Genomic DNA, 190,373 nt, shown 5'->3' with positions numbered 1-190,373 from the left:
GATGGTAGTGTGGGGTTTCCCCATGTGAGAGTAGGTCATCGTCAAGATTAAATTCCGAAACCCCTATCTGCGTATGCAGGTAGGGGTTTTGTTTTGTCTGCGAAAAGTACTCGCCCTTAACGCACAAATTGGCGCAGTTATTTTTGACTCATGCCTCTAGAATAGGGCCAATATTTTCGGAACAGATCCTTTATGTCAGATCCGGTTGACGCCGCAAGGCTGTCAGAATTACCGCTGGACGATTTGGTTGCGTGCCATGAGTGCGACTTGCTGATGCGCAAACCCGAACTCGCCCATGGAGAGAAAGCGCTGTGTCCTCGCTGCGGCTATGAGCTCTACGCCCATCGGCACAATGTCGTACAGCGCAGTCTCGCTCTGGTTATCGCCGCTTTATTGTTATACGTGCCGGCGAACTTTTTACCCATCATGGAACTCAATCTACTCGGGCAATCGTCGAAGGACACTGTCTGGAGCGGCGTTGTAGCCTTGTTCGACACCGGCATGCAAAGCGTCTCGGTGATTGTGTTCCTGTGCAGCATGGGAATCCCGCTGCTCAAGCTGCTCTGCCAATTGGCCGTCTTGTTGAGCATTCGCTTTGATATCGGACGCAGCTACGGCCTGTTGCTCTATCGCATTTATCACCATCTACGGGATTGGGGAATGCTCGAGGTTTACCTCATGGGCGTGCTGGTCGCGTTCGTAAAACTGGCAGATATGGCAGCTATTAGTGTGGGGCTTGGTCTGGTGTGCTTTATCAGTTTGCTGTTGGTTCAGGTCGGGTTGGAGGTTGTGATGTCGCCTCATCAGATCTGGCAGGCTTTATCAGGAGAGGATGCCCATGCGGGCGATTGATGCAGGCATTCTGATTTGTGCGGAATGCCATGAGTTGAACAAGCAGGACGCTGACACCGACGAGCAAGTCTGCACCCGTTGTGGTGCGCTGGTTCATGCCCGTCGCCCAAACAGCCTGGTGCGTACCTGGGCGCTGCTGGTAACGGCGGCGATTCTCTACATTCCGGCTAACGTGCTGCCGATCATGACCATCAACTCACTCGGCAAGGGCGCCCCCAGCACCATCATGTCCGGTGTGATTGACCTGGTTCATTACGGCATGTTTCCCATCGCGGCAGTTGTGTTCATTGCCAGCATTCTGGTGCCGACGTTCAAACTGGTGGGCATCGGGTTACTGTTGTTTTCCATACAGCGCCGCCAGCCACTCTCGGCTCGCCAACGAATCTGGATGTACCGCTTTATCGAGTTCATCGGCCGCTGGTCGATGCTGGATATCTTTGTGATCGCCATCCTGGTGGCGGTCGTTAATTTCGGACGGCTTGCCAGCATCGAAGCCAATCTTGGTGCTATCGCCTTCGCCAGTGTGGTGATTTTGACGATGCTTGCTGCAGTTTCTTTCGATCCCCGACTGATTTGGGATAACACGGAGTCGGACGACGACCATGACTGATTTGCCTACAGCGAAAACCCGACCGGCCTCGAACTGGTCAGCCATCTGGATTCTGCCCCTGATCGCTTTGATCATCGGCGGCTGGCTCGGCTGGCGTGCCTATAACGAGACCGGCATCGAGGTTCAGGTGCGCTTCGAAAGCGGCGAGGGCATCCAGGCCAACAAGACGGAAGTCGTCTACAAAGGTATGTCCGTCGGTAAGGTGAAAGTTCTGAAGCTCGATGACGAAGGCGCTTCCAAAGGCGTGATCGCGACCATCGAGATGAACAAGGATGTCGAGCAATACCTCAGGACCAGCACTCGCTTCTGGCTGGTTAAACCGAGCGTGACGCTGGCCGGTATCACCGGTCTGGAAACCTTGGTGTCGGGCAATTACGTGGCGATCAGTCCCGGTGAAGGCGAGCCCACTCGCAAATTCAAGGCGCTGGCAGAAGAGCCGCCCTTGTCCGACGCCAAACCGGGATTGCACCTGACCATCAAGGCTGATCGCCTCGGCTCGCTGAACCGTGGCAGCCCTGTGTTCTACAAGCAGATCAAAGTCGGCCAGATCAAAAGCTATGTGCTCTCGGAAGACCAGAGTACGGTCGAGCTCAAAGTGTTCATCGAGCCCACCTACGCCAATCTGGTGCGCAAACACACGCGTTTCTGGAACGCCAGCGGCATCAGCATCGACGCCAACCTCTCCGGTGTGAAAATTCGCAGTGAGTCGCTTGCCAGCATCGTCGCCGGGGGGATCGCGTTCGCCACTCCGGAGAACCGCAAGGACAGTCCGCCCACCGACCCGAGCCTGCCGTTCCGTCTCTACGAAGACTTCGACGCCGCTGCCGCCGGTATCCGGGTCAAGGTCAAACTCACCGATTTCGAAGGCTTGCAGGCTGGCCGCACACCGGTCATGTACAAAGGCATCCAGGTCGGCAATCTGAAAGCGCTGAAGATCGATCCGGACCTGTCTGGCGCCACCGCTGAATTGACCCTCGATCCATTGGCCGAAGATTACCTGGTTACCGGTACCCAATTCTGGGTGGTCAAACCGTCGATTTCCCTCGCGGGGATCACGGGTCTGGAAGCGTTGGTCAAAGGTAACTACATCGCCGTGCGCCCTGGCGATAAAGGCTCCGCGCCACAGCGCGAATTCGTCGCGCGGCCCAAGGCGCCACCGCTGGACCTGCGTTCACCGGGCTTGCACCTGGTGTTGTTCACCGAGAACCTCGGTTCGCTGGAAGTCGGCAGCCCGATTCTCTACAAACAGGTCAAAGTCGGTTCGGTGCAGAGCTATCAATTCTCCAAGAAAAAGAAACAACTGGTGATTGGCGTTCACATCGAGAAGGAATACGAAGGCTTGGTCAACGCCTCTACCCGATTCTGGAATGCCAGCGGCATCACGCTCACGGGCGGACTGACGGGCGGGATACAAGTCAAAAGTGAATCGCTGCAAAGCCTGATGGCCGGTGGCATCGCCTTTGAGACACCGGAAGCCAAAGCCCCGCTGCAAAAGAAGATCCCGCGTTTCCGTCTGTTCGCCAACCATGACGAAGCCAATCAGAAAGGCACTGTGGTCACTATCAAGGTCGAACGCGCCGATGGCCTGCGTAACGGCACACCGGTGAGATTCAAAGGGCTGGACGTCGGCAAGATCGAAGACGTTGACCTTACCGATGACCTGCAATCGGTGATGCTCACCGCACGCATCACCGAAGTGCCGGAGCGCATTGCCCGGGTGGGCACTCAGTTCTGGGTGGTCAAACCTGAATTGGGTTTGATCAAGACCCGCAATCTGGAAACGCTGGTGACGGGTCAATACATCGAAGTACAACCTGCCCCGAAGAACCTCGGCCCGCAGAAGAACTTTGTAGCGTTGGCCAACCCGCCCGAGACGGCCAGGCAGGAAGCCGGTCTGAGTCTGGTCCTGAGCGCCGCGCGCCGTGGTTCGCTGAAAACCGGTGTGCCGGTGACGTATCGCGAAATCACTGTCGGCAAGGTCACTGGCTACGAGCTTGGGCAGACGGCAGATCGTGTGCTGGTGCACATTCTGATCGAACCGAAATACGCGCCGCTGGTGCGCAGCGGTACACGTTTCTGGAACACCAGCGGTTTTGGTTTTGACTACGGCTTGTTCAAGGGCGCAACCGTACGCACTGAATCGCTGGAGACGCTGATTCAGGGCGGCATTGCCTTCGCCACGCCGGACGGCGATCGCATGGGCAGCCCGGCGCGAGCTGAACAGACCTTCCCGCTGTTCGACAAGTTTGAAGATGAATGGCTGACCTGGGCGCCGAAGATCTCAATCGGCAAGTAGTCTAACGCCCATAAAAAAGGCCGCGATCCATTGGATCGCGGCCTTTTTCGTATCTAGCGGTTTAACTCAAACCGCATCCAGCTCCGGTTCATCCGCCTGCGCAACAACGTTTGCCTTCACCTCGTCATGACGGCGAATGTACTTCCAGTCGGCCTCATCGATGTAGATCCCGTTCGGCCCGCTGCCACCTTCCAGGTCAATCGCGACACTGGCGCAAACCTGCGGCTTCACACTCGCCAGGATCGGCACGAAGCCCAGTTGCAGGCTGGTTTCCAGCAGCGCTGCCTGGTTCTTCTCATCGATGTCCGCCGCCTCGTCGAGGTAGTACGGCAGGCGCACGCGACCGGCCTGGTCGCGGTCCATCAAATGCAGCAACAGGTACATGTTGGTCAGCGCCTTGATGGTCATCGTGGTGCCGTTGGATGCGGCGCCGTCGATGTCGGTATGGATGACCGGCTGACCATTCACCTTGGTGATCTCGAAGGCCAGTTCGAACAAGTCCTTGAGGCCCAGCTGGTTGTGGTTGGCCGCTACCAGCCGCGCCAGGTATTCCTTGGCTTCTTCGTTCTTGTTGTCCTGATCGGCACTTTGGCTCAGGTCGAACACGGAGAGGGTTTCGCCTTCTTCGTATTGGCCGGCGCTGTGGATGATTTGGTCGATGTGCTTGAGCGCTTCCTTGTTCGGCGCGAGCACGATGCGGAAGCTTTGCAGGTTGGACACCTGACGCTTGTTGATCTCGCGGTTGAACAACGCCAATTGATGCTCGAGGCTGTCGTAGTCGCTACGAATGTTGCGCAGGGTCCGGGCGATGTCCGTGACCGCCGCCCGGCGTGCCTTGCCCAGCGTCAGGGCTTCGTCGGTGCGGTGCGCGTACGCGTTAATCAGCAGCTGCAGGCGACGCTCCATATCGTCTTCGCTGTCGAACTTGGCCACACCCTTGAGGCGGACCTGCGCGTACAGCGCCTCGATTTGACCGTCGCTGCGCAGCAAACCCTGCCAGCTGTCCTGGTAGTCGTTGAGCAGCGGCAGCAGGTTGTCCATGGAATCGTCGATCGGGTCCATGAACGGTGTGCCGAACGGCAGGTCAGCCGGCAACAGCTGACGGCGGCGCAGGGCGTCGTCTAGGGTGCGTTGCTTGGCTTCCATGTCTCCGATCTGACGGCCGACCAGTTGCAGCTTGGCCGACAGTTGCTGGACGCGTTCGGTGAAGGCGTCGCTGGAACGCTTCAATTCGTCCTGCGCTGCTTCCATCTGTGCCAGTTGCTCAAGCTTGTCGCCTTCCTCGGCACTCAGGGTTTGCGCACGACGGAAATCTTCCAGGGCTTTCTGCGCGTCCAGCACTTGCTGGTACAGCGCTTCGGTCTGGGTCTTGCTCGCGGCGCGGTCGGCGGCCACGGCTTGTTGGGTCTTGAGTTGCTTGAGTTCTTTGTCCAGACGCTCTTTCTGATCACGCAACGCGGCGCGGTCAGCCAAGGCTTGTAGCGCGGGCGGCTCGATGTGCGAGATGTCGATGGACAGGCCGGGCACTTCGAAGCGCTCGCCTTTGAAGCCGTCGAGGATCAATTCCATGGATTTGACCCACTGACCGTCCTCGTCCAGCGTGATGCCGTGTTCGCCCAGCGGCAGGCTGAACAGCGCGCTGTTGAACAGACGCATCAGGCGCTCGACGTCCTGCTGCGAGAATTCTTCGCGCAGACGGGCGTAGCTGTTGTTGTCGGCGTGATCGAGTTGTTGCTTGACCGACTTCAGACGTTTTTCCAGATCGCGCAGACGCTCTTCGAGGTCTTCGGCAGAGAACTGCCGCGACTGTGCCAGTGCACCGGCCAGTTCGTCGTGCGCGTCCTTGGCCGCCAGCAGTTGCTGCTCCAGCACTTTGACGTCATCGACCAACGCGAAGCGATGTTTGAGCACCGACAGTTCGCCGAGCCAGCGCTGGATGCCGGTGATTTCCCGCTCCAGGCGCATCAGCTCTTGTGTGCCGCCACGCTGATCGTTTTGCAGCGCGTCCTGCTCGTTGCGGTAATGCTCGGCCTGAATCGTCAGTTCTTCCTTGCGCGCACTGGCGTAGTCCGACCAGGTGCCAAGCAGGGAATCGAGCAGCGGCGAGATGCGGTGCAATTTGCCGCGCAGGATATTGCGCTGGGCCACGCCGGCGGCCAGTGCTTCAACCAGCGGGCCAGCAGTGACCAGCGAGTTGTAATCCTGCTCCATGCGCCGTACATCGCGGAACGCTTCTTCGCACGCGGCGATGTAGTCGACGCTGCCGGAACGCAGGCTGTGCTCAAACGCATCGAGGAACAGTTGCTTGAGCTTGGCCGCGGTGATTTCGCGCATGTGCAGCAGGTTGATGAACAGTGCGCGGAAGGTCTTCAGGCTCTGCTCGCTGGTGGATCGCAGCGGGATCAGCGTCAGGTCCAGCGGGATCGAGGTGTGACCGCCGACCAGCAAACGACGCAGCTCATCAGGCTTCAACTCGTAGGCTTTGAGGCCTTCGCGTTCAAGGTTGGTGAACAGTTCTTTCTGGCGCAGGCAGGTGTCGTTCTTCTGGTAATGCGCCAGATCCAGTTTGCCGGCATAGGCAAAGAACTGGTGACCGAAACCACCGCCCGGGCCGCGACCGACTACGCCGATCACGTGCGGGCCGTGGGGCAGCGATACTTCAACCAGGATGTAACTGGTGTCCGAGGCGAAGTAGAAACGTCGGGATTGTTCCAGGCTGTACTTGCCGAAACTCATGTCCGACATGCGCGCCAGAATCGGGAACTGCAAGGCGTTGATCGAGGCGGATTTGCCGAGGTTGTTCGCACCGTAGACCGACAGCGGCTCTTCCAGCGGAAACAGGCCGAGGCTGTAACCGGCGGTGTTCAAAAGGGCAAAACGGCGAATGCCGTAGCGTTCCTTGCTCATGCGTCGGTCTCCTGTTCTTCGGCGATGGCGCGGGCCATGGCGTCTTCTTCGCTTTCTTCTTCGAAGTCACTGAGGTCTAGCGGATCATCGGTTTGCAGCAGTTTTTCGTCGCTGTCGTCGTCGATCAGAACCGGCACCGGCAATGGCAGAACGCTGTGCAGGCTGGCGGCCAAGTCACGGTCTTGCTGGACCGACAGGCAGACATCGAGGAAGCGGTGCATCGGCGGCAGGAAACGGTAGATGCCGTTTTCTTCGCCGGCGAATCCAAGCTGGGTCATGCGGCGCATGATTTTTTCTTCGAGCTCTTCGACCGTCTGCACTTCGGCCTGGATGAACAGGTCGCGGTACTTTTCCAGCAAGGAAGGCAATTCATCGCGGCCGAGGCTGCCACCGTCGAGCACGGCCACCGGGTCACGGCCCTGATCCGCCAGATGCTCGACGAGGATAAAGGTGAACAGCGCCAGGCGTTGCGCGGTTTTATTCACCGCTGCGGCGGCGAGGTCAGGCACGAAGTAGTAGAAACCACGGGTGTCGCACACCAGCTCAAACCCAAGCGCCTTGAACAGCGTGCGGTACTGGTCCTGGAAGTTTGACAGTTGCGCGTACAACTCCGGGTCGCGGCGGCTGACGTGGTAGCCCTTGAACAGCTCGCGAAAGATCGGCGCCAGCTGGGACAGTTCGTTTAGATCAAGATGCATGTGGGATGCTCGCAGAATCCTCGGCGGCGGCGCCGGCCGAGAGCAGGGCGAAGGAGCGCAGGCTGACCTGATGCTCATGAGTGTGGTATTCGCGGCGCTCCAGGCGCTCGCGCTTGAAGCGTTTCTCCCGCGACAGGCGCGAGAACCAGTACAGCAACTCGTCGGTCGCGCCGTCCGGCTCTTGCTCCAGCAGCCAGGTCATCAGGTCCGGCATCGGCAGGGCGTCTTCGCAGCGTTCGAGCATTTCGCGAACGGTACGAGGCGCGCGAGGGGCTTCGCCTTTCTGGGTCTTGTGGGCCTTGGGGAAACGCGCCGGTTTCGGTTCGAATCGGGCAAGTGCATACACGTAGGCTTCGACCTGACTCGCACTGCCGAGGAACGTGCTGTGCGGGCGGGTGAACATCGGCATCGCGGCTTGCGGGACGGCATCGATGCCTTTGCGACGAATGGCCGACAGGGCCAGCGCCGCGCCACGGGTCACGGCATTGTGGCGACGGGCTTCTTCACGCAGCGGCAGCAACAGTTCGCGGGCATGACGCAGGGTCAATTGGGCGCTGGTCTGCATTTCGAGGATACGGGCGTGGGTACGCAGCAGCATGTCGTCATCGACCAGATGGCCAAGGCGCTGCTGCTCGCTGAGCATCTTCAGCAGCACGGTTTCGACCTTGCGTACGCCTTGTTCGAAGGCGCCGTCGGCGTTTACCAGTTCGATCATCGGTTCGACGTATTCGTCCCAGGTCGCCAGCACTTCAGCGTAACGCTGACGCAACGGAATCTGCCGATCGCTGGTTTTCGCCCGTTCGGCGACGGCCACCAATGCTTGTTCATCGTTATCGAGTTTTTTCAGTACGTCGCGTACGCGCATATCGAGCAAGCGTAATTGGCGCGCCAGATCATGGCCATCGCGAATGTCGAAGGCATCCTGAATGTAACCGGCCAGGCGCTCGAGGTGACGCAGGTAGGCTTCGATTTCCAGGCACAGACCCAGACGGTGCTCACGACGCAGGTAGGCGAGGAAGTCGTGAATCTGCGCATTGAGCTCGAACCGGTTCGGGCTTTTCGCCACGGGAACCAGAATGTCGAGGCGGATCCACACGTCCAGCAGGCTGGTGATGTCCTGCGGCGTACTGTCGAGTTGCTGGACGGCCAACTGTGAACGCAATTCGTTGAGGCTCAGAGTGCCTTGGTCGAAGTGCTCGCACAGTGGCTCCAGAAGTGCCCAGTGTTCAGCGAGGGCGCGCAAGACGCGCTTGGGTTCGATCATCGGAATGGCCGGCTGGTTGACGATTAAAAGCCGCGATTGTACTGCATCGCAGGCGTGTCGATTCACTCTCGGGACAGACAGTAGTTTTTCTATCGATCGAGGGCGGGCGATCTTGAGCGAAGGGCGGTAGAATCACCGCACTATTAGTTATCCACAAGTGGCCGACCTTTGCTTATCGAGTCCCGTCGCCGCGCTTACTTGACCGCCATGCAGGTGGTCAACTGGCTGCCGCGCACCGAATTGCCCTTTGCCGCGCCCTCGCGCCCCGAGCTGCTGGAGATGCCTGAGCCGTTGGTCGTCGCGTCGATGGCTCCGGTTGCGCCTGCGCCTGTGGCTGATGTGCCCGTGGAACCGCTGGTCAAACCGGCCGAACGGGTGAAGATCGAGGTGCCGCGTCCTTCATTGGCCAGTACGCGCACCAACGCCAAGGTCGAAGAAGAGGCTGCACCGGTCGTCGCCAAGGTTGTGCAGGTGCCGCCACCGCGCTTCGCCCTGCAATTGTTGCGCGCCGGTCGTTGCCTGCTGCTGGTGGAGTTACCCACAGGCGAAACGTTCCAGACTCGCGATCCCGCCTATTTATTGCTCAAGGACATGCTGCGCGCTGCCGGTCTGCCGGACAGCCCGCAGATCGTCGGCGAACCGGTGCGCTGGCCGCTGCTGGCTCGCGGCACCATGGATCAAGGCCCGGAAGCGGCGCGCGACTTCGTGCAAGGCTTTCTCTCGGCGCGTATCGAAGACGCGCCATGCGTGTGCGTGTGGCTGATCGGCCTGCCTGCGGTGCGATTTGCCGGTGAGGCCAACGCCGAATCGTTCAACCGCGAACTCCAGGTCGAAGGCCTGGGCTCGGTCTGGGCCCTGCCGGGTCTGGAATTATTAATGGAAGAGCCACAGCGTAAGGCTGATGTCTGGCAAGCCATGCGTCGGCTGATGGCGCGCTGGAAAGAATCAAATGAGTGACGCTGTATCGTTCCGCCCGATGACCGAGGCGGACCTGGACGCTGTACTGAAAATCGAATACGCGGCATACAGCCATCCCTGGACCCGCGGGATTTTTCTCGACGGGCTGGGCAAGTACCAGATCTGGCTGATGTTCGAAGGGCAGCAGCAGGTCGGCCACGGCGTGGTGCAAATCATTCTGGATGAGGCGCATCTGCTCAATATCACCGTCAAGCCGGAAAATCAGGGCCGTGGCCTGGGTTTGACGTTGCTGGAGCATTTGATGTCGATTGCCTACAAGGCTGAGGCGCGGGAGTGCTTTCTGGAAGTTCGCGACAGTAATCGCTCGGCGTTTCGCTTGTATGAGCGGTATGGGTTTAACGAGATTGGCCGGCGTCGGGATTATTATCCGGCGGTGGGTGGCCGGGAAGATGCCGTGGTCATGGCCTGCACCCTGGTCGACTGACCCCTTTAAAAAGCTTCGCGAGCAGGCTCGCTTCCACAGGTTTTATGTACGACAAAAATCCACTGTGGGAGCGAGCCTGCTCGCGATGGCGGCTTAACAGGCAATAGAAATCACCGATCCTTATCCATCGGATCCCGCCGCGCCATCTCCGCCTCATCCAGGCCATTTCCCCCGCCAATGTCATCTTCATCGACAATGCTCAAATCCCAATCCGCCTGATCACCGTCACCCGCTTCATGGGCATCCCGCGCGCCATCTTCATGGATCAACGTTTCCGGGCTCATGTCATCATCGGTAGACTCGTGATCATCGGTCGAAGCCCCCGTCATACCGGCTTCACGCACGCGCTCGCGAGGCATCAGCCGTTCGCGTTCGGTTTCGGGCAACTCGTCACCGATTTTGGCGCTGGGTTCTTCCTCATCGAAATCCAGCTCTTGCATCGAGCCCATGCGGTCTTCGTTGTCGTCGATCGGCTCAGGTTGCACCGCATCGTACGGACGTCGTGATTCAGTCATGGCAATTCCTCATACTGTGGGCCTTACTAGGGTTGACCCACTGGGCTCCTGAGAATTCCACCGGTCATACTTGCATCAAGCGCGTGACCTCGACGGGCGGTTGTTTGTCAAACCTGCGCATCATTCTTGAGGCTTTACAGCATGAACGAATTACAAGATCTGATTGATAACAACGAACGCTGGGCTGAAGCGATCAAACAGGAAGATCCGGACTTCTTCTCCAAGCTGGCCCGCCAACAGACGCCGGAATACTTGTGGATTGGTTGTTCCGACGCCCGCGTGCCGGCCAACGAGATCGTCGGCATGCTGCCGGGCGACCTGTTCGTACACCGTAATGTGGCCAACGTGGTGCTGCACACCGACCTTAACTGCCTGTCGGTGATTCAGTACGCGGTGGACGTGCTCAAGGTCAAACACATCCTGGTCACCGGCCACTATGGCTGTGGTGGCGTGCGCGCCTCGATGCAGGATCGTCAGCTGGGCCTGATTGACGGCTGGCTGCGCTCGATCCGTGACCTTTATTACGAAAAGCGCGAAGAGCTGGCCGAGCTGGCGACCGAAGAAGAACAGGTCGATCGTCTCTGCGAGCTCAATGTGATCCAGCAAGTGGCGAACGTCGGCCACACCAGCATCGTGCAAAACGCCTGGCACCGTGGGCAACCGCTGTCGATCCATGGCTGCATTTACGGGATCAAGGACGGTCGCTGGAAAAGCCTGAACACAACCATCAGCGGATTTGAGCAACTGCCGCCGCAATACCGTCTGCGCCCGGTCGAGAAGCTTTAAGCCGGTCGGGAAGTGCGCGTCAGCCTTTGCTGACGCGCAAGGTGATTACAGCGCCGGTGCCGGAATCGCTGTTGCGGGCGCCGGAGCTTGCAGCTGTTGCAGCTGGGCCTTGATTGGCGTTGTCGCGCACTTGGCCTCGGCTTGTTCCGGGGTCAGGTTGCGGATCGAGGTGTAGAACAACTCGCAGGTTTTTTCTTTCTGGGTCACTTGCCAGGTTTGTGTGCAGCTTTTCAGCTGGGCAGCAGGGTCGCTGCCCGGTGTGCTGCCCATGCCGGCTTGCCAGCACGCGGCGCTCAAATCCTGGCCCATGACGGCCAAGCCCGCAGCATCGGCTTTCGCCTGAGCATCGTCGCCGGTATAGCTGTCCGGGTTGGCGGCGTACCAGATGTAACTCGGATGGTTCGAGCCCAATACCGGCACGTTCAGGCCTTTCTTCGGGCTGATCATCGCCAGCCCCAGCACGTCGACGGTCACACCATATTGCTGCTTGATCCAGTTACGCACTGGCGCGCCAAAGGCGACCATCGGCAGCGCCGCACCTTTGGCGTTCTGGCTGACGTCCTTGACCATGGTGGTCTGGTAATCCGTGAAGTAGCCGTAGACACCCTCCAGGTCCTTGCCAGCGCTGGCCGGCGCGGCAATGGGCGCGATGTCGATGATGGTCTGATAGCCCGGCGTCTGGTCGGCGGGGATGCCGTTATCCGTCAGCAACGTGGACCAGCGATCCGTGGTCGCGGAGCGCAGGTAATCCTGAGCCTGGGTCAGGGAGTAATCCGGCGGGAAGTGCAGCAATTCGACACTCTTACGGTTTTCCAGGGCCATGCCCAACGGCAGGAACAAGTACCAGTTGTAGGCCCATTTGCTGTCGGTGTTGAGTTTTTTGGCGCCGCTGTAGGCCAGATCGCCGGCATCGAGCAACGCGGCCAGCGGTTTTTCGTAACCCTTTGGTACACCGCTGATGTCGGCGTAGAGCTGATGGTTATCCGTTTTGACGCGCACTTTTGCAGTGCTGTAGCCATCGCGCTGCACGCTTTGAGTCAGGTAGTGCTCGACGGTCTGTTCAAGCGTCCAATGGCGAAAGCAGATCACATTGCAGTTGTTGGGGTAGGCGAAGAGCCGGGTGACGCGTTCGGTGCTGCCCAGTTTCAGATCGACATCGGCGTGGGCGGTAGCGCTCAGGGCGAGGGCGGCAAAGGTAAGTCCTGTGAGTTTCAGCATGCTCAGATCCTTTTCAGCGTGGGCCCGCGTGGATCGCAGGCCACCGTACTAAAGCAGATCGGCCGATAATTGCTCAGCTGAACCTGAGCGCATGGGTCAAGTCGCCCATGGGTTTCTGGCCCCGAGCAATCATCGCCTCATCCCGCTGCTTGAGCCCGTCGAGCTTCTCCAGCCCGAACACCCGAGTGATCAAACGCAGAATCGACGCTGTGTCATAGACCGTATGGTCCACCGTGCCTTTGCGCGCGAAGGGCGACACCACCAGCGCCGGCACCCGCGATCCCGGCCCCCAGCGATCGCCTTTGGGCGGTGCAACGTGATCCCACCAACCCCCGTTTTCATCGACCGTGACCACGACCACCATGTTTTTCCATTGTGGGCTTTCGCGCAGCACTTTCAGGGCGCGCACGATGTGCCGATCACCGGACGCCACATCGGCGTAACCGGCGTGCATGTTCAGGTTGCCCTGGGGTTTGTAGAAGCTCACCGCAGGCAGTTTGCCAGCCTCGGCATCGGCGAAGAACTTGTTGGTGCTCGATTCATCGCCCAGGCCGGCGTCGCGCAGACGTTTGCTGCGTTCGGCCGGGTTCTCCGGGCCCAGCTGTTTGAAGTAGTTGAACGGCTGGTGGTGGTACTGGAAGTTGGGGATCTTCGGGATGCCACCGGAGTCCTTGAACTGATCCAGCGTCGCCTGCCAGGCGCCGGCGTACCAGGCCCAGTCGACATTTTTCTTTGAGAGCTTGTCGCCGATGTGCTCGTGGGTTTGCGGGACCAGCACGTTCGGCAAGTCTGGTTTGGCGTAGGCCGGGCGGTCAGGGTCGCGAATCCATGTCGGCCAGTACGGCGGCGCGAGCGTGTTGACGCCGTAGCCATCCGGGGTCAAGGCGCTGGGACCGAACTGCGGTGGGCCGGTCATGGCGCTGGCCGGGGATTTATCCAAAGGCTTGAGCCGTGGGTCCGCCGGATCGTCGCTTTGCAGCACCGCGATTTGCGCCTTGGCCACCGAATTGGCCGCATCGGGATAAAACGGCGCGGTGGCGCTGATCAGGTATTGGTGGTTGAGAAACGAACCGCCGAAAGCACCCTGGAAAAAGTTATCGCAGAGCACAAACTCCTGGGCAACGTCCCACAAGCGCAGGGAGTAACGACTCTGCGCGTAATGGCCCATGGTCAGGCCACCGGAGTCGGCCCACGCGACAAAACCATCATTCTTGCCACCGTTGATCTGCATCTGGTTTTGATAAAACACGTGCCACAAATCACGGGTCACCAGGCCAAACGGCAGGTCTTCAGCGTTCGGGCCTTTGAGGGCAAACGGCGCGTTGGGCAGTTGCTCCTGAAACTGGGTTTCACTGGGGTAGGTCACGCCATCCAGGGTTTGCGGGCCGATCTGCAAAACGCCGCCCCACACCGGTGGCAGCGTCTGCAACAAACTGCCATCGCGATCACGCTGTTGATACTCGCCAGGCTGAAGGGACGACAGCGGTTTTTCGACGCCGGGGAAATCGCCGAACAGATTGTTGAAACTGCGGTTTTCGGCATAGATCACCACCACGGTTTTCACCTGGTCGTGCAGGGCTTTGTCGATTTCCGCCGGGGACAACAGATGTTCAACCGGTTTGCCCGGCTCATCCCCCGGATTACCGCAAGCACTCAACGTTGCGCCGACACCCAGCACCGCAACGCCACCGAGAAAACGGCGGCGGCTGGTGTCGGTGGGTGCGCCTGAGTCGGGAGAAGGAGCGTCAATGCCATCTTTATCGTCAGTCATGCCGAATCCCGTTTAGCTAAGTTGTTGCAATATGTTTCGGCGGACGCTAGCAGCGGGATGTGACAGAAGGGTTACTGGCTAAGGCATCACCGGCGCCGTATACGTCAGCGTCGTCCCCAGCGCCCACAGCAGAAACAGCACCAACGGCGTGTGCACCAGCAATTGCACGAACGAAAACCCGATCAAGTCCCGCGCCTTCAGCCCCAGCACCCCCAGCAGCGGCAGCATGTAGAACGGGTTGATCAGGTTCGGCAGCGCTTCGGCTGCGTTGTAGATCTGTACGGCCCAGCCCAGGTGGTAGTTCAGGTCCGTGGCGACTTGCATGACGTACGGCGCTTCGATGATCCACTTGCCGCCGCCGGACGGGATGAAGAAACCGAGAATCGCCGAATACACGCCCATTAGCAGCGCATAGGTATCGTGGGTGGCGATGCTGACGAAGAAGGTCGAGATGTGGTGCGCCAGGGTCTGGGCGTCAGTGCCTTTGACCGTGGTCATCAACGCGGCGATCGAGCCATATAGCGGGAACTGGATCAGCACGCCGGTGGTGGTCGGGACTGCGCGGGCCACGGCATCGAGGAAACTGCGCGGGCGCCAGTGCAGCAGTGCGCCGAGCATCAGGAACAGGAAGTTGTAGGTGTTCAGTCCAGAGATGGCAGTGAGCGCCGGTTTGGTCGAAAACTCGTGGAACAGCCAGCCAGCCGCGAGTGCCACCAGCAAAAGGGTCAGCAGCGGGCTGTACTCCAGCCATTCGCCGGGGCGAGTGCGTGGTTGCAGTGGCGGCAAATTGAAACTCGGGTCGACGCCGCAGGCCTTGGCATCACGGGCGGTGTTAGGACCTGGTGCGGTGGCGTAGGCGATGATCAACGAGACCACGATCAGCGTCAGCAGCATCACGCCGGACTGCCACAGAAAGATCGTTTGGGTGAAGGGAATAACCCCGGTGATCGCCAGGATCGACGGCGGCAGACTGGCCGGGTTGGCCTGTAGTTGTGCAGCGGACGACGACAGGCCCAGGGCCCACACAGCGCCAAGGCCCAGATAAACGGCTGCACCGGCGGCACGGTAGTCCATTTTCAAATCGACACGGCGGGCGAGGGCGCGCACCAGCAAACCGCCGAACACCAGCGACAGGCCCCAGTTCAGCAGCGAGGCCGTCATGGAAATCAAGGCGACCCACGCCACGGCCGAGCGACCGTTTTTCGGGATACGTGCCAGGCGGTCGATGAGTTTCACGGCGGGTGGCGAGGCGGCGACGACGTAGCCACCGATGACCACGAACGCCATCTGCATGGTGAAGGGGATCAGGCTCCAGAATCCGTCACCGAACGCCATGGCGGCGTCAGTCGGTTTGGCGCCCATGAACAGGGTGGCGACGGCGACGATGATCACCGCCAGCGCGGCAAATACCCAGGAGTCGGGGAACCAGCGTTCGGCAAAACTTGAGCAGCGCAGGGCAAAGCGGGCGGAGCGGGTATCTTCGATATCAGCGGCCACGGGGGTACCTCGAATTTTTATGTTTATTGTGGTCTTTCAGGCTGCAAAGGCCCGTCTGGACAGACGCCAACAGTAAATCAACCGCTCTTGTTTTGTGACGAAACTTTACCAAAACAGGACTATGGTCTAACGGCTTGTCCATGGGCGCGTTTGCGTAGACCATGGGCGCCTTGATTTTTTACCGGCTGCAGAGTTCTTTTTCATGACTGCCAACACCCCTTCGCGCCCGACGCCTTTTACCCGCTCGGATTACAAGACACTCGGTCTTGCGGCCCTTGGCGGCGCGCTGGAAATCTACGATTTCATCATTTTCGTGTTCTTCGCCCTGACCCTCAGCCAACTGTTCTTCCCCCCGGAAATGCCCGAATGGCTGCGCCTGCTGCAAAGCTTCGGGATCTTCGTCACCGGTTATCTGGCGCGCCCATTGGGCGGGATTCTGATGGCGCATTTCGCCGACCGGCTGGGGCGCAAGAAAGTCTTCAGCCTGAGCATCCTGATGATGGCGCTGCCGTGCCTGCTGATCGGGATCATGCCGACCTACGCGCAGATCGGTTACTGGGCGCCGCTGCTGCTGTTGGTGTTACGCGTGCTGCAAGGCGCGGCGGTGGGCGGTGAAGTGCCGAGCGCCTGGGTGTTCGTTGCCGAACACGCGCCGGCCGGGCATCGCGGTTATGCCCTCGGATTCCTGCAAGCCGGGCTGACCTTTGGCTACCTGATTGGCGCGCTGACGGCGACGTTCCTCGCACAGGCGTTCACCCCGGTGGAAATTCTCGATTTCGCCTGGCGCTACCCGTTCCTCCTGGGCGGTGTGTTCGGGGTGATCGGTGTCTGGTTGCGCCGCTGGCTCAGTGAAACCCCGGTGTTCATGGCGATGCAGGCCCAGCGTGATGCCGCCGTCGAACTGCCGCTGCGCACGGTCTTGCGTGAACATCGCTTGGCGATGTTGCCGGCAATGATCCTCACCTGCGTACTGACCTCGGCGGTGGTGGTGTTTGTCGTTATCACCCCGACCATGATGCAGAAAACTTTTGGCATGACCGCCAGCCATACCTTCGCCCTGAGTGCGCTGGGCATCGTGTTCCTGAACATCGGCTGCATACTCGCCGGGTTGCTGGTCGACCGCATCGGCGGCTGGCGCACGGTCATGCTTTATAGCCTGCTGCTGCCGCTGGGTATCGGTGTGCTCTATACCTGCCTGATTACCGGCGGCCACTGGATCGGTCTGGCCTATGCGATTGCCGGTCTGAGTTGCGGCGTGGTCGGCGCGGTGCCGTCAGTGATGGTGAGCCTGTTCCCGGCGCGGGTTCGCGTTTCGGGCATTTCCTTCACTTACAACATTGCCTACGCCGCGTGGGCAAGCATCACACCGCTGTTGTTGATTGGTCTGATGCCATGGAGTCCGTGGGTCTGCGTGATCTTCTGCGCGGTCATGGGCGCGGTAGGTGTGGGCAGCGCGGCGTATTTTGGCGCACGCCTGCCCAGAGCCGGCCGTTGCGCGGCCGCTGGCGCGATGTAATCGCAGCGTGTGACCGTAACTATTTTTGTAGGACAAACCCGAAACACACTTCAGAAACCCCCCGTACCGCCGATGGCTTGGCTGCATACCGCTTTCTCTCCCAGTCCATCGGTGCTTCCCCATGTTCAACAAACGCTTGAAGCAGGAGCTGTCGGCTCTTCGCGAAGAACTCTCCAGCCTTCAGCAAGTGAAGGACAGTCTGGAAAGCGAGATGCTGGTCCTGACCCTTAATCCCGATGGCCGGATTCAATCGGCCAACCAGAACTTCCTCGGCGAAATGTTCTACAAGAGCGGCGACCTGACCGGCCGGAACATCGACGAGATTGTCCCGGTTCATGTCAAATCCGATGAATTCCACCGCCGCTTCCAGAACGCGCTGACCCGTGGCGAGCATTTCGCCGGGGCCGTGCGTTTGCTCCGTGGCAATGGTAAGGAAGCGTGGTTGCGTTCGATTGTGCAGCCGGTGCGCTCTGCGGACGGCCGAATCAAACATTTCTCGATTTACTCCAGCGACTTGACCCGCACCATCGAAGCATCCCGCGAACACGAGAACCTGATCAGTGCGCTGGTGCGTTCGACGGCAGTGATCGAGTTCGACCTCGATGGCAACGTGCAGACGGCCAACGACCGCTTCCTCAGCGGCATGGGTTACAGCCTCGCGCAGATCAAGGGCAAACATCACCGTACGTTCTGTGAACCGCAGGAGGCCAGCAGCGCCGAGTACCAGAACTTCTGGCGACGCCTGAACGCCGGGGAGTTTGTCGCCGGCCGTTTCAAACGCATCGACAGCCATGGCCGTCTGGTCTGGCTGGAAGCGTCCTACAACCCGGTGGTTGACGCTAACAACACGCTCTACAAAGTGGTGAAGTTCGCCACCGTGATCACCGATCAGGTCAATCAGGAAAACGCCGTGGCCGAAGCGGCCAACATTGCCTACAGCACCTCTCAGCAAACCGACCAGAGTGCCCAGCGCGGTACGGCCGTGGTGACTCAAGCGGTCGACGTGATGCGCGACCTGGCCAAACATATGCAGACCGCTGGCGATGGCATCGAAGCCTTGAACGAGCAATCGCTGGTGATTGGCACCATCGTCAAAACCATCAGCGGCATCGCTGAGCAGACCAACCTGCTGGCGCTCAACGCGGCCATCGAAGCGGCTCGAGCGGGCGAACAGGGCAGGGGCTTTGCCGTGGTCGCGGACGAGGTTCGGCAGTTGGCGTCTCGCACCAGCCAGGCCACCGAGGAAATAGTCGGCGTTGTGCGTCAGAACCAGGAAATGGCGCGCAACGCCGTGGCCCTGATGGCCGACGGCAAACTCCAGGCCGAACAAGGCCTGGCGCTGGCGGCGGAGGCCGGTACGGTGATCGTCGAGATTCAGGACGGTGCGCAGAAAGTGGTGAACGCGGTCGGACAGTTTGCCAATCAACTGGCGACTTGATACCTGCCATCGCGGTGGAAATCGCTACAATCGGCTCTTTTTCCAGGAGCAGACAGTATGAGCGTTTCCCACCGCCGCCCGGTTCCTTTGTCCAAGGCGTATCGTCTGCTCAATCATGGGCCGACCGTCCTGGTGAGCGCCGCCCATGATGGCCAGCGCAATATCATGGCCGCTGCCTGGGCCATGCCGCTGGATTTCGAACCGCCGAAAATTGCCGTGGTGCTGGACAAGTCCACCTGGACCCGGCAACTACTGGAAGCCTCGGGAACGTTCGTGCTCAACGTACCTTGCGCGGCGCAGGCCGATATCACCCAGACCGTTGGCTCGACGTCAGGCCTGGAGTTGACCCAGGGCCAAGGTCAGGACAAGTTCCAGGCCTACGGTTTGCAAACGTTCAGCGGTGAGCTGATCGACGCTCCATTGCTCGAGGGCTGCGTGGCGTGGCTGGAGTGTCGATTGCTGCCAGAGCCTTCCAATCATCAGCAATACGATCTGTTCCTGGCCGAGGTGATTGCCGCTCAGGCAGATGAGCGGGTCTTCAGCGACGGTCGTTGGCACTTCGAAGGGCATGACGCCTTGCGCACCTTGCACCATGTGGCGGGCGGGCATTTCCTGATGATTGGCGACCCGGTGGACGGCAAGACATTGGGGTAACGCCTCACACCCATATGTCATTGACCGCCGTTCGCTCACCGCCTTCGCTGCCGGTGTTCAGTACGCCTTTGGGTTCGATCAACAGCAGCTTCACTTCCTGCGCGGCGGACGGTTTGTGCTCGACCCCTTTGGGCACCACGTACATTTCGCCGGCGTTGACCAACACGAAACCGTCACGAAACTCGAGGCGTAACTGGCCTTCGAGCACGATGAAGGTTTCGTCGGTTTCCAGATGGTCATGCCAGATGAAATCCCCCAATAGTTTCACCACTTTGAACTGGTAGTCGTTCATTTCGGCGATGACCCGGGGCGCCCAGTGCGCATCGATCCGGGCGATTTTTTCAGCGAAGTTCAGGCTTTTGTAAGCGGACATGAAGTGTCTCCCGTAGTTGATCGTGAACCTACGATAACCAGCGCTCAGGTCTGCTTCTTGTACGATTGTGCGTGGCTCAGCGACGGTGCATTTTCATCCAGCGGGCCGGCGACAGACCGTAGGTTTTGCTGAATTGCCGGGTCATGTGGCTCTGATCGGTGAAGCCGGCAATCAACGCGGCGCTGACCAGCGACTGGCCCTGGAGCAGTAGAGAACGCACCAGGTCCAGGCGCCGCATGGTCAAGTATCGGTAAGGACTGGTGCCGAACAACAGGCGAAAGTCCCGTGACAGGCTCCAGCGATCACGACCGCTATGGTGCGCCAGCTCCTCCAGCGTCACGGTGCGATCCAGTGCGCTGTGAATGAACTCCCGCGCACGCTCCGCAGCCACGTAGTCGAAGCTCTGGTGGCGGGCGGAAGTTGTTCCCGAAACGCTGCTCAGAGCCTGCGCCAGATCGTACAGCGCGTCCTGCTCCTCCAAAGGGTCGAGGGGGCAATCCAGGCTGCGCAATAGCGCGTCGGTGGCGGCGAACAGGCGAGGGTCGGTCGACAATCCGGTCTTGATGAACGGCAGCGGTTGCCCGCCGAGCATCTGCTGAATCAGGGCCGGTTCGATGTACATCATGCGGTATTTGAAACCGGCTTCGGTGCCGGCCTCGCCATCGTGGGCTTCGTCCGGATGCAGCACCAGGGTCCCACCCGGCAGGCTGTGGCGCCATCCGCCGCGGTACTGAAAACTCTGCACACCGGCCAGGGTTCGGCCGATGGCGTAGGTGTCGTGGCGATGAAGGTCGTAGCCGTGCCCTGCAAAAAACGCTTCGAAACGTTGCAGGCCGCCCACGTCGGGCGCGCGGTGGAACCAGTCGATGGGAGGCGTTTGCTTGGCCATGGCGGGGGTGTCTCGAACGCGGTGAAGAACACGTTACCCCAGTGATCGACTGGCTGTCTGCTCTGCGATTAAACCCTCTGGACGGGTGGAAAACCGTGGGCGAATGTTGCAAGGTTCTCTCTGCTGTTTGGCGGGTGGCCAATCGTTGAGGGGGGTTGAATGAGCAAATTGCGGGTAGGGATTATTTTTGGTGGTCGTTCGGCGGAGCATGAAGTGTCGCTGCAATCGGCAAAGAACATTGTCGATGCACTGGACCGCTCGCGCTTCGAGCCGGTGTTGATCGGCATCGACAAACAAGGCCACTGGCACCTCAACGACCCTTCGAACTTCCTGCTCAATCAGGAAAATCCGGCCCTGATCGCGCTCAACCAGTCCAACCGTGAACTGGCGGTGGTGCCGGGCAAAGTCAGTCAGCAATTGGTGGAAACCTCCGGTCAGGAACTCCTCGGGCACGTCGATGTGATCTTCCCGATTGTCCACGGCACCCTGGGCGAAGACGGTTGCCTGCAAGGCCTGTTGCGCATGGCTGACTTGCCCTTTGTTGGCTCCGACGTGCTCGGCTCGGCGGTGTGCATGGACAAGGACATCAGCAAACGCCTGCTACGCGACGCCGGGTTGGCGGTGACGCCGTTCGTGACCCTGAACCGCGCCACGGCAGCGCGTACCGGGTTCGCTGAGGTGCAGGGCAAACTCGGACTGCCGCTGTTCGTCAAACCGGCGAACCAGGGCTCGTCCGTGGGCGTGAGCAAGGTCAGTGACGAAGCCGAATATAAGGCGGCCGTGGAACTGGCCTTGGGGTTCGACGAAAAAGTGTTGATCGAATCCGCCGTCAATGGCCGTGAGATCGAATGCGCCGTGCTCGGCAACGAAGACGCGATCGCCAGCGGTTGTGGCGAAATTGTGGTGAGTAGCGGTTTCTATTCCTACGACAGCAAATACATCGACGCCCAGGCGGCGCAGGTCGTGGTCCCGGCTAACATTAGTGTCGAGTCCAGCGAGCGTATTCGGGCATTGGCCGTCGAGGCATTCCAGGTGCTGGGCTGCTCCGGGCTGGCGCGGGTCGATGTGTTTCTCACCGACAGTGGCGAAGTGCTGATCAATGAGATCAACTCGCTGCCCGGTTTCACCCGAATCAGCATGTACCCCAAGCTCTGGCAGGCCAGCGGCATGACCTACAGCGATCTGGTCAGCCGCTTGATCGATCTCGCCCTGGACAAGCACAAGGCGCGACAGGCGTTGAAGATCTCGCGCTAGGCTGAATGTTTGCGAGGGGTGACGTCCGGGATTGAAAAGGGCCTACCTCCCGGTAAGCCCTTTTTCATTCCCGCGTAGGAATCAATCCCCCAGCGCTTGTCCTTCACGTCGAGGGTCGGCCCCTCCAGCCAATGACGCATTCCCTTGCGCATCCTTCACCCGAACAATCGCCTGGGTGCCGCTGGTCATGTCAATCTCGCTGATGCTGTGCCCCTTGTCCTTCAACGCCTGGATCAGCTCCGCGCTGAATTGCCCTTGTTCCAGCTCTGTCGGGCCGTTACGGCTACCAAAGTTGGGCAGGTTGATGGCGGCTTGCGGGTCGAGGTTCCAGTCGAGCAGGCCGATGGTGGATTTGGCCACGTATTCGATGATTTGCGAGCCGCCAGGGGAACCGATGGTGGCGAGGAATTCACCGCTTTGGCGGTCGAAGATCAGGGTCGGCGCCATGGAGGAGCGTGGGCGTTTGCCGGGCTCAACGCGGTTGGCGACTTTTTGTCCGTTTTCTTCGGGGATGAACGAGAAGTCAGTCATCTCGTTATTGAGCAGGAAGCCCTGGACCATCACGTGCGAGCCGAAGGCGGACTCGATGGTGGTGGTCATGGACACGGCGCCGCCCTGATCATCGACCGCCACCACTTGTGAGGTGGAGATGCGCAGCGGCGAACGGTCCGGCGCGTAGGCAACCTTGATGCCTGGGGGGGTACCGGGTTTGGCCACACCCATGCTGCGATCACCGATCAAAGCAGCGCGGCTGGCCAGATAGGCCGGGTCAACCAGCCCTTTGACCGGCACGGGCACGAAGTCAGCATCGGCCACGTATTGCGCGCGATCGGCGTAGGCCAGGCGCTCGGCTTCGGCGATCAGGTGCACGGCTTGCGGGGCGGGCTCGGTGCCGGCGGGTTTTTCGGTCTTGAGCGGTTTCAGCGGCGCGAGGGCGAAACGCGGGTCGCGGGTTTCCAGGGCCTGCAAGGTGCCGAGGATCTGCGCCACGGCGATCCCGCCCGATGATGGCGGCGGCATGCCGCACACCTGCCACCGTTTGTAGTCAGTGCACAGCGGCGCGCGCTCCTTGGCTTGATAGCCTTGCAGATCGTTTAGCGACAAGCTGCCGGGGTTGGTATGGCCCTGAACCTTGGTGACGATCTCTTGCGCGATGGCGCCTTTGTACAGCGCGTCAGGCCCTTCATTGGCGATGCGTTTCAGCACAGCGGCCAATGCCGGATTCTTCAACAACGTACCGGCGGCTTTCGGGCTGCCGTCCGCATTCAGAAAGTAGGCCACCATGTCCGGTGAGCTGCGCATGGATGAATCCGAGGCGATCAACAAATGAAGGCGCGGCGAAATGGCGAAGCCTTGCTCCGCGAGTTTGATGGCCGGTTCGAACAACTTCGCCCACGGCAGGCGACCGTGTTTGCGGTGCGCCAACTCAAGCGCTCGCAACACGCCCGGCGTACCCACCGAGCGCCCGCCAATCTGTGCCGGGGTGAACGCCATCGGTGTGCCGTCGGGCTTCAGGAAAAGCTTCTCGGTGGCGCCGGCCGGTGCGGTTTCGCGACCGTCGAAGGTGCGCACCGCCTTGCCATCCCAGAGCACGATCAACGCACCACCACCAATGCCGGAGGATTGCGGCTCGACCAGCGTCAGCACCGCTTGCATCGCAATCGCGGCATCAATCGCCGAGCCGCCCTGACGCAGCATCTCCCGGCCGGCTTCGGCCGCCAGCGGGTTGGCCGCTGCCGCCATGTGTCTGGAGGCGTGCCGGGTTTGCAGGTCGGTGCGATAGCCCGAGGCGCTTTCGGGCGCCACAGGCAACGTCGAGGTGGGTGGCGCGTTGCAGGCGGTGAGGGTCAGCGTCGCAACGATCAGCGACAGGGCCGAGCGGCGATAGCGGCTCAAATGGAAAGCTGAGAACACGTTGGGGCACTCCGTCCGTGGGGAAAGTTACCGGGACTTTATCGGCCGACTCGGCATGGCGCAAACCAGGGCCTACAGTAAAGCTGCTTTTGTCCTTCAGGAGTCGACGGATTTTCTGTAGGGTCGAGAGCAATAGACGGGCCAGAAGATCAACAAGAGGCAGACATGCAGATCGAGTTTCCCACCCAGCCAAGTTACCGCAATCAGCGAGAGCTGTTCCTCGCGGCAGCCACCGAGGCCGGTGCGACATTGACCGAATACCCGCATCCGCTCAAAGGGCCTTTCGGCGAGCCCTTGAGTACCGACGTGGCGGTGCTGGGCGATCCCGGCGCCAAGCGATTGCTGATTGCGCTGAGCGGCACCCATGGCGTCGAAGGCTTCTACGGGTCGAGTTGCCAGATCAAATGGATGCAGGACTTGGGCAAGCGCTCACTGCCGACGGATGTGGCCGTGGTGTTCATTCACCTGATCAATCCCTGGGGCACCGCCTGGCTGCGGCGGGTTAACGAAGACAACATCGACCTGAACCGCAATCACCTGAATTTCGAACGGCCATTGCCGGACAATCAGGCTTACGCGACGCTGCATGACATCTACGCGTGCACCGAGCTGCAAGGTCCTGGGCGTGAGCGCGCCGATGCCTTGCTCGACGCGCAAATCCGCCAACATGGCTGGCCGGCGGTGATGTCGATTGTCGAGGGCGGCCAGCACAGTCATCCCGACGGTCTGTTTTTCGGTGGGCTGGCGCCAAGTTGGTCGAACCGCACACTGCACGCCATCCTGCAAAATCATATTGCCCATGCCGACGTGGCCATGTGTTTCGACTTGCACACAGGGGCCGGCGAGTACGGTCATCCGATGCTTTTGACCATCACCGAAGCGGCGTATCCGGCCCTGCCCGATGCGCAGGCCATTTACGGGCCATGGCTGTACACGCTGCTGACCGGGGCCGACACCTTGAGTGAAACCGGTGTGGCGGCAACGGCGACTGGCTACACCTCGCAGGCGTTGATCGACGCATTGCCGCAGGTTCGGTTGATGCCGTTTGTGATTGAGTGCGGGACGTATCCGGGGGCGGACGTGCATCGTCATTTGCGCGATGACCACTGGCTGCATCTGCATGGCGATCCGACGGGGGTGCTGGCGCGCGGGATCAAGCTCAATCTGCTGGAGCAATTCTATCCGGCCGACAGCGACTGGCAGGCGATGGTGTGGTTGAGGACGTGGCAGATTTGGGAGCGGGCGCTGTCGGCATTGCCGACGATTCGTACCTGACGCGGATCACCCTGGACCCATGGGGTTCAGGGTACTTTTCTCGAGGCATAAAAAAACGGCCTACCTTTCGGTAAGCCGTTTTTAGTACTTGGTGGCTACACAGGGACTTGAACCCCGGACCCCAGCATTATGAATGCTATGCTCTAACCAACTGAGCTATGTAGCCAAGTGGCGCGCATTATTGGCTTGGAACGATGATGTGTCAAGCGTAAATCTAAAATATTTCTCTACGCTTTCAACTGCTTATCCTCCTGACCCGAAAAATCGGGCCGGAGGAGGGCGTCAACTGAGCTGAAATCTCCCGGTATTCGCGCTCAGGGCCTTGCTGCCCTGGCTCAAGGTGTCGGCCGCCAGGTTCACCGCCCGTGCGCCTTCCAGCAACCTGACCGCCGCCTGATCGACTTGCTGAATGTTGCCGCTGACTTCATCGGCGGTGCTGGCCTGTTCTTCCACGGCGGTCGCGATATGCGCCAGGGTGTCGGTCACGCCTTGCACCGCGAGGGCAATTTCCCCCAGGCGTTCGCCCAGGCCGGTGACCGATTGCGCGTCACTTTGCGCCTGGCTACAGGCCGCTTCCATCAGGCTGACCGCTTCGTTCACGGTGTTGCGCAGGCTGTCGACCGTGCCGGCAATTTGCGCGGTGGAGGACTGGGTGCGTTGCGACAGGCTGCGGACTTCATCGGCCACCACGGCAAAACCGCGACCTTGTTCACCCGCTCGAGCCGCTTCGATAGCCGCGTTGAGCGCCAACAGGTTGGTTTGCTCAGCGACCCCGCGAATAGTGTCGACCACCAGCTGAATCTGTTGCCCTTGCTCACTGACCCGACCCAGCGCCGCGGCAGTGTCGTTCAAGCGCTGATTGAGCTGCTGAATGCTCGCTGTGGTGCGCTGACTGTCTCGGCTGCTGTCGGCGGCAATGCGCTGGGTGTGCTGAGCGCTGCCTGAGGCCTGTTCGCAACTCTGGGCGACCCCTTGAGAGGTCGCCGCCAGTTGCGTGGCCGCCGCGGCGATCTGGCTGATTTGCAATTGTTGCGCTTCGACTTCGCCGAGGGCGCCGCTGGAGTGATGGTTGAGCGTGCGCACCGCGTTGCTCACTTGCAAGGTTTCGTGATCGACGCCCTGCAAGCTGTTGCGCAATTGCACCACGGCGACATTCAGGGCGGTGCTGATAGCCGCCAGTTCGTCGCGGCCCTGCACCGGGGCTTGCAAGCTCAGATTGCCGTCACGCAACGCTTCGGCCAGCAGGGTGATGCCGCTGGCGCTGCGCCGGATCGAGGCTTGCAGACAGATGAACAGGTACAGCGCGGCCAGCAACAGGCAGCCAAAGATTGTCGCTACCAAAATGAACTGGCGAATCGCCGAGTCGTGGTAGTAATTCAGGCGCTGATCCAGCGACATCAACGATTGCTGGCGCAGGGCGGCAAGGTCGGTGAGCAGGGCGTCGAGGTTGCGTTCGAATTCTTCCGGCTTGAGGCTGATGCTGCCGCCGAACACGCCGTCATCCAGCACCTTCAGACTCGCGTCGAGGTGTTTCAGGTTGTCATGGTATTGCCCGGCCCAACTCTGCAACGCACTGGGCAGGCGCGCTTCCAGGAGCGTGGCGGTTTTTACCAGTTGCTCCCGGGCATCGCCGATACGGCTGCGCAAGTCACGCAATTGCAGGCGGCTTTGCAGGGTGAACTGGCCCGACACCACAGACGCTTGGCCGACAGCGGCGAGCCGACCGACCCGTTCAATCAGGTCGGGCGCGTGCTGGGTGGAAATCTGCGTCAGCAAATAAGTTTCCAGCCACGGTGCGAGCGTCAGACGATTGTCCATGGCGATCTGTTCGCGCAGGGCTTGCAGGGCGCTCAAGGCATTGGTGAAGCGATCGTAACCGTCCGGCCACCAGCCGACGCCGCTCAGGCTTTTTGAATCGAGGCCGTTGAGGGCTGTTTGCAGGGCTTGAAAGCGGGTCAGCGTTTCGCCCTCTGCGCCTTCGACTTTCAGCGCGTTGCCGAGGTCTGAGGTGGCTTGAGCGACGGCAGGCTGCACCGCATCAAACGCTCCCATGGCGGCGAGGGTGGCTGGCGTGGGTTGGCGATTGGTTTCCGTGGCGCGCCAGCGAGCCGCGCGATCACGCTGGGCGGCGAGCAGATTATCCAGAGCATCCAGAGCAAGCAGTTGCCTGACCCCGGCACGTTCGCCGGAGATGAGGCTGAGTTTGGCCCGATAATCCTGACCGATCATCAACAGGCTGCCGGCCAGCGGCAGGATAAACAGCAGGAACAACAGCTGAAATTTGCGTGCGAAGCCAAAACGCCCCAGCAAGCCGATCCCCGGTGATAAAAACGACATGCCCCATGACTCCCCTGGACACCACGCACCATCGGCGTGCGTCGAGGCCATTGCGACCGCGACTCGTGCCCTTTTAAAAGGCCTCGAAAGTTCACCCTCGCCAGCTCTGTAGGCCGACTCTGTAGCGAAACTTCCCATTCTCGGTCCCCTTTGTAAGAGGCCCGCGTTGAAGGTGTTAAACAAGGCAAGATTCAGACCATGGCGTTGCGCTATCACCTCTCGGGCGATGAAAAATTAGTTCGTTAGCTGGCTAAGGGGATGGCGCTCTTGCACCGAAAAATGGCACATTGATGCACCTGCCTGCGTGCACCCATCCGCTGTACGGAAATTCTCATGGCTATCAGCAACGCTCAGACCGGCGCGACGTCGGCACCCGCGACTTCACAAAGCAGTCCGTTGGTCATGCGCATCATCGGCGCGGTGGCGCTGGCGCACCTGATCAACGACCTGATCCAATCGGTGCTGCCGTCGATTTATCCGATGCTCAAGGCCAACTATGGCCTGAGCTTTACCCAGGTCGGCCTAATCACGCTGACCTTTCAACTGACCGCTTCGCTGTTGCAGCCGTGGGTCGGTTACTACACTGACAGACACCCAAAACCCTGGCTGCTTCCCGCCGGGACAGTGTGCACGCTGATCGGCATTGTGATGATGTCGATGGTTGGCACCTTTGCGTTGATTCTGTTGGCGGCGGGGCTGATCGGCATCGGTTCGTCGACCTTTCACCCGGAGGCCTCTCGTGTGGCGCGACTGGCCTCGGGCGGGCGATTTGGACTGGCGCAATCGACCTTTCAGGTCGGCGGCAATGCCGGTTCGGCGTTCGGTCCGCTGCTCGCGGCGGCAATCATCATCCCGTACGGTCAGGGCAATGTGGCCTGGTTCGGGCTCTTCGCTGTGTTCGCGCTGTTCGTGCTCTACCGGATCAGCCGCTGGTACGCCAATCACTTGAACCTGTTCAAGCTCAAGCAAGGCCAGGCGGCGACTCACGGTTTGTCGAAGGGCAGGGTGATCAGTGCGCTGGTGGTGCTCGGGATGCTGGTGTTCTCCAAGTACTTCTACATGTCCAGCCTCACCAGTTATTTCACGTTCTACCTGATCGAGAAGTTCGACCTGTCGGTGGCCAGTTCGCAGCTGCACCTGTTCCTGTTTCTGGGGGCTGTCGCGGCGGGGACGTTTTTCGGTGGGCCGATCGGCGACAAGATCGGGCGTAAGGCGGTGATCTGGTTCTCGATTCTCGGCGTGGCTCCGTTCACGTTGCTGCTGCCTCATGTTGACCTGTTCTGGACCAGCGTCCTGAGCGTGATTATCGGCTTCATCCTGGCTTCGGCGTTTTCCGCGATTGTGGTGTACGCGCAGGAATTAGTGCCGGGCAATGTCGGAATGATTGCCGGGGTGTTCTTCGGCTTGATGTTTGGTTTCGGCGGGATTGGTGCGGCGTTGCTGGGGCATCTGGCGGATGTGCACGGCATTGAATACGTGTACTTCCTGTGCTCGTTCCTGCCGTTGTTGGGTGTGTTGGCGATCTTCCTGCCAAGAACCAAAAAGGCCTGATCCCACACACTCCTGCACTGGATTGTTGGTGTGGCGAGGGATTTATTTCAGGTACAAAAAAGCCGCGTATCAAACGCGGCTTTTTCTTGGGCGGTGTCTCGTCAAATAACTTAGACGTTGAAGCGGAAGTGCATTACGTCGCCGTCTTTAACGATGTAATCCTTGCCCTCCAGACGCCATTTGCCGGCTTCTTTGGTGCCGGCTTCGCCCTTGTACTGGATGAAGTCGTCGTACGCGATCACTTCGGCACGGATGAAGCCTTTTTCGAAGTCGGTGTGGATCACGCCAGCGGCTTGTGGTGCGGTGGCACCGACGCGGACGGTCCAGGCGCGGACTTCTTCGACACCGGCGGTGAAGTAGGTCTGCAGGTGCAGCATCTCGTAGCCTGCGCGGATCACGCGGTTCAGGCCCGGCTCTTCGAGGCCCAGGGCTTCGAGGAACATGTCTTTCTCTTCGCCGTCTTCCAGCTCGGCGATTTCGGCTTCGATCTTGTTGCAGACCGGAACCACCATGGCGCCTTCTTCGTCGGCGATGGCCTTGACGATGTCCAGCAGCGGGTTGTTCTCGAAACCGTCTTCAGCGACGTTGGCGATGTACATGACCGGCTTGGTGGTCAGCAGGTGGAAGCCACGAATCACTGCCTTGTCATCGGCGCCCATGTTCTTCATCAGCGTGCGCGCAGGCTTGCCGAGGGTGAAGTGAGCGATCAGTTGCTCCAGCAGGCCTTTCTGGACCACGGCGTCCTTGTCGCCACCCTTGGCGTTACGGGCAACTTTCTGCAGTTGCTTTTCGCAGCTGTCGAGGTCGGCAAAAATCAGTTCCAGGTCGATGATCTCGATGTCGCGTTTCGGGTCGACGCTGTTGGAGACGTGAATCACGTTCTCGTCTTCGAAGCAGCGGACCACGTGGGCGATGGCATCGGTTTCACGGATGTTGGCGAGGAACTTGTTGCCCAGGCCTTCACCTTTCGACGCGCCGGCAACGAGGCCTGCGATGTCGACGAATTCCATGGTGGTCGGCAGGATGCGCTTTGGATTGACGATGGCCGCCAGGGCTTCCAGACGTGGATCCGGCATCGGCACGATACCGGTGTTCGGCTCGATGGTGCAGAAGGGGAAGTTCTCGGCCGCGATCCCGGATTTGGTCAGGGCGTTGAATAGGGTGGACTTACCGACGTTAGGCAGGCCGACGATGCCGCAATTGAATCCCATGGTGTTTTCCCCGAGGAGTGAGTCAGGCCTTCTGGCTGTGCAGGTTTTTCATCGCGCGGTTCCATTCACCGGCGAGGATATCCGGCAGCACGCCGAGGGCAAAGTCGATGCTGGCATCGAGTTTTTCCTGTTCGGCGCGTGGCGCACGACCCAGGACGAAATTTGAAACCATACTGGCAACGCCCGGGTGGCCAATGCCAAGCCGCAAGCGGTGAAAGGTATTCTGGTTGCCCAGTTGCGCAATGATGTCGCGCAACCCGTTGTGACCGCCATGGCCGCCGCCCTGCTTGAGCTTGGCAACGCCCGGAGGCAGATCGAGTTCGTCGTGCGCCACGAGGATTTCTTCAGGCTTGATGCGGAAGAAGCCCGCCAGAGCTGCTACGGCCTGGCCGCTACGGTTCATGTACGTGGTGGGAATCAGCAGACGAACATCCTGACCCTGATGCGAAAAGCGCCCGGTCAGGCCAAAATATTTGCGATCGGCGACAAGGTTGACCCCTTGTGCATTCGCGATGCGCTCAACAAAAAGGGCCCCTGCGTTATGCCGGGTCTGTTCGTATTCAGCGCCTGGATTTCCCAGGCCAACGATCAGTTTAATGGCAGTCACGATAGGGGCCCTTCCTTGGAGTGGTGGATAACATCGCCGCAATCAGTGTGTGTGGCGAAAGTGGACGAAAATTGCTCATTTACCATTCAGTAAACTTCGCGTTCTCGCCCGCTCTCTCGCTACGTTCCAGTCCGCGATGTTACTAGATCACTCCGGCTTCACAGAGTGAATTACTCTGCAGCGCCTTCTTCAGTAGCTTCTGGAGCAACACGTGGAGCGTGAACGTTGGCAACAGCCAGGTCGTTACCGTGAGCCAGAGCAACAAATTCAACGCCTTTAGGGGCGGTGATGTCGGACAGGTGAATGATCGAGCCGACTTCGGCGTTAGCCAGGTCAACTTCGATGAATTCAGGCAGGTCTTTTGGCAGGCAGGACACTTCGATTTCAGCAACAACGTGCGAAATCTCGCCGCCTTTCTTCACTGGAGCAGCTTCGTTGACGAAGTGCACAGGAACGATAGCGGTCAGCTTTTGGCCGGCAACTACGCGCACGAAGTCAGCGTGCAGCACGTGGCCTTTGGCCGGGTGGCGCTGCAGAGCCTTGATGATTACGTTTTGCTTGGTGCCGCCAACGTTCAGCTCGATGATGTGGCTGTAAGCCGCTTCGTTTTCGAGCAGTTTGGCAACTTCTTTAGCCAGCATGCTGATGGATTCAGGGGCTTTTTCGCCACCGTAAACTACAGCTGGTACCAGGCTTGCGAGACGACGCAGGCGGCGGCTCGCACCTTTCCCCAGGTCGGAACGCACTTCAGCATTCAGAGTAAAATCGTTCATGTTGTATCTCCAAAATAACCACATTCGCCCCAGCGTTTGCGACCAGCGCTAAAGGCGATATGGGCAAAAAAGCCCCGCCCCGACAGGAATGCCGGGGCGGGGCGCTTTTCGTCAACGAGACATTCGAGAAGGGCAGGGCCCTTAGCGGAACATCGCGCTGATCGATTCTTCATTGCTGATGCGGCGGACCGCCTCGGCAACTACCGGCGCGATATCCAGTTGACGGATACGCGAGCAGGCTTGTGCAGCTGCGGACAACGGGATGGTGTTAGTCACCACCAGTTCATCCAGCATGGAATTTTCGATGTTTTCGATCGCCCGACCGGACAGCACAGGGTGTGTGCAGTAGGCGAAAACCTTGGCAGCGCCATGCTCTTTCAAAGCCTTTGCCGCGTGGCACAGAGTGCCGGCGGTATCGACCATGTCATCGACCAGAATACAGGTACGCCCTTCGACATCACCGATGATATGCATCACTTCAGAGTGATTGGCTTTCTCACGGCGTTTGTCGATGATCCCGAGATCCACGCCCAGCGACTTGGCAACAGCACGTGCACGCACGACGCCACCAATGTCCGGGGACACGATCATCAGGTTTTCGAAGCGCTGATCTTCAATGTCATCCACCAATACAGGGGAGCCGTAGATGTTATCTACCGGAATATCGAAGAAACCCTGGATTTGGTCAGCATGCAGATCAACCGTGAGAACACGGTCGATGCCGACTACGGTAAGCATGTCAGCAACGACTTTCGCGCTGATAGCCACACGTGCGGAACGCGGACGGCGATCCTGACGGGCATAACCAAAGTAAGGAATAACAGCAGTAATACGAGTAGCCGAGGAGCGGCGGAAGGCATCAGCCATCACTACCAGTTCCATCAGGTTATCGTTGGTCGGAGCGCAAGTCGGCTGAATAATGAAGACATCTTTACCGCGGACGTTTTCATTGATCTCGGCTGTAATTTCGCCGTCGGAAAATTTACCGACAGAGATGTCACCGAGAGGGATATGCAGCTGACGTACGACACGTCGAGCCAGATCGGGGTTGGCGTTCCCCGTAAAGACCATCATCTTGGACACGCGCAGTACCTGAAGGCTGAGGGTAACCTGGATGAGTATAGGAAAATGGCAGGGGCGGCTGGATTCGAACCAACGCATGGCAGGATCAAAACCTGCTGCCTTACCGCTTGGCGACGCCCCTGTATCTGTTGCAACGATTACCCAGTAATCGGTTCCTTTAGAGCAGACTTTGCAGCTTGCGATGCAACATCGAAACGTTGCTTCCTTTTGCTACAAACCCTGTAAGGGTCTCTGTAAGAAGGGCCGAGACTTTATCAGCTTCAGCTTTGCTTGGGAAGCCCCCAAACACACAACTTCCAGTGCCAGTGAGTTTTGCTTCGGTAAATTTACCTAACAAATTCAAAGCGTTACGTACCTCTGGATAACGCCTTGCTACTACTGGCAAGCAGTCATTACGACTGTTTCCCTTGGGAACGGGGCGCACTTTAATGGGAGGAGAGTTACGTGTCAACAGCGGATCGGAAAAAATTTCTGCTGTACTTACAGATACTTGCGGTACCAGCACGACATACCACGGTTCTTCGGGGGTTACAGGGGTCAGTTTCTCCCCTACGCCTTCGGCAAAAGCGGCGTGACCACGCACGAAAACCGGAACGTCAGCGCCCAGCTTCAGGCCCAGCGCGGCCAGTCGATCCACGTCCCAGCCCAATTGCCAGAGGTGATTCAGACCCAGCAATGTGGTCGCGGCATTGGAGCTGCCGCCGCCGATGCCGCCGCCCATGGGCAGGATTTTTTCGATCCAGATATCAATGCCGAGTGCGCAACCGGATTGTGCCTGCAGTTGCTTCGCAGCCTTGACGATCAGATTGCTGTCGTGGGGAACGCCGTCGAATTCGGTGTGCAACCGGATCACGCCGTCGTCGCGTACGGCGAAGGTGATTTCATCGCCGTAATCGAGGAACTGAAAAATCGTCTGCAACTCGTGGTAGCCGTCTTCACGGCGACCGAGGATGTGCAGCATCAGATTGAGTTTGGCCGGGGAGGGCAGCGTCAAGCGGGGCGCGGTCATGTTCACTGCCCCAGCTTGCGTGGTTGCCATTCCTTGATCACCAGCGTGACATCAAGGTCGGTGCCGTGCAGCTTGATCTTTTCAGGCAGCCAGAAACCGTTTTGTTGCGTGTAACTGGTGTATTCGACCTGCCAGCCATCCTGTTCCAGGCTGGCCAGGCGGCTGTCGCCATCCAGGTTCAGCTTGCTTTTGCTGTCGGGTGCCGGGAGCCCGCGGACCCACCAGGCCAGATTCGATACTGGCAATTTCCAGCCCAGTTGCTCTTCCAGCAGGATTTCCGGGTTCGGTGCGTCAAAGCGTCCCTGATTGGCCACTTCCAGCGAAACCTTGCCAGGTCGGCCGGTCAGGCGTGCGGCGCCGCGACCCAGCGGGCCGGACAGGCGGATATCGTAGTAATCCTGACGTTGCAGCCAGAACAACGTGCCGCTGCCCGAATCCTTGGGGGCGCGGATGCCGATCTTGCCGTTGATCTGCCAGCCGTCGAGGGTGGTCAATTGCTGTTTGTGTTCACGCCATTGGGCCGGATTGCCGTGCCCTTCGACGGATTCGCGAGCGCCGAAGCCCGCGCAACCGGCGAGCAGGGCGATAAAACTGAAAACAATGAAGTGGCGCAAAAACATAATCTTAAAGAGTCTCTGATCCGGTCAGGCGCTTGATGGTGCCGCGCAGGGTAGGGCTGTCAGGTTGTTCCTTGAGGAATTTGCCCCAGACTTGTTTGGCTTCGCGCTGTTTGCCATTGACCCACAGCACTTCACCCAAGTGGGCGGCCACTTCCTGATCGGGGAAGCGCTCCAGTGCCTGGCGCAGATAGCGCTCGGCTTCATCGAGGTTACCCAGGCGGAAGTTCACCCAGCCGAGGCTGTCGAGCACCGCCGGGTCTTCCGGATTGATCTGGTGAGCCTGTTCGATCAAGGCCTTGGCTTCGACATAGCGCGTGGTGCGGTCGGACAGCGTGTAGCCAAGGGCATTGAGTGCCATGGCGTTGTCCGGGTCGCGCTTGATGATCAGGCGCAGGTCTTTTTCCATCTGCGCCAGGTCATTGCGTTTTTCCGCCTGCATGGCGCGGGTGTACAGCAGGTTCAGATCGTCCGGGTACTGCTGCAAGGCTTTGTCCAGGACAGCCCAGGCCTTGTCGCCCTGATTATTGGCGGACAGGGTTTCGGCTTCGATCAGGTACAACTGAATCGCGTAATCCGGCTGCTCGTCGCGCTCTGCGGCCAGGCGGCGTTGAGCTTCGGCGGTCTTGCCGTTGTTGATCAGAATGTCGGTCTGACGCAATTGGGCCGGCAGGTAGTCGTTACCCGGCCCGACTTTGGCGTACTCGATCAGCGCACCTTGAGGGTCGTTGCGTTCTTCGGCGATACGGCCAAGGTTCAGGTGAGCGGAGTCGACGTGGCTTTCGCGGGCGATCAGGTCTTCAAGCAGGCTCTTGGCCTCGTCCCAGTCCTTGGCCTCCAGGCAGACCAGTGCCAGCGAGTAACGCAGCTCGTCGTCTTCCGGGTATTGCTGAACCAGGCTGGAAAACTCGGCTTTGGCGTCTGTTATGCGGTCCTGCTCAACCAGCATTCGCGCGTAAGTCAGGCGCAGACGCTTGTCGTCCGGGTATTTCTTGATGCTTTTTTGCAGCAGCGGCAAGGCTTCGTCGCCACGGTTGAGCACTTGCAGCAGGCGCGCGCGCAACAGGATCGGGGCGATTTCGCCTTCGTCTGGCGGATTGTCTTCCAGCAGGGTCAGCGCACCTTTGGCGTCGCCGTCCTGTTGCATCAACAGGGCCTTGCCAAAAATAAGCTGGCTGTTTTTCGGATGGCGCTGCAACAAACGGTCGAAACTTTTCATCAAGCCGTTGCGCGTGTCCTGGTCGGTATCGGCGGCGGACAGGGCAAGGAAGTCGAAATGCGTGTCGCCTTTGCCTTGCAGGACTTTCTCCATGTAGACCATGGAGTCGTCATAACGACCGGCACGAGCCAGTTGCACGGCCGCTGCGCGTTGTGCTTCGAGGTCGTTGGGGGCGTTTTTTGCCCAGATCAGCGCGGTGTCCAGGGCGGCCTGATCGGCGCCCAGGTACTCGGCAATGCGAAACGCCCGCTCGGAGATGCCCGGATCCTGGGTGTTGATGGCCTGGGTCACGTAGTTGTCCAGCGCAATGTCGAAACGATTGCGTTGGCCAGCCAGTTCGGCACTCAACAGGCTGAAGATGGTTTCTTCACTGAATGAGCTATAAACCTTGGGCTTTTCTGGGGCCGGAGTGCTGTCTTCCACCGGCGACGTACCGTCCGGCGACGAGGGTGCCAAGGCCTGGCAGCCGCTGAGGAAGACAAAAGCGAGGAGCAACGCGGAAGATCTATTCATATAGGAAGAGGACGACTAACCTGCGGTCGGATCATCATGACACAAGCCTTCGGCCAAACATAACCGAGTCTCAATCGAGGCCTTTATAGAGGCAGGACATTGGGGCAATAGTCAGCGGTAGTTGTTCTGTCTGTGGCGAAGTAGGACAATTGCCGGCTTCACGTCACCATCAGCGACCTTGAATGGCCTTCCTTGCACTCGGTATCAACCATAAGACTGCGTCTGTAGACGTCCGCGAGCGCGTGGCCTTTACCCCTGAGCAGCTGGTGGAGGCCTTGCAGCAGCTCTGCCGCCTCACCGACAGCCGCGAAGCTGCGATCCTCTCCACCTGCAATCGCAGTGAGCTATATATAGAACAGGACCACCTTTCGGCGGACATCGTGTTGCGCTGGCTGGCCGATTATCACCATTTGAGCCTCGAAGAGCTGCGTGCGAGCAGTTATGTGCACGAAGATGATGCGGCAGTTCGTCACATGATGCGGGTCGCCTCCGGGCTCGATTCGCTGGTGTTGGGCGAACCGCAGATCCTCGGCCAGATGAAATCCGCTTACGCCGTGGCGCGTGAGGCCGGCACCATTGGTCCATTGCTCGGGCGCTTGTTTCAGGCGACGTTCAACGCGGCCAAGCAGGTGCGCACCGACACTGCCATCGGCGAAAACCCGGTGTCCGTGGCGTTTGCCGCGGTCAGCCTGGCCAAACAGATTTTCAGCGACCTGCAACGCAGTCAGGCCTTGTTGATCGGGGCCGGTGAAACCATCACCCTGGTCGCCCGTCATTTGCATGACTTGGGTGTGAAGCGCATCGTCGTCGCCAACCGCACCCTGGAACGGGCGAGCATTCTGGCCGAGCAGTTCGGGGCTCACGCTGTGTTGCTCTCGGACATCCCGGCCGAACTGGTGCGCAGCGACATCGTCATCAGCTCCACTGCCAGCCAGTTGCCGATCCTTGGCAAAGGCGCGGTGGAAAGTGCGCTGAAGCTGCGCAAGCACAAGCCGATCTTCATGGTGGACATCGCCGTCCCGCGCGATATCGAACCAGAAGTCGGCGAACTCGACGACGTTTACCTGTACAGCGTCGACGATCTGCACGAAGTGGTGGCAGAGAACCTCAAGAGTCGCCAGGGCGCAGCCCAGGCCGCGGAAGAGATGGTCTCGGTCGGCGCCGAAGATTTCATGGTGCGCCTGCGCGAACTGGCGGCGGTGGATGTGCTCAAGGCCTATCGTCAGCAAAGCGAGCGCCTGCGTGACGAAGAATTACAGAAGGCCCAGCGTCTGCTGGCCAACGGCACCAGTGCTGAAGACGTGCTGGTGCAATTGGCGCGCGGCCTGACCAACAAACTGTTGCACGCACCCAGCGTGCAATTGAAAAAGCTCTCTGCCGAAGGCCGCCTCGATGCGCTGGCCATGGCTCAAGAGCTCTTTGCCCTGAATGAGGGCTCATCGGATAGCTTTTCGGATAAAAAACCGCAATGAAAGCGTCACTGCTCAATAAGCTGGACATCCTCCAGGACCGTTTCGAGGAATTGACCGCCTTGCTTGGCGATGGCGAAGTCATTTCCGATCAGAACAAATTCCGCACCTACTCCAAGGAATACGCGGAGGTCGAGCCCATCGTCGGCACCTATAAACAGTTGCTCAAAGTGCAAGGCGACCTCGAAGGCGCCCAGGCACTGCTCAAGGACAGCGACCCGGACATGCGTGAAATGGCCGTGGAAGAAGTCCGCGAAGCCAAGGAGCAATTGATCGAACTCGAAGCCAGCCTGCAACGCATGCTGCTGCCCAAAGACCCGAACGACGGGCGCAACGTGTTCCTCGAAATCCGTGCCGGCACCGGCGGCGACGAGGCGGCAATTTTCTCCGGCGACCTGTTCCGCATGTATTCGCGCTACGCCGAGCGTCGCGGCTGGCGGGTGGAAATCCTCTCCGAGAACGAGGGCGAACACGGTGGCTATAAAGAAGTCATTGCCAGGGTCGAAGGCGACAACGTTTACGGCAAACTGAAATTCGAATCCGGCGCGCACCGCGTGCAACGGGTGCCGGCCACCGAATCCCAGGGCCGTATCCACACCTCGGCTTGCACCGTTGCGGTGTTGCCCGAGCCGGACGAGCAGGAAGCGATCGAAATCAACCCGGCGGACCTGCGGGTCGATACCTATCGCTCCTCGGGTGCCGGTGGTCAGCACGTCAACAAGACCGACTCGGCGATCCGCATCACGCACTTGCCATCCGGCATTGTCGTGGAGTGCCAGGAAGAACGTTCCCAGCACAAGAACCGCGCCCGGGCGATGTCCTGGCTGTCGGCCAAACTCAACGATCAGCAGACCAGCGCCGCGGCCAATGCCATCGCCAGCGAGCGTAAATTGCTGGTGGGCTCCGGTGATCGCTCCGAACGCATTCGCACCTACAACTTTGCCCAAGGCCGGGTCACCGACCACCGGGTCAACCTGACGCTGTATTCCCTCGACGAAATCCTCGCCGGTGGCGTCGATGCAGTGATCGAACCGTTGCTGGCCGAATACCAGGCCGATCAACTGGCAGCGATAGGTGAGTAAATGACGATCATTGCCAGTCTGTTGCGCGCCGCCGACTTGCCCGACTCGCCGACTGCGCGTCTGGATGCCGAGTTGTTGCTGGCTGCCGCGTTGGGCAAGCCGCGCAGTTTTCTCCACACCTGGCCGGAGCGCATCGTTCCCAGCGAAGCGGCGCTGACGTTTGCCAGTTACTTGCAGCGTCGTCGTGGCGGTGAGCCGGTGGCTTACATTTTGGGTCAGCAAGGGTTCTGGAAGCTGGACCTGGAAGTGGCGCCGCACACGCTGATCCCGCGTCCTGACACGGAATTGCTGGTCGAAGCCGCGCTTGAGCTGTTGCCGGCGACCCCGGCCAAGGTCCTCGACCTCGGCACCGGCAGCGGCGCCATCGCCCTGGCCTTGGCCAGCGAACGTCCGGGCTGGAAGGTCACGGCGGTAGATCGCGTACTGGAAGCCGTGGCCCTGGCCGAGCGCAACCGTCAGCGCCTGCACCTCAATAACGCCACGGTGCTGAGCAGTCATTGGTTCAGCGCCCTCGCTGGTCAGCGTTTCCAACTGATCATCAGCAACCCGCCTTACATCCCTTCTTCCGATCCGCATCTGGTGGAAGGCGATGTGCGCTTCGAGCCGGCCAGTGCCTTGGTGGCCGGTGCCGACGGGCTCGACGATCTGCGCTTGATCGTTGCCCAGGCGCCGGATTATCTGGAAGCGGGTGGCTGGCTGATGCTCGAACACGGCTACGATCAAGCCAGTGCCGTGCGCGACTTGCTGCTGACTCGCGGCTTTGAAAATGTCCACAGCCGAATTGATCTGGGTGGGCACGAACGTATCAGCCTGGGGCGCCTGCCGTGCTGAATGATCAGGAATTGTTGCGTTACAGTCGGCAGATTCTGTTGCAGCATGTCGACATCGACGGCCAGTTGCGACTGAAGGAAAGCCGCGTATTGATCGTCGGCCTCGGCGGGCTCGGCTCGCCGGTTGCGCTGTACTTGGCCGCGGCAGGTGTCGGTGAGCTGCACCTCGCCGACTTCGACACGGTCGACCTGACCAACCTGCAACGCCAGATCGTTCACGACACCGATAGCGTCGGCCTGAGCAAGGTTGATTCGGCGATTCGCCGTTTGACGGCCATCAATCCCGAGATTCAATTGATCGCCCACCGCACCTCGCTGGACGAAGATTCCCTCGCGGCAGCGGTTGCCGCGGTGGATCTGGTGCTGGACTGCTCCGACAATTTCTCCACCCGCGAAGCGGTCAATGCTGCCTGCGTCGCTGCCGGCAAGCCGCTGGTCAGCGGCGCGGCGATTCGTCTCGAAGGGCAGTTGTCGGTGTTCGACCCGCGCCGTCCGGAAAGTCCGTGCTACCACTGTTTATACGGGCATGGCAGCGAAGCCGAACTGACGTGCAGTGAAGCCGGCGTCGTCGGTCCGTTGGTGGGACTGGTCGGAAGCCTTCAGGCACTGGAAGCCTTGAAACTGTTGGTCGGTTTCGGTGAGCCGCTGGTGGGGCGTCTGTTGCTGATCGATGCGTTGGGCTCGCGCTTCCGTGAGTTGCGGGTCAAGCGTGATCCGGGTTGCAGCGTCTGTGGTTCGACACATGCGTGAAGCGCCGATTGGCGTGTTCGACTCCGGCGTCGGTGGGCTCTCGGTGCTGGCCGAGATCCAGCGATTGCTGCCCAACGAGTCACTGCTGTACGTCGCCGACTGCGGGAACATTCCCTACGGCGAGAAAACCCCGGAATTCATCCGCCAGCGCTGCAGCGTCATGGCCGATTTTTTCCAGAAGCAGGGCGCCAAAGCCCTGGTGCTGGCGTGCAACACCGCGACCGTCGCTGGCGTCGCTGACTTGCGTCGCGATTATCCGCAGTGGCCGATTGTCGGCATGGAGCCGGCGGTCAAGCCGGCCGCCGCCGCGACCCGCAGTGGCGTGGTTGGCGTGCTCGCCACCACCGGTACCTTGCAGAGTGCCAAATTCGCCGCGTTGCTCGACCGTTTCGCCACCGATGTGCGCGTTATCACTCAACCGTGTCCTGGCCTGGTAGAACTGATTGAAAACGGTGATCTGCACAGCGAGGCATTGCGCCAGTTGTTGGCCAGGTATGTCGAGCCGTTGCTCGGCGCCGGGTGCGACACCTTGATTTTGGGCTGCACGCATTATCCCTTCCTGAAGCCTTTGCTAAAGCAGATGATCCCCGATGACATCAGCCTGATCGACACGGGGGCGGCTGTTGCGCGACAACTTCAGCGTCTGTTGGCCGAGCGTGAACTGCTCGCTGACGGGCCGGCGCGTGCTGCCGAGTTCTGGACGAGTGCCGATCCGGTTCATTTCAGAAATATCTTGCCGATACTGTGGAATACGGCCGGCATTGTGAGAAGCTTCGAGCGTTAACTAAAAAGTTGGGGCAGTGCGGGTAATTGGGGTGAACTTCTGATTAAGCGTCGACTTCTATAGCGTTGAGTAACAAAAAAACCATACGAAATCGTTCGGAAAAGGATGTTTCTAGTGAAGCGACTATTCTGCTTGGCCGCGATTGCGGCCGCTTTGATGGGGCAAAGTTTTACCGCACAGGCGGCAGGCGTGGAGTTCGGGGTCGGTCAGACCACCGAATCAACCATGACCTATCGACTGGGCATGCAATTCGACTGGGATCAGAGCTGGTGGCAAAGCGACGTGGGTCGCCTGACCGGTTACTGGAGTGGCGCCTATACCTATTGGGAAGGTGACAAGAGCTCCAGCAACAACAGCCTGTCGTTCTCGCCGGTGTTCGTTTACGAATTTGCCGGGCAGTCGATCAAACCTTACCTCGAGGCGGGGATTGGTGTGGCGGTGTTCTCCCACACTGAAGTCGAAGACAACAACATTGGCCAGGCTTTCCAGTTCGAAGACCGTTTTGGATTCGGCCTGCGCTTTACCGGCGGGCATGAGGTCGGAATTCGTGCGACGCACTATTCCAATGCGGGTATGGCCAGTCATAACGACGGCGTAGAAAGCTACTCGCTGCACTACACAATGCCGTTGTAAAAATGTGGGAGCGAGCTTGCTCGCTCCCACATGTGTTCTTCACTGGTCTTGGTTTCAGCGATACGCCGTGCTGATCCCCTGGCGTTCTTCGATGCATTCCGGTGCGCCCATCTCGAACTCCCGGCAAATCAGCGGGCGCTTTTCGTAGATGGTGCACATCATGCTGTTGCGATCCAGCGCCGCACACCAGCCGTCGTCCAGGCGCAGCATGACTTCCCCGCCCCAATCATCGGTATCGATAAAACGTTCGGGCACGCCCGTGTCGGTGATCAGCATCACTTCAAGCTGACAGCAGCAAGCCGCGCAGGTCGAGCACGTCACGGCCGGCTCGGCGATTTGCGTGTGGGGAATGGTTTTCATGGGCGCAGTGTAAGGCAGTGGGCCGCTGCTGTGTGAAAGGCCGGACGGACGCTCAGTGGCGGGTGTCTGACGTGAGTCGCTGGGCCATGTAGTGAAGTGCGGGAAACAGGGCTGCCCAAAGCAGCCCGATGCCGATCAAGGTCGGCCATTGTCCATAAGGAAACTGCACGTCCGCCAATTGTCCGCCTGCGTAATACGACAATGGCCCACCGACGGCGCCGAGCAGGCTACCGAGCCACCAGGGTTTGGCGGTCCACGCCAGGCAGTGGCGCAACGTCGTTGCCAGCAGTGCCCACAACAGCATCAGCCACAACGGAATCAATGGCGCGACGTCGTTAAAATCGAATACGCCCAGCCAGCGCAATGAACTGTCGACGGTGGTGCCCAACAGCACAACGCTGAGGATCAATCGACCTTCATCGGTCCAGCGACTTATCCACAGCAGATGAATCACCAGCACTGCCAGTGGCACCAGCAACCACAGGCTGCTGCCGCCGACCACGCAGGCAAACCAGCCAAGCTGAAACAATACTGCATTAGCCACGCGTTCAGGCATCGAAACGGCCCAGCAGCGGCGCGGTGATCGCAGACGGTTTGGCCAACAGCAATTGTGCCGTGCCGATGGTGCGCTCCAAAAAGCCGCCTTCGCAGTAGCACAGGTAAAACTCCCAAAGCCGCAGGAAATAATCGTCGTAGCCCAACTCGCTCAAACGGCCCTGGGCACGTCGAAAATTGTCATGCCACAGGCGCAGGGTTCGCGCGTAGTGCAAACCGAAATCTTCCATGTGCAGCAGGTTCATGTCGGTGTCGCGACTGACGATCTCGAGCATTTTCTGCACGCAGGGCAGGGCACCGCCGGGGAAGATGTAGCGCTGGATGAAGTCGACGTTGCCCTTGGCCTGTTCGTAGCGTTGCTCGCGAATGGTGATCGCCTGCAGCAGCATCAAGCCGTTGCTTTTGAGCAAGTGCGCGCATTGCTTGAAGTAAGTCGGCAGAAAGCGGTGACCGACTGCTTCGATCATCTCGATCGACACCAGTTTGTCGTACTGACCGGTGAGGTCGCGGTAATCCTTGAGCAACAGTGTGACCTGGCCTTGCAGGCCAAGGGTTTCGATTCGTTGGGCGGTAAACGCGAACTGCTCTTTCGAGAGCGTGGTGGTGGTGACCTTGCAGCCGTAATGCTGCGCGGCGTAAAGCGCCATGCTGCCCCAGCCGGTGCCGATTTCCAGCAGGTGATCGTTGGGTTGCAAGGCAAGTTTCTGGCAGATCCTTTCGAGTTTGTTCAACTGCGCCTGTTCGAGGCTGTCTTCGGGGCTAAGGAATTGCGCAGCGGAATACATCATGGTCGGATCGAGAAACTGCTCGAACAGGTCATTGCCCAGATCGTAATGGGCGGCAATGTTTTTCTGCGAGCCCTTGCGGGTGTTGCGATTGAGCCAGTGCAGTCCTTGAACGAAAGGCCGGCCGAGTTTTGCCAGGCCACCTTCCAGCGCATCCAGCACGTCGAGGTTGCTGACGAAGACGCGCACCACGGCGGTCAGGTCCGGCGAACTCCAATAACCGTGGATGAACGCTTCACCCGCGCCAATTGAACCGTTGCTCGCCACCCATCCCCATGCCGCGGCGTCGAGGATGTGAATTTCCCCGATCAGATGACTGCCGGCCGTGCCGAAGACATGCCGTTCGCCGTCCTCGATGACCACCAGTTGCCCGTGTTTAAGCGCTGCAAGTTGCCGTAGCACGCCGCGGCGCAGCAACGCTCCGGTCAAGCTGTGGGGGCCAGACAAATTGACTTTGCCCAAGAGGCTAGAGGATTTCATGACGGCGATCCTTGGAGGGAGCTATGGCGGTTTGAACGCTACCAACGGCAACCCGATGAGCAAACACCGGGGTGCGTTTAAGCAAAAGGCGCAGCGCCTGCCAGTAAATCGCCAGGCAGGTTTTCGCGGTCATCCAGGGAAAATGCCGCAGGTAACGGTGCAGGCTGCTGCGGTTGAGCGTTTCGCGATGCAGGTTCAGGGTGGCGTCGAAGAGTTTCAGTTCACCCTGCCAGTCCGCCATGTGCACGCCGAGCGTGTTGGCGACAGGGCTGAAACTCATCCGGTACTCGAGATCCCGCGGTAAAAATGGCGATACATCAAATGCCTTGGTCACCACGAAATGCTGATGGAAATCGAACCGGTTCTCAGGCGACCTCGCCGGCAACACATAGAGAAAACGTTCTCGCCACGGCGTGTTAGTGACTTCGCAAACAATCGCAGCCAATTGCCCATCGGCTTCATGGCAATAGAAGAAACTCACCGGATTGAACGACAGACCCCAACTGCGCACCTGTGTCAGCAGGCATATCGACCCTTGCGGGGCATGGCCGATGACTTCGCTGACTTGCTGGCGAACCGCATCAATCAGGCGCATGCCCTTGCCGGTAAAGGTTTTCAGGTAATCCGTTTCGCGAAACGAGTAGGGTGCAAAGCGGCTGGTACCGGACAGGGGCGACAAGCCGAGCACGGCGTCCTGCTCGTCGAGGTCCAGGTACAGCAGGCCGATCCGATAGCGGAAGGCGTGGTGCCTTGGGGCAAACCGCCGGTGGGCAATCCAGCCGCTGTAGAGGGCGCTGTTCACAGCACTTCTCCAAAGGAGCGGGCGACTCGCAAGGCGCTGACCACAGCGTCTTCATGGAAACCGTTGGCCCAATAAGCGCCGCAAAAATGGCTGTGTTGTGTGCCATCCAGTTCATCCCAACGACCTTGCGCGGCGACGGCTGCCAGGCTGTATTGCGGATGGGCGTAGGTGAATGTGCCGAGCACTTTGTCAGGGCTGATGCTGGCGCTCTGGTTGAGGCTGACGCAAAACGTGGTATCGCTCTGCAAACCCTGGAGGATGTTCATGTCGTAGGTGACGGCGGCCAGTGTGTGACCGGCGCCCCCTAGGCGATAATTCCAGCTGGCCCAGGCCCGTTTGCCCACGGGCAGCAAGCGCGTATCAGTGTGCAGCACCACTTCGTTATCGGCGTAGGGCAGAGCACCGAGGATCGACCGTTCCGCATCGCTCGGCCGGGCCAACAGTTTCAACGCCTGATCGCTGTGGCAGGCAAACACGACTTTATCGAAGCGTTCGCTGCCAGCAACGCTGTGAATAACCACACCTGCGTCATCACGCTCGACGCGGGTCACGGGGCAGTTGAGACGAATCTTCTCGCGAAATGAGGCGGTCAACGGTCCGACGTAGGCATTGGAACCGCCTTCAATCACGCACCATTGTGGGCGATCGTTGATGGACAACAGCCCGTGATTCTTGAAAAACCGCACAAAAAACTGCAATGGGAAACCGAGCATGTCCGCCATGGACATTGACCAGATCGCCGCCCCCATGGGCACGATGTAATGCAGGATAAAGCGCTCGCCGTAGTGTCCGGCCTTCAAGTAATCATCCAGCGTGGTGTCGGCGGCGATGCGCCCTTGCGCCAGGTCGCGCTGGGCTTCTTTATTGAAGCGCAGAATGTCGCGCAACATACCCCAGAATCCGGGCGACAACAGGTTGCGGCGTTGGGCGAACAGGCTGTTCAGATTGTTGCCGTTGTATTCAAGACCGGTATCCGGGTCCGTCACCGAGAAACTCATTTCAGTCGGTTTGAAACCCACTCCGAGCTGGCCCAGCAGGCGGATGAAGTTCGGGTAGGTCCTGTCGTTGAAGACGATGAAACCGGTGTCGACCGCATAGCGCTGGCCATCGACCGACACGTCGACCGTGTGGGTATGACCGCCCGCCCGGTTGCCAGCCTCGAACAGGGTGATCTCATGCCGGCGATTCAGCAGGTAGGCGCAGGTCAGTCCCGAGATGCCGCTGCCGATGATGGCGATGTTCATGGGCGATCCTGGATCGGCGCAGGGCTGCGCACCATGCGTTTGCCGATGGCCAGTTTCACCGCGTTGGGCATTTTCGACAGGGGCCACAGTGCCGCCATGAACAGGCCCGGAAACGCGATCTCCAATGGCCGGTTCTTGAGTTTGGCGAAGATGTGCCGTGCCGCTTTACCCACCGGCCAACTGAGCGGCATCGGGAAGTCATTCTTGGCCGTCAGCGGTGTCTCGACGAAGCCTGGGCTGACAATAGTGACTTCGATGCCTTCCGGCGCGAGATCAATGCGCAGCGATTCAAACAGGTAGCGCAGCCCGGCCTTCGACGCACCATAGGCTTCGGCACGCGGCAGCGGCAAGTACGTCACGGAGCTCGCGACGGCCACCAGGTGCGGCGCGGTGCCGTTGCGCAGCAATGGTAACGCCGCCTCGATGCAATAGGCGCTGGCGAGCAGATTGGTGCGCACTACGTGTTCGACAATCGATGAGTCAAATTGCTGGACGTCGATGTATTCGCAGGTGCCCGCGTTGAGAATAACGGTGTCCAGCGAGCCCCAGACTTGCGCAATCTGCTCACCGATTTCACGCACCTGCTGGCTGTTGGTCAGGTCACCCGGCACCACCAGCACTTGTCCGGGATAGCGCAAGGACAAGACCTTCAACACGGCTGTCGAGCGTGCACTGACGGCCACGTGAGCGCCGGTCTTGAGTATTTCTTCGGCCAACGAGGCGCCAATACCGCTGCTGGCGCCGGTCAACCAGTAGCGTCGTGGAGTTGCCAGGCTCATCCCATTCTCCTTTTTAGCCAGGCAATCGCCCGACCCAATACGGGTAGATGTTCGTAAATCAGCGCCCCGGCATCGAAGTAATCCCGATGCCGATAAACCTTGTCGCGCCAAAGCAGGTGAGAGCAACCTTCCACTCGTATCAACTGGCCGTTGGCCAGGCGCGGGTGGCGGTAACTCATGACCCAGCGCAGATAGCCTTCGCCCTCACTGATGTGGTCGAAACCGTGAAACTCGAAATGCAGGTCACTGACATTGGTATAGAGATCGGTGAAGTAGCTGCGCAGCGCCACCAGGCCTTGTACTTCATGCAGCGGGTCAGTGAATTGCACATCATGGGTGTAGAGCTGATTGAGGTGGTGCAGGTTGTGCTTGTCCAAGGCCGCAAACTGCTCGGCAAAACGCCGCAGGAAATCACTCATGGTGTCCTCCGGCCTGTTGTCGCGAAGGCAGGCTCTTGAACGCGGCCAGCGCTCGTTGTCGGGACGTGCTCAGATTGACGATCGGCGATGGATAATCCGCCACACCGAACAGTCCGCCGAGGTTGGCCGGATTGTGAACTTCCTTTTTATTGAGCCCGGCCAGTTCTGGCAGCCAGTGCTTGATGAACACACCTTCGGCGTCGAATTTTTCCGACTGGCTCAGCGGGTTGAAAATCCGGAAGTAGGGTGCCGAATCGGTGCCGGTGGACGAGCTCCACTGCCATCCACCGTTATTCGCCGCCAGATCGCCGTCGATCAAGTGCCGCATGAAAAAGCGCTCGCCTTCGCGCCAGTCGATCAGCAGGTTCTTGGTCAGGAACATCGCCACCACCATGCGCAGCCGGTTGTGCATCCAGCCGGTCTCAAGCAATTGACGCATGGCCGCGTCGATGATCGGCAGACCGGTGCGCGCTTCTTGCCACGCCAGCAGTTCTTCTGGAGCGTTGCGCCAGGCAAGGGCTTCGGTTTCCGGGCGAAAGGCGCGATGGCGGGAGACTCGCGGGTAACCCACCAGAATATGTTTGTAGAACTCGCGCCACAGCAACTCGTTGATCCAGGTGACAGCGCCGACCTTGCCGCTTTCGAATTCGCCCTGATTGGTTTGCAGGGCGGCGTGCAGGCATTGGCGCGGGGAAATCACCCCGGCGGCGAGATAGGCCGAGAGCTGGCTGGTGCCGGGCTTGGCCGGGAAGTCCCGTTCGTCTTTGTAGTAGTCGATCTGAGCGTCGGCGAAGGTGTCGAGGCGGCGTCGGGCTTCGGCTTCACCGGCGGGCCAGAGTGTGCGCAGGCTTTCACTCGGTGTTTCGAAGCCGTCGACGCTTGTGGGAATGTTTTCTTTGTTGATCGCCAGTGGCGCCTGAGCAGCCGGCGCAGCGACCAGGCTCGGCAATGACCCGCGCAATCTGTCGTAGCAGACCTTGCGGAACTGACTGAAGACCTGAAAGTAAGTGCCGGTCCTGGTGAGCACGGTGCCCGGTTTGAACAGCAATTGGTCAAGGTAGCTATGGAAGTCGATGCCATTGGCGTTCAGCGTTTGGGCCACCGCCGCATCACGACGGCTTTCATGAACACCGTACTCTTCGTTCACGTGTACGGCGTCGACCTTCAACTGCCGACACATTTCGAGCAGCACTTTCGGCGCTTCATCCCAGTGTGATGCGTTGCGGATCAGCAAGGGGATGTTCAGGTCACCCAGTGCGCGATTCAGTTCACGCAAGTTTCGCAGCCAGAAATCCACTTTGCATGGCGCATCGTCGTGTTCCAGCCACTGCTGCGGGCTCAACAGGTATACCGCCACCGTAGGGCCGCGAGCCGCGGCAGCCGAGAGGGCGGTGTTGTCATGTAGGCGCAAGTCGCTGCGCAGCCAGATCAATTGCATGGTTGTGTCCGCACGATTCATTAAATTAGCCCACGCAGAACCAGGGCCTGATGCGCCGATAACGGGTCTTCGGCGAAGGACAAATCAACGACTCCGGAAGTTCTTGCGGACAACTCGGCGTGGTGGATGCATACGGTTGGTCCGGCAATCATTTTTGGGCAACTGACGCCATTCAACAGTTTTGGCAGCTGCGAAAGGTTCATGGCTTTGCTGGAATACAGCAGTACGCCTCGGGCTTGCAGGTGATCGACCGCCATCGCAAGTTCGCCGGCGGGTAGAGGCCAGTCGAACACCTCCACCGGGCAATCGGCGCTGCTGATCAGCCATGCAGTGAGCCATAGGTGAGGTTCCAGTGGTACATCCGAGTGATTGATCAGCAGCAATGGCGCGGCGCGCAACTGACGGTTGTTATGGTAGATGCGTGCGCCGAATTTGCTGCGTAACCAGGAATAAAAGAATGCCCGTTCCATCTGTGCACCAAACTGGCCCTGCCAGCGTTGGTCCAGTTCTGCCAGCAATGGCATCAGCAGCTGTTCGCACAAGGTGCGCGGTGGGTACAGCGCCATGGCTTGATTTACCGTGTCATCCAGGGTGCGTTCGTTCAGTTGCGACACCGCGTGCAGCAGCGTCTGGCGCAACACTTGCCAGTCGTTTTCAACGGGTTCGCTAAACGCTTGCGGCGTGTCCAGCAACTGCTTGACCTGGCTGACGGCCACGCCGCGATTGAGCCAGGTGAGGATCGTCTGGATGCGTTGAACGTGTTCGGCCGAGAACAGCCGATGGCCCTTGGGTGTGCGTTGCGGAACGATCAGCCCGTAGCGCCGTTCCCAGGCGCGCAGTGTCACGGCGTTGACACCGGTCTGCCGTGCCACTTCACGGATCGGCAGCCAGCCTTCGTCCAGCGCTTTTTTAAAGTCGTCGCCGAGGTCTTCGCTGGCGCTGGTGTCGAGTGGGGATTTCATTAGATCGCGTTCCGCAGGCTGAGGTTTTCCGGGTGCGGTTGCAGGTAAACCTGTTGCGCAATGTAGGGATCCGGGTACTGGCGGAAGTAATGCTTGAGCAGGGTCAATGGCACCACCAGCGGCACGATGCCTTGGCGGTACTGGCTGATGACGTGCTGCATTTCCTGTTTGTCTTCAGGGCTGGTGACTTGCTTGAGATAACCGCTGATGTGTTGCAGAACGTTGGTGTGGGTGCGCCGCGTGGCGCATTTTTTCAAGGCCGCCATCAGTTCGCGGAAGTAGCGTGGGCCGAGTTCTTCAGGATCGGTCTGGCCCATGTTGCCCAGCAGATTACCCAGGGTTTTGTACTGCACCGGGTTATGCGCCATCAGCAGGTATTTGTAGCGCGAGTGGAATTCGGTGAGGTCGCGGCGAGTCAGGCCTTTTTGCAGCAACTGTTGCCAGGCGCTGTAGGCAAACACGCGAGTCAGGAAGTTTTCTCGCAGTACCGGGTCGTTGAGTCGGCCGTCTTCCTCTACCGGCAGGTCAGGGTGCAGTGCACAGAATGCCTCGGCATAGAGGCCGCGTCCGCCGCCCTCCACTGGTACACCGTTGGCCTGATAGACCTTGACCCTTTCCAGGCCACACGACGGGGACTTTTGCATGAAGATGTAGCCGCAAATGTCGCTTAACTGACCCGCCATTGTCTGGCCGTATTCTTTGAGTGGCCGGGTAACGTTAAGCTCGGCGTTAACGCTGCCTACCGCTTCGGGATGCAGTGGGTTGCCGACCAGGCGAATCGGTTCTCGGGGGATACCGAGGCCGATGGCAACTTCCGGGCACACCGGGACAAAATCGAAATGATCAGCAAGGGTTCGACTGCACAGGCGTGATTCCTTGTGCCCGCCGTTATAGCGAACCTCGGCGCCCATCAGGCAGGCGCTGATAGCTATTTTTGGTCGGGTCGCTGGCTGGTCGCGCATCGAAGCACCTCGAATCTAAACTTGTACAGAGTTTCTTCTCTGTACAACATAGTCTTCATCATAGATTCAAAGGTGTACAAGTCAATTTTTTTGTATAGGTTTTTATCGTCGCCCGGGCGACCCCTGTGGGAGCGCGCTCACTTCTATCGGTTCTACTTCCAGCCCAATTGCCAGGTGTCGCTGTTCTTGAGGGTTCGCCAATCGAGGCGTTCACTGCGCTTGGTCAGCACCGCCTGCAACTCGACTTCCAGCACCGTGCCTTCCTCGTCACGGAATACCTCGGTCACCAGAAAGTGTTTTTCGCGGTGTTGCGGATGGGCTGCTGTCCACTTCGACAGCAGCAATTTATCGGGATTGATGCCGTTCACTGCAGGTGCTCATGCAATCGGCGAGCGGCTTCCTGGCCACTGAGCCAAGCGCCTTCAACCCGCCCGGACAGGCACCAGTCGCCGCATACGTAAAGGCCCAGGTCGGCATCGGCGAGCGCGCCCCATTCGTGGCTGCTGGCGGGGCGGGCATAGAGCCAGCGGTGGGCGAGGCTGAAGCTCGGGGCGGGCATGGAATCGTGCAGCAACTCAGCGAACGCACCGTGCAGCTGCTCGATCACCGCTTCCTTGGACAGGTCGATGTGTTGGCGGCTCCAGGCGCTGGTCGCATGCAGCACCCACGTATCCATGGTGTTGTCACGCCCCGGCTTGCTGCGGTTGCGGGCCAGCCAGTCGAGTGGGCTGTCCTGCACGAAGCAGCCCTCCATGGGGGTCTCCAGCGGCGTTTCGAACGCCAGGGCGACGGCCCAGGTCGGGTCCATCTTTACCCCGGCGGCAGCCCCGGCCAGCTTCGATGCCGCAGCCAGCAATGCGGTGGCTTGAGGCGCTGGCGTGGCGATCACCACATGACTGAACGGACCGTGAGTGAAGCCTTCGGCGTCCTGCAAGTGCCAGTGCTCTTCACCGCGATAGACCTCGGTGATCCGGCAAGCAAACTGCACTTGCAGATCGCCGAGCAGGCCTCTCGTGATGGCGCTCATGCGCGGCGTGCCGACCCAGCGGGTTTGTTCGTCCGGCGACAGGTTGAGCTGGCCACCGTGGTAGGTATAGAGCTGTGGCGTCCATTCAGCGACCCAGCCGTTGGCTTGCCAACGCTGAACCTCGGTGACGAAGCGCCGGTCGCGGGCAGTGAAATATTGCGCCCCCATGTCCAGAGCACCCGCATCGCTGCGTTTGCTCGACATGCGTCCGCCACTGCCGCGGCTTTTATCGAAAAGTTGAACGACATGCCCTGCGTCAGTCAGGGCCTGAGCGGCTGAGAGCCCGGCGATGCCGGTGCCGATGATTGCGATAGGTACAGTCATAGGGGCCTCGTTTACCTTTCTGTACAGACTACGCTGTGGGTCAAACCTGTACAATATTGTTTTTTGGTATAACTTCTAGCGTTCTCGATCTGACAGCTTGGCCTATTGTTAAACACAGGACATGCCCGATACCAAAGATCCCTGCTTATAAAAATAGACTAGTGATCAGGGTTAAACGCCACGCGAGGAAGAAGTCATGCACATATTGCTGACCGGCGGTACTGGTTTGATAGGACGTCAGCTCTGCAGACACTGGTTGAGTCAGGGGCACAGCCTGACGGTCTGGAGTCGCAAGCCAGAAAAAGTCGCGAAAATCTGCGGCACTCAGGTGAAGGGTATTGCCCGGCTGGAGGACCTCGATCAGGCACCGCTGGACGCCATTATCAATCTGGCAGGCGCACCGATTGCCGATCGGCCCTGGACGCACAAGCGCAAGGCGTTGCTCTGGAGCAGCCGCATCACTCTGACGGAAACGCTGTTGGCGTGGCTCGAAAAGCGCGAGCAAAAGCCTTCGCTGTTGATGTCCGGTTCTGCGGTGGGCTGGTATGGCGATGGGGGGGAGCGTGAGCTGACCGAGGCATCGCCCCCGGTCATCGATGATTTCGCCAGTCAGTTGTGCGTCGCCTGGGAAGAAACCGCCCAGCGTGCCGAAGCCTTGGGACTGCGTGTCGTGCTGATTCGTACCGGGTTGGTGTTGTCGGCCGAGGGCGGCTTTTTGTCGCGGCTGTTGCTGCCGTTCAAACTGGGGTTGGGCGGGCCGATCGGTAGCGGTCGGCAGTGGATGCCATGGATTCATGTCAACGATCAAATCGCCCTGATTGATTTTCTTCTGCATCAGAATGACGCCAGCGGTCCTTATAATGCCTGCGCACCAAAACCGGTGCGCAATCGTGAATTTGCCAAGACGTTGGGCAGCGTGCTGCACCGCCCGGCGTTCATGCCGATGCCGGCCCTGGCGTTGAAAGTGGGCCTTGGCGAGTTGTCGTTGTTGTTACTGGGTGGGCAGAAGGCCCTGCCGGTTCGCGCGCTGGACGCGGGTTTCACTTTCCAGTTCACCGATTTGCGCGCGGCCCTGGACGACCTGTCCAGCCGCCTTTGAAATAGGACGTTGCATGACCGATCACGCATTGCTTTTGGTTAACCTGGGTTCACCGGCCTCCACCTCGGTGGCGGATGTGCGCAGCTACCTCAATCAATTTCTGATGGACCCGTATGTGATCGACCTGCCATGGCCGGTGCGACGCTTGCTGGTGTCGCTGATCCTGATCAAGCGCCCGGAGCAGTCAGCCCACGCCTACGCGTCGATCTGGTGGGAGGAGGGTTCGCCCCTGGTGGTGCTCAGCCGTCGTCTGCAACAAGCCGTGACGGCGCAGTGGACCCACGGGCCGGTCGAGTTGGCGATGCGTTATGGCGAGCCGTCGATTGAAACGAAACTGGTGCAGCTGGCCGCCCAAGGCCACAAAAAAATCACCCTGGCACCGCTTTATCCACAGTTCGCCGACAGCACCACCACGACGGTGATCGAAGAAGCCAAGCGTGTGCTGCGCGAGAAAGGACTCGATATCCAACTGTCGATTCTCCAGCCGTTTTATGATCAGCCGGAATACCTCGACGCATTGGTTGCCTCGGCCAAGCCCTATCTGGAGCAGAATTACGATCACTTGTTGTTGAGCTTCCACGGTTTGCCGGAGCGGCACCTGACCAAGCTCGATTCGGCGGGGAAGCATTGCTTCAAGAATGAGGATTGCTGCAGGAACGCTTCGCCAGTGGTATTGGCCACCTGCTATCGCGCGCAATGCTTGCGCACTGCTTCGGAATTTGCCAAGCGCATGGGCTTGCCGGACGGCAAGTGGTCAGTGTCGTTTCAGTCGCGTCTGGGGCGGGCCAAGTGGATCGAACCCTACACCGAAGCGCGGCTCGATGAATTGGCCAAGAGCGGCGTGAAGAAGATTCTGGTGATGTGCCCGGCGTTCGTGGCTGATTGCATCGAGACGCTGGAAGAGATCGGTGATCGCGGGCTGGAACAATTCCGCGAAGCGGGAGGGGAGGAGTTGGTTTTGGTGCCGTGCCTGAACGATCACCCGCAATGGGCGCGGGCGTTGACTGCACTGTGCGAAAGAGCGCCGTTGGCGCTGTAGGGATACAACCTGTGATGATCGCTCCCACGCAGAGCGTGGGAACGATCAATCTCAGCTGTTACAGAAGCGGCTCATCCGCCTTCTTGTGCTTCCAGCTGTCATTCCCCGGCAGCAACAGGTTCAGCGCAATCGCCACCACCGCGCACAGCGCAATGCCTTTGAGGCCGAAGTCGTCCGGGCCAGTCCCGGTGCCGACCAGCACACCGCCAATCCCGAACACCAGGGTCACCGACACAATCACCAGATTGCGCGCTTCGCCCAGATCAATCTTGTGGCGAATCAGTGTGTTCATGCCCACGGCCGCAATCGAACCGAACAACAGGCAGAGAATCCCGCCCATCACCGGCACCGGAATGCTTTGCAACAGCGCGCCGAACTTGCCGATGAACGCCAGGCTGATGGCGAAGATCGCCGCCCAGGTCATGATTTTCGGGTTGTAGTTCTTGGTCAGCATTACCGCGCCCGTCACTTCGGCGTACGTGGTGTTGGGTGGACCGCCGAACAGGCCGGCTGCGGTGGTAGCAATGCCATCGCCGAGCAGCGTGCGGTGCAGGCCGGGCTTCTTCAGGTAATCGCGGCCGGTCACGCTACCAACGGCAATCACACCGCCGATATGCTCGATGGCCGGGGCCAACGCTACCGGAACGATGAACAGAATCGCCTGCCAGTTGAACTCCGGCGCGGTGAAGTGCGGAATCGCAAACCACGGCGCAGCGGCAATCTTCGCGGTATCCACGACGCCGAAATAGAAGGCCATGGCAAAACCGACCAGCACGCCGGAAATGATCGGCACCAGGCGGAAAATGCCTTTGCCGAACACCGCGACGATCAGTGTGGTCAGCAGCGCCGGCATCGAGATCAGCATCGCCGTCTGGTAATGAATCAACTCAGTGCCGTCGCCGGCCTTGCCCATTGCCATGTTGGCGGCAATCGGCGCCATGGCCAGGCCGATGGAGATGATCACCGGGCCAATCACCACCGGTGGCAGCAAGCGGTCGATGAACCCGGTGCCTTTGATCTTCACGGCCAGTCCGAGAAAGGTGTAGACGAAACCGGCCGCCATCACGCCGCCCATGGTCGCCGCGAGGCCGAATTGGCCCTTGGCGAGAATGATCGGGGTGATGAAGGCAAAGCTCGACGCCAGGAACACCGGCACCTGACGCCCGGTGACGATCTGAAACAGAATCGTCCCCAGGCCTGCAGTGAACAGCGCGACGTTCGGGTCGAGGCCGGTAATCAGCGGCATCAACACCAGGGCACCGAAGGCCACGAACAGCATCTGTGCACCCGACAGCACCGTGCGCCAGAGCGGATCGTTGAACTCTTGCTGCATGCTCAAGCGTCCTTCTGCTTGGTGCCGAAGATTTTGTCACCGGCATCGCCCAGGCCCGGAATGATGTAACCGTGTTCGTTCAGTTTTTCATCAATGGAGGCGGTGTAGATGGTCACGTCCGGGTGAGCCTTCTCCACGGCAGCGATGCCTTCCGGCGCGGCGACCAGCACCATGGCGCGGATGTCGCGGCAGCCGGCCTTTTTCAGCAGGTCGATGGTGGCGACCATGGAGCTGCCGGTAGCGAGCATCGGGTCGATGATCATCGCCAGGCGCTCGTTGATTTCCGGGACCAGTTTTTCCAGGTAGGTGTGTGCCTGCAGGGTCTGTTCGTTGCGGGCTACGCCCACGGCGCTGACCTTGGCGCCCGGGATCAGGCTGAGCACGCCTTCGAGCATGCCGATACCGGCGCGCAGGATCGGGACTACAGTAATCTTCTTGCCGGCGATTTTCTCGACCGACACGGTGCCGCACCAGCCTTCGATGTCGTAGGCTTCCAGCGGCAGGTCTTTGGTGGCTTCATAGGTCAGCAGGGCGCCGACTTCCTGAGCGAGCTCACGGAAATTCTTGGTGCTGATATCTGCACGGCGCATGAGGCCAAGTTTATGACGGATCAGCGGGTGGCGGATCTCGAGGATGGGCATGGGAAAGGCTCCGGCGGCGGGCAAAAAAACCGGCCTAGATTAATCTATCCGAGGGTGTTGTCCTATAGACATACAGTACGTTAGTCCACAAACGCTTGATCTGGCCGTGCGGGATGCGTACCTTTGCCCGCTTTTCCTGTCCGCCACCCCCCTTGGAGAGCGCCATGTCCGCTGATCTCGAGCATATCCGTCAAATCATGCGAGAGGCTGACTGCCTGTACACCGAAGCTGAAGTCGAGGCGGCCATCGCCCGCGTCGGTGCACAAATCAACGATCAGATGGCTGAAAGCAATCCGGTGGTGTTCTGTGTGATGAACGGCGGCCTGATTTTCTCCGGCAAACTGTTGACCTATCTGAACTTCCCGCTGGAAGCCTCGTACCTGCACGCTACCCGCTATCGCAACGAAACCAGCGGCGGCGACCTGTTCTGGAAAGCCAAGCCGGAAGTGTCGTTCATCGACCGTGACGTGCTGATCATCGACGACATCCTCGATGAAGGTCACACCCTGGGCGCGATCATCGACTTCTGCAAACACGCCGGCGCGCGCAAAGTGCACACCGCCGTGCTGATCGACAAAGACCACGACCGCAAGGCTCGTCCGGACCTGAAAGCCGATTTCGTCGGCCTGCCGTGCATCGACCGTTACATCTTCGGTTACGGCATGGACTACAAAGGCTACTGGCGTAACGCCAACGGGATTTTTGCTGTTAAAGGAATGTAATCATTGGCCACGCCGAGCTTTCTTGATCAAACGCTGTTCACCGAATTGGCCGAGAAAGCTGCGGCCAATCCGCGCGGGCGCCAGCATCACAACTTCCACCAGATGGAAGAGCCTTGCCACCGTATGGCCGTGGGATTGCAGCCGAGTACGTATATTCCCCCTCATCGGCACTTGAGTGATGACAAGGCGGAAACGCTGTTGGTGCTGCGGGGGCGTCTGGGCCTGTTGATTTTTGATGAGTCTGGAGGCGTTATCCACAGGCGCGTCCTGCAAGCCGCTGGCAAATCGGTAGGCGTGGATCTTCCTCCCGGTGTGTTCCATGGCCTGGTCGTGCTGGAAGCCGACAGCCTGATGTTCGAGTGCAAAGCCGGGCCGTATCGCCCGGTGGGTGAAGGTGAGCTTGCTCCATGGGCACCGCGTGAAGGCGAGCCGGGTGTGGCCGAGTATCAGGCGTGGATGCGCGCGCAGTTTGATTGAGCCGCACCCTCAATTTTCCCCGGCCAGCCAGCGTTCGCTTTTGCGACGAGCCTGTTCCAGGTTGTTCACGTAGGCCAGCTTGCGCTGTTCCCGATGGATGCCCGCGCGCCTGAGCTTCAGGCGCACCCGTGGAGCGGTCGCCACCAGAATCAGGCCGATGCCGTCCGTGCGGTAATCCCTCAGGATATTGTCGAAGGCCGCCAGCGCCGTCATGTCCAGCATCGGCACGGCGCTCATCTCGACGATCACCACTTTGACCTCCGGGTTGAATTTGCGTAGCACCCCCAAGGCTTTTTCAGCCGCGCCGAAGAACAGCGGCCCGCGTATCGCATAGCAGCGAACATGCTCCGGCATGTCCTGCAAGGCCTGATGGTAGGCGGGGGGGAGTTCGGCGGTGTCGGTAAGGTCGCTCATGCGCTTGATAAACAACCCGGCGGCCAACAGCAGGCCGACGGCGACGGCCATCACCATGTCGAACAACACCGTCAGGCTCAGGCAGGTCAGCAAGACCAGCACATCGCTGCGAGGTGCGATGCGCAAGGTATGCAGCACGTGCCGGGCCTCGCTCATGTTCCACGCCACCATCATCAGCAACGCGGCCAGTGCAGCCATTGGCAGGTAGCTGAAAAGCGGTGCGAGGACGAGTATTGCCATCAGCACCACTGCGCTGTGAATAATGGCGGCCAGTGGCGAAAAGGCTCCGCTGCGCACGTTGGTGGCACTACGGGCAATCGCCGCCGTGGCGGTAATGCCGCCGAACAACGGTGCGATCAGATTACCCAGGCCTTGGCCCAGCAGTTCTGCGTTGGGGTCGTGTTTGCTGCCGGTCATGCCATCTGTCACCACCGCACACAATAAGGATTCGATAGCGCCGAGCATGGCAATGGCGAACGCCGGCGCCATCAATTGGCGGATCAAGTCATAAGAAAGGTGCAGAGGTTGGCCGTCGGGACCGGGCAGATTCCACGGCCAATCAAAGCGTGGCAGGAACGGCGGAATGCCGGGATGGCTGACGCCCTCGACCATGTAGCTGAAACGTTCACCCAATGTCGCCACCGCCAACCCGTTGTGCTCCAGCGCCAACCCCAGGAGCGCGCCGACGGTCAGCGCTATCAGATGCCCCGGAATCCTCGGCACCCACCTTGGCCAGACAATAAGAACTGCCAGGCATGTGATGCCGATGATCCCGTCCCCTGGCCTGGCGCTGGGCAACGCCAGAATCAACACGCCCAGCTGTTCGACGTAGTGTTGTGCATGGCCGGTGGTGTTCAGGCCCAGCAAATCCTTCAATTGCAGGGTGGCAATGACAATGCCTATCCCGGCGGTAAAGCCCAGAGTGACTGGATAAGGAATGTATTGAATCAACCGCCCGGCTCGAATCAGCCCAAGGGCAATGAGGATGATGCCGGCGAGCAGGGTGCAGAGCAGCAGGCCGCCCAAGCCATATTGTTGGGTGATGGGCAGCAGAATGACCACGAACGCGGCGGTGGGCCCGCTGACATTGAAACGCGAACCGCCTGTCAGGGCGATCAGGGGCGCAGCGATCAGTACCGTATACAACCCTTGCTGGGGCGGTACACCGACGGCAATCGCCAGGGCCATGGCCAGCGGGATGGCGATAATCCCTACGGTCACCCCGGCACTGATGTCGCCGCGTAAGCGTTTGAGGGTGTAGCCGGCGCGCCAGGTCTGACGCCAGGCCGCGAACAACGGAGGTACGGAGAACGTCATGAACACTTCCTAGAAGGCGATGCACTGTTGAACGACGGCTGAAAGCTCGTCCAGCATGGCCAGCCTGTTACTGCGAAGTATTGACCTATATCGCCAAATCACACGGTTGATCCTCATGCTAGAGTATCCGGCCTCGCCTTCGGAGCTCGTCATGAGCCTTTTGATCCGCAGCTGTGCCGCCCTGTTGTTGAGCCTCAGCCTGCCTCTGGCGGCCGCGTCGGCGCCGATGCACGCGCAGTTTTTACCGCCCGACGACCTGACCCTGCGCGACGCGGAGCCTGAGCAGCAACAGCTCTTGCAGGTCACCGAGTATTCAGTGGTGATCGGCAGTCAGCGTCAGTCCAATCAACAGCCGATTCCGGTCACGTCACCGGTGATGATCCGCCTCAAGGGCAAATCCTTGAACAAGGGCGCGAGCATCAGTCAGGTACTGGTCAACTTCGATGGTGAAAGCAAAAGCCTGAAAAAGCCGATCTACGACGACAAAAGCAAAACCCTGACGCTGTTTTACCCGATGGCGCAGTACCGTGTGGTAATCGACTTGTTGCGCAATGACACGGTGTATTGCCAGTTTCTCAGCTATGCCAACGGCCATGTCTGGGCTGATTTGCACACAGGGGCCACTCGCGCGCGTTGAGCCCGGCGTCAAGGCAGGGGTAAACTGCCCGCCCCGTGTAATGTCTGCGAGCTGGAGTCGGCAATGCGTAAAGATAAGAAACAAGTGATTGGTGACGAGATCGGCGACGAGCAGATCAAGTTGTTCCTCGATTTCGAGCCAGTCGACGCCACTTCGCCGTCGCTGCACAAGTTGATCAAGGCCTACCGCGGCCTGCGCATCGATGACTTCGAGCGTTTTCTGACGTTTTTCGTCGAGGCTGGCCTGGACCTGGACGGTAAGGATGAGCACGGCAATGACTTCGTCGCCCTGATCAAGGATCAGCGCAACGCGGCCGACTACATCGAGCTGATCGCCAAGGCCCGTGGTTAAACTGTTGCCCTGAATATCCCGGATCATCCATTTCAGCGGCCATAAAAAAACGCCCCGCTCTCGCTGAGAACGGGGCGTTTTTTATGGGGCCGAATCAAGCGTAGCTTTCGGTCTCATTACTGGCTTCAACCAGTTCCAGCGCGACGTTGTTGTGCGCATTGATCTTGCGATACAGCGCTGCGTCGGTCTCCAGAACCTTTTCCCGAGCCGGGAAGATTTCCGCCAGTTTGGCCGCCCACTCACCGGACGCTTTGGTCGGGAAGCATTTTTCGATCAGCTCAAGCATGATCGAAACCGTCACCGAAGCACCAGGGGAGGCGCCAAGCAGTGCTGCAAGGGAACCGTCCTTGGCTGCGACCAGTTCGGTACCGAACTGCAGGACGCCGCCCTTTTTCGGGTCTTTCTTGATGATCTGAACCCGTTGGCCGGCCACTTCCAGGCGCCAGTCTTCGGCTTTCGCTTCAGGGTAGAAGCGACGCAGGGATTCCAGACGCTGTTCCATCGATTGCATCACTTCGCTGACCAGGTACTTGGTCAGGTCCATGTTGTTTTTCGCTACGGCCAGCATCGGGCCGATGTTGCCGGCGCGAACCGACATCGGCAGGTCCATGAAGGAACCGTGCTTGAGGAACTTGGTGGTGAACCCGGCGTAAGGTCCGAACAACAGGGACTTGCTGCCATCGACGACACGGGTGTCCAGGTGCGGCACGGACATCGGTGGCGAACCCACGGCGGCCTGGCTGTACACCTTGGCCTGGTGGTGCTTGACCACTTCCGGGTTGTCGCAACGCAGCCATTGGCCACTGATCGGGAAGCCGCCGAAGCCTTTGCTTTCTTCGATACCCGAGGCCTGCAACAGCGGCAATGCCGCGCCGCCAGCGCCGAGGAAAACGAATTTCGCGTCGACGTCACGGGTGTTGCCGCTGTTGACGTCCTTGATGCTGACAGTCCAGCCGCCGTTGTTGCGCTTCAGGCCGGTCACGCGCTTGCAGTACTTGACCTGTGCGTCGGGCGCGCTGGTCAGGTGCTTGAGCAGTTGATTGGTCAGGGCGCCGAAGTTGACGTCTGTGCCATTCATCACGCGGGTTGCAGCGACGACTTCGTCGGCCGGGCGGCCCGGCATCATCAGCGGCATCCAGTCGGCCATCTTGGCTTTGTCTTCGGTGTATTCCATGTCCGCGAAGGCGTGGTGCTTGCTCAGCACCTTGAAGCGTTCCTTGAGGAAGGAAACGCCGCTGTCACCTTGCACGAAGCTCAGGTGCGGCACCGGGCTGATGAACGACTTGCAGGAGCCGAACGTGCCTTTCTTGGTCAGGTAGGACCAGAACTGCTTCGACACCTCGAACTGAGTGTTGATGTGCACGGCTTTCTTGATGTCGACGGTGCCATCAGCCGCCTGTGGCGTGTAGTTGAGCTCACACAGCCCGGCGTGACCGGTACCGGCGTTGTTCCACGGGTTGGAACTCTCCGCAGCACCGGAATCCATCAGCTCGACGACTTCCAGCTTGATCGCGGGGTCGAGCTCTTTGAGCAATACCGCCAGGGTGGCACTCATGATGCCGGCCCCAACCAGTACTACGTCGACTGCTTCGTTATGCGCCATTTAACGCGTCTCCAAAATCTGCAGCACCAAATTGTCGGCATGGCTGCCAGGCGTTCCGGGGCGTGTCAGTGATGCCCCTGGTACTCATGGTCAGTATCGCCATGTCCGAATCTTCGCAATTTTTTGCAACTTCGACGGACGCTACCGGCCGGGTCAATGAGGTCTATGAACTCATTTGAACGCGCGACTGGCAATTCGACTTATGGTCGATACATCCGTTTGTGCAACCAAATCCGTAGCGGACAGGCTTCAGGCTCCGGTATTCGAGGAACGCTCGGTCCTGTGTCGTTGGGCTGTTTCAGACGCTAATGGTGCATGTTCAGACGCAAAACTATTCATTTGCTCGCCACACTCTTGTGAAGTTGTGAAAACCCGTTTTTTTCACGCTCTTTTGAAGACGTGAACCTCAAAAAAGGGCTGTCCCAGCCTGGCACCGTGCCCGGATGGATTGCCGTCATGGGGTACATGAAAGGCAAAACGGGCAAACAGCTCAGTGACCGAGCGTAATGACAGCTCTGCAGATTCGCGAAAAGCGGGGTTTTTGCTCAGGGAACAGCAAGCGCGCCAGCTTCACTCGATCTGTGTGGGCGGCTCTCTGTGGGCGGTGCGGGGTGTCAATACCAAGGCATTGACGATGCTGCGAGGCCCGATCAGGAGACGTCCTTATAATCGGGGGGAGATTGTATCTAAGAAACGCAGGGAAATGGACGTGTTTAATGACTTTTATTAGGCGTTCGGTCAGGTGGTCAACAGATGTTGCACCCGTGCGCGTGGCTGGCGGGTGCTCACGCGGGCGCTCGGGGGCAGAGGCTGATGCAGCCAGTTGAGGCGGATTTCTTCGATTTCGACCCAGCTATCGCCCATCGGCTGGAGGCTGCACTGCTTGAACGCCTGGCAATGACCATTGCTGTCGAGCAGGGCAAAGCAACGGTGCAACGGGCGTGGCGCGAACAACGAGATGAGGTAGCGCATGGCGAAGTACCTGATGGGGGGACTGCAGTGGAGTTTGCCCACTAGCCGTTACGTGCCAGTGTATGAGCGATGACAGATGTGTGACAGGGACCGCTTTCACAAGGGTTTGTCAGACATTTCAGTATTGATCGAAGGCCACTGGTTCGCCGCAGTGGCCCACCGCTATACTGCTAGCCTGTTTGTGCCTGATTCTGGAGAGAAGCGCATGTTGCAACGCCTGTTGTTCGGTTTGATCACTGTGACCAGTTTGACCCTCGTCGGCTGCGCCCACAGCCCGCAACAACTGAACCCTGAGCCCAAGCTGACAACTCAGCTGGCGCCGGTCGGCCATGGCCAGCCAGTGGTGGTGCGCGTGGTCGACGGTCGTCCGTCGCCAACGTTGGGCACGCGCGGCGGCCTGTACCCGGAAACCAGCGCGATCACCGTGCAGGGCGCGCAGATTCTGCCGAAGCTGCAGGCGCAGGCCGAAGCGGCCGTGCGGTTGCTGGGCTTTACCCCGACCAACAATGCACCGAACGCACCACAAATCACCGTGACCCTGGCCGAGCTGAAATATCAGTCGCCTAAAGAAGGCATGTACGTGACTGAAGCGACCATCGGCGCGACTTTCCGCTCCGATGTGCAGAACGCCAATCGTCGTTACAGCGGCCGTTACGGCGCATCCCTGGACCAGCGTTTCGGCATGGCACCGAACCAGGAAACCAACACCAAGCTGGTCAGCGATGTGTTGAGCGATGCGTTGACGCGTCTGTTCAAGGATCCGACCGTGGGTCAGGTGCTCGGCGAATAAATTTTCACCAGAATCAAAAAAGCCCGGAGCCAGCATTGGCCCCGGGCTTTTTCATTTATGCCTACACCACCGAACAACTGTGGGCGCGAGCAGGCTCACTCCTACAAGGAATGTGTTGTGTCAGGCGGCTTCGGAGTAGAAGTCCAGCACACTCACACCGGTCAGCAAGTCCGTCTCCGGCAAATCCGCATGTTGATGCCCGCCCAGGGCGCAATACACCAGCCAGTGGCGGTCCTGAACATTGAAGGCGAGGCTTCCCACAAGGTTTTGTTGTTCGTCGCTCGGGGAGATGAGGTACAGGCGATCCTGGTTTTCAGCGTGAAGCATGACGATATCCGTGTCTGTTTTCGTGGGGCGGGAGACTGACGGATACAGATGACGAAGCTGTGACTCAGGTCAGGAATCTGCCAAATGGTCAGTTATTTGTCGTAAAGCGGGTGCAGGAGGGGAGGCTTTCGGTAGAATCCGCGCCGCAGTCGTCGGTTCGGCGCCTGCCACACCTGTTTTGTTTGAGGTCCGTGATGTCGCTGCATTTGATGACGCTGTTTACCGCCCATCCCGCCAAACTGGTCAACCTGCTGGCCTTGCTGCTGGCCTTCCCCGGCAGTTGGCTGCTGCACGCCACTCGTCGCCGCGAACAGCGCGCCATGGCCAGTATCGTGGCTCAGCGCCAGAGCCAGCCCAGCGTCGAGCCGACCCTCGATTGGGCGACGTTGCGCATGAACCGCTTTTTCTATCGCTTCGGTTTCGCCTGCCTCGGGCTGGCGTTGCTGGTGTCTTGGATCAGCACGCGGGTCTGACAGCAAAGACTGCAGCAATGACAACGGCGCCCTAGGGCGCCGTTGTCGTATCCAGCCTGAAACCTTACAGCGGCAACCCGGCTTTCACCCGGTACTGATTGCGCACCGGCGTTGCATATTGCAGCACCAGGAACGGACGATGTTCCTCGGGGCAGCCCTCAAGGCGCTTGTTCCATTCTTCCTGCGCCTTGGCCAGTTCGTCGGCCGCAAACACTTCAGACGCTTTGGGCACCTGCAATTGCGGGTCGGCGTCTTTCCACTGCGCGTAAGCCAGGTAGTGCACCGGGAACAAGCGGTAACCGCCGAGGATCTGCTTGTCCATTTCGATCGCCAATTGCTTGGTGTCTTCGAACAGTTCGGTGATGGGCGCGGCGAAGTTCACGTGGACCCGGCCCTTGTAGCCGGTGATGCCCTTGGCGATGCTCACATCGTCCTCGCCCGGCACTTTGGTGTAGCTGCCGGTGGTGGCGCGGATGTACAACTCGCGGGCCTTGGCCTGATCGCACGGGTCGTATTCATAGCTGATCGACACCGGGGTGAGGTTCAGCGACTGAATGACTTCGCCGAATGGCTCGTCCTTACGGCTCATGTGGAACATCTTGAGGATGGCCGATTCGGTGCGGTCGTCGCCGTCCTTCGCCCGGCCTTCAGCCTGGGCGATCCAGATCGAGGCGCAATCGTTGCGGATCGAGTGGTTGATGTAGGCCGACAACAGTTGATAGGCCGCCATCTTCTCGCGGCGACCGGTGATCGAGCGGTGCACGATGAAGCTCTTGTTCAGGCGCATCAGGTCGCTGACGAACGGTTTTTGCAGCAGGTTGTCGCCAATCGCGATGCGCGGTGTCGGCAGGCCGGCGTGGTACACGGCGTAGTTGACGAAGGCCGGGTCCATCACGATGTCGCGGTGGTTGGCGATGAACAGGTAGGCGCTGCCGGACTTGAACTGCTCGACGCCGGTGTAGGTGACACCGTCGGTGGCGCGCTCGATGGTGTGGTCGACGTACATCTCGACCTTGTCCTGCAATGTGGCCACCGAATGCACGCCAGCGAACTCGCGACGCAGCCGATGAGCTATAAGAGGTTTGAGCATCCAGCCGAAAGCACCGGCAAAACGCGGGAAGCGGAAGTGGGTGAGGATATCTAGAAACGCCTTGTCGCCAAGCAACCTGTCCAGTACCGCTGGGACTTCGCTGTCGTCGTAAGGTCGGATGGCATCGAATTCGCCCATCATGCTCTCTTGTTAGAAACGGCTAGGGTAAGTAAAGGTTTTGATCAAAAACCGGCAGGGCACGGTCTGAAAAAATAGCCAGACAAAAATAGCCCTGCAAATAGACCGGCGATTATACGCACAAGTCACCTGGGAGACCGCGATGCTGGAAAGCGCACTGTATGAATGTCCGTATTGTGGTGAAGAGGTCGAGACGACGGTGGACCTGTCCGGCGGCGATCAGACCTACATCGAGGACTGTCAGGTGTGTTGTCGGCCGATCACGTTCGTATTGCAGGTTCATGGCGAGGACTGGTTTCTGGAAGTCTTCAGCGAGAACGAATGAGGGGCGCCCATGCAGCGGATCTACGAGCCGGAAAACCTGATGGAAGGTGAATTGCTGCAAGGCATGCTCGCCAGCGAAGGCATCGAGGCGCACCTGGTGGGCCGCGACTTGCTGGGGGGCTCGGGCGAGTTGCCGATCTTCGGCCTGCTCGGGTTATCCGTCGATAACGACCAGGCCGAATACGCCCGTGAGCTGATCACCGCGTACAATGCCGCGCTGCCGCTGCCCGGCGATGAACCGGAAAGCTTTCCCGGCACGCTGGTCTGTTAGGCTGACGTACGTTTTATTCAGAGTCGTGTTGCCCCATGTGTGGACGTTATGCCTTGTTTCGCTGGAACCCCGCCTTCGCGGCCCTGCCCGGTTTCCCTGCCGATCAGCAGGCCCAGTGGAATATTTCCCCCAACGATTCGGTGTTGATGCTGCGTGCCGGTGCAGACGGCCAGCGTGAACTGGCCCGCGCCCGTTGGGGCCTGACGCCTCCGTGGCTGACCGACCTGTCCCGTACCCCCGCCCATGCCCGGGCCGAAACCGTTGCCGAGCAACCGATGTTTCGCCAGGCCTTTCGCGAGCGCCGTTGCCTGCTACCAGCCAATGGTTTCTATGAATGGCGCGGCACTACGCGCAAACGCCCGTACTGGCTGACGCCGGGGGAGGGCTCTTCGTTGTTTTTTGCGGCGATCTGGGAGGCGTACCCGGTGCAGGAGCAAGTGTGGTTGAGCACAGCGGTGATCACGCAGCCGGCGGCGAGTCAGCGTCGACCGTTGATTCTGGACGAGGCGGGGCAGGCGGCGTGGCTGGATCCGGAGACGCCGTTGCATACCTTGCAGGCCTTGCTGGCCAGCGAACCTGCTGCATTGCGCGAGCGGGTGCTGGCGAATCTGGTGAATGATCCGAAGCTGAATGCGCCGGAGTGTCTGACTCCGGGTTGATTGATCGTTCCCACGCAGTGTGGGAACGATCACTGCACACTAAACCTTGAACTGATTGATCAACCGCCGCTGCTGTTCAGCCAGCTTGGTAAGGTCCGCACTCGCCGCGCTCGACTCATCCGCACCGCCAGCCACTTCATTGGCCACTTGCCCAATGTTGATCACGTTGCGGTTAATGTCATCCGCCACCGCGCTCTGTTCCTCGGCCGCACTGGCAATCTGCGTGTTCATGTCGTTGATCACCGACACCGCCTGAGTAATCGTCTCCAGCGCCTCGGCGGCTTTCGCCGCGTGCTGCACGCTTTCGTCGGTACGGTTCTGGCTGTCCTCCATGACTCGCACCACATCGCGGGTGCCTTGTTGCAGTTGCTGGATCATGGTCTGGATTTCTTCGGTGGCCTTCTGGGTTTTCTGCGCCAGGTTGCGCACTTCATCGGCCACCACCGCAAAACCACGGCCCTGTTCGCCGGCACGGGCCGCTTCGATGGCCGCGTTCAAGGCCAGCAGGTTGGTCTGCTCGGCGATCCCGCGAATGGCCGTGAGGATCGCGTTGATGTTTTCACTGTCCTTGGCCAGGGTTTGCACCACACCCACAGCCTTGCCGATTTCTATTGCCAGCACGCCAATCGAATTCGAGGTGTCCCGCACGATCTGCATGCCCTGCGCCGCCGCCTGGTCGGCATGGCTGGCAGCTTGCGCGGCCTGGGTTGCATTGCGCGCCACGTCCTGGGCGGTGGCGGTCATTTCATGCACCGCCGTCGCTACCTGATCGATCTCGGCCATTTGTTTCTGTACGCCGATGTTGGTGCGGATGGCGATGTCGGCGGTGTGTTCCGATGAATCGCTGACACTCTGCACTGACGTCACGACCTGGGTGATCATCGCCTGCAACTTGGCGAGGAATGTATTGAAGCCTTTGGCAATCGAGCCCAGTTCGTCAGCGCGATCACTGGTCAGGCGGCGCGTCAGGTCGCCTTCGCCTTTGGCAATGTCATCGAGCATCGCCACCATCTGCTTGAGTGGCCGGGCAATGCCGTGGCCCACCAGCCAGATCACCAACAAGCCGATACCGGCGATCAACAAACCGACCATGGCCATGCCGAAGGTGTCGGATTTGCGCTGTGCATTCAGATCACCCTGGAGTTTTTGCAGGTCGGCCATCACCGCATTCAGTGGCAATTGCAGCATCAGGGTCCAGCGCGCGTCGGTCTGGCCGATGCCGAACGGCAGGTACAACTCGATCCGGTCGTGGACCTTGTCGACGGTGTAGGTCACTTCGCCACGCTTGAGGTTGCCCATGTTGGCGATCTGCTGGCTGTCGAGGATGTCGCTGACCTTCTCGCCGAATTTGCTCGGGTCCTTGGTGTAGGCCACGATCCGGCCGTTACCGCCGATCAACGCCATTTCCCCTGCGCCGCTGTACAGTTTCTGGTTCGCGCCCAGGAGCATTTCCTGAATGAAGTTCACCGACAGGTCGGCGCCGACGATGCCCTGGAAGGCGCCGTTGAGCATGATCGGTTCAATAAAGGAGGCGAGCATGACGACTTTATCGCCGACCTTGTAAGGCGCCGGATCGATCACGCAGGATTTTTTGGTTTCCTTGGAACACAGGTAGTACTCGCTGGCGCGCACACCGGTGGACAGGGTTTTCTGGTCGTCGACGTCCACCAGCTTGTCCAGGCCGAGGGTGCCATCATCGTTGCGGAACCACCACGGCAGGAAGCGCCCGTTGCTGGCATCGATGCCGGTCACTTTGGTATCGACGTAGGCGGCATCGTTGTGGTCGAGAGCGTTCTTTTCCCAGCCGATGTAGGTGCCGAGGATCTTCGGGTTCTTGGCCACGTTTTCCTTGATCAGACTGATCAACTGCTCGCGGCTCACATTCAACAGCGGCTGGCCGTCGGGCCCCTGCGTGCCGATCAAGGCGTTGACCCGCACCAGCCCGCCTGCGATCAGCAGGGGTGCTTCGAGTTCACGCTGGATCTGGCTGACCTGGGTTTGCGCCAGCGACGTCAGGCGCTGTTCGATGACTTGCTCGAATTGCGCCTGGGTCCGTTGCTGGACCATGTCTTGCGTCCGTGCGCCGGAAAACAACGCGTACAGCACCAGTGCGGCGACTACGCTAAGTACGATGGCACCAGCGAGGGCGGCCACGGAAAACTGGATCGACTTGAATTTCATGGGTGCTCCGCACGCAAGAGGACGTCTGCGGTGGTGTATCGGCAGCGGGGCGGACAGCCATGAGCGGGGGCAGGCGAAATGACTGTTTTGGACGTGCCCGTGTCGCAATCAGAAAGGTGCCGAACCTTTGTGCGGCAAGGCAGTCAGTGCTGTATGAATTTTTTGCTACTGCCGTCGTCCCGAGTCGGGTGACGGCTTTATAGGAGTGCCGTGATGAACAAGTCTCTGGTGGCGTGCGTGTTGGGATCGGCTTTACTGCTGAACGGCTGCGAGACCGTCAACACGACCAGTGCAGGTGAAGTCGGTGTGGTGCGCCAACAACACATGACCACATTGTTGTCGAGTGAACAGGTCAATCAGGCTTACGCACAGGACTACAAGCAGACCGTGGGGGATGCGACCAACAAAAACATCCTCGACAAGACCAGTACCGAGGCCGCGCGTGTTCAGGCGATTGCCGATCGGCTCATCGCCCAGGCGCCCACGTTTCGCCCGGATGCAGCGCAATGGCAGTGGGAGGTCAACCTGATCAAAAATGATGAGCTCAACGCCAACTGCGGTCCTGGCGGCAAGATCATTGTGTACACCGGGCTGATCGAGAAACTGCAACTGACTGACGACGAACTGGCCGCGGTGATGGGGCATGAAATCGCCCACGCCTTGCGCGAGCACGGCCGTGAAGCTTTATCCAAAGCCTATGGCGTGAATCTGATGCAACAGTTGGCCGTTGCGGCAGGTGCGCCGGCAGCGATTGTCGAGGTGGGGAATAACGGCGTGAACCTGTTGATGACCCTGCCCAACAGCCGCACCAATGAAAACGAAGCCGACCTGATCGGTCTGGAACTGGCGGCGCGTGCGGGTTACAACCCGAATGCGGCGATTACCCTGTGGGAAAAAATGAGCAAGGCGGACGAGGGGGCTCCACCGGAGTTTCTCAGCACTCACCCCTCTTCCAGCAGCCGGACCGCAGCGTTGCAAGGGGCGATTCCGAAGGTGATGCCGTTGTACGAGAACGCGCGTAAATCCTGAAACTGTCGTGAGGCTGCTGGCGACTTCGCGAGCATGTCCGCTCCCACATCAGACCGCGGTCAACTGTGGGAGCGAGCTTGCTCGCGAAGAGCTATAACGCGGTCTGCCGACCTCCGGGTTAAACCCAGCCGCTGCTCTGCATCGCCTTATACACCGCAACAATCGCCAGGATGAAGAACGCCGAGGCCGCGAGTCGACGAATCAGGGTCAATGGCAATTTGTCCGCCGCAAAGTTACCCGCCAGCACCACCGGTACGTTGGCAATCAGCATGCCGGCGGTGGTGCCGATGATGACCAGCCACAAGTCCGGGTATTGCGCCGCCAGCATCACGGTAGCGACCTGGGTCTTGTCACCCATTTCCGCCAGGAAAAACGCAATCAGTGTGGTCAGGAAAGGCCCGAATTTGCGCGCAGTGCTGACGTCGTCGTCCATCTTGTCCGGCACCAGGGTCCACAAGGCGGTCGCGGTGAAGCTGGCGGCCAGAATCCAGTGCAACGTCGCATTCGAGAAGAAGCTGCCGAACCAGGCACCGACCGCGCCGGCGGCGGCGTGGTTGGCCAGGGTCGCGGCGACGATGCCGGCGATGATTGGCCATGGCTTGCGAAAACGGGCTGCGAGAATGAGCGCGAGCAGTTGCGTCTTGTCGCCGATTTCGGCCAAGGCAACGATTGCGGTCGGAACGAGAAGTGAATCCAGCATCATCAGGGTTTTTCCTAAGGGGCGGGTCGACACGGCTATGACACGTACAGCCTTCCCGCCCCGGGTAAGGTGTTCGTGTCATAGGTCTTGTCAAACCCTGCGTACCGTCTGATGTGGACGCTTGGGTCGCATACGCCATGGTCTGAGGACCAAGTATGTTGACGTATGCCGGACGAGCATGGCGCTCGTGGGAGACTACTCCCCTAGGACGGAGCGGATTCTGCCTAGGCAAAATCCGTTAGGCAAGCACTTATTTGTCAGCCTCGTTTGGCCCGGTAGATTCGGAAACCCTGCCCCTCAGCCTTGATTGCACACACGCCGAGGTGCTCCTCGATCAGCGGTTGGTACTTCAGGAAGCTGTTGGCGACCAGTCGTAGTTCGCCGCCGTTTTTCAGATGTTTGGCTGCTTTTCGCAGCAAGTTCTCAGTGGCGAAGTAATCGGTATGGACCCCGACATGGAACGGCGGGTTGCTCAAAATCGCACTCAAACCCATTGGTGCAGCGTCGATCCCGTCGCCGGTAATAACCTCGGCTTCCAGACCATTGGCCGCCAGTGTCAGGCGACTGCTGGCCGCGGCAAACGCATCGACGTCGAGCAAGGTGACCTGATTGTGCGGGTAACGACGCTTCACCGCGGCGCCCAACACGCCCGCGCCGCAACCGAAGTCCAGCAAGTGGCCGCTCGGCAGCTTGTCCAGATGCTCCAGCAGCAGTGCGCTGCCGCGATCCAGTCGACCGTGGCTGAACACGCCCGGCAGGCTGATGACTTTTAATGGCCCTTCGGCCAGGGGCAATTCATAGGTCTGCGCCAGGCTTTCCAGCGACTTGGCTTCTGGCGCGTTGGCCACGGTAACCAGCCAGAGCTGGCAATGACGGGCGCTGTCGAGCTTGCGCGGCTTGCCGAACGGGTTCAGTTGTTTGGCGGCGCCTTCGATGCCGCTGCGTTTTTCACCGACCAGGTACAGCTCACGGCCGGCCAGGCGCGAGGCGAGGGCGTTGAGGATGTAGTCGGTCAGGTCCTTGGACTTGGGTAAAAACACCACGGCGGTTTCAAACTCACGCTCGGGAGCGTTCACGCCAAAATGGCTGCGCTCGGCGAAACGGGCGTCCAGCGCGGCCTGGTCGCCGGCGTGCCAGCACCAACCGTGTGCAGCGGGCAGTCGGCCCAGCAGATCGTCGGCGGGCAAACCGGCCAATAACACCGAACCCTGGAATAACTCGGGCTGACGAAGCAGTACTTCACTGCGCGGATCCATACTCTGCTCCTTGAAAAAAAGTGCGGCAGTTTATCAACTGACGACCCGCAGCGCTGTACCGCTGAAGAAAGCCTGCGCGCTTTCGGTCAACTGCCCCACGATTCGCTGCCGCGCTTCGCGACTGCCCCAGGCGTTGTGCGGGGTGACAATCAAGCGCGGGATGTCATCGGCCAGCAAAGGATTACCCGCCGTCGGTGGCTCTACGCTCAGTACATCGGTGGCCGCGCCGCCCAGATGACCGTTGCGCAGGGCATCGGCCAGCGCCTGCTCATTGATCAAACCACCGCGCGCGGTATTGACCACGAAGGCGCCGGGTTTCATCGAGGCCAGTTCACGGGCGCCGATGAAGTGGCGGGTGTGTTCGTTGAGCGGGCAGTGCAGGGTGAGGGCGTCGATCTGCGGCAACAGTTGATCCAGCGGCAAGCGATCCGGCCGGGCAGGGCGCCCCGGGATCTGACCCAGCAGCACGCGCATGCCGAATGCTTCGGCCAGTCGTGCGACGGCGCCGCCGAGTTCACCATGGCCGAGTAATCCGAGGGTTTTGCCTTCCAGCTCGACGATCGGGTAATCGAGCAGGCAGAACTGTTTCGCCTGCTGCCAGCGACCTTCACCCACGGCTTTTTGATAATCGGCCAGGCGCGTCGCCAGGTTGAGCAGCAGCATGATCGTGTGCTGCGCCACCGACGGCGTGCCGTAACCCTGGCAGTTGCAAACGGTAACGCCATGGGCGCGGGCGGCGGCGAGATCGACGTTGTTGGTGCCGGTGGCGGTGATCAATATCAGCTTGAGGTCGGGGCTGGCGGCGATGGCGTCGGCATTGATCAGGATCTTGTTGCTGATGGCCACCGTGGCGCCCTTGAGGCGTTCGATCACTTGATCTGGCCGGGTCTGCGCGAACAGCTGCAAGTCGTCGAAGCAATCACGCAGCGGGTTGAGGTCGAGGTCGCCAAGGTCCAGGGACGGGTGGTCGAGGAAAACGGCGCGGCGAGAGTTCGTCATCAACTGTACCTTTTGTGCATTGAACGGAAGGCGTAATCTGCCGAGCCTACCAGATGAAACAAATGGTTACGCAGTGCACCAAGTGGCGAAGTTGCTACAGGGATGTTGTCAGCCTGAAATTTTTCTTTTCGACCGATCTGCCCAAAAGGAGCCCTCATGTACTGGACAGAGTTCTTGACCGTTGCCCTGATTCACTTGCTCGCCGTGGCCAGTCCCGGCCCGGACTTTGCCGTGGTGGTGCGTGAAAGCGTGACCCACGGTCGGCGCGCCGGCACCTGGACGGCGCTGGGCGTCGGCACCGCCATTTTCCTGCACGTCGGCTATTCGCTGCTGGGCATCGGCCTGATCGTGTCCCAGTCGATCGTACTGTTCAACGCGCTCAAATGGGCCGCCGCCGCATACCTGCTGTACATCGGCTACAAGGCCCTGCGCGCGCAACCGGCCAAGGCTGTCGATGACAACTTGCACAAGGAAGCCGGCGAGCGCACCGCTCGGGGCGCGTTCACCTCCGGTTTTGTGACCAACGGCCTGAACCCGAAAGCCACGCTGTTCTTCCTGTCGTTGTTTACCGTGGTGATCAACCCGCACACGCCGCTGGCGGTGCAAGCCGGTTACGGGGTCTACCTCGCGGCGGCGACGGCGCTGTGGTTTTGCCTGGTGGCGCGGCTTTTCAGCCAACAGCGTGTGCGCGCCGGTTTCGCCCGCATGGGCCACTGGTTCGACCGCACCATGGGTGTGGTGCTGATCGCCATCGGCGTGAAACTCGCGTTCACCGAGATGCATTGATAGCGGGCTGATCTTCGATATCCTGCAAATGCTGGCGCAAAGCTAGCATTTGTACGGCTCTGCAAATCATTCCTTTGGCTGATTTGGCTGACATTGAAGGGCACTAAAGTGCTTTCATTCAGCCAACACCGTGCAGCCAGAAAAGGGATTCATATGTTGCAGACTCGCGTTATCCCCCCAGCCGAAGGCGCTTACCAGTATCCGCTGCTGATCAAGCGGCTGCTGATGTCCGGCGCTCGTTATGAGAAAACCCGCGAGATCATTTACCGCGACCAGTTGCGCTACAGCTATCCGACCCTCATCGAACGGGTCGCGCGGCTGGCCAACGTGCTGACGGCCGCCGGGGTCAAGGCCGGGGATACCGTGGCGGTGATGGACTGGGACAGCCATCGTTATCTGGAATGCATGTTCGCCATCCCGATGATTGGCGCGGTGATTCACACCATCAACGTTCGCCTGTCGCCAGAACAGATCCTCTACACCATGAACCACGCCGAGGACCGCTTTGTACTGGTCAACAGCGAGTTCGTGGGGCTTTACCAGGCGATTGCCGGGCACTTGACCACGGTCGAGAAAACCCTGCTGCTGACTGATCTGCCGGAGAAAGCCGCCGACCTGCCGAACCTGATCGGCGAGTACGAGCAACTGCTGGCGGCTGCCAGTGCGCAATACGACTTCCAGGACTTCGACGAGAACTCCGTCGCGACCACGTTCTACACCACCGGTACTACCGGCAATCCCAAAGGTGTGTATTTCACCCACCGGCAACTGGTCCTGCACACCATGGGCGTGTCGACCATCATGGGCTCCATCGACAGCGTGCGCCTGCTGGGCACCAGCGACGTGTACATGCCGATCACCCCGATGTTCCATGTGCATGCCTGGGGCTTGCCGTATGTGGCGACCATGCTCGGGCTCAAGCAGGTGTATCCCGGCCGCTACGACCCGGAATACCTGGTGGAGCTGTGGCACAAGGAGAAGGTCACCTTTTCCCACTGCGTACCGACCATTCTGCAAATGATCCTCAACGCCAAAGCGGCGCAAGGCACGGATTTCGGCGGCTGGAAAATCGTCATCGGCGGCAGTGCGCTGAACCGCACGCTGTACGAAGCAGCCAAGGCCAAGGGCATCCAGTTGACCGCGGCTTACGGCATGTCGGAAACCGGGCCGCTGGTGTCGTGTGCTCACCTCAATGATGAGTTGATGGCCGGCAGCGAAGATGAACGTACCACCTATCGCATCAAGGCCGGCGTGCCGGGGCCCTTGGTGGAAGCGGCGATCGTCGACACCGACGGCAATTTCCTGCCCGCCGATGGCGAAACCCAGGGCGAGCTCGTGCTGCGTGCGCCATGGCTTACTGAAGGCTACTTCAACGAACCGCAGAAGGGCGCCGAGCTCTGGGCCGGGGGCTGGTTGCATACCGGCGACGTTGCGACGCTGGATGCCATGGGCGTGATCGACATTCGAGACCGCATCAAGGACGTGATCAAGACCGGTGGCGAGTGGATCTCGTCCCTGGACCTCGAAGACTTGATCAGTCGCCACGTTTCGGTACGCGAAGTAGCAGTGGTGGGCATCGCCGATCCGCAGTGGGGGGAGCGCCCGTTCGCCCTGCTGGTGCTTCGCGAAGGGCATGAGATCGGGGCCCGGGAACTCAAGGAACACCTCAAGCCGTTCGTGGAATTGGGGCACCTGAGCAAGTGGGCCATTCCTAGCCAGATTGCCCTTGTTACTGAAATTCCCAAGACCAGCGTCGGCAAGCTCGACAAGAAGCGTATCCGCCTCGACATCACTGAATGGCAGGCCAACAACAGCGCGTTCCTCTCGACGCTTTAAGCGTCCTCCGGTGTGCCCGAAAGGGCACGCCAGCCCCACCAAGCAAGCGCTTGGCTTGTGTAATCCGAATTTTCAGCCATCCTTGCCGTGCCGACATGTGTCGGACTGGCGAAAGGACTGTTCCAGAGTGGCCGGCAGCTGCAAATCACACTTTAGAGGGATCAAGCTCTACTACCTGCTGGCTATAGTCCGCTCAAGGATTTTTAAGAACGGAGCAAACGCACAAAACGGGGCGATGCAATTTTGGAGTGACTTCGGGACGTCTTGGCTCCCCGTCACCCACAACGTTTTTAGAAGTGCTCACTGCCATAACAATAATGCACATGGAGTAGCGTCGATGACATCAGTAAACAAGTTCTGGCGCCGGGCGAAATTGCCCCTGGCGGTCAGTCTCGCCTCTTCGCTCGCCGGGCCTGCATTCGGCGTCAGTTTCAACGTTGGTGAAATCGAAGGTCAGTTCGACTCGTCGCTGTCCCTGGGTATGAGTATCTCGACCCAACAGCCAAACAAGAACCTGATCGGCGTCAACAACGGCGGGCATGGCCTGTCCCAGACCTCCGATGACGGTCACCTGAACTTCAAGAGCGGGCAAGCGTTTTCGAAGATCTTCAAGGGCATCCATGACCTTGAATTGAAATACGGCGACACCGGCGTGTTTGTCCGGGGCAAATACTGGTACGACTTCGCGCTGCAAGATACCAATCTGGAATTCAAGAACGTCGAAAACGACGGCCGCAAAGAGGGCGCCAAGTCCTCCGGCGGGCAAATCCTCGACGCCTTCATCTACCACAACTACACCGTTGCCGATGAGCCGGGCTCCGTGCGTCTGGGCAAGCAGGTCGTGAGCTGGGGTGAAAGTACATTCATCGGCGGCGGCATCAACTCGATCAACCCGATTGACGTGTCTGCGTTCCGTCGTCCGGGTGCCGAGATCAAGGAAGGCCTGATCCCGGTCAACATGTTCTACGTGTCCCAGAGCCTGACCGAAAACCTCTCGGCCGAAGCCTTCTACCAGCTGGAATGGGACCAGACCGTTGTCGACAACTGCGGCACGTTCTTCTCTCAGCCAGACATCGTCGCCGACGGTTGCGACAACAACCTGCGCGTGCTGAACAAGCGCTCGACGATTCCAGCCATCGCGCTGGGCCCGTTGGCAGCCAACGGTGTCAACGTCAACGAAGAAGGTGTTCTGGTCCAGCGTGGCGGCGATCGTGATGCACGCGACAGCGGCCAGTGGGGCGCGTCCTTCAAGTACATGTTCGACCCGCTGGACACCGAGTTCGGTGCCTACTTCATGAACTACCACAGCCGTGCGCCGATCTTCAGCGCCACCGGTGCGCCACAGTCGGTCTACAATGGCGTGGCGGCATTGCCAGGCCCGTTCCAGGCTTTGGGGCCGCTGCTGGTCGCGGGTAACTCGAAATACTTCATCGAATACCCTGAAGACATTCGCCTCTACGGTTTGAGCTTCTCCACCACCCTGCCTACCGGTACGGCGTGGAGCGGTGAGATCAGCTACCGTCCGAATGCACCGGTGCAGTTGAACTCCACCGACATTCTGTTCGCGGGCATTCGTCCTCTGGGCAACAACAATCCGAACAATCCGTTGACCAACGCTTCGTTGCTGTCGGCCGCACCGGGCACCGACCTGAACGGTTATCGTCGTAAAGAGGTCACCCAGTTCCAGACCACCCTGACGCACTTCTTCGATCAAGTCATGGGTGCCAGTCGTCTCACACTGGTCGGCGAAGTGGGCGTGACCCATGTCGGTGGCCTGGAAAGCACCTCTGACGTTCGTTATGGCCGCGATCCGGTCTACGGTCCGGGTGAGTTGCCTGCTTCGGGCGCTCTGGACACCTGTGTTGCACTCAACACCAGCACCATCAACGGTGCCGGCGCGGGTGCTGCCACCAACAACCGCAGCCGCAACTGCACCGACGAAGGCTTCACCACGGCGACTTCGTGGGGCTACCGCGGTCGTGCGATCTGGGAATACAACGACGTGTTCGCCGGCGTGAACCTCAAGCCGAACGTGGCCTGGTCCCACGACGTGAGCGGTTACTCGCCAGGCCCTGGCGGCAACTTCGAGGAAGGTCGTAAAGCAGTGAGCCTGGGTGTCGATGCCGAATACCAGAACACCTACACCGCGAGCCTGGCCTACACCAACTTCTTCGACGGCAAGTACACCACCGTAGATGATCGCGACTTTGTTGCGCTCAGCGTCGGCGTGAACTTCTAAGCACTGTTTTTTGAGGACGAACACACATATGAAAATAACAAAGAGTCTGTTCCACGCCGGTGTCTTGGGGTTTTCGCTGTTGGCGACCAGCGTGATGGCGGCGGTCCCTGCGGCCGAAGCCGACAAACTGGGCAAGAGCCTGACGCCGATGGGTGCCGAGATGGCGGGCAACGCCGACGGTTCGATTCCGGCCTGGAAGCCCATGCCGAAAAACGCCGGCACTGTCGACAGCAAGGGTTTCCTGTCCGACCCGTTCGCCAGTGAAAAGCCGCTGTTCACCATCACTGCGCAGAACGTCGACCAATACAAAGAGAAACTTGCCCCGGGCCAGTACGCGATGTTCAAGCGCTACCCGGAAACCTTCAAGATGCCGGTTTACCCGTCCCATCGCGGTTCCACCGTGCCGGATGACGTGTTCGCCGCCATCAAGAAGAACGCCACCACGACTACCCTCGTGTCCGGCGGCAACGGCCTGGAAAACTTCGAAACTGCCGTACCGTTCCCGATTCCGAAAAGCGGCGTTGAAGTCATCTGGAACCACATCACCCGCTATCGCGGCGGCAGCGTGACCCGTCTGGTGACCCAGGCCACGCCACAGCCGAACGGCTCGTTCAGCCTGGTGTACTTCCAGGACCAGTTCGTGTTCCGCGACAAGATGAAGGACTACGACCCGAAAAACCCGGGCAACATCCTGTTCTACTTCAAGCAGAAAGTGACCGCGCCGGCACGTCTGGCCGGTGGTGTGCTGCTGGTGCACGAAACCCTCGACCAAGTGAAGGAACCGCGTTCGGCGTGGGTCTACAACGCCGGTCAGCGTCGTGTGCGTCGTGCACCACAAGTGTCCTATGACGGGCCGGGTACTGCGGCGGATGGCCTGCGTACCTCCGATAACCTGGACATGTTCAACGGTGCACCGGATCGCTACGACTGGAAGCTCGAAGGCAAGAAAGAGATGTACATTGCCTCCGACAGCTACAAGCTCGACTCGCCGAACCTCAAGTACACCGACATCATCAAGGCCGGTCACATCAACCAGGACCTGACGCGTTACGAGTTGCGCCGGGTCTGGCATGTGGTTGCAACCTTGAAGGAAGGCCAGCGTCACATCTATGCCAAACGTGACTTCTACATTGACGAAGACACCTGGCAAGCCGCCGTGATCGATCACTACGACGGTCGTAACCAACTGTGGCGTGTGGCGGAAGCTCACTCCCAGCAGTACTACAACGTGCAAGTGCCGTGGTACACCCTGGAAACCCTGTACGACCTGCAATCGGGCCGTTACCTGGCGCTGGGTATGAAGAACGAAGAGAAGCAAGCGTATGACTTCGGCTTCACCGCTACCACCAGTGACTTCACACCAGCAGCACTGCGTCAGGACGGGGTTCGTTAACCTGTACTGAACAGAGGCCGCATCCTCGAAAACGCCCCGACTGGTTCGGGGCGTTTTTTTTGTATGAGCCGAGCTTGCTCGCGATGGCGTCCGTCTCATCACTGCATGATTGCCGATACACCGCGTCAACCCAATCGCGGGCAAGCCATGCTCCTACGGACTTTTTGTAGCCATTTGTAGCAATAACCTTCATTCCCTATCCGTTTACCGCTAGTCTGCGGACATCTGCAACGCCGCCATCCGCAATTCAAACAAGAGCCGGCCATGACTGATCTGTCCCCACCCCCGGGCCCCGCAAGCGTTTCCGTCGCCGCATTGGACGGGCGCTTTTTCAGGCCTCCGCTGCCCAACGGCCATGTGCTGCGGCCTCGTCTGTGCGAGCGCCTGAGTGCTGGCCTCGGTGGCAGGCTGTTGCTGGTCAGCGCACCCGCCGGGTTTGGCAAGAGTTCCTTGGCGGTAGAGTTCTGTCAGGGGTTGCCACCGTCCTGGCAAAGCCTGTGGCTGGGGTTGAGTCCGCGAGACAGCGACCCGGGGCGTTTCCTTGAGCGGTTGCTCGAAGGGCTCCAGGATTACTTTCCGACGCTGGGCAGCCAGGCGTTGGGGCTGCTGAAAATGCGCCAGCGCCATCAGCCGTTCGCTTTTGAAGAATGGCTGGACGGTTTGCTGGACGAGCTGGCCATTCATCTGTCGCCAAGTACGCCTTTACTGCTGGTGCTCGATGATTACCATCTTGCGCAAGGCCCGGTGCTCGATCGTTGCCTGCAATTTTTCCTCAATCATTTGCCGGATGGCTTACTGGTCATGGTCACCAGTCGACAGCGCCCGGACTGGCACCTGGCCCGTTTGCGGCTGTCGCGCCAACTGCTCGAACTGCATGAACAGGACCTTCGACTGACCCACGATGAAGCCCTCACGTTGCTTGATCGCCACAGCAGTTCATTACGCGGCGAGGCGCTGGAAAGCCTGATTCAACGCAGTGAAGGCTGGGTTGCGGGGCTGCGATTCTGGTTGCTGGCTGCCTCCGAGGCGGGCACTGAAGGTGCGTTGCCGCAGTCGCTGAACGGCGGGGAAGGGCTGATTCGCGATTACCTGCTCGAAGAAGTCATCGATTGCCTGCCGGCCGAAGTGCAGCAGTTCCTTTACGACACAGCCCCCCAGGAACGTTTTTGCAGCGAGCTCTGCGACGCGGTTCGCGAAGCTCATGACAGTGCCGAAATCCTGCGTTTCCTCCAGGCACATCAAGTGTTCCTGGTGCCACTGGACGAGCACGGCCACTGGTACCGCTATCACCATCTGTTTTCCGACCTGCTGCGCACCCGACCCACCGCGCAGACGATAGTGCCCCCGGCCAGCCTGCATTTGCGCGCATGTCGCTGGTTCAATGCGCAGGGGCTGCTCGACGAAGCGGTGGAGCAAGCGTTGCGTGCCGGGCATCTGGACGTTGCGGCGAACCTGGTGCAAAACCTCTCTGAAGAACAACTGCTCGCCGAGCAGAACGTCGGCATGCTGCTGCGCTGGAAAATGGACCTGCCCGACAGCCTGCTGATCAGCACCCCCCGATTGATCGTGCTTTATAGCTGGGCGTTGGGGCTGGCCTGTCAGTTGGATGCCGCCGAGGAACTGGCTGCCCATTTGAGCCGCTTCCTGCCGGCCCCTTCGGCCACGGCGCAGAAGTCGATGCTGGCGCAGTGGCTGGCGCTGAGCGGCATCATCGCTCGCGGGCGCGGCAACCGTGATCTGACGCTTCTTTATTGCACTGAAGCGCTGCAGAGCCTGCCGGCCAAACGCTACGGGCAACGCTTGATGTGCCTCTCGACCCTGTCCAACCTGGCCATCGCCGACGGCGATTTGTGGCGTGCGCGCAATTTGAACCGTGAGTCGCTGGAATTGGCGCAGCGTGTCGGCAATCCATTGTTTGAAGCACTGGCCCATTACGACCGCGCCCGTGTGTTGCAGGCGCGTGGGGAAATCCTGCGTTCGCTGCAAGAAGTCCGTCAGGGCCTGCAACGCTTGCAAGGGCTGTCTGCGCAACGGCTTTATGCCGTACGCGCACGGCTGACCCTGTATGAAGGTTTCCTGCTGGCCATGCACCTGCAACCACAAGTCGCGCGGGCACGCTTGCAAACCGGTTTGAGTGAAGCAAGGGCCTGTCGCGATATCAGCGTATTGCTCGGCCATTGCGTGATCGCGCGGCTTGAGGGCAACAGCGGCGAGTTCGCCAAAGCCTTCGCCGAACTGGCCGAAGCCGAGCGGTTGATGCACATCTGGGACGTGCCACCGATTTACTACCTGGCGATGATCACCCTGGTCAAATGCGAGCTCTGGCTGGCCCAGGGACGCACCGACCTGGCCGAAGCCTGGCTGGCGCGTCTGGGTCAGACCTACAACGGCGAACACGCGGCCGCGCCGCCGGAGTTTCATCCACAGCTGCCGCTGCATATCGAGTTACAGCAGGCCTTGCTGGAAGTCATTCAAGGGCAACCGATGCTCGCCGAAGGGCGGTTGAATGCGTTGCTTGAACATGGGCAGCAAACCGGACGGCAATTGCTTTGTGCAATGGCGCTGACACAAAAAGTGACCTTGTTGCTGACCGGCGGACGGGAGCCCGAGGCCCGCAAGGCGCTGACCCAGGCGCTGGAAGCAGCGGCTGGCGGTGTATTGCAACCCTTCGACGGATTGCTCGCAGGACATTCGGAGTGGCTGCGCGGGCAATTGCAACTCTGTTCCCAGACCGCTTTTTCACAAAACCTTGCCGAGCATTTACCGAGCGTGGCCGTTCGCCCGGTCGTGGAGTCATGTGCGACGGCAGAACAGCTCAGCGCCCGTGAACTGGCGGTACTGCGCCTGATTGCCGAAGGTTGTTCGAACCAGCAAATCAGCGATCAACTGTTCATCTCGCTGCACACGGTCAAGACCCACGCCAGCCATATCAACAGCAAGCTTGGGGTTGAGCGGCGTACGCAGGCAGTGGCGCGGGCGAAAGAGATGGGCTTGCTGGTTTAGCACACGGATCGACGCTCACCACAGCGCACAACGTAAAACGCCCCGAGCGGTCGGGGCGTTTTTTTTTTCTTGCGGCCTGATTTAGAGGCCGCAAGTGGTTCTGGCGGTGAACCCGTCAGGCCACCATATCGTTGGCGCTGAAGGTGTTCACACCGACCAACTGGATCTCGAAGTCCGTTCCCGTACCACCGCTGACATTGCCAGAAAGCACATGGTCAACGAAGCGTACTTGTCCGGCACCGGTGAAGTCGGCAGTACCAATGAAGGTGAAACCTTTGTCGAACCCGGCATTCGGAAGGTTGGCGTCGAAGCCGGTCAGGTCGATCTTGTCGCCCTGCAGGCTGTTGAAGTCGGTGATGACGTCACGATTGGCGCTAATCCCCATTTCATTGACGGCGCGGAACACAAACGTGTCTATACCCGCACCCCCGGTGAGGGTGTCGGCCCCGGCCCCGCCGCTCAGGGTGTTGTTTCCGGCGTTACCGATCAACGTGTTGTTCAGCTCATTCCCGGCGCCATTGATGTTCTTGGCACCCAGCATCGTCAGGTTCTCGACGTTGGCCCCCAGGGAGTAATTGACCCAGGAGAACACGGTGTCGATTTCGGTCAGCGAGGTGCCATGCTCAATGACGGTGTCACCGATATTGTCCACCAGGTACATGTCGTTGCCGGCACCACCGTCCATGATGTCTGCACCGCTCTTGCCGTCCAGCACGTTATTGCCAGCATTGCCAGTCAGCGTGTTGCGCAGTTCGTTGCCGATGCCGCTGGTGTTGTTGGCGCCCAGCAACGTGAGGTTTTCGACGTTGGCGCCCAGGGAATAGTTGATCCAGGAGAATACGGTGTCGATTTCGGCGGGTGAAGTGCCGTGCTCGATGACGGTATCGCCGATGTTATCCACCAGGTACATGTCGTTACCGGCTCCGCCATCCATGATGTCAACGCCGCCCATGCCATCCAGCACGTTGTTGCCGGCATTGCCGGTCAGCGTGTTGTTCAGTTCATTGCCGACGCCACTGATGCTTTCTGCGCCCAGCAGTGTCAGGTTTTCGATGTTGGCGCTCAGAGAATAGCTGATCGAGGCAAGCACTGTGTCGATTTCGCTGAGTGAAGTGCTGTGCTCGATGACGGTATCGCCGATATTGTCGACCAGGTAAATGTCGTTGCCCGCACCACCGTCCATGATGTCGGCGCCGCCCCTGCCGTCCAGTATGTTGTTACCGATATTGCCGATCAGCGTGTTGCTCAGTTCGTTGCCGGCAACGCTGATGCTTTCTGCGCCCAGCAATGTCAGGTTCTCGACGTTGGCGCCCAGGGAATAGTTGACCCAGGAGAGCACGGTATCGATTTCGGTCAGCGAAGTGCCGCGCTCGATGACGGTGTCGCCGTAGTTGTCGACCAGGTAGGTGTCGTTGCCCGCGCCGCCGTCCATGGTGTCAGCGCCGCCCGTGCCGTCCAGTACGTTGTTGCCGGCATTGCCGATCAGCGTGTTGTTCAATTCGTTGCCGGCAACACTGATATTGCCTGCGCCCAGCAATGTCAGGTTCTCGACGTTGGCATCCAGGGAATAGTCGACCCAGGAGAGGACAGTATCGATTTCAGTCAGCGATGTACCACTCTCTATGACTTTGTCGCCATAGTTGTCGACAAGGTAGGTGTCGTTGCCCGCGCCGCCATCCATGGTGTCGGCGCCGCCCCTACCGTCCAGCACGTTGTTGCCGGCATTGCCGATTAGCGTGTTGTTCAATTCGTTGCCGGCAGCGCTGATGCTGTCAGCGCCCAGCAGCGTAAGATTTTCGACGTTGGCGCTCAGGGTGTAGTGGGTCCAGGAGAGCACCGTGTCGATTTCGCTGGGCGAAGCGTTTTGTTCGATGACAGTGTCGCCGGCGTTATCGACCAGATAGGTGTCATTGCCGGCACCACCGTCCATGATGTCCGCGCCACCACGGCCATCCAGAACGTTGTTCAGTGCATTCCCGGTCAGTCTGTCGTTATAAACAGAGCCAATGGCATTTTCGATCTTGGCGCCGAATGCGATCGCCAGCCCGTCATTGACCGCCGTCATGTTTGTATAATCAACGAACGCTTTGCCGATCTGGCTGTAGGTGCCCTCGTTCAGGTTGATGGACACGGCGGACAACTGGTTGCTGCCATCAATCGTATCGTTGCCGCCGGCATCCCAGATCGTCTCGAAAATCGACTGATCCGCGGCCCATGTGTAAACGTTATCCCCGGTTTGCCAAAGGTTGTTGGCGCCATACAGGCTTTGGATCGCCAGAATGTCGAGTGGCATCGGGGTCGTAGGCAGATAAGAGTACGAGTTGTTGTAACTCATCACCGTGAAGTGAACATCGTCCAGCGCGGTATCGAGCAGCGTGGTATTGGTCGAGCTCACGTCGAACGGATGCTTGAGCCCCAGTGCATGGCCGATCTCATGCCCAAACGTCATGTAGTCGTAGGTGCCTTTGAAGGGATTTGGATCATTCGTTTGCGGGCCGATCCATACGTCACCGCCGCTGGGGGCATTGGTCGGAAAATAGGCCCAGGCCGCGGTCTGGTTATCCATCAACTGGTAACCGCCAAATCGCAAGTCGCCGACATTGCTGATGGTGTCACTGGTCAGCGTGAAATTGATATTGGCGACCGAACTCCACATGCTCAATGCGCTGGTAATCGCGGTCTGCTGAGCCGTCGTCAGCGCATACAGCGCCTTGTACTCATTGTCAGGACTGTAATTGGTGACAAAGTACGAAGTATTGGGTGCCATGAAGCTGTAGCTGAGGTTGGTTGGGCCAAGAGGGCTCCAGTTTTCCCCGAGCCAGTAAGCGCCCGAAATGAGGCTGTCGATGGCTTTGACACCAGTCAGCGTTGACGCAAAAGTAAACGAGTAAGTCGACGGCGTAGGCATGTTGATTTCCTGAGTGCGCTGCGGCCCTTCCTGAATGCGGCCGCTACAAAAATACAATTCTGCACTAGAATCGGTATGGTTGACATCATATGGCCACTACTTTTCTTTTGCTGACGTCAAGTAATTGGTCTGGAGAACTGTATCGGCGAGTGGCGTAGAATCCTGAAGCCATGTTCAATGCCTTCTGTCCAATACAGGCCATCGATTTCCCATGACCGTTTCAAACCCCGCCCTTATCCGCGAAACCTTCCCCGTCGGCCCGTTGCAGTGCAACTGCACAATCATCGGCGACCCGATCAGCAAAAAAGCGATCGTGGTCGACCCGGGCGGCAATCATGAAATGATTCTGGCGCGCCTCGATGCCTTGGGCTTGAAGGTGGTCAGCATTATCCATACCCACGCGCACCTGGATCACTTCCTGGCCTCCGGTCAGCTCAAGGAGAAAACCGGCGCGACCTTGCACCTGCACAAAGAAGATCAGTTTCTCTGGGACAACCTGGAAATGCAGTGCCAGATGTTCGGAGTGCCTTATGCGTCGGTTCCGTCGCCGGATCGCTGGCTGGCCGATGACGAAGAACTGGCTTGCGGTTGCGGTGTGGCGATCCATACGCCGGGGCATACGCCAGGTTCCATGAGCTTCTGGTTTTCAGAGGCTAAGCTGCTGATTGCCGGTGATACGCTGTTTCGGCGCGGGGTAGGGCGCACGGATTTGTGGGGCGGCGATCAGGCGACCATCGTGCGGTCGATCAAGCAGCGGCTGTATACCCTCGACGAAGAAGCGACCGTGGTCACCGGGCATGGTCCGGACACGCGCCTGGGCGAGGAAATGCGCGAGAACCCGTTCGTGCGGGCCTGATTTGTAATACAGGGAATTTTTGACCGGCGCGACGATCCAACGCCCGCAAAGGTCCAATGCTTAAGTCCGTTGCACCACAGAATGCAAAAAATAGGAGCTCTTAATGTTCACCATGCGTCCTTTGATTATTGTCGCTACCGCAGTGGCCTTGCTGTCGGGCTGTGCTTCGCCCAACCCTTACAATGGCCAGCCTCAGGGGCAGGCTGATACTGGCTCCGAAGGTATGAGCAAAACCGCTAAATACGGCGGTCTCGGTGCCTTGGCGGGTGCCTTGGCCGGTGCCGCGATCAACCACGATAACCGTGGCAAGGGCGCGCTGATCGGAGCTGCGGTGGTGGGCGCTTCCGCCGCCGGTTACGGTTACTACGCCGACCAGCAAGAGAAAAAGCTGCGCGCCAGCATGGCCAACACCGGGGTTGAAGTGCAGCGCCAGGGCGATCAGATCAAGCTGATCATGCCGGGTAACATCACGTTCGCCACCGATTCGGCGAACATCGCCCCAAGCTTCTATCAGCCGTTGAACAACCTGGCGGGCTCGCTCAAGGAGTTCAACCAGAACCAGATCGAGATCGTCGGCTACACCGACAGCACCGGTGCGCGTCAGCACAACATGGACCTGTCCCAGCGTCGTGCACAGAGCGTGGCGACTTACCTGACGTCGCAGGGCGTGAGCGGTGCCAACCTCTCGGCTCGCGGTGCCGGCCCGGATAACCCGATTGCCAGCAACGGTGATGCCAATGGTCGGGCACAGAACCGTCGCGTTGAAGTCAACTTGAAAGCGATTCCGGGTCAGCAGTATCCTCAGCAATAACCGTTTTACCTTTACCAACCTGACTGAACCCCAGGCGTAAAAAAAGAGCCCGCCCGATCCTCAACAGACCGGGCGGGCTTTTTTGTGTGAATTGTTCCGACGATGAGGCCAGTGCTGACAACCCAAACATCAGCAACAAAAAAGCCCCCGGACAATCACTCGTCCGAGGGCTTTTTGTGCTGCGCGAATCCTGATTACTTCTTCAGGCCGTAATGCTCATCAAGCATGCCCGGCGCGTTCGGGGATTTTGGTGCGTAATCGCGAGGCGGCTCCTGGTTGCGCGGCGGCGTCAGGCGTTCACGCGGGGCCGTTGCCGCATCGGCGTGCAAGGAGGCCAGCAGGCGCTGGCGAGTTTGCTCGTCCAAGGCCAGGCGGTTGGCGCCCTCGGCGAGGTGATCCTGCACTTCCTGATAGCTCTGAGTCAGCTTCTTGACCAGGGTGGCCGTGCTGTTGAAGTGGGTTACCACCTCATTTTGATAACTGTCGAAGCGTTCCTGAATGTCGTCCAGCTGACGTTGCGTGCTGCTCGGCGCGGCATTTGGCACCAGGCGAGCGATCAGGAATCCAATGGCGACACCCACAACCAGGGCAAGAGTCGGTAACAACCAAACTAAGAGCGAGTGTTCCACGAGTCCTTCCTCTATAAACGGCTTTGCTTTACGTTAACGGCTCGAACCTGCGCTGTATACCGCGATTCACTCGCAATAGATTGGCACAGACAAATTGCTAGACGAGTCGACCCGATTCGAGGTCACGGAGTTCCTTCCTTGCTTATGCGCGAAACCCCTGTAGTGATTGATGGCCCGGTGGGTCAACTGGAAGCCCTTTACCTCGATAATGAGCAGCCACGCGGCATTGCGCTGATCTGCCATCCGAACCCGGTGCAGGGCGGCACCATGCTCAACAAAGTGGTGTCGACCCTGCAGCGCACCGCGCGTGATGCCGGTTTGATTACCTTGCGGTTCAACTACCGTGGCGTCGGTGCCAGCGAAGGCACCCACGACATGGGCACCGGTGAAGTCGACGATGCCGAGGCGGTGGCCGAATGGCTGCGGGCCAAACATCCAGATTTGCCACTGACCCTGTTCGGTTTCTCCTTCGGCGGTTTTGTTGCCGCCAGTCTCGGCGGACGCCTGGAAGCCAAGGGCGAACAGCTGAAACATGTGTTCATGGTCGCGCCTGCTGTCATGCGCCTGGGCGATCAGGATCAACTGCCGCAACACGGCGAATTGACCCTGATCCAGCCGGAAACCGACGAAGTGATCGACCCGCAAGTCGTCTACGACTGGTCCGAAAAACTCGAGCGTCCCCATGAGCTGCTGAAAGTGGCAGAATGCGGACACTTTTTTCATGGCAAGCTGACCGATCTCAAGGATCTGATCCTGCCGCGTCTTTCGAATTGATTGCAGTCTGACAAGCGATTACCCATGACGACTCGTACCCGTATCCTCACCGGCATCACCACCACCGGCACGCCACACCTGGGCAACTACGCCGGCGCCATCCGCCCGGCGATCGTCGCCAGCCGTGACAGCAATGCCGATTCGTTCTACTTCCTGGCCGACTACCACGCCCTGATCAAATGCGATGACCCGCTGCGCATCCAGCGCTCGCGTCTGGAAATCGCCGCGACCTGGCTGGCCGGTGGCCTGGATGTGGACCGCGTGACGTTCTATCGCCAGTCCGACATCCCGGAAATCCCCGAGCTGACCTGGCTGCTGACCTGCGTCGCCGCCAAGGGCCTGCTCAACCGCGCCCACGCCTACAAGGCTTCGGTGGACAAGAACGTCGAGACCGGCGAAGACCCGGATGCCGGCATTACCATGGGCTTGTACAGCTATCCGGTGCTGATGGCCGCGGACATCCTGATGTTCAACGCGCACAAAGTGCCGGTCGGTCGCGATCAGATCCAGCACGTGGAAATGGCCCGCGACATCGGTCAGCGCTTCAACCATTTGTTCGGTCAGGGCAAAGAATTCTTCACCATGCCTGAAGCGCTGATTGAAGAAAGTGTTGCCACGCTGCCTGGCCTCGACGGTCGCAAGATGTCGAAGAGCTACGACAACACCATCCCGTTGTTCAGCAGCGCCAAAGAGATGAAGGACGCGATTTCGCGGATCGTCACCGATTCGCGCGCGCCGGGCGAAGCCAAAGACCCGGACAATTCACACCTGTTCACACTGTTCCAGGCATTTGCCACCCCGGTGCAGTCCGACGAGTTCCGCAGCGAACTGTTGCAGGGCCTGGGCTGGGGCGAGGCGAAGAATCGTCTGTTCCAGTTGCTGGACAGCGAACTAGGCGAGTCCCGCGAGCGTTATCACCAGTTGATCGAACGCCCGGCGGACCTGGAAGACATGCTGCAAGTCGGCGCCAAAAAGGCCCGTGCCGTGGCGACCCCGTTCCTTCACGAACTGCGTGAAGCGGTTGGCCTGCGTTCTTTCGTGGCGCAGACTCAAGTCGCGGCCACTACCAAGAAAAAAGCCGCGAAAGCAGCACGTTTTGTCAGCTTCCGTGAAGACGACGGCAGTTTCCGCTTCCGTCTGTTGGCGGCAGATGGCGAGCAACTGCTGTTGTCGCGCAACTTTGCCGACGGCAAAACCGCCGGGCAAGTGACCAAGCAACTGCAAGCGGGCCAGCCTCTGGACGTGCGCAGCGAAGACCTGAGCTTCAGTGTCTGGCTGGAAGGCGAGTGTGTGGCAGACAGCCCGGCATTCGCCGACAGCGCCACGCGTGACGTCGCCATCGACGCCCTGCGCGTTGCGTTGACGCCGGTTCAGGAATAAATCAGCGGCTCGACCCGACCAAGGGCCGATTGCCATTCCTCCGGGCCGTCGCTACAGTGACGGCCCGTTTTTGTTGCCTTGCTAACGAATTATGACGCCCCTAGAACGATATCAAGCTGATCTGAAACGCCCGGAATTCTTTCATGACGCCGCGCAGGAAACTGCTGTGCGCCATTTGCAGCGCCTGTACGACGATCTGGTCGCGGCCTCGCAGAGCAAGCCGGGCCTGTTCGGCAAACTGTTTGGCAAGAAAGAGCAGGCGCCGGTCAAGGGCTTGTACTTCTGGGGCGGCGTGGGTCGCGGCAAGACTTACCTGGTCGACACCTTCTTCGAAGCGCTGCCGTTCAAGGAAAAGACCCGGACTCACTTCCACCGCTTCATGAAGCGCGTGCACGAAGAGATGAAGACCCTCGGCGGCGAGAAAAACCCGCTGACCATCATCGCCAAGCGTTTCTCCGATGAGTCGCGCGTGATCTGCTTCGATGAGTTTTTCGTCTCCGATATCACCGACGCCATGATTCTCGGCACGCTGATGGAAGAGCTGTTCAAGAACGGCGTGACCCTGGTCGCGACCTCGAACATCGTGCCGGACGGCCTGTACAAGGATGGCCTGCAACGCGCGCGCTTCCTGCCGGCCATCGCGCTGATCAAGCAGAACACCGACATCGTCAACGTCGACAGCGGCGTCGATTACCGTCTGCGTCATCTTGAGCAAGCGGAACTGTTCCACTTTCCGCTGGACGAAGCCGCCCAGGAAAGCCTGCGCAAGAGCTTCCGCGCGCTGACGCCGGAATGCACGGCGGCGGTCGAAAATGACGTGCTGATGATCGAGAATCGCGCCATCCGCGCGGTACGTACGTGTGATGACGTGGCCTGGTTCGACTTCCGCGAGCTGTGCGACGGCCCACGCAGCCAGAACGATTACATCGAACTGGGCAAGATCTTCCACGCCGTGCTGCTCAGCGGTGTCGAGCAGATGAGCGTCACCACGGATGACATCGCCCGTCGCTTTATCAACATGGTCGACGAGTTCTATGACCGTAACGTCAAGCTGATCATTTCAGCCGAAGTCGAGCTCAAAGACCTCTACACCGGCGGTCGCCTTAACTTCGAGTTTCAGCGCACGCTCAGCCGCCTGCTGGAAATGCAGTCGCACGAATTCCTGTCCCGGGCACACAAGCCGTAGGACGATTCGGACACAAAAAAAGGGCCTGCATTTGCAGGCCCTTTTTTATGCCTTGAGCAGACCTTGAATCCAGCGCGGACCCTGTGGGAGCGAGCGTGGATAGGTGTTGGATTTGAGTATTACGCCGCCTGCTGAAACTGCTGCCGATACTGGTTCGGCGACAGTTCCGTGTGCTGGCGGAACAGCCGCGCAAAGAAGCTTGCATCGTCGTATCCAACTTCATAGCTGATGGTCTTGATGCTCTTGCGGCTGCCGGACAGCAAGCCCTTGGCGGTTTCGATGCGCAGGCGTTGCAGGTAGTGCAACGGCTTGTCGCCGGTCGCGGTCTGGAAGCGGCGCATGAAGTTGCGGATGCTCATGCCGTGTTCGCGGGCGACGTCTTCGAAGCGGAATTTGTCGGCGAAGTGCTCTTCGAGCCAGTGCTGGATCTGCAGGATGATCACGTCCTGGTGCAATTTCTGGCCGCCAAAACCGATCCGTCCCGGGGAATAGCTGCGCTGGACTTCGTAGAGGATATCCCGCGCCACGGCCTGCGATACGTTGGCGCCGCAGAAGCGCTCGATCAGGTAGATGTAGAGATCGCAGGCTGACGTGGTACCGCCGGCACAATACAGGTTGTCGGCGTCGGTCAGGTGTTTGTCCTGATTGAGTTGAACCTGAGGGTAGCGCTCGGCGAACGCGTTGAAGAAGCGCCAGTACGTGGTCGCTTCCTTGCCATTGAGCAGGCCGGCCTCGGCCAGCCAGAACACCCCTGTCGCTTCGCCGCACAACACCGCACCGCGTGCATGTTGCTCGCGCAGCCACGGAAAGACCTGAGGATAACGTTTGCAGAGCGTCTCGAAGTCGTCCCAGAAGGCGGGGAGGATGATGATGTCGGCGTTTTCCAGGCCGCCGTCTACCGGGATGATCACGTCGCTGAAGCTGTTCACTGGCTTGCCGTCGGGGCTGACCAGCCGGGTTTCAAACGCCGGTGTCAGGCCCTGGCCCAGCTGTTTTCCATAGCGCAGGCTGGCCAGATGGAAGAAATCTTTGGCTTGCAGGAGGGTGGAAGCGAAAACCCGGTCGATCGCCAGGATGCTGACGCGCCGCAGGGGCGTGGAGACGTGCTTAGACATAATTCAACTTTATTTTTATAAGGGAAAGTGGTCATCAAACGGCTGGATCGTCTTATTTTTTGTCTGATGTGTCCAGTGTCCTGTGTCGGAGGTGAGGCTTAGTCTCTGAAGGGCCATTCCTCTAACAATAACGACAGGTGCCGCATGATCCCCAGAACCTTGTTCAGTTCCGAGCACGAACTTTTCCGCGACAGCGTGCGTACGTTCCTTGAAAAAGAGGCCGTTCCGTTCCATGCGCAGTGGGAAAAACAAGGCTATATCGACCGAAAACTCTGGAACAAGGCCGGGGAGGCGGGGATGTTGTGTTCGCATCTGCCGGAAGAATACGGCGGGTTGGGCGCGGACTTTTTGTACAGCGCGGTGGTGATCGAGGAGGTCGGGCGCCTGGGGCTGACCGGGATCGGTTTCTCCCTGCATTCGGACATTGTGGCGCCTTACATCCTGCATTACGGCAGTGAGTCGCTGAAGCACAAGTACCTGCCGAAACTGGTGTCCGGCGAAATGGTCACGGCGATCGCCATGACCGAGCCGGGGGCCGGTTCTGACCTGCAAGGGGTGAAGACCACGGCGGTGCTGGATGGCGACGAGTACGTCATCAACGGTTCGAAAACCTTCATCACCAACGGCTTTCTGGCGGACCTGGTGATTGTCGTGGCCAAGACCGATCCGAAGGCTGGCGCCAAGGGCACCAGCCTGTTTCTGGTCGAGGCCGGCACCCCCGGTTTCGACAAGGGCAAGCGTCTGGAAAAGGTCGGGATGAAGGCGCAGGACACGTCGGAATTATTCTTCCAGGACGTTCGGGTGCCCAAGGAAAACCTGTTGGGGCAGGCCGGGATGGGCTTCGCTTACCTGATGCAGGAATTGCCGCAAGAACGCCTCACCGTGGCCATCGGCGGGCTTGCGTCGGCCGAGGCTGCGTTGCAATGGACGCTGGACTACACCCGCGAACGCAAGGCGTTCGGCAAGGCGATTGCCGATTTCCAGAACACGCGCTTCAAGCTGGCGGAGATGGCCACTGAGATTCAGATTGGCCGGGTCTTCGTCGATCGCTGTCTGGATTTGCACCTGCAAGGCAAGCTGGACGTGCCGACGGCGGCGATGGCCAAGTATTGGGGGACGGACCTGCAATGCAAGGTGCTCGACGAGTGCGTGCAGTTACATGGCGGCTACGGCTTTATGTGGGAATACCCGATTGCCCGGGCGTGGGCGGATGCGCGCGTGCAGCGGATTTATGCGGGGACCAATGAAATCATGAAGGAGATTATTGCGCGGTCGCTTTGATGCGGCGGTGACTGTCAGATCGCTTGCGCGAGCAGGCTCCCACAGGTGACGGTGTTCCCCTGTGGGAGCCTGCTCGCGAATGGATCTAAAGATCAATCAAGGCGCAGGGTTCGGGTGATCCTTGTGAATCGCCTCAATCCCCTCCAGCACTTCATCCGACAGTTTCAAGTCGAAGCTGGCGATGTTGCTCTCCAGTTGCTCCATCGTCGTCGCACCAATGATGTTGCTGGTGACGAACGGTTGCTGGGTCACGAATGCCAATGCCATCTGCGCCGGGTCCAGGCCGTGTTCACGGGCCAGTGCCACGTAACGGCTGCATGCTGCTTCCGATTGTGGGTTGAAATAGCGGCTGAAGCGACTGTAGAGGCTCAGGCGGCCTTTTGGTGGGCGAGCACCACCTTCGTACTTGCCCGACAGGAAACCGAACGCCAGCGGCGAATAAGCGAGCAAGCCGCATTGTTCGCGAATGGCAATTTCTGCCAGGCCGACTTCGAAGCTGCGGTTGAGCAGGTTGTACGGGTTCTGGATCGACACGGCGCGCGGCCAGCCACGGGCTTCGGCCAGGGCGAGGAAGCGCATGGTGCCCCATGGTGTTTCATTGGACAGGCCGATGTGGCGGATCTTGCCGGCCTTGACCTGCTCGTCCAGGGCTTCAAGAGTGTCTTCCAGCGGCGTGAGATTGGCTTCGCTCTTGTGCTTGTAGCCCAGCTGTCCGAAAAAATTGGTGCTGCGTTCCGGCCAGTGCAGTTGATAGAGGTCGATGTAGTCGGTTTGCAGGCGTTTCAGGCTCGCGTCCACGGCTTCGGTGATGTGCTGGCGGTTATGGCGCAGGTTTTTGTCGCGGATGTAGTCGATGGTGTTGCCCGGGCCGGCGATCTTGCTGGCGAGGATCCAGTCGGCGCGATCGCCGCGACTTTTGAAGTAATTGCCGATGTAGCGCTCGGTGGTGGCGTAGGTTTCGGCCTTGGGCGGCACCGGGTACATCTCGGCGGTGTCGATGAAATTGATCCCGGCACCTTTGGCCCGTTCAATCTGCGCGAAGGCTTCAGCCTCGCTGTTTTGCTCGCCCCAGGTCATGGTTCCGAGGCAGATGGCGCTCACATTCAGATTGGTTCTGCCTAGCTGGCGATAGTCCATCGGGTACTCCTTGGGCAAAACAATCATAAAAGCAGGTTGAATTATTTTTCGCAATCTGCATAATTGCGCACCTCTTTCTGCAGTGGAAGTGATGCGCCGCCGCCGAAGAATCTTGCCGTTGAACGGACGCGCCGACCCGAGCCCCCGAAAGCGTCTGTATCCGGCTGCCTTTGACTTGTCAAAGTACGCACTATTCAGTAAGATCCGCCGTCTAATTTACAGGGCGGCCCCTGAGGCTATAAAGAATGAAAACTTTTACTGCTAAACCGGAAACAGTACAGCGCGACTGGTTTGTCGTCGACGCTGCAGGTCAGACCCTGGGTCGTCTGGCCACCGAAATCGCGAGCCGTCTGCGTGGCAAGCATAAAGCTGAGTACACTCCTCACGTTGACACCGGCGATTACATCGTCGTTATCAACGCCGAGCAGATTCGTGTAACCGGTGCTAAAACCACCGACAAAATCTACTACTCCCACTCCGGTTTCCCGGGCGGCATCAAGTCGATCAACTTCGAAAAGCTGATCGCTAAAGCCCCTGAGCGCGTGATCGAGACCGCGGTCAAAGGCATGCTGCCTAAGAACCCGCTGGGTCGCGACATGTATCGTAAGCTGAAAGTCTATGCGGGCGCTGTACACCCTCATACTGCTCAGCAGCCCCAAGAACTGAAGTTTTAACGGAATAGTTCATTATGTCGGCGACTCAAAATTACGGCACTGGCCGTCGCAAGACCGCAACCGCACGCGTTTTCCTGCGTCCGGGTACTGGTAACATCTCCATCAACAACCGTTCGCTGGATAATTTCTTCGGCCGCGAAACTGCCCGCATGGTAGTTCGTCAGCCGTTGGAATTGACTGAGACTGTCGAGAAGTTCGACATCTACGTCACCGTGATCGGCGGTGGTGTAAGTGGTCAAGCTGGCGCAATCCGCCACGGTATCACTCGCGCACTGATGCAGTACGACGAAACCCTGCGTGGCGCTCTGCGCAAAGCTGGCTTCGTTACTCGCGATGCTCGTGAAGTTGAACGTAAGAAAGTCGGTCTGCGTAAAGCGCGTAAGCGTCCGCAGTACTCGAAGCGTTAATTCGCTTTCACGTTCAAAAAAGAACGCCCAGCCTCCTCGCGGAGCTGGGCGTTTTTTTATGCGCGCGATTTATCAAAGAATTGCGCTGTGACAACTTGCCACAGCCGTAGAGCCCCTATACTGCAAGGCTTGGCAGTGGAGCCCTTGGGTAATTACCTTGTCAGAATTGGGGCTTTTCATTACCATTCGGCAAAATTTTTATAAGTACATAGATTTACTTAGTAGATGCCTGATTTAACAGGCCACAAAAGCTGATGGGAGAGGACTGAATGAGCAATGACGGCGTGAATGCAGGCCGGCGTCGCTTCTTGGTAGCAGCCACATCCGTGGTGGGTGCTGCAGGAGCGGTGGGGGCTGCGGTCCCGTTCGTGGGGTCATGGTTTCCCAGTGCCAAGGCGAAAGCCGCAGGTGCACCGGTGAAAGTGAATGTCAGCAAAATCGAGCCAGGCCAGCAGATGATTGCTGAGTGGCGCGGCCAGCCGGTGTTCATTGTCCGCCGTACTACGGAAATCCTGGGGAATCTGAAAAAGATCGAGGGCCAGTTGTCTGACCCAACCTCCAAGAACTCGACACAACCGACTTATGTCGACCCGGAAACGCGTTCGATCAAGCCAGAAGTTCTGCTGCTGATCGGTATTTGCACACACCTGGGTTGCTCGCCGACCTTCCGTCCCGAAGTGGCACCTGCTGATCTGGGCAAGGACTGGGTAGGCGGTTATTTCTGCCCGTGCCACGGTTCCCACTACGATCTGGCTGGCCGCGTCTACAAGTCGCAACCTGCGCCTTTGAACCTGCCAGTTCCCCCGCATTCCTATGAGACCGACGACATCATTGTCATCGGCGTCGATACGGAGAAAGCGTGATGAGCAAGTTCATGGATTGGGTTGATGCGCGCTTTCCCGCAACCAAAATGTGGGAAGACCATCTCAGCAAGTACTACGCCCCGAAGAACTTCAACTTCTTCTATTTCTTTGGTTCCCTCGCACTGCTCGTTCTGGTCAATCAGATCGTTACCGGTGTCTGGCTGACCATGAGCTACACCCCGTCGGCAGAAGAGGCGTTTGCTTCCGTCGAATACATCATGCGCGACGTCGAGTACGGCTCGATCCTGCGTCTGCTGCACTCTACCGGCGCTTCGGCGTTCTTCATCGTGGTTTATCTGCACATGTTCCGTGGCCTGCTCTACGGTTCGTACCAGAAGCCGCGTGAGCTGGTGTGGGTCTTCGGCATGCTGATCTACCTGGCGCTGATGGCTGAAGCCTTCATGGGTTACCTGCTGCCGTGGGGTCAGATGTCCTACTGGGGTGCCCAGGTGATCATCTCTCTGTTCGGTGCGATACCGGTCATCGGTAACGACCTGACCCAGTGGATCCGTGGTGACTACCTGATTTCCGGGATTACCCTGAACCGCTTCTTCGCCCTGCACGTTGTTGCGTTGCCGATCGTGATCCTCGGTCTGGTGGTGCTGCACGTTCTGGCGTTGCACGAAGTCGGTTCGAACAACCCGGACGGCGTCGACATCAAGAAACACAAGGACGAAAACGGCGTACCGCTGGACGGCATTGCCTTCCACCCGTACTACACCGTGAAAGATATCGTCGGCGTGGTGGTGTTCCTGTTCATCTTCTGCTCGATCGTGTTCTTCTTCCCGGAAATGGGTGGTTACTTCCTCGAGAAACCGAACTTCGAAGTGGCGAACGCCTTCAAGACGCCAGAGCACATCGCTCCGGTCTGGTACTTCACTCCGTTCTACGCGATTTTGCGGGCCATTCCGGACAAACTCATGGGCGTTATTGCCATGGGTGCGTCGATCGCCATGCTGTTTGTCCTGCCGTGGCTGGACCGTAGCCCCGTCAAGTCGATGCGCTACAAAGGCTGGCTGAGCAGGATCTGGCTGTGGGTGTTCTGCATTTCGTTCGTGATCCTTGGCGTGCTGGGCGTGTTGGCCCCGACTCCTGAGCGGACGTTGCTGTCGCAGGTCTGTACCTTCCTGTACTTCGCCTACTTCATTCTGATGCCGTTCTACACCAGGCTCGAGAAGACCAAACCGGTTCCGGAAAGGGTGACTGGCTGATGAAAAAGTTATTTTTTGCGCTGATTTTTGCTGCTTTGCCTGTCCTGTCGTTCGCGGCTGAACATGGTGGTCCCGAGCTGGAAAAGGTCGACATCGACGTTTCCGACAAGGCTGCCATGCAAGATGGTGCACGTACCTTTGCCAACTATTGCATGGGCTGCCACAGCGCCAAGTTCCAGCGCTACGAGCGCGTTGCGGATGACCTGGGCATTCCCCATGAGCTGATGCTTTCGAACCTGGTATTCACCGGTGCCAAGATTGGCGATCACATGAGCATCGGCATGCAGCCGGCAGACGCCAAGGCCTGGTTCGGCGCGGCTCCGCCTGATCTGACGCTGGTGGCTCGTGTTCGCGGTACTGACTGGCTCTATGGCTACCTGAAGTCGTTTTACGAAGATCCGTCGCGTCCATGGGGCGTGAACAACAAGGTTTTCCCGAACGTCGGTATGCCTAACGTCCTGGCGGGCCTGCAAGGTCGTCAGATCATCGGTTGCAAGCAGGTTCAGATCGTCGAAGACGGCAAGAAGCAGTTTGACCCGCTGACCGGTACGCCTTTGACGCATGAAGCTTGTGATCAAATGACCATCGTGCCGAAAACGGGTGCCCTGACCGAAGAGCAGTTCGATGAGAAGGTCAAGAATCTGGTAACCTTCCTGGCTTACTCGGCTAACCCGGTTAAGTTGCAACATCAGCGCATTGGTACTTACGTCTTGCTGTACCTGGCGTTCTTCTTCGTGTTCGCTTATCTGCTCAAGCGCGAATACTGGAAAGATGTGCACTGATAAAGATTCAAGCAGTTGCTGTTAATCGCGCGCGCCCAAGGGCGCCTCTGAAGGTGTAACGAGTCTGGTGATCCAGGCGTTACGGGAGGCGCCCTCTGGGCGCGCTCGTTTTTCCGCTTTCGATAATTTCAACAAGCGAGGAGGACCGCCATGGGCGTGACCAATCGGTTGGCCTGTTACTCCGACCCCGCCGACCACTATTCCCACCGAGTGCGTATCGTACTTGCAGAGAAGGGTGTCAGCGCCGAGATCATTTACGTGGAAGCTGGTCGCCAGCCGCCTAAACTGATTGAGGTGAACCCTTACGGAAGCCTGCCCACCCTGGTCGATCGTGACCTGGCGTTGTGGGAGTCGACCGTGGTGATGGAATATCTGGATGAGCGTTACCCGCACCCGCCCTTGCTGCCGGTTTATCCTGTGGCGCGTGCAAACAGCCGTCTGCTGATTCATCGTATTCAGCGCGACTGGTGTGGCCTGGTGGATCTGATCCTGGATTCGAAGACCAAGGAAGCAGCCCGCGTCGTCGCTCGTAAAGAGCTGCGCGAGAGCCTCACAGGTGTGTCGCCGCTGTTCGCCGACAAGCCGTTTTTCCTCAGTGAGGAACAAAGTCTGGTGGATTGCTGCCTATTACCCATACTCTGGCGCTTGCCGATTTTGGGTATAGAACTGCCGCGGCCTGCCAAGCCGCTGCTTGATTATATGGAGCGCTCGTTTGCGCGTGAGGCTTTCCAGGCAAGTCTGTCTGGCGTCGAACGCGATATGCGCTAAGGCTTAAGGAGCCGCTATGAACTCCAGTCGACCTTATCTGGTCCGCGCGCTCTACGAGTGGATTGTGGACAACGATTGCACCCCGCACATGCTGGTCAATTCGGAATACCCATCGGTGCAGGTGCCTCAGGGCTTTGCCAGTGACGGTCAAATCGTCTTGAACGTGTCGCCACAGGCTGTGCGGCATCTGCACATGGACAACGAGGCGGTCAGCTTCGAAGGGCGCTTCGGCGGGGTGCCGCATACCCTGTACGTGCCTATCGCCTCGATCCTGGGGATTTACGCCCGGGAGAACGGTCAGGGCATGGTGTTCGATCTGGAATCGCCTATGGAAGACGAAGAAGCGATTGAGCCGGATGATGATATTCCGCCGCCCGACAGCGAGCCGCCGCGTCCCAGCGGTCGACCCAGTTTGAAAGTGGTGAAGTAATAAAAAAGGCGATCCGGATGGATCGCCTTTTTTATTACTTGCGTAGGAGTCGAGCTTGCTCGCGATGGCGATTTCAAAGACGCCATCACCGGCAAGCCGTGCTCCTGCAGGAAGGGTATCAGTCGATGTACTCAAACAGCTTCACAATCTTCTGCACGCCGGAAACGCCTTGTACCAGGTTGGTCGCTTGAGCAGCTTCCTGTTTGGTCAGCAGGCCCAGCAAGTAGACGATGCCGTTTTCGGTCACCACCTTGATGCGCGAGCCGGGGATGTTGGCGTCTGCGAGCATCTGGGTCTTGATCTTGGTGGTCAGCCAGGCGTCGTTCTGGCGTGCCAGCAGCGAGGAGGGCGGCAGGATCTGCAGTTCGTTGTGCACGGTTTTTACCCGTTGCACAGCGGCAGCGGCCTGCTCGGCCTTGGCCTTGAGGTCTTCACGGGGCGTCTGCCCGGCGAGCAGCACCACACCGTTGAAGCTGGTGACGACAATGTGCGAATCCTTGTCCAGGGCCGGGTCGGCCTTGGCCACGTTGACGCCGACTTTGGTATCGATCAGGGAGTCGTCGATCTTGCTTCCGAAGGTGCGCGTGCCACGGTCATCTTCAATCGGCGCTTCACGGCTGGCGTTAACCACCGAGGTGCAGCCGCTGATGCCGATCAGGCACAGGGTCAAGGCCATCAGGCCTAGGCGATTAGGGGTCATTCTTCACTCCCGAACAGTTGGCTGTCGATCAGATCGCAAAGGCAATGGATCGCCAGCAGGTGGACTTCCTGAATACGTGCGGTGACATTGGCCGGTACGCGAATCTCGACATCCTCGGGCAATAGCAGTGACGCCATGCCGCCGCCATCGCGACCGGTCAATGCTACGACAATCATTTCGCGATCATGTGCGGCCTGGATTGCCTGAATTATGTTTGCCGAGTTGCCGCTGGTGGAAATCGCCAGCAATACATCGCCTGGCTGGCCGAGGGCGCGGATCTGTTTGGAGAAGATTTCGTTGTAGCTGTAGTCGTTGGCAATCGAGGTGATTGTCGAGCTGTCGGTGGTCAGCGCGATGGCTGGCAGGCTCGGGCGTTCACGCTCGAAGCGGTTGAGCAGCTCCGACGAAAAGTGCTGGGCATCGCCGGCGGAACCGCCGTTGCCGCAGGAAAGCATTTTGCCCTCATTGAGCAGGGCGTTGACCATCACTTGGCTGGCTTGCTCGATGTGCGGTGCAAGTACGTCCATCGCCATTTGCTTGGTGTCGATACTGGCCTGAAAAAGCTGGCGAATTCGGGATTGCATGTCCATCTGTGTGACCTTAATTAGCGCGGCTACTTGGCACATGAATGTGCAGCCCGCAATGCAAAGAGCAAAAGTGTTGGGTGTAGGTGTCCGGTTCGGGGCGCGAGCGATCAGCTGTCGAAGGCATTCTGAATCCAGTTCAACTGATCAAGGTTGCTGTCGATGGCAACCACGTCGAAGCGGCAAGGGGAATTGGCCCAACGCGACTCGCGCTGAAGAAAATACTGCGCGGCGAAAATCAGTTTCTGCCGTTTGCGTTCATCGACGCTATCGAGCGCGCCACCCCATTGGGTGTTTTTTCTGTAGCGGACTTCAACGAATACTACTGTATCGCCATCAAGCATGACCAGATCAAGCTCGCCGCGTTTACACAACCAGTTCTGCGCCAGCAGGCGCAGACCGTGTTGTTGAAGATGCTCGAGCGCATGGCGCTCGGCATCCTGACCGCTTTGCTGGCGTGACCTGTCAGGCATCAGTTCGGGGTGTCAGGCAGGCGTTGAACCTGGCCGTTGACGAACTGGGCCCAAGGCAACTGGCGCACGACGCGTTGGTTCTGGGTCATGCCCAGGCTGCCCGACTGGCCCGAGATGCGGCTGTCCGGCAAGGCCTTGAGTTGCCCCAGGCGTGGCGCCAGGCGGTAGGCATCGACGCCCATGGCATACAGGCGACCGAGGCTGCCGCCGGCTTGTGGCCATTGTGCCGTCACTTGTTTGCGCAGTGGATCATTGGCATCCAGCAACCACGGGGTTTCGCAGAAGCGAATACCGTTCATGTCGTTGTACTGATTGACGTCACCGCTGGCACTGAACACGTGGGAGGTGGCGTAAACCGGCACATCGCCAGCGTACTGGAAGTTCAGGGTCGGTTTGATCTGCTGGGCCTGTTGCGGTGTCGCGGCCAGGAAGATGAACTCGATGTCCTGGCGACGTGAAGGCTGGGCAGCGACCTGCGAGCCTACGGTGCTTTGCAGGCTTTTCGCGCGGCCTTCGCTCTGGCGCAGCTGGAACATGTCAGCAATCTGCTGGGCCAGTTGAACCGGTTGGTCGACGCGTTCGGTGGCAACGATGCTGCCACCGTTGGCCTGCCAGTCCTGGCTAAAGGCGCGGAGAACACGATCGCCCCATTCGCCTTTCGGCACCATGATGGCGGCGCGATGCAGGCCATCGGCGCGAGCGCGGCGAGACACTTCGCGGGCTTCGTCTTCAGCCGCCAGGCCAAACTGGAACAGTTGGGCCGGGCCTTGTTCGCCTTCGCTGTAGTTCAGCGCCAGTGTGGTGATAGGCAGTTGCGGGCGCGAGCTGAGCTGTTTGACCAGTGGTTTTTCCAGTGGGCCGACCACCAGTTGCACGCCATCGGCCTGGGCCTTGCGGTAGAACTCGTCCATCGACGTCAGTTTCGAGCTGTCATAAAACTCGATGGCCGGTGGCTTCTGCCCGGCTTGTTGAGCCTGGTAGTGAGCCGCCATGAAACCTTCGCGCAGCGCTTTGCCGACCGAAGCCAGTGGGCCGTCCTGTGGCAGCAGCAAGGCGATCTTGCTCAGAGGCTGGCTGGCCAGTTCCTTGAGATTGGTCAGTGCCTGCGGCAAATGAATGGCGGCGGGGTGCTTAGGGTTTTGTGCGCGCCAGTTATCGATTGCGGCTTGCTGTTGCTCCAGCGTACCGGCCGATTTCACGGCCAGCGCCAGACCCATCCAGCCGCCGAGGTCGTCGGAGGTGGTGGGTTGCAGTTGATCGGTAGGCAGCGAGGCGATCAGGGTCCAGATCGCTTCGTGGTTTTTACTGGCCGCTTCACCGCTCAGCATCGGCGCGATGAAAATACGCTCCCGTGCGGCGGCCAGCGTCTGGCCATCGGCTTCAAGGGCGCGGGCGTGAACAGTGCCAGTGCGAACCTGTTGCTCGACGGGCAATTCACTCAAGTGTTGCAGGCTCGGATGACTCAAGGCAGTCAGCGCCGCTTTGGGCTGGTTGCGCACCATCGCCAGTTCCGCCGCCAGCGTACTGGCGAAGACTTGGGGGCCTGGCTTGAGTTGCTCGACCGGAACCTGTTGCAGGATTTGCGCGGACTGGCCGGCATTTCCCTGGCGGTAGGCCGCATCTGCAGCGCTCAGGCGCAACAGGGCAGCTTTTTCCGGATCCTTGCTTTGATTCGCCTGCTCGAGCAGTTGCTCGATACTGGCATCCGGGGTCCGTGGAAGTTCGCCAAGGCTGGAAGAGGGCGAGCTGGCGCAAGCCGCCAGCAAGGCAGCGAGGCAGAGGGCAGTGAACAGCCGCAGGCAAGCGATCATGTAGTGTTCCTGATACTCGATCAAATTAGCGTGGAATTGTACCCAAGCACTGGCCGGGGCGCGATGTTACTCGCGTGAATCGATCAATTTAGCTCGTGTAAATGTTGCAGCACTGCACAAATGGCGGAAAAACCCGTCAAGGGCCAGGCGTATCGCAAGCGCCGCTACGCGCTACAATGTCGCCTTTTACCGATCATGAGGTGTGCGCTTTGACTGCTCCAGGTGCTTTGAATTCCGCTGCTGGCTCGCTTTATGTGGTGGCGACGCCCATCGGCAACCTGGACGATATCAGTGCGCGTGCGCTGAAGATCCTGCGCGACGTCGCATTGATTGCTGCTGAAGACACGCGTCACTCTCAGCGTTTGATGCAGCATTTCGGCATCCCGACACCGTTGGCTGCCTGTCACGAACACAACGAGCGGGATGAAGGTAGTCGCTTTATCACTCGTCTGCTGGCTGGCGACGATGTGGCGCTGATCTCCGATGCCGGCACGCCGTTGATTTCCGATCCGGGTTATCACTTGGTGCGTCAGGCCCGTGCTGCGGGGATCAATGTGGTGCCGGTGCCGGGAGCCTGCGCATTGATCGCGGCGTTGTCGGCGGCGGGTTTGCCATCCGACCGGTTTATTTTCGAGGGCTTCCTGCCGGCCAAGGCTGTCGGTCGCCGCGCTCGTCTTGAACTTGTAAAGGAAGAACCACGCACGCTGATTTTCTACGAAGCGCCACACCGCATCCTTGAATGCCTGCAAGACATGGAGCTGGTGTTCGGTGGTGAGCGTCACGCGTTGCTGGCTCGGGAAATCACCAAAACCTTTGAAACCCTTAAAGGCCTTCCATTGGCCGAGTTGCGCGAGTTCGTCGAGTCGGACAGTAATCAGCAGCGCGGCGAGTGTGTGGTGCTGGTGGCTGGCTGGGCTGCGCCTGAGACCGAAGACGCCGTCAGCAGCGAAGCGATGCGCATCCTCAATTTGTTGTTAGAGGAGATGCCGCTCAAGCGTGCGGCGGCATTGGCGGCGCAAATAACCGGCGAGCGCAAGAATGTGCTGTATCAGGTCGCACTGGATAAGCAGAAAGGCGAGTAAAACCCGACGCGCAGGAGGGGTCAAAGGCGTTTAGCGCTTGTTCTTCGGCCGCTCTGCCGTTAACCTTCGCGGCGGAGAGTCGATCGGACAGTCGCTGCCCTCTATGAAAATTAGGGGGGGGAGGAAAGTCCGGGCTCCATAGGGCGAAGTGCCAGGTAATGCCTGGGAGGCGTGAGCCTACGGAAAGTGCCACAGAAAATAACCGCCTAAGCGCTTCGGCGCCGGTAAGGGTGAAAAGGTGCGGTAAGAGCGCACCGCACGTCTGGCAACAGTTCGTGGCTAGGTAAACCCCACTTGGAGCAAGACCAAATAGGGTCCCAAGGCGTGGCCCGCGCTGGGACCGGGTAGGTTGCTAAAGATGTCCAGTGATGGCCATCGTAGACGAATGACTGTTCAAGACAGAACCCGGCTTACAGATCGACTCTCCACCTTTTTCCCCTCCCTGTTTGAATCGTTGAGCAGGGCGCCAGTGATGGCAGTTTCCCTCCGTTCAGAATCATCAGCAGAAGCACTTTCGTAATACCAAAAAAATCTTACTCTTAACAAACTACTTTAACTTTCGAACGCAGCCATCCGTGCTGATTCAAGTTATTGGGTCGAATGACACGTCAGATTCCCGTAACACCTCCTTCTGTGCTCCTAAATCTCAGTTCTGTAAGGGTTTTCCTTTAATCCGCGCCTTGACGGTGCGGTGGCCGCATTCCTATAGTGTGCGCAAGTGGCGGAAAGTGGCATGAAGTGGGTTTTTTGAACGTAAAACGCTAAAATTTGGAGAAACGCTGACGTGTTTCGCGGAGCTAACGCTATCAGTCTCGATGCAAAGGGCCGTCTCGCCATGCCGAGCCGGTACCGTGACGAGCTCGTTTCGCGTAGTTCCGGTCAGTTAATCGTCACAATCGATGCCGTTGATCCATGTTTGTGTGTTTACCCCCTCGATGAGTGGGAAATTATTGAAACCAAACTGCGCGCACTGCCTTCGCTTCGCGAAGAGAACCGCCGCCTGCAACGTTTACTGATTGGTAATGCCGTCGACCTCGAGCTCGATGGCAGTGGTCGTTTTCTGGTTCCACCGCGTCTTCGTGAATATGCCAAGTTGGATAAGCGCGCGATGTTGGTAGGCCAACTGAACAAGTTCCAATTGTGGGACGAGGATGCCTGGGATGCGGTTTCTGCCGCTGACCTGGCTGCTATTCAACAACCGGGCGCCATGCCTGATGAACTGCGTGATTTGATCCTGTGACTATTGATAGCGGCTTTAACCACATCACCGTACTGCTTGACGAAGCCGTCGAGGCTCTCGCCGTACGTCCTGATGGCTGCTATCTGGACGGTACGTTCGGACGCGGCGGTCACAGCCGGCTGATCTTGAGTCAGCTGGGGCCTGATGGCCGGTTGCTCGGATTTGACAAGGATCCTCAAGCCATTGCCACCGGGCAGACGCTAGCGGCCGAAGACGGCCGCTTTGTCGTTGTGCAGCGCAGCTTTGCCGAACTCGGTTCGGAAGTCGCCGAACGCGGTCTGGCCGGCAAGGTCAGCGGCGTTTTGCTCGACCTCGGCGTGTCTTCGCCGCAGCTCGACGACCCTGAGCGCGGCTTCAGCTTCCTCAATGACGGCCCGCTGGACATGCGCATGGACCCGTCCCGCGGGATCAGCGCTGCCGAGTTCGTCAACACCGCGCCGGTTGAAGAAATCGCTCGTGTGTTCAAAGAGTACGGCGAAGAACGTTTCTCCGGTCGTATGGCCCGCGCCGTCGCCGAGCGCCGCGACATCAAGCCGTTCGAACGCACCGCCGATCTGGCCGAAGTTCTGAAAGTCGCCAACCCGGCGTGGGAAAAGGGCAAGAACCCGGCGACCCGTGCATTCCAGGGCCTGCGCATTCACGTCAACAACGAATTGGGCGATCTGGAAGCCGGCCTCGAAGCGGCGCTGGAATGCCTGGAAGTCGGCGGCCGCCTGGTCGTCATCAGCTTCCACTCGCTGGAAGACCGGATCGTCAAACTGTTCATGCGCAAACTGGTTAAGGGTGAAGCCGACAACCTGCCGCGCAATCTGCCGGTGCGTCACGTCGCCTTCGAACCGATCATCAAAATCCATGGCAAAGCGCAGTCCGCCTCCGAGGCCGAACTCAAAGCCAACCCACGTTCCCGTAGCGCCGTCATGCGCGTCGCGGAGAAGCTGCGGTGAGCAAGCTTTTCGCCAAGCCACTGCCCGGCGGAAGCTTTTTCATGCTGCTGCTGTTCTTGGCCGTGCTTGTTTCAGCGATCGGCGTGTCGTACAGCGCTCACTGGAACCGTCAGCTGTTGAACTCGCTGTACAACGAGTTGAGCGTGCGCGACAAGGCGCAGGCCGAGTGGGGTCGACTGATTCTCGAGCAGAGCACCTGGACCGCCCACAGCCGTATCGAAGTGCTGGCCACCGAACAACTGAAGATGCGCATTCCAGGCGCCGCTGAAGTGCAGATGGTGACGCCATGATGAAACTCGAAGGGGCAATGTTCCCATGGCGTTTCCGCGTGGTGCTGGGGCTGCTCGGCATCATGGTTGCGGCAATCTCCTGGCGCATCATCGACCTGCAAGTCATCGATCGTGCGTTCCTTAAAGGTCAGGGTGATGCGCGCAGTGTTCGTCATATTCCTATCCCGGCTCACCGTGGTCTGATCACCGACCGTAACGGCGAGCCTTTGGCCGTGAGTACGCCGGTCACCACGCTGTGGGCCAACGCGAAGGAAATGCAAACGGCCAAGGAAAAATGGCCGGCACTCGCGGCGGCGCTGGGTCAGGACCCGAAAGCCCTGGCTGAACGTCTCGAAGCCCAGGCCAATAAAGAATTCATCTATCTGGTGCGTGGGCTGACCCCTGAGCAGGGCCAGTCAGTGCTCGATCTGAAAGTACCGGGCGTCTACGGCATTGAAGAGTTCCGGCGTTTCTACCCGGCCGGTGAAGTGACCGCGCACATGGTTGGATTTACCGACATCGATGACCACGGTCGTGAAGGCGTCGAACTGGCGTATGACGAATGGCTCGCCGGTGTCGCCGGCAAGCGTCAGGTCATCAAGGACCGGCGCGGAAGGCTGATCAAGGATGTCCAGGTCACCAAAAACGCCAAGGCCGGCAAGCCCTTGGCGTTGTCCATTGACCTGCGCCTGCAATACCTGGCCAACCGCGAGCTGCGTAACGCGATCATCGAGAACGGCGCCAAGGCCGGCAGCCTGGTGATCATGGACGTGAAGACCGGCGAAATCCTCGCCATGGTCAACCAGCCGACCTACAACCCGAACAACCGTCGCAACCTGCAACCGGCGATGATGCGTAACCGCGCGATGATCGACGTGTTCGAACCGGGTTCGACCATGAAAGCGATCTCGATGAGCGCCGCCATCGAGACCGGCCGCTGGAAACCAAGCGACACCGTCGAGGTGTATCCAGGCTCCTTGCAAATCGGCAAGTACACCATCAAGGACGTCTCGAAGACCGAAGGCCCGGTGCTCGACCTGACCGGGATTCTGATCAATTCCAGTAACGTCGGCATGAGTAAGGTCGCGTTCGATATCGGCGGCGAAACGATTTTCCGTCTGGCGCAAAAAGTCGGCCTCGGCCAGGACACCGGTCTCGGCTTCCCGGGCGAGCGCGTCGGCAACCTGCCGAACTACCGCGAATGGCGCAAGGCTGAAACCGCTACGCTGTCCTACGGCTACGGTATTTCCGTGACGGCGATCCAGCTGGTTCACGCCTTCTCGGCGCTGGCCAACAACGGTCGCCTCGCGCCGCTGACCCTGATCAAAACCGACAAGGCGCCGCAGACCACGCAAGTGCTGCCGGAAGCCGTCGCGAAAACCATGCAAGGCATGCTGACCCAGGTGATCGAAGCGCCGCGCGGTGTGTTCCGTGCGCAGGTGCCGGCGTATCACGTGGCCGGCAAGTCGGGTACTGCACGTAAAACGTCGGTGGGCACCAAGGGCTACGCCGAGAACTCTTACCGCTCGCTGTTCGCCGGCTTCGGCCCAATGAGCGATCCGCGTTACGCCATCGTCGTGGTGATCGACGAACCGACCAAGGCCGGTTACTTCGGTGGTCTGGTCTCGGCGCCGGTGTTCAGCAAAGTGATGTCCGGGACGCTGCGCCTGATGAACATTACGCCGGACAACCTGCCGCCGACACAAACCGCGAACGCGACTCCCGTTGTTCCGCTGAAAGCCAATGGAGGGCGCGGCTGATGTCTCTAAGTCTGAATAAAATTTTCGCCCACGCTGGCCGCGATCTATTGATCCGCGAATTGGCGCTCGACAGCCGCAACGTGCGCGCTGGCGACTTGTTTCTCGCTGTCCCTGGCGGGCGTTTCGACGGTCGCGCGCACATCGCCGACGCGCTGCAACGCGGTGCTGCCGCTGTGGCGTATGAAGTCGAAGGCTCGACCGTATTGCCGATTACCGACGTGCCGATGATTCCGGTCAAAGGCCTGGCCGCACAGCTGTCGGACATCGCCGGGCGCTTTTATGGCGACCCGAGCCGTCATTTGAACCTGGTGGGCGTGACCGGTACCAACGGCAAAACCAGCGTGACCCAATTGGTGGCCCAGGCGCTTGATCTGCTTGGCCAACATTGCGGCATCGTCGGCACGCTGGGCTCCGGTTTCCACGGCGCGCTGGAAAGCGGCCTGCACACCACACCGAATCCAATCGCCGTGCAAGCGACCCTGGCCGACCTGAAAAAGGCCGGCGCCAAAGCGGTCGCCATGGAAGTCTCGTCCCACGGTCTGGATCAGGGCCGCGTTACTGCGCTGGCGTTTGATGTGGCGGTGATGACCAACCTGTCCCGCGATCACCTTGATTACCACGGCACCATGCAGGCCTACGGCGAAGCCAAGGCCAAGCTGTTTGCCTGGAACGATTTGAAGTGCCGGGTGGTGAACCTCGACGACGAATTCGGTCGGCAACTGGCCGCCGAAAAGCGTGAGTCGCGTTTGATCACCTACAGCCTCGAAGACAGCAGCGCCTACCTGTATTGCCGTGAAGCACAATTCGACGACGAAGGCGTGCGCGCCACGTTGGTGACGCCGCAGGGCGAACACCATTTGCGCAGCACCTTGCTCGGTCGCTTCAACCTGAGCAACGTCCTGGCCGCCGTCGGCGCGTTGCTCGGTCAGGATTATGCGCTGGACGAAATTCTCAACGTCCTGCCGAAGCTCGAAGGCCCGGCCGGTCGCATGCAGCGTCTCGGTGGCGGCACTCAGCCGCTGGTGGTGGTCGATTACGCCCACACCCCGGATGCGCTGGAAAAAGTCTTGATGGCCCTGCGTCCGCACGCCAAGGGTCGGTTGCTGTGCCTGTTCGGCTGCGGCGGTGATCGTGATCGCGGCAAGCGTCCGCTGATGGCCGAAGTGGTCGAGCGTCTGGCCGACGGCGTGCTGGTCACCGATGACAACCCTCGCACCGAAGACCCGTCCGTGATCTTCGATGACATCCGAGCCGGTTTCACGGCTGTGGATAAAGTGACGTTCGTGGCCGGTCGTGGCCAGGCGATTGCCCAATTGATCGCCGGTGCGTCGGCGGATGACGTGATTGTCCTGGCCGGTAAAGGCCACGAGGACTATCAGGAAATCAACGGCGAGCGTCTCGACTTCTCCGATCTGGTCGAGGCCGATCACGCCCTGACCGCATGGGAGGTGGCTCATGCTTAAAGCCTTGAAACTGAGCGAGCTGACCGGCGCATTGAATGGCCAACTGCTCAATGCCGATGCCACGTTTGAGGGCGTCAGCATCGACAGTCGTGCGATCAAGCCCGGCCAACTGTTTATTGCCCTGGCCGGCCCGCGTTTCGACGGTCATGACTACCTGGACGACGTGGCCAGTAAAGGCGCGGTGGCCGCACTGGTCGAGCGTGAAGTTGCCGACAGCGCGTTGCCACAACTGCTGGTCAAGGACACTCGTCAAGCGCTCGGTCAGCTGGGCGCTTTGAACCGTGCCGCGTTCACCCACCCGGTTGCAGCCATCACCGGCTCCAGCGGCAAGACCACGGTCAAGGAGATGCTTGCGAGCATCTTGCGCACGCGCGGTCCGGTACTGGCCACCCGTGGCAACCTGAACAACGATCTGGGCGTGCCGCTGACCTTGCTCGAACTCGCGCCGGAACACACTGCCGCCGTGATCGAACTCGGTGCTTCGCGTCTTGGCGAAATTGCCTACACCGTGGGCATGACCAAACCCCACGTGGCCATCCTCAACAACGCCGGGACTGCCCACGTTGGCGAGTTTGGCGGGCCGGAAAAAATCGTTGAAGCCAAAGGCGAAATTATCGAAGGGCTTGAGGCCGATGGCATCGCCGTTCTTAATCTCGACGACAAGGCTTTTGAAATCTGGAAAACCCGCGCTGCCGGTCGCAAAGTGCTGACGTTCGCCCTGAGCAACCTCAGCGCCGATTTCTACGCCAGCGACCTGGACCGCGACGCTCGCGGTTGCCCGGCGTTCAACCTGCACACCCCTGACGGTGTGGAGCGTGTTCAGCTGAATTTGCTCGGTACGCATAACGTCGCCAACGCCATGGCCGCTGCCGCAGCCGCGCATGCCTTGGGCGTGTCGCTGTTCGGCATCGCCACCGGCCTGGCCGCCGTGCAACCGGTCAAGGGCCGCTCTGTCGCGCAATTGGCCACCAACGGCATGCGCGTGATTGATGACACGTACAACGCAAACCCGACCTCCATGTGCGCCGCCGTTGATATACTCGCCGGCTTTTCCGGTCGCACCGTTCTGGTGCTCGGGGATATCGGCGAGTTGGGCGATTGGGCGGAGCAGGGGCACCGCGATGTGGGCGAATACGCCCGCGGCAAAGTATCCGCGCTGTATGCCGTCGGACCCATGATGGTTCACGCCGTAAACGCTTTCGGTCCACAGGCCTTTCACTTCAGCACTCAGGCTGAACTGATCAAGGCGCTGGGCGCCGAGCAAGACACCAATACCACCATTTTGATCAAGGGTTCGCGCAGCGCTGCGATGGAAAACATCGTTGCCGCTTTGTGCGGGTCCAGTCTGGAGAAACATTAATGCTGCTGCTGCTAGCGGAGTATCTGCAACAGTTCTACAAAGGCTTCGCGGTCTTCCAGTACCTGACCCTGCGCGGGATTCTCGGTGTGCTGACCGCGCTGGTCTTGTCGCTGTGCTATGGCCCGTGGATGATCCGCACCCTGCAGAACCGTCAGATCGGCCAATCCGTTCGCAACGACGGTCCGCAGTCGCACTTGTCCAAGTCGGGTACGCCGACCATGGGCGGCGCGTTGATTCTGTCGTCCATCGGCGTCAGCACCTTGCTCTGGGCTGACCTGAGCAACCGTTATGTCTGGACCGTGCTGCTGGTGACGTTGCTGTTCGGTGCCATCGGCTGGGTCGACGATTACCGCAAAGTGATCGAGAAGAACTCCCGTGGCTTGCCGAGTCGCTGGAAGTACTTCTGGCAGTCGGTGTTCGGTCTGGGCGCTGCGGTCTTCCTTTATATGACCGCGGCCACCCCGGTAGAAACCACCCTGATTTTGCCGATGCTCAAGGATTACAGCATTCCGCTGGGCGCAGGCTTCATCGTCCTGACCTACTTCGTGATCGTTGGCTCGAGCAACGCGGTCAACCTGACTGACGGCCTCGATGGCCTGGCGATCATGCCGACCGTGATGGTCGGCGGCGGTCTGGGGATCTTCTGCTACCTGTCGGGTAACGTGAAATTCGCTGAATACCTGCTGATTCCTTATGTACCGGGCGCGGGTGAACTGATCGTGTTCTGCGGTGCGCTGATCGGGGCGGGCCTCGGGTTCCTCTGGTTCAATACCTATCCGGCCCAAGTGTTCATGGGCGACGTCGGCGCACTGGCGCTGGGCGCTGCGCTGGGCACCATCGCGGTGATCGTCCGTCAGGAAATCGTCCTGTTCATCATGGGCGGTGTGTTCGTGATGGAGACCCTGTCGGTGGTCATCCAGGTTGCTTCTTTTAAAATGACCGGTCGCCGCGTGTTCCGCATGGCACCGATTCACCACCACTTTGAACTCAAGGGCTGGCCTGAGCCACGCGTGATCGTCCGTTTCTGGATCATCACCGTGATTCTCGTACTGGTCGGCCTTGCCACCCTGAAGCTGAGGTAGAAACTCGTGTCTCTGATCGCTTCTGACCACTTCCGCATCGTTGTCGGCCTCGGCAAGAGCGGCATGTCCCTGGTTCGCTTCCTGGCGAACCGGGGCACGTCGTTTGCTGTGGCCGATACGCGGGAAAATCCACCGGAACTGGCCACGCTCAAGCGTGACTATCCGCACGTGGAAGTGCGTTGTGGCGAGCTGGACGTCGAGTTCCTGTGCCGTGCCGACGAGCTCTACGTGAGCCCCGGCCTGGCGCTGGCGACCCCGGCCCTGCAGGCTGCCGCCGCCCGTGGCGTGAAATTGTCCGGTGATATCGAGCTGTTCGCGCGTAACGCGAAGGCGCCGATTGTCGCCATCAGCGGTTCCAATGCGAAAAGCACCGTCACCACCCTGGTTGGCGAGATGGCTGTCGCGGCGGGCAAGCGTGTGGCCGTCGGCGGCAACCTCGGTACGCCGGCGCTGGACCTGCTCGGCGATGACATCGAGCTGTACGTGATGGAGCTGTCGAGCTTCCAGCTGGAAACCACCGATCAACTGAACGCCGAAGTGGCGACCGTGCTCAACGTCAGCGAAGACCACATGGACCGTTACAGCGGTCTGCCGGCCTATCACCTGGCCAAGCACCGGATTTTCCGTGGCGCCAGACAGTTTGTGGTCAACCGTCAGGACGCCCTGAGCCGTCCGCTGATGGGCGAGGGCCAGCCATGCTGGACCTTCGGTTTGAGCAAACCTGATTTCAAGGCGTTCGGTATCCGCGAAGAAGACGGCGAGAAGTACCTGGCCTTCGAATTCCAGAACCTGATGCCGGTGCGCGAGTTGAAAATTCGTGGCGCCCACAACCAGTCCAACGCCCTCGCGGCTTTGGCACTGGGCCACGCCGTCGGTCTGCCATTCGACGCCATGCTCACGGCCCTGCGCAGCTTTGCCGGCCTCGAGCATCGCTGCCAGTGGGTGCGTGATCTGGACGGCGTTGGCTACTACAACGATTCCAAAGCCACCAACGTCGGTGCGGCCCTGGCGGCTATAGAAGGTTTGGGTGCGGACATCGACGGCAAGATCGTGCTGATCGCCGGTGGCGACGGCAAGGGTGCCGAGTTCAATGACCTGCGTGATCCGGTGGCTGCCAACTGCCGCGCCGTGATCCTGATGGGCCGTGACTCCGACAAGATCGGCGAGGCCATCGGCGATGCCGTGCCGCGGATCCGCGTCGGTTCGCTGGTCGAAGCCGTGGAGCAATGCCGCGCGGCTGCCCACCCCGGTGACGTGGTGCTGCTGTCACCGGCCTGCGCCAGTTTCGACATGTTCAAGAACTACGAAGACCGTGGTCACCAGTTCGTCCAAGCCGTGGAGGAACTGGCATGAGCCTGAGAAACATCATCAAGCCTTATCCGTCGCCGATCATCACCGGGCGCGGGGTCGACCTCGACTTTCCGATGCTCGCCGGTTGCCTGGCCTTGATCGGCCTGGGGCTGGTCATGATTGCATCGGCCTCGACCGAAGTTGCCGCAGTGCAATCAGGCAGTGCCCTGTATTACATGATTCGCCACCTTATCTACATCGTTCTTGGCCTGGGTGCCTGCGTCATCACCATGATGATCCCGATCGCCACCTGGCAACGCTTGGGCTGGCTGATGCTGTTGGGTGCATTCGGTTTGCTGGTGATGGTGATCATTCCCGGGATCGGCCGTGAAGTGAACGGTTCGATGCGCTGGATTGGCTTCAGTTTTTTCAACGTTCAGCCTTCCGAGATCGCCAAGGTGTTTGTGGTGATCTACCTCGCCGGCTATCTGGTGCGTCGCCAGAAAGAAGTGCGCGAAAGCTGGATGGGGTTCTTCAAGCCATTCATCGTGCTGCTGCCAATGGCCGGCCTGTTGCTGATGGAACCGGACTTCGGTGCCACCGTCGTGATGATGGGGGCGGCGGCAGCCATGCTGTTCCTGGGCGGGGTCGGACTGTTCCGGTTTTCCTTGATGGTGGTCCTTGCCGTCGCGGCGGTGGTGCTGTTGATTCAAGTGCAGCCGTATCGAATGGCGCGTCTGACCAACTTTGCCGACCCGTGGGCCGACCAGTTTGGTGCCGGCTATCAGTTGTCCCAGGCATTGATCGCGTTTGGTCGCGGCGAATGGCTGGGCGTTGGCCTGGGCAACAGCGTGCAGAAACAGTTCTACCTGCCAGAAGCCCACACCGACTTCGTGTTCTCGGTGCTGGCTGAAGAGCTGGGGGCCGTGGGCTCGTTGTGCACCGTGGCGCTGTTCGTCTTTGTCTGTATTCGTGGCATGTACATCGGCTACTGGGCCGAAAAGGCCAAGCAGTTCTTCGCCGCCTACATCGCGTATGGCCTGTCGTTCCTGTGGATTGGTCAGTTCCTGATCAACATCGGCGTAAACGTCGGCCTGCTGCCGACCAAAGGATTGACCCTTCCGTTCCTCAGTTACGGCGGCAGTTCGTTGGTGATTTGCGGTGCCTGTCTTGGCTTGTTGCTGCGCATCGAGTGGGAGAGTCGAACCCACTTGGGCAGTGAGGAGATGGAGTTCCATGAAAGTGACTTCGCCGAGGAGCCACCCCATGGGCGCTAACGTATTGATCATGGCGGGCGGCACCGGGGGCCACGTCTTCCCGGCACTGGCCTGCGCGCGCGAATTCCAGGCCCGCGGTTACACCGTGCATTGGCTCGGGACGCCGCGCGGCATCGAGAACGACCTGGTGCCGATGGCCGGGATCGAGCTGCACCGGATCAACGCCAGTGGCTTGCGCGGCAAGGGCAAATTGTCCCTGCTCAAGGCACCGTTCATGTTGCTCAAATCCGTCTGGCAGGCGCGGGCGATCATTCGTCAGCTGCGGCCAGTGTGTGTGGTGGGTTTCGGTGGTTACGTGACCGGCCCTGGTGGTGTTGCCGCCAAACTGGCCGGTGTGCCGGTGATCGTTCACGAACAGAACGCCGTGGCCGGTACCGCCAATCGGTTGCTGGTGCCGTTGGCCGCCCGAGTCTGTGAAGCGTTCCCCGACACCTTTACCCTGTCGGACAGCCGTCGGACCACCGGTAACCCGGTGCGCACCGAGCTGTTCCTCGAAACGGCGCGACCAGCCCTGGCCGGTCGCAAGGCGCGTTTGCTGATTCTGGGTGGAAGCCTGGGCGCAGAACCGTTGAACAAATTGCTGCCTGAAGCCTTGTCGCAAGTCGCCCCCGACCTGCGTCCGGAAGTGTTTCATCAGGCCGGTAAAAACCACGATGAAGTGACTGCAGAGCGCTATCGCGCGGCTGGCGTCGAGGCGCAAGTGCAGCCTTTCATCAAAGACATGGCCCAAGCCTATGGCTGGGCCGACCTGGTGGTGTGCCGCGCAGGCGCGCTGACCATCAGTGAACTGGCCGCCGCCGGTCTGCCCTCGATGCTGGTGCCTTTGCCCCATGCGATCGACGATCACCAGACCCGCAACGCCGATTATTTGGCCCGTGAAGGCGCTGCCTTCCTGATGCCGCAAAGAACGACTGGCGCAGCGGATCTTGCCGCTCGCCTGACAGAGGTCCTGATGCAACCACAACGACTCAACGATATGGCTACCGCGGCACGCCGCCTGGCCAAACCCGATGCCACCCGTAACGTGGTCGATACCTGCCTGGAGGTGGCCCATGGTTGAGAATCAGAAAGCCATGCCGCAACCGGAAATGCGCCGCATCCGTAAAATCCACTTCGTCGGTATCGGCGGCGTGGGCATGTGCGGGATCGCCGAAGTGCTGTTGAACCTGGGCTATGAAGTGTCCGGTTCCGACTTGAAGGCCTCGCCGGTTACCGAGCGCCTGGAATCTTTCGGCGCGCATATCTTTATCGGCCACCGCGCCGAAAACGCCGCGGCTGCCGATGTGCTGGTGGTGTCGAGCGCCGTCAACACCTCGAACCCGGAAGTCGCGACTGCGCTGGAACGCCGTATCCCGGTGGTACCGCGCGCCGAGATGCTGGCCGAGCTCATGCGCTACCGCCACGGCATCGCCGTCGCCGGTACCCACGGTAAAACCACCACCACCAGCCTGATCGCTTCGGTGTTCGCGGCCGGAGGCCTGGACCCGACGTTCGTCATCGGTGGCCGACTGAATGCCGCGGGCACCAATGCCCAGCTCGGCACCAGCCGTTACCTGATCGCCGAAGCCGACGAAAGCGACGCGAGTTTCCTGCACTTGCAGCCGCTGGTGGCCGTGGTCACCAACATCGACGCCGACCACATGGCGACCTACGACGGTGACTTCAACAAACTGAAGAAAACCTTCGTCGAGTTCCTCCACAACCTGCCGTTCTACGGTTTGGCCGTGGTGTGCCTGGACGATCCGGTGGTGCGTGAAATCCTCCCGCTGATCAAACGTCCGACCGTCACCTACGGCTTCGGCGATGACTGCGACGTGCGCGCGATCAATGTGCGTCAGCAGGGCATGCAGACCTTCTTCACCGTGCTGCGCCCTGAACGCGATCCGCTGGATGTCTCGGTGAACATGCCGGGCAACCACAACGTTTTGAATGCGCTGGCGACAATCTGCATCGCGTCTGACGAGGGCGTCAGCGATGAAGCCATCGTCCAGGGCCTGTCCGGGTTCCAGGGTGTCGGCCGACGCTTCCAGGTCTACGGCGAACTGCCGGTCGAAGGCGGCAACGTGATGCTGGTCGACGACTACGGTCACCACCCGACCGAAGTCGCTGCCGTGATCAAGGCCGTGCGCGGTGGCTGGCCGGAGCGCCGTCTGGTGATGGTTTACCAGCCGCACCGTTACAGCCGCACCCGCGACTTGTACGACGATTTCGTCAATGTACTGGCCGACGCCAACGTCCTGCTGCTGATGGAAGTGTATCCGGCCGGCGAAGAGCCGATCCCGGGCGCTGACAGCCGCAAGTTGTGCAACAGCATCCGTCAGCGCGGTCAGCTGGACCCGATCTACATCGAGCGCGGTGTCGACCTCGCGCCGCTGGTCAAGCCGCTGCTGCGTGCCGGCGACATCCTGTTGTGCCAAGGCGCCGGTGATATCGGCGGTCTCGCACCAAAACTGTTGAACAGTCCGTTGTTCGCCGGTGCCGTTGCTGCACCTGCCGTGGGGAAGTTGAAATGACTGCTGCTTACGCCAACCTCGTCTCCACCGTCGCGCCGAAAGACTTCGGGCGCGTCGCCGTGCTGTTCGGCGGCAAGAGTGCCGAGCGTGAGGTTTCGCTGAAGTCCGGTAACGCGGTCCTCGCTGCACTGCAAAGTGCCGGTGTGGACGCGTTCGGCCTCGACGTCGGCGATGACCTGTTGCAGCGTTTGCTCAACGAAAAAATCGACCGCGCCTTCATCATTCTTCACGGTCGTGGCGGTGAAGACGGCAGCATGCAGGGCCTGCTCGAATGCCTGGGCATTCCGTACACCGGCAGCGGCATTCTGGCTTCGGCACTGGCCATGGACAAATTGCGCACCAAGCAGGTCTGGCACAGTCTGGGTATTCCGACGCCGCGCCATGCCGTGTTGAGCAGCGAGGCCGATTGTATTTCTGCTGCGACGGAACTGGGCTTCCCTTTGATCGTCAAACCGGCGCATGAAGGTTCAAGTATCGGTATGGCCAAAGTGAGTTCTGCGTCCGAGTTGATCGACGCCTGGAAAGCGGCCAGTACCTACGATTCGCAAGTGTTGGTCGAGCAATGGATTCACGGTCCGGAGTTCACCATCGCCACCCTGCGTGACCAGGTGTTGCCTCCGATTGCCCTGGGCACGACGCACAGCTTCTACGACTACGACGCCAAGTACATCGCCAACGATACCCAGTACCGCATTCCGTGCGGGCTCGACAGCACCAAGGAAAAGGAACTCATGGACCTCACGGCGAAAGCCTGCGAGGCGCTGGGTATTGCCGGTTGGGGCAGGGCAGACGTGATGCAGGACGCTGACGGGCAGTTCTGGTTCCTGGAAGTGAACACTGCGCCGGGCATGACCGATCACAGCCTGGTGCCGATGGCGGCCCGTGCCGCCGGTCTGGATTTCCAGCAACTGGTCCTGGCGATTTTGGCCGCCAGCATTGCCGGCAACAACGAGCCGCGAGGGTAAGACCATGCAAGGCGCGCAGCTAAGACATCAGCCTCCACCCGCACCCGGCCGCAAGCCGGTGCCACGGGGTGCCAGCCGAATGGTGGCCAAAGAGCCGATGTCGATGCGCCTGCCGAAAGCCAATTTTGGTTTTCTCAAAGCGTTGTTCTGGCCCGTGCTGTTGGTTGCACTGGGGTTTGGCACTTACGAAGGCGCGCAGCGTTTGCTGCCGTACGCCGACCGGCCGATCACCAAGATCAACGTGCAGGGTGATTTGAGTTACATCAGCCAGCAAGCCGTGCAGCAGCGGATCGCCCCGTACGTGGCGTCGAGCTTCTTCACCATCGACCTGGAGAGCATGCGCACCGAGCTTGAGACGATGCCATGGATTGCCCATGCCGAAGTGCGTCGGGTGTGGCCGGATCAGGTGGTGATCCGCCTGGAAGAACAACTGCCGGTTGCCCGTTGGGGCGATGAGTCGCTGTTGAACAACCAGGGCCAGGCGTTCACCCCGCGTGAACTGGCGAACTACGAACATTTGCCACAGCTGTTCGGCCCACAACGGGCTCAACAGCAGGTCATGCAGCAATACCAGGTGCTGAGCCAGATGCTCAGGCCGCTGGGATTCTCGATTGCACGCCTGGAGTTGCGTGAACGCGGCAGCTGGTTCCTGACCACCGGCGCCGGCAGTGCCGGCCCGGGGATCGAACTGCTGTTGGGGCGTGGCAACCTGGTGGAGAAGATGCGCCGTTTCATTGCCATCTATGACAAGACGCTCAAAGAACAGATTACGAACATTGCGCGCATCGATCTGCGCTACGCCAACGGCCTTGCTGTTGGCTGGCGGGAACCTGTAGCGCCCACGACAGCCCAACCCGCTGTCGCGAAGAATTAAGAAGAGGCAGGACCCATGGCAAACGTGCAAAGCGGCAAAATGATCGTCGGTCTCGATATCGGCACCTCCAAGGTGGTGGCGCTGGTCGGTGAGGTTGCGGACGACGGCACGCTGGAAATCGTCGGGATCGGTACTCATCCGTCCCGTGGCCTGAAGAAAGGCGTGGTGGTGAACATCGAGTCCACCGTTCAGTCGATCCAGCGCGCTATCGAAGAAGCGCAGCTGATGGCCGGTTGCCGCATTCACTCGGCGTTTGTCGGCGTGGCCGGCAATCACATCCGCAGCCTGAACTCCCACGGCATCGTGGCGATTCGTGATCGCGAAGTCAGCTCGGCCGACCTTGAGCGCGTTCTCGACGCTGCCCAGGCTGTGGCGATCCCGGCTGACCAGCGCGTGCTGCACACCCTGCCGCAGGATTACGTGATCGATAACCAGGAAGGCGTTCGCGAGCCATTGGGCATGTCCGGCGTGCGTCTGGAAGCCAAGGTCCATGTGGTCACCTGCGCCGTCAACGCCGCTCAGAACATTGAAAAATGCGTGCGTCGCTGCGGTCTGGAAATCGACGACATCATTCTTGAGCAGCTGGCCTCGGCCTATTCGGTGCTGACCGACGACGAAAAAGAACTGGGCGTGTGCCTGGTGGACATCGGCGGCGGCACCACCGACATCGCCATCTTCACCGAAGGCGCAATCCGCCACACTGCGGTGATCCCGATTGCGGGTGATCAGGTGACCAACGACATCGCCATGGCGTTGCGCACCCCGACTCAGTACGCCGAAGAAATCAAGATTCGCTACGCCTGCGCCCTGGCCAAGCTGGCCGGTGCCGGTGAAACCATCAAGGTCCCAAGCGTTGGCGACCGTCCTCCACGCGAGCTGTCCCGTCAGGCCCTGGCCGAAGTGGTCGAGCCGCGTTACGACGAGCTGTTCACGCTGATCCAGGCCGAACTGCGTCGCAGCGGCTACGAAGACCTGATCCCGGCCGGCATCGTGCTGACCGGCGGTACGTCGAAGATGGAAGGCGCCACCGAACTGGCTGAAGAGATTTTCCACATGCCGGTCCGCCTGGGCGTGCCCCATGGCGTCAAGGGCCTGGACGACGTGGTCCGCAACCCGATTTATTCCACTGGCGTTGGCCTGTTGATGTACGGCCTGCAAAAGCAATCCGACGGGATTTCGTTCTCGGGCATCAGCAGCCGTGACAGCTACAGCAATGAAGAACCGAAAGCCGCCTTGCTCGATCGCATCAAGAGCTGGGTACAAGGCAACTTCTAAAGATTTATCGCAGCACCGTTGTAGATACAGGCAGTAGGCGAAAAAACTAGAGAACGTAAAGGAGAGGGAAAATGTTCGAACTCGTAGACAACATCCCCGCAAGCCCGGTTATTAAAGTTATCGGTGTTGGCGGAGGCGGCGGCAACGCTGTCAACCACATGGTCAAGAGCAACATTGAAGGCGTTGAATTCATCTGCGCCAACACTGATGCCCAGGCGCTGAAATCCATCGGCGCGCGGACCATCCTGCAACTGGGTACCGGTGTGACCAAAGGTCTGGGCGCCGGCGCCAACCCTGAAGTAGGTCGTCAGGCCGCTCTCGAAGACCGTGAGCGCATTGCCGAAGTCCTGCAGGGCACCAACATGGTGTTCATCACCACTGGCATGGGCGGCGGTACCGGTACCGGTGCGGCGCCAATCATTGCCGAAGTGGCCAAGGAAATGGGGATCCTCACCGTTGCGGTGGTGACTCGTCCGTTCCCGTTCGAAGGCCGCAAGCGCATGCAGATCGCCGACGAAGGCATCCGTCTGCTGTCTGAAAGCGTCGACTCGTTGATCACTATTCCCAACGAAAAACTGCTGACCATCCTTGGCAAGGACGCAAGCCTGCTGTCCGCATTCGCCAAGGCTGACGATGTACTGGCCGGTGCCGTTCGCGGTATCTCCGACATCATCAAGCGTCCGGGCATGATCAACGTCGACTTCGCCGACGTCCGTACCGTGATGAGCGAAATGGGCATGGCGATGATGGGCACTGGCTGCGCCAGCGGTCCGAACCGTGCACGCGAGGCCACCGAAGCGGCCATTCGCAACCCGTTGCTCGAAGACGTGAACCTGCAAGGTGCACGCGGCATCCTGGTGAACATCACCGCCGGTCCTGACCTGTCCCTGGGTGAGTACTCCGACGTGGGTAGCATCATCGAAGCCTTCGCTTCCGAGCACGCCATGGTCAAGGTCGGTACCGTTATCGATCCGGACATGCGCGACGAGCTGCACGTGACTGTGGTTGCGACCGGTCTGGGCGCGAAAATCGAGAAGCCTGTGAAGGTCATCGACAACACCGTTCACACCTCGATGGCCTCCCAGCCGCAACAATCGGCGCCCGCTCGTCAGGAACAGCCAGCGGTGAACTACCGTGACCTGGACCGTCCGACTGTCATGCGCAACCAGGCTCAGGCCGGTGCTGCGACTGCCGCGAAGATGAATCCGCAAGATGATCTGGACTACCTGGACATCCCGGCTTTCCTGCGTCGTCAGGCTGATTGATGGAATGTATCAGGGCTATGAAGTTGATTGGTGTTCAGCAAAGGTCTGGTCTGCTATCATCGCCAGCCTTTGTTGATACCAGTTCGCAATTTGCGCTGAAGCGGCCCAAGCCATGATTAAACAACGCACACTGAAAAATATTATCCGTGCCACAGGTGTAGGCCTGCACTCCGGGGAGAAGGTATACCTGACCCTCAAGCCCGCGCCTATCGACACCGGCATCGTGTTTTGTCGTGCTGACCTCGATCCTGTGGTGCAGATTCCTGCTCGCGCAGAAAACGTTGGCGAAACCACTATGTCGACCACACTGGTTAACGGTGACGTCAAAGTGGACACGGTGGAGCACTTGCTCTCGGCCATGGCTGGCCTGGGCATCGATAACGCCTACGTCGAGCTCTCCGCGTCCGAAGTACCGATCATGGATGGTAGCGCTGGACCTTTCGTATTCCTGATTCAGTCGGCCGGCCTGGAAGAACAGGACGCAGCCAAGAAGTTCATCCGGATTCTGCGGGAAGTGACAGTGGAAGATGGCGACAAGCGCGCCACTTTCGTCCCTTTCGAAGGTTTCAAGGTGAGCTTCGAGATCGATTTCGATCACCCGGTTTTCCGTGACCGCACACAAAGTGCAAGCGTGGATTTTTCCAGCACTTCGTTCGTAAAAGAAGTCAGCCGCGCCCGTACCTTTGGTTTCATGAGTGATATCGAGTACCTGCGCAAGCACAACCTCGCACTCGGCGGCAGTGTTGAAAACGCTATTGTGGTCGACGCGGATGGCGTACTGAACGAAGACGGTCTTCGCTATGAAGACGAATTCGTGAAGCACAAGATCCTCGATGCAATTGGTGACCTCTACCTGCTGGGCAATAGCCTGATTGGTGAGTTCAAGGGCTTCAAGTCCGGACATGCATTGAACAACCAGCTGCTGCGCAAGTTGATTGAGCAGACAGATGCTTGGGAAGTCGTGACTTTCGAAGACGCCAGCACTGCACCGATCTCTTACATGCGTCCCGTCGCGGCCGTGTAAGCAAAAAACCTCTCTAGTTTTTAAAGGCTGCCTTCGGGTGGCCTTTTTTTATGCCCCTGGGAAAGCAATGCGATGAGGCCCTCCGCTGCAACGCAGGACTCACTGCGCAGTCACCACCCTATTGCGCCCACCTTCCTTGGCCTGATACAGGGCCTTGTCCGCCATAAACAGCAACTGTTCCAGACTGATTTCTTTTTCCGTCGTCCAGGTACTGATCCCGATACTGACAGTAATCGGCGTTTCAGCGCCCGCCACCAATGGCATCTGCTCCACTGCCACGCGGATTTTTTCGGCAATCTGCCGGGCTCCCGCATTGTCCGTTTCCGCCAGGATCACCGAGAACTCCTCACCGCCATACCGCGCCACCAGGTCCCCGGGCCTCCGTACATTGGCGCAGATCACCCTGGCCACGGCCCGCAACGCATCATCGCCACCCTGATGGCCATGGCGATCGTTGAACGCCTTGAAGTGGTCTGCATCGACCATCAGCACCGACAGCGGCTTACCCGAGCGTTGAGCACGAAACCATTCATGGCGCAGGGTCTGATCCAAGGTGCGGCGGTTGGCGACACCGGTCAGGGCATCGGTAGCAGCCAAAAGCGCCAACTCCTGTTCGGCGTGATGGCGCAGGCGTAGCTCGCGGCACAGCATCCAGGTCAGCCAGAGCAGGCCAATGCACAGCACGCCGGTAGCACCGCTGATGACAATCGCGGTGCGCTTCCAGGTGGCGAACACTTCGTTGCCGGAGAGCGCGACGATGACCGTCAGCGGCAGGTTGCCGACCCTGGAAAAGGTGTACAGGCGTTGTAGATGATCGACGCTCGACACGCTGTCGAAGCTGCCCGCGCCCTCACGCAGGATGCGCATGACATTGGGCCTGCCGGCGAAGTTCTTGCCGATGGGGTCGTTGATCAGATGAGGTTTTTGTGCGAGCAGAATGCCGTCGTCATTGATGATACTCAGGGTACTGTCGTTGCCGATGTCCAGGCTGTTGAACAATTGTTCGAAGTACGCGAGGCGCATCGATGCCACGGCGACGCCGAGAAACTCGCCAGTGGACGAGGAGATGCGTCGGCTGAAGCTGATTCGCCATTCCTCGCTGTCGTCGCAGTCGCAGCGGGGCTTGAATGGCCGGCTGATGAACATGCCGGTGTCACTGTTAAACGCATGGGCGAGGAAATAGTCGCGGTCTGCAAAGTTGCCGGGCTTGGGATCGATCATCGATGAGTCGGCTAGGACGTCCCCGTGTTTGTCCAACAACAAAATGTCGCCCTTGAAACGCGCGGTGGTGGAGCGATCGAACAGCACCAGATGACGGATCTGCGGCGAAACCTGTTTCAGGTCTTCGCGCTGCGAGGCGGCAATCAAGCCTTGCAGGGTCAAGTCGTAGAGCTCGACGGTGCGCAGCACATCAGCGTCGATCAACTGCGCAATGGTCGTCGCGCTACGGGTGGCGGCCTGCTGGGCGTTGGCGTGTTCGCGGATCAGCAGAAACGCGACGATGCTGAGAATCGCGATCACCGTCAGCAGGCTGCCAAGCATCACCATGAGCTCAGGTCGACGGGTCTTGCCTGAAAGGTGTTGAGTGGGGCTCACTGGCATGGGGCGTTTGTCTGCTTGAAGAGCATAAAAAAGGCCAGCAAAACGCGCTGGCCTTTACTTATTCAAGCGTAGAAGACATTGAGCGGGAACGCACTTGCGTTGCCCCCAATGAAAAAAAGCCGCTGATAGCAGCGGCTTTGAAGACAACTTTTCAAAGGGAAGAGCCGATGAAAAGTGTCGAGGGAAACAGTCGTTCGATGAGTCAGCTGTCTTTCTCAACCCGTTGCTGGGTGGCGGAAGTGGACGCTTGAGGGGTTTGCGCGGCGTCTTGAGCCTTGGCCGTCATTTCGCTCTGATCGTAGGCGGCGGCGCGTGCAGCATTTTGCGCGACGAACGTCTGCGACTCTTCCGCGATTGCGAACGGAGACAGAAACAATGAGGACAAAACGAAAGCGCTGGCAATACCCGTAATGTTGGACATCTTTTAAACCTTCTTGCTTGGCAAGTGCTGTTTGGTGCGGGCAAAGATAAGGATCTTGGCCGATGGGAAACAGAGCCAATCGAAGAAAGGACTGTTGCGCCAGAAGCAACAGTTTGCCAGTGATCATTCCCAAGCTCTGCGTGGGAATGATCATGGGTGGGGTCAGACGGGGAGGTGAATACCGAAGGTATTCATGCCGTGGTCGCTGCGCACAAACACATCGCCGCCATGCATCAGCGCAATCGCCTTGACGATCGCCAGCCCCAATCCGTGATTGTTGCCACTGTTGCTGCGCGACGCATCTACCCGATAAAACCGTTCAAACAACCGTGGCAGATGCTCACTGGCAATCGGCGATCCAGGGTTGGCCACACCAATGCTCACCTGGTGCTCCTCAACCTCGATCCGCACCTGAATCACTTGTCCGGGTTCAGTGTGCTGCACTGCGTTGCTGAGCAAATTGATCAACGCCCGGCGCAGATGCGCGATCTCGATCCGCACCTGCGCGTCGCCGCTGACCTGCACCTGAACCTGTGCATCCTCAAGAATGAAATCCAGATACTCCAGCGTCGTCGCCACTTCATCAGCGAGGGAGGTGGACGTCAGTTTGGTGGCCTTGCTGCCCTGATCCGCGCTGGCGAGAAACAGCATGTCGTTGATGATCGAGCGCAGCCGTTCCAGTTCTTCGAGGTTCGATTGCAGCACTTCAAAATAGTGTTCGGCCGAGCGCCCGCGCGTCAGCGCGACCTGGGTCTGGCCGATCAGGTTGGTCAGCGGCGAGCGCAATTCATGGGCGACGTCGGCGTTGAACGACTCCAGCCGCGAATAGGCCTGCTCAACCCGCTCCAGTGTGGAGTTGAACGAGTTGACGAATTGATTCAACTCCGGCGGCAGCGACGACAGGCGCAAGCGTCCGGAACGCAGCGGCGGCGCCAGACGCTGGGCTTCCTGGGACAGCTTGATCAAGGGTTTAAGGCCAATGCGCGCCACCCAATACCCTAACGCGGACGCCAGCAACACGCCGACAATCGCCAGGCTGATCAGCGCGATCAGCAGGTGATGCTGAGTCTCGAAAAATGTTTCGGTGTCGATGCCGATCATGAAGCGCAGCGGCGGGCGTTGATCCTTGGCCGGGAACTGGCTCACCAGCACTTTCAGCGGATAAGGATGATCCGGCAACTGCAAGTCACGCATGCCCAGCGGCCCTTCGGCGAAGGCGCGAATCTGCGGTGTCGGGTTGCCATATTCGTACTGCGTATCGCCGCTGATAATCCAGAAACTGATGCGTTTGTCTTCCTCGCCAAGCAGCTTGAGCTTGTTATTGATCTTCACCCAATGCTCGGGCGTGCCATAACGGCCGACGGTGGATTCGAGCACGCTGTACCGCGCATCCAGCTCGGCTTCGGGTAACAGACCCAGGCCCTTGTCGACCTGCTGATACAACGCCCAGCCGATCAACAAAAACACCAGCAGCGCCACCAGCGTGAACATCCCGCTCAGGCGCAGCGCGATGGAGTTACTGGACACCACGGCTCTCCAGCACATAACCCATGCCACGAATCGTGTGCAGCAGTTTCTCGTCGAACGGCCCGTCGAGCTTGGCTCGCAGACGCTTGATCGCGACCTCGACGACGTTGGCGTCGCTGTCGAAATTGATGTCCCAGACCATCTCGGCAATCGCCGTTTTCGAGAGGATCTCGCCTTGCCGACGGGCCAGCACACTCAGCAGCGAGAACTCTTTGGCGGTCAGGTCCAGGCGTGTGCCGGCGCGGGTCGCTTTGCGGCTGATCAAATCTATCCACAGGTCGGCGATGCTTACTTGTACCGGTTCGTGACCGCCGCTGCGCCGGGTCAACGCTTGCAGGCGCGCCACCAGTTCAAGGAAGGAAAACGGTTTGCCGAGGTAATCGTCGGCACCGTCGCGCAGGCCTTTGATGCGGTCTTCGACGCGCTCGCGGGCGGTGAGCATGATCACCGGGGTTTGCTTGCGCGCACGCAAGGCGCGCAGCACGCCGAAGCCATCGAGGCCCGGCAGCATGACGTCGAGGACGATCACCGCGTAGTCACTTTCCAGCGCCAGGTGCAGGCCTTCAACGCCGTCCCGCGCCACATCCACGGTGTACCCCTGTTCCGTCAGGCCGCGGTGCAAATAGTCCGCGGTTTTTTCTTCGTCTTCGATAATCAGAACGCGCATGACCCCGCCTCAGTCTGTGGTCGCCAACGCCGGTACCGGCGAAGGTTTGGGCCTGTGAAATAGCCGCTCAAGCCACAAGTATATGACCGGAGTGGTGAACAGCGTCAGCGCCTGGCTCACCAGCAAGCCGCCAACCACCGCGATACCCAGTGGCTGGCGCAGTTCGGCGCCGGTGCCGTAGCCGAGCATCAGTGGCAGCGCACCGAGCAGGGCGGCGAGGGTGGTCATGATGATCGGTCGGAACCGCGTGATACAGGCCTGGAAAATCGCCTCTTCCGGTGGCAAGCCACGGTTGCGCTGGGCGTCCAGCGCGAAGTCGATCATCAGGATGCCGTTCTTCTTCACGATCCCGATCAGCAGCACCAGTCCGATCAGCGCCATGATCGAAAAGTCCTGGCCGCAGATCCACAGCATGATCACCGCGCCGAGCCCCGCCGACGGCAGTGTCGAGATGATGGTCAGCGGGTGCACGAAGCTCTCGTAGAGCACGCCGAGAATGATGTACACCGCCACCAGCGCCGCCAGAATCAGCCACGGCTGGCTGGCCAGCGAACTCTGGAATGCCTGGGCCGCGCCCTGGAAGTTGCCGCTCATGGCCGCCGGCATGCCGATCTCGGCTTTGGCCTGGTTGAGCATGATCACCGCATCGCCCAACGCCACACCGGGGGCGAGGTTGAACGACAAGTTGGCGGCCGGGAACATGCCGTCGTGGGCGATGGACAACGGACCGACCGTGGGCGCGTCAAATTTGGCCAGTGCCGACAGCGGCACCATTTCCCCGCTCAGGGGCGAGCGCAGGTAGAAATAGTTGAGGCTTTCGGCCTTGCCGCGTTGGCGAGTGTCCAGTTCCAGAATCACGTTGTACTGGTTGATCTGGGTCTGGAATTCATTGACCTGACGCTGACCGAACGCATCGTAGAGCGCTTCGTCGACATCACTGGCGGTCAGGCCGAAACGTGCCGCGGCGCTGCGGTCGATGCTGATGTGGGTGATGCTGCCGCCCAGTTGCAGGTCGTTGGAAATGTCGCGGAACGCCGGGTTGCTGCGCAGTTTTTCCGTGAGGCGCTGGGTCCAGATGCTGAGGGTCGCGCCGTCGTTGCTCTTGAGCACGTATTGGTACTGGGCGCGGCTCGGGCCGGAGCTGAGGTTGATGTCCTGGCCGGCGCGCAGGTACAGCACGATGCCGGGGACTTTCATCAGTTGTGGGCGAATCCGGTCGATGAACTGGCTGGCCGAGACGTCGCGGTCGCCGCGTTTTTTCAGGGAAATCCAGAAGCGCCCGTTGGCGATGGTCTGGTTACTGCCCGACACCCCGACCGAGTGGGAAAACGCTGCAACCGCGGGATCCGCCGCGACGATCTCGGCCATCGCCAGGTGTTTTTTCACCATGTCGCCGTAGGAAATGTCGGCGGCAGCTTCGGTGGTGCCGAGGACAAAACCGGTGTCCTGTACCGGGAAGAAGCCCTTGGGAATGAAGATGTAGCCGACGATGGCCAGGCACAGGGACAGACCAAACACACCAATCATCAATTTTTGATGGGCGAGGGCGCGGCGCAGCAGTTTTTCATAGCCGGCCACCAAGCGTTCGCCGAAGGTCGGTTTGCTGTGGGCGTGGTGCACCGGCGCCCGCATGAATAGCGCGGCCAGCGTCGGCGCCAGGGTCAGCGACACCACCACCGAAATCATGATCGTCGAGGTCGCGGTCAGGGCGAATTCCTTGAACAGCCGCCCGACCACGCCGCCCATGAACAGCAGCGGAATAAACGCCGCTACCAGCGAGAAACTGATCGAGACCACGGTAAAGCCAATCTCGCCCGCACCCTTGATCGCCGCCTCGCGCATGCCGTCGCCGGCCTCAAGGTGGCGGTGAATGTTCTCCACCACCACAATCGCATCGTCGACCACAAACCCCACGGCCACCACAATCGCCACCAGGGTCAGGTTGTTCAGGCTGAAGCCCATGATGTACATCAGGGCGAAGCTGGCGATCAGCGAAACGCCCAATACTGCGGACACGATCAATGTCGCCGACCATTGGCGCAGGAACAGCGCCATCACCGCCACCACCAGCATGATTGCGATCAGCAGGGTGATTTCCACTTCGTGTAAAGACGCCCGGATGGTCTGGGTGCGGTCGACCAGTACCTTGACCTGCACCGAGGCGGGGAGCATGGCTTCCAGCGCCGGCAACGCGGCTTGAATGCGATCCACCGTCTCGACGATGTTCGCCCCCGGTTGCCGGGAGATCACCAGGTTCACCCCCGGCTTGTCGCCCGCCCAGGCCTGAACGTAAGCATCTTCCGAACCGTTGACGACTTTGGCGACATCCCTCAGGTGAACCGGGGCGCCGTCCTTGTAGGAAACGATGAGTTGGCTGTATTCCTCGGGGTGAAACAACTGGTCGTTGGTCGACAGCGTGGAAATGCTCGACTCGCCGTACAACGCACCTTTGGCCAGGTTGAGGCTGGTGTTCTGGATCGCCAGGCGTATGTCCGCCAGGGTCAGGCCGATTGCCGCGAGTTTGTCCGCCGAGGCTTGAACGCGAATCGCCGGACGTTGCTGACCGGTGATGTTGATCTGGCCTACGCCTTCGATCTGGCTGATCTGGCGGGACAGCAGGGTTTCCACCAGGTCACTGAGCTCGGTGCCGGGCATTTGCGTGGAGTTGACGCTGAGGATCAGAACGGGGCTGTCGGCCGGGTTGACCTTGCGCCAGGTCGGCAGCGTCGGCATATCTTTCGGCAGCTTGCCGGCGGCGGTGTTGATCGCGGCCTGGACTTCCTGGGCGGCGGTGTCGATGCTTTTTTCGAGGGTGAATTGCAGGGTCAGATTGGTCGAGCCCAAGGCGCTGCTCGACGTCATTTGGGTCACGCCGGGAATGGCGCTGAATTGCACTTCGAGCGGCGTGGCCACCGACGACGCCATGGTCTCCGGGCTGGCGCCGGGCAATTGCGCGGCCACCTGAATGGTCGGGAATTCGGCTTCCGGCAGCGGTGCAATCGGCAGGCGCGGGAAGGCAATGGCGCCGAGCAGCACTAGCGCAAAGGTCAGCAGGATGGTGGCGACCGGGTGATCGATGCACCAGGCCGAGACCGAGCCGTGGCCCTTCATGGCTTCGACCCCGATTGCACCACTTGTGGCGGATCGGTCATGACCTGCACCGTCGACCCCGGTTTGAGCCGCGACTGGCCATCGCTGACCAGCACATCGCCCGGTTTCACGCCTTTGATGATGTCCTGGCCGCTGCCTTGGGCAACCACCTGCACGGTCACGGTTTCTACTTTGTCACCGTTGACCCGGTACACGAAGTGTTGATCGAGACCGCGTTGTACGACGGTGGGCGGCACCACCAGCGCATCTTTCTCCAATGCTGTCTGAATTTTTACCGTCACCAGCAGGCCCGGCCAGAGTTTCTGCCCGGGGTTGTTGAATTCGGCCTTGGCGCGGATGGTCCCGGTGTTGGCGTTGATCTGGTTGTCGATCAGGGTCAAGTGGCCTTCGCCGAGTAAGTTGCCGGTTTCACCGTCGGTGTCGGCGCCAATGTAGGCTTTCACTTGGGCGCGTTGCGGGTCACCGATCAGCCCTTGCAGGGTCGGCAACATTTGCTGCGGCAGGGAGAACTCGACGGCGATGGGATCGATCTGCGTCACGGTGAACAGGCCCTGGGCGTCGGTCATGCGCAGGAAGTTGCCTTCATCCACTGTACGAATACCGACGCGCCCGGTGACCGGCGAGTGAATCTGTGTGTAGGAGAGCTGCACCTGAGCGGCGTCGATTGAAGCCTGGTTGCCCTGGGCGGTGGCTTTGAGTTGATTGACCAGCGCTTGTTGTTGGTCGTAGGTCTGTTTGGACACGCCGTCATCCACACTCAGCAATTTGTAACGCTTGAGGTTGACCAGTGCCACTTGCAACTGCGCCTGGTTTTCTCCCAGTTGAGCGCGGGCCTGATCGAGGCTGGCACGGATCGAGCGGTCGTCGATGGTGGCCAAAAGGTCACCTTTGTTCACCAATTGGCCTTCCTTGACCATGATTTTTGTGAGAATGCCGTCGATCTGCGGGCGCACCACCACGCTGTGCAAGGACAACACCGACCCGATGCCGCTGACATAACGCGGCACGTCTTTCTCAACGACGTTGACCACACGCACCGGGATGGCGGTCGGGGCAGCGAGCTTTGCCGTGGCCGGTTTGACGAGGTACCAGGTGCCCAGCGCTGCCATGGCCATTAGCAGACCTGCGATCAAGGCGGTTTTTTTCTGAATTCGCATGCGAGTGGGACGCCGGGCTGGGAGGTTGGGGTATTTTCAGGTTTATACCCTCCTTTATAACCTTGTCAGCCCGTCAGGAAGGTGACTGCTAACTGACGGGGCTGTCAGTTTGAGATTTTTAAATCAGCAGCGGTGGGGTAGCCAGCACAAAACCCGACGGACTCACGTGCGGTGTGAAGCTTGCGGCTCTCGACACAGGTATACTGCCGCCTTTCGCGGCTCGCTGACCGGGCCCGACTCTATGTGCATCACCCGGAGCTTTCATGACTTCCCCGACACAACCGCCGGTTGCCGACGCTTTGAGCGACGACCAGGCAGATCTGCCAGACAGCGTCGACTCCAGCGCAGACAGCGAAACCAAAGCCGCGATCCCGGCGTTCAAATTCCCGTTCAAACCAGGTGATCTGGCGGCCGCGAAGAACGCCAGTCAGCCTTGGTACAAGAATGGCGCGAAAAATGGCCATACCAAGACGCCTGGGGCGGCGCCTCCGGGTACGCGTCGGTCGATGGGTAAGCGCTAGGATTAAATTTCTGCGGCGCCTGATCGATCGTCATCGCGAGCAAGCTCGCTCCCACAAGGACACCGCTGTACCTGTGGGATCGAGCTTGCTCGCGATGGGGCCATACCTGGCGACATCAATCCTGAATCAAGCCGCCCGCAACGAAATAAACGCATAGTTCACCGGTGCTTCAGTCACCAGTTGCGCGCCCGCCGCCTGCACTTGGCCGGCAATGTCTTCCCCCGACACATGAAACAACCAGTCACTCTCCGGCGCCGCCAGCGGTTGCGCTGATACCTGATCAATGACCGTGGCAAACGCGTTCATGTCCGGCAGATAAGCGGTAAACCCATCGCCCTTCAGCGCTGTCGTGCGAATCCCCAACAACCCGCAAATCGCGTCCTTGGCCTGAACATCATCGCGATCCGCCTGGCGAGAACGCTGGATCAACTCCACCAGCCCCTGATCCACCACCTGACCGCCGATGATCAAATCCGGGCCCTGTTCCCATGACTCGGGCGGGCAATCCTTGATCGCTGTGTTCAGCGGGATGTGCGGGTTGATTTCTGCCGGGTAGATGCGGCACACCAGCGGTCGGCGCTCGTAGATGCGGCACAGGTTGTCTTCGTCAAGATTCCGGCAGGGACCGACGTTATAGGCGGCGAAGGTGATCGCCACGTAAGCCTCGGACGCGCCGCTCCGAACCAGCACCGAACGACGTTCGGCGTGTTCGCGTTGCTGCACCGGCAAGCCCAGGCCGTTACCCGGAAAACCCTCGACCAGCACGATCACTTGACCGCCATCGGCCGCCCACATGCGGGCTTCCGCCAGGGTCAGGGGGACGTGGTGGTCGGTGCAGCATTTGCCACAACCTACGCAGGAAAACGTTGTGTTCATTGATCGTTGGGCCGGATGTGAGGGCAAGAAACGGCGACAGAATGTCACCGCACTGCTCAGCGATGAAGCAAGTTATGCGCCATTCACTGAGACTTGGCGGTGGGGCGAACGGAGTCCCATTCGGTCACGTAGGCGGTTTTTGTTTTCTTGTTGTAGAGGCACAGCTCTGTGCCTTGCTGGCCTTTCATGTGTTTTTGCGGGTATTGGCCTTGCAGCAGGAGGGCGGTGTAGTCGACCCGGTCATCGAATTGCGCAGGGTTGCCGACGGGCCTGGCGTTTTTCAGGCCGCTGGCTTTGGTGCAATGGGTGAGGACGGCTTTGTCGTAGGCGGCCCAGGCGTCGGGGCTGGAGGCGTGGGCCTGGGAGGCGAGGGCGGTGAGGCAGAGGAAGGTCAGGGTGGCGGCTTTCATTGTTCGGGCATCCGTTGGGCTTGATTGGCCGAGTATGCCTGAAGGGTTGGTATTGTTAATGCTCGCGATGGCGGTGGTTCAGACGGGAACCGGTTCCCGGCGGACCACATACATCCCGGCACTTTCATACAGCCGCTGCGCCCGAAGGTTGTCTTCCAATACCTTCAAATCGACAAACCCTTCCCGACGTTGCTGAAACACGTTAAACGCCTGCAGTAGCAGGGCGCGTCCCAGCCCGAGGCGTTGCGCCCGCGGGTGGACCACCAGGTTCTTGATGTAGGCGCTGGTCCAGCACTGGCATACACCGACGACGCCGTCGGCATCCAGTGCAATGAAACACAGGGCAGGATCGTATTCGGGATCGGTTTCAAACCGCTGCTGCCACACCTCCAGTGTCGGGACGCGACCGCCACCGTCCTGGTAACCCAGTTCCATCAAGTGATGAACGGCGACTGCCAATTCTGGGCGGTATTGGCTGAGGACGATGCCTTCAGGCCAGGTAATCGCCGGCACAGCCTCGGCGAGGTTGCGCCGCATCAAATAGCAAAAGTGCTCGGCCACCACTTAATGACCTTGTTCAGCGACAGCCCTGGCCGCCTCGATCAGGCATTTGGTCAGTTCGGGCGAAGAAAACTTGGTCAGCACCGCGTTAGCCCCGGCCAGTCGCGCCTTCTCGCTGTTCATCGCGCTGTCCAGCGATGTGTGCAGCAGCACATAAAGGTGCGAGAAGTCCGGCGTTTCGCGCAGGGTGCGGGTGAAGGCGTAGCCGTCCATCTCCGACATTTCGATGTCCGAGACGATCAGGTTGATCTGCTGGGCCGTGCCTTGCAGGTCGAGCAGGCAGTCGATGGCCTCCTTGGCGCTGCGGGCGGTGTGGCATTGCAGGCCGAGGTTGCGCAGGGTATGCACGGATTGTTGCAGGGCGACCTGGCTGTCATCAACCACCAGAATGCGTGCGCTGCCCAGTACTTCAGCGTCTTCCATGCTCAGTTCGGTGGGGGCCGTTTCGATCTGTGCCGGGGCGATGCCGTGGATGACTTTTTCGATGTCCAGCACTTGCACCAGCGTGCCGTCGACCGAGGTCACGCCGGTGATGTACGAGCGCACGCCGCCGGAACCAAAGGGTGGCGGGCGGATGTCGGTGGTGAGGCAGTGGACGATCTTGCTCACGGCCTGAACATGCAGGCCCTGCTTGGAGCGACTGACGTCGGTGACGATCAGGCAGCCACCGTTCGGGTCTTCCAGCGGGCGTTCGCCGATGGCACGGCTCAGGTCGATTACTGACAACGAAGCGCCGCGCAGGGTGGCGATGCCTTTAACGTGAGGATGCGACTCCGGCAGCCGGGTCAGCGGGGGGCAGGGGATGATTTCGCTGACTTTGAGCAGGTTGATCGCCATCAGCTTGCCGCTGCGCAAGGTAAACAGCAAAAGCGAAAGTGAATCTGCGCGGGCTTTGTTGGAAGACATATGTACCTTCTGGAAAAAGGTGATGGGCGATCGCGGGATTGCCAAAAACTATCGATATCGGGTTATCGACTTGTAGTGGGCAGGCTTTAGGGGTATTCCGTCGCGTGCCGGTGAATGCATTTTTTGTAGCCGCTACCGCAGGCTGCGTCCGGTTGCGAAGCAGCCGTAAACCTTGAATCCTTGTTGCATCAGTTGCAACGCAGTCGATGGTTTTGCGAGGACTGCGTCCGCGAACGCAGCCTTCGGCAGCTGCTACAGGGACCGAGTTATTTCATCCCCAATCGCTTGGCCATGCGCCCAAGATTCGCGCGGTCCAGACCCAGCTCTCGCGCCGCGCTCGCCCAGTTGTTGTGATGCCGCTCCAGGCAAGCGCTGATCAATTGCCGCTGATAATTCTCCGTGGCCTCACGCAGATCACCGGCTACCAATGTCACAGGGCTGACGACGGGTTGTTCGGTAAGCACCTCGACACTGCCAGTAGGCAAATCCAGATCCGCCGCACTCAGGCTGAGAATCTTCGGTCGATCCTTGCAATTACCCAGCGCTTTAAGCGCGCTGCGACCAATCAAATGCTCCAGCTCCCGCACATTCCCCGGCCAGTTGTAGGCCAGCAAGGCCGCCTGGGCGTCGCTGTTCAAACGCAGGCTGTTGAGGCCCATGCGTGAACGATTTTGCTCCAGGAAGAAGCCGCTGAGCAGCAATACATCCCGCCCGCGATCGCGCAGTGCGGGCACCAGCAACGGGTAAACGCTCAAGCGATGGTAGAAGTCGGCACGGTAGCGACCGTTGCGCACTTCTTCAGCCAGGTCACGGTTGGTCGCCGCGATCAGGCGCACGTCCACTGTGTGTTCCTTGTCCGAGCCGAGGCGCTGCAACTGACCGCTTTGCAAAACCCGCAACAGCTTGGCTTGCACCGTCAATGACAGCTCACCGACTTCATCGAGAAACAGCGTGCCGCCATTGGCCAGTTCGAACTTGCCGCGACGATCATTCATCGCGCCGGTGAACGCGCCGCGCACATGGCCGAACAATTCGCTTTCGACCAAGGTGTCGGGCAGTGCCGCGCAGTTGAGGCTGATGATCGGTTTGTCGGCGCGGGCAGAGGCGGCGTGAATCGCCTGTGCGACCAGTTCCTTGCCGACCCCGGTTTCGCCGGTGATCAACACGGTCAGGTCGCTGCCGCCCACCAGGTTGATCTCTTCCACCAGGCGTTTGTGGGTCTTGCTCTGGCCAATCATTTCGCGGTTCTGCTGGCCGCTGGCCTGGCGGTAAACCTCGGCGCGCTGGTGTTCGTCTTCGGCGCGATTGGCCAGGCGCTCAATGCGCTCGGCGGCGTTGACCGTGGCCGCCGCGAGGCTGGCAAAGGCTTGCAGGGCATCCAGTTCGATCGGTTCGAATTGCTCCGGGTCGAGGGCGTCGAGGGTCAGCAAACCCCAGGGGCGCTCGTCGATGAACAGCGGGCAACCCATGCAGTCGTGGACTTCCAGATGATCGGCGAGACCCTCGACCAGTCCGTCGTAAGGGTCGGGCAAGTCGCTGTCGGCCGCAAAACGGGTCGGGCCGTGGCTGCTGAGCAAGGCCTCGAATCGCGGGTGCTCGCTGATTTTGAAGCGCCGGCCCAGGGTGTCCGTGCTCAAGCCATCGACGGCCAGCGGCACCAACCATTCGCCATCAAGGCGCAGCAGGGCCGCGGCATCGCAGGGGAGCAGGGCGCGCATGGCTTCGAGCAAGCGTCGATAACGCTCGCCTTCGGGCAGTTCGCGGGACAGGTCGGAGACCAGAGGCAGCAATGCGGTGAGCAGGGATTTTGCAGTCATAGTGACTCCGTGTAGTCGACATGACTATAAAGCAGTGTGTGTCGATATGACTACGATGTTATTAAACTATTGATTTATATAATTTTAATACTTGGCATGGAAACTGATATGTCTAAGGAAATACACATCAAGCTCCGGAGTCGTCCTTATGCTGAGCGTTCAAGACCGTGCCATCGTCAAATCCACCGTACCGTTGCTGGAAAGCGGCGGCGAAGCGCTGATCACTCACTTCTACCGCATGATGCTCTCCGAATACCCGGAAGTCCGCCCGCTGTTCAACCAGGCCCACCAGGCCAGTGGTGATCAGCCGCGCGCGCTGGCCAACGGTGTCTTGATGTACGCACGGCACATCGACCAGCTCGATCAGTTGGGCGACCTGGTGGCCAAGATCATCAACAAACACGTGGCCCTGCAAATCCTGCCAGAACACTACCCGATTGTCGGCACCTGCCTGCTGCGTGCCATCGCCGAAGTGCTGGGTGAAGAAATCGCCACCCCTGAAGTCATCGCGGCCTGGGGCGCGGCTTATGGGCAACTCGCCGAGATTCTGATCGGTGCTGAAACCAGCATCTACGATCAGAAAGAGCAGGCGCCTGGTGGCTGGCGCGGGGCGCGGGAATTCATCGTCACGGCCAAGGTTGAAGAAAGCGCGGAAATCACCTCGTTCTACTTCGAACCTGCCGACAAAGGCCCGATTCTTGAGGCAGAGCCTGGCCAGTACATTGGCATGAAACTGATCCTCGACGGCGAAGAGATCCGTCGCAACTACTCACTGTCGGCGCTGGCAAACAAGGGCGAGTACCGCATCAGCGTCAAGCGTGAAACCGGTGGGCGGGCGTCCAACCATTTGCACGATCAGTTGCATGTCGGGGCGAGCATCCAGTTGTTCCCGCCATCAGGTGAATTCACCCTGACAGCCAGCGAAAAGCCGTTGGTGCTGATCAGCGGCGGTGTCGGCATTACTCCGACACTGGCGATGCTCGAAGCCGCGCTGGCCACCGAGCGCCCGGTGCATTTTATCCACTGCGCGCGAAACGGCAGCGTGCATGCCTTCCGCGACTGGATCGATGGGTTGGCTGAGCGTCATCCGCAACTCAAGCGCTTCTATTGCTATGCGGAAGATGACGGTGTGAGTCCGGCAGCGGATAAAGTCGGTTTGTTGAGCCGGGAGCAACTGGGCGAGTGGTTGCCCGAACAGCGTGACCTGGATGCTTATTTCCTGGGGCCTAAGGGGTTCATGGCGGCGATCAAGCGCCACCTCAAGGCGTTGGGGGTTCCGGAGAAGCAGAGCCGTTATGAGTTCTTCGGGCCGGCTTCGGCGTTGGAGTAAACGAATGTGGCGGCTCGGGAGACCGAGTCGCCTTTATCGCGAGCAGGCTCACTTCTGCAGGGATTTGGGTGTACACAAAATGTGTGTTCACCCAAATCCCTGTAGAAGTGAGCCTGCTCGCGATGGCCGCACCACGGTCTCAATTCTTGATCACAGTCAGAAAAGTTAATCCCTTCTTAACCGGACTATCGTTTATTCCCCCAAATCCACCGGCACGCGCCAGGCTCTCAAACCTCCGAGCCTGCGTGTAGACTGGCGGCAACTGCTATCTAAAAGGGAAACGCGATGAGCGAGGAAACAATGCGATTGGGGCGCGAACGGCGCTATCTGGTGTTACTGGGCATCATCTGCCTGGCGCTGATCGGCGGCGCGCTGTACATGCAAATTGTGTTGGGCGAGGCGCCATGCCCGCTGTGCATTCTCCAGCGCTACGCGTTGTTGTTTATCGCGGTGTTTGCCTTCATCGGCGCGGCCACGCGTACCCGTCGCAGCATTACCGTGTTCGAGACGCTGGTGGTCATCAGTGCCCTGGCAGGCACCGCGGTGGCCGGGCATCACGTCTACACCCAGTTCTACCCTGCGGTCAGTTGCGGCATCGATGTGCTGCAGCCGATTGTCGATGGTCTGCCGCTGGCGAAGATCTTCCCGCTGGGCTTCCAGGTGGATGGCTTCTGTTCCACGCCGTACCCGCCGATCCTCGGTCTGTCGCTGGCGCAATGGGCGCTGGTAGCGTTCGTGCTGATCGTGATTCTGGTGCCGTTGCTCACTTCGCGTAACCGTAAAGCGCTGCGCTGAGGCGGTTCGCCGCACTGCTGCGTCATCGATAAAAACGCCCCGGCCCTCGTTGAGGGGGCCGGGGCGTTTTGCATTTTCAGAGGCCAGGTAAAAAGCCCTTGATGCGCGACAAGCAAGGGTGCGGCACGTGTGCGACATGTTGTCACAGCGTGAGTGTCGCAAGGCATTTCAAGGGGCTGAATTGGCATGGGGTCGGGCAACAAAATTGGTCTGTTGCGGCGGCCCTTCATCTGATCCCTGAAATGCTGGAGCAGGCAGTTTTAACAGGGGCTGGCAAATTGCCAAAGCCCTTGTCACATAGGGGGTTGAGCAGGGTCGGGGGAGGGCGCAGTAACCCCGAAGCTGTCTGAACTGCGCTAGGTAGACCTACTATTTTTAGTGTTTTTGTTGAGAATCAATTTCGATACCATGCCGGACTTTTGCGAAATCCGTTAATGATTGTTGCTGGAATGGATAAAAATTATTTCGGGATGAGACATGGTTTATGAATCGTTACATATCTACAATCGCCCGCACTGAATTCCCGGCACTGCTCATCATGAGCAGAAAGTAGGGCGTCGAGGGGCTTGAACGCCTCATGCGACTCCCAGGTGTCGGAGCCTTCCAACTATCCGCACCAAATGGAATTGGTCTGTAACAAGGCCTTTGACCACGAATTCGAATAAGAACTTACCGCTGTCCCAGGATTTGTCGAGCAGCGTCTGACGCGCGACGGGCGGCCCTTATTCAATCCAAGAAAAATGCCAACCCTTGGCAGGGTGAAGTGTTGGCGATCAAAACCCAACTGCATTGCGCAAGCTGCTTTAGAGGTCGTGAGATGAGTAAAAACAGGTACCCCAGACTACTAGGCTTATTGCCGCTGATTGGCACATTGTTGCTGTCAGGCTGCAACATGACCTTGCTCGATCCCAAGGGCCAGGTTGGCCTGGACGAGCGAAACCTGATCATCACCGCAACGCTGCTGATGCTTCTTGTCGTGGTACCGGTCATCGTCATGACCTTCCTGTTCGCCTGGAAATATCGCGCCTCCAACACTGACGCCGTCTACACGCCGAAGTGGTCGCACTCCACCAAGATTGAAATCGCGGTGTGGGCAATTCCAGTGCTGATCATCATTGCCCTGGGTTATGTCACCTACAAGTCGACCCACGCTCTGGACCCGTACAAGCCACTGGAATCCGACGTCAAGCCGGTCACCATTCAAGTAGTATCGATGGACTGGAAGTGGCTGTTCATCTATCCGGAACAAGGGATCGCCACGGTCAACAAGATCGTCTTCCCGGCCAACACGCCGATCAACTTCCAGATCACTTCCGACACCGTGATGAACTCGTTCTTCATTCCGGGCCTGGGCGGTCAGATCTACGCGATGGCGGGCATGCAGACCAAGCTGCACCTGATCGCCAACCAGAATGCTGAATTCGACGGGATCTCCGCCAACTACAGCGGCGCGGGTTTCACCGGCATGAAGTTCAAAGCTATCGCCACCTCTCAGGCGGACTTCGATGCCTGGGTCAGTGATGTCAAGAAGGCACCTAAACAGCTTGAAAAAGCTGAATACGAAGCCCTTTCCAAACCAAGCCAGAACAATCCAGTAGCGCTCTACTCCTCGTTCACGCCGAACCTGTTCCAGACCATCGTCGACAAGTACGAAGGCATGAAACCAGGTCCGAAAGTGGACCACGAGAAGAAAGAGAAAGAAGTGGCCCAGATGGAAGGGATGGACATGAGTTCGCATTCAGCTGCCGGGGCAGAGGAGTAAACGATGTTTGGTAAATTAAGTTGGGAAGCGGTCCCGTTCCACGAACCGATCGTGATGGTGACCATCGCCATGATCGCGCTCGGCGGTCTGGGCGTGTTCGCTGCAATCACCTATTTCAAGAAGTGGACCTACCTGTGGTCCGAGTGGCTGACGTCGGTCGACCACAAGAAAATCGGCGTGATGTACATCATCGTCGCCATGGTCATGCTGCTGCGCGGTTTTGCCGACGCCATCATGATGCGTACCCAGTTGGCCCTGTCCACCGAAGGTTCGCCGGGCTACCTGCCGCCTGAACACTATGACCAGATCTTCACCGCTCACGGTGTGATCATGATCATCTTCATGGCGATGCCTTTCTTCACCGGCCTGATGAACCTTGCAGTGCCGCTGCAGATCGGCGCGCGTGACGTTGCCTACCCGTTCCTGAACTCCCTGAGCTTCTGGCTGCTGATGTCTGGCGTCGTGCTGGTGAACGTGTCCCTGGGTGTCGGCGAATTCGCCCGTACCGGTTGGGTGGCGTATCCACCGCTGTCGGAACTGGGCTACAGCCCTGGCGTGGGTGTGGACTACTACATCTGGGCGCTACAGCTATCCGGGCTAGGTACGACGCTGACCGGGGTCAACTTCCTGGCCACCGTGCTGAAAATGCGTACCCCGGGCATGAAACTGATGGACATGCCGATCTTCACCTGGACCTGCACCTGGGCCAACGTGCTGATCGTCGCTTCCTTCCCGATCCTGACCGCTACCCTGGCATTGCTGACGCTTGACCGTTACATGGATTTCCACATTTTCACCAATGAACTTGGTGGCAATCCGATGATGTACGTCAACCTGTTCTGGGCGTGGGGTCACCCCGAGGTTTACATCCTGATTCTGCCGGCGTTCGGGATCTTCTCCGAAGTCATCTCGGCGTTCTCCGGCAAGAAACTGTTCGGCCACCACTCGATGATCTACGCCTCGGGCGCGATCTCGATCCTGGGCTTCATGGTTTGGCTGCACCACTTCTTCACCATGGGTTCGGGTGCCAACGTCAACGCCTTCTTCGGTCTGGCGACGATGCTGATTTCGATCCCGACGGGGGTGAAGCTATTCAACTGGCTGTTCACCATCTACCAGGGCCGTCTGCGCATGACCAGCCAGGTTCTGTGGACCCTGGGTTTCATGGTGACCTTCGCCATTGGCGGCATGACCGGCGTACTGCTGGCCATTCCGGGTGCTGACTTTGTCCTGCACAACAGCCTGTTTGTAATTGCTCACTTCCACAACGTGATCATCGGCGGCGCCGTGTTCGGCTACATCGCTGGTTTCGGCTTCTACTTCCCTAAAGCGTTCGGCTTCAAGCTGCACGAAGGTTGGGGCAAGGCAGCGTTCTGGTTCTGGATCTCGGGCTTCTTCGTCGCGTTCATGCCGCTCTATGCTCTGGGCTTCATGGGCATGACCCGTCGTCTGAACGCCACCACCAACCCTGAGTGGGTGCCGTACCTGTACGTGGCCATGTTCGGTGCGGTGATGATCGCCTGCGGTATCGCCTGCCAATTGATCCAGCTCTACGTCAGTGTCCGTGACCGTAAGAAGCCGGAAAACATGTGCGAACACGGTGACCCGTGGAATGCCCACACGCTGGAATGGTCGACCTCGTCGCCGCCACCGTTCTACAACTTTGCCGTACTGCCAAAAGCCGACTGCATCGACCCGTTCACTGAAGCCAAGGAAGACGGTACTGCGTACCAGACTCCGGTCAAGTACGAGCCGATCCACATGCCAAACAACACCGCGACCGGCCTGGTCATGGGTGCTCTGTTGACCGTGTTCGGTTTCGCGATGATCTGGCACATCTGGTGGATGGCCATCTTCGGCCTCGCCGGCGCCGTGATCTACTTCGTGATCCACGCTGCCCGTGATGACCAGGGCTACATGGTGCCGGTCGACGTGATCGAGCGCACCGAAGCCGAGCAGCGCAAACGTCTGGTAGCCGCAGGGAAAATCCCGGCCACTGCCACCCGTGTTGAAACCTCGTTGGAACAGGCTTAAACCATGTCGAACTTAGTGACCAATGCTGGACACACCCATGTCGATGGACATGGGCACGATGACCATCACCACGACTCGGGCGAGATGACCGTATTCGGTTTCTGGCTCTACCTGATGACCGACTGCATTCTGTTTGCGTCGATCTTCGCGGTGTACGCGGTACTGGTTAACAACGTAGCGGGTGGCCCGTCGGGCCACGACATCTTCGAGCTGCCATACGTGCTGGGCGAAACCGCCTGCCTGTTGTTCAGTTCGATCACCTACGGCTTCGCCATGCTGGCGTTGTTCAAGGGCAACAAGAAGGCGGTACTGGGCTGGTTGGCCATCACCTTCCTGTTCGGCTTGGGCTTCATCGGCATGGAGATCAACGAGTTCCACATGCTGATCTCCGAAGGCTACGGTCCTAACCGCAGCGGCTTCCTGTCCGGGTTCTTCACCCTGGTCGGCACCCACGGTCTGCACGTGACCAGCGGTCTGATCTGGATGGCGATCATGATGTATCAGGTCCAGAAAAACGGCCTGACGGCGACCAACAAGACCCGTCTGAGCTGCCTGAGCCTGTTCTGGCACTTCCTGGACGTGGTGTGGATCTGCGTATTCACCGTTGTTTACCTGATGGGGACCCTGTAATGGCTAATGCACACTCCCACGATGGCCACGGCCACGACGACAGCCACGGCAGCGTCAAGTCCTATGCCATCGGTTTCATCCTGTCGGTGATCCTGACGATCATTCCTTTCGGCCTGGTGATGTACCCGTCGCTGCCGAAAGCCATGACCCTGTGGATCGTACTGGCCTTCGCCGTGATCCAGGTGCTCGTGCACCTGGTGTACTTCCTCCACCTGGACCGCTCCGCTGCCCAGCGTAACAACGTGATCGCGTTTGTCTTCGCTGCATTGGTAATCGTCCTGTTGGTAGGCCTGTCGCTGTGGATCATGTTCAGCATCCACACCGTCATGATGGCGCACTGAGGAAAGTCCGGATGTCCTTTAAGCACTTTATCCAAATCACCAAACCGGGGATCATTTTCGGTAACGTGCTTTCTGTGGCGGGCGGATTTTTCCTGGCCTCGAAAGGGCATGTCGATCTGGCCATCTTCCTGGCCGCCATGATCGGCACGTCCCTGGTGGTGGCTTCCGGTTGTGTGTTCAACAACTGCATCGACCGCGACATCGACCTGAAGATGGAACGCACCAAGAACCGGGTGCTGGTCCAGGGCTTGATCTCCCTGAAACTGGCCCTGGCCTTTGCGACCGTCCTGGGTGTTGCCGGCGTTGCGTTGTTGTACAAGGTGGCTAACCCGTTGGCCGCGCTGTTCGCAGTGATCGGTTTCGTCATCTACGTCGGCTTCTACAGCCTGTACCTCAAGCGCAAGTCGGTTCACGGCACGCTGGTGGGCAGTCTGTCGGGCGCCATGCCGCCGGTGATTGGCTACGTCGCTGTGACCAACAGCTTCGACATGGCCGCACTGACGTTGCTGGTGATGTTCAGCCTGTGGCAGATGCCGCATTCCTACGCCATCGCGATTTTCCGCTTTAACGATTACCTGGCCGCATCGATTCCGGTGCTGCCAGTGAAGCGCGGAATCCAGGTGGCCAAGAAGCACATCCTGATCTACATCCTGGCCTTCCTCGTGGCGACCTTGATGCTGACCTTCAGTGGCTACGCCGGCATGAGCTACCTCGCCGTCGCCGCGGCCATGGGCATGTACTGGTTGTACATGGCCTGGACCGGTTACAAGGCAGTGGATGACACGGTCTGGGCACGCAAGCTGTTCGTGTTCTCGATCTTCACCATTACCGCGTTGAGCGTGATGATGTCCCTGGACTTCAAAGTGCCGACCGAGCTGCTTTTGACGTACGCGCCTTAAGCGTCGGATGCTGTAAACAAAAGCCCCGCCTTCGAGAGAAGCGCGGGGCTTTTTGTTAGGGCATTGAAGTGTTTACCCTACTGCTGGTTAGATATCCACCTGACAACTTTGACAGTAGATGCTAAAGGGGGGAGCGGGGTATTTTTTAAAGGAAGGCATTTAAAAACCACATGGAAAGTCGGGGTGTTGATATGAAGCATAAACAACTCTATGAATTCAAAGATACGGACGGCGCTGGGAATCCAGAAGTTGTGATGTCTCGCTATGATGAAGGGAATTACAGACTGGATAGTCCAAATGCCAGGATTACAATATATTCTTCTAATGACGACTGGAAGTATGACATGACCTCCGCAACGAACGACGCGGATGGTGATGGTGACCATGATGAAGATGACCAATCCTACTACTTGCTCGCAGCTAAACTGGTAGCAGAAATGGCTACCCTAAGCCCAATGGATGAAAGTAATAGATTATTTGATCGGGTTTTAATTGCGTTTTGTGAGGGTAGTGAAACAGATGTCAATATTATGCATTATAAAAAAGGAAATAGAGATCTAAGCAATCCTGACTTTATTGTGAAAGCGACAAATCTCGACCCGCAAGGAAGATATCGCACTATCATAGATACAATAGATGCAGACGGTGATCAGGATGTTGATAAGGGTGATGAATTGATATATAGGAACTTGGCGACATCATTTGCATCAATGAAGAGCATGCGGCCGTAAGTCACTTTATTTCGGTTGCGGGCTTGGGCTTTTTGTTGCTACATCAAAAGATCGCAGCCTCGTTTCACTCGACAGCTCCTACAGAATTGCGCGGATCCTTTGTAGGCGCTGTCGAGTGAAACGAGGCTGCGATCTTTTGATCCTGGGCTGATGTCAGCGATCAAGCACCCGCAAAAACCGTTCCCGCACCTGCGGATCATCGCTGTGCGCAACATTGAAGCGCAGAAAACTATTGGCGTCGGCCGCTTTACTCAACATCGCTCCGGGCGCCAGTACCAGGTCATTCTTGAGGCCTTTGTTGGCGAGGGTTTCGGCATGCAACCCGCCGGGCAGACGCGCCCAGATGAACAATCCTTCGCCCGGTACAGATGACACTGAGCATCCGGCCTCCACCAGCCAGCGCACCACGCGACTGTTCGACTCATACAAGCGATCCACCGTGCGTCGGATGTGCTTGGCGTAGCTGCCGTTGCTGAGCATGGTGCAGGTGATCTGCTCCGCCAGTTCCGAGGTCACGCCGCCGATGCTCATCTTCAGGTTGATCATTCTGGCCGCCAGTTGCGGTGACAACACGGCATAGCTGACCCGGCTGTTGGCCGTCAGGGTCTTGGAGAAACCGGACACGTAACTGACATTGTCGAGCCCGCTGGCGGCCAGGCGGGGGGTGCGTCGTTGCTGGAGATCGCCGTACAGGTCATCTTCAACAATGTGAAAACCGTAGCGGTGACTCAACTCCAGCAGGCGATACACCTGCGCCGCCGAAAACGAGTGCCCGGTCGGGTTATGCAAGGTGCTGTTGGTCATATAGAGCACGGGGCGGTGGACGATCAGCAGGTGCTCGAACGTCTCCAGATCCAGCCCGCTGCAATCGCGGGGAACGGTGATGACCTTGGCGCCGTGCAACGCCAGATTGGTGTGCAGGTTGAAGTAGCACGGATCGTCGAGCAGCACCGTATCGCCAGGTTTTATCAACAGGCGCATCAGCTGGTCGATGGCCTGCATGGTGTTGGCCGTGGTGATGATCTGCTCCACCGGCACTTCGATGCCGAAGCCCGACAACTTCACCCGTAATGCCTCGCGCAGCGGCCGATAACCACCGACCTCACCGTATTCGCCCATGCGCAGTGATGTCGCACGAAGGGTGCCGCGCACGGCTTTGAGCAGATCTTCGGCGGGCAACCATGAGCCGGGCAGAAATCCACAACCGGGACGCAGCGCGCCGTTATCCACAAGAATCGCACGGCGGACACGGCTGAGGGTGTCTTGCGGTTGCAGGTCCGGGGCAGCAGCGGTTGGGGTTTGGGGGCTTGCCCGGTGAATGTAATGCCCCGAACCCTGGCGTGAGACCACCAGTCCCTTGGCCCGCAATCGGTCGAGGGCGTCCACCACGGTGGATTTTCCGACGTTCATCAATTCGGAAAGTTCGCGAATCGGTGGCAACTTGGCCCCGTGTGGCAGGCCTCCCTGGCCGATGGCTTCGGACAGCTGATCGACAATCTGCTGCACCAGCGGCACCCCTGGCTGGAACTCGATGGCGGCGATCACAGCGCGTTGAGCCTGCATTTTACTGGTCTCACTGGCAGTAAAGTTCGCTGGATTCTATACGAACTTGCCCTGATCAAGAGAAGCGTCTGTCTCTACCATCAAAATCGCGTTTGTATGGTGGATCAAGAGGGCTCAGTAGATGATTAGGCAAACAACCCGCGACGAACGTTTCCTCGAGATGGCGAAAGAGCACGGCTTCGATATCTACGACGAGAACGCGGCCGGGGGGCATTACGCGCCACTGCTTCGGCATGACGATGAGCTGTATGTCAGTGGCCTGGTACCGCGCATGAACGGCAAAATCCAGTACCCGGGCCGGGTGGGCCTGGAGCTCAATTTGGCCGATGCCCAAGAGGCCGCGAGCATCAGCGCGATACGCGGTCTGGCATTGATCCGCGAGGCCGTCGGTTCACTGGATAACGTCAAGGCCCTGCTTCGTGTCACCGTTTATGTGAAATCCACGTTCGATTTCGTCGACCTCAGTGAGGTGGCCAACGGCGCGTCGGATGTTTTTACCCAGGTGTTGGGCGATGCCGGCAGACATACGCGCACGACAGTCGGTGTTTACCAGTTACCGAAAAACGCGCCGGTGGAAGTGGACATGATTGCGGCGCTGCATCCTTCGATTTCCTGATTTTTGCAGGCAATAAAAAGCCCCGCTGCAAGGGCGGGGCTTTTGGGTGGAACGTGTTACTGCGCGGCGATGCTGTAGCCGTCGAACGCGGTTTGTTGCTGCAGTGCGGTGATGATGTTCTTGCGGTTGACCGCTTGTTCGACGCCGGCGTTATCCAGGAACGTCTCGCTTTCAATCACGGCGTCATCGCCTTCGCCGACGAAGGTAAAGCCGAGGAACTCCAGCGCCTTGCGGTCAACGTTCAGGCTTGAACGCGGGGTGCGCAGCGGCAGGGTGACGTTTATGCCGTCCTTGCTGATGGTGAAGACTTCGAGATCTTTCTTGGCGCGAGCCACTTTGCTTTTGCCACTGCTTGGGTTGCTGATGGCCTGGTGAGTCTGGTTCAGCACTTTCAGCGCGAGGCCGTAGACGATTTCCTGAAACGCCGGGTCATCCTTGAAGCTGGAGAGAATCCGGCTGATCGGGAATTTGCTGCTCAGGTCTTCGAGAGCGGCAATGTCGGCCGCTTCCGCGTCCTTGAGTTGCTTGAGTTCGCCCATCAGTTCATAGGCTTTATCGTCGTCGAAGCTGTCATGTGCCTGGCGAATGGCGGCGCGCAGTTCGCGGATCTGATCGCTTTCCCGGGTGGATTGAAAAGCGTCCAGGACCATCTCGCTGATGGTCTTGGCCTGTGGCACATGCTGTGAAAGATTGATGGAGTTTTCGTATTCCGCTTTGGACGACAGGGTGACTACGGATTCAGCGGTGTTGGAATCGGACATTGAAATTTCACTACTTCTTTTAACTTGAATTGAGGCGAGAAAGCACAGGGCCTTTTCAGGTCGACTAATCTATTGGACCCACGCGGAGTTGTCACGGATGAACAGGCAGTTGGTCATGATTTTTGCGAGAAGGCATTTTGGTGCGTTGCCGGAACGTCGGCTATTTTCCCATCGAATTGAGATTCATTGAGTGAACCGCCCATTGTTCCGCGGTTTGCTGATCTACCGGTAAGGAGAAGCGGAAGGTGGCCCCCCGCCCGGGCAGATCGATCAGCTGGATCTCGCGTCCGTGTAACTGCAGGATCCGATGCACGATGCGCAGCCCCAACCCGCCATCGCGCCGTGCACCGCCAATGTTGAAGGGGCGCAGGAACAAGCCTTCGCGCAGCGGTGCAGCGATGCCGGGGCCGGTGTCGCTGACCGTGACTTCTATAAATGGCCCCTGAGGGCGCAGGCTCAGCTCGATTTCTCCGCCTTGAGGGGTGTTGCGCAGGGCGTTGTCGAACAGGTTGGTCAGCACGCGCTCGATCAATCCAAGGTCGGCGCAGGCCGCGGAAACGTTAGGGGCGAAAGTGGCCTTCAGTTCGATCTGGCGCGCTTCGGCGGTCAGTTCGAATTTCTGAAAAATGTCCTGCACCAGATCGGTCAGGGAGAAGCGCTCCAGCACCGGTTGTACGAAGCCGTGTTCCAGCCTGACCAACTCCAGCAGCGACTGTGCCAGGCCACCCACCTTGCGGCTTTGATCCAGAGCGATGCCGAGATAGCGACGCCGGTCGGCTGGGGATAACGTGGCGTCCTTGAGCGACAGGGTTTCCAGGTATCCATGCAGCGAGGCCAGTGGTGTTCGCAGGTCATGGGAAATGTTCGCCACCAGTTCGCGGCGTTCCTGGTCTTGACGCGTCAGCGAGCGCCACTGTTCGTTGAGGCGGGTTTGCATTTGTCGGAAGGCGGCGTCCAGCACGGCAATTTCATCGTGACTGGCGGCTTTCTCTACCGGCTCGGAGATGGGCGGTGTGGAGGGCACGCCGTCGATGTCGAACTGGCTGACTCTTTCGGTCAAGCGTCGCAGCGGTCGGGTGATCAGGGCAAATGCCGTCAGACCGGCAATCAGGCACAGCAATGCCACCAGACCGATGGACAACAGGGCGGTATTGAGTGCGGCGCTGGTGGCACCGCGTTCGGCGAAACGGTCGTGTTCTTCGCTGAGCAGTACCACATACAGGTAACCGGCGGGCTGGCCGTTGACGCGCAACGGTGCGGCGCTGAACACCTTGCGGCCATCGATACTGCGCGGGTCATCACCGAGAATCGGCAGGGCATCTCCTTTGAGCAGGCGCTGGACGGGGGCCAGATCGATCCGCTCCCGACGTATCCGTCCCTCCGGTGCGGCGCTTCCGACAATCTTGCCCTCGGTGTCCAGCAGATAAACCTCAACGCTGGGATTGACCTGCATGAGTTTGCTGAACAATTCGCGGATCGCATTGGGCATCAGGCCGCTGCTGTCCATCAGCACCGTGTCATGGGCGATGTGTTGCGCCAGATCGCGCGACAGCCCCTGGACCACCTCCAGTTCATGCATCTTGTTGGAGCGCACTTGCATCCAGGCCGATGTGCCACAGCACACCAGCAACAGAATGGCGAACACCAGGGACAGACGTTGTGTCAGGGTCAGCCTCATGGCTGCTCCTCCTTGACGGCGAATTTGTAGCCTCGGCCCCACACCGTGAGGATGCGCGCGGGCAGCGCCGGATCGGCTTCGATCTTGGCCCGCAGACGATTGATATGGGTGTTCACCGTGTGTTCGTAACCTTCATGGCTGTAACCCCAGACCGCATTGAGCAAATCCATGCGCGAGAAGACTTTGCCGGGTTGGCGGACGAAGAAATACAGCAGGTCGAATTCCCGTGGCGTGAGGTCCAGGCGACGACCGTCGAGCGAAACGTCGCGGGTGATCGGGTCGATGGACAAGCCGTCCGTCATCAGGCTGCCCGAGTCCATCTTCAGGTTGCGGGCCATGGCGTCGACCCTGCGTAGCAGCGCTTTGACCCGGGCGACCAGTTCCAGCATCGAAAAGGGTTTGGCGAGGTAATCGTCGGCGCCGAGTTCCAGCCCCAGGATCCGGTGCATTTCGCTGGAGCGTGCGCTGGTGATGATGATCGGGGTGTAGCGGGCCATCGCCCGTGCCCGGCGGCAGATTTCCAGGCCATCGACACCGGGCAGCATCAGGTCGAGGATCAACGCGTCCCAGCTTCCTTGCTGCAACAGGCGCATGCCTTCGTCACCGTCGGCGCAGTGCACCACCTCGAACTGCTCATCGCGAAGATGCAGGCAGATAAGGTCGGCGATGTGCAGGTCGTCCTCGACCACCAGGACGCGTTTGGTCTGTTCCATAAAGCTCAATCCTTTGTAGCGCAATGGGCACATTGTGCGGGTTTTCCTCAGTCCGAGTTATCACGAATTGTTTAACTGCTCGTGAGGATTTGGCGATCAACCCAAGCCTAGGCTGTGTTCCTTATCAGGCATCGGGAATTTTGGAGAAGGCCATGTTTTCACGGCGACAGTTTCTTGTAGCGGGCGGCGGGCTGGGCGCTGCAGCCTTGGTGATCGGTGTGTTGCCAAAATTTGCTGCCAGTACCGCACTGGTCAGTGATGCCAGTGCCGCGGAGGTATTCGAGGTGACCCACAGCGACAGCGAATGGCACGCCATGCTCGGTGACGAGCAGTACGAAATCCTGCGTAAGGAGGGCACCGAGCGGGCCTACAGCAGCCCGTTGAACAATGAGCATCGCGAGGGCGTTTTCGCGTGCGCCGGGTGTGATCTGCCGCTGTTCTCTTCCGATACCAAGTTCGACAGTCGCACCGGCTGGCCGAGTTTCTGGGCCCCCCTGGACAAAGCGGTGGCCACTCGTCAGGACCGGTCCTTTGGCGTGTTGCGTGAAGAAGTCCACTGCCGGCGCTGTGGCGGTCATCTGGGGCATGTCTTCGATGACGGGCCCAAGCCTACCGGCCTGCGTTATTGCATGAACGGTCTGGCGCTGACGTTCGAGCCACAGGCGGCTTGATTCATGGGCATTTCCTTTCACTCACTTGATGCAGGTCGACGTTATGTGGCTTTCGGTTCTCGCTTATCTCGGTGGCGTCCTGACGATTGTCAGCCCCTGCATTCTGCCGGTGCTGCCCTTTGTCTTCGCTCGAACCGGGCAGCCGTTTATGAAGAGTGGCTTGCCGCTGTTGGCGGGGATGGCGTTGACCTTCGCCCTGGTCGCCACGTTGGCGGCGGTGGGCGGCGGTTGGGTGGTGCAAGTCAATCAGTACGGTCGCTGGCTCGCGTTGCTGTTCGTTGCACTGTTCGGACTGACGCTGCTGTTGCCACGACTCGCCGAGCGTCTGACTCGGCCACTGGTGGCGGCCGGCAGTCGATTGTCGGAAGCCGCCGGCGCCGATGCCCGGCCGCGTCCCGGCGCTTCGTTCCTGATCGGTGTCGCCACGGGTTTGCTCTGGGCGCCTTGCGCCGGGCCGATTCTGGGCCTGTTGCTGACCGGGGCGGCGCTGCAAGGGGCAAGCATCCAAACCACGCTGTTGCTGCTGGCGTACGCGGCCGGTGCCGCCACGTCGCTCGCCGTGGCACTGCTACTCGGCGGTAAAGTCTTCGCGGCAATGAAGCGCTCGATTGGCGCGGGCGAATGGGTTCGGCGCAGTCTGGGGGCAGCGATGCTGGCGGGTGTCGCCGCGATTGCCCTGGGGTTGGATACCGGGATTCTGGCACGGGTTTCGACCGCGTCCTCCGGCGGGATCGAGCAAGCCCTGGTGGGTCGATTGGCGGGCAAGTCGCCGAACAACAGCGGGGCGATGATGGCCGCGGGTGGCCTGATGAAATCGAGTAACAAGGCGTCGGGCGCGTTGCCGATCGAAGGCCATCTCCCTGCGCTGGATGGCGCGGTGCAATGGCTCAACTCAGCGCCCCTGACTGCGCAGGCCCTGAAGGGCAAAGTTGTGTTGGTGGATTTCTGGACTTACTCCTGCATCAATTGCTTGCGCACCTTGCCGTATGTGAAAGCCTGGGCCGAGAAGTATCGCGATCAGGGATTGGTGGTGATCGGTGTCCACGCCCCCGAATTCGCCTTCGAGCGCGACGTCGGTAATGTGACCAAGGCCATGAAGGACCTTGGCATCAACTACCCGGTGGCCATCGATAACGACTACAAGATCTGGCGTGCCTTCAACAACGAATACTGGCCGGCTCACTACTTTGCCGATGCTCAGGGGCGCATTCGTTATCACCACTTTGGTGAAGGCGAATACGCCGAATCGGAAAGGGTCATCCAACAATTGCTGCGTGAAGCGGGCACGGTGAACGTCGCGGACGGTTTGATCAACGCTGAGGCGACAGGGGTTCAACTCGCGTCGGACATGAGCGAAGTGCAATCACCGGAAACCTATGTCGGTTTCCAGCGGACGGAGCATTTCGTCCCTGAAACCGGCCTTGTGCCTGACAAAGTGGCCGCGTACAGCCCTCCCGCCGAGCTGGCACTCAACGACTGGAGCCTGGACGGAAAGTGGAATGTCGGTTCAGAGCGTGCGACTTCCAGTGCGCCAGCCAGTCGCATTGTTTATCGCTTCCATGCCCGTGATCTGCACCTGGTGCTCGGCCCCGGTGCCGACGGTAAACCGGTGCGATTCAAAGTGCTCATTGACGGCAAAGCCCCAGGCGATGCCCACGGCACCGATGTGGCACCCGATGGCAGCGGCAGCGTGAATTCACAGCGTTTGTATCAATTGGTACGCCAGAGCGGCAGCGTGACCGACCGCACGTTCAGCATCGAGTTTCTCGATCCGGGTGTTTCGGCGTACGCGTTTACGTTCGGTTGAAGTCATTTCATTTGTTGAGGAGTCTGCTCCATGAAAACCCTGTTCACCTGGCGCCGCACCCTGTTGGGAATGGCCGCTGCCGGCATTATCAGTCAGTGCTCGGCGTTCTCGTTCGGAGCCGAAGAAGCCGTCGTCATCCCTCCGCCGGCGCTGGATGAAACGACCCAGGCCCACAGCGAAAAAGTGGTGTTTGCCGGCGGGTGTTTTTGGGGCGTCCAAGGCGTTTTTCAGCACGTTAAAGGGGTGAAGAAAGCGGTTTCCGGTTACGCCGGCGGTGCGGCCAACACCGCCCAATATGAACGGGTCAGCGAGGGCGATACCGGCCACGCGGAGTCCGTCGAGGTCACGTTCGACCCGACTCAGGTCAGTTACGGGACGCTGCTGCAGATCTATTTTTCGGTGGCCCACAACCCCACCGAACTGAACCGCCAAGGCCCCGACAGCGGCACTCAATACCGATCGGCGATTTTCACTGAGAACACCGAACAGCAACGCGTCGCCCAGGCTTACATTGCCCAGCTAGACGCTGCTCATTTGTTCAACAAACCTATAGTGACCAAGCTGGAAACCTACAACGCCTTCTACCCGGCGGAGGAGGAGCACCAGGATTTTCTGACCGAGCACCCGACCTATCCGTACATCGTGATCAACGATCTACCGAAAGTGGCGCAGTTGAAGCAGTTGTACCCCGATCGTTATCAGGAGAAGCCGGTGTTGGTGAAGGCGGGGATGTGAGTGGAAGCGATAACGGGGGGTTACCCCGAAATCATATTCTTGCCCGACACCTTCGACCGATAAAGCGCCTGATCAGCCCGAGCCAGCAACCCGGTCTGCTGTTCTTCCTCAAAGCGCTGGACCACGCCGAAACTCATGGTCACTTGAAACGCGCCCACCGGTGGCAGGCGCGACAGGCCATCGCGGATTTTCTCGGCCAGGATTCTGGCGTCAGCCAACGGGGTATCGGGAAGGATCATGATGAACTCGTCACCGCCCCATCGCGCCAGCAGATCGCCTTCGCGCACGAAGTGCTTCACGCCCTCGACCACCTGCACGATGGCGGCATCACCCAAGGCATGGCCGTAGTGATCGTTAATGATCTTGAAATCGTCGATGTCCATGGCGATCAGGGACAGGGGACGTCGAAAGCGCTGGGCGCGTTCGCATGCCTGAGGCAGGCTTTTTTCCATCAGGTAGCGATTGGCGATGGACGTGAGTGTGTCGGTTTCCGCGAGTTTGCGGTTCTCTTCGAGTTGAATCTGCAGCTGCTGATTGACCCGGGACAATTCCCGAGTGCGCTCTTCAACGATGGCTTCAAGGGAATGAGCGCGTCGTTCCAGTTCCTCGAGCAGACGTCGTTTGTCGTCGATGCTGCGATGCGCGCCGACCATCCGCGCCACCGTGCCGTCGGCATTGCGGGCCACCACATAGCCGCGGTCTTCGATCCAGGTGTAGCTGCCGTCGAGCATGCGGCAGCGATATTCGGCTTGATAGGTGGGGGCGCGCTGTTTCAGGTAGTCATCAAACACGGCCATGACGCGGGGGTAATCGTCAGGGTGGATGAGGTTTTCCCAGGTCAACGCGGTGTTGTCCAAGGAATGAGGCTCATAGCCGAGCATCTTGTACCAACCAGGGTTGCGGTAAACAAAACCGGTGTTGGCGTTCCAGTCCCAAATGCCATCGCTGACCAGCTCCAGAATGGTGTGGAGCAGGTCTTCGCTAAAATCTGACACATTGAATTTCAACGGCGTGATATTTGATGCTTCCCCCATCACCGCTCTCCCTGACGCACAGATATCGATTGATTCGCCTGGCGTCGAGATTAGTTCATGGCGCATTGCCACGGCTAGTGTTTGCCCCACAACTGCATGGCAAAGTCGACGAAGTGGCGTAGTTTCGGCAGCCGGTAGCGATCCTGGGCGTACACCAGGTGCATGGGCCGGCTCGGCAGTTGATAGTTCTGCATCAATGCCACCAGTTTTCCGTTGAGCAGGTCTTGTTCCACCAGTGCATCGGGCAACATCACGATGCCCATTCCGGTTCGGGCCGCCTGATGCAACCCCGCCGAACTGTTGATCAACATCGGACCACTGACGGCCACCATCACTTCGCCTTCCGGTCCGCTCAGGCGCCACTGTTTTTCGACCGATTGCCAGTCGTCTCCGACCGGGTAGGCAAAGGACAAGCAGTCGTGATGTTGCAGGTCTTCGGGTTTTTCCGGCGTTGATCGGCGTGCCAGGTACTCCGGTGATGCGCACATGGTCAGGGTGTAGTCGGTCAGCGGCCGGGCGATCAGGTTCGATGGGTCAATGGTGCCCAGGCGAAACGCCACATCAAGGCCGTTTTCGAGCAGGTCAGGGCGCCCGTTGGTGAGCACCACGTCCAGTTTGACCTGCGGACATTGAAGCGAAAATTCGCTGAGCGCAGGCGCGAGTCTTTCCGTGCCGAAGGTCAGTGGTGCCGTGATGCGCAAAGTGCCACTGGGCGCGTCCTGACTCTGTTCGGCCAGGCGTTCGGAATCGGCGACCAATCCCAATACTTCAAGGCAGCGCTGGTAATAGGCCGAGCCGAATTCCGTCAGGCGCTGGCGCCGTGTCGTGCGGTTGAGCAGGCGTACACCCAGGCGTTGCTCCAGTGCCCGCAGGTGATTGCCGACCATGGTCGTGGACATTTCACACTGCTGCGCGGCGGCGGTCATGCTGCCGGCTTCCACTACGCGTACGTAAACGGTCATTGCCTGGAACAAATCCATTATCAAGCCCGGCTTTAAGATGATTGAAGTATTGCAGCGTTTATCCAGCTCAGGTGGCTAACCATACTGCAAAAACACCGACCATTGATGGAGCTTGATGCCATGACCGCCGCCTGCCTGATGAGCACTTACCAACCGCTGGCCCTGAGTTTCAGCAAAGGGGTGGGCACGCGCCTTTGGGATGACGCGGGTCGTGAATACCTGGACGCCGTGGCGGGCGTGGCGGTGACCAACGTTGGCCACTCCCATCCTCGAATCGTCTCGGCGATCACTGAGCAAGCCGGTTTGCTGTTGCACACGTCCAACCTCTACAGCATCAATTGGCAACAACGGTTGGCGCAACGGCTGACAACGTTGTCCGGCATGGAGCGGGCGTTCTTCAACAACTCCGGTGCCGAAGCCAACGAAACCGCGCTGAAACTCGCACGGCTTTATGGCTGGCACAAAGGCGTCGAGCAACCGCTGGTGGTGGTCATGGAAAACGCTTTTCATGGTCGGACGCTGGGCACATTATCCGCCAGCGATGGCCCGGCTGTGCGCTTGGGGTTCAATGAGTTGCCGGGGGATTTCGTCAAAGTACCGTTCGGAGATCTCAGTGCACTGGATGCCGTTCAGCAAGCCCACGGCCAACGAATCGTGGCGATCCTGATGGAGCCGATCCAGGGCGAAAGCGGTGTGCAGCTGGCGCCGCCGGGCTATCTCAAAGCGGTGCGCGAACTCTGCAACAAGCGCTCGTGGCTAATGATGCTCGACGAAATCCAGACCGGCATCGGTCGCACCGGACAATGGTTCGCGTTCCAGCACGAGGGTATTGTTCCGGACGTCATGACCTTGGCCAAAGGGCTGGGCAACGGCATCCCCATCGGTGCCTGCCTGGCCCGGGGCAAAGCCGCCGATTTGTTCACTCCGGGCAGCCATGGCAGCACGTTTGGTGGCAATCCACTGGCCTGCCGTGTGGGTTGCACCGTGCTGGACATCATCGAAGAACAAGGTCTTCTGGACAACGCCAGGCTTCAGGGCGAACGTCTGCTCGCCAGATTACGCAGCGAATTGGCGGACAATCCGAACGTCCTGGCAATCCGTGGTCAAGGCTTGATGGTCGGCATCGAACTCAAGCAACCGATCCGCGACCTGACCCTGATCGCCGCGCGCGATCACGGTTTGCTGATCAATGTGACACGCGGGAAAACCATTCGCTTGCTGCCGCCGTTGACGATTGATGAGCGGGAAGTGGAGATGGTTGTCAGAGGCGTTTGTCGGGCCGTGACCATTGCCTGACACACGTTCCCGATCGTTCCCGCGCTCTGCGTGGGAACGATCAAATGTTCACTCTTCTATAAGTTTTCCGGCGTTAGTCTTCCCCGCGCGCAGGCTACCAATCGATTTGATCAGGCGTTCTGCGTTAGCAGGAGAGCGTAGTAGATAGGCCGTCTCCTCGGCAGCAGACAGATCTGAATACGGCCGCTCCCCCAAGCTTTCCACCAACCGAACCAGATACCCATCTGGATCCTGCACCAGAAATTCGCGTTGCCCGACCTCCACCGCATCGGCGCGATACCAGACATCGGCGCACGGGCGAAACAGTGGCCATTCGACTTCCGACAATCGCTCAAGTATCGGTTCGACGAGATCGACGGTGATCTGAAAGTTGATACCTCGACCAAACGGTGCTTCCAATGCGCCCGTCATCCACTGGCCGTCATCCGGAGCATATTGCTCCAGCATGATCTGTGCGCCGTTGTTATCGAGGTAGGCGAAACCCGCTTCCGGGCGTTCGTAAGCAATCTTGAAACCGATCAATGAGGTCCAGAAATGAAGGCTGTTCTTGAGGTCGATGACCATCAGTTCGGGGACCAACTTGCTCCGTGCAAACATACCTATCCTTGTTAAACCGTGTGGGAGGATTTGGCGAAAGCGCTGATCTCGCCTCGATCCATGAGTTTGATTTTTGAGCCCGTGAACGTTGCGAACAATTGCCGGTGTACGGTAAACCCACTGGCGTCTTCGCGCATCCGATAACTGGCGGCCCATTCGACCAACGCTATCAGCAACTCGTCATTGTCCGGTCTATGTTCTCGTTGACGAATATTGGCCACACAGCTGTCGTCATCCACACACAACCAGATCAGCGCCGTTGCCCTGTGGATAAGTTCTCTGACAATCCAGCCATAAACACCTTCGATCACCCACTGATCTTCAGCGGCCGCCACCCGCGCTATGTCCAGTGCCGCGGCATATGGGCGGGCGATGCTGTGTTCGTCCGACACCCAGTAAATCAGGTCGAGATCGATCCATGGCACCTTGAGTTGTGCGGCCAATCGTTCCGCCAGCCAGCTTTTGCCGGCGCCGGAGTTGCCGATGATCAGCGTGCGGGTGAGGTTCATGGTGACTCGCCGTTTCAGTCGTCATGTTCAGGCGCAACCATCCGGGTCTTGGGCGAGCCGTTTGAGTTGTGCTGATAAATAGCCTGGGGTTGCCCTTTATCATTGAAGTACACCTGGCCGATACCCGCCGAGTTCCATAACCGTTCTCCGGCCTCGGCGTGTTCGGGGATGTGCGGGACGATGCGCATGCGTCGGCGTTTGGTCAGCCAGTTCAGGGGCGAGCGCGGCGAGTAGAGCCAGCGATTGAGGCGGTCGAACCATTCGAGCAGCCTCGGTGGGAATTCATTCTTGATGCCACTGCTGGTGATCTGCCAGATTTTCGGGCCGGCCTTACGGTGCCGGATCAGCACTTCGTAGACGAAGGAATAATGCACATCACCGGACAGCACCACGTAGTTACCCGGTGTGCGCGAGTGTCGGAAGATGTTCAGGATCACTTGCGCCGCGCCGCGATGGGCCATCCAGTTTTCGGCGTCCACCAGCAGGGGATAACCGAACCAGCTGAAGACTTTCTGTACGGTTTCGATCAGTTTGACGCCGAAGATCGGCGCGGGTGACACGATGATCGCCGACGGATGATCGAGCAGTTCCTGTTGCAGCTCGCTGAGGGCTTCCCAGTCGAGCAGGCCCGACGGTTGCTTGAGGTTCATCTCGCTGCGCCAGCGCCGGGTGCGGGTGTCGATCACCACCAGGGCGGGCGTGGTGGGCAGCACGTAATGCCACTGCTGAAAGCTCAACAGCGCATCGATCAAGTCATCCTGCACCGGACTGTCGAGGTAACGGTCGGCCCCGGTGACGCTGAGCAAACGGGTTTTTTCCAGCACATCGCTGAACGCGTCGGGGTTATTGCCCCAACCCTGGCACAGCATGTAGGCGATCAAGGCGTTGCCGATGATGCGCTTGGAGAACGGATGGCCGTATGCCGTTTCCTCCCATTGCGCGGAAAGGTTCCAATCGTCGGTGATGTCATGGTCATCGAAAATCATCAGGCACGGCAGATGCGCCATGGCCCGAGCGACGCCGCCCAGACCGGCCTTGAAGCCATCGATATGGGTCTGTTCAGCGGCATAACGCTTGCGTCTTTCAGGCGTCAGCGCAGGCGGTTGCGGGGCGATCAATGTCCACGGCGTCGGCGACCAGACCAGCAGGTACATGGCCATCACTTCAGCGAACGTCATCAGGTGATTGTCGGCACTGCTGCTGGTGAAGATCGGCTTGCGCGCGCCGCCGAAAAATCGATCACGCAGGGTTTCATTGCTCTTGAGCGCCGGTAACAAATCCGCACGGTGGTAGTAGCTGGCCGGGTGCTCATAAAGCTTGGCGCTGTCGTTGACTACGGCGCCTTCGAGGTGTTCTTGGAACAGGCCCAACCGCTCGATCAGGGCGTGAATCGCCCGCAACATTGGTCCCGCCACATCGTCGGCGTAGACCTGATCGCCGGTCATCATCAACAGCGCCGGGCGCTGCGATGCGTCATGTTCCTTGGCCAATAGACCGTCGACACAGAGCAAGCCATCGGTGGCCGGGTGATGGGGTTTACGGCAGGAGCCATGCAGTAATTGATCGATGCGCGAGCGCAGGACGAAGTTCGGGTTGCGCGCTTCACCGTAGAGCAAATGCGGGGCCCACTCAGCGATGCCCGTCCCGTCGATCAACAGGTCGTATTCGATCACGGTGTCGCAGGGCAGGGCGGTCGCCAGCGGCACATCGATCAAGTGAATAAACGCGTGAGTACCGATCGGGATGACGGTGCACTGTCCGGCATCCAGTCGGATGTCGTGATCTTGCAGGCGCAGCGTCAGCGACAGCGGCCGGGAGCCCACGAGCCACATGACCAGCCGTGCAGGTTCCAGTCGTCGCAACAACGGGCCGACCAGCACCGGTGGCAGAGAGTGGCATTCGTCAGGCAATGGCAGAGATACGGACATCCGGGTTCAAGGCTCTTGGCGCACAGGTCGGCGATGATAACGCAGAGTTCTGGCTGCCCTTCATCAATTGCCCGAGAGAGTCACTTGAGGGGAAAGATCGTGACCGACACCACCAGCGCAACCAGTGCGGCCACCAGGCTGCACGCTGCCGCAGCAAAATGTCGATAAGCGGGGGATTGTTCCTGGTTGCACTTGGTGAATACCAAGAGCCAGGTCCCGATCAGAGTGCCCATAAATGCCATCAGCGTATAAAGCGCAAAGGCCGGGGCTCGCGAGACGGGGGCGTCCGGGGTTAACCAGCTCGAGCAAAGAATCAGCACCGCAGTCCCGACAATGAAACTGGCCACGGCACCCGAGAGGTTCGCCAGCCAGATATTCAAAGGGCCACGGCTCTTCACAACCCAAATCCACATCCCTGCTGATGCAGCGAAGAACATCAACATACTGATTAACTGCATTCCATCTTCCCTGTTAACAACGTCGTGGGTCTTTGTTGAGGTGAGGCGATGGCAGGCACGATATCAAATCAGTGGCTCTGAGCTGAAGGAGGTTGTGGGTTTATATCGATTTGATTGAGTCGCAGCGCGAATCCAATGTAATGAGGGAGCAAGCTCCCTCACCACAAGTTGGGTGATCTTCAAGGTCAATCCAGACCTATGCCGCCCAGCCTGCCCCACTGACGGCTGCCTGCGCCAGTGGGTGCATGTCGGCCCCTTGATGCTCCGTCTGCCAGGCCAGCAATTCCTTGCGCATGCCGGGCGTCCAATACATCTGCAGGTGATTGCGCACGCCGAGCACGGCCGCTTGCTGATCCGGTTCGGTGGCGAAGTACTGGGCGATCTGGTTGGCCATCTTGATCAGGTTTTCAGTGCTCATCGGCGCACCTCCGCTTTAGCGCCACGGGCATGCCGGCGTTCCTTGAGCAAACGGTCCTGTTCATCACTGAAGGCCTGATAGCGTTTTTGCCACTCGGAAGGGTGGTAGACGCGGCTGACCTCCACGGCGGTGACCTTGTACTCCGGACAGTTGGTGGCCCAGTCGGAGTTGTCGGTAGTGATCACGTTGGCCCCCGATTCCGGGAAGTGGAACGTGGTGTACACCACGCCCGGCGCGACCCGTTCGGTGACCCGCGCACGCAGCACGGTCTGACCGGCGCGGCTGCCGATGCCGACCCAGTCACCTTCGTTGATGCCACGGCTTTCGGCGTCGGTCGGGTGGATTTCCAGACGGTCCTCGTCGTGCCAGGCGACGTTTTCGGTACGCCGGGTCTGAGCACCGACGTTGTACTGGCTGAGGATGCGTCCGGTGGTCAGCAGCAGCGGATAGCGATTGTTGACCTTCTCCTCGGTGGGCACGTAGCCGGTGAGCATGAAGCGCCCCTTGCCGCGCACGAATTCCTCGATGTGCATGGTCGGCGTGCCGTCCGGTGCTGCGGCGTTGCACGGCCATTGCAGGCTGCCGTGGCGATCCAGTTCGGCGTAGCTGACGTTGGTGAAGGTCGGCGTCAGGCTGGCGATTTCATCCATGATTTGCGATGGGTGCGTGTAGTTCATCGGGTAGCCCAAGGCATTAGCCAAAGCCACCGTGCCTTCCCAATCAGCCTTGCCGCCCAGCGGATCCATGACCTTGCGCACCCGGGAGATACGTCGCTCGGCGTTGGTGAAGGTGCCGTCTTTTTCCAGGAACGAACTGCCCGGCAGGAACACGTGGGCGAATCTGGCGGTTTCGTTGAGGAAAATATCCTGCACCACGATGCATTCCATGGCGGACAGGGCTGCGGTGACGTGCTGGGTATTCGGGTCGCTCTGGGCGATGTCTTCACCTTGGCAATACAAGCCCTTGAAGCTGCCGCTCAACGCCGCCTCGAACATGTTGGGAATGCGCAGGCCCGGGTCGGGTTGCAGGGTGACATTCCAGGCTTGTTCGAATTCTGCGCGAACGACCTCGTTGGAGATGTGGCGGTAACCGGGCAGTTCGTGGGGGAAGGAGCCCATGTCGCAGGAACCCTGAACGTTGTTCTGCCCCCGCAGCGGGTTCACGCCCACGCCTTCGCGGCCGATGTTGCCGGTGACCATGGCCAGGTTGGCGATGCCCATGACCGCAGTGCTGCCTTGGCTGTGTTCGGTGACGCCGAGGCCGTAGTAGATCGCCGCGTTGCCGCCAGTGGCATACAAACGGGCGGCGGCACGGATGTCGGCAGCGTCTACGCCGCAGATAGCGGCCAGCACTTCCGGCGAGTTTTCTGCGCGGCTGACGAACTCGCTCCAGCGAGCGAAATCGCTGCCCTCGCAACGGGCGTCGATAAAGGCTTGATCGAGCAAGCCTTCGGTGACGATGACGTGGGCCAAGGCGTTGAGCATCGCGACGTTGGTGCCCGGACGCAGGGCCAGGTGCAGTTCGGCGCGGGCATGCACCGAGTCCACCAGATCAATGCGGCGTGGGTCGATGACGATCAATCGCGCGCCTTCACGCAGGCGACGTTTGAGCTGGGAGGCGAACACCGGGTGGGCGTCGCTGGGGTTGGCGCCCATTACCAGAATCACGTCGGCCTGCATCACCGAGTCGAAACTCTGGGTGCCGGCGGACTCGCCCAGGGTTTGTTTCAGGCCATAACCGGTCGGTGAATGGCAGACCCGCGCACAGGTGTCGACGTTGTTGTTGCCGAAGGCGGCGCGCACCAGTTTTTGCACCAGGTAGGTTTCTTCGTTGGTGCAGCGGCTGGAGGTGATGCCACCAATGGAGTCGCGGCCGTATTTTTGCTGCAACCGGCGGAATTCGCTGGCGGCGTAGGTCACCGCTTCATCCCAGCTGACTTCCTGCCACGGGTCGTTGATGTGTTTACGGATCATCGGCGTGGTGATGCGATCCGGGTGGGTGGCGTAGCCCCAGGCAAAGCGCCCTTTGACGCAAGAGTGGCCGTGGTTGGCCTGACCGTTCTTGTCCGGAACCATGCGCACCAGTTGATCGCCTTTCATCTCGGCGCGGAACGAGCAGCCCACGCCGCAATAGGCACACGTGGTGATCACGCTGCGTTCGGGCTGACCCAGTTCGACCACGCTTTTTTCCATCAGCGTCGCGGTAGGGCAGGCTTGCACACAGGCGCCGCAGGACACACATTCCGACTCAAGGAAATTCTCGCCACCTGCGGCCGCGACCCGGGATTCGAAACCGCGTCCGGTGATGGTCAGGGCAAACGTGCCCTGGGTTTCTTCGCAGGCACGCACGCAGCGGTTGCAGACGATGCACTTGCTCGGGTCGTAGTCGAAGTACGGGTTGGAGGTATCCTTCACGTCGGCCAGATGGTTATCGCCTTCATAGCCGTAACGCACTTCCCGCAGGCCGACCTGACCGGCGACAGTTTGCAGTTCGCAGTTGCCGTTAGCCGAGCAGGTCAGGCAGTCCAGCGGGTGATCGGAGATGTACAACTCCATGACGTTGCGCCGCAGGGTCGCGAGTTTTGGTGTCTGGGTGTGCACGCTCATGCCTTCGCTGACCGGCGTGGTACAGGACGCCGGATAACCGCGCATGCCGTCGATCTCCACCAGGCACATGCGGCAGGAGCCGAAGGCTTCCAGGCTGTCGGTGGCACAGAGTTTCGGAATGGTGGTGCCCAGCAGCGCGGCGGCACGCATCACCGAAGTGCCTTCGGGCACGCTGATGCTGCGGCCGTCGATGCTCAGGGTGACTTGCACCTCGCTTTCACGGGCAGGAGTGCCGAGGTCGATATCGGTGTTCGGGTCGAAGAGAGTGATCATTGCTCGGCCTCCGAGGGCTGCAAGCCGAAGTCGGCGGGGAAGTGCTTGAGGGCGCTGGCAACCGGGAAGGAAACCATGCCGCCCAACGCGCACAGCGAACCGTATTGCAGGGTGTCGCACAGGTCCTTGAGGATGATCACCTGCTCATCGCGACCCTTCTGGTCAGGCGCTGCCAGCAAGCGGTCGATCACCTCCACGCCACGGGTCGAGCCGATGCGGCAAGGGGTGCATTTTCCACAGGATTCCTCGGCGCAGAACTCCATCGCGAAACGCGCCATGTGGGCCATGTCCAAAGTGTCGTCCGCCACCACCACACCACCGTGACCGAGCATCGCGCCGATGGCGGCGAAGGCTTCGTAATCCAGCGGCGTGTCGAATTGCGATGGCGGCACCCAGGCGCCGAGCGGGCCGCCCACCTGCGCAGCCTTCAACGGCCGGCCACTGGCGGTGCCGCCGCCGTAATCTTCCACCAACTCCCGCAGCGTCAGGCCAAAGGCCCGTTCCACCAAACCGCCGCGACGAATGTTGCCTGCCAGTTGGAAAGGCATCGTGCCGAGTGAACGGCCCATGCCGTAATCGCGATAGAACTGCGCACCCTTGGCCAGAATCAGCGGCACCGAGGCCAGGGTCAGCACGTTGTGCACCAGCGTCGGCAGGCCGAAAAGCCCCTTCAAGGCAGGAATCGGTGGCTTGGCGCGGACGATCCCGCGTTTGCCTTCGAGGGAGTCCAGCAGCGCGGTTTCTTCACCGCAGATGTAAGCGCCGGCCCCGACACGCACTTCCATATCGAAGGCCAAACCACTGCCGCCGACATTGGCGCCGAGGTAACCGTTGGTCCGGGCAATCTCCAGCGCTTCATTCAGCGTGGCGACGGCCTGTGGATATTCCGAGCGGACATAGATGTAGCCGTAAGTGGCACCGACGGTGATGCCAGCAATGGCCATGCCTTCGATCAGCAGGAAAGGGTCGCCTTCCATCAACATACGGTCGGCGAACGTGCCGGAGTCGCCTTCGTCGGCGTTGCACACGATGTATTTCTGCACCGCTTGGGTGGCGCGCACCGTGCGCCATTTGATCCCGGCGGGGAAGGCGGCGCCGCCACGGCCACGCAAGCCCGAATCGAACACCGCGGTCGCGGTTTCATCACCGCCAATAGTGACGGCCCTGGTTAAACCCTCGAAACCGCCATGGGCCCGGTAGTCGTCCAGCGACAACGGCCGGGTGATGCCGGCGCGGGCGAACAGCAAACGTTGTTGAGACTTCAGATACGGCAATTCTTCCACCAGGCCCAAGGCCAGTGGGTGCGAGGACGGGTCGCCTTCCAGCGCATCGAGCACGGACAGCACATCGCTAGCGGTCAGCGGGCCAAAACCGATACGGCCTTGCGGGGTGTCCACTTCCAGCAAGGGTTCTAGCCAATACAGGCCGCGAGAGCTGGTGCGTTGCAGGTCCTGGCTGGCAAGGGCAGACGCCACCGCATCGGCACCCACGGCACGGGCCAGGGAATCACAGGATAGATAGAGGCTCATACGTCCTCCCGGCAAGCGTCAAGCAATGCATCCAGACGCTCGGCACTGAGCCGCGCATGCACCTGACCATCCAGCTCCAGTGCCGGCGAACAAGCGCAGGCACCGAGGCAATACACCGGACGCAAACTGATGCTGCCGTCGGCGCTGCTGCCGTGATCGTCCAGTTGCAGGCGATCACGCAACTGCGCGGCCAACTGCTCGGCACCACGACTCTTGCAGGACTCCGCCCGACACAGCCGCAGGATATGCCGGGCCGGAGGCGCGGTGCGGAAGTCATGGTAGAAGCTGATCACGCCGCGAATCTCGGCCTGACTCTGATTGAGGGCGTGGGCAATCTCGGGGATGGCGGCATCGGGGATGTAACCGATACCGGCCTGAATCTCATGAAGGATGGGCAACAGTGCACCCGCAGAGCCCTTGTGGCGCTCCAGCACGCTGTTGACCATAGGCAATTGCAACATCTCATCAGGCATACAGCATTCCTCACGGTCACGGACAAACCAGGCGGTTGTCGGTCGTCCGAAAGTGTCGGCTGCGGCATTCACACCACGTCACGGTATCGTGGCATTGTCAGGCCGTTGGCCAGGGCACCCTGAGCGGGCATCTTGTTGTGCCCGGCACGGTCTTCGCCGCACCTCTACTGGGCATAAAGGGCAGCTTGCCACGCTGCTATTGATCGAACTGCACCAAAGCGACGTGTTCGGTTCTGCCTACGACTCTCCATTAAGTCTAGATGAGAGCCGCGCGGGGCGTTTACTCACCGGCCTAATGCCCTGAGGGCTTGTCGATGGGGGATGTATAGCAAGCATCGCAGGTGAGAAACAGCATCAGATTCGTGGGCAATTCAGGGAGCAGATGCGTTGATCTATCCCGCTATAACCGAAAGCCTTCCACCATGAGCCGAATAACAAAAAGCCCCGAAAAACCTCGAGGCAAATCCAAAATCCCAACCACCCCACAAAACCCCTGTGGGAGCCAGCCTGCTGGCGATAGCGCCAGCCCAGCCAACATCAATGCTGGAAGCTAGCCACACCCTCTCAGCCATCGCCGCCATCCGCTTGGGTTTAGGCACAAACCAGTGTTTTACGTGACGTCGACGTTGACATAGCCATCCGTCTTCGACAGCATCAATCCCAATCGCGCCCGATCCTCTGGTGCTGGCTTAGTCCGGCATTACGTTCGGGCCTTCTTGTTTATGGAACATGGAAGTTGCCTAAACCAACTCTTCCAAAGCCGTTCCAACCACCAGCTGTAGGAGCGAGCCTGCTCGCGAAAAACTCAAGGCAACCACCACTCGCGCTGAATGCCCAAGCCCCTCGCGCCCAAACCCACTCTACATGCGCTAGACCTTATTTCTAGAACCTAAAAGCTACTCTTTAGCTTCCGATGCCCACTTGGACATCGGTGCAACAGTTCGATCCCGCGTCAGCACCTTCGCCACATCATCAACCACCGCCTTACCCATCGCCGTCAAATAATGCGCAGCCCAGGCATGGCGGTCAGTGTCTGTGGCATACGCAGCATCTTCATTCAGCTTCTTGGCGAGAAACAGAAAGTCAGAAGCCATGGATAACGCATCGCCGAGGGGAACGCCGCGAGTGACGTGGAAGAGTGGTTGATCCGCGCAGTAGATGGCGGGAGTCAGGCCGATGGTTTGGAGTTCTGGTTGATCGGTCATTGGCCACCTCCGATGAAGGAGAGGCGGTGGGAGAGGGTGGACAGTGGGTCGTTACGCAACTGAGAGTCGCGCTGAAGGAAAAGCCAAAATTTGTACGGATTGATGCTGCGCATTATCAGACTCCTTGATATGTGAAGCTGCCGCATCCGTTTCCACACGAATGGGTGACAGCTGTGCGCAGGGTGGAAAACCGGGAATCAAGGAAACCGGCACGCCCGAAGACGTCCCACGCACAGCCGCCATAACTCACGCCGCAGACACAAAAAAAGCGCCGGCAGACGTGATGGGGGCGCTGTTGCGCCTTGAATTACACGGGTTTCCACACCCGGTCGCTGAATTGGCAGCGACGGTGGAAGCGTAGCGTGCAGACACTTTCCCTGCAACCTTTGAAAGCTTCGACCTCAAACCATTCTTGGTGAGCATAATGTAGGTAGTCCGCTTTTTTATTTTCCGCCTTTTTATACGTGTTTCTCGCTAGGAAGGTCCTTGAATAGATAAAGCTTACGCCCTTGCTAGCGGAGTAAACGTTATTCATATCTCTTCTTCGCTCTGTCCGAATGCGCGACATGGTTCGTAAGAAGGTTAAATTATTGATGTTTAAAAGAAATAACAGTTAAAAGGAATTTGGGCTTGTTGATGGCGTGGGCTATATGCCATTATCGGTGGAAATGTTGACTTAGGATGTGTCTCATGCCAGTTAAAAGGAAAATAAATTTTGCATATCTATCTCCAGGATGGGGATTTATTGGGGGCGATAAGTCAGTATTAAAGAATAATAGGAAGGTTACTGCTGAAGAATATGAGCCGGAAATGGCTGGTAATCTATTTTGTCCCGGCTGCTGTACTAATATCGAGCGGACCCCGAAGGGAAAAGATCTCTTTGCTAATAATAGAGAAGCATTTTTCCGTCATTTATCGAAATGGAAGCATATAGCTTGCTACTTGAGGGCGAAAAAGCCGCTTGGTAAACGTTATAATAGTTGGGAGGAAGCTAAGCGCGCTATAGATCACGAGGAGCTTTCTATTATTAGTCAGTTTCTTCAAGCTAAGCCTGAGGTAATAGTTCCACCTTCAACTGAGTATGATGAAACGGTCGTTGAAGATGAGAACGGCCCCGATACTCCCGTTCCGATTGGACGCCATCATGGAGAGTCATTTCAACTTCCCAGCAAAATATCTACCGTTGCTGGCATCTGCCGTAATTTTGAAGTAAATCTTCAGAAGTACTTTTATTTGCCTGAGGCGAAACACGCTATAAATTTGGCGGAGCTATTAGTTAATGTCGCCGATGTGGACTACAACATCATGGATGTAGATCAAGTTCCAAAACTATATTTTGGTAGGATTGCTCGCTCGTGGAATGCTGGCTCTTATTCGGGGTCGACGAGAATGACAAGGCTTAAGTGTGGTGAAGCTGTAAAAGACTTTACATTGAAATTGACCGATGGTTTTTCGCGAGATAAAAATATAAATGATAACGCGAAAGATCGTATTGTGATGTTTTATGGGAAAATTACAACTAATGGGATTGGTTTGGCTGCTGAAGGTTTGGCTTGGGGGGAAGTGTCTTTGCTCCCAGCTAAATATAATGATCTACTGCTTCCAGGGTGAAGTATTAACGATAGAAAGGCGGCGTGCATAGCATTTCAATGAATAACGTGGTACGTCATTTTTTATTTAATTACTAGTTGCTCGCCTAGGTGGCTGGTTTTTTATAACTACTCCTGGAAGCTATCCTTTCATTCCCGTTTTTTATCATGGCGAGATACGCTCTGTTTTTTGATGGTGGAAATATGCGATGAATGACCAAAAGAAGTTAGTTGGGCGACGGTTGTAGTATTGCCGTGCTGTGCTGACGGCCCTTGAAAAAAAACGCGTGTTTGCGTGCTGTTGACTAAAATGCGAAGTGAGTTGACTGAAAATACGTTTGGGATGGCTTGGTAACGGAGCGTCGGATAATGATTGAACAACTTAAACAAATAACAAATCTTAGAACTTATGTTGCATCTGTCGTTGTGTTCGTTGGTGGGGTTTTATTGCTTGCTATAAGCGAAAGGTCAGCATTCTCTGAGGGGTATTTGTGGGTAAAGTCACTACTATCAAATATCGGCGCGCTACTTATTGCTTCGGTATCGATTGCAATGCTTTGGGAGCTCTTTTCGAAAAGATCATTCTTGGAGGAGCTGCTGGCGAAAACTGGCTTAGCCGAAGACATTAGAACCGTCGGTGTGACGGGGATATCATTGAACCCTGTACAAGGTCCAAATTTTTCCAAGCTGATTAGAGCGTGTGAGAGGCTTGATATGTTTGTATGTTATGCCAACACTTGGAGAGCAACATTTGAAGAAGATTTAAAATTTTTGGCCGCCAAAAGAGGTAGTAGAATTAGATTGATAGTGCCGGATCCTGATAATGAGGAGATAATGAAAGATCTGGCAAAAAGGTTTAATGCTAATGATGCTGCGACGATGCAGGGTCGAGTAAGGCAGGCTATTAAGGAATATATAGCTCTATTTGCGTCGGTGGGTAATGATAAACTGGATTTTAGTGTTTGGATTCATGATGAGACACCTGTCACGAGCTTCTATCGTTTCGATCGGTGTGCAGTTGTTACCCTATATAAACATTCTAAGGGGAGGGGGAATGCCCCAACGATAGTCGCGGAACGTGGAGGTGCACTATACAATTACATTGAGTGCGAAATTGATTCTATGATAAAGGGAATAGCACCTTATCCACAGCTGGCACGCAAGATTTATCCTCAGGTTTAGCTTTCTCTTTAATGATAAGTTTAAGAGCGAAAATAAATCTGTAACTACCCGCCTAATACCAATTTGGCTTAGGCGGGTCAGTCATGCGAGCTCTGTCTAATGACGGTTCTTCCAGCTTGGCGGAATAAGTGCGTTATCTTCACGGAACTCAGGGAGAACGTGCACGTTTGCTACGTTCTCAAAAAGAGTAACCGGAACGTGTTCTAGTACAATCATTTGAAACTCGGCACCATAGGTTTTTTTCATCCGCTTCACAAAATTACCTAATAGATCAAAGACCTGACTGATTTTGGCCGCGTCTGAGCTTTGGATATGACTTTCGTCTGTGATTTTTTCCTCTCCATAATAGGGCCGACTTGGCTGATCAATGAATAGAAACGCAGGAACGAATATGGAATCTTTGCTAATCGCAGCTTCATGCAGTGCAAGGAAAAGGAAAAGGTGCATGAACATGTGGTTTGAGCTACTGCCAACGTTCTCTACTAACGCTGAGCGAGGTTTTCTGAGTTGTAGTTTTTTATCTTTGTAGTTGAAGGATACTTGGTAAGAAGCATAGTTGTCCATTGCTGCAGCTGCTTCACTGAGTAGTGCAAGTGCAATATCATTGATCTGATTTATTGTATTGGTTCGGATGTCGTTAACATCATCTACGTTGATGCTTTCAAGTTCTTCTAATAGTTCTTGAATTTTACCTTCATAGCTAGTGTTGTCATCACTGACAACATCTCCATATGTCTCCAATTGGGTTTTGACGCGAGTAACAAATCTGACCAGGTCAATGAACGCTTCAAATGACTTTGGCTTTTGAGGTAGTGATTCGATTAGTTCCTCAATGCCTTTCTTTTGGTTTTCCAGATCCCTCATCATAGTACTGACTTGGGTATCAGCAGGTTGCTTGGAGGCTGTGGATTTTTTTAAGGCCAGCAAATCAACCGTAAGGCAATTTATGAGGTCATCAAATATTTCGGTTTTTAAAACTTGATCTGCTTGTGCTAGAAGAGTTTCAAGAGGTTTTAGGCTGTCAAGAGTTACCTTGAGTGTTGCCTTGTATTCCTTGTGTTCATCAGAAAACTCCCTAAGCCTCCGCATCCGGCGGTTGATTTCAAACAATTGAGCTTTTGCATCTGCCAGTCGTTTAGCGTCCTGGCCCAGTGCGTCTGGGGTAGGGTCGTTATCAAATACTTCTTTTAAGAAATCAATTGATACTTTCTTTGGTACTTTATCGATCAAGCCATACTCGGCGGCTGAAGCAGCTATTTTTCGAGCTTCGCTTTCAAATAAGTGTCTACCATTTGAGAGTACGTCTTTTTTCTTTTCGAGTTTGTCGATAGCTCGCTGTAAGTCCTCTGCGCGCTCCCGCGATGAAATATTTTCTAAGTTATCGACACCTAGTCCCAAATCGAGAACGCGGGGCAGGGCGACACGATATCTATCTTTAGTTTGATTGTCGAAGTAAACGTCGCTGTTGGTAATTATGTTTTCTGAAATAGTATTGAATAGTAAAAAATACCTGAAAGAGACTTGAGTTCCTTGTTTTACTCCGCGTCCGCCATAAAGAACTACGCTAGCATCTAGCCCGAATTCGCTTTGCAGAATAGTCTTTACATCATCACTCACTGCGTTGGGAGTTGGTATCTCTGGTAGGGCACCGATACTTGAAAAATATAACTGGTCAGAAACTTTTTGAGCGGTCGGACTTTTTCGTGCAATCGTGTAATTTTTGTCGTTAATGTAAAATTGAATGCCGTACCATGACACGTTGTCGTTGATAACGTCATGGGGGAGTTTGTGTTCACTGGCGAGCAGGCAATAATCGATTATATGAAGTAGTGAGGTTTTTCCCCTATTGCTACTGCCGGTTAATACATTTATTTGGCCGCGTTTGAACTCGATGTCTCTGGTTTCGTTATGTGTGGACCATAAGCGAATTTTGTCGATGCCGAATTTCACAGTTGTATCCTAAGATTCAAATAAAGTTCTTCTTCTGATGAGTCTAGAAGCGCCGCAATTTCAGCTGAAGCAGTATTTATTAGCTGCGAGCGTTTGCCGAGATTAGAATTCACGGCAAAGTCTTTCAGTTTGAAAAGAGTGTTGTCAAATGTAATAAAGCCGAGTTCGTTTAGTAGCTGTATACCATTTATTGAATGAAGTAGGCTTGCGTGAAAGCGCTGATTAAAGTTTTGGGCGAAATCTGGCCGCATTGCTATGAGTGAGGCAATTTCTCGTGAGCGAGTGTTGGCGTTTGCTAAAAACTTCAGTGTGGGTGCATGCATGACTATAGGCATGATAGTTAACGCCTTGGCGAGGCTTAAAGATGCACAGTGACTCAGTGTGCATCCAATAGCGACGGCGGCGATACCAGCATTATTGTAACCACTCCAGGTGGTTTGGATGTTTGATCCGTATTCCATGGTCAAATTTTATCCCAGTCGCGGTGCCATCCAATGGTGTTGTTGTCGGAAAGTACGTACAGTTCACCGTTGGAGTATTCCGTATTGAGTTCATCATCGCCGAGCAAGTATTTATCCATACGCATATTGTCGACGATACTAAGTCCCTTCTCCTTGATTTGTTCTTCGCTGCACTTGCGGAACGCCGCGCGATGGCTGTTTCGCCACCTTAGATGCACGTCTCTGTGGAGTGCATCTATCTCATCCGCAACAATTTCTCCCGCTTGTAGCCATTGCTCCAGGCTTCGTGCTAGGCGGACCTTATACGTTGAGTATTCTGTGATAATCTCATCATCTTGCTCGCAGATATCATCAACAGCTATGAGTTGGTTGACAAATCTCTGCGCGAGCAAGTCGGAAGGAAGGGCAGGTTCAAAATGTAGAGTTGAAAGGCGTTTGCTACGTGCGTCCTTGAATATTTTTTGGTACTTTTTGTTGAAGTCGTCGAAAAGGATTGTGGTGGCAGATCCAGCTGTAATGGAAATAAAACTATCATCTCGGACGTTCGAATTTATTCTATCGTACACTTCATCGATCTTGCTCTTTTCTATGAATTTACATTCAATAGTGTCTTTGATTTTTTGGATAATGTCAGACTCTCCAATATTGAATATTATTTTTTTGAAGAACTCCCGTTTTGCATAGTCTGATAGGGCTTTGACGGTGTTTATGTAGCCTTTAATCGTAGCGTCAGTAGTGGATTTTTCTAGAGCGTCAAGTTTGGAGTTGATTTTGGAGGCGTTTTCAGGGGTTGTATCTTCAATGTATGAAGTTATCAGTGTCGTAAAGGTATTTGTTTTGCTTGTACTTTTATTGGTGACTAAATGGAATTCCGTCTTTCTTATAAAGTTAATTTGTTCGGGTTCTGTGCTGCGTTTATCATTTGGATCTGAAATTACCTTCGCCCAGTTGTGCAGAGTTTTCCATAAGTCTCCATCCAGTTCTGTCAAAGCAATAGGACTACCATCAGCTTGCTTCTGAATTGTATGCTTGAGCTGAAACAACATTTGAACATCGTTGTCCAGTTCGGTGTGCACGTCGTCCTTGATTTCGAGACCAATGGATTGGCCTTTTTTCAAGTTCAGCAAACGATACAGGAAATAATAGTACTGGTAGTCGAATCCCGCACTCGCACCTGGTGCGGCGGTTTGCTCCATGAATGTCTTGTCACTAGCCATAACTCATCTCAAGGTGTGCATACACTATTACAGCTAGGAGGACACACACCTAGAATGTCATCCCTGACTGTTTCTGCGCGCTATGAAGCCACGGTGGCATATGAGAGTGCAAGCAATTTGCCATCCTCATTGCGTGACCTATTCATAATTAATAGAAATGAGTATTGCTGGCTGTATATGGATACAGTTATTTTTATTGGTATCGTGCTACAGGTTAAATGTTTCCGTCAGGGTTGGAGTAACGAAGTGAGCCAAAGCTAAAAGCGAATAGGGACAAGCAAAAAGGGATTGATTTCTATTCGAAAAACGAAAAAGGGGACAGGTCGTCGTCGGTTCGGCAATCGGGCGTTCCTTTTTAGTCCGCTCGCGTTCATTCATTGAATGTCTTTCAGATAATCCTTGAGCGCAACGAGCGGGGCATCAAGCTGCTCCATCGTCTGAATACTGGAAAATTCAGCGGCCAACCTCTGCAATTCCCGCCCCAACGGTTTATCCGCACCACCGATGGCTTCCAGCGCCAACCCCACACACTCATCCACTTTCGACTGAATTACCTCGACATCCCCCTTGCGCACCAGCAACCCAAAAACCTCCCGCTCATAATCGCTCATCAGCAAATCATCCCGAAGAATCGGACTCGACCCCTCCGTCTCATAAGCCAGCTTGAGACAGAACAAAGCAACAGTTTCCAGCAGCAGTTCCATGGGGTGAATCCTTGAGAATTGTCGTACCAACCGAGAACGAGAAGATCAAAAGCATCGCCAGCAAGCCGGCTCCTACAGGTCGGCGGGGTGTCAGCCACTTTATCGCAGACGAAAAAAAAGGCCTTGCTAAGCAAGACCTTTCTTAATTTTGGTGCCCCGAGGGAGACTCGAACTCCCACTCCTTTCGAAAACGGATTTTGAATCCGCCGCGTCTACCAATTCCGCCATCAGGGCTCAATGGCGGCGAAGTATAGAGATGAGATTACCGTCGGTCAATCAGGTACATAGAGAATTTTCACTATTTCGGCTAGACTTCCGGCCCCTGCTAGACGAACCCCATCATGCGCGTTGCTGACTTTACTTTCGAACTCCCTGATTCGCTGATCGCTCGCCACCCTTTGGCCGAGCGTCGCAACAGTCGCCTGTTGACCCTTGATGGGGTCAGCGGCGCCCTGGCGCACCGTCAATTCACTGATTTGCTCGAGCATTTGCGCCCGGGCGATTTGATGGTGTTCAACAATACCCGGGTGATTCCGGCGCGGCTGTTTGGCCAGAAGGCTTCCGGCGGCAAGCTGGAAATTCTGGTCGAGCGCGTGCTCGACAGTCATCGCGTGCTGGCGCATGTGCGTTCCAGCAAGTCGCCGAAGCCGGGGTCGAAGATCCTGATTGATGGCGGTGGCGAGGCCGAGATGCTGGCGCGTCACGATGCGTTGTTCGAGTTGGGGTTCGCCGAAGAGGTGTTGCCGCTGCTGGATCGCGTCGGGCACATGCCGTTGCCGCCTTATATAGACCGTCCGGATGAAGGTTCGGACCGTGAGCGTTATCAGACGGTCTACGCCGAGCGCCTGGGCGCGGTGGCGGCGCCGACGGCGGGGCTACATTTCGATCAGCCGCTGCTGGAGGCGATTGCCGCCAAGGGCGTCGAGACGGCGTTCGTGACCTTGCACGTCGGCGCCGGTACGTTCCAGCCCGTACGCGTGGAGAAAATCGAAGACCACCACATGCACAGCGAATGGCTGGAAGTCGGCCAGGATGTGGTGGATGCGGTGGCGGCGTGTCGCGCTCGCGGTGGTCGCGTGGTGGCCGTGGGGACCACCAGCGTGCGTTCGCTGGAAAGTGCTGCGCGCGATGGCGTGCTCAAGCCGTTCAGTGGCGATACCGATATCTTTATCTACCCGGGCCGACCGTTCCATGTGGTCGATGCCCTGGTCACCAACTTCCATTTGCCTGAATCCACGCTGTTGATGCTGGTTTCGGCGTTCGCCGGTTATCCCGAAGCCATGGCTGCCTATAAAGCGGCCGTCGAGCATGGATACCGCTTTTTCAGCTACGGTGATGCGATGTTTATCACCCGTAATCCCGCACCACGTGGCCCAGAGGAAACAGAATGAGTCGCCAAAGTCGTATGTCGTTTGAGTTGCTTGCTACTGACGGCAAGGCTCGTCGCGGTCGTTTGACCTTTCCACGCGGCACCGTAGAAACCCCGGCCTTCATGCCGGTGGGCACCTACGGCACCGTCAAGGGCATGTTGCCGCGGGATATCGTCGCCACCGGCGCGGAAATCATTCTGGGCAACACCTTTCACTTGTGGCTGCGTCCTGGCACCGAAGTGATCAAGAAGCACGGCGACCTGCACGATTTCATGCAGTGGAAAGGCCCGATTCTGACCGACTCCGGCGGCTTTCAGGTGTTCAGCCTGGGCGCCATGCGCAAGATCAAGGAGGAGGGCGTGACCTTCGCCTCCCCGGTTGATGGCGCCAAAGTATTCATGGGCCCGGAAGAATCGATGCAGGTCCAGCGTGACCTGGGCTCAGACATCGTGATGATTTTCGACGAGTGCACCCCGTACCCGGCCGACGAAGACGTCGCTCGCGTGTCGATGGAGTTGTCGTTGCGTTGGGCCAAGCGTTCGAAAGAAGCCCATGGCGACAACACGGCGGCGCTGTTCGGTATCGTCCAGGGCGGCATGCACCAGGACCTGCGCATGCGCTCCCTGGAAGGCCTCGACCAGATTGGCTTTGATGGCTTGGCCATTGGCGGTCTGTCGGTGGGCGAGCCCAAGCACGAGATGATCAAGGTGCTGGATTACCTGCCGGGTCAGATGCCGGCTGACAAACCTCGTTACCTTATGGGCGTTGGCAAACCGGAAGATCTGGTTGAGGGTGTGCGCCGCGGTGTGGACATGTTCGATTGCGTGATGCCAACCCGTAATGCCCGCAATGGGCATCTGTTCATTGACACCGGCGTGCTGAAGATCCGTAACGCGTTCCATCGCCATGATGATTCGCCGCTGGATCCGACCTGTGATTGCTATACCTGCCAGAACTTCTCCCGTGCTTATCTGCACCATCTGGACAAGTGCGGCGAAATGCTGGGTAGCATGTTGAATACCATCCACAATTTGCGCCATTACCAGGTGCTTATGGCTGGTTTGCGCGAGGCTATTCAACAGGGTACATTGGCCGCCTTTGTCGATGCCTTCTACGCCAAACGCGGGTTACCTGTTCCGCCTTTGGACTGAGTTTTCTGACCCCAAGATTCAACATTTGCAACTGGAGTGCTAAATGAGCTTTTTTATCTCTAATGCCATGGCTGACGCTGCTGCACCTGCGGCAGGCCCAATGGGCGGCGGCTTTGAGTGGATTTTCCTGGTCGGTTTCCTGGTCATCTTCTACCTGATGATCTGGCGTCCACAGGCCAAGCGCGCCAAAGAACAGAAGAACCTGCTGAGCAGCCTGCAAAAAGGCGACGAAGTTGTGACCACCGGTGGTATCGCCGGCAAGATCACTAAAGTGGCAGACGATTTCGTTGTTCTGGAAGTTTCCGACACTGTCGAAATGAAGTTCCAGAAGGGCGCTATTGCCGCGACGCTGCCAAAAGGCACGCTGAAAGCGATCTAAGTTTCAACTTCATATTCAATCGACGGGGCGCGCAAGGCGCCCCGCGTCATAAACGGGCGGCGTGATGCTGAACAAATACCCTCTGTGGAAATACATTCTGATCCTGGCGGTGCTGGCGGTCGGTCTGATTTATTCCGCTCCCAATCTATATCCTGATGACCCGGCCATTCAGGTCAGCGGTGCAAGTACTGCGCTGTTGGTCAATCAGGCTGATCTGGATCGTGTGAGCACTGCGCTCAAGGAATCCGGGATCAACGTCAAGGCAGCCACGCTGGCGGCCAATGGCAAGGGCGGTCTGATTCGTCTGACCAAGGCTGAAGATCAGCTGCCGGCCAAAGACGTCGTGCGCAAGGCATTGGGTGATGACTACGTCGTCGCACTGAACCTGGCACAAACCACGCCGCAGTGGCTGCGCAGCCTCGGCGCGCACCCGATGAAGCTGGGTCTGGACTTGTCCGGTGGTGTGCACTTCCTGCTGGAAGTGGACATGGACAAAGCCCTCGACGCACGCTTGAAAGTATATGAAGGCGATGTAAAGAGCCTGTTGCGTAAAGAGAAACTTCGCTATCGCAGCCTGCCGCAACTCAACGGTGCCATTCAGCTGGGCTTCAGTGATGAAGCAGCCCGCGAAGAGGCCCGTGCGCTGGTCCGCAAGAACTTCAACGATTTCGACATTGTTCCGGCCGATCTGAATGGTCAACCGGTGCTGCGTCTGGCGATGACCCCGGCCAAGCTGGCGGAAATCCGCGAATACTCCATCAAGCAGAACTTGACCACGGTACGTAACCGCGTCAACGAGCTGGGTGTTGCCGAACCGATCGTTCAGCGTCAGGGGGCCAACCGCATTGTGGTTGAGTTGCCGGGCGTTCAGGACACCGCAGAAGCCAAGCGTATCCTCGGCAAGACGGCCAACCTCGAGTTCCGTCTGGCGGCTGAACCGGGTGCTTCGAAAGCCACTTCCGAAACCTTCGAGTTCCGTGAAGGCAAGCGTCCGCCGGCACAGATCGAGCGTGGCCTGATCATCACCGGTGACCAGGTAACTGACGCCAAGGCTGGCTTCGGCGAGCACGGCACGCCAGAAGTGAACATCCGTCTGGATGGCCACGGTGGCGAGCTGATGAGTCGTGCGACTCGCAGCAACGTCGGTCGCAGTATGGCGGTGATCTTCATCGAGCAGCGTCCTGTTACCACCTACACCAAGCAAATGGTCAACGGCGTCGAGAAAGACGTTGCGGTCCAGACGTTTAAAGAAGAGAAGAAGATCATCAGCCTGGCGACCATCCAGTCGCCGCTGGGTGCTCAATTCCGCATCACTGGCCTGAACGGCCAGGGCGAGTCTTCCGAGCTGGCGCTGTTGCTGCGTGCCGGTGGTCTGGCTGCACCAATGTACTTCGCTGAAGAGCGCACCATTGGTCCAAGCCTGGGTGCCGACAACATCGTCAAGGGTATCGATGCATCGCTGTGGGGCATGCTGTTTGTCTCGCTGTTCATCATCGCCATCTACCGCTTCTTCGGCATCATCGCCACCGTCGCGCTGGCGGTGAACATGGTGCTGCTGCTGGCCTTGATGTCTTTGCTGGGTGCAACGCTGACCCTGCCGGGTATCGCCGGTATCGTATTGACCATGGGTATGGCGGTCGACGCCAACGTTCTGATCTTCTCGCGGATACGTGAAGAGATCGCGGCGGGCATGACCGTACAACGGGCAATCAACGAAGGCTTCGGCCGGGCATTCACCGCGATTCTCGACGCCAACCTGACAACACTGTTGGTCGGCGGGATTCTCTTTGCGATGGGCACCGGCCCGGTCAAAGGCTTCGCAGTGACCATGTCCCTCGGGATCTTTACCTCGATGTTCACGGCCATCATGGTGACCCGCGCGATGGTCAACCTGATCTTCGGCGGTCGTGACTTCAAGAAGTTGTGGATTTAAGGGGCTGCCATGTTACGTACAATCAACTTCATGGGCGTTCGCAACTTTGCGTTCGGCGTCACATTGTTCCTTACGGCGCTGGCCATTTTCAGCGTCTTCCACAAGGGCATGAACTGGGGCCTGGACTTCACCGGCGGTACGCTCATTGAGCTGACCTACGAGCGTCCGGCTGACGTCACCAAGGTGCGTGAGCAACTGGTGACTTCGGGTTATCACGAAGCCATCGTGCAAAGCTTCGGTGCAACTACCGATTTGCTGGTGCGTATGCCGGGTGAAGATCCGCAACTGGGTCATCAAGTGGCAGAAGCGCTGCTGAAAGTCGGCGGCGACAACCCGGCGACGGTCAAGCGCGTCGAGTTCGTCGGCCCGCAGGTCGGTGAAGAGCTGCGCGACCAGGGCGGCCTCGGCATGCTGATGGCGCTGGGCGGCATCCTGATCTACCTGGCATTCCGCTTTCAGTGGAAGTTTGCGGTCGGTGCGATCGTTTCTTTGATCCACGACGTGATCGTGACCATCGGCATCCTGTCGTTCTTCCAGATCACCTTCGATCTGACGGTGCTGGCGGCGGTACTGGCGATCATCGGTTACTCGCTCAACGACACTATCGTGGTATTTGACCGGGTTCGTGAGAACTTCCGGGTACTGCGCAAGGCTAGCCTGATCGAGAACATCAACATCTCGACCACGCAAACTCTGCTGCGGACCATGGCAACTTCGATCTCCACGTTGCTGGCGATTGCGGCCCTGCTGTTCTTCGGTGGTGACAATCTGTTCGGCTTCTCCATTGCGCTGTTCGTCGGTGTTCTGGCAGGTACATACTCGTCGATCTACATCGCGAACGTGGTGCTGATCTGGCTGAACCTGAATAGCGAGGATCTGATTCCTCCTGCGGCGACCGAGAAGGAAGTCGACGACCGTCCATAACGGCCATCGCCTTCCCGCTGTCTGCCAAAAAAGGCGCGAGTTGAACTCGCGCCTTTTTTTATGCTCCAAGGCTGGGAGAAGCGCGGGTTTGTCCCGCATGTGATGGTCAGGAGGTTCATGTGAACAAGTCGTTGCTGGTTGGTGCGGTATTGGGTGCTGTCGGTGTAACTGCCGGGGGTGCTGTTGCCACCTACAGCCTGGTAAAAAGCGGCCCTGAGTATGCGCAAGTACTAGCCGTTGAACCGGTCAAGACACAGATCAAGACACCACGTGAAGTCTGCAAGGATGTCGCAGTGACTCGGCAAGCGCCGGTCAAGGATCAACACCAGATTGCCGGTACGGTGGTCGGTGCATTAGCAGGTGGTTTGCTGGGTAACCAGATCGGCGGTGGCACCGGCAAGAAGATTGCTACGGTCGCAGGCGCTGTCGGTGGCGGTTATGCAGGCAACAAGGTTCAGGAAGGCATGCAAGAGCGTGACACCTACACCACGACTCAAACTCGCTGCAATACAGTGAATGACATCAGCGACAAGGTTGTTGGTTATGACGTTCGTTATTCGCTGGATGGCAAGGAAGGCAAAGTGCGGATGGATCGTGATCCGGGCAACCAGATCCCGGTCGACAAGGAAGGCAAGCTGGTCCTGTCGCAGAACGAAGAAAACCGCTAAATGTTCAGGTTTGAGATTTAAAAAGGAGCACCCTTCGGGGTGCTTTTTTTTTGTGCCTGGAATACGACAGTGGGAACGCCTAAAACCTTGTGGGAGCCGGGCTTTCCCGCGATAGCAGTGTGTCAGTCACCTCAATGGTGCAGGCGAAACCGCCATCGCGGGCAAGCCCGGCTCCCACAGGGATTGGGGGTAATACACAAATCGCGGGCGTAAAAAAAGCACCCCGAAGGGTGCTTTCTCTTTCGCTGGAGGCTTAGCGCTTCAGCGAGGCCGGCAGGTGCGGCTGAATCGCCGTCAGAACTGCCTTGAAGCATTTGGTGTTACCGGCAACGACATGGCCTTTCTCGAGGAATTCGTGACCACCGGTGAAGTCGCTGATCAAACCACCGGCTTCCTGAATCAGCAGGGCGCCTGCAGCCATGTCCCACTCGGACAGGCCCGACTCCCAGAACGCGTCGAAACGACCGGCAGCCACGTAGGCCAGGTCCAGGCTCGCAGAACCCGCGCGACGGATGCCGGCAGTCTGGCCAACCAGGGCGCGGAACATGCCCAGGTAGTTGTCGAGGTTGTCCATCTGGTCGTCACGGAACGGGAAGCCGGTACCCAGCAGGGCGCCGTCCAGGCTGGTGCGGCCGCTGACGCGCAGGCGACGACCGTTCAGTTGAGCGCCGCGACCACGGCTGGCGGTGAATTCTTCCTGGCGAACCGGGTCCAGAACAACAGCGTGTTCCAGGCGGCCGCGATATTTGCAGGCGATGCTGACAGCGAAGTGAGGAATGCCGCGCAGGAAGTTGGTGGTGCCGTCCAGCGGATCGATGATCCACAGGTATTCTTCGCCTTCGATACCGTTGCCGGCGTGCATGCCGGTTTCTTCACCCAGGATCGAGTGGTTCGGGTAGGCCTTGCGCAGCGCATCGATGATTTTCTGTTCGGCGGCGCGATCCACCTCGGATACGTAATCCTTGGCGTCTTTTTCGTCGACCTTGATGGTATCCAGGCGCTCGATGGAGCGGAAAATCAATTCACTGGCGCTGCGGGCGGCGCGCAGCGCGATATTCAGCATGGGCTGCATGGATGTGTCACCTAAGGTTGTTAAAGAAAGCCGGGCATTCTATCAGAACTTTTCTACAGGTGAAGGTCGGTGTTCGCTTTCATAGCTTAACGGTAGTAGGAACTGTAAGATTCGGCTCCCTAATTCTGTGTTCGAGAACGCCTCCGTGCTGCATAACATTCGTGTCGTCCTGGTCAATACCAGCCATCCCGGCAACATCGGCGGGGCTGCGCGTGCCATGAAGAACATGGGCCTGTCGCGGCTGGTGCTGGTCGAACCGCGGCTATTTCCGCATCACGAAGCCGACGCTCGTGCTTCCGGTGCCGGGGATGTCCTTGAAAACGCGCAAGTCGTCGCCACCTTGGAAGATGCCTTGGTCGGCTGCAACCTGGTGCTCGGCACCAGCGCCCGCGACCGGCGCATTCCCTGGCCACTGCTTGATCCCCGCGAATGTGGCGTGAAAGTGGTGGAAGAAGCCGGGCAGGGCGCCGAGATTGCCTTGGTGTTTGGTCGTGAAGACTCCGGCCTGACCAATGAAGAGCTGCAGCGATGTCATTATCACGTGCACATTCCATCAGACCCTGAGTTCAGTTCGCTGAACCTTGGGGCGGCGGTGCAGGTGCTGGGCTATGAGGTGCGCATGTCTTGGCTCGCGGCCCAAGGGCAGCCGAGCAAGGTCGAGAAGGATGAAGTGGCGTCCACCAAAAGTGGTGAGCTGGCGACCATGGATGAGCTGGAGCGATTCTATGAGCATCTGGAACAAACCCTGGTGGCCATCGAATTCCTCGATCCGGAAAAACCACGGCACTTGATGGCGCGCCTGCGCCGGTTGTACGGACGTAGCTCGGTCAGCCGGGCGGAAATGAACATATTGCGTGGCATCCTCACGGAAACCCAAAAAGCGGCCCGTGGCGAGCTTCTAAAGCGGAAGGATTAATGATGTTTGAGCGTTTGCGTGAAGATATCCAAAGCGTATTCCATCGAGACCCGGCGGCCCGTAACGCTTTTGAAGTTCTGACGTGCTACCCGGGCATGCATGCCATCTGGATTCACCGTCTGTCGGCGGCCTTATGGCGCGCGGAGCTGAAATGGCTGGCGCGACTGGTATCGAACTTCGGCCGCTGGCTGACCGGGATCGAGATCCATCCGGGTGCCAAGGTCGGTCGTCGCTTCTTTATTGACCATGGCATGGGCATCGTTATTGGTGAAACCGCCGAGATCGGTAATGACGTCACCCTTTATCAGGGTGTGACGCTGGGCGGCACCAGCTGGAACAAGGGCAAGCGTCACCCGACCCTTGAAGATGGCGTGGTGGTGGGGGCGGGTGCCAAGGTGCTGGGCCCGTTTACCGTCGGCGCGGGCGCCAAGGTCGGTTCTAATGCTGTGGTGACCAAGGCCGTGCCTGCCGGCGCGACCGTTGTCGGTATTCCAGGGCGGATCATCGTCAAGTCCGATGACGAGCAGGATGCCAAGCGCAAGGCCATGGCCGAGAAGATCGGCTTCGATGCCTATGGTGTCGGCGAAGACATGCCGGACCCGGTAGCGCGTGCCATTGGTCAGTTGCTGGATCACTTGCAGGCGGTCGACGGTCGCCTGGAGGGGATGTGCGGTGCACTGAAGGATCTGGGCAGTAATTACTGTGCCAAGGACTTGCCTGAACTGCGCGAGGAAGACTTCGCCTGTGTGAAGGGCAAGGACGAAAGCAAGGCCGGCTAGACCGAGTTGGCCTTGTCGCGAGCAGGCTCACTCCTACATTTGAAATGCGTTCCCCTGTAGGAGCGAGCCTGCTCGCGAAGAGCGATGACGCGCAATTACTGGCTGTAACCCTCCAGCCTTTGCTATGATGCGGCCGCTATTTTGCGGGTAAACCTGACTAAAGTACTAGGTCTTATAGTTGACTTAAATACTCGGGAATTGCATACTCGCCCCATTCCGAACTCCGTGGTAATTGTCCATGCGACTGACTACAAAAGGCCGATACGCCGTGACCGCCATGCTCGATCTGGCGTTGCACGCGCAGCACGGGCCGGTGTCCCTGGCCGATATCTCTGAGCGCCAAGGCATCTCCCTGTCCTACCTCGAACAGCTTTTCGCCAAATTGCGCCGCAGCAATCTGGTGTCCAGCGTCCGCGGTCCGGGCGGTGGCTACCAGCTGTCCCGCGAGATGCAGGGCATCCAGGTCGCCCAGGTGATCGATGCGGTGAACGAATCAGTAGATGCCACCAAATGCCAGGGCCAGGGCGATTGCCATTCAGGCGACACCTGCCTGACTCACCACTTGTGGTGTGACTTGAGCCTGCAGATTCACGAATTTCTGAGCGGTATCAGCTTGGCTGACCTTGTGACTCGCCGTGAGGTACAAGACATAGCCCAGCGTCAGGACCAGCGCCGTTGCAACAGCAAGGCGCCACGCCTGGACAAGATTGAAGCGTCCGCCGTCGAATGACAGCCAAAGAGCTAACGGCACGCCAGCCAGCCTGATTTAGGAGATAGTCCATGAAATTGCCGATTTACCTTGATTACTCTGCGACCACCCCGGTTGATCCGCGTGTTGCGCAAAAAATGAGTGAATGCCTGCTGGTCGACGGAAACTTCGGTAACCCGGCGTCCCGTTCCCACGTGTTCGGCTGGAAAGCTGAAGAGTCTGTCGAAAACGCCCGTCGTCAGGTCGCAGACCTGGTCAACGCCGATCCGCGTGAAATCGTCTGGACCTCCGGTGCCACCGAATCCGACAACCTGGCAATCAAGGGTGCGGCGCATTTCTATGCGACCAAAGGCAAACACCTGATCACCACCAAGATTGAGCACAAGGCTGTCCTCGACACCATGCGCCAACTGGAGCGTGAAGGTTTCGAAGTGACCTACCTCGAGCCTCAGACTGATGGTCTGGTAACGCCGGCCATGATCGAAGCGGCCCTGCGTGACGACACCATCCTGGTTTCGGTCATGCATGTGAACAACGAAATCGGCACCATCAACGACATCGAGGCCATCGGTGAACTGACCCGCTCCAAGGGCATCCTGTTCCACGTCGACGCGGCTCAGTCCACCGGCAAGGTCGACATCGACCTGTCGAAGCTGAAAGTCGACCTGATGTCGTTTTCTGCCCACAAAACCTACGGCCCTAAAGGCATCGGCGCACTGTACGTCAGCCGCAAGCCGCGTGTTCGCATCGAAGCGACCATGCACGGAGGCGGTCACGAACGTGGCATGCGTTCCGGCACCCTGGCGACCCACCAGATCGTCGGCATGGGCGAAGCTTTCCGTGTAGCCAAAGAAGACATGGCTGCCGAAAACGTGCGCATCAAAGCCCTGAGCGACCGCTTCTTCAAGCAGGTCGAAGGCCTGGAAGAGCTGTACATCAACGGCAGCATGACCGCCCGCGTACCGCACAACCTGAACCTGAGCTTCAACTACGTTGAAGGCGAGTCGCTGATCATGGCGCTCAAGGACCTGGCTGTTTCATCGGGTTCGGCCTGCACCTCGGCGTCCCTTGAGCCTTCGTACGTACTGCGCGCCCTGGGCCGCAACGACGAACTGGCACACAGCTCTATTCGCTTCACCTTCGGCCGTTTCACCACCGAAGAAGAAATCGATTACGCCGCGCAGAAAGTCTGCGAGGCCGTTACCAAGCTGCGCACTCTGTCGCCGCTGTGGGACATGTACAAAGACGGTGTCGACATTTCGAAAATCGAGTGGGCGGCACACTGATTTCAAGTCGCCGCGAACCGGCCCTGTAAACCAAGGTTGGCAGGGCTTTAAGAGCGACTCTCTGATGAGTGAGGATTAAGCATCATGGCTTACAGCGAAAAGGTCATCGACCACTACGAAAACCCGCGCAACGTCGGCAAGATGGACGCGGAAGATCCTGATGTCGGCACCGGCATGGTTGGCGCTCCGGCGTGCGGCGACGTTATGCGCCTGCAAATCAAGGTCAACGAGCAAGGCATCATCGAAGACGCCAAGTTCAAGACCTATGGTTGCGGTTCGGCTATCGCCTCCAGCTCCCTCGCTACCGAGTGGATGAAGGGCAAGACCCTGGACGAAGCCGAGACCATCAAGAACACTCAGCTGGCTGAAGAACTGGCCTTGCCGCCAGTGAAAATTCACTGCTCCGTACTCGCTGAAGACGCTATCAAAGCGGCCGTTCGTGACTACAAGCAGAAGAAAGGCTTGATCTGACTTTCAGGTTTTGGCGACGAGTAAGGAGTCACCGATGGCTATCAGCATGACAGAAGCGGCTGCTCGACACGTGCGGCGCTCCCTCGACGGGCGCGGCAAAGGTGAAGGGATTCGTCTGGGTGTTCGCACCACAGGCTGTTCCGGCCTTGCCTACGTGCTGGAGTTTGTCGACGAGGTGGTTGAAGAGGATCAGGTGTTCGAAAGTCACGGTGAAAAAGTGATTATCGACCCTAAAAGCCTGGCCTACCTGGACGGCACCGAGCTCGATTTCGTCAAGGAAGGGTTGAACGAAGGCTTCAAGTTCAACAACCCCAACGTACGCGGTGAATGTGGCTGCGGCGAAAGCTTCAACATCTGAGGCTTGTCGTGGGTACTCCTTGTCATTTCGCTTTATTTGAGCTGCAACCGAGTTTCAATCTGGACCTCGACCAGCTGGCTACGCGCTACCGTGAGTTGGCGCGCAGTGTTCATCCGGACCGTTTTGCTGACGCTTCCGAGCGTGAGCAGCGGTTGGCGCTAGAGCAATCCGCGAGCCTCAACGAGGCCTACCAGACGCTCAAAAGTCCACCCAAGCGCGCGCGTTACCTGCTCGCCTTGAACGGTGGTGAGCTGCCGCTGGAGGTTACGGTGCATGATCCGGAGTTTTTGCTGCAGCAGATGGAACTGCGTGAAGAGCTCGAAGACCTGCAAGACAGTGCCGATCTGGCCGGTGTTGCAGCGTTCAAGCGTCGCTTGAAAACTGCCCAGGATGTACTGAACCAAAGCTTCGCGGCTTGTTGGAATGATGCGGCGCACCGTGAGCAGGCCGAACGCCTGATGCGGCGCATGCAGTTCCTCGACAAGCTCACCTACGAAGTGCGCCAGTTAGAAGAGCGCCTCGACGATTAACCCAGTGCCGCTCCGGTCGCACGCCTGATATACAGATAAGTCCTGATACCAATGGCCCTACTGCAGATCGCCGAACCCGGCCAAAGTCCTCAACCGCACCAGCGTCGTCTGGCTGTGGGGATCGACTTGGGCACTACCAATTCGCTGGTCGCTGCGTTGCGCAGTGGACTTTCCGAGCCTCTGGCCGACGCTGACGGGCAGGTCATCCTGCCATCTGCCGTGCGCTATCACGCGGATCGCGTCGAAGTCGGCGAGTCCGCCAAACTGGCTGCCGCCACAGATCCCTTGAACACCGTGCTGTCAGTCAAGCGCTTGATGGGTCGTGGTCTGTCCGACGTCAAGCAATTGGGTGACCAACTGCCGTACCGCTTTGTCGGTGGCGAGTCGCACATGCCGTTCATCGACACCGTGCAGGGGCCGAAAAGCCCGGTCGAAGTCTCCGCCGATATCCTCAAAGTGCTGCGTCAGCGCGCTGAAGCGACCTTGGGTGGCGAACTGGTCGGCGCGGTGATCACCGTTCCCGCCTATTTCGATGATGCGCAGCGTCAAGCCACCAAGGACGCAGCCAAACTGGCCGGTCTTAACGTGTTGCGTTTGCTCAATGAACCAACCGCCGCCGCTGTGGCTTACGGTCTGGATCAACACGCTGAAGGCCTGGTCGCCATTTATGACCTGGGCGGCGGCACCTTTGATATTTCGATTCTGCGCCTGACCGGCGGCGTGTTTGAAGTTTTGGCTACCGGCGGCGACAGCGCGCTGGGCGGCGATGACTTCGATCACGCGATTGCTGGCTGGATCATCGAGAGCGCCGGTCTGTCCGCCGACCTCGATCCGGGGGCGCAGCGTCAACTGTTGCAAACGGCTTGTGCCGCCAAAGAAGCGCTGACCACCGCGTCGTCGGTTGAAGTGGCTCATGGCGGCTGGAAAGCCGAACTGACCCGCGAAGCCTTTGATGCGCTGATCGAGCCGATGGTTGCTCGCAGCCTGAAAGCCTGCCGCCGCGCCGTGCGTGATTCCGGTGTCGAGCTGGAAGAAGTGCATGCGGTGGTCATGGTCGGTGGTTCGACGCGTGTGCCTCGCGTTCGCGAAGCGGTCGCTGAAGCCTTTGGTCGTCAGCCGCTGACTGAAATCGATCCGGATCAAGTGGTGGCCATCGGTGCCGCGATCCAGGCCGATACGCTGGCTGGCAATAAGCGCGATGGCGATGAACTGCTGTTACTCGACGTGATTCCGTTGTCCCTGGGGCTGGAAACCATGGGCGGCCTGATGGAGAAGGTGATTCCACGCAACACCACCATTCCCGTCGCTCGCGCCCAGGACTTCACGACTTATAAAGATGGCCAGTCGGCCATGGCGATCCACGTATTGCAGGGCGAGCGCGAGCTGATCAGCGACTGCCGCTCCCTGGCACGCTTCGAATTGCGCGGCATTCCAGCGATGGTGGCCGGTGCGGCGAAGATTCGCGTGACCTTCCAGGTTGATGCTGACGGTCTGCTCAGCGTTTCGGCCCGTGAATTGGGTTCGGGCGTTGAAGCGAGCATTCAGGTCAAGCCGTCCTACGGTCTGACCGACGGCGAAATCGCCAAAATGCTCAAGGATTCGTTCCAGCACGCCAATGACGATAAAGTCGCCCGTGTACTGCGTGAGCAGCAAGTCGATGCACAGCGCCTGATCGAGGCGGTGCAGGCCGCCCTTGATGTCGACGGTGAGCGCCTGCTCGACGCCGAAGAGCGCATGGTCATCGAATTGCAGATGCAGGAACTGACCGAACTGATGAAAGGTACTGATGGTTACGCCATCGAGCAGCAGACCAAGCGTCTGTCGCAAGTGACCGACGCCTTTGCTGCCCGCCGCCTGGACTCGACGGTGAAAGCCGCGCTGGCGGGGCGCAACCTGAATGAGATTGAGGAATAACGATGCCGCAGGTCATTTTTCTGCCACACGAGAAGTTTTGCCCGGATGGCATGGTTGTGGAGGCTGCCCCCGGCATCTCCATCCTCGAACTGGCGCATGAGCACCATATCGAGATGGAAAGTGCCTGTGGTGGCGTCTGTGCCTGCACCACGTGTCATTGCCTGATTCGTGAAGGCTTTGATTCACTGGAAGAGGCTGACGAGCTGGAAGAAGACTATCTTGATAAGGCTTGGGGGCTGGAAGCTCAGTCCCGCCTGGCGTGTCAGGCCAGAGTCGGCACGGAAGACCTGACCGTCGAAATTCCGAAGTACTCGCTCAACCACGCAGCCGAAGCGCCGCACTGATTCAAGGAAGTGACATGAGTCTGAAATGGGTTGATGTGCTGGAAATCGCGATTCAGCTGGCTGAATCCAAGCCGGAAGTGGACCCGCGCTATGTGAACTTCGTCGATCTGCACAAATGGGTGCTGGCATTGCCGGAGTTCAGTGATGATCCGACCCGCGGTGGCGAGAAGGTGCTTGAAGCCATTCAGGCCGCCTGGATCGAAGAAGCAGACTAAGTCTGCACCGTACGCAGTTAGGCAATACCCAAGAACCCGCGTATAATTCGCGGGTTTAATTTTTCACAAATTACCGTTTCTGGAGTTACACCATGGCTGTTCAACGTACTTTCTCCATCATCAAGCCTGACGCTGTTGCTAAAAACGTCATCGGCGAGATCACCACTCGTTTCGAAAAAGCAGGCCTGCGCGTTGTAGCTTCGAAACTGAAGCAACTGTCCAAAGCTGAAGCTGAAGGCTTCTACGCTGAGCACAGCGCTCGTGGTTTCTTCAACGACCTGGTTGCTTTCATGATCTCCGGTCCGGTTGTCGTTCAGGTTCTGGAAGGCGAAAACGCTATCGCTCTGAACCGTGAGCTGATGGGCGCTACCAACCCTAAAGAAGCTGCTGCCGGCACCATCCGTGCTGACTTCGCTGATTCGATCGACGCCAACGCTGTACACGGTTCGGACTCCGAAGCCGCTGCTGCTCGCGAAATCTCGTACTTTTTCGCAGCTACTGAAGTAACCACTCGCTAAGCATTGGCTTAAGAGTGAAGGTGAATCCATGACTACATCGACTGTAAAAACCAACCTGCTGGGTCTGACTCAACAGGAAATGGAAAAATTCTTCGACTCGATCGGGGAGAAGCGTTTCCGTGCCGGTCAGGTAATGAAATGGATTCACCACCTTGGCGTCGATGATTTCGACGCCATGACGAACGTCAGCAAAGCCTTGCGCGACAAGCTCAAGGTGATTGCTGAAGTTCGCGGTCCTGAAGTGGTCAGCGAGGACATTTCCACCGACGGCACCCGTAAGTGGGTGGTGCGTGTGGCGTCCGGCAGCTGCGTCGAGACCGTGTACATTCCCCAGGGCAAACGCGGCACTCTGTGCGTTTCGTCCCAGGCAGGCTGTGCCCTGGATTGCAGTTTCTGCTCCACCGGCAAGCAAGGTTTCAACAGCAACCTCACCGCCGCCGAAGTCATCGGTCAGGTGTGGATTGCCAATAAATCGTTTGGCAGCATCCCGGCAACCGCCGACCGTGCCATCACCAATGTGGTGATGATGGGCATGGGTGAGCCGCTGCTGAACTTCGACAACGTCGTCGCGGCCATGCACCTGATGATGGACGATCTGGGCTACGGCATTTCCAAACGCCGTGTGACCTTGTCGACCTCCGGCGTGGTACCGATGATCGATGAGCTGTCCAAGCACATCGACGTCTCCCTGGCGTTGTCGCTGCACGCACCAAATGACGCATTGCGTAACCAATTGGTGCCGATCAACAAGAAATATCCGCTTAAGATGCTGCTCGAGTCATGCCAGCGCTACATGTCGTCCCTGGGCGAAAAGCGTGTGCTGACCATCGAGTACACGTTGCTCAAGGACATCAACGACAAGGTTGAACATGCCGTTGAGATGATCGAGCTACTCAAGAACATCCCGTGCAAGATCAACCTGATTCCGTTTAACCCGTTCCCGCATTCCGGTTACGAGCGCCCGAGCAACAACGCGATTCGCCGGTTTCAGGATCAGCTTCACCATGCAGGCTTCAATGTCACCGTACGCACCACCCGCGGTGAAGACATCGATGCCGCGTGTGGCCAATTGGTAGGGCAGGTGCTGGATCGCACCCGTCGCAGCGAACGTTATATCGCCGTGCGCGAGTTGAGCGCCGAAAACGATATGGCTACAAACGCCGCGAAATAATTAAAGAGAGGATCTCTATGTCCCTGCGCTTCGCGCTGCTTTTGCTGTGGGCCAGCCTATGTGCTGGTTGTGTTCTGTCGGGCGATTTCAACCCGATGAAGACCAGCAAGGGGCGCGACGAAGCGCGTGTGGCTTATGTACAGCTGGGTCTGGGGTATTTGCAGCAGGGCATGACCGAACGCGCCAAGGTCCCGCTGAAAAAGGCGTTGGAGCTGGATGACTCGGACCCTGATGCCAACGCCGCGCTGGGTCTGGTGTTCCAGGCTGAAATGGAGCCGGAACTGGCCGACCAGCATTTTCGCAAGGCATTGTCTTCCCGCCCCAACGACGCACGAA

Annotated in this window: 179 protein-coding genes, 3 tRNA genes, 1 other RNA gene, 4 pseudogenes and 1 riboswitch (1 of these 188 cut by a window edge); of the genes and pseudogenes, 102 read left to right on the top strand and 85 right to left on the bottom strand. The window is 58.8% G+C overall.

What is annotated here, in order from left to right; all coding sequences use genetic code 11:
* Positions 1-192: 192 nt before the first annotated feature.
* Genes J2X66_RS16740 through J2X66_RS16730 form a run of 3 tightly spaced genes read left to right on the top strand, consistent with a single transcriptional unit; the run spans position 193 to position 3,758 of the window.
* The gene (locus tag J2X66_RS16740) at positions 193-852 is read left to right on the top strand and encodes a paraquat-inducible protein A (protein ID WP_310266184.1); all 660 of its coding nucleotides are present in this window, start codon (positions 193-195) and stop codon (positions 850-852) included.
* Positions 839-1,462 carry a paraquat-inducible protein A gene (locus tag J2X66_RS16735; RefSeq protein WP_310266182.1) on the top strand — a complete coding sequence of 208 codons (624 nt, stop codon included), beginning with the start codon at positions 839-841 and terminating at the stop codon, positions 1,460-1,462. Before J2X66_RS16740 ends, J2X66_RS16735 begins: the two co-directional genes overlap by 14 nt.
* Positions 1,455-3,758, top strand: a complete 2,304-nt coding sequence (locus tag J2X66_RS16730) for an MlaD family protein (protein WP_310266179.1) — start codon at positions 1,455-1,457, stop codon at positions 3,756-3,758. The genes J2X66_RS16735 and J2X66_RS16730 overlap by 8 nt, the downstream gene beginning before the upstream one ends.
* Positions 3,759-3,824: 66 nt before the next feature.
* Here J2X66_RS16730 and mksF read toward each other — a convergent pair whose 3' ends face one another.
* From mksF to mksB, 3 genes are read right to left on the bottom strand one after another with little or no spacing between them, the layout of a single operon-like run.
* Positions 3,825-6,665, bottom strand: coding sequence for an Mks condensin complex protein MksF (gene mksF, locus J2X66_RS16725; protein WP_059182153.1), 2,841 nt, complete (start codon positions 6,663-6,665; stop codon positions 3,825-3,827).
* Positions 6,662-7,363, bottom strand: coding sequence for an Mks condensin complex protein MksE (gene mksE / locus J2X66_RS16720; protein WP_038981553.1), 702 nt, complete (start codon positions 7,361-7,363; stop codon positions 6,662-6,664). Before mksE ends, mksF begins: the two co-directional genes overlap by 4 nt.
* Positions 7,353-8,627: an Mks condensin complex protein MksB gene (gene mksB, locus J2X66_RS16715; protein WP_310266175.1), complete on the bottom strand. Its 1,275-nt coding sequence runs from the start codon at positions 8,625-8,627 to the stop codon at positions 7,353-7,355. The genes mksE and mksB overlap by 11 nt, the downstream gene beginning before the upstream one ends.
* Before the next feature lie 207 nt (positions 8,628-8,834).
* Here mksB and J2X66_RS16710 point away from each other — a divergent pair, with 207 nt between their 5' ends.
* Positions 8,835-9,584, top strand: a complete 750-nt coding sequence (locus J2X66_RS16710) for an energy transducer TonB (protein ID WP_310266238.1) — start codon at positions 8,835-8,837, stop codon at positions 9,582-9,584.
* Entirely contained in the window at positions 9,577-10,029 is a 453-nt protein-coding gene (gene rimI, locus J2X66_RS16705; protein WP_046030107.1) for a ribosomal protein S18-alanine N-acetyltransferase, read from the top strand. Before J2X66_RS16710 ends, rimI begins: the two co-directional genes overlap by 8 nt.
* A gap of 110 nt (positions 10,030-10,139) precedes the next feature.
* Here the strand turns inward: rimI and J2X66_RS16700 are convergent, their stop codons facing one another.
* Positions 10,140-10,544 (bottom strand): hypothetical protein, encoded by a 405-nt coding sequence (locus J2X66_RS16700; protein ID WP_027925918.1) that lies wholly within the window; start codon positions 10,542-10,544, stop codon positions 10,140-10,142.
* A 141-nt stretch (positions 10,545-10,685) separates the two neighbouring features.
* On the opposite strand from J2X66_RS16700, the gene can reads away from it, so the two are divergent.
* Entirely contained in the window at positions 10,686-11,330 is a 645-nt protein-coding gene (gene can, locus J2X66_RS16695) for a carbonate dehydratase (protein ID WP_027925919.1), read from the top strand.
* 45 nt (positions 11,331-11,375) lie between these two features.
* On the opposite strand, the gene J2X66_RS16690 is transcribed toward can, so the two are convergent.
* From J2X66_RS16690 to J2X66_RS16680, 3 genes are all read right to left on the bottom strand, one after another.
* The gene (locus tag J2X66_RS16690; RefSeq protein WP_310266169.1) at positions 11,376-12,548 is read right to left on the bottom strand and encodes a hypothetical protein; all 1,173 of its coding nucleotides are present in this window, start codon (positions 12,546-12,548) and stop codon (positions 11,376-11,378) included.
* Between the two features lie 73 nt (positions 12,549-12,621).
* On the bottom strand, positions 12,622-14,319 hold the full coding sequence (locus J2X66_RS16685; protein ID WP_310266166.1) for an acid phosphatase: 1,698 nt from the start codon (positions 14,317-14,319) through the stop codon (positions 12,622-12,624).
* A gap of 78 nt (positions 14,320-14,397) precedes the next feature.
* Positions 14,398-15,816 (bottom strand): TIGR00366 family protein, encoded by a 1,419-nt coding sequence (locus tag J2X66_RS16680; RefSeq protein ID WP_310266164.1) that lies wholly within the window; start codon positions 15,814-15,816, stop codon positions 14,398-14,400.
* Between the two features lie 202 nt (positions 15,817-16,018).
* On the opposite strand from J2X66_RS16680, the gene J2X66_RS16675 reads away from it, so the two are divergent.
* The 4 genes and pseudogenes from J2X66_RS16675 (at position 16,019) to J2X66_RS16665 (ending at position 19,424) form a co-directional block, all read left to right on the top strand.
* Positions 16,019-17,332, top strand: a complete 1,314-nt coding sequence (locus tag J2X66_RS16675; protein ID WP_310266162.1) for an MFS transporter — start codon at positions 16,019-16,021, stop codon at positions 17,330-17,332.
* A gap of 121 nt (positions 17,333-17,453) precedes the next feature.
* A pseudogene (locus J2X66_RS30245) lies at positions 17,454-18,182 on the top strand (PAS domain-containing protein); the annotation flags it as partial.
* The gene (locus J2X66_RS30240; protein ID WP_405046785.1) at positions 18,162-18,770 is read left to right on the top strand and encodes a methyl-accepting chemotaxis protein; all 609 of its coding nucleotides are present in this window, start codon (positions 18,162-18,164) and stop codon (positions 18,768-18,770) included. The pseudogene J2X66_RS30245 and the gene J2X66_RS30240, both read left to right, overlap by 21 nt.
* Before the next feature lie 57 nt (positions 18,771-18,827).
* Positions 18,828-19,424 (top strand): flavin reductase family protein, encoded by a 597-nt coding sequence (locus J2X66_RS16665; RefSeq protein WP_310266158.1) that lies wholly within the window; start codon positions 18,828-18,830, stop codon positions 19,422-19,424.
* A gap of 4 nt (positions 19,425-19,428) precedes the next feature.
* On the opposite strand, the gene J2X66_RS16660 is transcribed toward J2X66_RS16665, so the two are convergent.
* Positions 19,429-19,797 carry a cupin domain-containing protein gene (locus J2X66_RS16660; protein WP_310266156.1) on the bottom strand — a complete coding sequence of 123 codons (369 nt, stop codon included), beginning with the start codon at positions 19,795-19,797 and terminating at the stop codon, positions 19,429-19,431.
* A gap of 76 nt (positions 19,798-19,873) precedes the next feature.
* Entirely contained in the window at positions 19,874-20,686 is an 813-nt protein-coding gene (locus J2X66_RS16655) for an AraC family transcriptional regulator (RefSeq protein WP_310266153.1), read from the bottom strand.
* Positions 20,687-20,845: 159 nt separating this feature from the next.
* Between J2X66_RS16655 and ddlA the strand changes: the two genes are divergently transcribed.
* Positions 20,846-21,940: a D-alanine--D-alanine ligase gene (gene ddlA / locus J2X66_RS16650; protein ID WP_310266151.1), complete on the top strand. Its 1,095-nt coding sequence runs from the start codon at positions 20,846-20,848 to the stop codon at positions 21,938-21,940.
* Between the two features lie 81 nt (positions 21,941-22,021).
* On the opposite strand, the gene ggt is transcribed toward ddlA, so the two are convergent.
* Positions 22,022-23,854, bottom strand: a complete 1,833-nt coding sequence (ggt, locus tag J2X66_RS16645) for a gamma-glutamyltransferase (RefSeq protein WP_310266149.1) — start codon at positions 23,852-23,854, stop codon at positions 22,022-22,024.
* 165 nt (positions 23,855-24,019) lie between these two features.
* On the opposite strand from ggt, the gene J2X66_RS16640 reads away from it, so the two are divergent.
* Positions 24,020-25,129 carry a DUF2817 domain-containing protein gene (locus J2X66_RS16640; protein WP_310266146.1) on the top strand — a complete coding sequence of 370 codons (1,110 nt, stop codon included), beginning with the start codon at positions 24,020-24,022 and terminating at the stop codon, positions 25,127-25,129.
* An 89-nt stretch (positions 25,130-25,218) separates the two neighbouring features.
* Here J2X66_RS16640 and J2X66_RS16635 read toward each other — a convergent pair.
* Together J2X66_RS16635 and J2X66_RS16630 are read right to left on the bottom strand one after the other, a co-directional pair.
* Positions 25,219-25,295 (bottom strand) — tRNA-Met (locus tag J2X66_RS16635).
* 116 nt (positions 25,296-25,411) lie between these two features.
* Positions 25,412-27,466: a methyl-accepting chemotaxis protein gene (locus tag J2X66_RS16630; RefSeq protein ID WP_310266144.1), complete on the bottom strand. Its 2,055-nt coding sequence runs from the start codon at positions 27,464-27,466 to the stop codon at positions 25,412-25,414.
* 333 nt (positions 27,467-27,799) lie between these two features.
* Here J2X66_RS16630 and J2X66_RS16625 point away from each other — a divergent pair, with 333 nt between their 5' ends.
* Positions 27,800-29,017 carry an MFS transporter gene (locus J2X66_RS16625; RefSeq protein WP_310266141.1) on the top strand — a complete coding sequence of 406 codons (1,218 nt, stop codon included), beginning with the start codon at positions 27,800-27,802 and terminating at the stop codon, positions 29,015-29,017.
* Positions 29,018-29,127: 110 nt separating this feature from the next.
* Here the strand turns inward: J2X66_RS16625 and ychF are convergent, their stop codons facing one another.
* The 8 genes from ychF to J2X66_RS16585 all read right to left on the bottom strand — a co-directional run bounded on the left by ychF (position 29,128) and on the right by J2X66_RS16585 (position 36,049).
* The gene (gene ychF / locus J2X66_RS16620) at positions 29,128-30,228 is read right to left on the bottom strand and encodes a redox-regulated ATPase YchF (RefSeq protein ID WP_027925946.1); all 1,101 of its coding nucleotides are present in this window, start codon (positions 30,226-30,228) and stop codon (positions 29,128-29,130) included.
* A gap of 22 nt (positions 30,229-30,250) precedes the next feature.
* Entirely contained in the window at positions 30,251-30,835 is a 585-nt protein-coding gene (pth, locus tag J2X66_RS16615; RefSeq protein WP_056853278.1) for an aminoacyl-tRNA hydrolase, read from the bottom strand.
* A gap of 170 nt (positions 30,836-31,005) precedes the next feature.
* On the bottom strand, positions 31,006-31,608 hold the full coding sequence (locus J2X66_RS16610; protein ID WP_310266136.1) for a 50S ribosomal protein L25/general stress protein Ctc: 603 nt from the start codon (positions 31,606-31,608) through the stop codon (positions 31,006-31,008).
* Positions 31,609-31,749: 141 nt separating this feature from the next.
* A complete protein-coding gene (locus J2X66_RS16605) occupies positions 31,750-32,691 on the bottom strand; it encodes a ribose-phosphate pyrophosphokinase (RefSeq protein WP_003208392.1) in 942 nt (313 codons plus the stop codon).
* A gap of 46 nt (positions 32,692-32,737) precedes the next feature.
* Positions 32,738-32,812 (bottom strand) — tRNA-Gln (locus J2X66_RS16600).
* 36 nt (positions 32,813-32,848) lie between these two features.
* Positions 32,849-33,700 (bottom strand): 4-(cytidine 5'-diphospho)-2-C-methyl-D-erythritol kinase, encoded by an 852-nt coding sequence (ispE, locus tag J2X66_RS16595; protein ID WP_310266235.1) that lies wholly within the window; start codon positions 33,698-33,700, stop codon positions 32,849-32,851.
* A gap of 2 nt (positions 33,701-33,702) precedes the next feature.
* The gene (lolB, locus tag J2X66_RS16590; RefSeq protein ID WP_310266134.1) at positions 33,703-34,320 is read right to left on the bottom strand and encodes a lipoprotein insertase outer membrane protein LolB; all 618 of its coding nucleotides are present in this window, start codon (positions 34,318-34,320) and stop codon (positions 33,703-33,705) included.
* A gap of 4 nt (positions 34,321-34,324) precedes the next feature.
* Positions 34,325-36,049: a tetratricopeptide repeat protein gene (locus tag J2X66_RS16585; RefSeq protein WP_310266131.1), complete on the bottom strand. Its 1,725-nt coding sequence runs from the start codon at positions 36,047-36,049 to the stop codon at positions 34,325-34,327.
* Between the two features lie 182 nt (positions 36,050-36,231).
* Between J2X66_RS16585 and hemA the strand changes: the two genes are divergently transcribed.
* From hemA to J2X66_RS16555, 6 genes are all read left to right on the top strand, one after another.
* Entirely contained in the window at positions 36,232-37,521 is a 1,290-nt protein-coding gene (gene hemA, locus J2X66_RS16580; protein ID WP_310266129.1) for a glutamyl-tRNA reductase, read from the top strand.
* Positions 37,518-38,600 (top strand): peptide chain release factor 1, encoded by a 1,083-nt coding sequence (prfA, locus tag J2X66_RS16575; protein ID WP_027925953.1) that lies wholly within the window; start codon positions 37,518-37,520, stop codon positions 38,598-38,600. Before hemA ends, prfA begins: the two co-directional genes overlap by 4 nt.
* Positions 38,601-39,431, top strand: coding sequence for a peptide chain release factor N(5)-glutamine methyltransferase (prmC, locus tag J2X66_RS16570; protein WP_310266127.1), 831 nt, complete (start codon positions 38,601-38,603; stop codon positions 39,429-39,431).
* Positions 39,425-40,180, top strand: coding sequence for a molybdopterin-synthase adenylyltransferase MoeB (locus J2X66_RS16565; RefSeq protein ID WP_310266126.1), 756 nt, complete (start codon positions 39,425-39,427; stop codon positions 40,178-40,180). The genes prmC and J2X66_RS16565 overlap by 7 nt, the downstream gene beginning before the upstream one ends.
* Complete coding sequence (gene murI, locus J2X66_RS16560) at positions 40,173-40,964, top strand: glutamate racemase (protein WP_310266125.1); 792 nt, start codon at positions 40,173-40,175, stop codon at positions 40,962-40,964. Before J2X66_RS16565 ends, murI begins: the two co-directional genes overlap by 8 nt.
* 114 nt (positions 40,965-41,078) lie before the next feature.
* Positions 41,079-41,597 (top strand): acyloxyacyl hydrolase, encoded by a 519-nt coding sequence (locus J2X66_RS16555; RefSeq protein WP_310266124.1) that lies wholly within the window; start codon positions 41,079-41,081, stop codon positions 41,595-41,597.
* A 54-nt stretch (positions 41,598-41,651) separates the two neighbouring features.
* Here the strand turns inward: J2X66_RS16555 and J2X66_RS16550 are convergent, their stop codons facing one another.
* The 12 genes from J2X66_RS16550 to J2X66_RS16495 form a co-directional block, all read right to left on the bottom strand.
* On the bottom strand, positions 41,652-41,957 hold the full coding sequence (locus J2X66_RS16550) for a YkgJ family cysteine cluster protein (RefSeq protein WP_007942663.1): 306 nt from the start codon (positions 41,955-41,957) through the stop codon (positions 41,652-41,654).
* A 52-nt stretch (positions 41,958-42,009) separates the two neighbouring features.
* Positions 42,010-42,513: a DUF2878 domain-containing protein gene (locus J2X66_RS16545; RefSeq protein ID WP_310266121.1), complete on the bottom strand. Its 504-nt coding sequence runs from the start codon at positions 42,511-42,513 to the stop codon at positions 42,010-42,012.
* Entirely contained in the window at positions 42,506-43,777 is a 1,272-nt protein-coding gene (locus tag J2X66_RS16540; protein ID WP_027925959.1) for a cyclopropane-fatty-acyl-phospholipid synthase family protein, read from the bottom strand. Before J2X66_RS16540 ends, J2X66_RS16545 begins: the two co-directional genes overlap by 8 nt.
* Entirely contained in the window at positions 43,764-44,579 is an 816-nt protein-coding gene (locus J2X66_RS16535) for a DUF1365 domain-containing protein (protein ID WP_310266119.1), read from the bottom strand. The genes J2X66_RS16540 and J2X66_RS16535 overlap by 14 nt, the downstream gene beginning before the upstream one ends.
* Positions 44,576-45,823, bottom strand: coding sequence for an FAD-dependent oxidoreductase (locus J2X66_RS16530; RefSeq protein ID WP_310266117.1), 1,248 nt, complete (start codon positions 45,821-45,823; stop codon positions 44,576-44,578). The genes J2X66_RS16535 and J2X66_RS16530 overlap by 4 nt, the downstream gene beginning before the upstream one ends.
* Positions 45,820-46,602 (bottom strand): SDR family NAD(P)-dependent oxidoreductase, encoded by a 783-nt coding sequence (locus J2X66_RS16525; RefSeq protein ID WP_310266115.1) that lies wholly within the window; start codon positions 46,600-46,602, stop codon positions 45,820-45,822. Before J2X66_RS16525 ends, J2X66_RS16530 begins: the two co-directional genes overlap by 4 nt.
* On the bottom strand, positions 46,599-47,021 hold the full coding sequence (locus tag J2X66_RS16520; protein ID WP_310266113.1) for a nuclear transport factor 2 family protein: 423 nt from the start codon (positions 47,019-47,021) through the stop codon (positions 46,599-46,601). Before J2X66_RS16520 ends, J2X66_RS16525 begins: the two co-directional genes overlap by 4 nt.
* The gene (gene phrB / locus J2X66_RS16515; protein ID WP_310266111.1) at positions 47,014-48,459 is read right to left on the bottom strand and encodes a deoxyribodipyrimidine photo-lyase; all 1,446 of its coding nucleotides are present in this window, start codon (positions 48,457-48,459) and stop codon (positions 47,014-47,016) included. The genes J2X66_RS16520 and phrB overlap by 8 nt, the downstream gene beginning before the upstream one ends.
* Before the next feature lie 20 nt (positions 48,460-48,479).
* On the bottom strand, positions 48,480-49,421 hold the full coding sequence (locus J2X66_RS16510) for a MerR family transcriptional regulator (protein WP_310266108.1): 942 nt from the start codon (positions 49,419-49,421) through the stop codon (positions 48,480-48,482).
* Positions 49,421-50,383, bottom strand: a complete 963-nt coding sequence (locus tag J2X66_RS16505) for a DUF523 and DUF1722 domain-containing protein (protein ID WP_310266106.1) — start codon at positions 50,381-50,383, stop codon at positions 49,421-49,423. Before J2X66_RS16505 ends, J2X66_RS16510 begins: the two co-directional genes overlap by 1 nt.
* A 152-nt stretch (positions 50,384-50,535) precedes the next feature.
* Positions 50,536-50,751 (bottom strand): TIGR02450 family Trp-rich protein, encoded by a 216-nt coding sequence (locus J2X66_RS16500; protein WP_310266104.1) that lies wholly within the window; start codon positions 50,749-50,751, stop codon positions 50,536-50,538.
* A complete protein-coding gene (locus J2X66_RS16495) occupies positions 50,748-51,734 on the bottom strand; it encodes an NAD(P)/FAD-dependent oxidoreductase (protein ID WP_027925968.1) in 987 nt (328 codons plus the stop codon). Before J2X66_RS16495 ends, J2X66_RS16500 begins: the two co-directional genes overlap by 4 nt.
* A gap of 196 nt (positions 51,735-51,930) precedes the next feature.
* Between J2X66_RS16495 and J2X66_RS16490 the strand changes: the two genes are divergently transcribed.
* The gene (locus tag J2X66_RS16490; RefSeq protein WP_310266101.1) at positions 51,931-52,833 is read left to right on the top strand and encodes a TIGR01777 family oxidoreductase; all 903 of its coding nucleotides are present in this window, start codon (positions 51,931-51,933) and stop codon (positions 52,831-52,833) included.
* 13 nt (positions 52,834-52,846) lie between these two features.
* Positions 52,847-53,872 (top strand): ferrochelatase, encoded by a 1,026-nt coding sequence (gene hemH, locus J2X66_RS16485; protein WP_310266099.1) that lies wholly within the window; start codon positions 52,847-52,849, stop codon positions 53,870-53,872.
* A 58-nt stretch (positions 53,873-53,930) separates the two neighbouring features.
* Here hemH and J2X66_RS16480 read toward each other — a convergent pair whose 3' ends face one another.
* Both J2X66_RS16480 and upp read right to left on the bottom strand, forming a co-directional pair.
* Positions 53,931-55,205: a uracil-xanthine permease family protein gene (locus J2X66_RS16480; RefSeq protein ID WP_027925971.1), complete on the bottom strand. Its 1,275-nt coding sequence runs from the start codon at positions 55,203-55,205 to the stop codon at positions 53,931-53,933.
* 2 nt (positions 55,206-55,207) lie between these two features.
* The gene (gene upp, locus J2X66_RS16475; RefSeq protein WP_027925972.1) at positions 55,208-55,846 is read right to left on the bottom strand and encodes a uracil phosphoribosyltransferase; all 639 of its coding nucleotides are present in this window, start codon (positions 55,844-55,846) and stop codon (positions 55,208-55,210) included.
* Positions 55,847-56,010: 164 nt separating this feature from the next.
* On the opposite strand from upp, the gene J2X66_RS16470 reads away from it, so the two are divergent.
* Both J2X66_RS16470 and J2X66_RS16465 read left to right on the top strand, forming a co-directional pair.
* Positions 56,011-56,568 (top strand): hypoxanthine-guanine phosphoribosyltransferase, encoded by a 558-nt coding sequence (locus J2X66_RS16470; RefSeq protein ID WP_123435109.1) that lies wholly within the window; start codon positions 56,011-56,013, stop codon positions 56,566-56,568.
* Between the two features lie 3 nt (positions 56,569-56,571).
* Positions 56,572-57,045, top strand: a complete 474-nt coding sequence (locus J2X66_RS16465; RefSeq protein ID WP_310266095.1) for a WbuC family cupin fold metalloprotein — start codon at positions 56,572-56,574, stop codon at positions 57,043-57,045.
* Positions 57,046-57,054: 9 nt separating this feature from the next.
* On the opposite strand, the gene dauA is transcribed toward J2X66_RS16465, so the two are convergent.
* Complete coding sequence (gene dauA, locus J2X66_RS16460) at positions 57,055-58,776, bottom strand: C4-dicarboxylic acid transporter DauA (RefSeq protein WP_310266093.1); 1,722 nt, start codon at positions 58,774-58,776, stop codon at positions 57,055-57,057.
* 151 nt (positions 58,777-58,927) lie between these two features.
* Here dauA and J2X66_RS16455 point away from each other — a divergent pair, with 151 nt between their 5' ends.
* Positions 58,928-59,413 carry a hypothetical protein gene (locus tag J2X66_RS16455; RefSeq protein WP_310266091.1) on the top strand — a complete coding sequence of 162 codons (486 nt, stop codon included), beginning with the start codon at positions 58,928-58,930 and terminating at the stop codon, positions 59,411-59,413.
* Positions 59,414-59,476: 63 nt separating this feature from the next.
* Positions 59,477-59,764, top strand: coding sequence for a PA4642 family protein (locus tag J2X66_RS16450; protein WP_027925977.1), 288 nt, complete (start codon positions 59,477-59,479; stop codon positions 59,762-59,764).
* Between the two features lie 94 nt (positions 59,765-59,858).
* On the opposite strand, the gene mqo is transcribed toward J2X66_RS16450, so the two are convergent.
* Both mqo and J2X66_RS16440 read right to left on the bottom strand, forming a co-directional pair.
* Positions 59,859-61,367 carry a malate dehydrogenase (quinone) gene (gene mqo / locus J2X66_RS16445; protein WP_027925978.1) on the bottom strand — a complete coding sequence of 503 codons (1,509 nt, stop codon included), beginning with the start codon at positions 61,365-61,367 and terminating at the stop codon, positions 59,859-59,861.
* Positions 61,368-62,105: 738 nt separating this feature from the next.
* Positions 62,106-62,339: a hypothetical protein gene (locus J2X66_RS16440; RefSeq protein WP_027925979.1), complete on the bottom strand. Its 234-nt coding sequence runs from the start codon at positions 62,337-62,339 to the stop codon at positions 62,106-62,108.
* Positions 62,340-62,544: 205 nt separating this feature from the next.
* Between J2X66_RS16440 and J2X66_RS16435 the strand changes: the two genes are divergently transcribed.
* A complete protein-coding gene (locus J2X66_RS16435) occupies positions 62,545-63,129 on the top strand; it encodes a YajG family lipoprotein (protein WP_027925980.1) in 585 nt (194 codons plus the stop codon).
* Between the two features lie 120 nt (positions 63,130-63,249).
* Here J2X66_RS16435 and J2X66_RS16430 read toward each other — a convergent pair whose 3' ends face one another.
* Positions 63,250-63,456: a hypothetical protein gene (locus tag J2X66_RS16430; protein WP_310266087.1), complete on the bottom strand. Its 207-nt coding sequence runs from the start codon at positions 63,454-63,456 to the stop codon at positions 63,250-63,252.
* Positions 63,457-63,650: 194 nt separating this feature from the next.
* Here J2X66_RS16430 and J2X66_RS16425 point away from each other — a divergent pair, with 194 nt between their 5' ends.
* Positions 63,651-63,929: a hypothetical protein gene (locus tag J2X66_RS16425; protein ID WP_310266085.1), complete on the top strand. Its 279-nt coding sequence runs from the start codon at positions 63,651-63,653 to the stop codon at positions 63,927-63,929.
* 64 nt (positions 63,930-63,993) lie between these two features.
* Here the strand turns inward: J2X66_RS16425 and J2X66_RS16420 are convergent, their stop codons facing one another.
* Positions 63,994-65,157, bottom strand: coding sequence for a 1-acyl-sn-glycerol-3-phosphate acyltransferase (locus J2X66_RS16420; protein ID WP_310266083.1), 1,164 nt, complete (start codon positions 65,155-65,157; stop codon positions 63,994-63,996).
* A 142-nt stretch (positions 65,158-65,299) separates the two neighbouring features.
* On the opposite strand from J2X66_RS16420, the gene J2X66_RS16415 reads away from it, so the two are divergent.
* The 3 genes from J2X66_RS16415 to J2X66_RS16405 are packed head-to-tail and all read left to right on the top strand — an operon-like array spanning position 65,300 to position 66,411.
* Positions 65,300-65,482 carry a CPXCG motif-containing cysteine-rich protein gene (locus J2X66_RS16415; protein WP_020799766.1) on the top strand — a complete coding sequence of 61 codons (183 nt, stop codon included), beginning with the start codon at positions 65,300-65,302 and terminating at the stop codon, positions 65,480-65,482.
* A 9-nt stretch (positions 65,483-65,491) separates the two neighbouring features.
* Complete coding sequence (locus J2X66_RS16410) at positions 65,492-65,752, top strand: putative signal transducing protein (RefSeq protein WP_027925984.1); 261 nt, start codon at positions 65,492-65,494, stop codon at positions 65,750-65,752.
* A 35-nt stretch (positions 65,753-65,787) separates the two neighbouring features.
* Positions 65,788-66,411, top strand: coding sequence for an SOS response-associated peptidase (locus J2X66_RS16405; protein WP_027925985.1), 624 nt, complete (start codon positions 65,788-65,790; stop codon positions 66,409-66,411).
* Between the two features lie 39 nt (positions 66,412-66,450).
* On the opposite strand, the gene J2X66_RS30235 is transcribed toward J2X66_RS16405, so the two are convergent.
* Both J2X66_RS30235 and J2X66_RS30230 read right to left on the bottom strand, forming a co-directional pair.
* Complete coding sequence (locus J2X66_RS30235) at positions 66,451-67,194, bottom strand: methyl-accepting chemotaxis protein (protein ID WP_370693218.1); 744 nt, start codon at positions 67,192-67,194, stop codon at positions 66,451-66,453.
* 111 nt (positions 67,195-67,305) lie between these two features.
* A pseudogene (locus tag J2X66_RS30230) lies at positions 67,306-67,503 on the bottom strand (HAMP domain-containing protein); the annotation flags it as partial.
* A gap of 1,302 nt (positions 67,504-68,805) precedes the next feature.
* Here J2X66_RS30230 and J2X66_RS16395 point away from each other — a divergent pair.
* Complete coding sequence (locus tag J2X66_RS16395; protein WP_310266078.1) at positions 68,806-69,621, top strand: M48 family metallopeptidase; 816 nt, start codon at positions 68,806-68,808, stop codon at positions 69,619-69,621.
* Positions 69,622-69,739: 118 nt separating this feature from the next.
* Here the strand turns inward: J2X66_RS16395 and J2X66_RS16390 are convergent, their stop codons facing one another.
* The 3 genes from J2X66_RS16390 to J2X66_RS16380 form a co-directional block, all read right to left on the bottom strand.
* Positions 69,740-70,321 (bottom strand): TMEM165/GDT1 family protein, encoded by a 582-nt coding sequence (locus tag J2X66_RS16390; RefSeq protein WP_027925988.1) that lies wholly within the window; start codon positions 70,319-70,321, stop codon positions 69,740-69,742.
* A 93-nt stretch (positions 70,322-70,414) separates the two neighbouring features.
* Positions 70,415-70,537: riboswitch (yybP-ykoY riboswitch) on the bottom strand.
* 41 nt (positions 70,538-70,578) lie between these two features.
* Positions 70,579-71,577: a class I SAM-dependent methyltransferase gene (locus J2X66_RS16385; protein ID WP_123435098.1), complete on the bottom strand. Its 999-nt coding sequence runs from the start codon at positions 71,575-71,577 to the stop codon at positions 70,579-70,581.
* Positions 71,578-71,610: 33 nt separating this feature from the next.
* Positions 71,611-72,576, bottom strand: coding sequence for a 2-hydroxyacid dehydrogenase (locus J2X66_RS16380; protein WP_310266075.1), 966 nt, complete (start codon positions 72,574-72,576; stop codon positions 71,611-71,613).
* Between the two features lie 156 nt (positions 72,577-72,732).
* On the opposite strand from J2X66_RS16380, the gene J2X66_RS16375 reads away from it, so the two are divergent.
* The 5 genes from J2X66_RS16375 (at position 72,733) to J2X66_RS16355 (ending at position 81,833) form a co-directional block, all read left to right on the top strand.
* Positions 72,733-73,362, top strand: a complete 630-nt coding sequence (locus J2X66_RS16375) for a LysE family translocator (protein ID WP_109787839.1) — start codon at positions 72,733-72,735, stop codon at positions 73,360-73,362.
* Positions 73,363-73,515: 153 nt separating this feature from the next.
* On the top strand, positions 73,516-75,198 hold the full coding sequence (locus J2X66_RS16370) for a fatty acid--CoA ligase (protein ID WP_310266071.1): 1,683 nt from the start codon (positions 73,516-73,518) through the stop codon (positions 75,196-75,198).
* A gap of 337 nt (positions 75,199-75,535) precedes the next feature.
* Positions 75,536-77,437 (top strand): DUF1302 domain-containing protein, encoded by a 1,902-nt coding sequence (locus tag J2X66_RS16365; protein WP_310266069.1) that lies wholly within the window; start codon positions 75,536-75,538, stop codon positions 77,435-77,437.
* A 28-nt stretch (positions 77,438-77,465) separates the two neighbouring features.
* Complete coding sequence (locus J2X66_RS16360) at positions 77,466-78,830, top strand: DUF1329 domain-containing protein (protein ID WP_310266067.1); 1,365 nt, start codon at positions 77,466-77,468, stop codon at positions 78,828-78,830.
* Positions 78,831-79,094: 264 nt separating this feature from the next.
* Positions 79,095-81,833 (top strand): LuxR C-terminal-related transcriptional regulator, encoded by a 2,739-nt coding sequence (locus J2X66_RS16355; protein WP_310266065.1) that lies wholly within the window; start codon positions 79,095-79,097, stop codon positions 81,831-81,833.
* A gap of 115 nt (positions 81,834-81,948) precedes the next feature.
* On the opposite strand, the gene J2X66_RS16350 is transcribed toward J2X66_RS16355, so the two are convergent.
* The gene (locus J2X66_RS16350; protein ID WP_310266063.1) at positions 81,949-84,741 is read right to left on the bottom strand and encodes a M10 family metallopeptidase C-terminal domain-containing protein; all 2,793 of its coding nucleotides are present in this window, start codon (positions 84,739-84,741) and stop codon (positions 81,949-81,951) included.
* A gap of 211 nt (positions 84,742-84,952) precedes the next feature.
* On the opposite strand from J2X66_RS16350, the gene J2X66_RS16345 reads away from it, so the two are divergent.
* Both J2X66_RS16345 and J2X66_RS16340 read left to right on the top strand, forming a co-directional pair.
* Entirely contained in the window at positions 84,953-85,597 is a 645-nt protein-coding gene (locus tag J2X66_RS16345; protein ID WP_310266061.1) for an MBL fold metallo-hydrolase, read from the top strand.
* Between the two features lie 103 nt (positions 85,598-85,700).
* Complete coding sequence (locus J2X66_RS16340; RefSeq protein ID WP_123435091.1) at positions 85,701-86,408, top strand: OmpA family protein; 708 nt, start codon at positions 85,701-85,703, stop codon at positions 86,406-86,408.
* A gap of 194 nt (positions 86,409-86,602) precedes the next feature.
* On the opposite strand, the gene J2X66_RS16335 is transcribed toward J2X66_RS16340, so the two are convergent.
* Positions 86,603-87,037 carry a ZapG family protein gene (locus J2X66_RS16335; RefSeq protein WP_310266058.1) on the bottom strand — a complete coding sequence of 145 codons (435 nt, stop codon included), beginning with the start codon at positions 87,035-87,037 and terminating at the stop codon, positions 86,603-86,605.
* Between the two features lie 144 nt (positions 87,038-87,181).
* Between J2X66_RS16335 and J2X66_RS16330 the strand changes: the two genes are divergently transcribed.
* The 3 genes from J2X66_RS16330 (at position 87,182) to zapE (ending at position 90,377) form a co-directional block, all read left to right on the top strand.
* Entirely contained in the window at positions 87,182-87,811 is a 630-nt protein-coding gene (locus J2X66_RS16330; RefSeq protein ID WP_310266055.1) for an alpha/beta fold hydrolase, read from the top strand.
* A 24-nt stretch (positions 87,812-87,835) separates the two neighbouring features.
* On the top strand, positions 87,836-89,191 hold the full coding sequence (locus J2X66_RS16325) for a tryptophan--tRNA ligase (protein WP_310266052.1): 1,356 nt from the start codon (positions 87,836-87,838) through the stop codon (positions 89,189-89,191).
* A gap of 91 nt (positions 89,192-89,282) precedes the next feature.
* Positions 89,283-90,377, top strand: coding sequence for a cell division protein ZapE (zapE, locus tag J2X66_RS16320; RefSeq protein ID WP_027922671.1), 1,095 nt, complete (start codon positions 89,283-89,285; stop codon positions 90,375-90,377).
* A 119-nt stretch (positions 90,378-90,496) separates the two neighbouring features.
* On the opposite strand, the gene J2X66_RS16315 is transcribed toward zapE, so the two are convergent.
* On the bottom strand, positions 90,497-91,393 hold the full coding sequence (locus J2X66_RS16315; protein ID WP_172825971.1) for a GlxA family transcriptional regulator: 897 nt from the start codon (positions 91,391-91,393) through the stop codon (positions 90,497-90,499).
* 243 nt (positions 91,394-91,636) lie between these two features.
* Here J2X66_RS16315 and J2X66_RS16310 point away from each other — a divergent pair, with 243 nt between their 5' ends.
* Entirely contained in the window at positions 91,637-92,773 is a 1,137-nt protein-coding gene (locus J2X66_RS16310; RefSeq protein WP_310266050.1) for an acyl-CoA dehydrogenase family protein, read from the top strand.
* 96 nt (positions 92,774-92,869) lie between these two features.
* Here J2X66_RS16310 and J2X66_RS16305 read toward each other — a convergent pair whose 3' ends face one another.
* Entirely contained in the window at positions 92,870-93,910 is a 1,041-nt protein-coding gene (locus J2X66_RS16305; protein WP_310266048.1) for an NADP(H)-dependent aldo-keto reductase, read from the bottom strand.
* Between the two features lie 245 nt (positions 93,911-94,155).
* Between J2X66_RS16305 and rplM the strand changes: the two genes are divergently transcribed.
* The 7 genes from rplM (at position 94,156) to J2X66_RS16270 (ending at position 99,045) form a co-directional block, all read left to right on the top strand.
* Positions 94,156-94,584, top strand: coding sequence for a 50S ribosomal protein L13 (rplM, locus tag J2X66_RS16300; RefSeq protein WP_007905295.1), 429 nt, complete (start codon positions 94,156-94,158; stop codon positions 94,582-94,584).
* Between the two features lie 14 nt (positions 94,585-94,598).
* Positions 94,599-94,991 (top strand): 30S ribosomal protein S9, encoded by a 393-nt coding sequence (rpsI, locus tag J2X66_RS16295; protein ID WP_002555064.1) that lies wholly within the window; start codon positions 94,599-94,601, stop codon positions 94,989-94,991.
* Positions 94,992-95,260: 269 nt separating this feature from the next.
* Positions 95,261-95,854 (top strand): ubiquinol-cytochrome c reductase iron-sulfur subunit, encoded by a 594-nt coding sequence (petA, locus tag J2X66_RS16290; protein WP_027922675.1) that lies wholly within the window; start codon positions 95,261-95,263, stop codon positions 95,852-95,854.
* Positions 95,854-97,065, top strand: a complete 1,212-nt coding sequence (locus J2X66_RS16285; protein WP_027922676.1) for a cytochrome bc complex cytochrome b subunit — start codon at positions 95,854-95,856, stop codon at positions 97,063-97,065. Before petA ends, J2X66_RS16285 begins: the two co-directional genes overlap by 1 nt.
* Positions 97,065-97,847 (top strand): cytochrome c1, encoded by a 783-nt coding sequence (locus tag J2X66_RS16280; protein WP_027922677.1) that lies wholly within the window; start codon positions 97,065-97,067, stop codon positions 97,845-97,847. The genes J2X66_RS16285 and J2X66_RS16280 overlap by 1 nt, the downstream gene beginning before the upstream one ends.
* Positions 97,848-97,997: 150 nt before the next feature.
* The gene (locus J2X66_RS16275; RefSeq protein WP_027922678.1) at positions 97,998-98,615 is read left to right on the top strand and encodes a glutathione S-transferase N-terminal domain-containing protein; all 618 of its coding nucleotides are present in this window, start codon (positions 97,998-98,000) and stop codon (positions 98,613-98,615) included.
* A 16-nt stretch (positions 98,616-98,631) separates the two neighbouring features.
* Positions 98,632-99,045, top strand: coding sequence for a ClpXP protease specificity-enhancing factor (locus tag J2X66_RS16270; protein WP_310266044.1), 414 nt, complete (start codon positions 98,632-98,634; stop codon positions 99,043-99,045).
* 118 nt (positions 99,046-99,163) lie between these two features.
* Here J2X66_RS16270 and J2X66_RS16265 read toward each other — a convergent pair whose 3' ends face one another.
* The 4 genes from J2X66_RS16265 to J2X66_RS16250 all read right to left on the bottom strand — a co-directional run bounded on the left by J2X66_RS16265 (position 99,164) and on the right by J2X66_RS16250 (position 102,613).
* Positions 99,164-99,745 carry a BON domain-containing protein gene (locus J2X66_RS16265; RefSeq protein ID WP_027922679.1) on the bottom strand — a complete coding sequence of 194 codons (582 nt, stop codon included), beginning with the start codon at positions 99,743-99,745 and terminating at the stop codon, positions 99,164-99,166.
* Entirely contained in the window at positions 99,742-100,335 is a 594-nt protein-coding gene (locus J2X66_RS16260; RefSeq protein ID WP_008025961.1) for a phosphoheptose isomerase, read from the bottom strand. The genes J2X66_RS16265 and J2X66_RS16260 overlap by 4 nt, the downstream gene beginning before the upstream one ends.
* Before the next feature lie 104 nt (positions 100,336-100,439).
* Positions 100,440-100,802: a YraN family protein gene (locus tag J2X66_RS16255; protein ID WP_310266041.1), complete on the bottom strand. Its 363-nt coding sequence runs from the start codon at positions 100,800-100,802 to the stop codon at positions 100,440-100,442.
* Positions 100,802-102,613 carry a penicillin-binding protein activator gene (locus J2X66_RS16250; RefSeq protein ID WP_310266039.1) on the bottom strand — a complete coding sequence of 604 codons (1,812 nt, stop codon included), beginning with the start codon at positions 102,611-102,613 and terminating at the stop codon, positions 100,802-100,804. The genes J2X66_RS16255 and J2X66_RS16250 overlap by 1 nt, the downstream gene beginning before the upstream one ends.
* Positions 102,614-102,789: 176 nt before the next feature.
* Here J2X66_RS16250 and rsmI point away from each other — a divergent pair, with 176 nt between their 5' ends.
* From rsmI to lpxC, 18 genes are all read left to right on the top strand, one after another.
* Positions 102,790-103,695 (top strand): 16S rRNA (cytidine(1402)-2'-O)-methyltransferase, encoded by a 906-nt coding sequence (rsmI, locus tag J2X66_RS16245; protein ID WP_310266037.1) that lies wholly within the window; start codon positions 102,790-102,792, stop codon positions 103,693-103,695.
* A gap of 75 nt (positions 103,696-103,770) precedes the next feature.
* Positions 103,771-104,124: RNase P RNA component class A (rnpB, locus tag J2X66_RS16240), an RNA gene on the top strand.
* A gap of 355 nt (positions 104,125-104,479) precedes the next feature.
* Positions 104,480-104,935 carry a division/cell wall cluster transcriptional repressor MraZ gene (gene mraZ, locus J2X66_RS16235; protein WP_008147486.1) on the top strand — a complete coding sequence of 152 codons (456 nt, stop codon included), beginning with the start codon at positions 104,480-104,482 and terminating at the stop codon, positions 104,933-104,935.
* Positions 104,932-105,879, top strand: a complete 948-nt coding sequence (gene rsmH, locus J2X66_RS16230) for a 16S rRNA (cytosine(1402)-N(4))-methyltransferase RsmH (protein WP_405046781.1) — start codon at positions 104,932-104,934, stop codon at positions 105,877-105,879. Before mraZ ends, rsmH begins: the two co-directional genes overlap by 4 nt.
* Positions 105,876-106,169, top strand: a complete 294-nt coding sequence (ftsL, locus tag J2X66_RS16225) for a cell division protein FtsL (protein WP_123435077.1) — start codon at positions 105,876-105,878, stop codon at positions 106,167-106,169. The genes rsmH and ftsL overlap by 4 nt, the downstream gene beginning before the upstream one ends.
* Positions 106,169-107,908, top strand: coding sequence for a penicillin-binding protein 2 (locus J2X66_RS16220; RefSeq protein WP_172825972.1), 1,740 nt, complete (start codon positions 106,169-106,171; stop codon positions 107,906-107,908). The genes ftsL and J2X66_RS16220 overlap by 1 nt, the downstream gene beginning before the upstream one ends.
* Positions 107,908-109,371 (top strand): UDP-N-acetylmuramoyl-L-alanyl-D-glutamate--2,6-diaminopimelate ligase, encoded by a 1,464-nt coding sequence (locus tag J2X66_RS16215; protein WP_310266033.1) that lies wholly within the window; start codon positions 107,908-107,910, stop codon positions 109,369-109,371. Before J2X66_RS16220 ends, J2X66_RS16215 begins: the two co-directional genes overlap by 1 nt.
* On the top strand, positions 109,364-110,731 hold the full coding sequence (murF, locus tag J2X66_RS16210; protein ID WP_310266031.1) for a UDP-N-acetylmuramoyl-tripeptide--D-alanyl-D-alanine ligase: 1,368 nt from the start codon (positions 109,364-109,366) through the stop codon (positions 110,729-110,731). Before J2X66_RS16215 ends, murF begins: the two co-directional genes overlap by 8 nt.
* On the top strand, positions 110,731-111,813 hold the full coding sequence (gene mraY, locus J2X66_RS16205; RefSeq protein WP_027922688.1) for a phospho-N-acetylmuramoyl-pentapeptide-transferase: 1,083 nt from the start codon (positions 110,731-110,733) through the stop codon (positions 111,811-111,813). Before murF ends, mraY begins: the two co-directional genes overlap by 1 nt.
* A 6-nt stretch (positions 111,814-111,819) precedes the next feature.
* Positions 111,820-113,166: a UDP-N-acetylmuramoyl-L-alanine--D-glutamate ligase gene (gene murD / locus J2X66_RS16200; RefSeq protein ID WP_310266025.1), complete on the top strand. Its 1,347-nt coding sequence runs from the start codon at positions 111,820-111,822 to the stop codon at positions 113,164-113,166.
* Entirely contained in the window at positions 113,163-114,380 is a 1,218-nt protein-coding gene (gene ftsW / locus J2X66_RS16195; RefSeq protein ID WP_027922690.1) for a putative lipid II flippase FtsW, read from the top strand. The genes murD and ftsW overlap by 4 nt, the downstream gene beginning before the upstream one ends.
* Positions 114,370-115,440 carry an undecaprenyldiphospho-muramoylpentapeptide beta-N-acetylglucosaminyltransferase gene (gene murG, locus J2X66_RS16190; RefSeq protein ID WP_123435071.1) on the top strand — a complete coding sequence of 357 codons (1,071 nt, stop codon included), beginning with the start codon at positions 114,370-114,372 and terminating at the stop codon, positions 115,438-115,440. The genes ftsW and murG overlap by 11 nt, the downstream gene beginning before the upstream one ends.
* Positions 115,433-116,893 (top strand): UDP-N-acetylmuramate--L-alanine ligase, encoded by a 1,461-nt coding sequence (gene murC, locus J2X66_RS16185; protein ID WP_310266021.1) that lies wholly within the window; start codon positions 115,433-115,435, stop codon positions 116,891-116,893. The genes murG and murC overlap by 8 nt, the downstream gene beginning before the upstream one ends.
* Complete coding sequence (locus tag J2X66_RS16180) at positions 116,890-117,858, top strand: D-alanine--D-alanine ligase (protein WP_027922693.1); 969 nt, start codon at positions 116,890-116,892, stop codon at positions 117,856-117,858. The genes murC and J2X66_RS16180 overlap by 4 nt, the downstream gene beginning before the upstream one ends.
* A 4-nt stretch (positions 117,859-117,862) precedes the next feature.
* Positions 117,863-118,732 carry a cell division protein FtsQ/DivIB gene (locus J2X66_RS16175; RefSeq protein ID WP_027922694.1) on the top strand — a complete coding sequence of 290 codons (870 nt, stop codon included), beginning with the start codon at positions 117,863-117,865 and terminating at the stop codon, positions 118,730-118,732.
* A 15-nt stretch (positions 118,733-118,747) separates the two neighbouring features.
* Positions 118,748-120,007, top strand: coding sequence for a cell division protein FtsA (ftsA, locus tag J2X66_RS16170; RefSeq protein WP_123435068.1), 1,260 nt, complete (start codon positions 118,748-118,750; stop codon positions 120,005-120,007).
* Between the two features lie 71 nt (positions 120,008-120,078).
* Entirely contained in the window at positions 120,079-121,272 is a 1,194-nt protein-coding gene (gene ftsZ / locus J2X66_RS16165; protein WP_007943486.1) for a cell division protein FtsZ, read from the top strand.
* A gap of 112 nt (positions 121,273-121,384) precedes the next feature.
* Positions 121,385-122,296 carry a UDP-3-O-acyl-N-acetylglucosamine deacetylase gene (gene lpxC / locus J2X66_RS16160; protein ID WP_008060300.1) on the top strand — a complete coding sequence of 304 codons (912 nt, stop codon included), beginning with the start codon at positions 121,385-121,387 and terminating at the stop codon, positions 122,294-122,296.
* Between the two features lie 99 nt (positions 122,297-122,395).
* On the opposite strand, the gene J2X66_RS16155 is transcribed toward lpxC, so the two are convergent.
* The 6 genes from J2X66_RS16155 to J2X66_RS16130 all read right to left on the bottom strand — a co-directional run bounded on the left by J2X66_RS16155 (position 122,396) and on the right by J2X66_RS16130 (position 130,781).
* Complete coding sequence (locus J2X66_RS16155) at positions 122,396-123,898, bottom strand: sensor domain-containing diguanylate cyclase (RefSeq protein ID WP_405046780.1); 1,503 nt, start codon at positions 123,896-123,898, stop codon at positions 122,396-122,398.
* A gap of 202 nt (positions 123,899-124,100) precedes the next feature.
* Positions 124,101-124,319 (bottom strand): hypothetical protein, encoded by a 219-nt coding sequence (locus J2X66_RS16150; protein ID WP_059182184.1) that lies wholly within the window; start codon positions 124,317-124,319, stop codon positions 124,101-124,103.
* A gap of 162 nt (positions 124,320-124,481) precedes the next feature.
* On the bottom strand, positions 124,482-125,846 hold the full coding sequence (locus J2X66_RS16145; RefSeq protein WP_310266014.1) for a heavy metal sensor histidine kinase: 1,365 nt from the start codon (positions 125,844-125,846) through the stop codon (positions 124,482-124,484).
* On the bottom strand, positions 125,836-126,513 hold the full coding sequence (locus tag J2X66_RS16140; RefSeq protein WP_007943491.1) for a heavy metal response regulator transcription factor: 678 nt from the start codon (positions 126,511-126,513) through the stop codon (positions 125,836-125,838). Before J2X66_RS16140 ends, J2X66_RS16145 begins: the two co-directional genes overlap by 11 nt.
* Before the next feature lie 9 nt (positions 126,514-126,522).
* Positions 126,523-129,624 carry a multidrug efflux RND transporter permease subunit gene (locus J2X66_RS16135; RefSeq protein WP_310266010.1) on the bottom strand — a complete coding sequence of 1,034 codons (3,102 nt, stop codon included), beginning with the start codon at positions 129,622-129,624 and terminating at the stop codon, positions 126,523-126,525.
* Positions 129,621-130,781: an efflux RND transporter periplasmic adaptor subunit gene (locus tag J2X66_RS16130; RefSeq protein ID WP_310266006.1), complete on the bottom strand. Its 1,161-nt coding sequence runs from the start codon at positions 130,779-130,781 to the stop codon at positions 129,621-129,623. Before J2X66_RS16130 ends, J2X66_RS16135 begins: the two co-directional genes overlap by 4 nt.
* A 263-nt stretch (positions 130,782-131,044) precedes the next feature.
* Between J2X66_RS16130 and J2X66_RS16125 the strand changes: the two genes are divergently transcribed.
* Positions 131,045-131,302, top strand: a complete 258-nt coding sequence (locus J2X66_RS16125; protein WP_007943495.1) for a hypothetical protein — start codon at positions 131,045-131,047, stop codon at positions 131,300-131,302.
* A 126-nt stretch (positions 131,303-131,428) separates the two neighbouring features.
* Here the strand turns inward: J2X66_RS16125 and J2X66_RS16120 are convergent, their stop codons facing one another.
* From J2X66_RS16120 to norR, 5 genes are all read right to left on the bottom strand, one after another.
* On the bottom strand, positions 131,429-132,178 hold the full coding sequence (locus J2X66_RS16120; RefSeq protein ID WP_310266004.1) for a YkgJ family cysteine cluster protein: 750 nt from the start codon (positions 132,176-132,178) through the stop codon (positions 131,429-131,431).
* Positions 132,179-132,261: 83 nt separating this feature from the next.
* Positions 132,262-132,588 carry a hypothetical protein gene (locus J2X66_RS16115; protein WP_310266001.1) on the bottom strand — a complete coding sequence of 109 codons (327 nt, stop codon included), beginning with the start codon at positions 132,586-132,588 and terminating at the stop codon, positions 132,262-132,264.
* Positions 132,589-132,666: 78 nt separating this feature from the next.
* Positions 132,667-133,125, bottom strand: coding sequence for a GNAT family N-acetyltransferase (locus J2X66_RS16110; protein WP_310266218.1), 459 nt, complete (start codon positions 133,123-133,125; stop codon positions 132,667-132,669).
* Between the two features lie 27 nt (positions 133,126-133,152).
* Positions 133,153-134,055 (bottom strand): chemotaxis protein CheV, encoded by a 903-nt coding sequence (locus J2X66_RS16105; protein ID WP_140668481.1) that lies wholly within the window; start codon positions 134,053-134,055, stop codon positions 133,153-133,155.
* 266 nt (positions 134,056-134,321) lie between these two features.
* The gene (norR, locus tag J2X66_RS16100; protein WP_310265999.1) at positions 134,322-135,872 is read right to left on the bottom strand and encodes a nitric oxide reductase transcriptional regulator NorR; all 1,551 of its coding nucleotides are present in this window, start codon (positions 135,870-135,872) and stop codon (positions 134,322-134,324) included.
* 148 nt (positions 135,873-136,020) lie between these two features.
* Between norR and hmpA the strand changes: the two genes are divergently transcribed.
* The 8 genes from hmpA to J2X66_RS16060 all read left to right on the top strand — a co-directional run bounded on the left by hmpA (position 136,021) and on the right by J2X66_RS16060 (position 144,394).
* Positions 136,021-137,202, top strand: a complete 1,182-nt coding sequence (hmpA, locus tag J2X66_RS16095; RefSeq protein ID WP_310265997.1) for an NO-inducible flavohemoprotein — start codon at positions 136,021-136,023, stop codon at positions 137,200-137,202.
* 285 nt (positions 137,203-137,487) lie between these two features.
* A complete protein-coding gene (locus J2X66_RS16090) occupies positions 137,488-137,997 on the top strand; it encodes a disulfide bond formation protein B (protein ID WP_123435056.1) in 510 nt (169 codons plus the stop codon).
* A gap of 817 nt (positions 137,998-138,814) precedes the next feature.
* Positions 138,815-139,759, top strand: a complete 945-nt coding sequence (gene cyoA / locus J2X66_RS16085; protein WP_310265990.1) for a ubiquinol oxidase subunit II — start codon at positions 138,815-138,817, stop codon at positions 139,757-139,759.
* Between the two features lie 3 nt (positions 139,760-139,762).
* Positions 139,763-141,793: a cytochrome o ubiquinol oxidase subunit I gene (cyoB, locus tag J2X66_RS16080; protein ID WP_027922710.1), complete on the top strand. Its 2,031-nt coding sequence runs from the start codon at positions 139,763-139,765 to the stop codon at positions 141,791-141,793.
* Between the two features lie 3 nt (positions 141,794-141,796).
* Entirely contained in the window at positions 141,797-142,423 is a 627-nt protein-coding gene (locus J2X66_RS16075) for a cytochrome o ubiquinol oxidase subunit III (protein WP_027922711.1), read from the top strand.
* Positions 142,423-142,764: a cytochrome o ubiquinol oxidase subunit IV gene (gene cyoD, locus J2X66_RS16070; protein ID WP_027922712.1), complete on the top strand. Its 342-nt coding sequence runs from the start codon at positions 142,423-142,425 to the stop codon at positions 142,762-142,764. Before J2X66_RS16075 ends, cyoD begins: the two co-directional genes overlap by 1 nt.
* A gap of 11 nt (positions 142,765-142,775) precedes the next feature.
* Positions 142,776-143,663, top strand: a complete 888-nt coding sequence (gene cyoE, locus J2X66_RS16065; RefSeq protein ID WP_027922713.1) for a heme o synthase — start codon at positions 142,776-142,778, stop codon at positions 143,661-143,663.
* 191 nt (positions 143,664-143,854) lie between these two features.
* Positions 143,855-144,394: a hypothetical protein gene (locus J2X66_RS16060; protein ID WP_310265984.1), complete on the top strand. Its 540-nt coding sequence runs from the start codon at positions 143,855-143,857 to the stop codon at positions 144,392-144,394.
* 153 nt (positions 144,395-144,547) lie between these two features.
* Here J2X66_RS16060 and J2X66_RS16055 read toward each other — a convergent pair whose 3' ends face one another.
* Positions 144,548-145,957: a PLP-dependent aminotransferase family protein gene (locus J2X66_RS16055; protein ID WP_310265981.1), complete on the bottom strand. Its 1,410-nt coding sequence runs from the start codon at positions 145,955-145,957 to the stop codon at positions 144,548-144,550.
* 121 nt (positions 145,958-146,078) lie between these two features.
* On the opposite strand from J2X66_RS16055, the gene J2X66_RS16050 reads away from it, so the two are divergent.
* Complete coding sequence (locus tag J2X66_RS16050; RefSeq protein WP_310265979.1) at positions 146,079-146,573, top strand: RidA family protein; 495 nt, start codon at positions 146,079-146,081, stop codon at positions 146,571-146,573.
* 56 nt (positions 146,574-146,629) lie between these two features.
* Here the strand turns inward: J2X66_RS16050 and J2X66_RS16045 are convergent, their stop codons facing one another.
* The 3 genes from J2X66_RS16045 to J2X66_RS16035 all read right to left on the bottom strand — a co-directional run bounded on the left by J2X66_RS16045 (position 146,630) and on the right by J2X66_RS16035 (position 149,725).
* Entirely contained in the window at positions 146,630-147,334 is a 705-nt protein-coding gene (locus tag J2X66_RS16045) for a hypothetical protein (RefSeq protein WP_109787539.1), read from the bottom strand.
* A gap of 160 nt (positions 147,335-147,494) precedes the next feature.
* Entirely contained in the window at positions 147,495-149,012 is a 1,518-nt protein-coding gene (locus J2X66_RS16040) for an ATP-binding protein (RefSeq protein WP_310265976.1), read from the bottom strand.
* Positions 149,009-149,725: a response regulator transcription factor gene (locus tag J2X66_RS16035; protein ID WP_123435046.1), complete on the bottom strand. Its 717-nt coding sequence runs from the start codon at positions 149,723-149,725 to the stop codon at positions 149,009-149,011. Before J2X66_RS16035 ends, J2X66_RS16040 begins: the two co-directional genes overlap by 4 nt.
* A gap of 152 nt (positions 149,726-149,877) precedes the next feature.
* On the opposite strand from J2X66_RS16035, the gene msrB reads away from it, so the two are divergent.
* From msrB to msrA, 3 genes are read left to right on the top strand one after another with little or no spacing between them, the layout of a single operon-like run.
* Positions 149,878-150,396, top strand: coding sequence for a peptide-methionine (R)-S-oxide reductase MsrB (msrB, locus tag J2X66_RS16030; protein ID WP_310265973.1), 519 nt, complete (start codon positions 149,878-149,880; stop codon positions 150,394-150,396).
* A gap of 43 nt (positions 150,397-150,439) precedes the next feature.
* Positions 150,440-152,203: a cytochrome c biogenesis protein DipZ gene (locus J2X66_RS16025; protein WP_310265970.1), complete on the top strand. Its 1,764-nt coding sequence runs from the start codon at positions 150,440-150,442 to the stop codon at positions 152,201-152,203.
* Between the two features lie 30 nt (positions 152,204-152,233).
* Positions 152,234-152,938 (top strand): peptide-methionine (S)-S-oxide reductase MsrA, encoded by a 705-nt coding sequence (gene msrA / locus J2X66_RS16020; protein ID WP_310265969.1) that lies wholly within the window; start codon positions 152,234-152,236, stop codon positions 152,936-152,938.
* 20 nt (positions 152,939-152,958) lie between these two features.
* Here msrA and J2X66_RS16015 read toward each other — a convergent pair whose 3' ends face one another.
* A complete protein-coding gene (locus tag J2X66_RS16015; protein ID WP_310265966.1) occupies positions 152,959-153,972 on the bottom strand; it encodes a diguanylate cyclase domain-containing protein in 1,014 nt (337 codons plus the stop codon).
* Positions 153,973-154,046: 74 nt separating this feature from the next.
* Positions 154,047-154,952, bottom strand: a complete 906-nt coding sequence (locus J2X66_RS16010) for a LysR family transcriptional regulator (protein ID WP_310265964.1) — start codon at positions 154,950-154,952, stop codon at positions 154,047-154,049.
* Between the two features lie 102 nt (positions 154,953-155,054).
* Between J2X66_RS16010 and J2X66_RS16005 the strand changes: the two genes are divergently transcribed.
* The gene (locus tag J2X66_RS16005) at positions 155,055-156,230 is read left to right on the top strand and encodes an aspartate aminotransferase family protein (protein WP_310265962.1); all 1,176 of its coding nucleotides are present in this window, start codon (positions 155,055-155,057) and stop codon (positions 156,228-156,230) included.
* 48 nt (positions 156,231-156,278) lie between these two features.
* On the opposite strand, the pseudogene J2X66_RS16000 reads toward J2X66_RS16005, so the two are convergent.
* The 10 genes and pseudogenes from J2X66_RS16000 to J2X66_RS15955 form a co-directional block, all read right to left on the bottom strand.
* Positions 156,279-156,407 (bottom strand): annotated as a pseudogene (locus J2X66_RS16000) (prevent-host-death protein); the annotation flags it as partial.
* Between the two features lie 3 nt (positions 156,408-156,410).
* A pseudogene (locus J2X66_RS15995) lies at positions 156,411-156,827 on the bottom strand (bleomycin resistance protein); the annotation flags it as partial.
* 11 nt (positions 156,828-156,838) lie between these two features.
* Entirely contained in the window at positions 156,839-157,336 is a 498-nt protein-coding gene (locus J2X66_RS15990; RefSeq protein ID WP_027922727.1) for an adenylate kinase, read from the bottom strand.
* Positions 157,337-157,350: 14 nt separating this feature from the next.
* Positions 157,351-159,264 carry an alkaline phosphatase D family protein gene (locus J2X66_RS15985; RefSeq protein WP_310265960.1) on the bottom strand — a complete coding sequence of 638 codons (1,914 nt, stop codon included), beginning with the start codon at positions 159,262-159,264 and terminating at the stop codon, positions 157,351-157,353.
* A gap of 80 nt (positions 159,265-159,344) precedes the next feature.
* Positions 159,345-159,722: a hypothetical protein gene (locus tag J2X66_RS15980; RefSeq protein WP_027922729.1), complete on the bottom strand. Its 378-nt coding sequence runs from the start codon at positions 159,720-159,722 to the stop codon at positions 159,345-159,347.
* A 196-nt stretch (positions 159,723-159,918) separates the two neighbouring features.
* Positions 159,919-160,140, bottom strand: coding sequence for a formate dehydrogenase subunit delta (locus J2X66_RS15975; protein ID WP_027922730.1), 222 nt, complete (start codon positions 160,138-160,140; stop codon positions 159,919-159,921).
* On the bottom strand, positions 160,137-163,019 hold the full coding sequence (gene fdhF / locus J2X66_RS15970) for a formate dehydrogenase subunit alpha (protein ID WP_310265957.1): 2,883 nt from the start codon (positions 163,017-163,019) through the stop codon (positions 160,137-160,139). The genes J2X66_RS15975 and fdhF overlap by 4 nt, the downstream gene beginning before the upstream one ends.
* Positions 163,016-164,548 (bottom strand): NADH-ubiquinone oxidoreductase-F iron-sulfur binding region domain-containing protein, encoded by a 1,533-nt coding sequence (locus tag J2X66_RS15965; RefSeq protein WP_310265955.1) that lies wholly within the window; start codon positions 164,546-164,548, stop codon positions 163,016-163,018. The genes fdhF and J2X66_RS15965 overlap by 4 nt, the downstream gene beginning before the upstream one ends.
* Entirely contained in the window at positions 164,545-165,021 is a 477-nt protein-coding gene (locus J2X66_RS15960) for a formate dehydrogenase subunit gamma (RefSeq protein WP_027922733.1), read from the bottom strand. The genes J2X66_RS15965 and J2X66_RS15960 overlap by 4 nt, the downstream gene beginning before the upstream one ends.
* Before the next feature lie 896 nt (positions 165,022-165,917).
* Complete coding sequence (locus J2X66_RS15955; protein WP_310265952.1) at positions 165,918-166,226, bottom strand: DUF3077 domain-containing protein; 309 nt, start codon at positions 166,224-166,226, stop codon at positions 165,918-165,920.
* Between the two features lie 690 nt (positions 166,227-166,916).
* Here J2X66_RS15955 and J2X66_RS15950 point away from each other — a divergent pair.
* Together J2X66_RS15950 and J2X66_RS15945 are read left to right on the top strand one after the other, a co-directional pair.
* On the top strand, positions 166,917-167,837 hold the full coding sequence (locus tag J2X66_RS15950) for a hypothetical protein (protein WP_310265950.1): 921 nt from the start codon (positions 166,917-166,919) through the stop codon (positions 167,835-167,837).
* A gap of 347 nt (positions 167,838-168,184) precedes the next feature.
* Complete coding sequence (locus J2X66_RS15945; RefSeq protein ID WP_310265949.1) at positions 168,185-168,997, top strand: hypothetical protein; 813 nt, start codon at positions 168,185-168,187, stop codon at positions 168,995-168,997.
* Between the two features lie 96 nt (positions 168,998-169,093).
* Here J2X66_RS15945 and J2X66_RS15940 read toward each other — a convergent pair whose 3' ends face one another.
* From J2X66_RS15940 to J2X66_RS15920, 5 genes are all read right to left on the bottom strand, one after another.
* Positions 169,094-170,947: a DUF3732 domain-containing protein gene (locus J2X66_RS15940; RefSeq protein ID WP_310265947.1), complete on the bottom strand. Its 1,854-nt coding sequence runs from the start codon at positions 170,945-170,947 to the stop codon at positions 169,094-169,096.
* Positions 170,944-171,408 (bottom strand): hypothetical protein, encoded by a 465-nt coding sequence (locus tag J2X66_RS15935; RefSeq protein WP_310265945.1) that lies wholly within the window; start codon positions 171,406-171,408, stop codon positions 170,944-170,946. The genes J2X66_RS15940 and J2X66_RS15935 overlap by 4 nt, the downstream gene beginning before the upstream one ends.
* A 2-nt stretch (positions 171,409-171,410) precedes the next feature.
* Positions 171,411-172,625: an ABC-three component system protein gene (locus tag J2X66_RS15930; RefSeq protein WP_310265942.1), complete on the bottom strand. Its 1,215-nt coding sequence runs from the start codon at positions 172,623-172,625 to the stop codon at positions 171,411-171,413.
* Positions 172,626-172,999: 374 nt separating this feature from the next.
* Positions 173,000-173,329, bottom strand: coding sequence for a hypothetical protein (locus J2X66_RS15925; protein ID WP_310265940.1), 330 nt, complete (start codon positions 173,327-173,329; stop codon positions 173,000-173,002).
* 149 nt (positions 173,330-173,478) lie between these two features.
* Positions 173,479-173,563, bottom strand: a tRNA-Leu gene (locus J2X66_RS15920).
* Between the two features lie 107 nt (positions 173,564-173,670).
* Here J2X66_RS15920 and queA point away from each other — a divergent pair.
* The 6 genes from queA to J2X66_RS15890 all read left to right on the top strand — a co-directional run bounded on the left by queA (position 173,671) and on the right by J2X66_RS15890 (position 179,754).
* Positions 173,671-174,720, top strand: a complete 1,050-nt coding sequence (gene queA, locus J2X66_RS15915) for a tRNA preQ1(34) S-adenosylmethionine ribosyltransferase-isomerase QueA (RefSeq protein WP_310265937.1) — start codon at positions 173,671-173,673, stop codon at positions 174,718-174,720.
* Between the two features lie 14 nt (positions 174,721-174,734).
* Complete coding sequence (gene tgt / locus J2X66_RS15910; RefSeq protein ID WP_162491076.1) at positions 174,735-175,850, top strand: tRNA guanosine(34) transglycosylase Tgt; 1,116 nt, start codon at positions 174,735-174,737, stop codon at positions 175,848-175,850.
* Between the two features lie 43 nt (positions 175,851-175,893).
* Positions 175,894-176,229, top strand: a complete 336-nt coding sequence (gene yajC, locus J2X66_RS15905; RefSeq protein WP_007982729.1) for a preprotein translocase subunit YajC — start codon at positions 175,894-175,896, stop codon at positions 176,227-176,229.
* 64 nt (positions 176,230-176,293) lie between these two features.
* Positions 176,294-178,162, top strand: coding sequence for a protein translocase subunit SecD (secD, locus tag J2X66_RS15900; RefSeq protein WP_310265935.1), 1,869 nt, complete (start codon positions 176,294-176,296; stop codon positions 178,160-178,162).
* A 9-nt stretch (positions 178,163-178,171) separates the two neighbouring features.
* Entirely contained in the window at positions 178,172-179,086 is a 915-nt protein-coding gene (gene secF, locus J2X66_RS15895; protein ID WP_123435029.1) for a protein translocase subunit SecF, read from the top strand.
* Between the two features lie 119 nt (positions 179,087-179,205).
* Positions 179,206-179,754, top strand: a complete 549-nt coding sequence (locus J2X66_RS15890; RefSeq protein WP_027922743.1) for a glycine zipper 2TM domain-containing protein — start codon at positions 179,206-179,208, stop codon at positions 179,752-179,754.
* Positions 179,755-180,007: 253 nt separating this feature from the next.
* Here J2X66_RS15890 and suhB read toward each other — a convergent pair whose 3' ends face one another.
* Entirely contained in the window at positions 180,008-180,826 is an 819-nt protein-coding gene (suhB, locus tag J2X66_RS15885) for an inositol-phosphate phosphatase (RefSeq protein ID WP_027922744.1), read from the bottom strand.
* A 145-nt stretch (positions 180,827-180,971) separates the two neighbouring features.
* Here suhB and trmJ point away from each other — a divergent pair, with 145 nt between their 5' ends.
* The 13 genes from trmJ to pilW all read left to right on the top strand — a co-directional run.
* Positions 180,972-181,742: a tRNA (cytosine(32)/uridine(32)-2'-O)-methyltransferase TrmJ gene (trmJ, locus tag J2X66_RS15880; RefSeq protein ID WP_310265932.1), complete on the top strand. Its 771-nt coding sequence runs from the start codon at positions 180,972-180,974 to the stop codon at positions 181,740-181,742.
* A gap of 2 nt (positions 181,743-181,744) precedes the next feature.
* A complete protein-coding gene (cysE, locus tag J2X66_RS15875; protein ID WP_310265930.1) occupies positions 181,745-182,521 on the top strand; it encodes a serine O-acetyltransferase in 777 nt (258 codons plus the stop codon).
* A gap of 238 nt (positions 182,522-182,759) precedes the next feature.
* On the top strand, positions 182,760-183,251 hold the full coding sequence (gene iscR, locus J2X66_RS15870) for a Fe-S cluster assembly transcriptional regulator IscR (protein WP_027922748.1): 492 nt from the start codon (positions 182,760-182,762) through the stop codon (positions 183,249-183,251).
* A 50-nt stretch (positions 183,252-183,301) separates the two neighbouring features.
* Positions 183,302-184,516 (top strand): IscS subfamily cysteine desulfurase, encoded by a 1,215-nt coding sequence (locus tag J2X66_RS15865; protein WP_027922749.1) that lies wholly within the window; start codon positions 183,302-183,304, stop codon positions 184,514-184,516.
* 84 nt (positions 184,517-184,600) lie between these two features.
* Positions 184,601-184,987: a Fe-S cluster assembly scaffold IscU gene (gene iscU / locus J2X66_RS15860; protein WP_003443374.1), complete on the top strand. Its 387-nt coding sequence runs from the start codon at positions 184,601-184,603 to the stop codon at positions 184,985-184,987.
* Positions 184,988-185,021: 34 nt separating this feature from the next.
* Positions 185,022-185,345, top strand: a complete 324-nt coding sequence (iscA, locus tag J2X66_RS15855; protein ID WP_027922750.1) for an iron-sulfur cluster assembly protein IscA — start codon at positions 185,022-185,024, stop codon at positions 185,343-185,345.
* An 8-nt stretch (positions 185,346-185,353) separates the two neighbouring features.
* A complete protein-coding gene (gene hscB / locus J2X66_RS15850; RefSeq protein ID WP_027922751.1) occupies positions 185,354-185,875 on the top strand; it encodes a co-chaperone HscB in 522 nt (173 codons plus the stop codon).
* 51 nt (positions 185,876-185,926) lie between these two features.
* On the top strand, positions 185,927-187,789 hold the full coding sequence (gene hscA / locus J2X66_RS15845; protein WP_310265926.1) for a Fe-S protein assembly chaperone HscA: 1,863 nt from the start codon (positions 185,927-185,929) through the stop codon (positions 187,787-187,789).
* A 2-nt stretch (positions 187,790-187,791) separates the two neighbouring features.
* Positions 187,792-188,133, top strand: a complete 342-nt coding sequence (gene fdx, locus J2X66_RS15840) for an ISC system 2Fe-2S type ferredoxin (protein WP_310265924.1) — start codon at positions 187,792-187,794, stop codon at positions 188,131-188,133.
* 14 nt (positions 188,134-188,147) lie between these two features.
* Positions 188,148-188,348, top strand: a complete 201-nt coding sequence (gene iscX / locus J2X66_RS15835) for a Fe-S cluster assembly protein IscX (protein WP_017340315.1) — start codon at positions 188,148-188,150, stop codon at positions 188,346-188,348.
* Positions 188,349-188,440: 92 nt separating this feature from the next.
* Complete coding sequence (gene ndk, locus J2X66_RS15830; protein ID WP_007903599.1) at positions 188,441-188,866, top strand: nucleoside-diphosphate kinase; 426 nt, start codon at positions 188,441-188,443, stop codon at positions 188,864-188,866.
* A gap of 28 nt (positions 188,867-188,894) precedes the next feature.
* Entirely contained in the window at positions 188,895-190,037 is a 1,143-nt protein-coding gene (gene rlmN / locus J2X66_RS15825; protein WP_027922755.1) for a 23S rRNA (adenine(2503)-C(2))-methyltransferase RlmN, read from the top strand.
* 17 nt (positions 190,038-190,054) lie between these two features.
* A protein-coding gene (gene pilW / locus J2X66_RS15820; RefSeq protein WP_310265918.1) for a type IV pilus biogenesis/stability protein PilW crosses the window boundary here: on the top strand, positions 190,055-190,373 show its 5' end (the start). 440 nt of this gene lie beyond the right edge of the window; the window shows 319 of its 759 coding nt (coding positions 1-319); its start codon is at positions 190,055-190,057; the stop codon falls past the right edge of the window.

This window comes from Pseudomonas sp. 3296, assembly GCF_031456615.1.
Taxonomy (GTDB): Bacteria; Pseudomonadota; Gammaproteobacteria; order Pseudomonadales; family Pseudomonadaceae; genus Aquipseudomonas; species Aquipseudomonas mucoides.
Note: the sequence above shows the minus strand (reverse complement) of the source record. Positions and strands in the feature narration are given on the sequence as shown.

What these genes read in the sequence shown, in the direction of transcription:
- ftsA (WP_123435068.1), top strand. Translation starts at nt 118,748, where the DNA reads ATGGCAAACGTGCAAAGCGGCAAAATGATCGTCGGTCTCGATATCGGC.
- J2X66_RS16365 (WP_310266069.1), top strand. Translation starts at nt 75,536, where the DNA reads ATGACATCAGTAAACAAGTTCTGGCGCCGGGCGAAATTGCCCCTGGCG.
- secF (WP_123435029.1), top strand. Translation starts at nt 178,172, where the DNA reads ATGTTACGTACAATCAACTTCATGGGCGTTCGCAACTTTGCGTTCGGC.
- J2X66_RS16265 (WP_027922679.1), bottom strand. Translation starts at nt 99,745, where the DNA reads ATGACCCCTAATCGCCTAGGCCTGATGGCCTTGACCCTGTGCCTGATC.
- J2X66_RS15980 (WP_027922729.1), bottom strand. Translation starts at nt 159,722, where the DNA reads ATGCAGTTAATCAGTATGTTGATGTTCTTCGCTGCATCAGCAGGGATG.
- J2X66_RS16545 (WP_310266121.1), bottom strand. Translation starts at nt 42,513, where the DNA reads ATGCCTGAACGCGTGGCTAATGCAGTATTGTTTCAGCTTGGCTGGTTT.
- J2X66_RS16735 (WP_310266182.1), top strand. Translation starts at nt 839, where the DNA reads ATGCGGGCGATTGATGCAGGCATTCTGATTTGTGCGGAATGCCATGAG.
- norR (WP_310265999.1), bottom strand. Translation starts at nt 135,872, where the DNA reads ATGACTGCAAAATCCCTGCTCACCGCATTGCTGCCTCTGGTCTCCGAC.
- cyoE (WP_027922713.1), top strand. Translation starts at nt 142,776, where the DNA reads ATGTCCTTTAAGCACTTTATCCAAATCACCAAACCGGGGATCATTTTC.
- prmC (WP_310266127.1), top strand. Translation starts at nt 38,601, where the DNA reads ATGACGATCATTGCCAGTCTGTTGCGCGCCGCCGACTTGCCCGACTCG.
- J2X66_RS16180 (WP_027922693.1), top strand. Translation starts at nt 116,890, where the DNA reads ATGACTGCTGCTTACGCCAACCTCGTCTCCACCGTCGCGCCGAAAGAC.
- J2X66_RS16060 (WP_310265984.1), top strand. Translation starts at nt 143,855, where the DNA reads ATGAAGCATAAACAACTCTATGAATTCAAAGATACGGACGGCGCTGGG.
- zapE (WP_027922671.1), top strand. Translation starts at nt 89,283, where the DNA reads ATGACGCCCCTAGAACGATATCAAGCTGATCTGAAACGCCCGGAATTC.
- iscU (WP_003443374.1), top strand. Translation starts at nt 184,601, where the DNA reads ATGGCTTACAGCGAAAAGGTCATCGACCACTACGAAAACCCGCGCAAC.
- J2X66_RS16385 (WP_123435098.1), bottom strand. Translation starts at nt 71,577, where the DNA reads ATGGATCCGCGCAGTGAAGTACTGCTTCGTCAGCCCGAGTTATTCCAG.
- hmpA (WP_310265997.1), top strand. Translation starts at nt 136,021, where the DNA reads ATGCTGAGCGTTCAAGACCGTGCCATCGTCAAATCCACCGTACCGTTG.
- msrA (WP_310265969.1), top strand. Translation starts at nt 152,234, where the DNA reads ATGAAAACCCTGTTCACCTGGCGCCGCACCCTGTTGGGAATGGCCGCT.
- prfA (WP_027925953.1), top strand. Translation starts at nt 37,518, where the DNA reads ATGAAAGCGTCACTGCTCAATAAGCTGGACATCCTCCAGGACCGTTTC.
- J2X66_RS16710 (WP_310266238.1), top strand. Translation starts at nt 8,835, where the DNA reads ATGCAGGTGGTCAACTGGCTGCCGCGCACCGAATTGCCCTTTGCCGCG.
- J2X66_RS16345 (WP_310266061.1), top strand. Translation starts at nt 84,953, where the DNA reads ATGACCGTTTCAAACCCCGCCCTTATCCGCGAAACCTTCCCCGTCGGC.
- J2X66_RS16130 (WP_310266006.1), bottom strand. Translation starts at nt 130,781, where the DNA reads ATGCGAATTCAGAAAAAAACCGCCTTGATCGCAGGTCTGCTAATGGCC.
- J2X66_RS16740 (WP_310266184.1), top strand. Translation starts at nt 193, where the DNA reads ATGTCAGATCCGGTTGACGCCGCAAGGCTGTCAGAATTACCGCTGGAC.
- J2X66_RS16270 (WP_310266044.1), top strand. Translation starts at nt 98,632, where the DNA reads ATGAACTCCAGTCGACCTTATCTGGTCCGCGCGCTCTACGAGTGGATT.
- mksE (WP_038981553.1), bottom strand. Translation starts at nt 7,363, where the DNA reads ATGCATCTTGATCTAAACGAACTGTCCCAGCTGGCGCCGATCTTTCGC.
- ftsW (WP_027922690.1), top strand. Translation starts at nt 113,163, where the DNA reads ATGAGCCTGAGAAACATCATCAAGCCTTATCCGTCGCCGATCATCACC.
- J2X66_RS16275 (WP_027922678.1), top strand. Translation starts at nt 97,998, where the DNA reads ATGGGCGTGACCAATCGGTTGGCCTGTTACTCCGACCCCGCCGACCAC.
- J2X66_RS16175 (WP_027922694.1), top strand. Translation starts at nt 117,863, where the DNA reads ATGCAAGGCGCGCAGCTAAGACATCAGCCTCCACCCGCACCCGGCCGC.
- rlmN (WP_027922755.1), top strand. Translation starts at nt 188,895, where the DNA reads ATGACTACATCGACTGTAAAAACCAACCTGCTGGGTCTGACTCAACAG.
- J2X66_RS16375 (WP_109787839.1), top strand. Translation starts at nt 72,733, where the DNA reads ATGTACTGGACAGAGTTCTTGACCGTTGCCCTGATTCACTTGCTCGCC.
- J2X66_RS15930 (WP_310265942.1), bottom strand. Translation starts at nt 172,625, where the DNA reads ATGGCTAGTGACAAGACATTCATGGAGCAAACCGCCGCACCAGGTGCG.
- J2X66_RS16490 (WP_310266101.1), top strand. Translation starts at nt 51,931, where the DNA reads ATGCACATATTGCTGACCGGCGGTACTGGTTTGATAGGACGTCAGCTC.
- murC (WP_310266021.1), top strand. Translation starts at nt 115,433, where the DNA reads ATGGTTGAGAATCAGAAAGCCATGCCGCAACCGGAAATGCGCCGCATC.
- msrB (WP_310265973.1), top strand. Translation starts at nt 149,878, where the DNA reads ATGTTTTCACGGCGACAGTTTCTTGTAGCGGGCGGCGGGCTGGGCGCT.
- mraY (WP_027922688.1), top strand. Translation starts at nt 110,731, where the DNA reads ATGCTGCTGCTGCTAGCGGAGTATCTGCAACAGTTCTACAAAGGCTTC.
- suhB (WP_027922744.1), bottom strand. Translation starts at nt 180,826, where the DNA reads ATGCAGCCCATGCTGAATATCGCGCTGCGCGCCGCCCGCAGCGCCAGT.
- J2X66_RS16005 (WP_310265962.1), top strand. Translation starts at nt 155,055, where the DNA reads ATGACCGCCGCCTGCCTGATGAGCACTTACCAACCGCTGGCCCTGAGT.
- J2X66_RS16655 (WP_310266153.1), bottom strand. Translation starts at nt 20,686, where the DNA reads ATGGCCAAGCAAACGCCTCCCATCGACTGGTTCCACCGCGCGCCCGAC.
- J2X66_RS16415 (WP_020799766.1), top strand. Translation starts at nt 65,300, where the DNA reads ATGCTGGAAAGCGCACTGTATGAATGTCCGTATTGTGGTGAAGAGGTC.
- can (WP_027925919.1), top strand. Translation starts at nt 10,686, where the DNA reads ATGAACGAATTACAAGATCTGATTGATAACAACGAACGCTGGGCTGAA.
- J2X66_RS16110 (WP_310266218.1), bottom strand. Translation starts at nt 133,125, where the DNA reads ATGCGGCGCAACCTCGCCGAGGCTGTGCCGGCGATTACCTGGCCTGAA.
- murF (WP_310266031.1), top strand. Translation starts at nt 109,364, where the DNA reads ATGCTTAAAGCCTTGAAACTGAGCGAGCTGACCGGCGCATTGAATGGC.
- J2X66_RS15935 (WP_310265945.1), bottom strand. Translation starts at nt 171,408, where the DNA reads ATGGAATACGGATCAAACATCCAAACCACCTGGAGTGGTTACAATAAT.
- ftsZ (WP_007943486.1), top strand. Translation starts at nt 120,079, where the DNA reads ATGTTCGAACTCGTAGACAACATCCCCGCAAGCCCGGTTATTAAAGTT.
- J2X66_RS16405 (WP_027925985.1), top strand. Translation starts at nt 65,788, where the DNA reads ATGTGTGGACGTTATGCCTTGTTTCGCTGGAACCCCGCCTTCGCGGCC.
- J2X66_RS16455 (WP_310266091.1), top strand. Translation starts at nt 58,928, where the DNA reads ATGAGCCTTTTGATCCGCAGCTGTGCCGCCCTGTTGTTGAGCCTCAGC.
- J2X66_RS16480 (WP_027925971.1), bottom strand. Translation starts at nt 55,205, where the DNA reads ATGCAGCAAGAGTTCAACGATCCGCTCTGGCGCACGGTGCTGTCGGGT.
- J2X66_RS16340 (WP_123435091.1), top strand. Translation starts at nt 85,701, where the DNA reads ATGTTCACCATGCGTCCTTTGATTATTGTCGCTACCGCAGTGGCCTTG.
- J2X66_RS15955 (WP_310265952.1), bottom strand. Translation starts at nt 166,226, where the DNA reads ATGACCGATCAACCAGAACTCCAAACCATCGGCCTGACTCCCGCCATC.
- J2X66_RS16075 (WP_027922711.1), top strand. Translation starts at nt 141,797, where the DNA reads ATGTCGAACTTAGTGACCAATGCTGGACACACCCATGTCGATGGACAT.
- mksB (WP_310266175.1), bottom strand. Translation starts at nt 8,627, where the DNA reads ATGATCGAACCCAAGCGCGTCTTGCGCGCCCTCGCTGAACACTGGGCA.
- J2X66_RS16215 (WP_310266033.1), top strand. Translation starts at nt 107,908, where the DNA reads ATGTCTCTAAGTCTGAATAAAATTTTCGCCCACGCTGGCCGCGATCTA.
- J2X66_RS16410 (WP_027925984.1), top strand. Translation starts at nt 65,492, where the DNA reads ATGCAGCGGATCTACGAGCCGGAAAACCTGATGGAAGGTGAATTGCTG.
- J2X66_RS16140 (WP_007943491.1), bottom strand. Translation starts at nt 126,513, where the DNA reads ATGCGCGTTCTGATTATCGAAGACGAAGAAAAAACCGCGGACTATTTG.
- ddlA (WP_310266151.1), top strand. Translation starts at nt 20,846, where the DNA reads ATGAGCAAATTGCGGGTAGGGATTATTTTTGGTGGTCGTTCGGCGGAG.
- J2X66_RS16420 (WP_310266083.1), bottom strand. Translation starts at nt 65,157, where the DNA reads ATGGGCGAATTCGATGCCATCCGACCTTACGACGACAGCGAAGTCCCA.
- J2X66_RS15985 (WP_310265960.1), bottom strand. Translation starts at nt 159,264, where the DNA reads ATGTCCGTATCTCTGCCATTGCCTGACGAATGCCACTCTCTGCCACCG.
- J2X66_RS16325 (WP_310266052.1), top strand. Translation starts at nt 87,836, where the DNA reads ATGACGACTCGTACCCGTATCCTCACCGGCATCACCACCACCGGCACG.
- J2X66_RS15945 (WP_310265949.1), top strand. Translation starts at nt 168,185, where the DNA reads ATGATTGAACAACTTAAACAAATAACAAATCTTAGAACTTATGTTGCA.
- hscA (WP_310265926.1), top strand. Translation starts at nt 185,927, where the DNA reads ATGGCCCTACTGCAGATCGCCGAACCCGGCCAAAGTCCTCAACCGCAC.
- J2X66_RS16610 (WP_310266136.1), bottom strand. Translation starts at nt 31,608, where the DNA reads ATGAACGATTTTACTCTGAATGCTGAAGTGCGTTCCGACCTGGGGAAA.
- J2X66_RS16045 (WP_109787539.1), bottom strand. Translation starts at nt 147,334, where the DNA reads ATGTCCGATTCCAACACCGCTGAATCCGTAGTCACCCTGTCGTCCAAA.
- yajC (WP_007982729.1), top strand. Translation starts at nt 175,894, where the DNA reads ATGAGCTTTTTTATCTCTAATGCCATGGCTGACGCTGCTGCACCTGCG.
- fdx (WP_310265924.1), top strand. Translation starts at nt 187,792, where the DNA reads ATGCCGCAGGTCATTTTTCTGCCACACGAGAAGTTTTGCCCGGATGGC.
- J2X66_RS16435 (WP_027925980.1), top strand. Translation starts at nt 62,545, where the DNA reads ATGTTGCAACGCCTGTTGTTCGGTTTGATCACTGTGACCAGTTTGACC.
- J2X66_RS16640 (WP_310266146.1), top strand. Translation starts at nt 24,020, where the DNA reads ATGCAGATCGAGTTTCCCACCCAGCCAAGTTACCGCAATCAGCGAGAG.
- J2X66_RS16495 (WP_027925968.1), bottom strand. Translation starts at nt 51,734, where the DNA reads ATGACTGTACCTATCGCAATCATCGGCACCGGCATCGCCGGGCTCTCA.
- J2X66_RS16470 (WP_123435109.1), top strand. Translation starts at nt 56,011, where the DNA reads ATGTCCGCTGATCTCGAGCATATCCGTCAAATCATGCGAGAGGCTGAC.
- J2X66_RS16355 (WP_310266065.1), top strand. Translation starts at nt 79,095, where the DNA reads ATGACTGATCTGTCCCCACCCCCGGGCCCCGCAAGCGTTTCCGTCGCC.
- J2X66_RS16155 (WP_405046780.1), bottom strand. Translation starts at nt 123,898, where the DNA reads ATGCCAGTGAGCCCCACTCAACACCTTTCAGGCAAGACCCGTCGACCT.
- iscA (WP_027922750.1), top strand. Translation starts at nt 185,022, where the DNA reads ATGGCTATCAGCATGACAGAAGCGGCTGCTCGACACGTGCGGCGCTCC.
- mqo (WP_027925978.1), bottom strand. Translation starts at nt 61,367, where the DNA reads ATGGCGCATAACGAAGCAGTCGACGTAGTACTGGTTGGGGCCGGCATC.
- J2X66_RS15865 (WP_027922749.1), top strand. Translation starts at nt 183,302, where the DNA reads ATGAAATTGCCGATTTACCTTGATTACTCTGCGACCACCCCGGTTGAT.
- J2X66_RS16585 (WP_310266131.1), bottom strand. Translation starts at nt 36,049, where the DNA reads ATGAATAGATCTTCCGCGTTGCTCCTCGCTTTTGTCTTCCTCAGCGGC.
- J2X66_RS16390 (WP_027925988.1), bottom strand. Translation starts at nt 70,321, where the DNA reads ATGCTGGATTCACTTCTCGTTCCGACCGCAATCGTTGCCTTGGCCGAA.
- J2X66_RS16625 (WP_310266141.1), top strand. Translation starts at nt 27,800, where the DNA reads ATGGCTATCAGCAACGCTCAGACCGGCGCGACGTCGGCACCCGCGACT.
- J2X66_RS16305 (WP_310266048.1), bottom strand. Translation starts at nt 93,910, where the DNA reads ATGGACTATCGCCAGCTAGGCAGAACCAATCTGAATGTGAGCGCCATC.
- J2X66_RS16035 (WP_123435046.1), bottom strand. Translation starts at nt 149,725, where the DNA reads ATGGAACAGACCAAACGCGTCCTGGTGGTCGAGGACGACCTGCACATC.
- J2X66_RS16115 (WP_310266001.1), bottom strand. Translation starts at nt 132,588, where the DNA reads ATGAAAGCCGCCACCCTGACCTTCCTCTGCCTCACCGCCCTCGCCTCC.
- J2X66_RS16120 (WP_310266004.1), bottom strand. Translation starts at nt 132,178, where the DNA reads ATGAACACAACGTTTTCCTGCGTAGGTTGTGGCAAATGCTGCACCGAC.
- J2X66_RS16040 (WP_310265976.1), bottom strand. Translation starts at nt 149,012, where the DNA reads ATGAGGCTGACCCTGACACAACGTCTGTCCCTGGTGTTCGCCATTCTG.
- J2X66_RS15960 (WP_027922733.1), bottom strand. Translation starts at nt 165,021, where the DNA reads ATGCCTGATGAGATGTTGCAATTGCCTATGGTCAACAGCGTGCTGGAG.
- J2X66_RS16380 (WP_310266075.1), bottom strand. Translation starts at nt 72,576, where the DNA reads ATGACGAACTCTCGCCGCGCCGTTTTCCTCGACCACCCGTCCCTGGAC.
- J2X66_RS16700 (WP_027925918.1), bottom strand. Translation starts at nt 10,544, where the DNA reads ATGACTGAATCACGACGTCCGTACGATGCGGTGCAACCTGAGCCGATC.
- J2X66_RS16530 (WP_310266117.1), bottom strand. Translation starts at nt 45,823, where the DNA reads ATGAACATCGCCATCATCGGCAGCGGCATCTCGGGACTGACCTGCGCC.
- secD (WP_310265935.1), top strand. Translation starts at nt 176,294, where the DNA reads ATGCTGAACAAATACCCTCTGTGGAAATACATTCTGATCCTGGCGGTG.
- rplM (WP_007905295.1), top strand. Translation starts at nt 94,156, where the DNA reads ATGAAAACTTTTACTGCTAAACCGGAAACAGTACAGCGCGACTGGTTT.
- J2X66_RS16105 (WP_140668481.1), bottom strand. Translation starts at nt 134,055, where the DNA reads ATGTCTTCCAACAAAGCCCGCGCAGATTCACTTTCGCTTTTGCTGTTT.
- J2X66_RS16050 (WP_310265979.1), top strand. Translation starts at nt 146,079, where the DNA reads ATGATTAGGCAAACAACCCGCGACGAACGTTTCCTCGAGATGGCGAAA.
- J2X66_RS16260 (WP_008025961.1), bottom strand. Translation starts at nt 100,335, where the DNA reads ATGGACATGCAATCCCGAATTCGCCAGCTTTTTCAGGCCAGTATCGAC.
- cyoB (WP_027922710.1), top strand. Translation starts at nt 139,763, where the DNA reads ATGTTTGGTAAATTAAGTTGGGAAGCGGTCCCGTTCCACGAACCGATC.
- J2X66_RS16220 (WP_172825972.1), top strand. Translation starts at nt 106,169, where the DNA reads ATGAAACTCGAAGGGGCAATGTTCCCATGGCGTTTCCGCGTGGTGCTG.
- J2X66_RS15975 (WP_027922730.1), bottom strand. Translation starts at nt 160,140, where the DNA reads ATGAGCACTGAAAACCTGATCAAGATGGCCAACCAGATCGCCCAGTAC.
- J2X66_RS16510 (WP_310266108.1), bottom strand. Translation starts at nt 49,421, where the DNA reads ATGAAATCCCCACTCGACACCAGCGCCAGCGAAGACCTCGGCGACGAC.
- J2X66_RS16450 (WP_027925977.1), top strand. Translation starts at nt 59,477, where the DNA reads ATGCGTAAAGATAAGAAACAAGTGATTGGTGACGAGATCGGCGACGAG.
- J2X66_RS16330 (WP_310266055.1), top strand. Translation starts at nt 87,182, where the DNA reads ATGCGCGAAACCCCTGTAGTGATTGATGGCCCGGTGGGTCAACTGGAA.
- J2X66_RS16675 (WP_310266162.1), top strand. Translation starts at nt 16,019, where the DNA reads ATGACTGCCAACACCCCTTCGCGCCCGACGCCTTTTACCCGCTCGGAT.
- J2X66_RS16730 (WP_310266179.1), top strand. Translation starts at nt 1,455, where the DNA reads ATGACTGATTTGCCTACAGCGAAAACCCGACCGGCCTCGAACTGGTCA.
- J2X66_RS15950 (WP_310265950.1), top strand. Translation starts at nt 166,917, where the DNA reads ATGCCAGTTAAAAGGAAAATAAATTTTGCATATCTATCTCCAGGATGG.
- J2X66_RS16665 (WP_310266158.1), top strand. Translation starts at nt 18,828, where the DNA reads ATGAGCGTTTCCCACCGCCGCCCGGTTCCTTTGTCCAAGGCGTATCGT.
- J2X66_RS16150 (WP_059182184.1), bottom strand. Translation starts at nt 124,319, where the DNA reads ATGTCCAACATTACGGGTATTGCCAGCGCTTTCGTTTTGTCCTCATTG.
- J2X66_RS16430 (WP_310266087.1), bottom strand. Translation starts at nt 63,456, where the DNA reads ATGCTTCACGCTGAAAACCAGGATCGCCTGTACCTCATCTCCCCGAGC.
- J2X66_RS16135 (WP_310266010.1), bottom strand. Translation starts at nt 129,624, where the DNA reads ATGAAGGGCCACGGCTCGGTCTCGGCCTGGTGCATCGATCACCCGGTC.
- J2X66_RS16660 (WP_310266156.1), bottom strand. Translation starts at nt 19,797, where the DNA reads ATGTCCGCTTACAAAAGCCTGAACTTCGCTGAAAAAATCGCCCGGATC.
- rsmI (WP_310266037.1), top strand. Translation starts at nt 102,790, where the DNA reads ATGTCGCCTTTTACCGATCATGAGGTGTGCGCTTTGACTGCTCCAGGT.
- hemH (WP_310266099.1), top strand. Translation starts at nt 52,847, where the DNA reads ATGACCGATCACGCATTGCTTTTGGTTAACCTGGGTTCACCGGCCTCC.
- murG (WP_123435071.1), top strand. Translation starts at nt 114,370, where the DNA reads ATGGGCGCTAACGTATTGATCATGGCGGGCGGCACCGGGGGCCACGTC.
- J2X66_RS16505 (WP_310266106.1), bottom strand. Translation starts at nt 50,383, where the DNA reads ATGCGCGACCAGCCAGCGACCCGACCAAAAATAGCTATCAGCGCCTGC.
- cyoA (WP_310265990.1), top strand. Translation starts at nt 138,815, where the DNA reads ATGAGTAAAAACAGGTACCCCAGACTACTAGGCTTATTGCCGCTGATT.
- murI (WP_310266125.1), top strand. Translation starts at nt 40,173, where the DNA reads ATGCGTGAAGCGCCGATTGGCGTGTTCGACTCCGGCGTCGGTGGGCTC.
- phrB (WP_310266111.1), bottom strand. Translation starts at nt 48,459, where the DNA reads ATGCAATTGATCTGGCTGCGCAGCGACTTGCGCCTACATGACAACACC.
- upp (WP_027925972.1), bottom strand. Translation starts at nt 55,846, where the DNA reads ATGCCCATCCTCGAGATCCGCCACCCGCTGATCCGTCATAAACTTGGC.
- queA (WP_310265937.1), top strand. Translation starts at nt 173,671, where the DNA reads ATGCGCGTTGCTGACTTTACTTTCGAACTCCCTGATTCGCTGATCGCT.
- J2X66_RS16310 (WP_310266050.1), top strand. Translation starts at nt 91,637, where the DNA reads ATGATCCCCAGAACCTTGTTCAGTTCCGAGCACGAACTTTTCCGCGAC.
- lpxC (WP_008060300.1), top strand. Translation starts at nt 121,385, where the DNA reads ATGATTAAACAACGCACACTGAAAAATATTATCCGTGCCACAGGTGTA.
- J2X66_RS15990 (WP_027922727.1), bottom strand. Translation starts at nt 157,336, where the DNA reads ATGAACCTCACCCGCACGCTGATCATCGGCAACTCCGGCGCCGGCAAA.
- J2X66_RS16520 (WP_310266113.1), bottom strand. Translation starts at nt 47,021, where the DNA reads ATGAGTGATTTCCTGCGGCGTTTTGCCGAGCAGTTTGCGGCCTTGGAC.
- J2X66_RS16395 (WP_310266078.1), top strand. Translation starts at nt 68,806, where the DNA reads ATGAACAAGTCTCTGGTGGCGTGCGTGTTGGGATCGGCTTTACTGCTG.
- lolB (WP_310266134.1), bottom strand. Translation starts at nt 34,320, where the DNA reads ATGTTTTTGCGCCACTTCATTGTTTTCAGTTTTATCGCCCTGCTCGCC.
- J2X66_RS16690 (WP_310266169.1), bottom strand. Translation starts at nt 12,548, where the DNA reads ATGCTGAAACTCACAGGACTTACCTTTGCCGCCCTCGCCCTGAGCGCT.
- dauA (WP_310266093.1), bottom strand. Translation starts at nt 58,776, where the DNA reads ATGACGTTCTCCGTACCTCCGTTGTTCGCGGCCTGGCGTCAGACCTGG.
- J2X66_RS16685 (WP_310266166.1), bottom strand. Translation starts at nt 14,319, where the DNA reads ATGACTGACGATAAAGATGGCATTGACGCTCCTTCTCCCGACTCAGGC.
- petA (WP_027922675.1), top strand. Translation starts at nt 95,261, where the DNA reads ATGAGCAATGACGGCGTGAATGCAGGCCGGCGTCGCTTCTTGGTAGCA.
- J2X66_RS16630 (WP_310266144.1), bottom strand. Translation starts at nt 27,466, where the DNA reads ATGTCGTTTTTATCACCGGGGATCGGCTTGCTGGGGCGTTTTGGCTTC.
- J2X66_RS16360 (WP_310266067.1), top strand. Translation starts at nt 77,466, where the DNA reads ATGAAAATAACAAAGAGTCTGTTCCACGCCGGTGTCTTGGGGTTTTCG.
- ychF (WP_027925946.1), bottom strand. Translation starts at nt 30,228, where the DNA reads ATGGGATTCAATTGCGGCATCGTCGGCCTGCCTAACGTCGGTAAGTCC.
- J2X66_RS16425 (WP_310266085.1), top strand. Translation starts at nt 63,651, where the DNA reads ATGTCGCTGCATTTGATGACGCTGTTTACCGCCCATCCCGCCAAACTG.
- iscX (WP_017340315.1), top strand. Translation starts at nt 188,148, where the DNA reads ATGAGTCTGAAATGGGTTGATGTGCTGGAAATCGCGATTCAGCTGGCT.
- hemA (WP_310266129.1), top strand. Translation starts at nt 36,232, where the DNA reads ATGGCCTTCCTTGCACTCGGTATCAACCATAAGACTGCGTCTGTAGAC.
- J2X66_RS16440 (WP_027925979.1), bottom strand. Translation starts at nt 62,339, where the DNA reads ATGCGCTACCTCATCTCGTTGTTCGCGCCACGCCCGTTGCACCGTTGC.
- J2X66_RS16010 (WP_310265964.1), bottom strand. Translation starts at nt 154,952, where the DNA reads ATGGATTTGTTCCAGGCAATGACCGTTTACGTACGCGTAGTGGAAGCC.
- rimI (WP_046030107.1), top strand. Translation starts at nt 9,577, where the DNA reads ATGAGTGACGCTGTATCGTTCCGCCCGATGACCGAGGCGGACCTGGAC.
- iscR (WP_027922748.1), top strand. Translation starts at nt 182,760, where the DNA reads ATGCGACTGACTACAAAAGGCCGATACGCCGTGACCGCCATGCTCGAT.
- fdhF (WP_310265957.1), bottom strand. Translation starts at nt 163,019, where the DNA reads ATGATCACTCTCTTCGACCCGAACACCGATATCGACCTCGGCACTCCT.
- J2X66_RS30235 (WP_370693218.1), bottom strand. Translation starts at nt 67,194, where the DNA reads ATGGCCGAGATCGATCAGGTAGCGACGGCGGTGCATGAAATGACCGCC.
- ndk (WP_007903599.1), top strand. Translation starts at nt 188,441, where the DNA reads ATGGCTGTTCAACGTACTTTCTCCATCATCAAGCCTGACGCTGTTGCT.
- J2X66_RS16285 (WP_027922676.1), top strand. Translation starts at nt 95,854, where the DNA reads ATGAGCAAGTTCATGGATTGGGTTGATGCGCGCTTTCCCGCAACCAAA.
- mksF (WP_059182153.1), bottom strand. Translation starts at nt 6,665, where the DNA reads ATGAGCAAGGAACGCTACGGCATTCGCCGTTTTGCCCTTTTGAACACC.
- J2X66_RS16090 (WP_123435056.1), top strand. Translation starts at nt 137,488, where the DNA reads ATGAGCGAGGAAACAATGCGATTGGGGCGCGAACGGCGCTATCTGGTG.
- J2X66_RS16370 (WP_310266071.1), top strand. Translation starts at nt 73,516, where the DNA reads ATGTTGCAGACTCGCGTTATCCCCCCAGCCGAAGGCGCTTACCAGTAT.
- J2X66_RS16350 (WP_310266063.1), bottom strand. Translation starts at nt 84,741, where the DNA reads ATGCCTACGCCGTCGACTTACTCGTTTACTTTTGCGTCAACGCTGACT.
- ispE (WP_310266235.1), bottom strand. Translation starts at nt 33,700, where the DNA reads ATGACCGCGCCCCGCTTGACGCTGCCCTCCCCGGCCAAACTCAATCTG.
- tgt (WP_162491076.1), top strand. Translation starts at nt 174,735, where the DNA reads ATGTCGTTTGAGTTGCTTGCTACTGACGGCAAGGCTCGTCGCGGTCGT.
- J2X66_RS16280 (WP_027922677.1), top strand. Translation starts at nt 97,065, where the DNA reads ATGAAAAAGTTATTTTTTGCGCTGATTTTTGCTGCTTTGCCTGTCCTG.
- J2X66_RS16550 (WP_007942663.1), bottom strand. Translation starts at nt 41,957, where the DNA reads ATGAAAACCATTCCCCACACGCAAATCGCCGAGCCGGCCGTGACGTGC.
- J2X66_RS16255 (WP_310266041.1), bottom strand. Translation starts at nt 100,802, where the DNA reads ATGCCTGACAGGTCACGCCAGCAAAGCGGTCAGGATGCCGAGCGCCAT.
- cysE (WP_310265930.1), top strand. Translation starts at nt 181,745, where the DNA reads ATGTTTGAGCGTTTGCGTGAAGATATCCAAAGCGTATTCCATCGAGAC.
- J2X66_RS15925 (WP_310265940.1), bottom strand. Translation starts at nt 173,329, where the DNA reads ATGGAACTGCTGCTGGAAACTGTTGCTTTGTTCTGTCTCAAGCTGGCT.
- J2X66_RS16015 (WP_310265966.1), bottom strand. Translation starts at nt 153,972, where the DNA reads ATGGGGGAAGCATCAAATATCACGCCGTTGAAATTCAATGTGTCAGAT.
- J2X66_RS16125 (WP_007943495.1), top strand. Translation starts at nt 131,045, where the DNA reads ATGACTTCCCCGACACAACCGCCGGTTGCCGACGCTTTGAGCGACGAC.
- cyoD (WP_027922712.1), top strand. Translation starts at nt 142,423, where the DNA reads ATGGCTAATGCACACTCCCACGATGGCCACGGCCACGACGACAGCCAC.
- J2X66_RS16250 (WP_310266039.1), bottom strand. Translation starts at nt 102,613, where the DNA reads ATGATCGCTTGCCTGCGGCTGTTCACTGCCCTCTGCCTCGCTGCCTTG.
- J2X66_RS16025 (WP_310265970.1), top strand. Translation starts at nt 150,440, where the DNA reads ATGTGGCTTTCGGTTCTCGCTTATCTCGGTGGCGTCCTGACGATTGTC.
- J2X66_RS15965 (WP_310265955.1), bottom strand. Translation starts at nt 164,548, where the DNA reads ATGAGCCTCTATCTATCCTGTGATTCCCTGGCCCGTGCCGTGGGTGCC.
- J2X66_RS16525 (WP_310266115.1), bottom strand. Translation starts at nt 46,602, where the DNA reads ATGAGCCTGGCAACTCCACGACGCTACTGGTTGACCGGCGCCAGCAGC.
- J2X66_RS16540 (WP_027925959.1), bottom strand. Translation starts at nt 43,777, where the DNA reads ATGAAATCCTCTAGCCTCTTGGGCAAAGTCAATTTGTCTGGCCCCCAC.
- J2X66_RS16055 (WP_310265981.1), bottom strand. Translation starts at nt 145,957, where the DNA reads ATGCAGGCTCAACGCGCTGTGATCGCCGCCATCGAGTTCCAGCCAGGG.
- rpsI (WP_002555064.1), top strand. Translation starts at nt 94,599, where the DNA reads ATGTCGGCGACTCAAAATTACGGCACTGGCCGTCGCAAGACCGCAACC.